The organism is Micromonospora psammae, assembly GCF_036902725.1.
Lineage (GTDB): Bacteria > Actinomycetota > Actinomycetes > Mycobacteriales > Micromonosporaceae > Micromonospora.
The window spans coordinates 282,753-493,728 of sequence record NZ_JBAKHM010000003.1 but is presented as its reverse complement, the minus strand read 5'-3'; the positions used below and the strand labels follow the sequence as shown (position 1 = coordinate 493,728).

The 210,976-nt window shown below is 73.3% G+C and carries 215 protein-coding genes, 4 tRNA genes, 1 pseudogene and 1 riboswitch (1 of these 221 running past the window's edge); of the genes and pseudogenes, 110 read left to right on the top strand and 110 right to left on the bottom strand.

The annotated features are described in order from the left end of the window. The first annotated feature begins 574 nt into the window (after positions 1–574). Both V6U79_RS08560 and V6U79_RS08555 read left to right on the top strand, forming a co-directional pair. A complete protein-coding gene (locus tag V6U79_RS08560; protein ID WP_334614148.1) occupies positions 575–1,249 on the top strand; it encodes a GNAT family N-acetyltransferase in 675 nt (224 codons plus the stop codon). 343 nt (positions 1,250–1,592) lie between these two features. Further along, positions 1,593–1,841, top strand: coding sequence for a hypothetical protein (locus V6U79_RS08555; protein WP_334614147.1), 249 nt, complete (start codon positions 1,593–1,595; stop codon positions 1,839–1,841). Positions 1,842–1,878: 37 nt separating this feature from the next. Here the strand turns inward: V6U79_RS08555 and V6U79_RS08550 are convergent, their stop codons facing one another. Both V6U79_RS08550 and V6U79_RS08545 read right to left on the bottom strand, forming a co-directional pair. Further along, positions 1,879–2,385: a DUF4259 domain-containing protein gene (locus V6U79_RS08550; RefSeq protein WP_334614146.1), complete on the bottom strand. Its 507-nt coding sequence runs from the start codon at positions 2,383–2,385 to the stop codon at positions 1,879–1,881. Positions 2,386–2,475: 90 nt separating this feature from the next. After that, complete coding sequence (locus V6U79_RS08545; RefSeq protein WP_334614144.1) at positions 2,476–2,712, bottom strand: hypothetical protein; 237 nt, start codon at positions 2,710–2,712, stop codon at positions 2,476–2,478. Positions 2,713–2,731: 19 nt separating this feature from the next. On the opposite strand from V6U79_RS08545, the gene V6U79_RS08540 reads away from it, so the two are divergent. Further along, complete coding sequence (locus V6U79_RS08540) at positions 2,732–2,887, top strand: hypothetical protein (RefSeq protein WP_334532277.1); 156 nt, start codon at positions 2,732–2,734, stop codon at positions 2,885–2,887. A 203-nt stretch (positions 2,888–3,090) separates the two neighbouring features. Here the strand turns inward: V6U79_RS08540 and V6U79_RS08535 are convergent, their stop codons facing one another. After that, positions 3,091–3,441 (bottom strand): winged helix-turn-helix transcriptional regulator, encoded by a 351-nt coding sequence (locus V6U79_RS08535; protein ID WP_334614142.1) that lies wholly within the window; start codon positions 3,439–3,441, stop codon positions 3,091–3,093. A 46-nt stretch (positions 3,442–3,487) separates the two neighbouring features. On the opposite strand from V6U79_RS08535, the gene V6U79_RS08530 reads away from it, so the two are divergent. Then, positions 3,488–4,384: an NAD(P)-dependent oxidoreductase gene (locus V6U79_RS08530; RefSeq protein ID WP_334614140.1), complete on the top strand. Its 897-nt coding sequence runs from the start codon at positions 3,488–3,490 to the stop codon at positions 4,382–4,384. Between the two features lie 163 nt (positions 4,385–4,547). Here V6U79_RS08530 and V6U79_RS08525 read toward each other — a convergent pair whose 3' ends face one another. Further along, positions 4,548–4,928 (bottom strand): VOC family protein, encoded by a 381-nt coding sequence (locus tag V6U79_RS08525; protein ID WP_334532358.1) that lies wholly within the window; start codon positions 4,926–4,928, stop codon positions 4,548–4,550. 5 nt (positions 4,929–4,933) lie between these two features. Beyond that, complete coding sequence (locus V6U79_RS08520; protein ID WP_334614138.1) at positions 4,934–5,293, bottom strand: DUF1801 domain-containing protein; 360 nt, start codon at positions 5,291–5,293, stop codon at positions 4,934–4,936. A 128-nt stretch (positions 5,294–5,421) separates the two neighbouring features. On the opposite strand from V6U79_RS08520, the gene V6U79_RS08515 reads away from it, so the two are divergent. Further along, complete coding sequence (locus V6U79_RS08515; protein WP_334614137.1) at positions 5,422–6,333, top strand: LysR family transcriptional regulator; 912 nt, start codon at positions 5,422–5,424, stop codon at positions 6,331–6,333. Further along, entirely contained in the window at positions 6,330–6,893 is a 564-nt protein-coding gene (locus V6U79_RS08510; RefSeq protein WP_334614136.1) for an NUDIX hydrolase, read from the top strand. The genes V6U79_RS08515 and V6U79_RS08510 overlap by 4 nt, the downstream gene beginning before the upstream one ends. Before the next feature lie 17 nt (positions 6,894–6,910). Here the strand turns inward: V6U79_RS08510 and V6U79_RS08505 are convergent, their stop codons facing one another. Beyond that, positions 6,911–7,870, bottom strand: a complete 960-nt coding sequence (locus V6U79_RS08505; RefSeq protein WP_334614135.1) for a hypothetical protein — start codon at positions 7,868–7,870, stop codon at positions 6,911–6,913. Between the two features lie 314 nt (positions 7,871–8,184). Between V6U79_RS08505 and V6U79_RS08500 the strand changes: the two genes are divergently transcribed. Continuing rightward, a complete protein-coding gene (locus V6U79_RS08500) occupies positions 8,185–9,639 on the top strand; it encodes an MFS transporter (protein WP_334532297.1) in 1,455 nt (484 codons plus the stop codon). 77 nt (positions 9,640–9,716) lie between these two features. Further along, positions 9,717–10,610, top strand: a complete 894-nt coding sequence (locus V6U79_RS08495) for an LLM class flavin-dependent oxidoreductase (RefSeq protein WP_334614133.1) — start codon at positions 9,717–9,719, stop codon at positions 10,608–10,610. A 13-nt stretch (positions 10,611–10,623) separates the two neighbouring features. Here V6U79_RS08495 and V6U79_RS08490 read toward each other — a convergent pair whose 3' ends face one another. Genes V6U79_RS08490 through V6U79_RS08480 form a run of 3 tightly spaced genes read right to left on the bottom strand, consistent with a single transcriptional unit; the run spans position 10,624 to position 12,725 of the window. Beyond that, positions 10,624–11,055 carry an ASCH domain-containing protein gene (locus V6U79_RS08490; protein WP_334532301.1) on the bottom strand — a complete coding sequence of 144 codons (432 nt, stop codon included), beginning with the start codon at positions 11,053–11,055 and terminating at the stop codon, positions 10,624–10,626. 40 nt (positions 11,056–11,095) lie between these two features. Next, complete coding sequence (locus V6U79_RS08485) at positions 11,096–12,127, bottom strand: hypothetical protein (protein ID WP_334532304.1); 1,032 nt, start codon at positions 12,125–12,127, stop codon at positions 11,096–11,098. 34 nt (positions 12,128–12,161) lie between these two features. Continuing rightward, positions 12,162–12,725: a phosphoribosyltransferase gene (locus V6U79_RS08480; protein ID WP_334532306.1), complete on the bottom strand. Its 564-nt coding sequence runs from the start codon at positions 12,723–12,725 to the stop codon at positions 12,162–12,164. 184 nt (positions 12,726–12,909) lie between these two features. Here V6U79_RS08480 and V6U79_RS08475 point away from each other — a divergent pair, with 184 nt between their 5' ends. The 4 genes from V6U79_RS08475 (at position 12,910) to V6U79_RS08460 (ending at position 17,602) form a co-directional block, all read left to right on the top strand. Next, complete coding sequence (locus tag V6U79_RS08475) at positions 12,910–13,548, top strand: septal ring lytic transglycosylase RlpA family protein (protein WP_334532309.1); 639 nt, start codon at positions 12,910–12,912, stop codon at positions 13,546–13,548. 88 nt (positions 13,549–13,636) lie between these two features. Continuing rightward, positions 13,637–14,764 (top strand): PP2C family protein-serine/threonine phosphatase, encoded by a 1,128-nt coding sequence (locus tag V6U79_RS08470; RefSeq protein WP_334532312.1) that lies wholly within the window; start codon positions 13,637–13,639, stop codon positions 14,762–14,764. A gap of 143 nt (positions 14,765–14,907) precedes the next feature. After that, a complete protein-coding gene (locus tag V6U79_RS08465) occupies positions 14,908–16,764 on the top strand; it encodes an acyl-CoA dehydrogenase (protein WP_334532315.1) in 1,857 nt (618 codons plus the stop codon). 568 nt (positions 16,765–17,332) lie between these two features. Next, positions 17,333–17,602: a DUF6458 family protein gene (locus V6U79_RS08460; protein WP_067300694.1), complete on the top strand. Its 270-nt coding sequence runs from the start codon at positions 17,333–17,335 to the stop codon at positions 17,600–17,602. Between the two features lie 129 nt (positions 17,603–17,731). On the opposite strand, the gene V6U79_RS08455 is transcribed toward V6U79_RS08460, so the two are convergent. Beyond that, positions 17,732–18,268: a SixA phosphatase family protein gene (locus V6U79_RS08455; protein ID WP_334532318.1), complete on the bottom strand. Its 537-nt coding sequence runs from the start codon at positions 18,266–18,268 to the stop codon at positions 17,732–17,734. Positions 18,269–18,385: 117 nt separating this feature from the next. Between V6U79_RS08455 and V6U79_RS08450 the strand changes: the two genes are divergently transcribed. Continuing rightward, positions 18,386–18,676: a DUF6458 family protein gene (locus V6U79_RS08450; RefSeq protein ID WP_334532321.1), complete on the top strand. Its 291-nt coding sequence runs from the start codon at positions 18,386–18,388 to the stop codon at positions 18,674–18,676. Positions 18,677–18,741: 65 nt separating this feature from the next. On the opposite strand, the gene trhA is transcribed toward V6U79_RS08450, so the two are convergent. Beyond that, positions 18,742–19,419: a PAQR family membrane homeostasis protein TrhA gene (gene trhA / locus V6U79_RS08445; protein WP_334532324.1), complete on the bottom strand. Its 678-nt coding sequence runs from the start codon at positions 19,417–19,419 to the stop codon at positions 18,742–18,744. Between the two features lie 98 nt (positions 19,420–19,517). Between trhA and V6U79_RS08440 the strand changes: the two genes are divergently transcribed. The 3 genes from V6U79_RS08440 to V6U79_RS08430 are packed head-to-tail and all read left to right on the top strand — an operon-like array spanning position 19,518 to position 21,707. Next, the gene (locus V6U79_RS08440) at positions 19,518–20,129 is read left to right on the top strand and encodes a 5-oxoprolinase subunit B family protein (protein ID WP_334532327.1); all 612 of its coding nucleotides are present in this window, start codon (positions 19,518–19,520) and stop codon (positions 20,127–20,129) included. Then, positions 20,027–20,974, top strand: a complete 948-nt coding sequence (locus tag V6U79_RS08435) for a 5-oxoprolinase subunit C family protein (protein WP_442933378.1) — start codon at positions 20,027–20,029, stop codon at positions 20,972–20,974. The genes V6U79_RS08440 and V6U79_RS08435 overlap by 103 nt, the downstream gene beginning before the upstream one ends. After that, positions 20,958–21,707, top strand: a complete 750-nt coding sequence (locus tag V6U79_RS08430; RefSeq protein ID WP_334532333.1) for a LamB/YcsF family protein — start codon at positions 20,958–20,960, stop codon at positions 21,705–21,707. Before V6U79_RS08435 ends, V6U79_RS08430 begins: the two co-directional genes overlap by 17 nt. A 464-nt stretch (positions 21,708–22,171) precedes the next feature. On the opposite strand, the gene V6U79_RS08425 is transcribed toward V6U79_RS08430, so the two are convergent. The 6 genes from V6U79_RS08425 to pdhA all read right to left on the bottom strand — a co-directional run bounded on the left by V6U79_RS08425 (position 22,172) and on the right by pdhA (position 31,496). Further along, positions 22,172–24,004: an NHL domain-containing thioredoxin family protein gene (locus V6U79_RS08425; RefSeq protein WP_334532336.1), complete on the bottom strand. Its 1,833-nt coding sequence runs from the start codon at positions 24,002–24,004 to the stop codon at positions 22,172–22,174. A gap of 118 nt (positions 24,005–24,122) precedes the next feature. Continuing rightward, a complete protein-coding gene (locus V6U79_RS08420; protein ID WP_334614131.1) occupies positions 24,123–27,140 on the bottom strand; it encodes a hypothetical protein in 3,018 nt (1,005 codons plus the stop codon). A gap of 349 nt (positions 27,141–27,489) precedes the next feature. Next, positions 27,490–27,627: a hypothetical protein gene (locus V6U79_RS08415; protein ID WP_168222356.1), complete on the bottom strand. Its 138-nt coding sequence runs from the start codon at positions 27,625–27,627 to the stop codon at positions 27,490–27,492. A 220-nt stretch (positions 27,628–27,847) separates the two neighbouring features. Continuing rightward, positions 27,848–29,323 (bottom strand): dihydrolipoamide acetyltransferase family protein, encoded by a 1,476-nt coding sequence (locus tag V6U79_RS08410; RefSeq protein ID WP_334532361.1) that lies wholly within the window; start codon positions 29,321–29,323, stop codon positions 27,848–27,850. Positions 29,324–29,328: 5 nt separating this feature from the next. Further along, on the bottom strand, positions 29,329–30,318 hold the full coding sequence (locus tag V6U79_RS08405) for an alpha-ketoacid dehydrogenase subunit beta (RefSeq protein WP_334532349.1): 990 nt from the start codon (positions 30,316–30,318) through the stop codon (positions 29,329–29,331). Next, a complete protein-coding gene (gene pdhA, locus V6U79_RS08400) occupies positions 30,318–31,496 on the bottom strand; it encodes a pyruvate dehydrogenase (acetyl-transferring) E1 component subunit alpha (RefSeq protein WP_334614129.1) in 1,179 nt (392 codons plus the stop codon). The genes V6U79_RS08405 and pdhA overlap by 1 nt, the downstream gene beginning before the upstream one ends. Positions 31,497–31,997: 501 nt before the next feature. Between pdhA and V6U79_RS08395 the strand changes: the two genes are divergently transcribed. After that, entirely contained in the window at positions 31,998–33,026 is a 1,029-nt protein-coding gene (locus V6U79_RS08395; RefSeq protein WP_334614128.1) for a hypothetical protein, read from the top strand. A 74-nt stretch (positions 33,027–33,100) separates the two neighbouring features. Beyond that, entirely contained in the window at positions 33,101–33,730 is a 630-nt protein-coding gene (locus V6U79_RS08390; protein WP_334614127.1) for a phosphatase PAP2 family protein, read from the top strand. Here the strand turns inward: V6U79_RS08390 and V6U79_RS08385 are convergent. From V6U79_RS08385 to V6U79_RS08375, 3 genes are all read right to left on the bottom strand, one after another. Continuing rightward, positions 33,727–34,947: a hypothetical protein gene (locus V6U79_RS08385; RefSeq protein ID WP_334614126.1), complete on the bottom strand. Its 1,221-nt coding sequence runs from the start codon at positions 34,945–34,947 to the stop codon at positions 33,727–33,729. The two genes, V6U79_RS08390 and V6U79_RS08385, sit on opposite strands and share 4 nt — an antisense overlap. Before the next feature lie 68 nt (positions 34,948–35,015). Continuing rightward, positions 35,016–36,677 carry a GTPase gene (locus V6U79_RS08380; RefSeq protein WP_334614173.1) on the bottom strand — a complete coding sequence of 554 codons (1,662 nt, stop codon included), beginning with the start codon at positions 36,675–36,677 and terminating at the stop codon, positions 35,016–35,018. 17 nt (positions 36,678–36,694) lie between these two features. Beyond that, positions 36,695–38,536 (bottom strand): ABC transporter, encoded by a 1,842-nt coding sequence (locus tag V6U79_RS08375; protein WP_334614125.1) that lies wholly within the window; start codon positions 38,534–38,536, stop codon positions 36,695–36,697. A 208-nt stretch (positions 38,537–38,744) separates the two neighbouring features. Between V6U79_RS08375 and dnaK the strand changes: the two genes are divergently transcribed. The 5 genes from dnaK to V6U79_RS08350 all read left to right on the top strand — a co-directional run bounded on the left by dnaK (position 38,745) and on the right by V6U79_RS08350 (position 43,491). Next, positions 38,745–40,598, top strand: coding sequence for a molecular chaperone DnaK (gene dnaK / locus V6U79_RS08370; RefSeq protein WP_334524583.1), 1,854 nt, complete (start codon positions 38,745–38,747; stop codon positions 40,596–40,598). Between the two features lie 45 nt (positions 40,599–40,643). Next, complete coding sequence (gene grpE, locus V6U79_RS08365; protein ID WP_334524586.1) at positions 40,644–41,396, top strand: nucleotide exchange factor GrpE; 753 nt, start codon at positions 40,644–40,646, stop codon at positions 41,394–41,396. Between the two features lie 82 nt (positions 41,397–41,478). Continuing rightward, positions 41,479–42,660, top strand: a complete 1,182-nt coding sequence (gene dnaJ, locus V6U79_RS08360) for a molecular chaperone DnaJ (protein ID WP_334614124.1) — start codon at positions 41,479–41,481, stop codon at positions 42,658–42,660. Between the two features lie 29 nt (positions 42,661–42,689). Then, positions 42,690–43,127: a heat shock protein transcriptional repressor HspR gene (locus V6U79_RS08355; RefSeq protein ID WP_334524593.1), complete on the top strand. Its 438-nt coding sequence runs from the start codon at positions 42,690–42,692 to the stop codon at positions 43,125–43,127. A 154-nt stretch (positions 43,128–43,281) separates the two neighbouring features. Continuing rightward, positions 43,282–43,491 (top strand): hypothetical protein, encoded by a 210-nt coding sequence (locus V6U79_RS08350; protein ID WP_334524596.1) that lies wholly within the window; start codon positions 43,282–43,284, stop codon positions 43,489–43,491. 124 nt (positions 43,492–43,615) lie between these two features. On the opposite strand, the gene V6U79_RS08345 is transcribed toward V6U79_RS08350, so the two are convergent. After that, positions 43,616–45,799, bottom strand: coding sequence for an MMPL family transporter (locus tag V6U79_RS08345; RefSeq protein WP_334614123.1), 2,184 nt, complete (start codon positions 45,797–45,799; stop codon positions 43,616–43,618). A gap of 73 nt (positions 45,800–45,872) precedes the next feature. Here V6U79_RS08345 and V6U79_RS08340 point away from each other — a divergent pair, with 73 nt between their 5' ends. Beyond that, the gene (locus V6U79_RS08340; RefSeq protein WP_334524602.1) at positions 45,873–46,508 is read left to right on the top strand and encodes a TetR/AcrR family transcriptional regulator; all 636 of its coding nucleotides are present in this window, start codon (positions 45,873–45,875) and stop codon (positions 46,506–46,508) included. Positions 46,509–46,535: 27 nt separating this feature from the next. Here the strand turns inward: V6U79_RS08340 and V6U79_RS08335 are convergent, their stop codons facing one another. The 3 genes from V6U79_RS08335 to V6U79_RS08325 all read right to left on the bottom strand — a co-directional run bounded on the left by V6U79_RS08335 (position 46,536) and on the right by V6U79_RS08325 (position 48,853). Continuing rightward, entirely contained in the window at positions 46,536–46,967 is a 432-nt protein-coding gene (locus tag V6U79_RS08335; RefSeq protein ID WP_334524605.1) for a hypothetical protein, read from the bottom strand. 174 nt (positions 46,968–47,141) lie between these two features. Further along, positions 47,142–48,347, bottom strand: a complete 1,206-nt coding sequence (locus tag V6U79_RS08330; RefSeq protein ID WP_334524607.1) for a cation:proton antiporter — start codon at positions 48,345–48,347, stop codon at positions 47,142–47,144. 5 nt (positions 48,348–48,352) lie between these two features. Beyond that, positions 48,353–48,853: a cation:proton antiporter regulatory subunit gene (locus V6U79_RS08325; RefSeq protein WP_334524609.1), complete on the bottom strand. Its 501-nt coding sequence runs from the start codon at positions 48,851–48,853 to the stop codon at positions 48,353–48,355. Positions 48,854–48,885: 32 nt separating this feature from the next. Here V6U79_RS08325 and V6U79_RS08320 point away from each other — a divergent pair, with 32 nt between their 5' ends. The 11 genes from V6U79_RS08320 to V6U79_RS08270 all read left to right on the top strand — a co-directional run bounded on the left by V6U79_RS08320 (position 48,886) and on the right by V6U79_RS08270 (position 59,600). Beyond that, positions 48,886–49,986 carry a beta propeller repeat protein gene (locus tag V6U79_RS08320; RefSeq protein ID WP_334614122.1) on the top strand — a complete coding sequence of 367 codons (1,101 nt, stop codon included), beginning with the start codon at positions 48,886–48,888 and terminating at the stop codon, positions 49,984–49,986. Positions 49,987–50,086: 100 nt separating this feature from the next. Then, complete coding sequence (gene clpB, locus V6U79_RS08315) at positions 50,087–52,678, top strand: ATP-dependent chaperone ClpB (protein ID WP_334614121.1); 2,592 nt, start codon at positions 50,087–50,089, stop codon at positions 52,676–52,678. 183 nt (positions 52,679–52,861) lie between these two features. Beyond that, on the top strand, positions 52,862–53,242 hold the full coding sequence (locus tag V6U79_RS08310; protein ID WP_334524618.1) for a hypothetical protein: 381 nt from the start codon (positions 52,862–52,864) through the stop codon (positions 53,240–53,242). 57 nt (positions 53,243–53,299) lie between these two features. Beyond that, positions 53,300–54,094 carry a hypothetical protein gene (locus tag V6U79_RS08305; protein ID WP_334614120.1) on the top strand — a complete coding sequence of 265 codons (795 nt, stop codon included), beginning with the start codon at positions 53,300–53,302 and terminating at the stop codon, positions 54,092–54,094. Positions 54,095–54,177: 83 nt separating this feature from the next. Continuing rightward, positions 54,178–54,786, top strand: coding sequence for a DUF4178 domain-containing protein (locus V6U79_RS08300; protein ID WP_334614119.1), 609 nt, complete (start codon positions 54,178–54,180; stop codon positions 54,784–54,786). 172 nt (positions 54,787–54,958) lie between these two features. Continuing rightward, on the top strand, positions 54,959–55,945 hold the full coding sequence (locus V6U79_RS08295) for a hypothetical protein (RefSeq protein ID WP_334524898.1): 987 nt from the start codon (positions 54,959–54,961) through the stop codon (positions 55,943–55,945). A 70-nt stretch (positions 55,946–56,015) separates the two neighbouring features. Then, positions 56,016–56,870, top strand: a complete 855-nt coding sequence (locus V6U79_RS08290) for a hypothetical protein (protein WP_334524626.1) — start codon at positions 56,016–56,018, stop codon at positions 56,868–56,870. Between the two features lie 88 nt (positions 56,871–56,958). Next, positions 56,959–57,636, top strand: a complete 678-nt coding sequence (locus V6U79_RS08285) for a hypothetical protein (RefSeq protein ID WP_334524629.1) — start codon at positions 56,959–56,961, stop codon at positions 57,634–57,636. Positions 57,637–57,647: 11 nt separating this feature from the next. Next, a complete protein-coding gene (locus tag V6U79_RS08280; RefSeq protein ID WP_334614118.1) occupies positions 57,648–58,457 on the top strand; it encodes an SDR family NAD(P)-dependent oxidoreductase in 810 nt (269 codons plus the stop codon). Between the two features lie 168 nt (positions 58,458–58,625). Further along, positions 58,626–59,165, top strand: coding sequence for an orotate phosphoribosyltransferase (pyrE, locus tag V6U79_RS08275; RefSeq protein ID WP_334614117.1), 540 nt, complete (start codon positions 58,626–58,628; stop codon positions 59,163–59,165). A gap of 57 nt (positions 59,166–59,222) precedes the next feature. After that, complete coding sequence (locus V6U79_RS08270; protein ID WP_007454255.1) at positions 59,223–59,600, top strand: ArsR/SmtB family transcription factor; 378 nt, start codon at positions 59,223–59,225, stop codon at positions 59,598–59,600. Positions 59,601–59,781: 181 nt separating this feature from the next. Here the strand turns inward: V6U79_RS08270 and V6U79_RS08265 are convergent, their stop codons facing one another. From V6U79_RS08265 to V6U79_RS08250, 4 genes are all read right to left on the bottom strand, one after another. After that, complete coding sequence (locus tag V6U79_RS08265) at positions 59,782–60,657, bottom strand: DedA family protein (protein ID WP_334614116.1); 876 nt, start codon at positions 60,655–60,657, stop codon at positions 59,782–59,784. Between the two features lie 5 nt (positions 60,658–60,662). After that, positions 60,663–63,311 (bottom strand): polynucleotide kinase-phosphatase, encoded by a 2,649-nt coding sequence (locus tag V6U79_RS08260; protein ID WP_334614115.1) that lies wholly within the window; start codon positions 63,309–63,311, stop codon positions 60,663–60,665. Beyond that, positions 63,308–64,792: a 3' terminal RNA ribose 2'-O-methyltransferase Hen1 gene (locus V6U79_RS08255; protein WP_334614114.1), complete on the bottom strand. Its 1,485-nt coding sequence runs from the start codon at positions 64,790–64,792 to the stop codon at positions 63,308–63,310. Before V6U79_RS08255 ends, V6U79_RS08260 begins: the two co-directional genes overlap by 4 nt. Before the next feature lie 136 nt (positions 64,793–64,928). Further along, positions 64,929–66,476: an LPXTG cell wall anchor domain-containing protein gene (locus V6U79_RS08250; RefSeq protein WP_334614113.1), complete on the bottom strand. Its 1,548-nt coding sequence runs from the start codon at positions 66,474–66,476 to the stop codon at positions 64,929–64,931. A 181-nt stretch (positions 66,477–66,657) separates the two neighbouring features. On the opposite strand from V6U79_RS08250, the gene V6U79_RS08245 reads away from it, so the two are divergent. Beyond that, the gene (locus tag V6U79_RS08245; RefSeq protein WP_334614112.1) at positions 66,658–67,143 is read left to right on the top strand and encodes a SigE family RNA polymerase sigma factor; all 486 of its coding nucleotides are present in this window, start codon (positions 66,658–66,660) and stop codon (positions 67,141–67,143) included. Then, positions 67,140–68,222, top strand: coding sequence for an LCP family protein (locus V6U79_RS08240; protein WP_334614110.1), 1,083 nt, complete (start codon positions 67,140–67,142; stop codon positions 68,220–68,222). The genes V6U79_RS08245 and V6U79_RS08240 overlap by 4 nt, the downstream gene beginning before the upstream one ends. Here the strand turns inward: V6U79_RS08240 and V6U79_RS08235 are convergent. Then, positions 68,213–68,425 (bottom strand): hypothetical protein, encoded by a 213-nt coding sequence (locus tag V6U79_RS08235; RefSeq protein ID WP_334524654.1) that lies wholly within the window; start codon positions 68,423–68,425, stop codon positions 68,213–68,215. The two genes, V6U79_RS08240 and V6U79_RS08235, sit on opposite strands and share 10 nt — an antisense overlap. Positions 68,426–68,556: 131 nt before the next feature. Between V6U79_RS08235 and V6U79_RS08230 the strand changes: the two genes are divergently transcribed. Further along, a complete protein-coding gene (locus V6U79_RS08230; protein WP_334614108.1) occupies positions 68,557–68,940 on the top strand; it encodes a phage holin family protein in 384 nt (127 codons plus the stop codon). Positions 68,941–69,066: 126 nt separating this feature from the next. Beyond that, the gene (fbaA, locus tag V6U79_RS08225) at positions 69,067–70,089 is read left to right on the top strand and encodes a class II fructose-bisphosphate aldolase (RefSeq protein ID WP_334614106.1); all 1,023 of its coding nucleotides are present in this window, start codon (positions 69,067–69,069) and stop codon (positions 70,087–70,089) included. A 55-nt stretch (positions 70,090–70,144) separates the two neighbouring features. On the opposite strand, the gene V6U79_RS08220 is transcribed toward fbaA, so the two are convergent. After that, complete coding sequence (locus tag V6U79_RS08220; RefSeq protein ID WP_334524663.1) at positions 70,145–71,353, bottom strand: LOG family protein; 1,209 nt, start codon at positions 71,351–71,353, stop codon at positions 70,145–70,147. Positions 71,354–71,635: 282 nt separating this feature from the next. On the opposite strand from V6U79_RS08220, the gene V6U79_RS08215 reads away from it, so the two are divergent. After that, positions 71,636–72,064 (top strand): DUF3151 domain-containing protein, encoded by a 429-nt coding sequence (locus V6U79_RS08215; RefSeq protein ID WP_334614105.1) that lies wholly within the window; start codon positions 71,636–71,638, stop codon positions 72,062–72,064. A 51-nt stretch (positions 72,065–72,115) separates the two neighbouring features. On the opposite strand, the gene V6U79_RS08210 is transcribed toward V6U79_RS08215, so the two are convergent. After that, a complete protein-coding gene (locus V6U79_RS08210) occupies positions 72,116–74,305 on the bottom strand; it encodes a MinD/ParA family ATP-binding protein (protein WP_334614171.1) in 2,190 nt (729 codons plus the stop codon). A gap of 71 nt (positions 74,306–74,376) precedes the next feature. Beyond that, on the bottom strand, positions 74,377–75,375 hold the full coding sequence (locus tag V6U79_RS08205; RefSeq protein ID WP_334614104.1) for a diacylglycerol kinase family protein: 999 nt from the start codon (positions 75,373–75,375) through the stop codon (positions 74,377–74,379). Positions 75,376–75,500: 125 nt separating this feature from the next. Between V6U79_RS08205 and V6U79_RS08200 the strand changes: the two genes are divergently transcribed. The 6 genes from V6U79_RS08200 to V6U79_RS08175 all read left to right on the top strand — a co-directional run bounded on the left by V6U79_RS08200 (position 75,501) and on the right by V6U79_RS08175 (position 80,653). Continuing rightward, positions 75,501–76,790: an adenylosuccinate synthase gene (locus V6U79_RS08200; RefSeq protein WP_334614103.1), complete on the top strand. Its 1,290-nt coding sequence runs from the start codon at positions 75,501–75,503 to the stop codon at positions 76,788–76,790. Between the two features lie 187 nt (positions 76,791–76,977). Beyond that, positions 76,978–77,907: a type IV toxin-antitoxin system AbiEi family antitoxin gene (locus tag V6U79_RS08195; RefSeq protein ID WP_334614101.1), complete on the top strand. Its 930-nt coding sequence runs from the start codon at positions 76,978–76,980 to the stop codon at positions 77,905–77,907. An 83-nt stretch (positions 77,908–77,990) separates the two neighbouring features. Continuing rightward, on the top strand, positions 77,991–79,241 hold the full coding sequence (purD, locus tag V6U79_RS08190) for a phosphoribosylamine--glycine ligase (protein WP_334524675.1): 1,251 nt from the start codon (positions 77,991–77,993) through the stop codon (positions 79,239–79,241). Between the two features lie 59 nt (positions 79,242–79,300). Next, on the top strand, positions 79,301–79,756 hold the full coding sequence (locus V6U79_RS08185; protein ID WP_334614169.1) for a SigE family RNA polymerase sigma factor: 456 nt from the start codon (positions 79,301–79,303) through the stop codon (positions 79,754–79,756). 52 nt (positions 79,757–79,808) lie between these two features. Continuing rightward, on the top strand, positions 79,809–80,072 hold the full coding sequence (locus V6U79_RS08180) for a hypothetical protein (RefSeq protein WP_334614098.1): 264 nt from the start codon (positions 79,809–79,811) through the stop codon (positions 80,070–80,072). Further along, positions 80,069–80,653, top strand: a complete 585-nt coding sequence (locus tag V6U79_RS08175; RefSeq protein WP_334614097.1) for a hypothetical protein — start codon at positions 80,069–80,071, stop codon at positions 80,651–80,653. Before V6U79_RS08180 ends, V6U79_RS08175 begins: the two co-directional genes overlap by 4 nt. A gap of 49 nt (positions 80,654–80,702) precedes the next feature. Here V6U79_RS08175 and V6U79_RS08170 read toward each other — a convergent pair whose 3' ends face one another. From V6U79_RS08170 to V6U79_RS08155, 4 genes are all read right to left on the bottom strand, one after another. Then, positions 80,703–81,881: a serine hydrolase domain-containing protein gene (locus V6U79_RS08170; protein ID WP_334614096.1), complete on the bottom strand. Its 1,179-nt coding sequence runs from the start codon at positions 81,879–81,881 to the stop codon at positions 80,703–80,705. A gap of 87 nt (positions 81,882–81,968) precedes the next feature. Beyond that, positions 81,969–83,534: an AMP-binding protein gene (locus V6U79_RS08165; protein WP_334524683.1), complete on the bottom strand. Its 1,566-nt coding sequence runs from the start codon at positions 83,532–83,534 to the stop codon at positions 81,969–81,971. Between the two features lie 165 nt (positions 83,535–83,699). Then, a complete protein-coding gene (locus tag V6U79_RS08160) occupies positions 83,700–84,914 on the bottom strand; it encodes an acyl-CoA dehydrogenase family protein (protein WP_334524686.1) in 1,215 nt (404 codons plus the stop codon). A 1-nt stretch (position 84,915) separates the two neighbouring features. After that, positions 84,916–85,368, bottom strand: a complete 453-nt coding sequence (locus V6U79_RS08155; protein WP_334614095.1) for an SCP2 sterol-binding domain-containing protein — start codon at positions 85,366–85,368, stop codon at positions 84,916–84,918. 71 nt (positions 85,369–85,439) lie between these two features. Here V6U79_RS08155 and V6U79_RS08150 point away from each other — a divergent pair, with 71 nt between their 5' ends. Then, the gene (locus V6U79_RS08150; RefSeq protein WP_334524692.1) at positions 85,440–86,078 is read left to right on the top strand and encodes a TetR/AcrR family transcriptional regulator; all 639 of its coding nucleotides are present in this window, start codon (positions 85,440–85,442) and stop codon (positions 86,076–86,078) included. Between the two features lie 187 nt (positions 86,079–86,265). On the opposite strand, the gene V6U79_RS08145 is transcribed toward V6U79_RS08150, so the two are convergent. The 3 genes from V6U79_RS08145 to V6U79_RS08135 all read right to left on the bottom strand — a co-directional run bounded on the left by V6U79_RS08145 (position 86,266) and on the right by V6U79_RS08135 (position 89,398). Further along, positions 86,266–86,883 (bottom strand): DedA family protein, encoded by a 618-nt coding sequence (locus tag V6U79_RS08145; RefSeq protein WP_334614094.1) that lies wholly within the window; start codon positions 86,881–86,883, stop codon positions 86,266–86,268. Between the two features lie 83 nt (positions 86,884–86,966). Further along, positions 86,967–88,028 carry a MaoC/PaaZ C-terminal domain-containing protein gene (locus V6U79_RS08140; RefSeq protein WP_334614168.1) on the bottom strand — a complete coding sequence of 354 codons (1,062 nt, stop codon included), beginning with the start codon at positions 88,026–88,028 and terminating at the stop codon, positions 86,967–86,969. Then, positions 88,028–89,398 (bottom strand): 3-oxoacyl-ACP reductase, encoded by a 1,371-nt coding sequence (locus tag V6U79_RS08135; protein ID WP_334524698.1) that lies wholly within the window; start codon positions 89,396–89,398, stop codon positions 88,028–88,030. The genes V6U79_RS08140 and V6U79_RS08135 overlap by 1 nt, the downstream gene beginning before the upstream one ends. 56 nt (positions 89,399–89,454) lie before the next feature. Here V6U79_RS08135 and V6U79_RS08130 point away from each other — a divergent pair, with 56 nt between their 5' ends. Next, the gene (locus V6U79_RS08130) at positions 89,455–90,747 is read left to right on the top strand and encodes an acetyl-CoA C-acetyltransferase (protein WP_334614093.1); all 1,293 of its coding nucleotides are present in this window, start codon (positions 89,455–89,457) and stop codon (positions 90,745–90,747) included. A 43-nt stretch (positions 90,748–90,790) separates the two neighbouring features. Here the strand turns inward: V6U79_RS08130 and V6U79_RS08125 are convergent, their stop codons facing one another. The 4 genes from V6U79_RS08125 to V6U79_RS08110 form a co-directional block, all read right to left on the bottom strand. After that, complete coding sequence (locus tag V6U79_RS08125) at positions 90,791–91,216, bottom strand: PIN domain nuclease (protein ID WP_334614092.1); 426 nt, start codon at positions 91,214–91,216, stop codon at positions 90,791–90,793. Continuing rightward, entirely contained in the window at positions 91,213–91,422 is a 210-nt protein-coding gene (locus V6U79_RS08120) for a type II toxin-antitoxin system VapB family antitoxin (RefSeq protein ID WP_334524704.1), read from the bottom strand. Before V6U79_RS08120 ends, V6U79_RS08125 begins: the two co-directional genes overlap by 4 nt. 125 nt (positions 91,423–91,547) lie before the next feature. Beyond that, positions 91,548–93,854, bottom strand: a complete 2,307-nt coding sequence (locus V6U79_RS08115; protein WP_334614091.1) for a PKD domain-containing protein — start codon at positions 93,852–93,854, stop codon at positions 91,548–91,550. Between the two features lie 144 nt (positions 93,855–93,998). Continuing rightward, positions 93,999–94,793 carry a DUF3152 domain-containing protein gene (locus V6U79_RS08110; protein WP_334614090.1) on the bottom strand — a complete coding sequence of 265 codons (795 nt, stop codon included), beginning with the start codon at positions 94,791–94,793 and terminating at the stop codon, positions 93,999–94,001. A 143-nt stretch (positions 94,794–94,936) separates the two neighbouring features. Here V6U79_RS08110 and V6U79_RS08105 point away from each other — a divergent pair, with 143 nt between their 5' ends. The 3 genes from V6U79_RS08105 to purB all read left to right on the top strand — a co-directional run bounded on the left by V6U79_RS08105 (position 94,937) and on the right by purB (position 97,651). Next, positions 94,937–95,440: a SigE family RNA polymerase sigma factor gene (locus V6U79_RS08105; RefSeq protein WP_334614089.1), complete on the top strand. Its 504-nt coding sequence runs from the start codon at positions 94,937–94,939 to the stop codon at positions 95,438–95,440. Next, positions 95,437–96,159: a hypothetical protein gene (locus V6U79_RS08100; RefSeq protein ID WP_334614088.1), complete on the top strand. Its 723-nt coding sequence runs from the start codon at positions 95,437–95,439 to the stop codon at positions 96,157–96,159. The genes V6U79_RS08105 and V6U79_RS08100 overlap by 4 nt, the downstream gene beginning before the upstream one ends. A gap of 67 nt (positions 96,160–96,226) precedes the next feature. Then, positions 96,227–97,651, top strand: a complete 1,425-nt coding sequence (gene purB, locus V6U79_RS08095) for an adenylosuccinate lyase (protein ID WP_334614087.1) — start codon at positions 96,227–96,229, stop codon at positions 97,649–97,651. 182 nt (positions 97,652–97,833) lie between these two features. Here purB and V6U79_RS08090 read toward each other — a convergent pair whose 3' ends face one another. Continuing rightward, positions 97,834–98,400 carry a YbjQ family protein gene (locus V6U79_RS08090; RefSeq protein WP_334524721.1) on the bottom strand — a complete coding sequence of 189 codons (567 nt, stop codon included), beginning with the start codon at positions 98,398–98,400 and terminating at the stop codon, positions 97,834–97,836. A gap of 24 nt (positions 98,401–98,424) precedes the next feature. Beyond that, positions 98,425–99,108 (bottom strand): S1 family peptidase, encoded by a 684-nt coding sequence (locus tag V6U79_RS08085; protein WP_334524724.1) that lies wholly within the window; start codon positions 99,106–99,108, stop codon positions 98,425–98,427. 467 nt (positions 99,109–99,575) lie between these two features. Between V6U79_RS08085 and purS the strand changes: the two genes are divergently transcribed. The 4 genes from purS to V6U79_RS08065 are packed head-to-tail and all read left to right on the top strand — an operon-like array spanning position 99,576 to position 104,094. Beyond that, positions 99,576–99,839: a phosphoribosylformylglycinamidine synthase subunit PurS gene (gene purS / locus V6U79_RS08080; RefSeq protein WP_088959474.1), complete on the top strand. Its 264-nt coding sequence runs from the start codon at positions 99,576–99,578 to the stop codon at positions 99,837–99,839. After that, a complete protein-coding gene (gene purQ, locus V6U79_RS08075) occupies positions 99,836–100,519 on the top strand; it encodes a phosphoribosylformylglycinamidine synthase subunit PurQ (RefSeq protein WP_334524732.1) in 684 nt (227 codons plus the stop codon). The genes purS and purQ overlap by 4 nt, the downstream gene beginning before the upstream one ends. 55 nt (positions 100,520–100,574) lie before the next feature. Further along, the gene (gene purL, locus V6U79_RS08070; RefSeq protein WP_334524733.1) at positions 100,575–103,334 is read left to right on the top strand and encodes a phosphoribosylformylglycinamidine synthase subunit PurL; all 2,760 of its coding nucleotides are present in this window, start codon (positions 100,575–100,577) and stop codon (positions 103,332–103,334) included. Positions 103,335–103,338: 4 nt separating this feature from the next. Then, the gene (locus V6U79_RS08065; protein ID WP_334524735.1) at positions 103,339–104,094 is read left to right on the top strand and encodes a 2-phosphosulfolactate phosphatase; all 756 of its coding nucleotides are present in this window, start codon (positions 103,339–103,341) and stop codon (positions 104,092–104,094) included. A gap of 161 nt (positions 104,095–104,255) precedes the next feature. On the opposite strand, the gene V6U79_RS08060 is transcribed toward V6U79_RS08065, so the two are convergent. Continuing rightward, positions 104,256–106,298 carry a carboxypeptidase-like regulatory domain-containing protein gene (locus tag V6U79_RS08060; RefSeq protein WP_334524738.1) on the bottom strand — a complete coding sequence of 681 codons (2,043 nt, stop codon included), beginning with the start codon at positions 106,296–106,298 and terminating at the stop codon, positions 104,256–104,258. 152 nt (positions 106,299–106,450) lie between these two features. On the opposite strand from V6U79_RS08060, the gene V6U79_RS08055 reads away from it, so the two are divergent. The 5 genes from V6U79_RS08055 to amcA all read left to right on the top strand — a co-directional run bounded on the left by V6U79_RS08055 (position 106,451) and on the right by amcA (position 111,161). Further along, positions 106,451–106,813, top strand: coding sequence for a sterol carrier family protein (locus V6U79_RS08055; protein ID WP_334614085.1), 363 nt, complete (start codon positions 106,451–106,453; stop codon positions 106,811–106,813). Between the two features lie 153 nt (positions 106,814–106,966). Beyond that, positions 106,967–108,505: an amidophosphoribosyltransferase gene (purF, locus tag V6U79_RS08050; protein WP_334524744.1), complete on the top strand. Its 1,539-nt coding sequence runs from the start codon at positions 106,967–106,969 to the stop codon at positions 108,503–108,505. A gap of 61 nt (positions 108,506–108,566) precedes the next feature. Next, positions 108,567–109,721, top strand: coding sequence for a phosphoribosylformylglycinamidine cyclo-ligase (purM, locus tag V6U79_RS08045; RefSeq protein ID WP_334524747.1), 1,155 nt, complete (start codon positions 108,567–108,569; stop codon positions 109,719–109,721). 131 nt (positions 109,722–109,852) lie between these two features. Beyond that, a complete protein-coding gene (gene amcB / locus V6U79_RS08040) occupies positions 109,853–110,956 on the top strand; it encodes a cyclophane-forming radical SAM peptide maturase AmcB (RefSeq protein ID WP_334524907.1) in 1,104 nt (367 codons plus the stop codon). Then, positions 110,925–111,161, top strand: a complete 237-nt coding sequence (gene amcA / locus V6U79_RS08035; RefSeq protein WP_334524750.1) for a multiple cyclophane-containing RiPP AmcA — start codon at positions 110,925–110,927, stop codon at positions 111,159–111,161. Before amcB ends, amcA begins: the two co-directional genes overlap by 32 nt. A gap of 130 nt (positions 111,162–111,291) precedes the next feature. On the opposite strand, the gene V6U79_RS08030 is transcribed toward amcA, so the two are convergent. Both V6U79_RS08030 and V6U79_RS08025 read right to left on the bottom strand, forming a co-directional pair. Then, positions 111,292–111,507, bottom strand: coding sequence for a DUF3073 domain-containing protein (locus V6U79_RS08030; protein ID WP_088976875.1), 216 nt, complete (start codon positions 111,505–111,507; stop codon positions 111,292–111,294). 341 nt (positions 111,508–111,848) lie between these two features. Then, on the bottom strand, positions 111,849–112,931 hold the full coding sequence (locus V6U79_RS08025) for a Glu/Leu/Phe/Val family dehydrogenase (protein ID WP_334524754.1): 1,083 nt from the start codon (positions 112,929–112,931) through the stop codon (positions 111,849–111,851). A 172-nt stretch (positions 112,932–113,103) separates the two neighbouring features. Between V6U79_RS08025 and V6U79_RS08020 the strand changes: the two genes are divergently transcribed. Next, positions 113,104–113,943, top strand: a complete 840-nt coding sequence (locus V6U79_RS08020) for a DUF8083 family protein (RefSeq protein ID WP_334614084.1) — start codon at positions 113,104–113,106, stop codon at positions 113,941–113,943. A gap of 250 nt (positions 113,944–114,193) precedes the next feature. Then, entirely contained in the window at positions 114,194–114,403 is a 210-nt protein-coding gene (locus tag V6U79_RS08015; protein WP_007073996.1) for a BldC family transcriptional regulator, read from the top strand. Positions 114,404–114,493: 90 nt separating this feature from the next. On the opposite strand, the gene V6U79_RS08010 is transcribed toward V6U79_RS08015, so the two are convergent. Next, positions 114,494–114,874 carry a PPOX class F420-dependent oxidoreductase gene (locus V6U79_RS08010; protein ID WP_334524760.1) on the bottom strand — a complete coding sequence of 127 codons (381 nt, stop codon included), beginning with the start codon at positions 114,872–114,874 and terminating at the stop codon, positions 114,494–114,496. A 42-nt stretch (positions 114,875–114,916) separates the two neighbouring features. On the opposite strand from V6U79_RS08010, the gene V6U79_RS08005 reads away from it, so the two are divergent. Then, complete coding sequence (locus tag V6U79_RS08005; RefSeq protein WP_334614083.1) at positions 114,917–115,696, top strand: class I SAM-dependent methyltransferase; 780 nt, start codon at positions 114,917–114,919, stop codon at positions 115,694–115,696. 96 nt (positions 115,697–115,792) lie between these two features. On the opposite strand, the gene V6U79_RS08000 is transcribed toward V6U79_RS08005, so the two are convergent. Continuing rightward, on the bottom strand, positions 115,793–116,089 hold the full coding sequence (locus V6U79_RS08000) for a hypothetical protein (RefSeq protein WP_334524766.1): 297 nt from the start codon (positions 116,087–116,089) through the stop codon (positions 115,793–115,795). 158 nt (positions 116,090–116,247) lie between these two features. Between V6U79_RS08000 and V6U79_RS07995 the strand changes: the two genes are divergently transcribed. Both V6U79_RS07995 and V6U79_RS07990 read left to right on the top strand, forming a co-directional pair. After that, complete coding sequence (locus V6U79_RS07995; RefSeq protein ID WP_334614081.1) at positions 116,248–117,117, top strand: 3-hydroxyacyl-CoA dehydrogenase family protein; 870 nt, start codon at positions 116,248–116,250, stop codon at positions 117,115–117,117. 232 nt (positions 117,118–117,349) lie between these two features. Next, positions 117,350–118,093: an enoyl-CoA hydratase/isomerase family protein gene (locus V6U79_RS07990; RefSeq protein WP_334614079.1), complete on the top strand. Its 744-nt coding sequence runs from the start codon at positions 117,350–117,352 to the stop codon at positions 118,091–118,093. A 58-nt stretch (positions 118,094–118,151) separates the two neighbouring features. Here V6U79_RS07990 and V6U79_RS07985 read toward each other — a convergent pair whose 3' ends face one another. Further along, positions 118,152–119,504 carry an ABC transporter substrate-binding protein gene (locus tag V6U79_RS07985; RefSeq protein ID WP_334614077.1) on the bottom strand — a complete coding sequence of 451 codons (1,353 nt, stop codon included), beginning with the start codon at positions 119,502–119,504 and terminating at the stop codon, positions 118,152–118,154. Between the two features lie 166 nt (positions 119,505–119,670). Here V6U79_RS07985 and V6U79_RS07980 point away from each other — a divergent pair, with 166 nt between their 5' ends. Further along, positions 119,671–120,060, top strand: coding sequence for a hypothetical protein (locus tag V6U79_RS07980; RefSeq protein ID WP_334524778.1), 390 nt, complete (start codon positions 119,671–119,673; stop codon positions 120,058–120,060). Positions 120,061–120,105: 45 nt separating this feature from the next. On the opposite strand, the gene V6U79_RS07975 is transcribed toward V6U79_RS07980, so the two are convergent. Continuing rightward, positions 120,106–120,519, bottom strand: a complete 414-nt coding sequence (locus V6U79_RS07975) for a hypothetical protein (protein ID WP_334524781.1) — start codon at positions 120,517–120,519, stop codon at positions 120,106–120,108. Between the two features lie 123 nt (positions 120,520–120,642). Between V6U79_RS07975 and V6U79_RS07970 the strand changes: the two genes are divergently transcribed. Continuing rightward, positions 120,643–121,353 carry a DUF2786 domain-containing protein gene (locus V6U79_RS07970; RefSeq protein ID WP_334614076.1) on the top strand — a complete coding sequence of 237 codons (711 nt, stop codon included), beginning with the start codon at positions 120,643–120,645 and terminating at the stop codon, positions 121,351–121,353. A 3-nt stretch (positions 121,354–121,356) separates the two neighbouring features. On the opposite strand, the gene V6U79_RS07965 is transcribed toward V6U79_RS07970, so the two are convergent. Further along, complete coding sequence (locus V6U79_RS07965; protein WP_334524787.1) at positions 121,357–121,875, bottom strand: SRPBCC family protein; 519 nt, start codon at positions 121,873–121,875, stop codon at positions 121,357–121,359. Between the two features lie 163 nt (positions 121,876–122,038). Here V6U79_RS07965 and V6U79_RS07960 point away from each other — a divergent pair, with 163 nt between their 5' ends. Further along, positions 122,039–122,998, top strand: a complete 960-nt coding sequence (locus V6U79_RS07960; RefSeq protein ID WP_334614075.1) for a chromosomal replication initiator protein DnaA — start codon at positions 122,039–122,041, stop codon at positions 122,996–122,998. A gap of 7 nt (positions 122,999–123,005) precedes the next feature. Here the strand turns inward: V6U79_RS07960 and V6U79_RS07955 are convergent, their stop codons facing one another. The 14 genes from V6U79_RS07955 to V6U79_RS07890 all read right to left on the bottom strand — a co-directional run bounded on the left by V6U79_RS07955 (position 123,006) and on the right by V6U79_RS07890 (position 133,784). Next, entirely contained in the window at positions 123,006–123,701 is a 696-nt protein-coding gene (locus V6U79_RS07955; protein WP_334614074.1) for a cation diffusion facilitator family transporter, read from the bottom strand. Beyond that, on the bottom strand, positions 123,698–124,057 hold the full coding sequence (locus V6U79_RS07950; protein ID WP_334614073.1) for an ArsR/SmtB family transcription factor: 360 nt from the start codon (positions 124,055–124,057) through the stop codon (positions 123,698–123,700). The genes V6U79_RS07955 and V6U79_RS07950 overlap by 4 nt, the downstream gene beginning before the upstream one ends. 101 nt (positions 124,058–124,158) lie before the next feature. Next, positions 124,159–124,620, bottom strand: coding sequence for a hypothetical protein (locus V6U79_RS07945; protein ID WP_334614071.1), 462 nt, complete (start codon positions 124,618–124,620; stop codon positions 124,159–124,161). A gap of 97 nt (positions 124,621–124,717) precedes the next feature. Further along, entirely contained in the window at positions 124,718–125,485 is a 768-nt protein-coding gene (locus V6U79_RS07940; RefSeq protein ID WP_334524802.1) for a hypothetical protein, read from the bottom strand. A 101-nt stretch (positions 125,486–125,586) separates the two neighbouring features. Further along, positions 125,587–127,059, bottom strand: coding sequence for an MFS transporter (locus V6U79_RS07935; protein ID WP_334614167.1), 1,473 nt, complete (start codon positions 127,057–127,059; stop codon positions 125,587–125,589). A 476-nt stretch (positions 127,060–127,535) separates the two neighbouring features. Then, the gene (locus tag V6U79_RS07930; RefSeq protein ID WP_334524808.1) at positions 127,536–127,931 is read right to left on the bottom strand and encodes a hypothetical protein; all 396 of its coding nucleotides are present in this window, start codon (positions 127,929–127,931) and stop codon (positions 127,536–127,538) included. A 240-nt stretch (positions 127,932–128,171) separates the two neighbouring features. Beyond that, positions 128,172–128,245: transfer RNA gene (locus V6U79_RS07925), tRNA-Phe, on the bottom strand. Between the two features lie 102 nt (positions 128,246–128,347). Continuing rightward, positions 128,348–128,424 (bottom strand) — tRNA-Asp (locus V6U79_RS07920). Positions 128,425–128,466: 42 nt separating this feature from the next. Beyond that, positions 128,467–128,539: transfer RNA gene (locus V6U79_RS07915), tRNA-Glu, on the bottom strand. 155 nt (positions 128,540–128,694) lie between these two features. Further along, positions 128,695–129,483, bottom strand: a complete 789-nt coding sequence (locus tag V6U79_RS07910) for a polysaccharide deacetylase family protein (RefSeq protein ID WP_334524811.1) — start codon at positions 129,481–129,483, stop codon at positions 128,695–128,697. A gap of 74 nt (positions 129,484–129,557) precedes the next feature. Continuing rightward, complete coding sequence (locus V6U79_RS07905) at positions 129,558–130,493, bottom strand: MerR family transcriptional regulator (RefSeq protein ID WP_334614069.1); 936 nt, start codon at positions 130,491–130,493, stop codon at positions 129,558–129,560. Continuing rightward, positions 130,483–131,103, bottom strand: a complete 621-nt coding sequence (idi, locus tag V6U79_RS07900) for an isopentenyl-diphosphate Delta-isomerase (RefSeq protein ID WP_334614067.1) — start codon at positions 131,101–131,103, stop codon at positions 130,483–130,485. Before idi ends, V6U79_RS07905 begins: the two co-directional genes overlap by 11 nt. Before the next feature lie 16 nt (positions 131,104–131,119). Next, positions 131,120–132,601, bottom strand: a complete 1,482-nt coding sequence (gene crtI / locus V6U79_RS07895) for a phytoene desaturase family protein (RefSeq protein WP_334614066.1) — start codon at positions 132,599–132,601, stop codon at positions 131,120–131,122. Positions 132,602–132,629: 28 nt separating this feature from the next. Continuing rightward, on the bottom strand, positions 132,630–133,784 hold the full coding sequence (locus V6U79_RS07890) for a polyprenyl synthetase family protein (protein WP_334524822.1): 1,155 nt from the start codon (positions 133,782–133,784) through the stop codon (positions 132,630–132,632). A 65-nt stretch (positions 133,785–133,849) separates the two neighbouring features. Between V6U79_RS07890 and V6U79_RS07885 the strand changes: the two genes are divergently transcribed. Both V6U79_RS07885 and V6U79_RS07880 read left to right on the top strand, forming a co-directional pair. Beyond that, positions 133,850–134,761, top strand: a complete 912-nt coding sequence (locus tag V6U79_RS07885) for a phytoene/squalene synthase family protein (RefSeq protein WP_334524825.1) — start codon at positions 133,850–133,852, stop codon at positions 134,759–134,761. Then, complete coding sequence (locus tag V6U79_RS07880) at positions 134,758–136,080, top strand: cryptochrome/photolyase family protein (protein WP_334614065.1); 1,323 nt, start codon at positions 134,758–134,760, stop codon at positions 136,078–136,080. Before V6U79_RS07885 ends, V6U79_RS07880 begins: the two co-directional genes overlap by 4 nt. Positions 136,081–136,090: 10 nt before the next feature. On the opposite strand, the gene V6U79_RS07875 is transcribed toward V6U79_RS07880, so the two are convergent. After that, positions 136,091–137,140 carry a serine hydrolase domain-containing protein gene (locus V6U79_RS07875; protein ID WP_334614064.1) on the bottom strand — a complete coding sequence of 350 codons (1,050 nt, stop codon included), beginning with the start codon at positions 137,138–137,140 and terminating at the stop codon, positions 136,091–136,093. 92 nt (positions 137,141–137,232) lie between these two features. On the opposite strand from V6U79_RS07875, the gene V6U79_RS07870 reads away from it, so the two are divergent. After that, positions 137,233–138,717, top strand: a complete 1,485-nt coding sequence (locus V6U79_RS07870) for a dihydrolipoyl dehydrogenase family protein (protein ID WP_334614063.1) — start codon at positions 137,233–137,235, stop codon at positions 138,715–138,717. A gap of 9 nt (positions 138,718–138,726) precedes the next feature. On the opposite strand, the gene V6U79_RS07865 is transcribed toward V6U79_RS07870, so the two are convergent. After that, on the bottom strand, positions 138,727–139,482 hold the full coding sequence (locus V6U79_RS07865; RefSeq protein WP_334614062.1) for a crotonase/enoyl-CoA hydratase family protein: 756 nt from the start codon (positions 139,480–139,482) through the stop codon (positions 138,727–138,729). Positions 139,483–139,540: 58 nt separating this feature from the next. Continuing rightward, positions 139,541–140,011, bottom strand: coding sequence for a hypothetical protein (locus V6U79_RS07860; RefSeq protein ID WP_334614061.1), 471 nt, complete (start codon positions 140,009–140,011; stop codon positions 139,541–139,543). Between the two features lie 123 nt (positions 140,012–140,134). Then, positions 140,135–140,334: riboswitch (cobalamin riboswitch) on the top strand. A 35-nt stretch (positions 140,335–140,369) separates the two neighbouring features. Here V6U79_RS07860 and bluB point away from each other — a divergent pair. Both bluB and V6U79_RS07850 read left to right on the top strand, forming a co-directional pair. Then, on the top strand, positions 140,370–140,996 hold the full coding sequence (bluB, locus tag V6U79_RS07855) for a 5,6-dimethylbenzimidazole synthase (protein WP_334614060.1): 627 nt from the start codon (positions 140,370–140,372) through the stop codon (positions 140,994–140,996). Between the two features lie 222 nt (positions 140,997–141,218). Continuing rightward, on the top strand, positions 141,219–142,058 hold the full coding sequence (locus tag V6U79_RS07850) for a Rieske (2Fe-2S) protein (protein ID WP_334524844.1): 840 nt from the start codon (positions 141,219–141,221) through the stop codon (positions 142,056–142,058). A gap of 159 nt (positions 142,059–142,217) precedes the next feature. On the opposite strand, the gene V6U79_RS07845 is transcribed toward V6U79_RS07850, so the two are convergent. The 12 genes from V6U79_RS07845 to V6U79_RS07790 form a co-directional block, all read right to left on the bottom strand. After that, the gene (locus V6U79_RS07845) at positions 142,218–143,423 is read right to left on the bottom strand and encodes a LysM peptidoglycan-binding domain-containing protein (protein WP_334524847.1); all 1,206 of its coding nucleotides are present in this window, start codon (positions 143,421–143,423) and stop codon (positions 142,218–142,220) included. Positions 143,424–143,438: 15 nt separating this feature from the next. Beyond that, positions 143,439–143,870 (bottom strand): hypothetical protein, encoded by a 432-nt coding sequence (locus V6U79_RS07840; protein ID WP_334524850.1) that lies wholly within the window; start codon positions 143,868–143,870, stop codon positions 143,439–143,441. Next, on the bottom strand, positions 143,867–144,343 hold the full coding sequence (locus V6U79_RS07835; RefSeq protein WP_334614059.1) for a TadE/TadG family type IV pilus assembly protein: 477 nt from the start codon (positions 144,341–144,343) through the stop codon (positions 143,867–143,869). Before V6U79_RS07835 ends, V6U79_RS07840 begins: the two co-directional genes overlap by 4 nt. Next, positions 144,340–144,783 carry a TadE family protein gene (locus V6U79_RS07830; RefSeq protein ID WP_442933310.1) on the bottom strand — a complete coding sequence of 148 codons (444 nt, stop codon included), beginning with the start codon at positions 144,781–144,783 and terminating at the stop codon, positions 144,340–144,342. Before V6U79_RS07830 ends, V6U79_RS07835 begins: the two co-directional genes overlap by 4 nt. 167 nt (positions 144,784–144,950) lie before the next feature. Beyond that, the gene (locus tag V6U79_RS07825) at positions 144,951–145,142 is read right to left on the bottom strand and encodes a hypothetical protein (RefSeq protein ID WP_334524856.1); all 192 of its coding nucleotides are present in this window, start codon (positions 145,140–145,142) and stop codon (positions 144,951–144,953) included. A 28-nt stretch (positions 145,143–145,170) separates the two neighbouring features. Next, a complete protein-coding gene (locus V6U79_RS07820; RefSeq protein WP_334524913.1) occupies positions 145,171–146,031 on the bottom strand; it encodes a type II secretion system F family protein in 861 nt (286 codons plus the stop codon). Beyond that, positions 146,031–146,930 (bottom strand): type II secretion system F family protein, encoded by a 900-nt coding sequence (locus tag V6U79_RS07815; protein ID WP_334524859.1) that lies wholly within the window; start codon positions 146,928–146,930, stop codon positions 146,031–146,033. Before V6U79_RS07815 ends, V6U79_RS07820 begins: the two co-directional genes overlap by 1 nt. A 114-nt stretch (positions 146,931–147,044) precedes the next feature. Then, positions 147,045–148,583: a TadA family conjugal transfer-associated ATPase gene (locus tag V6U79_RS07810; RefSeq protein WP_334524862.1), complete on the bottom strand. Its 1,539-nt coding sequence runs from the start codon at positions 148,581–148,583 to the stop codon at positions 147,045–147,047. A gap of 20 nt (positions 148,584–148,603) precedes the next feature. Beyond that, positions 148,604–149,404: a CpaE/TadZ family protein gene (locus V6U79_RS07805; protein WP_334524865.1), complete on the bottom strand. Its 801-nt coding sequence runs from the start codon at positions 149,402–149,404 to the stop codon at positions 148,604–148,606. 2 nt (positions 149,405–149,406) lie between these two features. Beyond that, a complete protein-coding gene (locus V6U79_RS07800) occupies positions 149,407–150,057 on the bottom strand; it encodes an SAF domain-containing protein (RefSeq protein ID WP_334524868.1) in 651 nt (216 codons plus the stop codon). Continuing rightward, on the bottom strand, positions 150,054–150,989 hold the full coding sequence (locus tag V6U79_RS07795) for a hypothetical protein (protein ID WP_442933311.1): 936 nt from the start codon (positions 150,987–150,989) through the stop codon (positions 150,054–150,056). The genes V6U79_RS07800 and V6U79_RS07795 overlap by 4 nt, the downstream gene beginning before the upstream one ends. Beyond that, a complete protein-coding gene (locus tag V6U79_RS07790) occupies positions 150,983–151,549 on the bottom strand; it encodes a hypothetical protein (protein WP_334614058.1) in 567 nt (188 codons plus the stop codon). Before V6U79_RS07790 ends, V6U79_RS07795 begins: the two co-directional genes overlap by 7 nt. Positions 151,550–152,095: 546 nt before the next feature. Between V6U79_RS07790 and V6U79_RS07785 the strand changes: the two genes are divergently transcribed. Further along, a complete protein-coding gene (locus V6U79_RS07785; RefSeq protein WP_334524875.1) occupies positions 152,096–152,818 on the top strand; it encodes a prepilin peptidase in 723 nt (240 codons plus the stop codon). A 146-nt stretch (positions 152,819–152,964) separates the two neighbouring features. Here V6U79_RS07785 and V6U79_RS07780 read toward each other — a convergent pair whose 3' ends face one another. Further along, positions 152,965–153,648, bottom strand: a complete 684-nt coding sequence (locus V6U79_RS07780) for a phosphatase PAP2 family protein (RefSeq protein ID WP_334524877.1) — start codon at positions 153,646–153,648, stop codon at positions 152,965–152,967. A gap of 138 nt (positions 153,649–153,786) precedes the next feature. Between V6U79_RS07780 and V6U79_RS07775 the strand changes: the two genes are divergently transcribed. Beyond that, positions 153,787–154,275: a GNAT family N-acetyltransferase gene (locus V6U79_RS07775; protein ID WP_334524880.1), complete on the top strand. Its 489-nt coding sequence runs from the start codon at positions 153,787–153,789 to the stop codon at positions 154,273–154,275. Here V6U79_RS07775 and V6U79_RS07770 read toward each other — a convergent pair. Continuing rightward, positions 154,253–154,726: a DUF8243 domain-containing protein gene (locus V6U79_RS07770; RefSeq protein WP_334524883.1), complete on the bottom strand. Its 474-nt coding sequence runs from the start codon at positions 154,724–154,726 to the stop codon at positions 154,253–154,255. The genes V6U79_RS07775 and V6U79_RS07770 overlap by 23 nt on opposite strands. A 228-nt stretch (positions 154,727–154,954) precedes the next feature. Here V6U79_RS07770 and V6U79_RS29775 point away from each other — a divergent pair. Further along, a pseudogene (locus V6U79_RS29775) lies at positions 154,955–155,023 on the top strand (hypothetical protein); the annotation flags it as partial. A 132-nt stretch (positions 155,024–155,155) separates the two neighbouring features. On the opposite strand, the gene V6U79_RS07760 reads toward V6U79_RS29775, so the two are convergent. The 4 genes from V6U79_RS07760 to V6U79_RS07745 form a co-directional block, all read right to left on the bottom strand. Then, on the bottom strand, positions 155,156–155,743 hold the full coding sequence (locus V6U79_RS07760; protein ID WP_334524886.1) for an FHA domain-containing protein: 588 nt from the start codon (positions 155,741–155,743) through the stop codon (positions 155,156–155,158). A gap of 5 nt (positions 155,744–155,748) precedes the next feature. Continuing rightward, a complete protein-coding gene (locus V6U79_RS07755; RefSeq protein WP_334614057.1) occupies positions 155,749–157,536 on the bottom strand; it encodes a serine/threonine-protein kinase in 1,788 nt (595 codons plus the stop codon). A 127-nt stretch (positions 157,537–157,663) separates the two neighbouring features. Next, positions 157,664–158,089 carry a hypothetical protein gene (locus V6U79_RS07750; RefSeq protein WP_334529048.1) on the bottom strand — a complete coding sequence of 142 codons (426 nt, stop codon included), beginning with the start codon at positions 158,087–158,089 and terminating at the stop codon, positions 157,664–157,666. A 28-nt stretch (positions 158,090–158,117) separates the two neighbouring features. Then, positions 158,118–158,546 (bottom strand): hypothetical protein, encoded by a 429-nt coding sequence (locus tag V6U79_RS07745; protein ID WP_334529045.1) that lies wholly within the window; start codon positions 158,544–158,546, stop codon positions 158,118–158,120. A gap of 258 nt (positions 158,547–158,804) precedes the next feature. Here V6U79_RS07745 and V6U79_RS07740 point away from each other — a divergent pair, with 258 nt between their 5' ends. Further along, the gene (locus V6U79_RS07740; protein WP_334614056.1) at positions 158,805–159,206 is read left to right on the top strand and encodes a DUF6896 domain-containing protein; all 402 of its coding nucleotides are present in this window, start codon (positions 158,805–158,807) and stop codon (positions 159,204–159,206) included. Here V6U79_RS07740 and V6U79_RS07735 read toward each other — a convergent pair. Beyond that, positions 159,159–159,473, bottom strand: coding sequence for a hypothetical protein (locus V6U79_RS07735; protein ID WP_334614055.1), 315 nt, complete (start codon positions 159,471–159,473; stop codon positions 159,159–159,161). The two genes, V6U79_RS07740 and V6U79_RS07735, sit on opposite strands and share 48 nt — an antisense overlap. A gap of 6 nt (positions 159,474–159,479) precedes the next feature. Then, on the bottom strand, positions 159,480–159,926 hold the full coding sequence (locus tag V6U79_RS07730) for a hypothetical protein (RefSeq protein ID WP_334614054.1): 447 nt from the start codon (positions 159,924–159,926) through the stop codon (positions 159,480–159,482). A 90-nt stretch (positions 159,927–160,016) separates the two neighbouring features. On the opposite strand from V6U79_RS07730, the gene V6U79_RS07725 reads away from it, so the two are divergent. The 3 genes from V6U79_RS07725 to V6U79_RS07715 all read left to right on the top strand — a co-directional run bounded on the left by V6U79_RS07725 (position 160,017) and on the right by V6U79_RS07715 (position 161,972). Next, complete coding sequence (locus V6U79_RS07725; protein ID WP_334614053.1) at positions 160,017–160,385, top strand: hypothetical protein; 369 nt, start codon at positions 160,017–160,019, stop codon at positions 160,383–160,385. A 262-nt stretch (positions 160,386–160,647) separates the two neighbouring features. Then, positions 160,648–161,214: an RNA polymerase sigma factor gene (locus V6U79_RS07720; protein WP_334529033.1), complete on the top strand. Its 567-nt coding sequence runs from the start codon at positions 160,648–160,650 to the stop codon at positions 161,212–161,214. Next, the gene (locus tag V6U79_RS07715; RefSeq protein WP_334614052.1) at positions 161,199–161,972 is read left to right on the top strand and encodes a hypothetical protein; all 774 of its coding nucleotides are present in this window, start codon (positions 161,199–161,201) and stop codon (positions 161,970–161,972) included. The genes V6U79_RS07720 and V6U79_RS07715 overlap by 16 nt, the downstream gene beginning before the upstream one ends. Positions 161,973–162,209: 237 nt before the next feature. Here the strand turns inward: V6U79_RS07715 and V6U79_RS07710 are convergent, their stop codons facing one another. Together V6U79_RS07710 and V6U79_RS07705 are read right to left on the bottom strand one after the other, a co-directional pair. Beyond that, a complete protein-coding gene (locus tag V6U79_RS07710; RefSeq protein ID WP_334614051.1) occupies positions 162,210–163,301 on the bottom strand; it encodes an IS630 family transposase in 1,092 nt (363 codons plus the stop codon). A 52-nt stretch (positions 163,302–163,353) separates the two neighbouring features. Then, complete coding sequence (locus V6U79_RS07705; RefSeq protein WP_334614049.1) at positions 163,354–163,521, bottom strand: hypothetical protein; 168 nt, start codon at positions 163,519–163,521, stop codon at positions 163,354–163,356. Between the two features lie 63 nt (positions 163,522–163,584). On the opposite strand from V6U79_RS07705, the gene V6U79_RS07700 reads away from it, so the two are divergent. Together V6U79_RS07700 and V6U79_RS07695 are read left to right on the top strand one after the other, a co-directional pair. Then, complete coding sequence (locus V6U79_RS07700) at positions 163,585–163,950, top strand: PadR family transcriptional regulator (protein ID WP_334614048.1); 366 nt, start codon at positions 163,585–163,587, stop codon at positions 163,948–163,950. A 1-nt stretch (position 163,951) separates the two neighbouring features. Beyond that, positions 163,952–164,539 carry a hypothetical protein gene (locus tag V6U79_RS07695; RefSeq protein ID WP_334529021.1) on the top strand — a complete coding sequence of 196 codons (588 nt, stop codon included), beginning with the start codon at positions 163,952–163,954 and terminating at the stop codon, positions 164,537–164,539. Positions 164,540–164,705: 166 nt separating this feature from the next. Here the strand turns inward: V6U79_RS07695 and V6U79_RS29770 are convergent, their stop codons facing one another. Then, positions 164,706–164,879 carry a hypothetical protein gene (locus V6U79_RS29770; protein WP_442933754.1) on the bottom strand — a complete coding sequence of 58 codons (174 nt, stop codon included), beginning with the start codon at positions 164,877–164,879 and terminating at the stop codon, positions 164,706–164,708. Here V6U79_RS29770 and V6U79_RS07690 point away from each other — a divergent pair. Further along, positions 164,842–165,009, top strand: a complete 168-nt coding sequence (locus tag V6U79_RS07690; RefSeq protein ID WP_442933753.1) for a hypothetical protein — start codon at positions 164,842–164,844, stop codon at positions 165,007–165,009. The two genes, V6U79_RS29770 and V6U79_RS07690, sit on opposite strands and share 38 nt — an antisense overlap. 802 nt (positions 165,010–165,811) lie before the next feature. Here the strand turns inward: V6U79_RS07690 and V6U79_RS07685 are convergent. Both V6U79_RS07685 and V6U79_RS07680 read right to left on the bottom strand, forming a co-directional pair. Then, the gene (locus V6U79_RS07685; protein WP_334614046.1) at positions 165,812–166,960 is read right to left on the bottom strand and encodes a hypothetical protein; all 1,149 of its coding nucleotides are present in this window, start codon (positions 166,958–166,960) and stop codon (positions 165,812–165,814) included. Positions 166,961–167,408: 448 nt separating this feature from the next. Continuing rightward, positions 167,409–167,480: transfer RNA gene (locus V6U79_RS07680), tRNA-Lys, on the bottom strand. Positions 167,481–167,623: 143 nt separating this feature from the next. On the opposite strand from V6U79_RS07680, the gene V6U79_RS07675 reads away from it, so the two are divergent. From V6U79_RS07675 to V6U79_RS07665, 3 genes are read left to right on the top strand one after another with little or no spacing between them, the layout of a single operon-like run. Then, a complete protein-coding gene (locus V6U79_RS07675) occupies positions 167,624–168,103 on the top strand; it encodes an anthrone oxygenase family protein (RefSeq protein ID WP_334614045.1) in 480 nt (159 codons plus the stop codon). Between the two features lie 47 nt (positions 168,104–168,150). Next, on the top strand, positions 168,151–168,444 hold the full coding sequence (locus V6U79_RS07670) for a hypothetical protein (protein WP_334528983.1): 294 nt from the start codon (positions 168,151–168,153) through the stop codon (positions 168,442–168,444). Between the two features lie 43 nt (positions 168,445–168,487). Then, positions 168,488–169,570 (top strand): NAD-dependent epimerase/dehydratase family protein, encoded by a 1,083-nt coding sequence (locus V6U79_RS07665; RefSeq protein WP_334528981.1) that lies wholly within the window; start codon positions 168,488–168,490, stop codon positions 169,568–169,570. Positions 169,571–169,689: 119 nt separating this feature from the next. Here the strand turns inward: V6U79_RS07665 and V6U79_RS07660 are convergent, their stop codons facing one another. The 3 genes from V6U79_RS07660 to V6U79_RS07650 all read right to left on the bottom strand — a co-directional run bounded on the left by V6U79_RS07660 (position 169,690) and on the right by V6U79_RS07650 (position 173,082). Then, positions 169,690–170,916, bottom strand: coding sequence for a hypothetical protein (locus V6U79_RS07660; RefSeq protein ID WP_334614166.1), 1,227 nt, complete (start codon positions 170,914–170,916; stop codon positions 169,690–169,692). Between the two features lie 211 nt (positions 170,917–171,127). Next, on the bottom strand, positions 171,128–172,312 hold the full coding sequence (locus tag V6U79_RS07655) for a GNAT family N-acetyltransferase (protein ID WP_334614043.1): 1,185 nt from the start codon (positions 172,310–172,312) through the stop codon (positions 171,128–171,130). A gap of 50 nt (positions 172,313–172,362) precedes the next feature. Continuing rightward, entirely contained in the window at positions 172,363–173,082 is a 720-nt protein-coding gene (locus V6U79_RS07650) for a PP2C family protein-serine/threonine phosphatase (RefSeq protein ID WP_334528977.1), read from the bottom strand. 62 nt (positions 173,083–173,144) lie between these two features. On the opposite strand from V6U79_RS07650, the gene V6U79_RS07645 reads away from it, so the two are divergent. Together V6U79_RS07645 and V6U79_RS07640 are read left to right on the top strand one after the other, a co-directional pair. Beyond that, positions 173,145–174,170, top strand: coding sequence for a helix-turn-helix transcriptional regulator (locus tag V6U79_RS07645; protein WP_334614042.1), 1,026 nt, complete (start codon positions 173,145–173,147; stop codon positions 174,168–174,170). 38 nt (positions 174,171–174,208) lie between these two features. Continuing rightward, on the top strand, positions 174,209–175,438 hold the full coding sequence (locus V6U79_RS07640) for a benzoate/H(+) symporter BenE family transporter (protein ID WP_334528972.1): 1,230 nt from the start codon (positions 174,209–174,211) through the stop codon (positions 175,436–175,438). A gap of 311 nt (positions 175,439–175,749) precedes the next feature. Here V6U79_RS07640 and V6U79_RS07635 read toward each other — a convergent pair whose 3' ends face one another. The 4 genes from V6U79_RS07635 to V6U79_RS07620 form a co-directional block, all read right to left on the bottom strand. Next, a complete protein-coding gene (locus V6U79_RS07635; protein ID WP_334614165.1) occupies positions 175,750–176,124 on the bottom strand; it encodes a hypothetical protein in 375 nt (124 codons plus the stop codon). A gap of 64 nt (positions 176,125–176,188) precedes the next feature. Next, positions 176,189–176,443, bottom strand: a complete 255-nt coding sequence (locus V6U79_RS07630; protein WP_334528967.1) for a hypothetical protein — start codon at positions 176,441–176,443, stop codon at positions 176,189–176,191. Positions 176,444–176,524: 81 nt separating this feature from the next. Then, positions 176,525–176,983 carry a large conductance mechanosensitive channel protein MscL gene (mscL, locus tag V6U79_RS07625; RefSeq protein WP_334528964.1) on the bottom strand — a complete coding sequence of 153 codons (459 nt, stop codon included), beginning with the start codon at positions 176,981–176,983 and terminating at the stop codon, positions 176,525–176,527. A 41-nt stretch (positions 176,984–177,024) separates the two neighbouring features. Then, a complete protein-coding gene (locus tag V6U79_RS07620; protein ID WP_334614041.1) occupies positions 177,025–177,708 on the bottom strand; it encodes a FadR/GntR family transcriptional regulator in 684 nt (227 codons plus the stop codon). Positions 177,709–177,757: 49 nt separating this feature from the next. Between V6U79_RS07620 and V6U79_RS07615 the strand changes: the two genes are divergently transcribed. Then, positions 177,758–179,020: an MFS transporter gene (locus tag V6U79_RS07615; RefSeq protein ID WP_334614040.1), complete on the top strand. Its 1,263-nt coding sequence runs from the start codon at positions 177,758–177,760 to the stop codon at positions 179,018–179,020. Between the two features lie 9 nt (positions 179,021–179,029). Here V6U79_RS07615 and V6U79_RS07610 read toward each other — a convergent pair whose 3' ends face one another. Then, complete coding sequence (locus V6U79_RS07610; RefSeq protein WP_334528955.1) at positions 179,030–179,386, bottom strand: STAS domain-containing protein; 357 nt, start codon at positions 179,384–179,386, stop codon at positions 179,030–179,032. Between the two features lie 159 nt (positions 179,387–179,545). Here V6U79_RS07610 and V6U79_RS07605 point away from each other — a divergent pair, with 159 nt between their 5' ends. The 10 genes from V6U79_RS07605 (at position 179,546) to V6U79_RS07560 (ending at position 188,604) form a co-directional block, all read left to right on the top strand. Continuing rightward, positions 179,546–180,406 carry an STAS domain-containing protein gene (locus V6U79_RS07605; protein ID WP_334614039.1) on the top strand — a complete coding sequence of 287 codons (861 nt, stop codon included), beginning with the start codon at positions 179,546–179,548 and terminating at the stop codon, positions 180,404–180,406. After that, positions 180,406–180,828, top strand: coding sequence for an STAS domain-containing protein (locus tag V6U79_RS07600; RefSeq protein WP_334528948.1), 423 nt, complete (start codon positions 180,406–180,408; stop codon positions 180,826–180,828). The genes V6U79_RS07605 and V6U79_RS07600 overlap by 1 nt, the downstream gene beginning before the upstream one ends. Continuing rightward, the gene (locus tag V6U79_RS07595; protein ID WP_334614037.1) at positions 180,825–181,244 is read left to right on the top strand and encodes an ATP-binding protein; all 420 of its coding nucleotides are present in this window, start codon (positions 180,825–180,827) and stop codon (positions 181,242–181,244) included. The genes V6U79_RS07600 and V6U79_RS07595 overlap by 4 nt, the downstream gene beginning before the upstream one ends. Further along, on the top strand, positions 181,241–182,257 hold the full coding sequence (locus V6U79_RS07590; protein WP_334614036.1) for a SpoIIE family protein phosphatase: 1,017 nt from the start codon (positions 181,241–181,243) through the stop codon (positions 182,255–182,257). Before V6U79_RS07595 ends, V6U79_RS07590 begins: the two co-directional genes overlap by 4 nt. Continuing rightward, positions 182,254–183,606 (top strand): ATP-binding protein, encoded by a 1,353-nt coding sequence (locus V6U79_RS07585; protein ID WP_334528940.1) that lies wholly within the window; start codon positions 182,254–182,256, stop codon positions 183,604–183,606. The genes V6U79_RS07590 and V6U79_RS07585 overlap by 4 nt, the downstream gene beginning before the upstream one ends. 2 nt (positions 183,607–183,608) lie before the next feature. Then, entirely contained in the window at positions 183,609–185,147 is a 1,539-nt protein-coding gene (locus V6U79_RS07580; protein ID WP_334614035.1) for a SpoIIE family protein phosphatase, read from the top strand. A gap of 84 nt (positions 185,148–185,231) precedes the next feature. After that, positions 185,232–185,798: a TIGR03086 family metal-binding protein gene (locus tag V6U79_RS07575; protein ID WP_334614034.1), complete on the top strand. Its 567-nt coding sequence runs from the start codon at positions 185,232–185,234 to the stop codon at positions 185,796–185,798. A 51-nt stretch (positions 185,799–185,849) separates the two neighbouring features. Beyond that, entirely contained in the window at positions 185,850–186,386 is a 537-nt protein-coding gene (locus V6U79_RS07570; RefSeq protein ID WP_334614033.1) for a PadR family transcriptional regulator, read from the top strand. Further along, positions 186,383–187,084, top strand: a complete 702-nt coding sequence (locus V6U79_RS07565) for an ABC transporter ATP-binding protein (protein ID WP_334528932.1) — start codon at positions 186,383–186,385, stop codon at positions 187,082–187,084. Before V6U79_RS07570 ends, V6U79_RS07565 begins: the two co-directional genes overlap by 4 nt. Before the next feature lie 26 nt (positions 187,085–187,110). Further along, positions 187,111–188,604, top strand: coding sequence for an FtsX-like permease family protein (locus tag V6U79_RS07560; RefSeq protein ID WP_334528929.1), 1,494 nt, complete (start codon positions 187,111–187,113; stop codon positions 188,602–188,604). Positions 188,605–188,673: 69 nt separating this feature from the next. Here the strand turns inward: V6U79_RS07560 and V6U79_RS07555 are convergent, their stop codons facing one another. After that, a complete protein-coding gene (locus V6U79_RS07555) occupies positions 188,674–188,877 on the bottom strand; it encodes a hypothetical protein (RefSeq protein WP_334528926.1) in 204 nt (67 codons plus the stop codon). A 10-nt stretch (positions 188,878–188,887) separates the two neighbouring features. Further along, positions 188,888–190,984: a S9 family peptidase gene (locus tag V6U79_RS07550; RefSeq protein ID WP_334528923.1), complete on the bottom strand. Its 2,097-nt coding sequence runs from the start codon at positions 190,982–190,984 to the stop codon at positions 188,888–188,890. A 90-nt stretch (positions 190,985–191,074) separates the two neighbouring features. Here V6U79_RS07550 and V6U79_RS07545 point away from each other — a divergent pair, with 90 nt between their 5' ends. Next, complete coding sequence (locus V6U79_RS07545) at positions 191,075–192,457, top strand: FAD-binding oxidoreductase (RefSeq protein ID WP_334614032.1); 1,383 nt, start codon at positions 191,075–191,077, stop codon at positions 192,455–192,457. 167 nt (positions 192,458–192,624) lie between these two features. Here the strand turns inward: V6U79_RS07545 and V6U79_RS07540 are convergent, their stop codons facing one another. Continuing rightward, positions 192,625–194,682, bottom strand: a complete 2,058-nt coding sequence (locus tag V6U79_RS07540; protein WP_334614031.1) for a SpoIIE family protein phosphatase — start codon at positions 194,680–194,682, stop codon at positions 192,625–192,627. Positions 194,683–194,855: 173 nt separating this feature from the next. On the opposite strand from V6U79_RS07540, the gene V6U79_RS07535 reads away from it, so the two are divergent. Then, positions 194,856–199,223 carry a HAMP domain-containing protein gene (locus V6U79_RS07535; RefSeq protein WP_334528917.1) on the top strand — a complete coding sequence of 1,456 codons (4,368 nt, stop codon included), beginning with the start codon at positions 194,856–194,858 and terminating at the stop codon, positions 199,221–199,223. Continuing rightward, complete coding sequence (locus V6U79_RS07530; RefSeq protein WP_334528914.1) at positions 199,220–199,777, top strand: response regulator; 558 nt, start codon at positions 199,220–199,222, stop codon at positions 199,775–199,777. The genes V6U79_RS07535 and V6U79_RS07530 overlap by 4 nt, the downstream gene beginning before the upstream one ends. 33 nt (positions 199,778–199,810) lie before the next feature. Here the strand turns inward: V6U79_RS07530 and V6U79_RS07525 are convergent, their stop codons facing one another. The 3 genes from V6U79_RS07525 to V6U79_RS07515 form a co-directional block, all read right to left on the bottom strand. Continuing rightward, a complete protein-coding gene (locus tag V6U79_RS07525; protein ID WP_334614030.1) occupies positions 199,811–201,007 on the bottom strand; it encodes an NAD(P)/FAD-dependent oxidoreductase in 1,197 nt (398 codons plus the stop codon). A 93-nt stretch (positions 201,008–201,100) separates the two neighbouring features. Then, on the bottom strand, positions 201,101–202,045 hold the full coding sequence (gene sigJ, locus V6U79_RS07520; RefSeq protein ID WP_334614029.1) for an RNA polymerase sigma factor SigJ: 945 nt from the start codon (positions 202,043–202,045) through the stop codon (positions 201,101–201,103). Between the two features lie 10 nt (positions 202,046–202,055). Beyond that, a complete protein-coding gene (locus tag V6U79_RS07515; RefSeq protein ID WP_334528905.1) occupies positions 202,056–202,574 on the bottom strand; it encodes a GbsR/MarR family transcriptional regulator in 519 nt (172 codons plus the stop codon). A gap of 91 nt (positions 202,575–202,665) precedes the next feature. Here V6U79_RS07515 and V6U79_RS07510 point away from each other — a divergent pair, with 91 nt between their 5' ends. Beyond that, complete coding sequence (locus tag V6U79_RS07510; RefSeq protein ID WP_334528903.1) at positions 202,666–203,577, top strand: ABC transporter ATP-binding protein; 912 nt, start codon at positions 202,666–202,668, stop codon at positions 203,575–203,577. Next, on the top strand, positions 203,574–205,166 hold the full coding sequence (locus tag V6U79_RS07505; protein WP_334614028.1) for an ABC transporter permease: 1,593 nt from the start codon (positions 203,574–203,576) through the stop codon (positions 205,164–205,166). Before V6U79_RS07510 ends, V6U79_RS07505 begins: the two co-directional genes overlap by 4 nt. Positions 205,167–205,235: 69 nt before the next feature. On the opposite strand, the gene V6U79_RS07500 is transcribed toward V6U79_RS07505, so the two are convergent. Beyond that, complete coding sequence (locus tag V6U79_RS07500; RefSeq protein ID WP_334528897.1) at positions 205,236–205,568, bottom strand: STAS domain-containing protein; 333 nt, start codon at positions 205,566–205,568, stop codon at positions 205,236–205,238. A 138-nt stretch (positions 205,569–205,706) separates the two neighbouring features. Here V6U79_RS07500 and hemL point away from each other — a divergent pair, with 138 nt between their 5' ends. The 6 genes in view from hemL to ccsB are tightly spaced (at most 6 nt apart) and all read left to right on the top strand, a layout consistent with a single transcriptional unit that may run on beyond the window. Further along, positions 205,707–207,044 carry a glutamate-1-semialdehyde 2,1-aminomutase gene (gene hemL / locus V6U79_RS07495; protein WP_334528894.1) on the top strand — a complete coding sequence of 446 codons (1,338 nt, stop codon included), beginning with the start codon at positions 205,707–205,709 and terminating at the stop codon, positions 207,042–207,044. A 6-nt stretch (positions 207,045–207,050) separates the two neighbouring features. Continuing rightward, on the top strand, positions 207,051–207,698 hold the full coding sequence (locus V6U79_RS07490; protein ID WP_334528891.1) for a histidine phosphatase family protein: 648 nt from the start codon (positions 207,051–207,053) through the stop codon (positions 207,696–207,698). Then, complete coding sequence (locus tag V6U79_RS07485) at positions 207,698–208,273, top strand: TlpA family protein disulfide reductase (protein WP_334528888.1); 576 nt, start codon at positions 207,698–207,700, stop codon at positions 208,271–208,273. The genes V6U79_RS07490 and V6U79_RS07485 overlap by 1 nt, the downstream gene beginning before the upstream one ends. Further along, entirely contained in the window at positions 208,273–209,094 is an 822-nt protein-coding gene (locus V6U79_RS07480; RefSeq protein ID WP_334614026.1) for a cytochrome c biogenesis CcdA family protein, read from the top strand. Before V6U79_RS07485 ends, V6U79_RS07480 begins: the two co-directional genes overlap by 1 nt. Then, entirely contained in the window at positions 209,094–210,761 is a 1,668-nt protein-coding gene (gene resB, locus V6U79_RS07475; RefSeq protein ID WP_334614025.1) for a cytochrome c biogenesis protein ResB, read from the top strand. Before V6U79_RS07480 ends, resB begins: the two co-directional genes overlap by 1 nt. Next, positions 210,761–210,976 carry the beginning of a c-type cytochrome biogenesis protein CcsB gene (ccsB, locus tag V6U79_RS07470; RefSeq protein WP_334528879.1) on the top strand. 759 nt of this gene lie beyond the right edge of the window, so 216 of the gene's 975 nt are visible here — the first part of the coding sequence; the start codon lies at positions 210,761–210,763; its stop codon lies beyond the right edge, outside the window. Before resB ends, ccsB begins: the two co-directional genes overlap by 1 nt.

The following is a 210,976-nucleotide window of genomic DNA, read 5'->3' as shown; positions in this document are numbered from 1 at the left end:
ATCACCGCGTTGATCCCCTTCTACTGGCTCCCGATCCGGGGCGAGATCGCCAGGGCGAAGCGTCCGCGCGGCGGCGGTCGGGAGTGACCCCCGAGGAAGCGTGCCGGCGGGGCCCTGATCAGTGTTGCCGCCAGCGGAAGCCGGGAAGACCCCACCCGACTCGGCCGGAGCAGTTGGTGGGACGCCGACCGCCAGGTCACAGACTGCCGAATTGCGCTCTATCAGATCAAGGCGGCCCGCAAAGCGGGCCGCGCCGGCCCGGCCCCGGCCTGCTGGCGACCTCCGGCCGGCATCGGCCGGGCCGGCCGGCAACGCTGATGGACGACGAGAACCATGAAGACCTCGGGGCTCCGCCCCGAACCAGGGCCCTCCTCAGAGATCAGCCGGAGCGAATCACCTCGCCGGGCACCACAAGGGCTACCAGCCTTCCCGGACGGGGCCAAGGTCGTTCGTCCGGTAGGGCGCTCCACCTTGTCCCCGTCCGGGAAGGCTGGACGGTCTACGACTGCCCGACGAGGAGATCCGCCAACACCTTCGGGCGACGGCAGACGGCAGGACAGGGCATGATGCTCGGATGACATTGGCCGAGATCTGGCCCGCGCGCCGTCTGCGGGTGACGACGTCCGTGCTTGATCTGGCTGTACCGGGTGAGGACGAGCTTGCCGAACTGGCGATCCATGCGGCAGACGGCATCTACGATCCGCAGAACCGCTTTCTGGCGCGTTCGCCCGTAGCGGGATGGGAGTCGGGACCGTCGCCGCAGGCCGAGTGGTCGTTCCTGCGGTACTACTGGGCGTCCCTAGCGGACTGGCGGCCGAACAGATGGAACCTGGTAATGGCTGTGAAGGTCGATGGCGCGTGCGTCGGGGTGCAGGAGATCGGCGCGCAGGACTTTGGGATCACTAAGACCGTCTCGACGGGGTCATGGATCGCGCGGCGGTTCCAGCGGCGTGGTTACGGCAAGGAGATGCGGGGCGCCATCCTGCACCTCGCGTTCGCCGGGCTGGGAGCGGATCGCGCCGAGTCCGCCGCCTGGTCCACCAACGCGCCGTCGCTGGGAGTCTCGTGGTCGCTTGGCTATCAGTCGAACGGCACCACAATCCGGGCTTTCGACGGTGCCCGCCAAGAGCAGATCAACCTGGTGCTCGACCGCGAACGGTGGGAGAGCCACCGTGACGACATCGCGATCCACGGACTCAGCGACGAGGTGCTTGAGCTGATGGACGTTAAGCGGGCCGCATCCCGGTGATGGCCGCTGCCCGCGTGGCCGCACGTCCGTTGGGCTGTACAGCCATTGGTACAGCCAAGCCGGCCGACAGGCGTGGGTGACGAGCGACGGCAACCGACGAGTTGAGCAGGTCAGCCACACCAGCCGACGCCGGCCGACAACAGGCTTGATCTTTGCAAGGCAGGGGCGGGGCCGGGCCACCCCCGGGCCATAAGGGGGTGTCACCCGAGGGCAAACCAGGCCGCTGACCTGCTTTCGGAGGTGAACGCCCTGGCAGGCCTTGCCACGTTTCGGGCATCACGGCCGGTGGAGCACGCTCTTCCACACTGGTGCGCGGGGACTCGCTGGCGGAGAGCATCGTCTGATGCCGACTTGCATGGCGAATGGATGTCCCCGTCCGGCGACCCGGGGAGAGGCGTGGACCGACGACCCGCTGGAGGCGATCGCGCAGTACCGGAAGGGAATCAGACTCGAACTCGCCGTCAAGGACCTCGCGGTCCGGTTGGCGCTGTGCGATGAACACGCCCGGGAATTGATCGCGGCGGCGTGGGAGGCGGTGCTGTCCAAGCTCAGCGGGTGGGACTGGCAGCCGCTTCGCGGAGTGAACGGCTGACCTCGCTGGAGGTCGACCTCCGGCTAGATTGCCGCCCTCAGGATGGTGATGAGGTCATCGGTGGTCCGTCGCGCGTCGGCTCTGCTCGCCTCGGTCGTCCACCCCTGGTGCCAGGGCCGGGACCGGCGACAAAGAGCAACGCTTCCAGTGCGGGCGCCGCGAGGTCCGGAGCTGGCGCGGGAAGCGTCGCCAGGTCTGTCTCGTCGGACAGTTCCGCCAGGCGGTGCTGCAGGTGCTCACCACCGGGAAGAGCGGCGGCTACGAGAGCTACCGCCGCGACGATCTGGTCGGGGAAGAACTCCTGCCAGAGGAGGCTGCGATTGGTCAGGACGAAGGTGAGCATGTGCCGAAGGGCGTCGAGGTGCTGCTCCGGTGGCCGCTCGGCGAGTTCTTCGAGGAAGTCCAGAGCGCCGTCGCTGCTGAACGGTCCGGTTCCGAAGGTGCCCACGCCAACCCCTTCAGCGACAGCCAGCCAGCGCTGGAGCAGGATCGTGCGCGCAGAGTAGCGCCTCGGCACGCACGTCTCGGTGCCGATCTGCGGCATGGTGGGTGTCGTGGACCAGCAGCAGGTCAATGAGCAGGACCGGTTCCGGGATCCGTCGATCAGGTTGTACGAGCTGGCGGCGGAGGACATCTACGCGGTGTGTCCCCGCTGCGGGCATCGAGCGGTGAACTCTGCCCGCTCGACCAGCGACAGGTGGGTGCCGTCGTCGCCCCGCCAGCTCGCCTGCACGCGCTGTGCGTACTCGGCGTCCTGGTCTCCCGGGGGGTCCTCGGGCTCCTGTTGGGGCGGGCCGCTGGATCCGTTCTTCCGTCTGCCGTTGTGGTTGAGGGCGAGGTGCTGCGGTGGGCGGACGCTCTGGGCGTTCAATCGCCGGCACCTTGATCTGTTGCAGGGCTACGTCGGCGCTCGATTGCGCGAGCGGGGTCCGGCGCCGGACGGCTTGACCCTGGTGGCCAGGCTGCCGAGCTGGCTCAAGTCCGCCGGCAACCGCGACGAGGTGCTCCGCGCCATCGCTCGGCTGCGGTCCTCGCTCGACACTTGAGCGGTGGTCCGCACGGCCGCCAGAGCTCGGGGTGGTCACGGACCAGCCGAGCCGGAGTGTGCGCGCCGCGTTCCCAACACCCCTCACCGCCTGCCGTAGCCACCTTTTTGTGGGTACTTGTCGCCAGGTACGCCTGCGGCGAATCTGGCTGTGGGCGGTCGGGAGGCTGCCAGATCTGGGTGGAGGGGAATTTGGTCGATTCGTCAGGAGGCCCGATGGGCTTCGGCAAGTTTGTCTAGGCGGCGGTGGCCCCAGTCGGAGAGAGGGGCCAGTGCCTCGGCGAGTTCGCGGCCGAACGTGGTCAGGGAGTACTCGGTCTTCAGCGGCAGCACCTCGTACGCCTCCCGGTGTACCAGTCCGTCGGCCTCCATCTCTCGGAGCGCCTGAGTCAGCACCTTCTCCGTGAGGCCCGGCAGTTGCCGGCGCAGTTCCCCGGGACGGCGCGGACCGGATTCCAGCAACCAGAGCAGAGCCGTCTTCCATTTGCCGTCGATCACGGCGATTGCGGCCGTCACTCCGCAGACGTTCAGGTCCTGGGCACGACTGCGCGTCATGGTCGTCCTATTCGTTCAATCTTCACTCGTTCATCGGAGTTGAGTCATGACCTCGTACGCCGAAAATTCTGTCACAGTGCTCGGTCTGGGACCGATGGGTCGGACGCTGGCCGGCGCGTTCCTGAACGCCGGCCTGCGGACGATCGTATGGAACCGGACGCCGGGCAGGGATCGGGAGCTGGTCGAGCGCGGCGCGGTCAGCGCCCGGTCGGCCGAGGAGGCGGCCGCCGCGAGCAGACTGATCGTGGTCTGCGTGGTGAACTACGACGCGTCGGACGCCATCCTGCGACGCGACGCGGTCACTGATGCCCTCGAGGGGCGCACAGTCGTCCAACTGACCGCCGACACTCCGAACCGGGCCCGGGACACCGAACAGTGGGCGGCCGGACACGGCATCCGGTACCTGGACGGTGCGATCATGACGCCGACCAGCACCATCGGAACCGCGGACGCGGCGATCATCTACAGCGGTCCCGAGGACCTCTACCGGGAGCACCAGCCGGTGCTGAACGCGCTGGGCGGCACCCACACCCATCTCGGCGAGGAGATCGGCCGGGCAGCGGCGTACGACATCGCACTGCTCGACATCTTCTGGACCGCGATGGCGGGCTACGCGCACGCGTTGGCGGTGGCGACGGCGGAGGGGATCACCGCCCGGGAGCTGGCACCCTTCGCCAAGGGCATCGGCGCGATCCTCCCACCCATCTTCGAGGAGGCCGCGGAGGAAGTGGACACGGGCAGCTTTTCCGGCGAGGACAACCCGATCACCTCTGCGGTGTCGTCCATGGCCCACATCGTCCAGGCGTCCGAGGCTAACGGCATCGACGCCGGCGTGATGCGTGCGGCCGAGAGCGTGGCCCGCCGGGTCGTCGGACTGGGCCACGGCACAGACGGGTTCATGCGGGTTGCAGAAGTCCTGGGGCGGCGTGAAGCCCGACAGTGAGGGGCCATGCCCCCCAGGGCCTCCGCGTTGCAGCTCCAACCGGCTGATCAGGCCCTCGACGAAGACGAACCAGCTCCCGTACCCGAGGAACAACCAGGTGGGGCGGCGGACGATCAGGTCCGCCCGGGAGCGGCTCGCGAGGGGCCGCGGCCACGTCGGGCCGTCACGCGTCCTGCGGGTACCAGCGCAGCTCGACCACGTTGCCGTCCGGATCGCGTACGTAGATCGAGGTGGCGGACCCCCGGGCGCCGAACCGGCCCACCGGGCCCTCGACGACGTCGAAGGCACCGGACGCGACCACCTCCGCCCAGTCCAGCGGGGCGACCACCAGGCAGAAGTGGTCGACGTTCGACTCGCCCCGCCGGCCGTGGACCAGGTCGACGATGGTGCCCGCGTCGATCCGCACCGAGGGGAAGGGCACCCGCCCGGCCCGCCAGTCGTCGAGACGGACCGGTGCCAGGCCGAGCGATCCGCAGTAGAACCGCAGGGACCGTTCGACGTCGGCGACGGTGAGGACCAGGTGGTCGAATCCGGTGACCCGCATGGTGGTCACGCCGTCGCCGCCCGGGGGCGGGCCCGGCGCAGCCAGTCGGTGAACAGGGCCGGGTCGACCTCGTCGAGGGTACGCAGCTTCACGGAAGCCATCGAGCGCGCGCCCGGCACGAGCCGACCCGACGGGTCGTCCACCTCCTGCCCGTGCCACAGCCCGAAGGTCAGGTACGACGGGTACGCCTTGACCAGACAGACCGGCTGCTGTCCCGGTCGGTCACCGAGCCCCCAGACCGGGTGGCCGTGCCACATCGCGGCGGTGGCGGCGGGCAGCGCCGCCTCGATGACGGGGCGCAGCTTGGCGCCGATCTCGCGCAACGGCTCGTCCAGCCCGGCCAGGTATCCGTCGATGGTGGTCATGTCGCCTCCCGACGAGGTGCCCGGGAACGGCTCCCGGTGCGCCTTCCACCCTGGTCGGTGCCGAGCGGGCGACCAAGCCGCGATCGGACTACATTCGTTGAGCCGGACTAAACGACGGGAGTCGGGGGTTGCTGGAGCGGCACGAGGTGGAGACCTTCCTGACCCTGGCCGAGGAGCTGCACTTCGGGCGGACGGCGGACCGGCTGCGGGTCACCACCGGACGGGTCAGCCAGGTCGTCAGGAAGCTGGAACGGCGCATTGGCGCCCCGCTGTTCGCCCGGACCAGCCGGGTCGTGCAGCTCACCCCGATCGGTCGCCGGCTCGCCGACGACCTGCGTCCCCTGGTCGCCGGCATGGATCAGGCCGTACGCCGGGCCGTCGAGGCCGGCCGGGGCGTCAGCGGAGAGCTGCGGGTGGCCTTCCTGGGCGAGTGGACCGCCCCGGTGCTGCTCCGTGCCGTCGCCCTGTTCCGGGAACGGCGTCCCGACTGCGAGGTGCACGTCCACGAGGCGCAGCTCGCCAACTCCCGGGCCAGTCTGCTCGACGGCTCGATCGACGTGCTCATCGCCTCGTACCCCTTCGACGGCATGGCGAACGGCCCGGCGCTGCTGTCGGAGGCCCGGCTGCTGGCGGTGCCGGCGGGGCATCCGCTGGCCGGCGCGGAGTCGGTCTCCCTGGAGGTCCTCGCCGCCCACCCGGTGGTGCAGTACCCGGAGGTGACCTCCGCCGCGTTCAAGCGGGACCGCACCCCCGACCGGACACCGTCCGGCCGGCCGGTGCCGAAGGGGCCCTCCGGCAACACCTTCTCCGAGATGCTCTCGCTGGTCGCGATGGGCCGGGGCGTCCTGCCGGTCGGCGAGCACACCCGCCGGTACTACCCCCGTCCCGACGTCGCCTACGTGCCGATCCACGACGCGCCACCGATCCTGCGCGGGCCGGTCTGGCTGGAGACCAACACCACCGAGCGGGTACGCGAGTTCGTCCGCGCCGCCGCGGACGCCGCACGGTCCGGAACGGACGGTGGCAGGATGTCGGGATGACGGTGCTGCACGAGATCCGGGCACTGGTCGGGGCGATCTCGCCGCTCGACGAGCTGGAGGCGGCACACCGGGCCGAGTGCCTCGACTGGTTGGGACGCACCGAAGACGTCTTCCGGCGGGCCAAGCCGCGCACCCCGTCGCCGCACCTGGTCGCGTACTTCCTGCTCCGTGACCCCGCGGACGGGTCCGTGCTCCTCGTCGACCACCGCGCGGCCAACCGGTGGCTGCCGACCGGTGGCCACGTCGAGCCGGACGAACACCCGCTGGAGACCGTACGCCGGGAGGTCGTGGAGGAGCTCGGCGTGCCGGCGGTCTTCCCGCCGACTCCCGGCGAACGTCCGCTCTTCCTGACGGTCACCCCGACGGTCGGCCCGCCCGAGGACCGGCACGTCGACGTGAGCCTCTGGTACGTGCTGGCGGGCCGCCGCGACCAGGCGCTGACGCCCGACCCGGGGGAGTTCCGGGGCGTCCGGTGGTGGACGCCGGCCGAGGTGGCGGCGGCGGACCCGCGGGCCCTCGACCCGCACCTGCCCCGGATGATGGCCAAGCTCGCGGGCTGACTCCGGTCGCACCCCGGTCAGTCGGCCGGGTGTGCGGCCGCCCGCCGGGGTGTCGCGGCCAGGCCGCACGCCGCCAGCGCGCTCACCGTGCCGAGCAGGAAGGGCAGCGATAGCGCGGGCTGGCCCAGCCACTCCCACAGCGGATGCCACTGGGTGTGCGGCTCGTCGCTGTGGTGGGTCGCCATCGACGGGGCGCCGAGCAGGACCGGCGCCCACCAGAGGACCATCGTCACGCCGAAGAGGCCCTTGACCACGGACCCGGCCGGGTGGGTGCCCTCGGTGCGGCGGCTCGCCCAGCCGAACACCAGCCAGCCGGCCAGGGCGCCGGCCAGCCCGCCGGCCACCGCGGCGTAGGGGACCAGGGGCGGCGTGGCCCGCCGCAGCCCGATCGAGGCGTACGGGACGTCGGCTTCGAGGGTGGGGTCGGTCGTGGTCAGGGTGAGCAGGGTGTCGCGGCGGTGCGCCTCGACGGTGGTACGGGTGATGCTCGCCGAGGCGGCGCAGAACTTGTCGGCGCAGCTGTTGTCGGTCGTCACGCTGATCCCGTCGAGGTGCCAGCCGTCCTCCCGGAGCCGTCGCTGGGCCTCCGTGACGGCCTGCGCGACGGGGACGGGTGGGCTGCCCGCCGTCCACGCCTGCGTCGTGGCCTGCTCGTACTCGCCGCCGTCACCGAGGAGCAGTTGATCCAGGTGGTGCAGGCGCACCGGGTGCGTGTAGAAGACGAAGAACGCCGACGAGGCGGACACGTCGTCGAGCCGGTGGCCGGGCAGCACCGACCGGAACACCTCGCCCGCCTCGGCGCGACCGGGCATCGGTCGCGCGGTCTCCCAGGCCAGCCGGGTGGCGAGCGCCGCGCCGAACAGCCCGCACACCAGCGCGGCGAGCCCGGCCCAGGCGACGACGCTGCTGCTGTCGAGGCGGCCCAGCCACCGCCGCGGCGCACGGCGGCGGGCGGACGGGTCGGTGGTCGGGGCCATGGCCTACCTCCGGTCACGGGTGGGGCGGCGGGGCCACCGGAGTCGCGCCGGCGGTAGCGGCGGATCCTATCCCGGCGTCGGCGCGGTGTCCGGCCCGTTCGCGGCCCGTTTCGGCGATCCGTACCGCAGCCGACCCGAGGGCGGAGTTCGAGGTCGACCGGGGCGGCCGGGGGTCCGTGGATCTGTGACGGCAGCCATGCGGCTTATGCTTGCTTGAGCAAGCAAGTTCTGGCAGGCTTCATCAGGTCGAAGGGCGGACGCGTCCCTCCGCAAGCCGTTGACAAGATCCCTAATCGCCCCGCGCGGAGACACGCATGAAGCGTTCCGGTTCCCTTTCGGTGATCGTTGCCGTACTTTCCGTCGCCAGTCTGCTGTCGGCGCTGGTGCAGACGCTGGTCATCCCGCTCATCCCGAGCTTTCCCGCACTTCTGAACGCCTCGCCCACCGACGCGTCGTGGGTCGTCGCCATCACGCTCCTGACCGGTGCGATCATCACCCCGGTCAGCGGGCGCCTCGGTGACCTCTTCGGCAAACGGCGGGCCCTGCTGCTGACGCTCGCCGTGATGACCGTCGGCTCGGTCATCTCCGCCGTGACGAGTTCGCTGTGGCTCATGGTTGTCGGCCGTGGGCTGCAGGGCTGTGCGATCGGGGTGGTCCCGCTCGCACTGGGCCTCTTCCGGGACCAACTGCCACCGCAGCGGATGGGCGGGGCGATCGCGGTCCTGACCGCGACGCTCGGCCTCGGCGGCGCGGCGGGGATCCCCCTGGCCGGCCTGGTCGCCCAGCACTTCGACTGGCACGTGCTGTTCTGGGGAGCGGCTGGGCTGGGCCTGCTCTGTGCCCTCCTGACCGCGCTGCTCGTGCCGGAGTCGCCGCAGCGCACCGAGGGACGCTTCGACGTCGTCGGCGCCATCGGGCTGACCGTGGGGCTCATCGGCCTGCTGCTGCCGATCGTCAACGGCGGGCAGTGGGGATGGGGTGACATCCGCACGCTCGGCCTTGGCGCGGCGGCCGTCGCCATCCTGCTCGCCTGGGGCTGGCACCAGTTGCACAGCCGCTCCCCCCTTGTCGACCTGCGGCTTGCCGCGCGGCGACCGGTGCTGATGACCAACCTGGCCACCGTCGCGGTCGGCTTCGCGGTCTACACCATGCTCGTCGTGTTTCCGCAGATCCTGCAGGCACCCTCCGCCACGGGCCATGGCTTCGGTCAGAGCCTGGTGCGAGCGGGGCTCGTCATCCTGCCGAACGGGTTGGTGGCGCTGCTGCTGACTCCGCTCTCGGCCCGCCTGGTCGCCCGCTACGGGGCCCGGCTGACCATGATGCTGGGAGCGGTCGTCATCGCCGCCGGCTACCTGCTCGTCACGCTGAGGATGGACAGCGTCATCGACTTCGTCGTCGCCTCGGCCGTCATCGGAGCCGGTGTCGGCATCTCGGTCACCGCCACGTCGAAGCTGATCACCGACGCGGTCCCGGTGACCGAGACGTCCTCGGCCAACGGACTGAACCTCCTGATGCGCTCGCTCGGAGGTAGCGCCACCAGCGCGGTCACGAGCGTGATCCTGGCACAGAGCACGGTCATGGTCGGCGCGGCGGCGCTGCCCTCGGCAGCGGCGTTCCGGACCACGTTCGTCGCCGCGGCTGCGGCGGCGGTCCTCGGCCTGCTTCTCGCGGCGCTGGTTCCGACCCGTGCCCGCGGACGCAGTGGGTCGGCGGAGCGGTACCCGAGGCCCATGGCCGGCCCTGACCGGGGCGTGCTCGCACAGCGGTAGCTGACGACGGATCAGGAGGGCCCTCGCCCTTTCGAGCGTGTCCGCGCCGTCCGCGGCCGCCCGGGAACCGTACGCTGATGATCATGCGGATTGGCATCGTGATCCTTCCCGACCAGCGCTGGGCCGAGTCGCAGCGCCGGTGGCGGCAGGCGGACGAGTGGGGCTTCGACCACGCCTGGACCTACGACCACCTCGGCTGGCGGGACCTGGTCGACGGCCCCTGGTTCGACTCGATGTCGACCCTGACCGCGGCCGCCACGGTGACCTCGCGGATCCGGCTCGGCACGCTGGTCGCCTCGCCGAACTTCCGGCACCCGGCGGCGTTCGCCCGGCAGGTCACCGCCCTCGACGACGTCTCCGACGGCCGGGTGCTGCTCGGCCTCGGGGCGGGCGGCATCGGCTTCGACTCCGCGGTGCTGGGCGGCGAGACGTTGCCGCCGCGCCAGCGGGTCGACCGGTTCGGCGAGTTCACCGAGCTGCTCGACCTGGTCCTGCGGGAGGACGGCACCACCTGGCAGGGCGAGTGGTTCGCCGCTGTGGACGCGCGCAACAACCCGGGCTGCGTGCAGAAGCCCCGGGTGCCGTTCGTGGTGGCCGCCAACGGCCCCCGCTCGATGCGGCTGGTCGCCCGGTTCGGGCAGGGCTGGGTGACCACCGGCACCGGCGAGGAGGACCTGGAGGGCTGGTGGGACGGGGTCGGCGCGCTCTGCGCCCGGCTCGACACGGCACTCGCGGCGGCCGGACGGGAACCGGCCACCCTGGACCGGTACCTGTCGCTGGACTCGGCGCCGGTCTTCTCGCTGCGCAGCGCGGACTTCTTTGCCAACCAGGTCGCCCGCGCGGCGGCCCTGGGCTTCACCGACGTGATCACCCACTGGCCCCGGGCCAGCAGTTGGTACGCCGGAGACGAGGGGGTACTGGTGGACGTCGCCACCCGGCTCCTGCCCGAGCTGCGCGGCGCCGGGTCGTAAGGGAGGGCCGGCCTCAGGTGCTGAGGTCGCCGCCGGCGACGCCACCGTCACCGGCGGAGACCAGCCGGAAGCGCAGGCAGACGATCTGGGTGTCGTCGGTGACCGGGGTGCCGAGGCGCGCCCAGTAGGCGGCGTGCCCGGCCCGCCACTCCTCGACGGAACGGTCACCCTCCCCTTCGGAGCGGGCGAATTCCCAGGGCACGTCGGCGAAGCGGGCGATCTCCACCCCGGTCACCTCGACGACGCCGACGAGCGTGTCCCGGTCGTCCACCAGGGCCAGCCGTTCGCCGACGTGTTCCAGCTCCTCACCCTCCTCGGCGTACTCGGTGAGCAGCCCGGCGGTCGCCGTCTTGACGCCCGCCAGCACCAGGGTGTTCAGGTTGGTCCGGACATCGCCGGGGGTGCCGAGGGCGAGCGCGCGAAGTCCACCGATCCGAGGCCACATCCTGCCGAGGTTACCCAGCGGGAACTCAGAGGGAGTCCGTTCAGATCAGCTGACCGGCGTAGCCGGGGGCGGCGAGCACCCGTTCGTCGCCGGTCGCGGCGTGCGCGTCGAGGACCGCGTCGGCCAGCTTGACCACGTGCGCGTCGCCGTGCCGGGCGGCCCGGGCGAAGACCTCCTCCGGGGTGCCGGGCGCGACCGCCGGCGGCGGCGTGCCGGTCGGTGGGGCGTACACCGCGGTCACCGCCGCCGTGGCCGACCAGGCCGCGGTCAGGCTCGGCGCCCACAGCGCCGGGTCGATCGACGGCAGGGTCCGCAGCACGGCGGTCGGCGCGGTCACCGCGTGCACCAGCATGACCGCCTGCCCGTGCCCGAACCGCAGGTAGTCCAGCGCGGCCCGGTGGACCAGGGTGACCAGGCCCCGCTCCGCGTCGGCCGGCGTCCGCGCCGGGCGCGGCGCCGCCACCGCGCCCTCCCACCCGGGTACGTCCCGGAGGCGCTCCAGCCGTTCCCGGATCCCGCCGCTGCGGTCGGCGATCCGGGGCAGCCCGGCCAGCGCGGTGACGATGTCCGGGCCGTCCGGGCGGGGCGGCGGGTCGAGGCGGAGACCCGGCACCGGCTGCCAGCGGGCGGCCCAGTAACCGAGCGCCTGCCCGAGTTCGGTCAGCCGGTCCGGGGTCGGCCCGTCCTCGCGGAGCACCCGGACGGCGTGGCCGACCCGGATGACGCCGTGCGTGGCGCCGGCCGCGATGCCCGGCAGCAGCCGCGGCCACCAGGTGCCGAGCACCTCCTGCCAGGGGCTGTCCCGTAGCTCCCGGTCGAAGTGGGCGAGCCAGTCCCCGGCTCGCTTCGGGTCGCCGAGCGCCTCCCGCCAGTCCTCGATCGGCCGCAGGCCGCGCGGCAGTTCGTCGAGCCGGCGCAGGTAGTCGTCCAGCCAGCGGTGCACGCTCCGGTGGTGCCCGTGCCGGAGCAGTGCCTCGACGGTCATCGGCCCGTGGTTGGAGAGCCAACCCTCGAACTCCGGGCCGGTGCGGTGCAACCGGCGGTACGCCTCGTCCAGGATGTCGTGGTCCATGCCTCCGATCGTCGGAGCTGAACCGGGCTTCAGGTCAAGACGCGATCCCGGCGGTGAGTCTGTCCGCGTCGAGCAGGCCGTGGACGCCCAGGTCCCGCGCCACGTCGGGCGGGCAGTCGACCACGATCGCGGCGACGCCGAGGAAGCTGGCACCCCGGGCCGCGCAGATCTCCCGGATCGCTCCGAGCTGCGCGCCGGTGGCCACCCAGTCGTCCACCACCAGCACCCGGTCGCCCGGCTCCAGCCGGCGGTCCACCACGGCCAGGTCGACCTGGCGACCGCGGAAGTCCGGTGCGCTCCGCGCCCAGGTCAGCGGCCCGACCGGCAGCCGTCCGTCGCTGGGCTTGTGCGCCGGCACGAAACCCACCCCGAGAGTGGTCGCGGCGAGCGGGCCGAGGATCAGCCCGGTCACGGCCGGGGAGACCACCACGGTCGGTCGGGCGTCCCGGAAGGGTGCGACGAGGGCCGGGCCGAGCGCGGCCAGCGTCTCGGGGTCGCGCCACCAGCCGGAGACGTCGCTGACCAGGTGGCTGCTGCCCGGTCCGGGATCGACCCAGCGGAACAGCTCGACGAGACGTTCGCACAGCTCACCGGGCATCCGGCCATCCTGCCCGAGGGAAGCGCCGGTGTCATGCTCCCCCGATCGGCCCTCCCCCCCTCGGCTGATCGGCTACACGTACCACTGCAATTCCGGGCATACCATCATCATCACGTTGACTTCGGAAGTGCTTCTCTCGTTACGGTCCGACCCGGTTTGTTCAGGTGACGAAAGGACCAGGCCGGTGGCTGGCAGGCACTCCCGTACCCGCATGTTCTCCTCGCCGGCCGGCATCGCGGCCACCGCCGCGGTCGGCGTGGCGCTCGCCGTCGGCGGCACGGTGGGGGCGGTCCAGCTGACCTCCGGCGAGGCGCAGGTCCCGGCCGTCGCCGAACCGGTACCGAGCGCCGTTACGCCCGACGCGCCCACCACCTCCCCGAGCCCGAGCGTCAGCGCCCCGCCGAGCGCCAGCCCGTCGCCGACCGTCACCGCCGGCCCGCGGACCGGCCGGTCCCAGGCCGCCTCCCGGAGCAGGGCCCGCACCGCGGCGCCGAAGCCGTCCGCGACGACGAAGAAGGCCGCCCCGAAGAGCACCGTGGTCGACAGCGGGTCCTGCGGCGCGTCCTTCTACTCGGAGGGCCAGCTCACCGCCAACGGTGAGACCTTCGACCCGGACGAGCTGACCGCCGCGCACAAGACGCTGCCGTTCGACACCCGGGTCCGGGTCACCAACCCGGCCAACGGCAGGGCGGTGACGGTGCGGATCAACGACCGCGGCCCGTTCATCGACGGACGCTGCCTCGACCTCTCCCGGGCCGCGTTCCAGAAGATCGCCTCGGTCGACCTGGGCGCGCTGACCGTCAGGTACGAGGTGCTCGGCTGACGGCGATCGGTCCGTCGATGCGATCCGGCCGGGTAGAACGCCCTCGGACGAGGGGTCAGGTTCATTCACCGCTCCCCCTTCATCAGGCATGCTGTCCCACGTACGTACGCATGCCTTCCAGACGGGCCGCGGCCCGCTGAGCCCTGGATCCCGCGCCGGCGTCGGCGCGGCCCTCGGCCTGCTCGTGATCATCGCGCTGTTCGAGCTGGTCAACGGCCGGGAATCCCAGCACCTCGCGCTGATGACCATTGCGCCGATCCTCGCCGCGGCGTTCGCCGCCTGGCGGGCGGTGCTCGGGGTGGGCCTGGTCGCGATGGTGGTGGCGGCCGGCCTGGCGCTGGTCGAGCCGGCCACCTCGCTGACCACCGCCGCCGACCTGCTCGGGCTCGCCCTGGCCACCGCCGTCGCGGCGGGGGTGGCGGCGGTACGGCAGCGCCAGACCAGGGAGATCGGCGAGCTGTCCCGGCTGGCGTCGGTCGCCCAGCAGGCGGTGCTGCGGCCGCTCGGTCCACAGGTGGGCACCCTGGCCGTCGCCGGCCGCTACATCTCCTCGACGGCCACCGCGGAGATCGGCGGCGACCTGTACGAGGCGATGGACACCCCGTACGGCGTCCGCATGATCATCGGTGACGTACGCGGCAAGGGGCTGGACGCGGTGCGCCTGGCGAGCATCGTGCTCGGGTCGTACCGGCACGTCGCGTACGAGCGGACCGATCTGCGCGCGGTGGTGGCCGACCTGGACCGGGCCGTGGCCCGCAGCGTCGGCGACGAGGACTTCGTCACCGCCGCGCTGGTGGAGGAGCGGGGCGGCACGCTGACCATCGTGAACTGCGGCCACCCCGCCCCGCTGCTGCTGCGCCGGGGCGCGGTGATCCCGCTGGAGCCGCCCGCGCCCGCGCCGCCGCTCGGGTTCATGCCGGTGGTCCGACCCCGGGTGGAGCGGTTGGAGCCCGGCGACCGGCTGCTGCTCTTCACCGACGGGCTCGGTGAGGCGCGGCGGGACGGGGAGTTCTTCCCGACCGCCGACCGGGCCTGGCGGCTGCTCGGGCACGGCACGGTCGGCGACGGTCTGGCCTCGTTGGAGACCGCGCTGGTCGAGTGGGTGCACGGCCGGCTCGACGACGACATCGCGCTGGTGCTGATGGAGTACACCGGTCCGCGCAGCGGCGCGACGGTGCCGGTGCCCAGCTGGGAGGTCGGCGCGGCGGAGGGCTGACGCCGTCGTGGGGCCGATCGGCACCTGAACCGCAGGTGTGTAATCGCCGTCACTTCCGGGATCGGCTTGTCGTTGGCTACCGGCGAGTAATACAGTCTGGGTTACTGATCGGTAACACCTGTCCGGAAGCGGGGCCAGCGAGCATGACCCACTACAAGAGCAATCTTCGGGACCTCGAGTTCAACCTGTTCGAGGTCTTCGGGGCGGACCGGACGTTCGGCCAGGAGCCGTACTCGGACCTGGACGTCGACACCGCCCGCAGCTTCCTCTCCGAGGTCGACCGCCTGGCCCGCGAGGACCTCGCGGCCAGCTACACGGACAGCGACCGCAACCCGCCGGTCTTCGACCCGGCGACGCACACCGCGCCGCTGCCGGAGTCCTTCAAGAAGTCGTACCAGGCGTTCATGGACTCCGAGTTCTGGCGGCTGGACCTCCCCGAGGCCCTCGGCGGCACCAACGCCCCCCGCGCGCTCTGGTGGTCGCTGGCCGAGCTGGTGCTGGGTGCCAACGCCCCCATCTGGATGTACGCCTCCGGTCCGTCCTTCGCGCACGTGCTGCACGTCGAGGGCACCGAGCAGCAGAAGAAGTGGGCGCGGCTCTTCATCGACAAGCAGTGGGGCTCCACCATGGTGCTCACCGAGCCGGACGCCGGCTCGGACGTGGGCGCCGGTCGGACCCGGGCGATCCAGCAGCCCGACGGCTCCTGGCACATCGAGGGCGTGAAGCGCTTCATCACCTCCGGTGAGCACGACCTGACCGACAACATCGTCCACTACGTGCTGGCCCGCCCGGTCGGCGTCGAGGGCGTCGGCGGCCCGGGCACCAAGGGTCTGTCGCTCTTCGTGGTGCCGAAGTACCACTTCGACGAGAACACCGGCGAGCTGGGCGAGCGCAACGGCGTCTACGCCACCAACGTCGAGCACAAGATGGGCCTGAAGGTCTCCAACACCTGCGAGGTGACCTTCGGCGAGCACGGCGTGCCGGCCAAGGGTTGGCTGCTGGGCGAGAAGCACGACGGCATCCGGCAGATGTTCATGATCATCGAGTACGCCCGGATGATGGTCGGCACCAAGGCCATCGCCACCCTCTCCACCGGCTACCTCAACGCCCTGGAGTACGCCAAGAACCGGGTGCAGGGCGCCGACCTGCTCCAGATGAGCGACAAGACCGCGCCCCGGGTGACCATCACCAACCACCCGGACGTGCGTCGCTCGCTGATGCTGCAGAAGTCGTACGCCGAGGGCCTGCGGGCGCTGGTCTGCTACACCGCCTCCTGGCAGGACAAGGTCGCCCTCGCCGAGGCGGCCGGCGACGAGAAGGCCACCAAGCTGGCCAAGCGCGTCAACGACCTGCTCCTCCCGCTGGTCAAGGGCGTCGGCTCGGAGCGGGCGTACGAACTGCTCGGTCACGAGTCGCTGCAGACCTTCGGCGGCTCGGGCTTCCTCCAGGACTACCCGCTGGAGCAGTACGTCCGCGACGCCAAGATCGACACTCTGTACGAGGGCACCACCGCGATCCAGAGCCTGGACCTGATCTTCCGCAAGATCGTCCGGGACAACGGCAAGGCCCTGATGGCGGTCGCCGCCGAGATCCAGGAGTTCATCACCTCCGAGGCCGGCAACGGCCAGCTCAAGGAGGAGCGGCAGGCGCTCGGCAAGGCGCTCACCGAGATCCAGACCATGCTCGGGGTGATGACCGGCTGGCTCGGTGAGGCGCAGGGCGGCGACACCCGCTCCCTCTACAAGGTCGGCCTGGCCAGCCGCCGGTTCCTGCTGGCCGTCGGCGACCTGGTCGTCGGCTGGCTGCTCCAGCGGCAGGCCGACGTGGCGCTGCGCGCCCTGGCCGGCGAGGTCTCCACCGCCGACAAGGCGTTCTACACCGGCAAGGTTGCCGCTGCCCGGTTCTTCGCCCGCGAGGTCCTGCCCCGCCTCGGCGCCGACCGGCGGATCATCGAGGGCACCGACCTCGACCTGATGGACCTCCCGGAGGAGGCCTTCTGAGCCCTACCGGGTGAACGGACCGGTACGGCATCGACCCCGACGGCCGGCGAGCGCGAAGCTCGCCGGCCGTCGCCGTCATGGCACCCACCCGCTCTTGCCGACCTGCCGGGCGTGCCCACTGTTTGCGGCGTGTCGCGGTGTCCGACCGGCCGGATGCCCCGACACGCCGCAAAGCGCGGCGCGAGGCGAGCACCCCGGGCGGTGGCCGGTGGTGCCCTGGTCGGCGGTACCTCGTCGGGGACCGCCCGGCCGACGACCGGCAGGCAGGTCCGGACATGAGCGGTGTCGCGGGTGGCGGTGCCCGAGCTGTCGTCTGGAGCCGCTTCCCGATGAGCGCGATACCTCGCAAGTATCAAGATGCCTCTGAGGTATCACGCTCACATGCATCACCCGCCCGAGCAGCCCGAGCGATCAGACCCACCAAGAGCCACCCGTACGCCGCCGGGAGCCCCGGAGTCGTGCCGGGGATTCGAGGGGTGGGGGCTGGTAGGTGGGCCGGTTGGCGGGTAACCGTCGGGACCACGTCAGAGCACGCCCAAGGGCCACCGCACAGGGGAGTGCAGCGCACATGGGCATTGGTAGCGGCATCTTTCTCATCGCGCTGGGCGCGATCATGACCTTCGCCATCCGAGCCAACGTCTGGTGGATCGACCTGCGGGCGGTCGGTTGGGTCTTCATCCTGGCCGGGCTGGCCGTACTGCTGACCACGCTCTGGTTCTGGCAGGACCGGCGCAAGCGGGCGCGCACGCTGATCGTGGAGGAGAACCGACTCTCCCACCCGACCGCGATGATGCCCCCGCCGCCCGACCCGCCCCCGCCGACCGCCCCGCCCTCCTGACCCGGGCCGGGGTCGCCGACACCCGGCCCCGGGACCGCCGCCGCCCCAGACCCGTGGTCACCCGGCCGGGTTCACGAAGGCCTCCTGCGCAACGCGCCGACGTTGCGCAGGAGGCCTTTTCAGCGTGGGTCAGCCGCGAGCGGTGTGGCGGGTGGTGAGGCGCGCGGCCCCCGGGGTCAGCTCCGGCCAGGGGGCCCGGAAGCGGTGTACGGCCAGCTCGGTGGTGCGCAGGCCGTCCGGATCCGCCCGCTCCGGGTCGAGCAGCGCCGAGAGCAGCGAGATGCCCGGGTTGTGGGCGACGAGCAGTACGGTGCCGACCGCCGGGTCGACCGCCCGCAGCAGGCCCAGCAGCTCCTCCGGCTGGGCCTCGTACGCGGTGGCCTCGAAGCGCACCACCGGCACCGGTCCCGCCGGACCTCCTTCCGGTGGGGATCCGGTCATGCCCAGCGCCACCCCGTGCCAGGTCTGTCGGGTCCGGCGGGCCGCGGAGCAGATCACCACGTCCGGGAGCAGGACGTGCCGGGCCAGCCAGGCCCCGGCCGCGGCCGCGTCGGCGTGCCCGCGCGCGGTCAACCGACGATCCGTGTCCGGGGCGCTGCCCCCCGGTTCGGCCTTGGCGTGCCGGAGCAGCACCAGTGTCCGTTCCTCGGCTCTGCCGTCCGTCATCAGGACAGCTTGCCTGATTGGCGGTCGAAGCGCCTGGGTATGTCGATGTGTGCCGCTCGCTCATCGACCGGCCGCGGCGGGTAGCAGACGCCAGCTGACAGCCAAGGAGGCGACATCATGGGCATCGGTGCCAGCATCTTCCTCATCGCGCTGGGTGCGATCTTCGCGTTCGCCATCGACGCGAACCTGGGATGGCTCAACCTCAACGTCGTCGGCTGGGTGTTGATGCTCGCCGGCCTCGCCGGGCTGCTGACCACCCTCTACTTCTGGAACAGCCGGCGTCGTACCGTCGTCGCCGCCCCGGCCCAGCAGGACCGCGTGGTGACCGACCGGGTCGTGCCGGTGCAGGACGACCGGGTGGTGCGGGAGGAGTACCGCGAGGTGCGCCGCCCGGGCTACCCCGCCTGATCCACCGACTCCGGACTCGGCGCAGGGCCTCGCAACGGCGCGGGGCCCTGCGTCGTTCCCGGGGGTCAGGCGAAGAGCGCGAAGTAGATCGCGATGTGGTGGCAGAGCGCGGCGACCAGGGTGCAGGCGTGGAAGAACTCGTGGTGGCCGAAGACGGTGGGCCAGGGGTTCGGCCTGCGCAGCGCGTAGAAGACCGCGCCGGCGCTGTAGATCGCACCGCCGGCCGCCAGCAGCGCGAGCGCGGTCACCCCGCCCCGGTGCAGGATCTGCGGCAGCATCACCACCGAGACCCAGCCGAGCGCCAGGTAGAGCGGCGCGGAGACCCAGCGGGGAGCGTGCGGCCAGATCAGCTTCAGCGCCACGCCGGCCAGCGCTCCGCCCCAGACCAGGCTGAGCATGATGGTGGCCATCCGGCGGTCGAGCAGCAGGAGGCAGAAGGGCGTGTACGTGCCGGCGATGAACACGAAGATCATCGAGTGGTCCATCCGGCGCATGATCTGGTAGCCGCGCTCGGACCAGACGCGCCGGTGGTAGAGCGCGCTGGTGCCGAAGAGCCCGCAGACGGTCACGCTGTAGATCAGGCAGCTCACCAGGGGCGCCCAACCGGGTCGGGTGGCCGCGATCGCGCAGAGCACGATGCCGCAGACGAGCGCGACGAAGAACGCGTAGGTGTGCAGCCAGCCGCGCATCCGGGGTTTACCGATGTCGACCGGCTTGAGCCGAAGCGGTGCGGAGGTGGTCACCCGTCCAGGTTACGGCACCGTAGGTTACTTGCAAGTAGTGCCACCCGTCGCGGCCTCCGGCACCCCCGGACGACGGATCGGTCCGGAAGGATGGCGGCATGCGAATCCGACCCGTCGGGCGGCACGCCCTGCTGCTCGACTGCGACGACCCCGGCCAGGTCGAGGCGTGGCGGGCCGAGCTGTGGCACCGCCGCGCCATCGGTGAGCTGACCGCCACCGAGATCGTGCCGGCCGCCGCGACCGTCCTGCTCGACGGGGTGCCGGACCCGGCGGTCGCCGCCGCGCGGATCGCCGGCTGGCGACCCCGACCGGCCCCCACCACGGCCGCCGCCGACGAGGTCCACGTCCCCACCGTGTACGACGGGGAGGACCTGCCCGTCGTCGCCGCCCACTGGGGCGTCCCCGTCGGCGGGGTGGTCGAGCGGCTGCGGCGCACCGAGTTCCGGGTGGCGTTCTGCGGCTTCGCGCCCGGGTTCGCGTACCTGACCGGGCTGCCGCCGGAGTGCTCGGTGCCCCGGCTGCGCAGCCCGCGTCCCCGGGTGCCGGCCGGGTCGGTCGCCCTGGCCGGGCAGTACGCCGGGATCTATCCCACCGCCTCGCCCGGCGGCTGGCTGCTGGTCGGGCGGACCGGACTGACCCTGTTCGACGTGCAGGCCGACCCGCCGGCCCGACTCACCCCGGGCACCCGGGTCCGGCTGGTGCCGACGTGATCGAGGTGCTCCGGGCCGGGCCGCTCACCACCGTGCAGGACCTGGGCCGCCCCGGATACGCGCATCTCGGCGTACCCCGGTCGGGGGCGCTGGACCCGGCGGCGCTGGCGCTGGCCAACCGACTCGTCGGCAACCCGGAGCCGGCGGCCGGCCTGGAGATCACCCTGACCGGCTGCCGGCTGCGGCTGACCCGGGCGGCCACGGTCGCGGTCACCGGCGCCGACGCGGAGGTACGCGTCGACCGGCGCCCCGGGGACGTGGGCCGCCCGCTCTCCGTGCCGGCCGGGGCCGTGCTGCGGATCGGCCCGCCCCGCGCCGGGCTGCGCAACTGGCTCGCCGTCGACGGCGGGATCGCCGTCGCGCCGGTGCTCGGCAGCCGCGCCACCGACACCCTCTCCGGTCTCGGTCCACCCCCGGTACGCGACGGCGACCGGCTACCGCTCGGCCCGCCCACCGGCCCGCCCGCCCCGGTCGACGTCACCCCGGGCCCGCCGCTCCCCGGCGAGCTGCGGCTCACCCTCCGGCCCGGCCCCCGGCACGACTGGTTCACCGCCGACGCGCTGGACCGGCTCCTTCGCACGGCGTACACGGTGAGCCCGTTGAGTGACCGGGTGGGCGCGCGACTGGTCGGCGCGCCGCTGCCCCGCGCGGTGGCCGGGGAGCTGCCCAGCGAGGGCGTCGTGCTCGGCGCGGTGCAGGTGCCGGCGGACGGCCAGCCCTTGATCTTCCTGGCCGACCACCCCACCACCGGCGGGTACCCGGTCATCGGGGTGGTGGACGACGTGAGCGGACTCGGTCAGGCCCGCCCAGGTACTACCGTCAGGTTCCATGGACCTCAACGCTGACCTCGGTGAGGGATTCGGGATCTGGCGGCTCGGCGACGACGACGCGCTGCTGGACCTGGTCACCTCGGCCAACGTCGCCTGCGGCTTCCACGGCGGGGACCCGTCCACCATGCGCCGGGTCTGCGCCGCCGCCGCCGAACGCCAGGTCGCGATCGGCGCCCAGGTCGGCTACCGGGACCTCGCCGGCTTCGGCCGCCGCCACATCGCGTACGCCTTCACCGAACTGCGCGACGAGGTCACCTACCAGCTCGGCGCCCTGGACGCGTTCTGCCGGCTGTTCCACACCCGGGTCCGCTACCTCAAGCCGCACGGCGCGCTCTACCACGCGGCGGCCGTCGACGAGGCCCAGGCCGCCGCCCTGGTCGCCGCGGTCAGCGGATACGACGACCAGTTGCCGATCCTCTGCGCGCCCGCCTCCAAGCTGGCCCAGCTCGCCGTCGGGGCCGGGCTGCGGGTGGTCGCCGAGGGCTTCGCCGACCGGGGCTACCTGCCCAACGGTTCGCTGGTGCCCCGGACCGCGCTCGGCGCGCTCGTCACCGACCCGGAGGAGGTGGCCGCCCGGGCCGTCCGGATGGCCACCGAGCGAACCGTCGTCGCGACCGACGGCACCGTCATCCCCCTGCCGGTCGAATCGATCTGCCTGCACGGGGACACCCCGGGCGCGGTCGCCTCGGCGGCGCTGGTCCGGGCCGCGCTCCGCGACGCCGGGGTGACGCCCACGCCGTTCGCCTGAGCGTCATCGTGCTGCCGCCTCCGCTGCACCGGTCCGGGCCGTTCCGGTTTCCGCGGTCGCCGGCCGGGGCGCGCCGACGCCGACCGGGGCCGGGTGCGCCGAGGCCCGGCCGCGGTGCGGGCAGCATGTCGTTCGCGGTGCCTTTGGAGCTGATGTCGCGAACGACTCACGACGCTGCCGCACGCGGTGGCCCGTCGCCCGGCACCACGGCCCACTGGCGACGCGCCGCGCCCACGCCTGTGCGCTTCGCTGGTGGCGCCCGCACCCACGCCTGCTGCTCAAGCTGGCGGCGTCGCACCCACGCCTGCCGCAGAGTTCCATCGGCGCTCCCTTCGGCGCGGCCCGGGCACCGAGCTGAGTCGTTCGCGTCATCAGCTCCAAAGGACGGCAGAGGTAACACCGCCACGAGGGCCGACGTCACGCACCGCGGCCGGCCCCGCCCGACCGGCCCGCCGGCGGAGACCTCAGGCGTCCAGGCCGCGCAGCACCAGCGGCACCCGCGTCGCGCCGCCGCCGGTCACCCGCACCGGGACGCCCCAGTCCTGCCGGGTCAGGTGGCAGGCGGCGTGCTCGACGTCCGCGTCGCAGGTGGCCGCCTGGGCGGTCACCTGGAGCACGCCCTCGGCCACCGTGCCGTCGATCACCAGCCGCCGGGAGAGGTCGGTGGTGGTGCCGGCCCCCTCCAGCAGCAGCTCCGGCGGCGAGGCGGAGACCACCAGCCGGGTGGACGGGCCGTACGTGTCGTCGAGCTTCTGCCCCGGTGCCGGCGTGAAGATCACGTCGAGGGTCAGCTCACCGGCCGCGACGTCGGTCGGCTTGCGCTCCAACCGGTGCCGGGGGCCGTCCACGGTGTTCGCGCCGGCCGCGGAGAGCGCGCCGGGAGCCAGCCGGGTCAGCCGGTGCGCGGCCGACTCGACCACCAGCACCTCGCCGTCGGCGGTGAGCACCAGGTCGCTCGGCTCGGCCAGGCCGTCGGCGACCGTGGCGACCTGGCCGGTCTCCGGGTCGAAGCGGCGTACCGCGCCGTTGTAGGTGTCGGCGATCAGCACCGAGCCGTCGGGCAGCGCGCACACCCCGAGCGGGTGCTGGAGCAACGCCCGGTCGGCTGGACCGTCCACGTGCCCGAAGTCGAAGAGCCCCTGCCCGACCGCGGTGCCCATGACCCCGTCCTCCACGAACCGGACGGCACTGGTCTCGCTGTCGGCGACCCAGAGCCGGGTGCCGTCGGCCGAGACGGAGAGCCCGGAGGGCTGCGCCATCCACACGTCGGGCAGCGGGCCGTCGCGCAGCGCCTCCACGGTGGTGCCGGCGTACATGCCGGCGGTCCGCTTGATCGGGTCGAACCACCAGAGCTGGTGGATGCCCGCCATGGCGACGACCACCCGGCCGTCGTACCAGGCCAGGTCCCAGGGGGAGGAGAGGTCCACCGAGCGGGCGTCGTGCGCGTGGTCGTCGACGCTGGAGCGCCACTGCCGGCCGGTGCCGGCCACGGTGACCACCTCGCCGGTCGCCAACCGCACGCCGCGCAGCAGATGGTTGACGGTGTCGGCGACGACCAGGTCGTATCCGGCGACCTCGGCGGCGTGCGGGGGGAGCAGGCAGAGCCCCTGCGGCTCGGAGAAGGTGGCCGTCTCCGCCGGGCCGTCGGCGTGGCCCCGCTCGCCCGAGCCGATCCGGCGGACCACCTTCTCGCCGTCCGGGGCCAGCTCCACCAGCGAGTGCCGGGCCGAGTCCGAGACCAGCAGGTTGCCGCCGTCGAGCAGCACGGCCTTGCCGGGGAAGCGCAGCGCCGTCTCCGGCTGCGTGGGCGGCACGTACGGGCCGTCGCCCCGGTGCAGGGTGCCCTTCGCCTCATGGGTGGCGATCAGGTCGTCGATGAGGCGGGCCAGCCCCTCGGCGTGCCCCTCCCCGGCCATCGTGGCCACCACGTAGCCTTCCGGGTCGACCACCGACAGGGTGGGCCAGGCCTTGGCCGCGTACTGCTGCCACATGTCCAGCTCGGGGTCGTCGAGCACCGGGTGGTGCACGCCGTACCGCTCGACGGCGGCGGCCAGCGCGTCCGGGTCCTTCTCGTGCTCGAACTTCGGCGAGTGCACGCCCACCACGACGAGCACGTCGCCGTACTTCTCCTCCAACGGGCGGAGCTCGTCGAGCACGTGCAGGCAGTTGATGCAGCAGAAGGTCCAGAAGTCCAACAGGACGATCTTGCCGCGGAGGTCGGCGAGCTTCAGTTCCCGCTCACCGGTGTTCAGCCAGCCCCGACCGCGCAGCTCGGGGGCCCGTACTCGTGCGCTCATGACCCCAGTCTGCCGGACGAGGTGCCGCCGCCCGGTCAGGACCCGACGCGGGGCCGATCACACCCGGACGGACGACGGCGGGGCCACGGATCACCGTGGCCCCGCCGTCGTCGGATCGTTACTTGGTGGCCGGCTTGAGGCAGAGCACCCGGTCGGCCCCGCTGCCCGGCAGCACGACGTGCGGCTGGGCCGGGTCGGCGCACTTGTCCTTGGCCGCGACCCGCGAGACCACGGTGAACGCGCCCTGCTCGCCGCAGTTCGCGGCGGACGCCGAGCCGCCGGACTGCTTGACGCAGGACCCGACGGCCGGGTTGAACGGCGCCGGCTCGTCGTTCCCACCGATCTTGCCGAGCAGGCTGAGCAGGCCGAGCGGCACGGCCAGGATCAGCACCGCCGCGATCAGCACCAGCGCCAGCACCCGACCGTTGCGCACCTTCGGCGCCGGCTGCTCGGTCTTCGGCTCCGCCTCCGGCTTGAACGCCTCGAAGCGCCCCTGGTCCGGATCCGGGTCGTGCGGCCAGCTTGCCGGGCCGGACTGCGCCCCGCCGGGCTCCGGGAACTGCTGCCCCGCAGGCGGGAAGGGTGGCCCGGCGGGCGGGAACGGCTGGCCGGCCGACGGGAACGCCGAAGTGCCGCCACCGTGCGCCGGGTCGTGCGCCGGGTGGCCGTACCCGGGGACCGGGTCGCCGGCGGCCGGGCTGCCGGGCGCCCCGAAGGGCTCGGCGGGCCGGTCGGCCGGGCCGTGCGGCCGGGTCCCGTTCATCGGTCGGGTGTTGTTGGTCGGGTCGGAGAAGGCCGGGATGGCGCCCGGGAAGGGCGGCGGTGCGGCCGGCGACATGGGCGGCGCCGACGAGGGCGCCTCACCGCCGTAGCCGCGCGGGCCGTCGGGCCGCTCGTCGAACGGGTACCGGTCCTGGCCGTCGAAGCCGTTCCGGTCCTGGCCGTCGAAGCGCTGGTCGTGCTCCGGCCGGCGGTCGGCCGGCTCCTCCACCGGCTCGTCCGCCGGCTGCGCCGGGCGGCCGTACACCCGGGGTTGCGGGGCGGGCGCGCCACCCGGCCGCAGCGCCTGGTCGGTCGGGGGCATCACCCGGCTGGCCAGCGGCACCGAGGCGCTCGCCGAGGCCCGACCGGCCTCCGCACCGTCGGCCGCCGGTACGGCAGCGCGGCCGGCGCCCTCGGACTCCGGCGAGGTACGCGGCGCGGGCACCACCGGCCCCGCCGGGGACTGCGGCTGCTCCGGCGGGTTCCAACCCGACGGGGCGCCCGGGCGCTCCGACTCGTACGCAGACGGTGATCCGCCACCGTCACGGCCGTTCGCCGGATGCTCCGCGGCGCCGCCGAACTGGGCCGGCGGGACGTAGTCGGCCGGCGGGGCGGCGGCCAGGCTGGCACCCGGGACGCGCTGCTCCTGCGGCGGCAGCGGCACGGCGTTGGCCGGTGAGATGCCGGGGGCCGGGCCGGGCTGGTAGGCGGGCGGCTCCTCGGCGCGCTGCGGCTCCCAGGCATCACCGGCGGACCGCTGCGCGGAGTCCGTCCCGGCGCGGCCCCAGACCTCCTCGGCGGCCCACGGCTCGGCGTCCGGCACCACCGGACGGTCGGCGCCGGCCCACTGCGGAGCGTTGTCCGCGGCGGCCGTGGCCCAGGCGGGCGAGCCGCCGTCGGGCACCGAGACCGAGGCGCTCGCCCGGGCGGGCTGCTCCGGCGGCGTCCACCCACCGGCGTCGGGCCGGTCGTCCTGCTGCGGCGCGGAGGCCGGATGCCACGACCCGGCCCCGGCCGGCTCCTGCGCGGCCGGCCACTCCTGGCCCTGCGGCTGGTCGTCCCGGCTGGACTGGTTGCCCCACCGGTCGGCGGGCTGCTGCTCCTCGCGCGCCTCCCAGCGGGCGGTCCCCGGCTCCTCCGGGGCGCCCCAGCGCTGCTGCTGCCGCTCGTCCGGCTGGCCGGCCGGGGGCCAGCCACCCTGGTGGGCGGCGTCGTCCTGGGTCGGCCGCTCGGCGGGCCAGCCACCGGAACGGGCGGCGTCGTCCGTCCCGGACCAGCCGTTCGGCGTGCCCGCGTCGGGCTGCGGCACCTGGGCCGCGCCGCGAGCGCCGGCCTCGGGCTGCGCCCAGGCAGCGGGGGCCGGCTCGTGCTGCGGTACGGGCACCGAGGCCCGGCCGGCGGAGCGCGGTGCGTCGTCCGACGGGGACGCCGCAGGGGTGGGCCAGCCGCCGGAGCGGGCCGGGTCGTCCTGCTGCCCGGTGTCGGCGGACTGCTGCTCCTGCTGGTGGACCGGCGCGGCACCCCAGCCACCGGGGGCCTGCTGCTCCTGCTGCGTGGCGGCGGTGTTCCAGCCACCCGAGCTGGGCTCCTGCTGCGCGGCGGCGGTGTTCCAGCCACCCGAGCTGGGCTCCTGCTGCGCGGCGGCGGTGTTCCAGCCGCCCGAGGTGGCCGGCTGGTTCTGGCCGGCGTTGTTCCAGCCTCCGTCCGACTGCTCCTGGCCGGCGCCGCCGGCCTGCCAGCCACCGCTGCGGGCCGGGTCGTCCTGGGGCGGGGCGGGCCAGCCGCCGGAGCGGGCCGGGTCGTCCTGCGCGGAGCCCCAGCCGTTGGTGGCGGCCGGCTGTTCCTGCTGCGCGGCGGGGTTCCAGCCGCCCGGGGCGGGCGAATCGTCCTGAGTGGACCAGCCGTTGGTCGCGGGGGCGTCGGCCTGCGGCACGCGGGCGGCGCCCCGGGCCCCGGCGTCGGGCTGCGCCCACGCCGGGGTGGCCTGGCCGGTCTGCGTCCAGGTGGGCTGTGCGGGCTCGCCGTGACCGGCGGGCTGCCCGGCACCGGCCCAGCCGGCGGCCGGCTGGTCGGACTGCGCGGCCCAGGCGGGCTGGGCGGGCGCGGCCTGCGGGTTCCACGGGCCCGGCTGCGCGGGCTCACCCTGTTGCGGCACCTGCGCGGCTCCCCAGGTGGGGGGCTGGTCCTGCGCCGTGGCCCAGGCCGGGTTCGGTCGGTTGGCGGGGGGTGGTGGCGCCCATCCCAGGTCCGGGTTGGCGGGGGTGCCGTACCCGTTGTCCTGCGTCTGTCGGTCGCCGTACGGCGTCGGTCCACCGGCGCCCGGCGGCACCTGGTCCGGCTCCTGGCCGGGGCGGTGCGGGCCCTCGGACGTCATGGCTGCGCCTCCTCCATCACATGTCGGCCGCCGATGCCGTCCGGTTCCGGTCGGCTGGGTCGCCGGCTGTCGCCGGCGGATCGGCCGTGCGGGCTCCCCGCACCGTATCCGGTGGCCGCGCGGGGCGTCCGGGGAGCACCGGCCGTCACTCCGCGTCGCCGGACGGTGTCGATCGGCTTTCATCCGGCTCGATCTCGTCACGGGTCGACGGGTGGCGACCGTGCCCCACCGTACCGGGCGTCGGGTCGAGGTGGAATCCCGGTCTCAGCCCGCCCGGAACGCCGACGACCCGCCCGGGAGGCCCGGGCGGGTCGTCGATCTGGAGGAGGTGAGGAAAGTCGGGGTGGCGTCAGCTCATGTGACGCTGGGCGATCGCGAGGATCTCCTCGCGCACGGCCGGCGAGTTGGCGGAACGCAGCGCGTGCTCGATGGCGCGGGCACGGCGGTTGGCGTCGCGGCGGGTGCGGATTCGCTCGATCATGCTCATGGTGGTCTCTCCTCCGGCTATTCGGTTGTCAGCCCCTGATGTGTCCATTGAAGCGCACCGGGCTGCCAAATTCCATCGATTATTAGGTGAGCTGAGACACCCGCCTAAGGATCGTAGGTCAACGAGGGCAATAGCCGAAGTTTTCTTCGCCCAACGGCCACGGCCGGTGTGCCGGGCGTTCACCCGTGGCACACCGGCCGTGGCCTGGTGTCGTGGACCGTCAGGTCCAGGCGAGCAGCGCCGCCTCCGGGTCGGCCAGGAAGTCCCCGATGTCGCGGAGGAACTTCGAGCCGAGCTCACCGTCGATGATCCGGTGGTCGAAGGAGAGACCCAGGGTGGTGACCTGGCGCGGCTTGACCTTGCCCTTGTGCACCCACGGCATCTCGCGGACCGCGCCGAAGGCCAGGATCGCCGACTCGCCCGGGGGCAGGATCGGCGTACCGGTGTCGACGCCGAAGACCCCGACGTTGGTGATCGTCAGCGTGCCGCCGGACATGTCCGCCGGGGAGGTCTTCCCGGCCTTGGCCGTCTGCACCAGGTCGGTCATCGCGTCCGCCAGCTCGCGCAGCGAGAGCCGGCCGGCGTCCTTGATGTTCGGCACGATCAGGCCCCGCTCGGTGGCCGCCGCGATGCCCAGGTTGACGTAGTCCTTGACCACGATCTCGTCGCCGGCCCAGGTCGAGTTGACCATCGGGTACCGCTTGGCGGCCAGCAGCACCGCCTTGGCCACCAGCAGCAGCGGCGAGACCCGGACGTCGCGCCACTCCCGCCGGGTGCGGAGCCGGTCCAGGGCCTTCATCGCCCGGGTCACGTCGACGGTGAGGAACTCCGTGACGTGCGGGGCGGTGAACGCCGAGCGGGACATGTTCTCGGCGGTGAGCTTGCGTACCCCCTTGACCGGGATGCGCTGCTCGCGGTCCGCGCCGAAGCTCGCGGCGGCCCTGGCCGGCGTCGTCACCGTCAGCGGCTCGGCCGCCGCCGGGGCCGCGCTCGCCGCCCGCTGTACGTCCTCCCGGGTGATCGAGCCCAGCGGGCCCGAGCCGGTCAGCGTGGCGAGGTCGACGCCGAGGTCCTTGGCGAGCTTGCGCACCGGCGGCTTGGCCAGCACCAGCCCGCCGACCCGCCCGTTGCCGTTGGCGGCCGGAGCCGGCGACACGGGGGCCACCGGAGCGGGCGCCACCGGAGCCGGTGCGGCCTGGACCGGCTCGGCCGGCGCGGACGCCTGGGCCGGGACGGCGCCCTTGCGCGGGCGGCGCTTGGCCGCCGTGGTGCGGGGGCCGTAGCCGACCAGCACGGCGGTACGGCCGCCCGGGGCGGGACCGCCGATCAGGCCCGGCTCGATCGCGCCCTCCGCCGGGGCCACCTCGACCGCGGCCAGCGAGGCCGCCGACGGGGTGGGCAGCGCGGAGGCGGGGGCGCCGGTCGTCGACTCCTCGACCGGGCCGGCGCCCGGGTCGGTGTCGATCGAGATGATCGGCGTGCCGACCTCGACCGTGGTGCCCTCCGGGTGGAAGATCGCCCGGACCTGGCCGGCCCACTTCGCCGGGATCTCGACGGCCGCCTTCGCCGTCTCCACCTCGACGATCGGCTGGTTCAGCTCGATGACGTCGCCCACCTTGACCAGCCAGGCGAGGATCTCGCCCTCGGTCAGGCCCTCGCCCAGGTCGGGCAGGTTGAACTCCTTGATCCGCGACATGCCGCTCACCAGCCGAAGGTGCGGTCGACGGCGTCGAGCACCCGGTCGAGGTCGGGCAGGTACTCCTCCTCCACCCGGCTGGCCGGGTAGGGGGTGTCGAAGCCGGTGACCCGCAGCACCGGGGACTCCAGGGAGTAGAAGCACTCCTCGGTGATCCGGGCCGCGATCTCCGAGCCCAGGCCCAGGTTGCCCGGGGCCTCGTGCACGACCACGCACCGGCCGGTGCGCTTCACCGACTCGTACGCGGCGGTCAGGTCCAGCGGGGAGAGCGTGCGCAGGTCGATGACCTCCAGCTCCCGGCCGTCCTCGGCGGCGGCGGTCGCCGCGTCCAGGCAGGTCCGCACCATCGGCCCGTACGCCAGCACGGTGGCGTCGGCGCCGGGCCGGACGACCCGGGCGGAGTGCAGCGGGTACGCCGCGTCCAGCGGGGCGTCCAGCTCGACCGGGCCCTTCTCCCAGTAGCGGCGCTTCGGCTCCAGGAAGACGATCGGGTCGTCCGAGGCGATCGCCTGCTGGATCATCGAGTACGCGTCCTGCGGGGTGGCGCAGGAGACGACCTTCAGGCCGGCGGTGTGGGCGAAGTACGCCTCGGGCGACTCCGAGTGGTGCTCGACCGCGCCGATGCCGCCGCCGTAGGGGATCCGGATCACCATCGGGATCCTGACCTTGCCCTGCGAGCGGTAGTGCATCTTCGCCACCTGCGACACGATCTGGTCGTACGCGGGGTAGACGAAGCCGTCGAACTGGATCTCGCAGACCGGGCGGTAGCCGCGGATGGCCAGGCCGACCGCGGTGCCGATGATGCCGGACTCGGCCAGCGGGGTGTCGATGACCCGCTGGTCGCCGAAGTCCTTCTGGAGGCCGTCGGTGATCCGGAAGACGCCGCCGAGCTTGCCGACGTCCTCGCCCATGATGACGACCTTCGGGTCGTTCTCCAGGGCCTTGCGCAGGCCGGTGTTGAGGGCCTTGCCGAGGGTGAGCGTCTCCGTGGCCATCAGTGGGCGCTCCCCTCGAACGACTCCATGTACTTCGTGAACTGCGCCCGCTGCTCGTCGAGCTCGGGGGACCCGTTGGGGTAGACGTGGTCGAACATCGTCACCGGCTCGGGGTTGGGCATCTCCAGCACCCGCTCGCGCAGATGCACCGACTCGGCGCGGGCCTGCTCGTCGACGGAGGCGAAGAAGTCGGCGTCGGCGATCTGCTGCTTCTCCAGGAACGCCTTCATCCGGGCGATCGGGTCCTTGGCCTGCCAGGCCTCGACCTCGCTGGCGATCCGGTAGCGGGTCGGGTCGTCGGAGGTGGTGTGCGCCCCCATCCGGTAGGTGTACGCCTCGATCAGGCTGGGGCCCTGGCCGAGCCGGGCGTTGTCCAGCGCGTGCCGGGTCACCGCGTACGAGGCGAGCACGTCGTTGCCGTCCACCCGGACGCCGGGGAAGCCGAAGCCGCCGGCACGCTGGTACAGCGGGACGCGGGTCTGCCGCTCCAGCGGCTCCGAGATGGCGTACTGGTTGTTCTGGCAGAAGAAGACCAGCGGGGCGTTGAAGACGCTGGCCCAGACGAACGCCTCGTTGACGTCGCCCTGGCTGGTGGCGCCGTCGCCGAAGTAGGCGATCACCGCCTCGCCGTCCTCGGTGCCGGTCCGGCCGTCCATGTGGACACCCATGGCGTAGCCGGTCGCGTGCAGGGTCTGCGCCCCGATCACGATCGTGTACATGTTGAACTTGAACTCGTTCGGGTCCCAGCCGCCCTGGTCGACGCCGCGGAACAGGCCGAGCGGCATGATCGGGTCGATGCCCCGGCAGTAGAGGACGCCGTGTTCCCGGTAGGTCGGGAAGGCCATGTCCTGGCTGCGCAGCGCGCGGCCGGAGCCGACCTGCGCCGCCTCCTGGCCGAGCAGGCTGGCCCAGAGGCCCAGCTCACCCTGCCGCTGCAACGCGGTGGCCTCGGCGTCGAGCTTGCGGACCAGCACGAGGTCGCGGTAGAGCCCGCGGTACTCGTCGTCGGTGAAGTCGACGCGGTACTCGGTCCCGTCCGGGCCGGTCGCGCTCTCGATCCGCTCACCGGTGGGGGTGAGCAGCTGTACCAGTTCCGGCTCGCCCGCCGCGGCGGTGCGCTTGGACCGGGGTGCGGCCCGCCGGCCGCGGCTGGTGACCCCGGGGTCGCCCTTTGCCATCCGTCTCTCCCTGTCGTGTCTGCGCCGGAGCCGGGCGGTGGCCCGTCCGCGCAAATCGTGCGCCGGCCCGGCCGGTGCCGGACTGGTTCCTGGTGACCGCGCCTAGCCCCGGTGAGGGTTGCCGCGCGGCCTGAGCCGGATCCATGGGTCGAACCCGGTTCGGGAGCGCCGGCGCCCAACCGCGCCTGCCGCGGGGTGCGCGGAGGTCGCGGCTGCGTTGCCGTCGTGCCTGAATGATTGCAGAGGAGGTGAGCGGGCCCACAGTATGGCCCTACCCGCCGGCCGGCTTCCGTCTGCTTCGCGACGCATCAACGCATTTGTCGCTTGGAAGATCCGCGCCGTCGGACAATTTGTGTGTCGACACGCTGTGGTGGCTGGTGAACTGAGCGTCACCGGGGCAAGCTGACCGGTAGCCGATGGGCGGTTCGCGACCTTTGTCCGTTTGGGAGGGTCGGCCCGCTCCGGCCTTTCCCCACCCGTGGTCGACGACAGGGAGTGCGCGTGTCCGAGTCCGGTGAAGGTCCCGCTGCTCCGCTGCTCGGCCGGCACCGGGCCGGCGGTTACCGGAGGATCGTCGGCGTCCACCGCGCCCCGGGCTCCGGGCGTCCCGGCCGGGGCTACCTGTTCACCGTGGCGCTCCTCGCCGGCACGGCGTCGATGCCGATCCTCGCGGCGATCAGCACCGGCTCGGCGACCGTCGGCAGCAGCGCCCTGCCGGACGGCCGCACCCCGTTCCTGCCCACCCCCTCCGTCGGCCCGGTGGTGATCCCCGTGCCGGCCACCGGCCAGCCCGCGCTGCCCCGGCCCGCCCCGACCGCCCCCGCCCCGGCCACCCCGGACCTGCTCGGGCCCGCCGCCGCGCCGGCGCCACCCGCCGCCCCCGACAGCGGCTCGGCCCGACGGCCGCCAACCCCGCTGCTGCCCTGGGTCCCCGCGCCGCGCCGTCCGCCGTCCCCGCCCGGGGCTTCCCCGACGCCGACCCCGACCCCCGGGCCGACCCCGGCCCCCACGCCGACGCCGGATTCCACCGGGAGTCCCACCGTGGAGCCGTCCGAGACCCTTTCCGCACCGCCCCCGGACGCCACGCCCAGCGCCACCGCCGCACCGAGCGCCACCGGTGAGCCGACCCCGACGGTCGGGCCGAGTGCCACCGCCACGGCCCCGCCCGGTGAGCCGACCGACGGACCCACCGCCGCGCCGACGCCCACCGTGACCGTCACCGCGAGCCCCGTCGTTGGGCCGAGCGCCACCGCGATCCCGGCACCGGCGACCACCCGGGCGCGGTCCGGCCGGCCGGGCGCCGGGGCTGCGCCCAGGACCGCTCCCGGCCACCGCGCCGACACACCGCATCGGCCGGTCCGCCCGCCGGCCGCCGGCGTCGACCCGCCCGCCGCGACCGTCCGCCCGCCGTCCGCCGCGGTCCGCCCGGCGACCACCCCACGCCCGGCGCCGCAGCCCCCGGCCGGGCCGGCGCGGACCGGCCCCCACACCACCGGCCCGGACGGTACGGTGACGAACGACGCCAGCTGACCCGGTGCCACGCCGGAGCGCAGCCGGCACCAGCCCGGGCAGGGCGGGACGGGATCGGGGACGGGGCGCTGGACGTGAGCGACGGGGTCGGCGACGGGCACCCTCCACCCACCCAGGCGCCCGGAGGCCCGGCGACCCGGCTGGCCCGGCTGGTCACCGAGCTGACCGCCCCCGCCATCCTGGTCAGCGTGCTGACCGTGCTGGTCGGCTGGCACGCCGCGGGCGGCGGCCACGGGCTGGCCTGGGGGCTGCTCGCCACCCTCTTCGCCACCGGCATCCCGTTCGCGTACATCGTCGGCGGGGTGCGACGTGGCCGGCTCACCGACCACCACGTCGGGGTACGCGAGCAGCGGCGCGTACCCCTGCTCTTCGGGCTGACCTCCGCCGCCGCCGGCCTGGCGCTGCTCGCGGCGCTCGGCGCGCCGCGACCGGTGCTGGCCCTGGTCGCGGCCGGCGTGGTCGGCCTGGTCGTGGCGGTGAGCGTCAGCCACTGGTGGAAGATGTCGATCCACTCCGCGGTGGCCGCCGGCACGGTGGTCGTGCTGGTGCTCACCTTCGGCTCCCGGCTGCTCGCCACCGCGCCGCTGCTGGCCCTGGTCGGCTGGTCCCGGGTCCGGCTGCGCGACCACACCGTCGCCCAGGTGGTCGTGGGGGGTGTGGTCGGTGGCCTGATCACCGGGGTGGTCTACCGCGCCCTGGCCTAGCCGTCGTCGCCGAGGCGCTGGCGGTTGGCCTCGATCCAGGCGTCCAGCGCGGCCGGGTCGTCCGGGTCGACGCCGTCGGCCATCAGCTGCGCCACCGCGGCCGTGGCCGGACTGCGCCGCTCCCCGGTGCTGTAGAGCCGGGCGAACTCGGGCACCAGCTCCTCGATCGCCTCGTCGGTCTGCGTCACCGCCCGCTCCGGCAACCCGCGCCGGTGACCGGCGTACGCCGCCCAGGCGCGCAGCACCCGGGGCAGCATCGCCGCGTCGTCCATGTCCAGCACCGCGCGCCGGTGCACCCAGTCGAGCAGGAACAGCCCGGCGACCGCCGGGGACCAGCGCAGCGGGTCCGCGTCCGGGAAGGTCGCCGCGTGGTCGAGGAGCAGGCCCAGGCAGAAGTGCAGCGAGGCCAGCTCGGCGTCGCCGGCCAGGCCGTCCAGCCCGGCCCGCGCGGCCTCCGGCGAGGCCAGGAAGGCCCGGACCAGCGCGGTGCGCTCGTCGACGCCGAGCGGCTCGGCTTCCCGGAGGTCGACCGGCGCCCCCGGCAGCACCGCCAGCCGGGCGCCGACCAGGGCCCGGTCCGTGGCGAGTGAACCCTCGGCGGGCAGGTCGCCCAGGTCGTCGGTGATGGCCAGGTGCCGGCGCACCTCGCCGCGCATCCGGGCCGGATCCTCCTCCCGGAACCAGGTCAGGTCGTCGGCGCCGCACATCTGCCGGACCTGCTCCAGGATCCGCTCGGCCGGGCCGCCGACGAAGACGTCCTTGGTGATGCCGATGTTGTGGTCGACCAGCGCGACCAGGGCGTGTTCGGGGCCGCCGACCGTTTCGTCCTCGTAGGCGAAGGTGGCCAGGTAGGAGGTCTGGTCGCCGTACACGTCGCCGTACGACCAGGTGCCGGTGAGGTGGACCCGGCCGAGCTGGCCCGACCAGGCCGGCGCCTGGGTGCCCGGGCGGACCTTCGCCGCGCCCTCGGCGTCCGGCACCAGCGCGGCGAAGACCGACCGGATGGTGGTCGCGGCGGCGGTACGGCGACGCGCGGTGGCGGTCAGGAAGCCGGCGACGAACTCCCGTACCGCCGTCTCACGGTCGGTGTCGGCGATCGCGTAGACGCTGCCCAGCAACGCCGCGCCGAGCATCTCGGCGTCGAGCGCGGTGTCCAGCCTGGTCACGTCGCGGGCGGCCTGGAGCACCGCGTCGTAGGGGGTCTGTGGCGTGGCCATGGACCGACCCTACGCCGCCCGGGGCGGGCCCGGACACCGTGCCGACGCGCGGCGTCACCGGGCGGTGGTCACCGGGCGGCGTCGCGCAACGCCTCCCGGGCCCGCCCGTAGCGGCCCACCACGACCCGGACCGGCTCGAGGACGTACGCGTCGCCCACCTCGGCCACCGCCGTGGTGAGCCGCTGCTCCGCCCGCTGTCGGGCGCGGCGGGCCGCCCAGCGGACCACCGGCCGGGTCACCGCGGCCACCAGCAGCCCGGCGAGCAGGCCGCCCAGGAGCAGCAGGGTGGGCAGCGGCACCTCGCCGACGCGCGGGTTGTCCAGCGCGGGCAGGCCGAGCGCCCGCAGCGCGTAACCGAGCAGCAGCCAGCCCAGGCCCGCCAGCGCGGCGAGGGTGAGCAGCCGTTGCAGGCCGCCGACGAGACGCCACCAGAGCGGCCGGCGGTCCATGCCCAGGTCGGTGCCGGCGACCGCGCGGTCCAGCGCGTCCGGCAGGTCGTTGAGGCGGGACCGGGCGGCCGTGGTCACCGCGCTCTGCCAGGGCGCCGGCAGCGCCGCGCCGGAGCGGTCGGCGACCGCGCGGATCGCCAGCCCCACCGCGGACCGCTGGGCGACCGTCGGGTCGGGCACCGAGGTCGCGGCGACCAGGCTCTCCTCGGGCCGGTCGACGTCGCCGGACGGCCCGGGCAGGTGCAGCCGGCGCAGCGGGTCCGGCCGGAGCTTGCGCCAGCCGCGCACCAGCGGCCAGCCGGTGGACGCGCCGGCCCGGTGCCGGTACGCCCCCTGCACCGCCGCCGCCACCGCCGGCACCCCGGCCGCGCCGGCCAGGGCCCGGTCCAGCGACCGGACCGTGGTCTCGTCGGGCAGGTCGCGGGGCACCTCGGCGGTGACCAGTTCGGCCAGGTCGTCCACGACCGTGTCCACGTCGCCGGCGAGCCGGCGCAGCGCCGCCTGACGCTCGGCGACCGTACGCTCCAGCGCCTCCCGGAGGCCGTCCATGCCGGTCGGCTGCACCGCCGTGGTGGCCAGCAGCGGCACCCCGTCCAGCCCGTCGGCGTCGAGGAGCCGGCGCAGGTCGGCCAGGACCCGGGGCACCTCCGCCGGGGGGAGCCGGTCGGCCTGGTTGAGCACGACCAGGGTGACGTCCCGGTGGCGGTGGAACTCCCGCAGGTAGCTGGTGTGGATCAGCCGGTCGGCGTACTTCTGTGGGTCGACCACCCAGACCACGAGGTCGACCAGGCCGAGCAGGCGGTCCACCTCCAGCCGGTGGGACCGCTGCACCGAGTCGAAGTCGGGCAGGTCGAGCAGGATCAGCCCGTGCAGGGCCGTCTCGTCGTCGCCGTCGAGCGCGCTCTCCCGCACGAACCGGTGCCGGGGCAGCACGCCGACCCAGTCGAGCAGCCGGTTGCCGCCGTCCAGCGGCCCCCAGACGCAGGCGTGCGCGACGCCGGTGGTGGGGCGGCGCACCCCGACCGGGGAGAGCTCCAGCCGGGCCAGGGCGTTGAACAGGCTGGACTTGCCGCTGCCGGTGGCCCCGGCGAGCGCCACCACGGTGTGGTCGCGGGAGAGCGCCAGCCGGGTGCCGGCCCGCTCGACCAGGGTGTGCGCGCCGACGAGCTGGGAGTCCGGCACCTCGCCGTCCACCGCGTCCAGGAAGCGGCGTACCGCGTCGAGGCGGGCCACCAGGGCGTCGGCGTCGACCCGCTGGTCGCCCCGGAACGCCTCGCGCATCCGACCGACGATGCCCGTCACCGGCGCTCACCGCCCGGGCCGGCCAGCGCCGGGCCGTCGCCGTCGGCGAGCCCGCTGCGGTGCCGGGCCACCTCGACCCGGCCGGCGGATCGGCGTAGCTCGGCACCGGCGTCCGCGCCGGGCCGGGCCTCGTCGGTGCGGCTCAGGTAGCGCGCCGCCTCCTCGTCCAGCAGCGCCCGGATCCGGTCCAGCAGGTCGGCCCGGGCCTTGGCGGCGAGGGTACGCACGGCCTGGTCGCCGAAGATCGCCTGGAGCACGGCCTGCGCGGCGACGGTGGTGCCGGCCCCGGTGGCCACCTCCAGGCCGGTGGGGATGAACGCGGTCGAGGCGAAGACCGCGATCATGACGGCGAGGCCGGTGGCGTTGACCGCGTACGCGGCGGTGCGGGCCACGAAGCGCCGGTCGCCGCCCTCCTCCTTGACCAGCTCCAGCACCCCGCGCTGCCAGTCCCGGACCAGCCGTTCGGCCCGCTCGGAGAGGTCGTCGGAGGGGTGGGCGAGGGTCGGATCGACCAGCGCCGCCCCGGCCGGGTGCGCCTTCCACCCGGCGTACGCGTTCTCGGCGGCCTCGGAGGCGACGCCGCGCAGCAGGGTGACCAGCTGGGACTCGATGGCGTTGCGCAGCTCCACGGCGGGCGCGGCGGGCCGCCCGGTGACCGCGGCGACGACCCGGTCGCGAAGCCGGCCGATCCGGGCCTCCAGGGTGCGGAAGAACTCGCCCGTGCCGACGTACTCCTGCCAGCGGGCGAGCACCTCGCCGCGGAGCAGCCGGCCGTCCTTCAACCCCTCCTCGACGGTGCGCTGCGCGCCGCGGTACGCGGCCCGGACCCGCTCGTCGAGCGCCTCGGCGGCGGTGACCTGCTCGTCGGCGGCCTCGGCCAGCGCCTCCACCGTGGGGTGCAGCGAGGCGAGCGCGCCGTCGAGGGTCTGCCGCACCACGGCGGCCCGGGCCTCGGCGTCCGCGGCGAGCCGGGCGAACCAGGCGCTCAGTGGCGCGGTGACCTTGTCGGGCAGCAGACCCTGCCCGTCGACCCAGGTCTCGGGGAGGACGAAGAGCGGAGCGGCGCCGAGGTCCTGCGCGGCGAGCATCTCCGAGAGGTGGGCGGCGATCTCGTCGGCGGCCTCCGGCGGCACCCGGTCGAGCACCATGGCGATGGCGGCGCCCCGCGACCGGGCGCTGCGGAGCAGCTCCCACGGGACGGCGTCGGCGTACCGGGCGGCGGTGGTGACGAAGAGCCAGAGGTCGGCGGCGGCGAGCAGCTGGCCGGCCAGGGCCCGGTTGGCGTCGACCACCGAGTCGATGTCGGGCGCGTCCAGGAAGGCCAGCCCGGGCGGGAGCGCGGGCGCGGTGACCAGTTGGAGGGCGCGCGGGTCCTCGCTCGGCTCGCTGGTGCGGGTGAGCCCGGGCAGCAGGTCGCCCTGGCGGAACCAGGCGGCGTCGGCGGGGTTGCAGACCAGCACCGGTGAGCGGGTGGTCGGGCGGAGCACCCCGGCGGCGCTGACCCGGGCCTGGACCAGGCTGTTGACCAGGGTCGACTTGCCGGCGCCGGTGGAGCCGCCGACCACCACCAGCAGAGGCGCGTCGAGCCGGGCGAGCCGGGGCAGCAGGTAGTCGTCGAGCTGGTCGGTGAGCGCGGCGGCGGTGCGTCGGGCCGGCTCGGCCGAGGGTAGGGCGAGCGGGAACCGGGCCGCGCCGATCGCGGCCCGCAGGCCGGTCAGCGCGGCGGGGAGGCCGTCCGCGGCGGTGCCGGCGGGCTCTTCGCCGGCGTCGGACGACCCGGTGCGGGCGGCGACGGGGGGCGCGCCGGACCGGGTGGCGGGATCGCCTTTCGTCGTCACCGCTAAAGCGTGCCCGACCGATGCAAGGGAAGACAACCGGACGGTAATAACGGTCGGGTTGCGTCGGGTCGGCTCAACCCGAATTTGCGGTTTGCCGGGGGCGTGGCACTATTGAGTCACGTTCACTCAACTTATGGTGCGGTCGCTGCGGGCGGCCCGCCGGGCAGGCCCTGTGACCTGCTCAATGTAACGAAGCGAGGAAGCGAAGATGGCACGTGCGGTCGGTATCGACCTCGGCACGACGAACTCCTGCGTCAGCGTTCTCGAGGGCGGTGAGCCCACCGTCATCGCCAACGCTGAGGGCTCGCGGACGACCCCGTCGATCGTCGCGTTCGCCCGCAACGGCGAGGTGCTCGTCGGTGAGGTCGCCAAGCGCCAGGCGGTGACCAACCCGGACCGGACGATCCGCTCGGTCAAGCGGGAGATCGGCACCAACTGGTCCGTCGACATCGACGGCAAGAAGTACACCCCGCAGGAGATCTCGGCGCGGACGCTGATGAAGCTCAAGCGGGACGCCGAGGCGTACCTGGGCGAGCAGATCACCGACGCGGTGATCACCGTTCCGGCCTACTTCAACGACGGTCAGCGCCAGGCCACCAAGGAGGCCGGCGAGATCGCAGGCTTCAACGTGCTGCGGATCGTCAACGAGCCGACCGCGGCCGCCCTGGCGTACGGGCTGGACAAGGGCTCCAAGGAGCAGACCGTCCTCGTCTTCGACCTCGGTGGCGGCACCTTCGACGTGTCGCTGCTGGAGCTGGCCGAGGGCGTCATCGAGGTCAAGTCCACCAGCGGTGACAACCACCTCGGTGGTGACGACTGGGACCAGCGCATCATCGACCACCTGGTGAAGACCTTCCGGGGCGAGCACGGCATCGACCTCGGCCAGGACAAGATGGCCCTCCAGCGGCTCCGTGAGGCCGCCGAGAAGGCCAAGATCGAGCTCTCCGCCGCGACCACCACCAACATCAACCTGCCGTACATCACCGCCGGCGCGGCGGGCCCGCTGCACCTGGACGTGACGCTCAGCCGGGCCGAGTTCCAGCGGATGACGCAGGACCTGCTGGACCGCTGCAAGGGCCCGTTCGAGCAGGCCGTCAAGGACGCCGGGATCAAGATCTCCGACGTCGAGCACGTGATCCTGGTCGGCGGTTCGACCCGGATGCCGGCCGTGACCGACCTGGTCAAGCAGCTCACCGGCCGCGACCCGAACAAGGGCGTCAACCCGGACGAGGTCGTCGCCGTCGGCGCCGCCCTGCAGGCCGGTGTGCTCAAGGGTGAGGTCAAGGACGTCCTGCTGCTCGACGTGACCCCGCTGAGCCTGGGCATCGAGACCAAGGGCGGCATCTTCACCAAGCTGATCGAGCGCAACACCACCATCCCGACCAAGCGCTCCGAGGTCTTCACCACGGCGGACGACAACCAGCCGTCGGTGCTGATCCAGGTCTTCCAGGGCGAGCGGGAGATCGCCGCCTACAACAAGAAGCTCGGCACCTTCGAGCTGACCGGCCTCCCGCCGGCGCCGCGCGGCGTCCCGCAGATCGAGGTCGCCTTCGACATCGACGCCAACGGCATCGTCAACGTCCACGCCAAGGACCTCGGCACCGGCAAGGAACAGAAGATGACGATCACCGGCGGCTCCTCGCTGCCGAAGGACGACATCGAGCGGATGCGCCGGGACGCCGAGGAGCACGCGGAGGACGACAAGCGTCGCCGCGAGGAGGCCGAGACCCGCAACGTCGCCGAGGCGCTCCAGTGGCAGACCGAGAAGTTCCTCGCCGAGAGCGGTGACAAGCTGCCCGCCGAGAACCGCGAGCAGCTCAACGAGGCCCTCGGTGAGCTGCGTGGCGCGCTCGGCGGCCAGGACATCGAGAAGATCAAGGCGGCCCACGAGCGGCTTGCCCAGGTCTCCCAGCAGGCCGGTTCGCTGCTCTACTCGGCTCAGGGCGAGCAGGGTGAGCAGCCGGGCGCGGCCGGCCCGGGCGCCGGTGCCACCGGCGGTCAGCAGGCCGGCGGCGCCGACGACGTGGTCGACGCGGAGATCGTGGACGAGGACAAGAAGTGACCTGTCCCGGCCACGGAACCACGGCAGAGAAATCGAGGTAGTCGCATGACGCAGAAGCCACGAGCCGCCGACCCGGCCGCCACCGGGTCTGCGCCGGGTGGCTCCGCGCCCGAGGAGCCGGCCGCCGGCGACGGGCCGCGGGTCGTCATCCGCAACAACCGCAAGATCGGAAAGAGCGAGGAAGCGGCGGCCGCCGCCGACGCCGGGGCGGACGTCCCGGCCGAGGGCCTGGTCGAGGAGGCCGAGGTCGTGGTCGACGAGATCGAGATCGAGGCCACCTCGGTCGGCGGTCCGGTCCCGGCCGGCCCGCCGGTGGTGGACGCTCCCGCGCCGGTCGACGGCGGCGCGACCGGCTCGCCCCTCGGGGCCGAGCTGGAGGCGCTCCGGGCCGAGCTCGACGAGCGGACCCGGGACCTGCAACGGGTGTCGGCGGAGTACGCCAACTACCGCAAGCGGGTGGACCGGGACCGGGGCGTGGTCCAGGAGCAGGCGACCGGCTCGGTGCTCGCCGCGCTGCTGCCGATCCTGGACGACCTGGACCGGGCCCGCGAGCACGGTGACCTGGTGGGGCCGTTCGGCACCGTCGCCGATCAGCTCACCACGGCGCTGGGCAAGTTCGGGCTCACCCCCTTCGGCGAGCAGGGCGACCCGTTCGACCCGACCCGGCACGAGGCGGTCGCGCACCAGACCTCGCCGGACGTGACCGAGCCGACCTGCGTGCAGGTGATGCGCCGGGGCTACCTGCTCGGTGAGCGGCTGCTGCGGCCCGCGCTGGTCGCGGTCGCCGACCCGGAATAGTGCTCGACCATCCGGTCGCCCCGCCCGCCGTCACCCGGCGGGCGGGGCGACCGGGCCACATCACTCGGAAGGGGGTGGACCGGTGAGTTCCAAGGACTGGCTCGAGAAGGACTACTACGCCGCGCTCGGCGTGCAGAAGTCCGCCTCCTCGGACGAGATCAAGAAGGCGTACCGGAAGTTGGCCCGGGAGTCGCACCCGGACCACAATCCGGGTGACCCGAAGGCCGAGGAGCGGTTCAAGATCGTCTCCGAGGCGTACGCGGTGCTCGGTGACGAGGCCAAGCGCCGCGAGTACGACGAGATGCGCTCGCTGTTCGGCTCGGGTGCGTTCCGGCGCAACGCCCGGGGCGCCGGGCAGCCCGGCGGGGTGCCCTTCGACGTGTCCGACCTGTTCGGTGGCGCCGGTGGGGGTGACGCCCGGTTCGGCGGAGGCGGCTTCACCGACCTGTTCAGCTCGATCTTCTCCGGCGGCGGAGCCGGTGGCCCGGCGCGTCCGCGTGGACCAGCCCGGGGCCGGGACGTGGAGACGGAGGTCGCGCTCGACTTCCAGGATGCGGTGCGCGGCGTGACCCTCCCGCTGTCGCTGCGCGCGCCCGGGGTCTGCGACACCTGCCACGGCAACGGCGCGAAGCCCGGCACCCAGCCGAAGACCTGCCCGGTCTGCCAGGGCGCCGGGGTGACCACCCGCAACCAGGGGTCGTTCAGCTTCTCCGAGCCGTGCCGCAACTGTCAGGGCGTGGGCACGGTCGTCGAGGAGAAGTGCCCGGAGTGCCAGGGCACCGGCGGGGTGACCAAGACCCGCACGCTGAACGTCCGCTTCCCCGCCGGGGTGGCCGACGGCCAGCGCATCCGGCTGGCCGGGCGCGGTGAGGTGGGCGAGCGCGGCGGGCCGCCCGGCGACCTGTTCGTGCAGGTGAAGGTCCGTCCGGACGACCTGTTCGGGCGTACCGGGGACGACCTCACCCTGACCGTGCCGATCACCTTCTCCGAGGCGGTGCTCGGCACCGATCTGCGGGTGCCGACGCTCGACGGCGCGGTGACCCTGCGGGTGCCGCCGGGCACGCCGTCCGGGCGGGTGCTGCGGGCGCGGGGCAAGGGCGTGGTCCGGCGCGACGGTCAGGCCGGTGACCTGCTGGTGACGCTGGACGTGGTGGTGCCGGCGACGGTGTCGGACGAGGCCCGGGCGGCGCTGGAGTCGTTCGCCCGGTCGACCCCGCCGGCCGGACGGGAGCATCTCGACGCGCGGGTGCGTCGGGTCGGTTGACCGGTTGATCGGGTGCGGAGGTGAGTGGGGTGTCGGACGGGTTCGTCGGTTCGGGTGATCCTGCCTACGAGGCCAAGGTGCTGATGATCTCGGTCGCGGCGCGGATGGCGGGGATGCACCCGCAGACCCTGCGGCAGTACGACCGGCTCGGCCTGGTGCAGGCCGGCCGGGCGGCCGGTGGCGGGCGTCGCTACAGCGTGCGCGACGTGGTGCTGCTGCGCGAGGTGCAGCGGCTCAGCCAGGACGACGGCATCAACCTGGCCGGGGTCAAGCGGATCATCGGCCTGGAACGGCTGCTGGAGCAGGCGCAGCAGCGGGTCGCCCGGCTGGAGGCCGAGTTGGACGCCGCGTACCGGCGGATCGCCGAGCTGGAGTCGCTCGGCGGCTTCCCCCGTGGTGATCTCGTGCCGACCAACCGCACCTCGACCGCGCTGGTCGTCTGGCGTCCGCGTCGGACCGACCGCTGACCGTGCGGGTCGCCTCCGACCCGTGCGCTGTGGTGCCAATCGACCGGCCCGGTCCGCGGTTCGCGGAATCCCGGCGTGGCCGGGCCGGATCCGATAGCCTGTGAATCAGGTCCAACCAGCTTAATTCGGACTCCGGACCGGCGGGGGGTACCACATGGCGGATTCGGCGAAGAACGTGTCCCAGCAGACGGAGGACCGACTCAGCCGGGTGGCGGAGAGCGTCCGGAAGAAGTTCGACCGGATCACCGCGGGCGGGTTCACCGACAAGATCAAGAATGGCCGGTTCGCCGACCAGGTCGACCACGGCGTCGACCAGGGGCGGAGAGAAGCCAGGCAGCGGAAGCAGGACGGGCCGGAACGCTGACGATCCCGTCCACGTGCGGGCCGGGACCCACGGGGGGTCCCGGCCCGTTCGTCGCGTCCGGGCCGCACCGGTCGGCGGGCGGGTTCGGTCGTCCCGGGCGCGGGCGGTGCCGTGGCCGGCCGGGTCAGCGGGCGGGTCCGGCCGGTGCGGTGGACGGCCGCCGCAGCGGCCACCAGGCGCGGTGGCCGAGCAGGCCGAGCAGCGCCGGCGCCAGCACCACCCGGATCACCGTGGCGTCGACCAGCACCGCCGTGGCCAGCCCGATCCCGATCATCTTGACCAGGGTGTCGTCGATGGCGGCGAAGCTGACGAAGACCACCGCCATGATCGTGGCCGCGGCGGTGATCACGCGGCCGGTGCCGGCCAGGCCCGCCACCACCGCCCGGCGCGGGTCGCCACTGCGCCGGTACTCCTCCCGTACGGCGGAGAGCAGGAACACCTCGTAGTCCATGGAGAGTCCGAAGAGGATCGCGAAGAGCAGCATCGGCACCACGGACATGATCGGCACCGGCTGGTCGACGCCGAGCAGCGAGAGGCCCCAGCCCCACTGGAAGACGGCCACCAGCACGCCGTACGCGGCACCGATGGAGAGCAGCGCCATCAGGGCGGCCTTCAGCGCGATCAGCGGTGCCCGGAACATCGCCACCAGCAGCAGCCCGGCCGCCAGCACCACGCCGAGGACCACCCAGGGCAGCCGGCGGGCGACCGCGTCGGCCATGTCGATCATGTACGCGGTCTGTCCGCCGACCGCCACCCGTGCCCCGTCCGGAGCGAGCGCCGCCGGCCCGACGGTACGCCGGATCCGGTGCACCAGGTCGCTCACCTGCTGGTCCTGTGGCGCGTGCCGGGGCACCACGGTGAGCAGCGCGAGCCTGCCGTCCGGGCTGCGGGTCGGTGGGGTGGCCAGGGCCACCTCGGGGTCGGCGGCGAGCGCCCCGGCCAGCCGGGTGAGGGCGGCGTCGGCCGGCGCGCCGCCGGGGTGGTGCACGGCCAGCACCAGCGGGGCGTTCCAGCCCGGCCCGAGCTCCCTCCCGACGGTGTCGTACGCCTGCCGCTGCGGCCAGTGCCGGGGCTGGTTGCCGTCGTCCGGCGTGCCGAGCCGGAGGCCGAGCAACGGCGCCGACAGTCCCAGCAGCACCACCGTGGCCGCCAGCGCGTACGCCGCCCGCCGCCGGTCCAGCCGCCACCCCCAGCGCACCCACCATCCGCCGGTGGTGACCGGGGAGTTCCCGTCGGCAGGCCGGCCGGGTCCCGGCGCGAACCTGCGGAGCACCGGGACCGAGGCGCGGTCGGGGAGACGCCAGCGGTTGACGCCGCCGCCCAGCAGGCCGAGGAGGGCGGGGAGGAGGGTGAGGGCGGCGAGCATCGTCGCGGTGACGGTGAGCGCGGCGGCGACGCCCATCGCGCCGACGAACGGGATGCCGGTGAAGAGCAACCCGAGGATGGCGACGACGACGGTCGCCCCGGCGAAGAGGACGGCGTGCCCGGCCGTGGCCACCGCCCGTCCGGCGGCGGCGACGGGCGAGTGCCCCTCGGTGAGTTCGGCGCGGAACCGGGTGACCACGAAGAGCGCGTAGTCGATGCCCGCGCCGAGGCCGAGCATCACCGCGACGATCGGCGCGGCACCGGGGATCTCCACCAGGGTGCCGGTGATCAGGACCAGCGCGGTGCCGACGACCAGCCCGGCGAGCGCCACCAGCACCGGCAGCCCGGCGGCCACCACCGAACCGAACGCGATCAGCAGCACCAGCAGCGCGACGCCCAGACCGACCGCCTCGGCGGGTCCGGTCTCCGGCTCGAACGCCACGTCGACCACGAGCCCCCGGAAGCTGACCTGCACACCCTGGGCGCGGGCCGGGGCGGCGGCCGCCTCCAGCCGCCGGTACGCCTCGGGCCCGAGGTCGCCGGCCTCGCGGCCGTACCGGACGGTGCCGACGGCGGTGCGTCCGTCGGGGCTGACCACCCCGGCGCCGGCGAGCGGGTCCTCCACCGAGGTGACGTGGGGCTGGTGGCGGACCGCCTCGATCATCGCCGTGACGGCGGCCCGCCGGTCCGGCGTGCGCAGGTCACCCCCGGGGCTGTGCCAGACCACCTCGGCGCTGGCCGAGCCGTACACGGGGAACGCCGCGCGGGCCAGGTCGGCGGCCTGCTGCGACTCGGCGCCGGGGATCCGGAAGTTGTCGACGAAGGTGCCGCCGGTCGCCTGGCCCACGGCGAGCAGGGCGACCGCGGCGAGCAGCCAGGTGGTGAGGGTCCGCCACGGGTGGGCGGCGGTCATCCGCCCCAGGCGTTCCAGGATGCGTTCCATGGAGGCAGAAAACCACAGTGATTGCAAAATTGCAACGAATGAAGGTAAGCGTCCGGTGCAGTAATCTGGCGGCATGACGACCGGCCCCGGGCTGCGTGAGCGCAAGAAGGAACGCACCCGGCAGGCGCTGATAACCGCCGCCCTCGCGCTGTTCGAGGAGCGCGGGTACGACGAGACGACGATCGCCGACATCGCGGCCGGCGCGGACGTCTCCGCCCGCACCTTCTTCAGCTACTTCCCGAGCAAGGAGGAGCTCCTCTTCGCCGACACCGAGGAGCGGCTGGCGCTGGCCTTCGCCGTCATCGACCAGCGGGGCCCCGACGACTCGCCCGCCGACGTCCTGGTCCGGGCGATGGGCGCGGTCTTCGATCGTGCCGAGCAGTTCGGGCAGGTCTTCGACCGCGCGGTTCCGCTCCGGCTGCGCATGGTCTTCTCGGTGCCGGCCGTGCAGGGGATGGCGCTGCGCCGGCTGCTCTCCGCTCAGCAGCGGCTGGCCGACCGGCTGCACGCGGCGTTCCCCGACCGGCTGGACCGGGTCGAGGCCGCCGCCGTGGTGGGCGCGCTGGTCGGCGCGGTGGTGAGCGCGATGGTCTCGCTGATGGAGGCGCCGGAGCAGGTCGACGAACTGCTCGCCGGCGATCCCCACCGCATCCTCACGCAGCTGCGCCGCGCCGTCGACGTCGCCGTGGGTGGCATCGGGGCGGGCTGACCGGACGCCGACCCCGACCGGCGGCGCTCAGCCGATCCGGCGGTTCTCCCGCACCAGACCGCCCTCGCACCAGTCCCGGTAGACGAAGAGGTCCGGCCGGGCCAGCAGCACCCGGCTGTTGTGCGCCCAGGTGCGCATCGGCTCGTCGCCGTCCCGCTCGGCCTGCTCGACCAGCTTGCGGAAGCGGCGCTTCGGGTGGGCCCGGAAGTTCGTCCGGATGCCGTCGGCCGCGTAGATGTAGAGGCAGTGCTGGGCGAACCGGCGGGCCGGGCAGGCCGGGTCCATGGCCAGGTCGAACAGGGTCAGCACCAGATGGTCGCCGGCGACCAGCAGGTCCCAGTCCGGCGGCATCGAGGACAGTGGCACCGAATCGGGCTGATATGCCCAGGCCCGCAACTCCGTCGGCGACGGATCGACGGGGTTGGCGAAGCCGTGGAACGTCGACTCCTGCACGCTCACCGGCAACCTTCCGCTCGCGCCCGCGGGGCGGACACCGACCACCCGCGGAGCCCTGGCCTGTCGGGGCGCCACGGTAGCGCGTGCCGGCGGGCCGGCGGAAGGGCCTGTCGGGAGCAATTCGGTGACGGCCGGGTCCGGCCGGATCGGCCGTACGGTCGATCCGGCCGGGCGGGGTCAGTCCGTCGCGGGCAGCGGCTGGGGTCGGCGGACCGCGGCCCGCCGACGGAGCCAGGCCTTGAACCAGGGCATGTCGGGCAGCCGGGCCAGCATCGGCCCGGTCACCACGGTGATCAGCACGTACGCCGTGGCGAGCGCCGCCAGCCGGGGCTCCACCGTGCCGGCGGCGACCGCCAGGCCGGCGATGACGATGGAGAACTCACCGCGTGGCGTCAGCGCGAAGCCGGCCCGCCAGCGACCGGGCTCGGCGATGCCCGCCCGGCGGGCCGCCAGGTAGCCGGTGAGCAGCTTCGTCCCCATGGTGACCACGGCCAGCGCCAGCGCCGGCAGCAGCACCGGGGGCATGTCCCGAGGGTCGGTGACCAGGCCGAAGAAGACGAAGAACACCGCCGCGAAGAGGTCCCGCAACGGGGAGAGCAGTTCGGTCGCGTGGTGCGCCACCGGCCCGGAGAGCGCGATGCCGACCAGGAACGCGCCGACCGCGGCGGAGACCTGGAGCTTCGCCGCCACGCCGGCGACCAGCAGGGTCAGGCCGAGCACCCCGAGCAGCAGCGCCTCCGGGTCCTTGGCCGAGAGCGCCGAGGAGATCAGGTGGCCGTACCGGATGGCGACCACCAGCACGACGACCACGGTGAGCACCGCGATGCCGAGGGCGATGCCGCCCTTGGCCAAGCCGACGCCGGCCAGCAGCGCGGTGACCAGCGGCAGGTAGAGCGCCATGGCCAGGTCCTCGATGACCAGCACGGAGAGGACCACCGGGGTCTCCCGGTTACCGACCCGGCCCAGGTCGTTGAGCACCTTGGCGATCACGCCGGAGGAGGAGATCCAGGTGATGCCGCCGAGCACCACGGCGGCGATCCAGCCCCAGCCGAGCAGTAGCGCGAACGCGAAGCCCGGCAGCGCGTTGAGCAGCGCGTCGATCAGGCCGGCGGGGGCCGCCGCGCGGAGGTTGCCGACCAGTTCGTTGGCGCTGTACTCCAAGCCGAGCATGACCAGCAGCAGGATGACGCCGATCTCGGCGCCCACGGCGAAGAAGTCCTCGCTGGCGTTGAGCGGCAGCAGGCCGCCGTGGCCGAAGCCGAGCCCGGCGAGCAGGTAGAGGGGGATCGGGGAGACCCCGAACCGCCGGCTGAGCCGGCCGAGCAGACCGAGGAGCAGCAGCAGCGCGCCGACCTCGACGAGCAGGGTGGTGGTTTCGTGCATCCGCCTCAGCCGTCCGGGTCACTGTCGGCGAGGATGGCGGTAACGCCGTCGAGCCCCTTGCGGGTACCGACCACGACCACCACGTCACCGGCCGCGAAGCGGAAGGTGGGATCGGGCGAGACGTTGACCTCGCCGTCGCGCAGCACCGCCACGATGGAGGCGCCGGTGCGGGTACGTGCCTTGGTGTCGCCCAGCCGCTTGTTGACGTACTTCGACCCCGCCGGGATGGCGATCTGCTCGGTGAGCAGCCCGGCCGCCTGCTCGCGCAGGCCGGAGAGCTGGCCGAGCATCAGCGACGCGCCGAGGATGTCGGCGAGCGCCTCCGCCTCGTCGTCGGTCAGCGGGATGTCCGCCTGGCAGGAGTCGGGATCGTCCGGGTCGAACAGGACGAGGTCACGGCGGCCGTTGCGGTGGGATACCACGCCTAGCCGGCGGCCGGATTCCGTCACCAGATCGTGACGCATGCCGATTCCCGGTAGGGCAGTCTGTTCGACACGTACTCGCACCCGGGCAAGGCTACCCCGTCGAGGAGGCCGGCATGATCGGTCGAGCCCCGCGGTCGCTGACCGCCCTGTCGCTCGTGCCGGTGCTCGCCGCCTGTTCGGCGATCGGCGACGTCCGCCGGGAACCGCCGGCCCGGACGTCCGCGCCGCCCCGGCCGGTCGGCACCGCGCCCGCGCCGTCGCCGGAAGCCGACGGCGTCGAGGTACGCCGGGCCGCGCTCGCCATCGCCGGCCGGTACGACCGCCCGTACGTCGAGTTCACCGACCCGGACCACGGCTGGGCGCTCTTCGGCAGCTGCGGCAGCCGCCCGCCGGCCCGGAACTGCCCGGCGGTGCTCTACACCACCCTGGACGGGGGACGCTCCTGGTCGCGGGTGCGCCACCCCCGACCCCTGGCCTGGGACCAGCAGCTCCACACCGCGCCGGGGATGGCGGCGATCCGGGTGGACCGGGAGGGCTGGTACACCTCCACCGACGGCGGGGCCAGCTTCCCGCGTACCGCTGGGGAGCCGGCGGTGTGGCGGGTCGCGCAGGGCCGGTTCCAGGTCGACGAGGCCACCGGCCGGGTGGCCCGGTGGGACGGTCGGCGGTTGGTCGCCCTCGCCGCGCAGCCCTCGGTCCCGAGGGTGGACACGGTCGGCGAGGGGGGCGGCCTGCTGGCGGCGGCGGGCGTGGACGACGACGGGTGGCCGTACGCGGCGGTCTCGTCGGATGGGGGTCGGAGCTGGCGGGCCGGGCCGCTGCCCTCGCCCGGCGGCGAGGTGATCGTGGTCCGGGTGCGGACGGCCCCGGACGGCGAGCTGTGGCTGGTCGGCGAGCGCCCCGACCGGACGGGCCTCCCGGCGCTCTGGCGGCACCGGGACGGCTGGGTGCCGGTGACCGCGCCGCAGCGTCCGGACCGGGTGGGTTCGGTGGCCCCGCTCGGTGCGGGGCGGGTGGCGGTGAACGGGCCGGAAGGCCCCGGCCTGCTGGTCGACGGCCGGTACGAGCGGCTCGGCTGGCCGGTCGGACCGGAGCACCACCTGAGCGTGCTGCCCGACGGGACGGTCGTCGCCCGAGGGCCACAGGACGTCCTGCTGGGCGCGGGCGGCGGGACCGACCGACGCTGGGTGCGGGTGGTGGTGCAGGACGGCTGAGCGACCTGCGAGTGACCCGTGCCACAGCGCTAGAGTTGAGCGGAATACGCTCAACTCTGGTTGTGTCCCTACTGATGGACACGCCGATCCGGGGGAGCCCATGAACACGGAACGCCTCACCACCAAAAGCCGCGAGACCATCACCGGTGCCGTCGCGCTGGCGAACCAGCGCGGCCACGCCACCGTGGAGCCCTGGCACCTGCTGCTGGCACTGCTGGACACCGACGGCTCGACCGCCGCCGGCCTGCTCCGCGCCGCCGGGGCCGACCCGGCGGAGCTGCGTCGGACCGCCCAGCGCTCGATCGACGCGCTGCCCGCGGCGCGCGGCTCCAGCATCGCCGAGCCCACCCTGGCCCGGGAGTTCGTCAACGCCATCGGCGCCGCCGAGCAGATCGCCCGGCCGTTGGGCGACGAGTACACCTCCACCGAGCACCTGCTCGCCGGTCTGGCCCGGGTCGGCGGCGCCGTCTCCGGCGCGCTCCGGTCGGCCGGCGCCACCGAGGAGAACCTGGTCGCGGCCTTCCCGACCGTCCGGGGCGGGGACCGCCGGGTCACCACCGCAGACCCGGAGCAGACCTACCAGGCGCTGGCGAAGTACGGCGTCGACCTGACCGCCAGCGCCCGGGACGGCAAGATCGACCCGGTCATCGGCCGGGACTCGGAGATCCGCCGGGTGATCCAGGTGCTCTCCCGGCGTACCAAGAACAACCCGGTGCTGATCGGCGAGCCGGGCGTCGGCAAGACCGCGATCGTCGAGGGCCTGGCCCAGCGGATCGTCGCCGGGGACGTGCCGGAGTCGCTGCGGGACAAGAAGCTGGTCTCGCTCGACCTCGGCGCGATGGTCGCCGGCGCGCAGTACCGCGGCCAGTTCGAGGAGCGGCTGAAGTCCGTCCTGGAGGAGATCAAGAACTCCAACGGGCAGGTCATCACCTTCCTCGACGAGCTGCACACCGTGGTCGGCGCCGGCAAGGGCGAGGGCTCGATGGACGCCGGCAACATGCTCAAGCCGATGCTGGCCCGCGGCGAGCTGCGGATGGTCGGCGCGACCACCCTCGACGAGTACCGCGAGCACATCGAGAAGGACCCGGCGCTGGAGCGGCGCTTCCAGCCGGTGCTGGTCGGCGAGCCGACCATCGAGGACACCATCGGCATCCTGCGCGGCCTCAAGGAGCGCTACGAGGTGCACCACGGCGTACGGATCACCGACGCCGCGCTGGTCGCCGCCGCCACCCTCTCCGACCGCTACATCACCGACCGGTTCCTCCCCGACAAGGCGATCGACCTGGTCGACGAGTCGGCCTCCCGGCTGCGGATGGAGATCGACTCCCGGCCGGTCGAGGTGGACGAGATCGAGCGGGCCGTGCGCCGGCTGGAGATCGAGGAGATGGCGCTGGCCAAGGAGCCGGACGCCGCCTCCGCCGAGCGGCTGGAACGGCTGCGCAAGGAGCTGGCCGACAAGCGTGAGCAGCTCACCGCGCTGTCGGAGCGCTGGCACACGGAGAAGAGCCACATCACCAAGCTCTCCACCGCCAAGGAGGAGCTGGAGCGCCTCGGCGGCGAGGCCGAGCGGGCCGAGCGCGACGGCGAGCTGGAACGCGCCGCCGAGCTGCGCTACGGCCGCATCCCCGCGCTCAAGGTCGAGCTGAGGCAGGCCGAGGAGGAGCTGGCCCGGCTCCAGGCCGACGGCGCGATGCTCAAGGAGGAGGTCGGCGCGGACGACATCGCCGCCGTGGTCGCCTCCTGGACCGGCATCCCCGCCGGCCGGCTGCTCGAGGGCGAGACGACGAAGCTGCTCCGGATGGAGGAGTCGCTTGGCTCCCGGGTGGTCGGCCAGACCGAGGCGGTCGGCGCGGTCTCGGACGCGGTCCGCCGCGCCCGGGCCGGGGTCGCCGACCCGGACCGGCCGACCGGCAGCTTCCTCTTCCTCGGGCCGACCGGCGTCGGCAAGACCGAGCTGGCCAAGGCGCTCGCCGAGTTCCTCTTCGACGACGAGCGGGCCATGGTCCGCATCGACATGAGCGAGTACGGCGAGAAGCACTCCGTGGCCCGACTGGTCGGCGCCCCACCCGGGTACGTCGGCTACGAGGAGGGCGGCCAGCTGACCGAGGCGGTGCGCCGCCGGCCGTACTCGGTGATCCTGCTGGACGAGGTGGAGAAGGCCCACCCGGACGTCTTCGACGTGCTGCTCCAGGTGCTCGACGACGGCCGGCTCACCGACGGCCAGGGCCGTACCGTGGACTTCCGCAACGCGATCCTGATCCTCACCTCGAACCTCGGGTCGTCGGTGATCGGCGACCTGACGCTCGGCGAGGAGCAGCGCCGGGAGGGCGTCCTCGCGGTGGTCCGGTCGCACTTCAAGCCGGAGTTCCTCAACCGCCTGGACGACATCGTGGTCTTCGCCGCGCTGCGCGGCGAGGACCTGCGCTCCATCGTCGACATCCAGTTGACGCGGATGCGAAACCGTCTCGCCGACCGCCGGTTGGCGCTGGACATCACCGAGCCCGCCCGAGGCTGGCTCGCCGAGCACGGCTACGACCCGATCTACGGCGCCCGCCCGCTGCGCCGGCTGGTCCAGACCGCGATCGGCGACCAGCTGGCCCGCGCCCTGCTCGGCGGCGCGATCCGCGACGGCGACACGGTGAAGGTCGACCTCTCCGACAGCAAGGACGCCCTCTCCGTCACCGCCGCCTGACCGACCCGGGGTGGGGCCCGCCCCCAGCGGACCCCACCCCACCCCACCCCACCCCACCCCACCCCTCTGGCCGCCTCACCCCGCGCGGTGATCAAGAAGTTTTCGTCCTCCGCTCCCGTCCTCGGCGACGCAAACCTCTTGATCGACAGGGTGGCGGCCGGCGGCGGGGGAAAGGATGAGGACATGTTCGGGATGGGGAAGCGGGACCGGGAGTTGGACGCGGCGGTCAGGGAGCTCGCGAGGGCGGACACCCTGGCGTTCGGCGGAGTGGGAATCGCGTCTCAGGTGCTGCCGGTGACGGAGGCGTACCGGCAGGTCGAGCGGGCGCTCGACGAACACCCGGACGAGGCCCGGAAGAAGGTCGACTGGCTGCTGGAGCACGCCTCCCCGGCCGGTCGCGCGTACGCGGCCACCCTGCTGGAACGGATCGACCCGGAGGCCGCCCGGGGCGCCTGGACGGCGCTGCGCGACGACCGGGGCGAGTTCACCACCTTCACCGGCTGCGTGATGGGCACCGCCACGCTGGGCGAGTACGCCGGCGACCGGCTCTCCGGTCGATCGTGATCCGGCGACCCGCGACGGGACAACGGGACGGGGCACCCATCGCGTAGGTTCCCCGCCATGACGCAGGACGCCGTCGCGCCGACGCCCCGCCCACCCCGCCCCACCCTGGTCACCGTGGCCTTCTGGCTCCAGCTCGCCACCACCGTGCTCCTGCTGGTGCTGATCGGCGTGGTGGTGTGGCAGGCGGTCGACTGGAACGGTGCGATCGACCGCGCGGCGCGGCTGGTGCCGGAGGCCGATCCGGCCGAGGTCGACAGCGAGCGGCTCGGCAACATCGTGATGTCCTGCGTGATCGGGGTGCCCCTGCTGCTCCTCGCGGCCCTGCTCGGGTCCACCGCCCGGGGCGTACGCCGGGGCAGCAACACCGCCCGGATCGTGGTCTTCGTGGCCGGCGGCTGCCAACTGCTGCTGGTGCTCGGCCAGTGCTGCTTCGCCGGGCTGATGCTCCCGTTCCTCTTCGCCCTGGGCGGGCCGGCGGAGGACTGGGAGGAGGAGGGCGTCCCCGCCGAGTTCACCGCGGAGGAGTCGAAGTTCCTCCAGACCCTCTACGGCAGCGGCCCCGACCCGGCGGAGGACGTCTTCTTCGCCGTCGGCGGGCTGGGCGCGATGCTGGTCTTCACCCTCACCCTCGCCGCGGTGGTGCTGCTGGCGCTGCCGGCGGTCCACCGCTGGTTCGTGCCGGCGTCCGCCGCCGCGCCGCGCCCGCCGGTGGCACCACCCGCCCCCGCCCCCTACCTGTTGCCGCCCGGTTACATGATCTGCCCCGACCCGGCCGCGCACGCCGTCCCGCCGCCGGCCGGGCAGGACGGGCCGCCTCCGCCGCCGCCCGGTGCGCCCACGGCAGGTAGCTGATCCCTCACTCGACACCGCGTCGCTGTCGGCGGGTGCGCGGGCGGTTGTTACCGTCTCCGCCGACGCATGTGGGAGGCGGTCGGGTGGACGGGTCGGTGGCGTTGCTGGTGACGGCGGTGGGATGCCTGATCGGGGTTGCCGGGTTGGCGATCGCGGTGTTCGTCCTTCGGCGCGGAAGGAAGCAGGCCCGGCTGGCGCCTCCCGACCTGTTCCGGGACGCCGACGCCGACGCGCCGTGGGGCGATCCGCGCACCCTGAAGCCCGGCGACGTCGTGGAGATCCGCCAGGTTCCGTACGCGATCCGTGGCTCGATGCACCTGGTCGAAGGGGCGTGGAGCTGGGTCGAGCACCTGCTCGACGACCCGGATGGAGCCCGGCGCAGGCTCTCCGTCGAGCAGGACCCCGACCTGGAACTGGTCCTCTGGGACGCGGAACCGGGCGCGACCGTCACCCCGGGCGCCCCCACCATCGACTTCGCCGGCCGCCGCTACTCCTGGGAGGAGTCCGGCCAGGCCCGCTACTCGGCCACCGGCACCACCGGTCTCGACCCCACCGGCACCGTCCGCTACCACGACTACCGGGCGCAGGACGGGGCCCGGCTCGCCTTCGAGGCGTACGGGGAGTCCGGTTGGGAGGTGGCCCGGGGTGAGCGGCTGCACCGCTCCGAGGTGACGGTCCGCCCGCAGGGCTGAACGCGCCGGGTCCGCGTCGCCGCCCCGGACCTGCCCGCCGCCACGTCGTCGCAGCCCAGGGTGCCCGAGTACGCCCGGACGGAGTGGCGTGGCCACTAGCGTCGGTGGCATGCCGTCCCGGTCGTCGCGCCTCCGCCGCCTCCGGCCGGGCCTCGGCTGGCTGCGCCGCCGGGTGCCGACCCGGGCGGTGGATGCCGCGGCGTACCTCCAGGCCTTCGTGCTCTCCGGGGTGGTCACCGTGCTGGCCGTCCGGGCGTACCTGCAGGCAACCGGCTATCCGCAGCTGGGCGGGGGCGGCCTGCACATCGCGCACGTGCTCTGGGGCGGGCTGCTGATGACCGTCGGTCTCGGCATCGCGCTGGTCTTCCTCGGCGGCGGCCCCCGGATGGCCGGCGCGATCGTGGGCGGCGTCGGGTTCGGGCTCTTCATCGACGAGGTGGGCAAGTTCGTCAGCACCCGGACCGACTACTTCTACGCGCCGGCCGCCGGGATCATCTACGGTGCGTTCGCGATGCTGGTGGTGCTCACCCAGGCGGTCCGTGGCCGGACCAGACTGAACCCGGACGAGCGGACCGCGAACGCGCTGGACCTGATCCTCGCCGGGGTGCCCGGCGGGCTCACCGACCGGCGGCGGGCGACGGTGCTGCGGCTGGTCCGGGGTTCGGGGCCGGTCACCGAGGCGGCGGTGGTCCGGCTGCTCGACGCGGTGCCTCGGCGCGAGCCGCCGCCGGTGCGCTTCTGGAAGCGGTGGGCGGCCGCGTCCCGGCGGCTGGTCGCCTGGCTGACCGGGCATCCCTGGCTGGTCTGGCCGGTGGTGGTGTACCTGGTGGTGGAGCCGGTGTTCACCGTGGCCGCCGTGCTGCTCGACACCGTGACCGGCGAGCTGGACCAGCAGCGGGAGTGGGGGGCCGTGCTCGGCACCTCGGTCGCCGCCCTGATCACGGCCGTGCTGAGCATCCGGGGGGCGCTGCGACTGCGCCGGGACCGGCTCGGCGCGTTCCGGCTGTTCAAACTGGCCCTCCTGGTCGACCTGCTGTTCGGGCAGATCTTCAACTTCACGGTCAACCAGTTCGGCGCGGTGGCCGTGCTCGGGGTGGACCTGTTCCTGCTCGCGGTGGTCACCGCCGAACACCGGCGGCTGGTCCGGCCGATGGACTGAGGGCCGGCGCGTGCCGAGCCGATGTGGGCGGGAATCGATACGGTGGAGCTCGATCAAGGGAGGGAGAATCATGGTCGATCCCCAGAGCACCCCGGCCCGGGCCAGGCCGTCCACCGTCACCACGTCCAGCTACCTGCTGCTTCTCTTCGCCATCACCCAGCTGATCGCCCTGATCATGGCGATCGCCGTCAGTGGCAAGATCCGTCAGGCGTTCGACGACGCCTTCGCGGGGACCGCGGCGAACACCGAGGACGTCGGCACCTTCGCCGCCGCCTTCGTCATCCTGGCCGCCGCGGTCGTGTTCGTCCTCGCGCTGGCGCTGGTCGTTTTGTCGATCTTCAACAACCGGGGCCGCAACGGCACCCGGATCACCACCTGGGTGCTCGGCGGCATCCTCGTCTGCTGCGTCGGCGGCAACCTGATCAGTGGAGCCACGGGTGCCGCCGGTGGTTCCACCGGTGGAGGCGGCGGGGACGCCCCGACGGGTGAGGAGATCGAGCGCAGCCTGAACGCCGCGCTGCCGTCCTGGTTCGGACCGGTCACCACGCTGCTCGGGGTGCTCGGGCTGCTCGCCCTGATCGCCGCGCTGATCCTCTTGGCGCTGCCGAAGTCGAACGAGTTCTTCCGCAAGCCGCAGCAGGCCTGGGAGCCGCCGCCCCCGGGTGCCGGCTACCCGGCCACCCCCGGCTATCCGCAGAGCGGCTACCCGCCCGCGCCCGGCTACCCGCAGGCCGGCTACCCGCAGCCGGGCCAGCCCGGCCACCCGGCCGCTCCCGGCCCGCAGTCGCAGTGGCAGAGTCCGTCCGCTCCGGACGCGTCGCCCTCGGCCGGCGCACCGGAGAACCCGCCGGCCTCCGGGGGTTCGGACGGCCCGTCGTCCTCCGGGGGCTCGGACCCGTCGCCCTCCGGCGGCAGGTCGGACTGATCTCCGCAACGTCCACGGGCGCGTAGCGACGACGCCGACGATTCCCTCCGAGTAGGTTGCAAGCCGACGCCTACCGGAGGGAATCGTCGTGTCGTACCCGGAACAGGCGCCGCCACCCCGCCCCGTCGCGGTCACCCTGGCGGCGGCGGTGCTGGTGCTGATGGCACTCGCCGCCGGGGCGTACGCCGTCGCGGCGCTGCTGGGCCTCGGCGGGACGGTGGACCGCCTCCGGTCGGCGGCGGCCGGCACCGGCGCGACCCCGGACCAGGTCGACGGGGTGGTCACCCTGCTGAAGGCCACCACGATCGGCTCGGCGGTGGTGACCGTCCTGGTCGGGCTGCTGCTGGTCGGTCTGGCCGCCGGGGTGGCGGCCGGGAGTCGGGGCGCCCGGGTGGGCGCCTGGGTGGTCTGCGGGCTGGGCCTGCTCTGCGGCTGTTCCGCGTTGGCCGTGCTGGCCGGCCAGCGGACCACGCCGCTGCGGCTGGGCGGCGACGAGCCGGCCACCGCCGAACTGCTCGGCCTGCTCGACGAGGCGTACCCGGGGTGGTGGATCCCGGTGAACGCGGGACTGTCGGTGGGCCAGGCCCTCGGTTACCTTGTGGTGGCCGTGCTGCTGGCCCTGCCCGCGGCGAGCGCCTGGTTCGGTCGACGTCAGCCGATCCCGTCCGGTCCGCCCCCGCAGGTCCCGCCGCGCGGCCCGGTTCCGCCCAGCGCCCTCCCGTACGGTCCCTCCCCGTCGCCGCAGAACCCGCCGCCGCCCCACTGAGGAGGGCCCCCGTGACCGTCGAACCCCCGGCCACCGAGCGGTGGGCGTTGATCACGGGTGCCACCGCCGGCATCGGGGAGGCGTTCGCCCGACGGCTCGCCGCCGAGGGCTGGGACCTGGTGCTGGTGGCCCGCGACGCCGCCCGGCTCGCCGAGGTCGCCACCGAGCTGACCGGACGGCACGGCCGGCAGGTGGAGACCATCTCGGCGGACCTGTCCACCGACGACGGATGCGCGGCCGTGGAGCGGCGGCTCACCGCGGGTGCCCCGGTGCGGCTCCTGGTCAACAATGCCGGCGTCAGCCTCAACCAGCCGTTCCTGCGGTCGACGGCCGAGGACGAGGCGCGGCTGCTCCGGCTCAACGTGCACGCGGTGCTGCGGCTGACCCAGGCCGCGCTCGGCCCGATGACGGCGCGGCGCGACGGGGCAGTGATAAATGTCTCTTCGGTTGCGGGTTTCGCGCCGGTCATGCCCGGTTCGACGTACCCGGCCAGCAAGGCGTGGGTCACCAGCTTCAGCGAATCGGTGGACCAGTCGGTGCGCCCGTTCGGGGTGCGGGTGATGGCGCTCTGCCCCGGCTACACCCGCACCGGCTACCACGAGCGCAACGGCATCGACATGTCCGGCACCCCGCGCTGGATGTGGCTGCGGGCCGACGATGTGGTCGCCGAGGCCCTGCGTGACCTGCGGAAAGGCCGCTCGGTCAGCGTCCCGGACTGGAAGTACAAACTGGCCGCCGCCGGCCTGCGGTACGCGCCACGGCGGCTGCTGCGGGCGGCGTACCGGGACCGGCGCGGGCGGATCGACCCGGCCGACGGCTGACCCCGGCGGCATCGACGGAGCTGGGGCTCCGGAGGGGACGGCGCGGACCGCGGACCGGCGGCTGATCGCGCAGCGTAGCCGTCCATCGCCAGCCATCGGTCGCCCGCGAGGCTGACCCGGGTGGGCCCCGCAGACGGCGCACAGACTCGCGCAGTAACCTCTACCGTCATGGGGGACCACGACGACCTGCGTAAATTCATCACTGACCTGGCTGTGGTCCATGGACGGGTGGTGCTCTCCTCAGGGCGCGAAGCGGACTGGTACGTCGATCTGCGCCGCGTCACGCTCCATCACCGGGCCGCGCCGCTGATCGGCCGGGTGATGCGGGAGTTGACCGCTGACTGGGATTACGACGCCGTGGGCGGGCTGACCCTCGGCGCCGACCCGATCGCGGTGTCGATGCTGCACGCCGCGGCGGAGACGGAACGACCGTTGGACGCTTTCGTGGTTCGTAAGGCCGGCAAGGCGCACGGTCTGCAGCGGCGGATCGAGGGGCCTGAGGTGGCCGGGCGGCGGGTACTCGCGGTGGAGGACACCTCGACGACGGGCGGCAGTGTGCTGACCGCGGTCGAGGCGCTTCGTGAGGCCGGGGCGGAGATCGCGGGTGTGGCGGTTATTGTTGATCGAGGAGCCGGGGACGCCGTACGAGCCGCCGGACTCCCGTATCGGGCGGCCTACACGTTGGCTGACCTCGGCCTCGTGGCGTAAAAATTTGCCGATTCGGATCTGCTGATATGCAGGCGGATCGATGCTGCTGGTGGAAGGATGGAATACGTGGGAACTGCGTTGGCTGAAATGACCATGCCTCAGATCTCGCCGCTTGCCGGCGAGCCGATCGAACGTGCCGACGCCGAGCGGCTGGCGGGGGTCCTCAAGGCCCTCGCCGACCCCGCCCGGCTGCGGCTGCTCAGCCTGATCCAGTCGGCCCCCGAGGGCGAGGCGTGCGTCTGTGACCTGACCGCACCCCTCGGCCTCTCGCAGCCGACGGTCAGCCACCACCTGCGTATCCTCACCGAGGCCGGCTTGCTGGAGCGGGAGAAGCGCGGTGTCTGGGCCTACTACCGGCTGGTGCCGTCCGCGATCGCCACGATCGCGGACCTGCTCACCCCGCCGCGCAAGCGGGCCACCAAGAAGGCTCGCTGACCCGGTGTCCGTGCGTCGTCCCGGATCGGGGCGACGTCCGGTGGCGTACCAGGGGTGGCGTCATCGGGCGGTGACGGCTGTCCGTCACCACTCAGCTCGCTGATCCACCACCGGGTTCCCGGTGGAGTACACGAAGAACGGCCGGTCCCTTCCGGGGCCGGCCGTTCGTCGTACGAGGTGGTCAGCGGCCGTGGCCCTGGTCCGGGTACCGCCCACGGTCCTGCGGCGACTGCTGCTGGTACGACTGCTGCTGGTAGGGCTGCCGCGGCTGGTCGTGGTGGTGATGGTGCTCGATGGCCTCCCGGACCGCCTCCACGGCGCCGGCCGCGCTCGCGGCGGCGACCACCGCGACGGCCTCGCCCCGCTTGCGGGCCTTCCGGTCGCGCAGGAACTCGAAGAAGATCGGCAGCACCGAGAGCAGGATGATCAGGGCGACCACCGGCAGGATGTACCGGTCGATCTTCTCGCCGATCGCGCTGTAGATCTGCTCGGCGAGCAGGTAGCCGATCAGCAGGATGCCGTCGACCCAGAGGAGCGCGCCGATCACGTTCCACAGGAAGAACTGCTTGGCCGGCATGCCGAGCGCGCCCGCCACCGGGTTCAGGAAGGTCCGCACGATCGGGATGAACCGGGCCAGCACCACGGCCTTCGCCGGGCCGAACTTCTGGAAGTAGAACTCCGCCTTCTCCACGTACTCCTTTTTGAAGAGGCGGGAGTTGGGGCGGTCGAACATCCGCCGGCCGTACTTGGAACCGAGCCAGTGCCCGAGCTGGGCGCCGACGATCGCGCAGATCGGCCCACCGACCAGCAGCCCGATCAGCGAGAGCCGGGTGCCGTCGCCGAAGATCGCGTCCGCCACCGGCGAGGCGGCGACCCCGGCCAGGAACAGCAGCGAGTCGCCCGGGAAGAAGAAACCGACCAGCAGACCGGTCTCGGCGAAGAGGATCACCCAGACGCCGATCAGCCCGAAGGTCTGCAGCAGTTCCTTGGGGTCGAGCGGATTCAGCGCGACCGTCTCGACGACGACCCGACTCTTCTCACCTGTGTCCACGGCCACACAGATTACCCACCCACCCCATTCCGCCCCGCCCCGCCCGCCCTCCCCCCGCCGATCTCGCGTTCTCGCGCCCCGGACGACGGCTTCTGCGGTGATTTGTCGGGGCGCACCGGCGAGATCGGCGGGAGGGATGGGTCAGAGGCGGGGTCGGTGGGTTCGGATTCGCAGGCGAGGATGGCGAAGACCAGTTCGTGACGGCGCCAGAGGGGGGCGTGCTCCGCGAAGGCGTCCAGGGCCGCCAGGCCGAGGGCGTGTTCGCGCAGCGCCAGGCCGCGCTTGCGGCCCAGCGAGCGGCGACGCAGGGCCGCCAGCTGACCGGGGTCGGTGTAGCCGGGGCCGTAGATGATCCGCAGGTACTCCCGGCCCCGGCACTTGATGCCCGGCTGGAGCAGCGAGCCCCGGGTCGAGCGGGCCGCCGGCCCGGCGTACGGCTTGACCACCATGCCCTCGCCGCCGGCACCGGTGAGCGCCAGCCACCAGTCGGTGGCCGCCGCCACCGCCCGCTCGTCGGCCAGGTCGACGACCTGCCGCCGGGTCGGGGTGAAGAACTCCGGGTCGGCCGCGCAGAGCCGGTCGGCCAGGTCCAGGTGCCAGCCGTGGTCCCGCTCGACGAAGCTCACCCCGGCGCCGGCCAGCACCGCGAACGGCGCCAGGGTCACCCCGCGCAGCCCGTCGGTCGGCGCGACGTACGCCCGGTAGGCCGCCGAGTAGCCGGCCACCTCGGACTGCCGGTCGGCCATCCGGGCCCGCAGGTCACCGACCGGCAGCCCGCGCGCCACGGCGGCGTCCAGGGTGTCCAGCACCGCCGGCAGTGCCGCCCGCCCGGCCGCGCCGACGCTGGCGTACTGCTCGCGGATCAACCCGCCCGCCTTCGCCGACCAGGGCAGCAGCTCACAGTCGAGCAGCAGCGTGTCGGTGCCGAGCTCCGCCCAGAGCCCCGCGGCGGTGACCGCCGCCCGGACCCGGGACAGCAGCTCCCCGTCGAGCGGCGCGCCGAAGAACGGCCGCCCCGTCCGGGTGTGCACCACCCCGCCGCCGTACGGCCCGCCGGTCTCCTCCCGCTCCACCAGCACCACCGCCCGCGAGCCCATGTGCTTCTCCTCGCACACCACCCGCTCGACGCCGGCGGACCGGTAGTCCTCGAACGCCTGCGCCGGGTGTTCCAGGAAGCCCTCGACGGTCGAGGTGGAACAGGGCGCCATGGTGGGCGGCAACCACACCAGCCGGCCCGGGTCGACCGCGAACCGGCTCATCACCTCCAGCGCGGCGGCGGCGTTCTCCGCCGGCACGGTCAGCGTCCCGTACGCGTGCTGGATGTGCCGGCGGCCGGTCACGTCGGCCAGGTCCAGCACCGTGTCCGGCCGGACCGGGGCGTCGACCAGCGGACGCGCCGGGGCGTACCACTCCTTGACCGCCGGGACGCTGACCAGCTCCTTCTCCGGGTAGCGCAGCGCGGTGAGCCGCCCGCCGAAGACGCAGCCGGTGTCGATGCAGATGGTGTTGTTCACCCACTCCGGCACCGGGGTGGGGGTGTGGCCGTACACGACCATGGCCGAGCCCCGGTAGTCGCGCGCCCACGGGTAGCGGACCGGCAGGCCGTACTCGTCGGTCTCGCCGGTGGTCTCCCCGAAGAGCGCGAACGCGCGGACCCGGCCGGACGCGCGGCCCTGGTAGGCCTCCTTGAGCCCGGCGTGCGCGACCACCAGCCGGCCGCCGTCCAACACGAAGTGGCTGACCAGGCCGTCGACGAAGCCCGCCACCTCCGCGACGAAGTCCGGGGACTCCGACTCCAGCTGCGCCATCGTCTCGGCCAGGCCGTGGGTGAGCCGCACGTCCCGGCCGCGCAGCTTGCGCAGCAGCTTCTGCTCGTGGTTGCCCGGCACGCAGATCGCGTGCCCGGCCGCCACCATGCCCATCACCAGGCGGAGCACGCCGGGGGAGTCCGGGCCGCGGTCCACCAGGTCACCCACGAAGACCGCGGTACGACCAGCCGGGTGCACCGCGTCCACCGGGCGACCCGCGTCGTCGCGGCGCAGTGCCCAGCCCAGTTGGAGCAGCAGCGCCTCCAGCTCCTCCCGACAGCCGTGCACGTCCCCGACGATGTCGAAGGGCCCGGTCAGCTCCCGCCGGTCGTTGTAGAGCCGCTCGTAGCGGATCTCGGCGGCGTCGATCTCCTCCGCGCCGCGCAGCACGTGCACCTTCCGGAAGCCCTCGCGGGCCAGCTGCCCGTAGGTCCGGCGCAGGTCGCGCTGCATCCGGGCCAGCACCTGCCGGCCGAAGGTCCGGTCGGCCCGCGCCTCGGTACGCTCCCAGGCCAGCGCCTCCGGCACGTCCAGCACGATCGCCACCGGCAGCACGTCGTGCTCCCGGGCCACCCGCACCAGCCCGGCCCGGGCGTGCGGCTGGAGGTTCGTCGCGTCCACCACGGTCAGCCGGCCGCGCCGCAGCCGGGTGGCGGCGACGTGGTGCAGCGCCTCGAAGGCGTCCGCGGAGGCCGACTGGTCGTTCTCGTCGTCGGCCACCATCGCCCGGAACATGTCCGAGGAGAGCACCTGGCTGGGCGCGAAGTGCCGGCGGGCGAAGGTGGACTTGCCGGAGCCGGAGACCCCGACCAGGGCCACCAGGGCCAGCTCGGGAAGTTCGAGGGTGGTCATCGCTGCTCCTCCTTCCGGGTGTCGCGCCCGGTGCTGGTCTGCCCGCCGGCTGCCTGCCCGGCGGCGGTGAACACGGCGAGCTGGGTGGGGGCCCCGACCTCCGGGTCGTCGTCGCCGATCCCGCCGACGGTGGCGGTGTAGCCGTAGGTGGCCGCCACCTCGCCGACCCAGTCGGCGAACTCGGCGCGGGTCCACTCGAACCGGTGGTCGGCGTGCCGGAACCGTCCGGCCGGCAGCCCCTCGTAGCGGACGTTGTACTCCACATTCGGGGTGGTCACGATGACCGTGCCCGGCCAGGCGTGACCGAAGACCGCGTCCGCCAGCGCCGGCAGCCGGGGCGGGTCGAGGTGCTCGACCACCTCCATCAGCACCGCCGCGTCGTAACCGCGCAGCCGGTCGTCCCGGTAGGTCAGCGCGGACTGCCAGAGCCGGACCCGGTCGCGCTGCCGCTGCGGCAACCGGTCCAGCCGCAGCCGGCGGGCGGCCAGGGTCAGCGCGTGGTCGGCGACGTCGGTGCCGACCACCTCGGTGTAGCGCCGGTCGGCGACCAGCGCGGTGAGCAGCGCGCCCCCGCCACAGCCCAGGTCCAGCACCCGGGTCGCGCCGCTGGCCGCCAGGGCGGCGAGCACCGCCTCCCGACGTCGTGCCGCCAGGGACGCCCGGCGGGGTTCGACGGCCTCGACGCCCTCCGCCACGACGCTGTCGTCGGCCGGCGTTTCGTCCGCCAGGCGCAGCTCGGCCAGGCGGGCCAGGGCCTGACCGGCCAGGGCGCGCCGGTGCGCCAGGTAACGCCGGGTGATCAAAGCCTTGTCCGGGTGGTCCGCGAGCCAGCCCGCGCCGGCCCGGAGCAGCTTGTCGATCTCGTCCGGGGCCACCCAGTAGTGCTTGGCGTCGTCGAGGACCGGCAGCAGGACGTACAGGTGGTTGAGCGCGTCGGCGACCCGGACGGTGCCGGTCAGCAGCAGCTCCACGTAGCGGCTGTCGCCCCAGTCGGGGTGCCGTTCGTCGAGGGGGACCGGGGTGGCGGTGACCGTCCAGCCGAGCGGGGCGAACAGCCGGGTGGCCAGGTCGGCGCCGCCCCGGCAGCGCAGCACCGGCACCCGCACCTCCAGCGGGATCGCGGTCGCGGCCAGCTCCGGCCGGTCCCGGGACACTCCGCGCAGGGCCGAGCGGAACACCGTGGACAGCGCCGAGGAGAGCAGGCTCGACGCGGCGTACGCCCGGTCGTTGACGTACCGCCCGAGGGTGAAGCTCTCCGGGGTGGCCGTCTGCTGCCGCCCGCGCCCCCGGCCCGCGCCGAGTCGCTGCGGGTCGACCTCGACCAGCAGGGCGGCGGTGCAGCGATCCTCGGCCGCCTCCGGGTAGAACACGTGCGCAGTGCCTGCGGGCAGGTCGAAGGCGTGCACCCGGTCGGGGTGCTTGACCAGCAGGTACCCGAGGTCGGTCGCCGGGCGGTGGGTGGTGGTCAGGGTGAGCAGCACCCGCCCATGGTGTCAGGGACTTCGATCTTGCGTCGTCCCGTTTTCGGGCGAACGGTCCGGCTGCTCCCCGGGGTGGACAGGACGGTGCCCCGCCGACCGAATGGTCGACGGGGCACCGGGTGGTGTGGTCGGGAGATCAGGCCACGAAGCGGGTCCGGCGGCGGCGGGCCACCAGGTAGCCGGCCCCGCCGGCCGCGAGCAGCACGACGCCGATGCCGGCGACCAGCGCGGTGGAGTCACCGGTGATCGGCAGGGAGCCGCCGTCACCGCCACCCTCGCCGCCGTCATCGGGAGCGCCCGGGTTGCCGGCGCCGCGCTTGATGACGATCGCGGCCACGTTGTTCTCCGCCTTCGGGTCGGCGTCCAGGTGGGTGACCACCTTGCCGGAGGTCTCGCCGGTCAGCTCGTCGATCCGCAGGACGAACGGGTACGAGCCGCTGACGCCCGCCTCCGGGTCCCCGGCGGCGAGGCAGCCGTACAGGTCGGCGCCCGGCTCACCCCCGTGCTCCCACGGGTCCCACGGGTCCTTGCCGTCCTTGTCGTACGGGGCGCACTCCTCGGAGACCTCGATCGCCTCGGTGCCCTTGGGGATCGCCACGGTCACGATCGGCCCGTCCAGCCGCCAGGCGTCCACGGTGGCCGGACCCAGGTTGGTCCAGCCGGCCTTCACCTTGACCTTGTCGCCCACCTTGCCACTGTTGGTGCTGCCGACGGCTGCCAGGTCGGCCGGGTTGTCACCGCCGACCTTGACGTTGACCACGGTGAAGTTGTTCCACCGGTCCACGTCGGTCTGCGGGACGGACGCCTGCCGGGCCGGGGGCTCCTCGACCAGGGTCAGCTTCTCGCCGGTGCCCGGCTTGCCCGGCGGGACCGGGAAGTCCGGGTCGTTGGCGACGAGCGCCCAGTCGTCCTTGGTCCACCAGTCGACGTAGTTCTCCAGCTCGATGCCGGTGCGAGCGCTCTTGTCGAGCTTCACCGGGAGCTTGTCGGAGAGCCGGTAGCTCCTGTTCGGCTTCAGCTCGGTGTCGAAGGTGCAGATGGTGGCGAGGTACTCGACGTACTCGCAGTTGCTGAAGTTGCCGGCGTACGGGCTGAGGTGGTCGTTCTGCATGCGCAGCACCACGCCGCGCGCGGGGTTGTCGCCGGAGTTGCGGACCACGTCGCCGGTCAGGCCGGCGGTCTCGCCCGGCGCGGCGTCGAGGCTGACCTCCGGGTCGGACTGGAGGTCGACGCCCTCGGCGATGGTGACCGTGACGCTGCGGGTGGCGGTCTGGCCGCCCCCGGTCGCCTTGATCCCCAGCTCGGCCTTCCGGCCGGGCTTCGCGTCCGGCTTCGCGGTCAGGTGGTAGTCGAGGCTGGTGACGCCCCACTCGTTCGGCAGCGACTCGCAGTGCAGGGTCTTCTGCTGCGCGGGGGCGCACTCCCAGAGCGTGGTGGCCAGCTCGAAGGTGGCGATGTCGTCGACCTCGGACAGGTCGAGGTCCAGCGTCGCCTTCTCCAGCTTCCCCTCGCCCTCGATGTACGGGGCGATGAAGTTGTACGTGCTGTGGTTCGGCGCGATCAGGGTGTCCCAGGCGACGATCACCAGGGGATCGGCCGCGTACGCGGGGGTGGCGGAGGCGGCGACGAACGCGCCTGCGACGCCCAGCCCGGCGAGCCAGCGCCGGGTGGAGTGCTTGAGCATTACCGGGTTCCTCCCGTGGGGAATGTCCAGGTGGAGCCTGCGGAGCTTAAGGAAGCCTTAAGGCCCGGCGCTGCCCCGACCGGCCGGCGGCGGGGGAAACGAGCCGAACGGCTGACCGGTACCAGCGCAACGTTCCGGCTGTCCGCCTCCGTCGTCAGGGGCAGGGAAACCGGGAGGTGCAGTGACGTACGAGGAGTTCGCCGACCTACGGCTGGCCGCGCTGCTGCGGTACGCGGTCATGCTGACCGGCGATCCGCACCAGGCACAGGATCTGGTGCAGGACACCATGGTGCGGGTCCAGCTGAACTGGCGGCGGGTGGCCCGCGCGGACTCCCCGGAGCGGTACGTCCGCCGGATGCTCACCAACCAGTACGTCGACTGGCGGCGCGGCTCGTGGATGCGCCGGGTGCTGCTGCGTGGCGACCCGGAGGAGTCCGTACCCCTCGCCACCGACCACGCCCAGGACGCGGTGGAGCGGGACCAGGTCCGGTCCTTGCTGGCCCGGCTGCCCCGCCGGCAGCGGGCCACCCTGGTGCTGCGCTACTACGAGGACCTCCCGGACGCCGAGATCGCCGAGATCCTCGGCTGCGCCGTCGGCACCGTCCGCTCCTCCATCTCCCGAGCCCTCGCCACGCTGCGCGCCGAACATGTGGAGGTCTGCCGATGACCGAGGAAGAACTGCGGGCCGCCTTCGCCCGGCAGGAGCCGTCGATCCCGCCGGTCGGGCCGCTGCGGGCGGCCATCGACCGGATCGCCGCCCGGCGTCGTCGACGCCGTAACCGGCTCCGGGCGGGCGGCGCGGCGTTGGCCGTGCTCGGCCTGCTGGGTGTCGCGGTGCCCCAGGTCGTACCGCCGGTGGGCGAGCGCGCCGCCACGGGGAACCTGACGGGTGACCCCGGTGGCCGGTCCGACGCGCTGAACGTGCTGCTGCTCGGCCTGGACGGCACGCCGCGGGCGCATGCCGCAGGCTCGACTCCCCGGGCGGACGCGGTGCTGCTGGTGCACGTCCCGGCGGACCGGAGCCGAATCTGGCTGGTCTCGATGCCGCGCGACCTGCTGGTGAAGATCCCCGGCCACGGCACGGCGAAGCTGAACACGGCGTTCGCGCAGGGCGCCGGGCAGCCCCGGCCCGACCTGCGGCGCGGCTACGAGCTGACCGAGCGGACCGTCACCGGGGTGACCGGCTTGCCGATCGACGCCGGCTCCGCACTCACCTACCCGGCGCTGGGCAAGCTCACCGACGGCGTCGGCGGGGTGGAGGTCTGCCTGCCCGGGCAGGTCCGCTCGACGCACACCCGGCGCACGTTCCCCGCCGGATGTCAGCGGCTCGACGGCGCGGGCGCGGTCGACCTGCTCCGGCAGCGCCGCGACCTGCCGAACGGCGCACGGGACCGGGATCGCAACGTGCAGCGCTACCTCGCCGGGCTGCTGCGGCAACTGGACGAGCGGGAACTCCGCACCAACCCGGCGGCGCTCGGCCGACTGCTCGCCGGCATCGGTGCGGACCTGACCGTCGACACCGGTGGGCGCTCGCTGCCCGACCTGCTCGCACTGGCCGGCACGGCGACGTCGGCCGCCCCGGTCGGCGTCGCCCTGCCGACCGTCGAGGACCGCGAGCGCCTGGGCACGTCGCTGCTCGACCGGGGGGCCGCGCCGGCCTTCCTGGCCGCGCTACGGGAGGACCGGCTGGACGAGTGGGCGGCGGCGAACCCGGAGCGGGTGACGCCGCTGGCACCTCAGCGGTAGTCGTCCTCGTCCGCGGTGACCACCCGGGCCTGCTCCATGGCGTCCCAGTCGTCGACCTCCAGGCCACGGCGCGGCTCGGTGTCGCCGTCGGTGGGGCCGGCGACCATGGACTGCTCGAACGCGTCGGCCGGCTCGGCCTCCGGATCGCGCTCCTCCGGGCCGAGGTGGTCGCTCGGGGTGAAGTCCTCGTGGGGCTGACCCATCGTCCCTCCCTGTTCCGGCGGATTACCACCCACACCGTACGGGCTGGGCGGGGCCGTCGCCCGGTGGGCGCGGGAAGCGGAGTCGGTGGATCGTCCCACCGGGGGAGCCCGCCGGTGCCAGGATGAGGGGCGTGGGCTTCCTGATCCGCTTGGCGATCACCGCGGTCGCGCTGTGGGTCACCACGCTGATCGTGCCCGGGGTCGACGTCACCGGTCGCGGCGGCGCCGACACCGCACTCACCCTGCTCGTGGTGGCGCTGATCTTCGGCGTGGTGAACGCGGTGCTCAAGCCGGTCATCAAGGTGGTCGGCTGCGTGTTCTACCTGCTCACGCTGGGCCTCTTCGCGCTGCTGGTGAACGCCCTGCTGTTCCTGCTGACCGACTGGATCGCCCGCGGGCTGGACCTGCCGTTCCGGGTGGACGGTTTCGGCGCCGCCTTCTGGGGAGCCATCGTGATGGCGGTGGTGAGCTGGCTGATCAGTGTGGTCGTACCGGACCACCTGGCGGACCGGTGAGGGGAGGCGGTTGTGCCCGGGGCCACTCCCTACGGGATACTGCCGGCGGTGGACAGCGCGGTCCGGCGCACCCGATGGAAGACAACGGCCGGCTCGGCCGAGAGCGGTAAGTAAGGAGCGTTCGACATGCCCATCGCTTCCCCCGAGGCTTACGCGGAGATGCTGGACCGTGCCAAGGCCGGCCGGTACGCGTACCCCGCGATCAACGTGACCTCCTCGCAGACCCTGAACGCGGCGCTGAAGGGCTTCGCCGACGCGGAGAGCGACGGCATCATCCAGGTGTCCACCGGCGGCGCCGAGTACCTCTCCGGACCGTCGGTCAAGGACATGGTCACCGGCGCGGTCGCGTTCGCCGCGTACGCGCACGAGGTCGCCAAGCAGTACCCGGTCAACATCGCCCTGCACACCGACCACTGCCCGCAGGAGAAGCTGGACAAGTTCGTCCGGCCCCTGATGGCGATCTCGCAGGAGCGGGTGAAGCGCGGCGAGGAGCCGCTGTTCCAGTCGCACATGTGGGACGGTTCGGCCGTGCCGGTGGCGGAGAACCTGCAGATCGCCGCGCAGCTCCTCGACGAGGCGGCCAAGGGCAAGATCGTCCTCGAGATCGAGGTCGGCGTGGTCGGTGGCGAGGAGGACGGCGTCGAGAACGCCATCAACGACAAGCTCTACACCACCGTCGAGGACGGCCTGGCCATGGTCGAGGCGCTGGGCCTGGGCGAGAAGGGCCGCTACATGGCGGCGCTGACCTTCGGCAACGTGCACGGCGTCTACAAGCCGGGCAACGTCAAGCTCCGCCCGGAGATCCTCAACCAGATCCAGGAGGCGGTCGGCGCCAAGTACGGCAAGGACAAGCCGCTCAGCCTGGTCTTCCACGGCGGCTCCGGCTCGCTGCTGTCGGAGATCCGCGAGGCGCTGGACTACGGCGTGGTGAAGATGAACATCGACACCGACACCCAGTACGCCTTCACCCGGCCGGTGGCGGAGCACATGTTCCGCAACTTCGACGGCGTGCTGAAGGTCGACGGCGAGGTCGGCAACAAGAAGCAGTACGACCCGCGGACCTGGGGCAAGCTGGCCGAGGCCGGTCTCGCCGCCCGCGTCGTGGAGGCCTGCGAGCACCTCCGCTCGACCGGCACCCGGATGAAGTAGTCACCCGTGCGGCCCGACGGCCGGCTCCCCGACCGGGGAGCCGGCCGTCGGCGTCTCAGGCGCTGGCGGTGAGCACCTGGACGGCCTCGCGCACGTCGTCGGTCAGATGCACGGTGGCCGAGAGGTCCCCGAACGGGGACGCGGCGAAGAGCGGCCGCAGCAGCGACTCGATCGGCAGCTCGGTGGTCCAGTACGTCCGGTCCAGGAAGACGTACGCCCCGCTCGCTCCGTCGGTGCCGTAGTAGGTCTTCGTCGCCGCCTGGAACACCTCCTGAACGGTGCCGGCCCGGCCGGGGGCGAAGACGATCCCGCCCCGGGACAGCCGCAGGATGGTGTCCTCGCGGATGGCGTTGGAGAAGTACTTCGCGATCTTCCCGGCGAAGAGGTTCGCCGGTTCGTGCCCGTACAGCCAGGTGGGAATGGCCAGCCCGCCCGAGCGGGCCCAGTCCAGACCCGGCGTGCGCCGCGGCGCGGCCGGTCCGGCCGCGTACCGCTCGCGGACCGTCAGCGCCGCCGCCGTGTACCGGTCGTGGTCGGTGAAGTCGGGCGCCGTGGCGAGCAGGTCGATCGCCGCGGTCAGCTCCTCGGCCGGCCAGGTCGCCAGGAAGGCGCCCAGGTTGGCCGCCTCCATCACCCCGGGGCCGCCACCGGTCACCACCAGCCGGTCGGCCCGGGCCAGCTCCCAGCCGAGCACCGCCGCCATCCGGTACGGCACGCTGCCACGCGGCACCGCGTGCCCGCCCATCACCCCCACCACCGACTGCGGGCCGTGCGTCGCCAGCCAGGTACGGGTGGCGTCGACCAGCGCGTTGTCCACACCGTGGTCGTGCAGGCGCTGGCCGAGCGCCTCCCGGACGTCCGGCAGCGCGCCGCCGTGCGCCCGGAAGTGCTCGTACACCCGGGTGTCGTACATCCCGGCGAACCCGCCCTCGGCGAAGCCGGCGGCGAGCTCCTCCGGCGTGTAGAGGTGCGACGGCTGCGTGGGGTACGGCAGCCCGGAGAAGGGCGGCACCACGTTCGCCCCGCGCCGCACCAGGTCGGCGCCGACCTCCCGGGAGGCGAACCGGCAGCCCACGAAGAGGGTGCCGGTGACCACCGTGCCGGTCAGGTCGGGAACGGGTTCGAGGTCGAGGCGCAGCCCCTGCACGGTCAGCCCGGCGAGGCTGCCGGTGGCCAGCCGCCGGTCGAAGTCCGCGCGGGTCTCGATCTCGTCGGGGTGGGTGTCGTGCGGCGCGATGACGTCCGCGGGAGGTGGGGTCGGCACCAGGCCATCCTGCCCGCACCGGGCAACCGCCCAAACCCTCCCGGCCCCGGTCGCGCCGGCCCGGCACGGACAGGAGCCCGGCGGTCGAAACCGCCGGGCTCCTGCCTGATCCGGTCCTGGGGAGGCTCCGGACCAACAGTTGTAACGGAAGTCACCTCGCGGCGGCATGGGCCGCGGGGCCCGGGACCTGAGCCGCAGGCGTGACGAATGCCTCCACCGTTCAGCCAGCGTGCCGGCCGGACCCCCTCGCGTGTCGCGGGGCGAAGCGGGTTGAATGGGGCGATGCAGAACCTGTTGCCTGAGCCACCGGCTACCTTCCTGCCCGCCCACGAGGAGGCCGACGCCGCCCTGGCCGACGCCACGCGGGCGGGCACCGACGAGGCGTACGCCGAGGTCGCGGCCCGTTTCCCGACCCACAGCGCGGCCTGGGCGGCGCTGGCGACCCGGTCCTTCGACGCCGGTCAGATCATCACGGCGTACGCGTACGCCCGCACCGGATACCACCGGGGTCTGGACCAGCTGCGCCGCAGCGGCTGGAAGGGACACGGCCCGGTGCCCTGGTCGCACACCCCCAACCGGGGCTTCCTGCGCTGCCTGTACGTGCTGTCCCGGGCCGCCGGGGAGATCGGCGAGGCCGACGAGGCGGCCCGCTGCGCCCAGTTCCTGCGCGACTGCGACCCGGCCGCCGGGGACGCCCTCGCCGGCAGCTGACCCGCGCGACGGCCGGCCCGGGCGGTTGTCCGGGCCGGCCGTCGTACCGGCTCAGAGCCCCTCGGCGACCGCTGCGGCGATCTTCAGCCAGGCGTCCCGGGTGGCCGAGGAGAGCCCGCCGTACCGGATCGGCTCCCCGGTGTCGATCAGACGCTCGTACGGGGCGAGCAGCACCGCCCGGGTGCGGGCGGCGAAGTGCTCCTGGATCGCCGGCAGGTCGATCTCCTTGCGGGAGGGCGGCATCGACACCACGGTCACCGCCTGCCGGACCAGCCGGTGCCGGCCGCTCTGCTCCAGATGGTCCAGCATCCGCGCGGCGGTCTCCGCCGAGTCGTTCCGGGCCGACATGGTGACCACCAGTTGGTCGGTGGCGTCCATCGCGGCCTGCCAGTTCTGGGCCCGGACGTTGTTCCCGGTGTCCACGAAGATCAGCTTGTAGAACCGGCTCACCACCTCGCGGATCTCGGCGAACGCGGCCGCCGTCAGCATCTCGCCGCCGGTGGCCGACTCGTCCGAGGCGAGCACGTCGAACATCCCCTCGCCCTGCGAGCGGACGTACTGCGACAGGTCACCGACCCGGCCGTGCGCGCCCTGGAACTGCCCCAGGTCCCGCAGCATGTCCCGGACCGTCCGCGAGTGGAAGTCCTGCTGCGCCCGCATGCCGAGGGTGCCCTGGGTCTCGTTGTTGTCCCAGGCCAGCACGTACCCGCCGCGCTTCTGGCCGAAGGTCATCGCCAGCAGCAGGATGGCCACCGTCTTGCCGGCGCCGCCCTTCGGGTTGACCACGGTCACCTGGCGCAGCCCGCCGAAGTTGCGGCGCACCATCTCGATGTCCCGGCGCAGCTCCTGCTCGTGCCGCCCCGGCGGAAGCTTCACCAGACCCATCCGGTTGACCACCGCGCGCAACCCGGTGGTGGCGACCGGGTCGGCCGGGCGCACCTGGCGGCGGCGGGCGAAGTCCTCCGCCGTCGGCGGGACCCCAACCTCCGGCGTCCACGCCGGCTCCGGGTAGCCGCCCGGCGTCGGGGCGGGCTGCTCCGGCTGGGGCTGCCGCGGCACCCCGGCGGGCGGGGTGCCGTGCTGCCAGGACGGCCCGTACCAACCGGCGACCGGCTGCGCCGGGCCCGGCCCGGGGGCGGGCGCGCCCGGCGTCGGGCCGGCGTGGGCCGGCGGGCCGGCGTGCGAGTGGTTCGGCGGGCCGGCGTGCGGGTGGTTCGGCGGGCCGGCGTGCGGGGGCGGCACGGTCAGCGTCGGGCCCGGTGGATAGCCGGTCGTCGGGTCGGGCGCGGGCGGGGCCAGCGGCGTGCCCGGCGAGGGCGGGAACGGTCCCAGCTTCGGGGGCGTGGGCGCCGGAGCGTCCGGCTCACCGGGGACCGCCGCGGTGCCGACCGCCTCCGCCGCGCCGGCCGAGGTGCGCTGCGGCGGCTGCGCCCACGGGGACTCCCCCGATCCCGGTCCGCCGGCCGCCGCCAGCGTCTCCACGGGTACGACCGGAGTCCCGTACGCGGCGCCCGACCCGACCGGCTCGGCGGACGGCCCGCCCCACGCCGGTCCGGCGGCCGTCCCGGCCGGGCGTTGATGGTCGGCCGGGCGTTCATGGTCGGCCGGGCCGGCCGGCTGTCGGGGAGCCGGCGGGAAGGCCGGCGGCTGCCCCTGCACCGGGCCGTGCGGCGCGGCGCCGGCCGTCCCGCCCGTCTCCGGGGTGCCCGGAGCGGGCTGCGGGATCGCCGGGTCCAGGGTGAACGGCAGGTCGAGGTCGACCGGGGCGGCCTGCCCCGGCCGGGGCGCCGGCACGGCGTGCTCCACCGCCCCGTGCCGGGCGGTCGCGTCCGGCGCCGGGATGGTGCCGCCCGGTACGCCGGGCCGTCCGCCGTCAGCCCCGCTCCCGCCGCCGCTCGGCGTGCCGGTGGCGGGACCGCTGCCGTCGTAGTAGCCGGGGTGGCCCGGCGTGGCGGCGAGGTCGTGTGCCGGGAGGCCGCCGTTCGGGTCGCCCGAGCGGCCGTTGCCGTCCGGGAGCCCGTGGTCGCCCGGGTGGGCGGCGTCCCAGCCGGGGGCGGCCGAGGGGAGGCGGTCGCCGACCTCCGCGCTCAGGGACGGGTAGGCCGCGGACGGGTGGGCGACCCAGGCCGGCCCCGGCGTGCCCGCAGGCGCGGCGTCGGGCGGCCAGAGCGGCTCGATGTCCCGCTCCGGCACCGGCTGCTGGCCGGGCGGCTGGCCCCGGTCGGCGTTCTCGTCCACCACGGTTCCCCCCATTCCTCCCGTTGAGGATAGGCCGTCCCGATCCGGTCACGGACGGTAGCGGAGCCGGTGAGTCAGCTCGTCCAGACCGCCCAGGCGCCCGGCTCGGTCCACCAGGACCGCTTGCGGCTCAGCTCGCCCTCGGCGCCGTCGTCGAGGAAAGGCACCTTCTCGTCGCGGGGGATGACGGCCACGGCCCGCCCCCGAGCCCGGCGGACCTCGAAGCGGATCTTCTTCCGGCCCAACGCGGACCGGGTGACCACGGGGACGGCCACCGCCACCTCGACCACCCCGTCGGTCGGGTCCGGGCCGGTCAGCAGCGGCAGCCCGTCCAGCTGGGCGTACCCGCCGGCGTTGCCGATCGCGCAGGCCAGGATCGGGTCCTCGCCGTCGCTGAGCACCGCGTCGTCCACCTCGACCCGGCCGCGCCAGTGCAGCGGGCGGCCCTGGTCGTCGGCGGCGCCGAGCAATGCGCCGTCCAGGGTCACCGAGCCGCCGTCGTTGCGCAGCAGGTCGAGCCGGCGGGCGGTGCCGTCCAGCACCGCGGCGGCCACCGCCGCCGGATCCCGGGGCAGCCCGAGCTGCGCGGCCAGGTCACGCTGCCCGCCACTGCGGGCCGGGTCGAGCGGGAGCACGCCGATCGTGGGCAGGTCCGGCACCGTACGGTTGCCGGCCAGGTCGGCGGGGCGGCGGCTGGGCGGTGGGGCGTACCGCCGGACCAGCCGGCGCACGACGGCGCGCAACTGCGCGTCGCTGGCGGTGGCGACGATCAGGCGGGTCTTGCCGTCCGGGTCCGGCCAGGTCAGGCCGTCGGGGCGGGGCGGGGCGTCGAGCCGGGCCAGCACCTCGTCGATCTCGGCGTCCGAGCGGGCGGTGACCGTCTCCACCCGCGCGCCCCGGGCGGTGAGCGCCTCCGCGCAGGCCAGCACCGGCACGCGCGGCGTCTCGCAGCGCTCCCCGGTCTTCTCCGGGGCGGCCTCGGCGGCGCCGGAGCAGCAGGCACCGCCATCGCCGCAGCCCCCGCCGGGAGCGTCCCGCTCCGAGCCCAGGGTGAGCAGCACCACGTCGTACACGGGAAGGAGCCTCCTGCCTCTCGACGCGACCCCTGCCGGCCGCGCCGTCACTACTTGTTAGCCTGACACCCCGGGCTCGCCAACCGGTCGCCACCTGGCACCCGAGCCTTCTGGAGGCGGAGAAGATGCCAGCGATCGTGCTCCTTGGCGCTCAGTGGGGCGACGAGGGCAAGGGCAAGGTTACCGACCTGCTGGGTGAGCGGGTCGACTACGTCGTGCGCTACTCCGGCGGCAACAACGCCGGTCACACGGTGATCACTCCTGACGGGCAGAAGTACGCGCTGCACCTGATGCCGTCCGGGGCGCTCTCGCCGAGCGCGATGATCGTCATCGGCAACGGGGTGGTCGTCGACCCGAAGGTGCTGCTGGCCGAGATCGACGGGCTCGCCGAGCGTGGCGTGGACGTCTCCCGGCTGCGCATCTCCGGCGACGCGCACCTGATCATGCCGCACCACCGGGCGCTGGACCGGGTGGTCGAGCGCTACCTCGGCACCCGCCGGATCGGCACCACCGGCCGGGGCATCGGCCCGGCGTACGGCGACAAGGTCGCCCGGATGGGCATCCGGCTCCAGGACCTGCTCGACCCGGGCATCCTGCGCAAGAAGCTGGAGCTGGCGCTCCGCGAGAAGAACCAGCTGCTCTTCAAGATCTACAACCGCAAGGCGATCGACGTCGACGCGACGATCGAGGAGTACCTGGGGTACGCGGAGCGGCTCAAGCCGTACATCGCGGAGACCCGGGTGATGCTCTGGGACGCGCTGGACCGCGGCGAGACGGTGCTGCTGGAGGGCGCCCAGGCGACCATGCTCGACATGGACCACGGCACGTACCCCTTCGTGACCTCGTCGAATCCGACCGCCGGTGGGGCGTGCGTGGGCGCCGGCATCCCGCCGACCGCGATCACCAAGGTCATCGCGGTCAGCAAGGCGTACACCACCCGGGTCGGTGCCGGTCCGTTCCCGACCGAGCTCTTCGACGACAACGGCCAGCACCTGCGCAAGGTTGGCCACGAGTACGGCACCACGACCGGCCGGGAGCGCCGCTGCGGCTGGTTCGACGCGGTCGTCGCCCGGTACGCCTGCCGCCTCAACGGCGTCACCGACCTGGTCATCACGAAGCTGGACGTGCTCACCGGCATGGCCAAGGTGCCGATCTGCGTCGGGTACGAGATCAACGGCGAGCGGTTCGACGACATGCCGATGAGCCAGACCGACTTCCACCACGCCAAGCCGATCTACGAAGAGCTCGACGGCTGGTGGGAGGACATCACCAAGGCCCGGACCGAGGACGAGCTCCCCGAGAACGCCCGCCGCTACATCGCCCGCATCGAGGAACTCTGCAACACCCGCGTCAGCGTCGTAGGCGTAGGCCCCGGCCGCGAAGAAAACGTCCTCCGCCACCCCCTCCTCCCCTAACCCCCCCCGGCTCCCTCCGGGCCCCCGGTTCCCCTCGGTGATCATGAAGTTGGCGGCACTCACCGCGATCAACTTCGCCGCTAACTTCATGATCAACCAGGGTGGAGTGGGTCGGGGGATGGTGGTTGTCCACAGGGTTGTCCACAGGGGGTGAGGAAGGGGTCAGTTTCCGCCAGGGTGGGGTGCCATGGGGCGGGACGAGGTGCTGGGCGGAATTTCCGCCGTGCAGGACGGGGTGGTCACACGGGCGCAGGCGCTTCGGGCGGGGTTCAGTCGGCATGAGATCGACAACCTGGTCACCTTCAAGCGTTGGCTTCCGCTCGCTCGCGCCGTCTATCAGGTGGACCCCCGGGTAGAGCCTTCGCGGCGTGCGCGCATCCGGGCCGCAGTGCTTTCGTTCGGTTCCGCGGCGCACGCGGTGCTGGGGACGGCGGCCGAGCTGCACGGAATCGCCGGGCTGCCAGTGACCGAGCGGATTCACCTGGCGCTGCCCGCCAGGGCGGCGCGGCCGGTCCGCTTCGCGGAACCTCACATCGTCGTGCACCAACTGCGTCGGTCCGCCGTGTCATTGCTCTCGGTCGACGGCATACCGGTGACCTCGCCCCTGGACACCGTCACCGATGTCATCCTCAGGGAGCGGCGTTACCCCGCGGTCTGCCTGCTCGACTCGGCGTTGAACCGCGGCCTCGTCACGGACGACGACCTCCTGGCGATCCCGCGTCTCATCCGTGGCCGGCGGGGAGCCGTGGCGGCCAGGGGGTATCTGTCCGAAGTCGATGCCCGGGCCCAGTCGCCGCTGGAGACTCGCGCCCGGTTGCGGTGCGTCGACGGCCGGGTCCCTCCCGACGTCCTTCAGTGGGCGGTCAGGGACCGCGACGGCTACCTGCTTGGCGTCGGCGATCTCGGCTGGCGCGCCTCGAGGGTCATCGCGGAGGCGGACGGCCGAGCGCCGCACAGCACCCCCGACGCGATCTTCGCCGACCGCCGCCGCCAGAACCGCCTGGCCAATGCCGGCTACACCGTGCTCCGCTTCACCTGGCACGACACCCTGGACCCCAACTACATCCCCTGGACCGTCCGCCAGGCCATCTCCGCCGCCTCGATGCGTCGATCATGAAGTTGGCGGCGATGTCGATCTCAGATACTGCCGCCAACTTCATGATCAACCGGGCGTCGGGTGGGGTCGGTAGGATCCCGGGGGTGCGCGTTCTTCTTGTGGGGGGTGGCGGGCGGGAGCATGCGCTCGCGCTCGGGCTGGCCGGTGACCCTTCCGTCGAGGCGGTGATCGCGGCGCCGGGGAATCCGGGCATCGCCGCGCTCGCCGAGGTGCGGGCGGTGAATCCGACCGATCCGTCGGCCGTCGCCGGGCTCGCCGTGGAGGTCGGGGCCGATCTGGTGGTGATCGGGCCGGAGGCGCCGCTCGTCGCCGGGGTGGCCGACGCGGTACGCGCCAAGGGGATCCCGGTCTTCGGGCCGTCCGCGGAGGCGGCCCGGCTGGAGGGGTCGAAGACCTTCGCCAAGGAGATCATGACGGCGGCGGGGGTGCCGACCGCCCGCGCCCACACCTGCACCGACGCGGCGAGCACCGCCGAGGCGCTCGACGACTTCGGGCCGCCGTACGTGGTGAAGGACGACGGGCTGGCTGCCGGCAAGGGCGTGGTCGTCACCGAGGACCGCGCCGCCGCGCTGCGCCACGCGCAGGACTGTGGCCGGGTCGTCATCGAGGAGTACCTCGCCGGCCCGGAGGTCTCGCTCTTCGTGGTCACCGACGGCGAGGCGGCGCTGCCGCTGCTGCCCGCCCAGGACTTCAAGCGCGTGGGTGACGGCGACACCGGCCCGAACACCGGCGGCATGGGGGCGTACGCGCCGCTGCCCTGGGCGCCGGCCGGCCTGGTCGACGAGGTGATGGCCGACGTGGTGCACCCGACGCTGGCGGAGATGCGGCGCCGGGGCACCCCGTTCGCCGGGCTGCTCTACGTCGGTCTGGCGCTGACCGCCGCCGGTCCCCGGGTGATCGAGTTCAACGCCCGCTTCGGTGACCCGGAGACGCAGGTGGTCCTGGCGATGCTGGAGACGCCGCTCGCCGGGCTGCTGCACGCCGCCGCGACCGGCACGCTCGCCGCGCACCCACCGCTGCGCTGGCGGGACGGCGCCGCCGTCACCGTCGTGGTCGCCGCCGACGGCTACCCGGCCGCACCCCGCACCGGTGACGTGATCACCGGCGCCGACCGGCCGGGCGTGATCCACGCCGGCACCGCCCGCCGGGCCGCCGACGGCGCGTTGCTCTCCGCCGGGGGCCGGGTCCTCTGCGGTACGGCCACCGGCCCGGACCTCGCCGCCGCGCGGGACGCCGCGTACGCCCTGGTGCGCGGGGTCGAACTGGCGGGCTCGCACCATCGCACCGACATCGCCGCCGCGGCGGTCGAGGGTCGGATCACCATTCCGAACTGACGGGCAACCTCCCACCCCGCCGCCTCCGTTTCAGCGGTGAGGGTGAGGAGGTGGCGGGATTGCCTGCCGACATCGAGGGCTACCGCGAGTACGTCACGGCGCGGCTGGATCCGCTGCGCCGCACGGCGTACCTGCTCTGCGGCGACTGGCACACGGCCGACGACCTGACGTCGACGGCCCTGGTCAAGCTGCTGCGGCACTGGCGGCGGGTCTCCGCCATGGAGAGCCCGGACGCGTACGTCCGGCGTACCCTGCTCCGGGTCTGGCTGGACGAGCGACGCCGTCCGTGGCGGCGGGAGGCCGCCTGGGCGGAGGTGCCCGACCACGCGGTCCGCGCCGGCACCGACGGTACGGCGGACCGGGTCACCCTCCTCGCCCTCCTCGCCGAGCTGCCGCCGCGCCGGCGGGCCGTCCTGGTGCTGCGTTACTTCTGCGACCTGTCGGTCGAGGAGACGGCCCGCGAGCTGGGCTGCACCACGGGGACCGTGAAGAGCCAGTCCGCGCGGGCGATCTAGGCGTTGCGGGGCCGCCTCGTCGCCGCGTCCGCCACCCGGGAGGGACGTACCGATGGATGAGATCTCGACCCAGTTGCGCGCCGTCGTCGCGGACGCGCCCCCCACCCGGATCGACGTCGACGGGTTGATCCGGTCGGAACGGCGGCGACGTCGCCACCGGACCTGGCTGCTCACCGGTACGACGGCGGCCGCCGCCGTGGCGGCGCTCCTGGTGGTGCCGTCGCTGGCCGCCGCACCGGGCCCCGCGCCGACCGTCGCCGCCCGTCGCCGGCCGGCCCGTCGAAGGCCGTCGCGTCGCCGCTCTGTGCCGAGGTGACCCCGAGGCCGACCGGGCCGCAGCCGCCGCTGCAGACCCACGGGACGGTCCGGGCCCGTCCCAACGAGGCGCCTGCCGCCGCCGTGGCCCGCCTGACCGGGGCGCTCCGGGACGCGCTGCGCACCCGGATGCCGGCCGGGATGCGGATCGAACCGGCGCAGCCGGGCTGCACCGAGCCGCAGTTCCAGTACCACCCGAGCTACCGCGAGTACACGGTGGACGGCACGGTCCGGCGGGGGGAAGACTCCGGCTTCTTTCTGCTCCGGGTGAGCCCGACCGGCACCGACCTGGCCAAGCCGGACTGCCAGCAGGCGTACAACACGTTGGACTGCAAGATCACCAGGTTTCCCGACGGCTCGGCGGCCGTGCTCAGCAAGTCGGAGGAGGCGCCCGGCGCACGGCAGCTGTGGGTGCATCTGCTCCGGCCGGACGGTACGTCGGTCGCAGTGGTCACCAACAACTACCGGACCGAGGTGGTCTCGAACCGGGCGAAGATCACGCCGACCGCGGACCAGCCGCTGCTGACCATGGACCAGCTGGTCACGCTGGCCCGATCGCCCGGCCTGACCCTCTACCCGTGACCGGCGGGCGGGGCGCGCCGACCACGCGCCCCGCCCGCCGGGTGCCTCGTCAGAGCATCCCGAGCGCGGCCCCGATCACGGCCTGGGCGGTACGGCTGAGCTCCTCGCCCTTGGCGTCGGTGGCGGTGATCGAGTACTCCACCCGGAACCGGCCGTCCCGGGTGGACGCCACGCCGGCCAGGTAGCCGAACCGGGACCCCGTTTTGATCCACAGGATCTCGCCTCCGGGCAGCGGGAACGCGGTCAGCCCGGCGCTGTACCGGGCCGGACCGCCGGCGACGTCAGGGACCGCGGGCAGGGTGAACATCTCGGCCAGTTGGGCCGGCGGTACGACCCGGCCGGCGAAGAGTGCGGTCATGAACGTGTCCAGGTCGACCAGGCTGGAGATGACGTTGCCGGAGGCCGGGGTGAAGGTCTGGCTCCACGTCGTCGCGTCCACCAGTTCGGTGGCTCCGTCGCGCACGACGGCCTGGTATCCGCGTGCGTGCGGACCGCGGATGCGCGGATCGTCGCCGGGGGCGTACGTGTCCCGCAGGCGGAGCGGACGGGCGATCCGCCGGTCCAGCTCGTGCGCGTACGAGTTGCCGGTGATCTTCTCCACCAGCAGGCCCGCGACGATGTAGCCCATGTTCGTGTAGTGCTGCTTTGTCCCGGGCTCGAACTCGCGGGGGTTGTGCAGGCCGAGCCGCACGATCTGCTCTGGCGTCCACCGGTCGTACCGGTGGGCGAGCTGCCACTCGATCCCCTCCGGCATGGTCGGGCTGGGGATGCCGCTGGTGTGGTCGAGCAGCTGGCGGATCGTGACGGTCGGGTAGTCGGCGGGCAGCAGGCCGGGCAGGTGACGCTGTACCGGGTCGGCCAGGTCGATGCGGCCCTCGGCAGCCAGCTGCAGCACCAGCGCGGCGGTGAAGACCTTGGTGACGCTGCCGATCCGGAACCGGGCGTGCGGCGGAACGGGGGCCTGGCTGCGCAGGTCCCGCACGCCGCTGACGCCGGTCCAGCAGCCCTCCGGGGTGGAGATGCGCACCTGCGCGCTGGTCGCGTCGGCGTTCGGTAACCCGCTGATCGACGCGCGCAGCGGGGCGGGGTCGAGGGTGCCGGGACGGCAGGTGGCGCCCGCCCGGCCGGTGGCGGCGCTGCCCGGAGCGGCCGCGGCGGCGGTGGCGACGGTCAGCGCCAGGCCGAGCGCCGCGACGACGAGTGCGGTACGGCTGTTCGTGATCTTCATGCTCCCGAGCCTGCCGTGCGGGCGGGCTCGGGAGCATCGGGGAGAATCCCCCGGGACACCCGGGACGGTGGCTCCGGGGATACCCGGTCAGCTGTAGTAGCGGCGCAGCTCGCGGGTGAGCACCTTGCCGGTGGCGTTGCGGGGCAGGTACTTCACGAAGACCACGTCCCGGGGGACGGAGAAGCGGGCCAGGTAGTGCCGGACGTACTCGCGGACCGCCTCGGGGTCGAGGGTCTCGCCGGGGTGCAGGCCGAGGAAGGCGGCGAGGCGCTGGCCGTACTCCGGGTCGGGTACGCCGATGACGGCGGCCTCACGGACCTGGGGCAGGCGGGCGAGGAGGTCCTCCACCTCGGACGGGAAGACGTTCTCCCCACCCGAGACGATCATGTCGTCGGCGCGGCCGTCGACGAAGAGCAGCCCCTCGGCGTTGATCCGGCCCAGGTCGCCGGTGTCGAGCAGCCCGTCGCGGGTCTCCCGCCGCGCGCCGGAGGTGTAGCCCTCGAAGAGCATCTCGTTGCCCACGAAGATCCGCCCGACCCGCCCGGCGGGCACCGGCTGCCCGTCGTCGTCGAGGATCTCCAGCCGGGTGCCGTGCGGGGGCCGGCCGGCGGTGGTGGGGGCCTCGCGCAGGTCGGCCGGGGTGGCGATGGACGCCCAGGAGACCTCCGTCGAGCCGTACAGGTTGTAGATCACGTCTCCGTAGACGTCCATGAACCGGGGGGCCAGCCCGCCGGGCAGCGCCGACCCGCTCACCGCCACCACCTTCAGGGGCGGCCGCGGGTCCGGCGGCGGCGCGTCGAGCAGGCGCTGCAGCATCACCGGTACGGCGAAGAGCGCCTCGCACCGGTGCTCCGCGAGCGCGGCCAGCGTGGCGGCCGGCTCGAAGCGGCGGTGCAGCACGATCGTGGCGCGCAGCGCGAACGCCACCTGGAGGGCGGCGTACCCCCAGGTGTGGAAGAGCGGCGCGGCGATCATCACGGTGTCGCGGGCGTGCAGCGGGATGCGGTCGATGATGGACACCAGCGGGCCGAAGCCGTTCGGCGTGGGGCGACGCGCGCCCTTCGGCGTGCCGGTGGTGCCGGAGGTGAGCACGATGGTCCGGCCGTCCCGTTCCGGCGGGCGCAACTGGTCGCCCGGGAGGGCGCCGGCGATCAGCTCCTCCAGGCCGCGTTCGTCCACCCGGTGCACCTCGGCGGGGAGCCCGAGGACCCGCTCGGCGAACTCGTCGTCGTGCACCAGCACCCGGAGCTGCTGCTCCTCGGCGACGGTGGCGAGTTGCGCGGCGGAGAGGCCGCTGTTGACCAGCACCGCGTCGGCGCCGAGCACGGTGGCGGCGACCACCGCCTCGATCAGGCCGTGGTGGTTGCGGCAGAGCACGCCCACCCGGTCGCCGGCCTGCACACCGAGCGCGGCGCGCAGCGCCCGGGCCAGCCGCTCGGCCCGGTCCAGCAACTCCTGGTAGGTCAGTTCGGTGCCCTGGTCGTCGACGACGGCGACCCGGCCGGGGTCGCGGGCGGCGGCCTGCCGCAGCTCGCCGGCGAGGCTCCAGCCCCACTTGCGCAGCGCGCCGAGCTGGGAGGCGACCCGGACCGGCCGGCCCGGGGTGAGCAGCCCGCGCCGGGTCAGCGTGGCCACGACGAACGGCAGGTCCATGTCGTGGGCCTCCTTCGGGTGCACGGAAGCGCCCTCGCAGGGGCCCTTCACCGGAGCGTCGTTTTCCGATCATGCACCGGATGCCGCCACCGGCCCAACCGGCGTCGATCGGGTGCCACCTGACGGGCACCCGCCGTCGCGGAAGCCGCCACCGACGGTGACGGGTCAGCGGATCTGCATGCCGGAGATGGCGCGGGAGATGACCAGCCGTTGGATCTCCGAGGTGCCCTCGAAGATGGTGTAGATCTTCGCGTCGCGGTACCAGCGCTCGACCGGGTGGTCCCGGAGGAAGCCGGCGCCGCCGAGCAGCTGCACCGCCTTCTCGGTCACCGCGACAGCCACCTCGCCGGCCTTCAGCTTGGACATCGAGCCCTCACCGGCGGTGAACGGCCGGTTGTTGCGCCCCATCCAGGAGGCCCGCCAGACCAGGAGCCGGGCGGCGTCGATCTCCATCTTCATGTCGGCCAGCGCGAAGGCGACCGCCTGGTTGGCGATGATGGGCCGGCCGAACTGGACCCGGTCCTTCGCGTAGTCCAGGGCGTACTCGTAGGCGGCCCGGGCCACCCCGAGCGCCTGCGCGCCGACGGTGGGGCGGGACAGCTCGAAGGTGCGCATGGCGGCCTGCCCGGAGGCGCGTTGCCCGGAGCGCGCCCGGTCGAGCCGCTCCAGCAGGGCGTCCCGGCCGCCGAGCAGGCAACTCCCGGGGACGCGTACGTCGTCGAGGAAGACGTCGGCGGTGTGCGACGCGCGCAGGCCCAGCTTGCGCAGCTTGCGGGTGGCGTGCAGCCCCGCGGTGCCCGGCGGTACGACGAACGCGGCCTGCCCGCGCGAGCCCAGCTCGGGTTCGACCGAGGCGGTGACCACGTGCACCCCGGCGATCCCGCCGTTGGTGGCGTACGCCTTCTGCCCGCGCAGCACCCACTCGTCGGTGGCCTCGTCGTAGACGGCGCGGGTGCGCATGGCGCCGACGTCGGAGCCGGCCTCCGGCTCGCTGGTGCAGAACGCGGCCACGGCGGGCCGGTCGACGTCGCCGAAGCACTGCGGCACCCATTCGACGAGCTGATCCGGGGTGCCGGCGCCGTAGATGGCGGCGACCGCGAGGGAGGTGCCGAAGATGCTCAGGCCGATGCCGGCGTCGCCCCAGAAGAGTTCCTCGCTGGCGATCGGCAGTGACAGGCCGGTGGGGTCGGCCCAGCAGGTGGCGATGAACTCGAACCCGTACAGGCCGACCTTCGCCGCTTCCTGGATGACCGGCCAGGGAGTCTCCTCCCGGGCGTCCCACTCGGCCGCGGCCGGGCGCACGACCTCTGCGGCGAAGCCGTGCACCCAGTCGCGTAGATCCCGCTGTTCCTCGTTCAGGTCGAGCGAGAACTCGGCCATGTCAGGCCTTGGGGATGTCGAACAGGTTGGCGATGTTGGCGGCCAGGCCCAGGTCGCCCTTGGCCTTCAGCTTGCCGGTCATGAACATCATCACCGGGTTGGCGCCGCCGGAGACGATCTTCAGGAACTCGACCGGGCCCATGGTGAGGCTGAGCTTCGGGTCGCGGGTCGCGGACTCGTTGACCGTGCAGGTGCCGTTCTCGACGATGACCTCGTAGGTGTCGGTGCCACCGTCGGGGCGACCGGTGATGTTCCAGTGGATCACCGCGTTGGTGGAGCCGGCCCGGTCGGCGCGGAACAGCTGCGGCATCCGGCCGAAGACCTCGCTGAGGATCTTGCCGCGCAGGTCGCCGGACATCACCTCGGCGATCTTGTCATCGGGGGTGGACTTGACGAGCTGGGCGAACTCCTTCGGGCCGACGTTCGCAAAGTTGGCCGGGTCGAAGTCAGTCATGAGGGCTGCACCTTCCGGGGGATTTGGCTACTCGCGCGTAACCTTACGCACGAGTAGGTATGCTCGCAAGGGTGTCCAGCGCCCCCACGTTCAAGCGCCTGCCCCGGGCCGTACGCGAGCAGCAGATGCTCGACGCGGCGGTCAAGGTCTTCTCCCGACGCGGCTTCCACGCCGCCAGCATGGACGAGATCGCCGAGGACGCCGGCATCTCCAAGCCGATGGTCTACGCCTACCTCGGCACCAAGGAGGAGCTCTTCATCGCCTGCCTGCACCGCGAGGGCACCCGGATGACGCAGGCCATCGCCGGGGCGGCCGCGCCGGACCTGCCCGCCGACGAGCGGCTCTGGCGCGGGCTGCGCGCCTTCTTCGGCTTCGTCGGCGCGCACCGGGACGGCTGGGCGATGCTCTACCGGCAGGCCCGGGGCACCCAGCCCTTCGCCGGTGAGCTGGCCGCCATGCGCGCCCGGCTGGTCGAGGTGGTCGCCGGCATGCTCGACCACGCGCTGCGCGCCGAGGGGCGCGAGGTCGGCGAGACCGAGCTGGAAGTGGTCGCGTACGCCCTGGTCGGGGCGACCGAGTCGCTCGCGGACTGGCTCGCCGACCACCCGGAGGCCGACCCGGAGAAGACCGCCACCCGGATGATGAACGCGGCCTGGCTCGGCGCCGGCCAGCTGCTTGGCGGCGCCACCTGGCGACCGCCGGCGAACTGACGGCCGCGCCCCCGACCGCGCCCCGCGCCCCGCGCCCCCGCGGGCCGGGCGGCGTCCCAACCGCGGTAGCCCGGGGCGGCTCATGATCGGGTGCCGATTTCCGACAGCTTCGGCGGCGCGTCGTCGCGGATATTGCGACCCGATCATGAGCGGTGCCGGGGGAGCGGTGCCGGGGGAGCGGCGCCGGTCAGCGGTGGACGGCGGGACGGCGGTGGGCGCGGCGGCGCAGCCAGCGGACCACCTCCACCAGGCCGGTGACCGCCAGCGAGAGCCCGACGCCGGCCAGCAGGGCCCGCACCGGGTCCTGCTCGAAGGCGAGTCCGCCGAAGTAGCCGAGCAGCGCGCAGTAGAGCGCCCAGCTGCCGGTGGCGACCGCGTCGAAGAAGAGGAAGCGCAGCGGCGGGTAGCCGACCGCCCCCATGGTCAGGGTGACGGCGGTACGGCCGCCGGGGATGTACCGCGAGGTGGTGAGGATCGACCCGCCGCGCCGGTCGACGGCCCGCCGGGCCCACTCCGAGCTGGCCCGGCGCCGGCTGTGCGCGGGCAGCCGGGCCAGCCGGTCGGCGCCGCCGCCCCGACCGATGGCGTACGAGACGTGGTCGCCGGCCAGGGCGCCGAGCCCGGCCGCCACGATCACCGCGACCAGGTTGGGCTCGCCACCCGCCGCGAAGACCCCGGCGGTGATCACCACCGTCTCGCCCGGCACGGCCGGGAAGAACGCGTCGACCGCGGTGACCGTGAAGATCACCAGGAACACCCACGGCGAGGTGACCGTGTGGTGGAACAGGTCGAGCACGGACTGCATGACCTCATGCTGGGCGCTGGACCACCGGCCGCGGGCCGAGTCGCCGGATCAGCCCCGGAACCGACGGCCAACCCCTGCGTCGTTCAGCGGACGGTGCCGACCAGGTGCGGACGGCCGCTCCGCGCGTCGTGCAGGGCGAAGTCCCAGGCCGGGGTCGCGCTGAAGGCCACCGTCGTCGGCAGCGGCACCGGCAGCTTGAACGACACGTCCACCGTGTACGCCTCCGGCAGCCGGCTCTCCAGCGCCGCCAGGCAGCGCGCCTTGCTCCACATGCCGTGCGCGATCGGCCGGGGGAAGCCCAGCAGCCGCGCCCCCAGTCGGGAGGTGTGGATCGGGTTGTGGTCGCCGGAGACCCGGGCGTAGTCCGTACCCACCCGGGGGGAGACCCGCCAGTGCGCCGTGGCGGCCGGCGGCGCGGGGCGCTCACCCCGGTCGCGCCGGTCGCCACCGCCGGGCGTGCGCTCCTTGCCGAGGTACGTCGAGACGCCGCGCCAGACCTCCTCGCCCCCGACCGACCCGACCAGCACCACGTCGATCTGCCGCCCCCGCTCGTGCGGGCGCAGGTTCTCCGCGTGGGTGGTGAAGTCGAGCGCCTCACCGGCGTCGAGCGGCCGGTGCACGGTGATCCGGTTGCCGACGTGCACCACCCCGGTCAGTGCGATCGGGAACTCCGGCGTGGTCATCAGCCGCAGCGAGAGCGGGAAACCCATGATGTGCGGGTACGTGGCCGGCAGCCGGTCGGCCAGCCGGAACCCGCAGACCCGGTCGTAGTCGGCCAGGTGCGCCCGGTCGACGGTGATCCCGGCGACGGCCAGCTCCACCTGCGGCGGCGCGTCCGGCCGGGCGGACCGGCCGATGACGGGCAGCGCGTCCCGCAGCGCCCGCCGGTAGAGCGCCCCCTGTGCCGGCATCCGGTCCAGCTCGACCCGGGCCCGGCCGGCCGGGGCGGCGTGCGCCGACAGGTCCTCCGTGGCGTACGCCGACAGGTCGTGGGTGGCTTCCAGGCTCACGTCGTGCTCCGACGCGGCGGCCCGGACGGCGGCCAGGTCCGCCGCCGAGATCACCTCGGTCGGCCCGTCGATGAGGTCTCCGACGGAGAGGTTCTCCGTCGGGCCGTCCTCCGGTCGTTGCCCTCGCTTCGCCATCACGCCCCCAGCAGGCTCTGGCCGCAGACCCGGACCACGTTGCCGCTGACCGCGCCGGAGGCCGGCCAGGCCAGCCAGCCGATGGTCTCCGCGACGTCCACCGGCAGGCCACCCTGCGCCATGCTGTTCATCCGGCGACCCGCCTCGCGCAGCGCCAGTGGGACGCGGGCGGTCAACCGGGTCTCGATGAACCCGGGCGCGACGGCGTTGACGCTGATCCCGCGCCCGCGCAGCACCGGGGCGAGGGAGTCGACCAGGCCGATCACCCCGGCCTTGCTGGTGGCGTAGTTGGTCTGCCCCCGGTTGCCGGCGATGCCGGCGATCGAGGAGACCGTGACGATCCGCCCGCCGGACGGGATCAGCTCCCGCTCCAGCAGCACGTCGTTGATCCGCTCCTGGCTGGAGAGGTTCACGTCGATCACCGAGTCCCACCGGCCGGCGTCCATCCGGCCGAGGGTCTTGTCCCGGGTGATCCCGGCGTTGTGCACCACCACGTCCACCCGGCCGTGCCGGGTGGCCAGGTGCTCGGCGAGCCGGGCCGGCGCGTCCGGGGTGGTCAGGTCGAGCTGCACGGCGGTGCCGCCGATCTCGTTGGCCACCGCGGCCAGCTCGTCGCCGGCCGCTGGGATGTCCAGGGCGACGACCTGCGCGCCGTCGCGGGCCAGCACCTTCGCCAGCGCCGCGCCGATGCCCCGGGCCGCCCCGGTGACCAGGACGACCTGACCGTCCAGCGGGCGGTCCCAGTCCGCCGGCGGCTCCGCGTGCCCGGCGCCCACCCGGACCACCTGCCCCGAGACGTACGCGGACCGACCGGACAGGAGGAATCGGAGGGTCGACTCCAGGCCGGTCAGGGTGCCCGCGTCGCCCTCCTTCGTGACGTACACGAGCTGGGCGGTGACGCCCCGGCCGAACTCCTTGCCGATGCTGCGGGTCAGGCCCTCCAGGGCGCGCTGGGCGGTGGCCCCGCGCGGCGAGTCGCACTCGGCCGGCGGGGTGCCCAGCACGATCACCCGGCCGCTGGGCAGCACCGAGCGGGCCTGCGGGTGGAAGAAGTCGTACAGCTGGCGAAGCTGGGTGGAGTCGGTGATGCCGGTGGCGTCGTAGACCAGGGCGCCGTACCGCTGGGGGGTGCCGTCGGCGGCGGTGGTGCCGGCCACGGGATCGCGCACCTCGACCCCGGCGAAGGTCAGGATCTTGCCGACCGGCTCGCCGAGCCGGCCGCCGGTGGCCGCGCCGAGCAGCGCCGGCCCGGGCAGGAGCGGGTCGCCGGGCGTGTGCCGGCGCAGTCGCGGCGGGTCGGGCAGCCCGAGGCGCTTGACCAGCGCGCGGCCGGCCCCCGATTGGACGAAGCTCGCGTACCTGTCGGTCATAGGCGTAGCCTACTGGCCAGTAGGTTGTGGGCAAGTCCTGAAACGGAGGCGGGATCGTGCAGAGCATCCGGCGGGTCGCGGTCATCGGCGGCAACCGCATCCCCTTCGCCCGGTCCAACTCGCGGTACGCGAGCGCGTCCAACGCCGACATGCTCGGCGCCGCGCTGGACGGACTCGTCGCCCGCTTCGGCCTGGCCGGCCAGCGGGTCGGTGAGGTGGTCGCCGGCGCGGTGCTCAAGCACGCGAAGGACTTCAACCTCACCCGCGAGGTGGTGCTCGGCTCGAAACTCGACCCGCACACCCCCGCGTACGACATCCAGCAGGCCTGCGGCACCGGCCTGGAGGCGGCCATCCTGGTCGCCAACAAGATCGCCCTCGGGCAGATCGACGTCGGCATCGCCGGTGGCGTCGACACCACCTCCGACGCGCCCCTGGCGGTCAACGAGGACATGCGCCGCACCCTGCTCAAGCTCAACTCGGCCCGCACCCTCGGCGAGCGGCTCAGGATCGCCGCCAAGCTGCGCCCGCACCAGCCGTTCAAGCCGGAGATCCCGCGCAACGCCGAACCCCGCACCGGGCTCTCCATGGGCGAGCACGCCGCCCGCACGGCGGTGCGCTGGCAGATCGACCGGCAGGCCCAGGACGAACTGGCCCTCCGGTCGCACCAGCGGCTCGCCGCCGCGTACGACCAGGGCTTCTTCGACGACCTGATGACGCCCTACCTCGGACTGACCCGGGACCAGAACCTCCGCCCGGACACCACCCTGGAGAAGCTCGGCTCACTCCGGCCGGTCTTCGGCGCGAAGGGCCCCGACGCCGACCAGGCGACCATGACCGCCGGCAACTCCTCCCCGCTCACCGACGGCGCGTCGACCGTGCTGCTCGCCTCCGAGGAGTGGGCGCGCGAGCACCACCTGCCGGTGCTGGCCTGGTTCAGCTTCAACGAGGTGGCCGCCGTCGACTTCGTCCACGGCGACGAGGGACTGCTGATGGCTCCCGCGTACGCGGTGCCCCGGATGCTGGCCCGGGCCGGGCTGACGCTCCAGGACTTCGACTACTACGAGATCCACGAGGCGTTCGCCTCGCAGGTGCTGGCCACCCTGGCCGCCTGGGAGTCGCCGGAGTTCTGCAAGGACCGGCTGGGGCTGGACGCCCCGCTCGGCTCGATCGACCGGGACCGGCTCAACGTCAACGGCTCCTCGCTCGCCGCCGGGCACCCGTTCGCCGCCACCGGCGGCCGGATCGTCGCCACCCTGGCCAAGCTGCTCGCCACGAAGGGCAGCGGCCGGGGACTGATCTCCATCTGCGCGGCCGGCGGGCAGGGCGTCACGGCGATCCTGGAGCGCTGAGGGTTGCCTCGTCCGGTGCGGTGCCGACCGGCCCGGGGGACAGCTATTTGATCGTGCCCGCCGGGGCGACCCAGCGCATGGGTTGCCCCGTCACGGCCGCCACCTGGTCGAAGTCGTGGTCGTAGTGCAGGACGGACAGCCCCTGGTACTCGGCGGTCGCGGCGATCAGCAGATCCACCGCGCCGGCTGATCTATGGGTGCCCCGCGCCGTCAACTCCTCCTGGATTTCGGCCGCCCGCTCGTAGCTCCGGTCCGGCATGGTCACCCAGCCGAACGTGGTCCGCAGCAGGTCCGCCAGGCGGGACCGGTCGGCCGCGGACCTCGCGGTGTGCAGGAACTCCAGCTCGATCAGCGGACAGATCGCGAGCAGACCGGCGGTGATGGCGGGCTCCCAGCGAACCCGCAGCGCCGGATCCCGGAGCAGTCGCACCAGCGCGCTGGTGTCGACCAGGTAGTCGGCGAGCTTCACGACCGGTAGTTGCCCTTGTCGAGCAACTCGTCGAAGTCTCCCGCTTCCCCGCGCATGCCCAGTTCGGCCAGAGCTCGCGCGCGACGGAGCCGGGCCGCGCCTTCGCGCAGTGCCACGTTCACGGTGTCCTTCTTGGTCTTCGTGCCGAACGCTTCGGCGGCGTCGGCCAGGGCGGCGTCGTCCACGTCCACGAGAATCTTCGTCATGCGCGCTCCTATATACCGAAGGCTCCAGGAGTATATCCTTTTCGGCGGTCGGAGGAGCTGCTGCGGCCGGAAGCGCGACGCCCGCCAGGGTTGACCTGGCGGGCGTCGGACCGGATGCGACGGGCTCAGCCCAGGGTGAACTTCTCCCACGAGCCGATCGAGGTGCGGTTGGCGATCAAGGGCTTCGTCCCGGCGCTGTCGGCGGTGACGTAGCGGCCGTTGGCGGCGGCCTTGAAGCTCACCGTGCCGTCGGCGTTGCGGACCAGGGTGAAGCGTTCCCAGGTGCTGACGGCCGCGCGGTTGGCGATCAGCGGCTGGGCCCCGCCGCTGGCGGCGGTGACGAAGCGGTTGTTGGCCCGGGCGAAGAGGGCTGCCTGCCCGTTGCCGAGGTCGACCACGTCGTACCGCTCCCAGAGGCCGATGGCGGTGCCCCGCGCGATGAGCGGCTTGGTGCCGGCGCTCTCGGCCGTGACGTACCGGGCGTTCGCGCGGGCCTTCAGCGACCGGAACGCGTCGGTCACGGTGACCCGGTGGAACTTCTCGGCAGTGCCGATGGTGGTCCGGTTGGCGGTCAGCGCGGAGCTGGTCCCGGCCGCGGCCGTGACGTACCGGCCGCTGCCCGCCCTGAGGCTGCTGGTCCCGTCACCGTTGCGGATCAGGGTGAACTTCTCCCGGGTGTCCACGACCTGACTCGTCGCGGTCAGGCTGGTGTCGTGGACCTCGGTGACGTACCGCCCGCTGGCCCGCGAGAAGAGGGCCACCTGGCCGCCCCCGGCGTCCGCGAGATCGAACTGCGCGGACGTGCTCAACCCGGCCTGGTTGGGCTGGAGAGCGGTGAGGTTGGTGCTCGACCCGACGTAGCGGAGATTGGCGAGGGCGAGCAGACCCACCGTGGCGGTCCGCCGCAGCACGCTCACCTGCTCGGTGCTGGTGCCCGACTGACCGTCGGTCCCGGTGGCCTTGACCGTGACGCGGTAGCTGCCCGGGGTGGCGTACTTGTGCGAGGCGACCGGCGTCGTCTGGGTGACCACGGTGCCGTCGCCGAACTCGAACCGGTAGGACTCGATCGGTACGAAGCCCGGCGTGGAGGCGGAGGCGTCCACGGTGACCTTGCTCGCGCCCAGGTCCAGGGCGACGTCGAAGGACGCGACCGGAGGCGCGACGGTCTCGATCGCGCCCCGGTCGGCGTAGGTGACCGGACCGGCGCCGGTGTTCGGCACGGCGGGATTGTCGGCGCGCGACGTGACCTCGGCGTCGTACTCCTGGTAGCCGGGGGCCGCCGAGTTCGCCGAGTCCTGGTTGTCCCTGGTGTTCGGCGTGTCCCGGTCGTGCGCGGCCTGGCCTGAGACGGTGCGGAACTGGGTCAGCCCCATCCGGGCCCCGTTCCACGAGTAGCTCGTCGAGGACGGGGACGAGTGGTGGTGGGCGTTGTTGTAGTCGACCACCGTGCCGGCCATGGCCGGGCCGTGGACACCGATCTCGACCCCGTCGGTGACCGTGGGGTCGCAGTAGCTCTGGCTGAACGAACCGTTGTTGGTGAGCACGTTGTTCTGCACCGAGACCCCGGCGGAGGCGCCGTCGACCCGGATGCCGTCGAGGCAGCGGTCCCGGACGGTGTTGTTGGTGATGGCCGTGCCAGTGGCCCCGCCGTTGTGGATGCCGTGGCCGCCCCCGCCGTTGATCCGGTTGTTGGCCACCACCGTGTCGGTCGCACCCGGACCCAGTGCGACCCCTCCGCCGGTGAAGCCGCTGACGATGTTGTCGAGGATGGTGTTACGTGGACCGTCGACCCGGATCCCCACGCTGTGGTCGTCGTACTTCGGTCCGGTCATGATGGACCAGTTGGTGACCTGCACGTCGCTGGTGGCGGCGTCCATCGTCAGTCCGTCGGTGAGCGCCGTTCCGCTGACGACGAGGTCCCTCAGGATCGCTCCGGCCAGCCCGGCGAGCCGGACGGCGGGTGCCGTCGAGGAGCTGGCCATCGTGAAGTTGCCGCCCACGACCTCGATGTATGAGGAGTTGCGGATGTCGAGGGCGGGCACGGCGGCCGCCCCGTTGATCCGGAAATCCTGGATTCCGATGTTGTGCTGGCCGTCGACGACGAACCCCGCGGTCGGTCCGGTGAGGGTGACCGGACCGTTCGCGATGAAGCCGATCGGCAATTCGTAGGTGCCGGAGGCCGGGATGGTGACCCGCTCGGGGTAGCTGCCGCCGGCGACCCAGACCGTCTGTCCGGCGGTGACCACCGCGGCGGCCGCTCCGATCGTGCAGAACGGCTCCGTCTTGGCGCCCGGGCCCTGGTCGGAGCAGTTGGCGGCGGCCTGGTTGACGTACAGGTTCTCCACGGTGGCCTGGGCGGGTGCCTCGGTGGCCAGCAGGGTGCCGCCGGTCAGCGCGATGGTGGCCAGACCGGCGAGGGTTGTTTTTTGCATGCGTGCCCTCGGGTGAGGAGGAAGGATCCGGCGTGGCCGGAAGTCAGATGGAGATGATGGTCCGTCACCTGCGGGTGGTGCGCTGTCCGCTACGACAAAACGGTCAGTCGGACCCGGCGGCGCAGCGTCGTCGCGCTCGCCGGCTCATGACGGCCGGCCCCGCTCGCGGGGCGGGACGGGGTCGTCGTACGCGCCCGAGCGCCCCGCGTACCGCTCACCGTCGAGGTACGGCATGGCGTTCGCGGTGCAGCCGTGCAGGCCCAGCGACTGCTGCTGCATCACCGGCGCCGGTCGGCCCCGTCCCGGGCACCGCTCGTGGCCGTGGCCGAGACGGTGCCCGACCTCATGGTTGACCATGTACCGGCGGTAGGTCGCGAGGCTCGCGCCGTAGCCCGGCACACCCTTGACCCAGCGGGCGACGTTGAGCACCACCCGGTCGCCGTTGCGGCAGGAGGTGTAGCCGTCCGGCCCGTGTTGGCAGAGTTCGTCGCGGGTGCCGGGCGTGGCGAGGTAGATGGTGAAGTCGGCGGGCTGGCCCGGTCCGACCCGGCGCAGGCGCAGCCTCCCGTCCGCCGTCCAGCCCTGCGGGTCGTTCAACGTCCCGGTGACCTCGGCCGCGAAGGCCGGGACCGACACGCCTCGGATGTCGCGCTCCACGGCGACGCGGTAGCGCAGCAACCGACCCCTGCCACGCGGGGCCGCCGCTTCGCCGGCGGCGACCTCCCACCGGCTGCCGCCGTCGGCGGGGTAGGTGATCGGGACGGGTTGCGGCCGGGCGGTCGCGGACGGCGACGTCGCGGGCGTGGCCGTCGTGGCGGCCGGTCCGGCGGTCCGGGCCGCCGGTTGCCCCGCCGCCGGCTGCGCACAGCCGCTGAGCAGCGCAGCCAGCAGCACCGGGACGGCGCCGGCGCCCGCGCGGCCCGGAGTCTTCGGTGTCATGTGTCTCCCCTCGCTGCGCACCGCCGCCCGGTGGTGCGTAGCGAGGAGGACGAGCGAATTGGCCGAAAAGTTGATCTCGCGAGGACTCAACCTTCCGCGCGCCCCACTCGTCCTGTCCGGCGTGGGGTGCGGAAAGAGCGGCAATGGCTCGGGGTGACGCCGAGTTCGTCGAGTTCGCCCGGGCCGCGTCCGGGCGGCTGCTGCACGCCGCCTACCTGATGACCGGCGACCACCACCAGGCCGAGGACGCGGCGCAGACCGCCCTGGTCCGCACGTACGCCTCGTGGTCCCGGGTCCGCGACAGCGACGCCTACGGCTACGCCCGGACCGTGCTGGTCAACCACCTCGTGGACAGCTGGCGGCGGCCGTTGCGCGAGTACGCCACCGACGACCTCCCGGAGCAGCGTCGTGGCGACGTGGCCGACGAGGTCGCCACCCGACGGTGGCTGATCGCCGTCCTCGGCACGCTCAGCCCTCGCGAGCGCGCCATCGTCGTGCTGCGCTACTACTTCGACCTTCCGGAGGCGCAGGTGGCCCGCGAACTCGACGTGTCGGTCGGCACGGTCAAGAGCACCAGTTCCCGTGCCCTGGAGAAGCTGCGCACCACCGGCGTCGGCACGCCGGAGATCCACGGGACGCGCCGATGAACGAGGTGGAGCGGCTCCGCGAGGCCATGCGGGCGACCGAACGGACCGACCGGACCGCCCTCGACCTGACCACGATCATGCGCGAGGGGCGGCGGCTGCGCCGCCGCCGGCGGTTCGCCGGCGCGGGCGCGGTGGGGCTGTCGGTGGCGGTGCTCGTCGTCGGCGTCGCGGTCGGCGTGGAACGGACCCGCGCACCCGAGCCGGACCGCGCGGGTCCGGCCGTCACCGCACCCGCCACCCGCCCCACGGTGACCACCCCGAGCCCTGCTCAGCCGCAGCCGCGGCCGGTCGGCGACGTGGTGGACAGCGGAATCCGGTACGGCGACGACCAGCGGGTCTTCTACCTGGTCCCCGTCGACGTGCCCCGAGCGCCCCGGGTGAAGATCGGGTTGGTCGCCGGCCGCCGCGCCGCCGGCGGGGAGCTGACCTCGGACTTCCTCGTCAACGACCTCGAGGGCAGCGACCGGCGGCCCGGGTTCCACGAGATCGGCTACGACCAGTCGGGACCGGCCCGCCCTCCCGTGCCCACCTTCGGGTACTTCGTCGGGCCGGCCGAGCGGATCGTCGGCACGGTCGACGGCCGTCGGATCACCGCCCGACTGGCGAGGTGGAGCGAGGACCGGCAGGTGGTGATCTTCTGGTTCGACCCGGCGGTGCTCGCCCCCGGCGTACGCCTGGACGGCATCGTCGCCCGCGACGCGCAGGGCCGGGAGTTGTGACACCGCCGGTTCGGTCAGGCTCCAGGCCGGGAACGGCAGGCTCCTGGCGTACGAGAGAATGAGGTACGTGACGACGATCCCGAACGTGCTCGCCAACCGGTACGCCTCGCCCGAACTGGTCGCCCTCTGGTCCCCGGAGGAGAAGGTACGGATGGAACGGCGGCTCTGGCTCGCCGTGCTGAAGGCCCAGCGGGACCTCGGCGTGGCCCTGCCGGACGGGGTGGTCGAGGCGTACGAGCGGGTGGTCGACGACGTCGACCTGGCCTCGATCGCCGAGCGGGAGCGGGTCACCCGGCATGACGTGAAGGCCCGGATCGAGGAGTTCAGCGCGCTCGCCGGGCACGAGCACGTGCACAAGGGGATGACCTCCCGGGACCTGACCGAGAACGTCGAGCAGCTCCAGGTCCGCGCCTCGTTGGAGCTGATCCGGGACCGGGTGGTCGCCACGCTGGCCCGGCTGGCCTGGCTCGCCCACGAGCACTCCGGCCTGGTGATGACCGGCCGGTCGCACAACGTCGCCGCGCAGGCCACCACGCTGGGCAAGCGGTTCGCCTCGGCCGCCGAGGAGCTGCTGATCGCGTACGAGCGGCTGGAGGACCTGATCGGCCGCTACCCGCTGCGCGGCATCAAGGGCCCGGTCGGCACCGCCGCCGACCAGCTCGACCTCTTCGACGGCGACGCCGGCAAGGTGGCCGAGCTCGAGCGTCGGGTGGCCGGGCACCTCGGCTTCGCCCGGGTGCTGGACAGCGTGGGTCAGGTGTACCCGCGTTCGCTCGACTTCGACGTGCTCTCCGCGCTGGCCCAGGTGGCCGCCGCCCCGTCGTCGCTGGCCACGACGATCCGGCTGATGGTCGGCCAGGAACTGGTGACCGAGGGCTTCAAGCCCGGCCAGGTCGGCTCCAGCGCGATGCCGCACAAGATGAACACCCGCTCGTCGGAGCGGGTGAACGGCTTCGCGGTGATCATCCGGGGTTACCTGTCGATGGTGGGCGAGCTGGCCGGCGACCAGTGGAACGAGGGGGACGTCTCCTGCTCGGTGGTGCGGCGGGTGGCCCTGCCGGACGCCTTCTTCGCCGCCGACGGGCTCTTCCAGACCTTCCTCACGGTGCTGGACGAGTTCGGTGCCTACCCGGCGGTGATCAACCGGGAGCTGGAGCGGTTCCTGCCGTTCCTGGCCACCACGAAGATCCTGGTGGCCGCGGTGCGCCGGGGCGTCGGTCGGGAGGTGGCCCACGAGGTGATCAAGGAGCACGCGGTCGGGGTGGCGCTCGCCATGCGCGAGAAGGGCGCCGCCGAGAACGACCTCTTCGACCGCCTGGCCGCCGACGGTCGCCTGCGCCTCACCCGCGCCGAGATCGACGACCTGGTCGCCGACCCCACCACCTTCACCGGCGCCGCCCAGGCCCAGGTCGATGCGATCACCAAGCGCATCACCGCGGTCGTGACGGCCCACCCCGAGGCCGCCGCGTACTCCCCGCCGCCCATCCTCTGATCGACCCTGGGCCGACCGTGCGGTCGGCCCAGGGGTGCTTGATCCACACGCTTTGCGGCGTGTCGGCGTGTCGGCGCACTCGGACAGCCCGACACGCCGCAAACGGAGTGGATCACGATGTGCCGGCACGAGCCGACACCGCGACACGCCGCAGACGGGGTGGACCAGGATCGGCCCCCGGGTCAGGAGTCGCGGGTCGGGGTCTCGGCGGCGGAGGAGAGGTTGGGGGCGCTCGCCGGCTCGGCGATGCCGCCGGGGGAGGACGCGAACCCCGGGTCCTGGGCGGTCGCCGCGGCGACCTCCGGCTGGTCGCTCGGCATGACGTCGGGAACCTTGGGTACGACGATCACCGCCGTGCCGTAGGCGCAGATCTCCATCCACATCTCGCCGCAGTCCCGGCTGTCGAAGCGCATGCCGATCACGGCGTTCGCGCCGAGCCGGAGCGCCTCCTCGCCGAGGCGGGCCACCGAGTCGGTGCGCCACCGGGTGAGGTTGTCCGGTGCCATCGGGTCGTACGCACCGCCCCGCAGGTTCTTGACCCCCTCGCGGTAGGGGTTGCGTGTCCGCGCCATCGACGACACCACTTCGCCGAGGATCTGGCGGATCTCGTAGCCGGGCAGTTGATCTGTCGTCACTACCAGCACGATTCCGATGCTGTCAGCCGCCGGCCGGTGCGTATGCGAGCCGTGTTCACCTGATCGGATGCTGCAAAACGGCGCGGCGCGGACGGTCGGCGCTGCGCCGACCATCCGCGCCGCCGTAGGCGCTAACCGTCAGACACCGGCCACCGAGGTGATCCAGGCCCGGTTGTACGCGACGCTGCCGTAGTTCTGGATGCTGTATCCGTCGGCGGTCGAGGCGACGCCGACCTGCCGGCCGTTGTAGAACTGCGGTCCGCCGGAGTCGCCGCGCCAGGCGTTGCCGCTGATCTCGGTGCTCCGGATCGCCTGCCCGTTGTACGCGTCGACGGCGCTGTTGCTGGTCACCTGCACGGTGGCGGTCTTGAGCTGGCTGGACGCGGAGCAGCCGCTGTAGCAGGTCTGGCCCCAGCCGTAGATGCTGTTGGTCGAGCCGATCGGCGGGTTGCTGTCGGCCAGGGTCACCGCGCCGGTGGTGACCGGGCTGGACAGGCGCATCAGGGCCAGGTCGTAGCGGCTGTAGGTGGCGCTGACGGTGCGGGTGACTCCACCGGAGGAGCGGTAGACGCTGCCCACCCGGACCGACATCGTGCCGCCGAGGCAGTGCCGGGCGGTGAGCACCCACTGCGCCGAGATGACGCTGCCGGAGCAGGTGAACGAGCCGTTGCTGAAGACGGCGGCGGCCCACGGCGCGGAGCTGACGGTGGAGCCGCCGATGATCGGCTGCGGGCCGGCGGGGGCGGCGGTGGCGGCGGTGGCGGTGGCGAGGACGCCGGCGAGGGCGGTGCTGAGCACCGCGAGCAGGGGGCGGAGGCGCATGTCCGGGGACTCCTTCGGGGGGCGACCGGGGTGACCGGGCGGGGATCGACCCGTGGCGGGCGGGGGTGGCCCGTCGGGGAACACCGACAAGCATCGGCATCCGTCGATTTACGCTAGGGCCCGTGGCTCCCGTTCACAAGAGTGTCATCGAGATTCACGAATGTGACACGACTTCCGCGCGGGGCGTACATCACTGTTTGTCGGAAACTGGTCTCCGCTGCGCGGACCTGGTCGGGTTTCCGCAGGTGGGAGAGGTGTCGCACCGGTTGCCACGCGATTACAGGCAACAAAACCGCATCGGAGTCGCAACGAACGCATATCGCCCACCGATCCGTGGGGCCGGTTATGTCGATCACTGCCTGAACTGCCCCCGGCCGGTGCGTCCGCGACGAAATCTGCCAGGTACGCTGGCTGCGCTCGCCCGTAGTGGGCCGGCACCCAACTGCGTACACAGTCAGGAGTGCCCAGTGCCTCGCGTCGTCGTCGACGTCATGCTCAAGCCCGAGATCCTCGATCCTCAGGGCCAGGCCGTCGCAAACGCGCTGCCGCGGCTCGGCGTCAGTGACGTCGCCTCCGTCCGGATCGGCAGGCGGATCGAGATCGAGTTCACCGGTGAACCGGACCTGGACCGGGCCCGGGAGATCGCCGACAAGCTGCTCGCCAACCCCGTCATCGAGGACTTCACCGTCCGCGTGGTCGAGGCCGACGAGACCGTGGACGCGCACCCGTGACCGCGCGCGTCGGTGTGGTGACCTTCCCCGGCTCGCTCGACGACGGGGACGCGGCCCGGGCCGTCCGGATCGCCGGTGGCGAGCCGGTCCGGCTCTGGCACGGTGACGCGGAGCTGCACGGGGTGGACGCCGTCGTCCTGCCCGGTGGCTTCTCCTACGGCGACTACCTGCGCTGCGGCGCCATCGCCCGGTTCGCGCCGGTGATGGAGACGATCGTGGACGCGGCCCGCGGCGGCCTGCCGGTGCTCGGCATCTGCAACGGCTTCCAGATCCTCTGCGAGGCGCACCTGCTCCCCGGCGCGCTCACCCGCAACCAGCACCTGCACTTCCGCAACCGGGACCAGGTCCTGCGGGTCGAGTCCGCGGGCACCGCCTGGACGAACACCTTCCAGCCGGGTCAGGAGATCCTCATCCCGGTCAAGAACGGTGAGGGTTGCTACGTCGCGGACACCGCGACCCTGGACGAGCTGGAGGCCGAGGGTCGGGTCGTCGCCCGCTACGTCGGCGGCAACCCCAACGGGTCGCAGCGCGACATCGCCGCGATCACCAACCCCGCCGGCAACGTGGTCGGCATCATGCCCCACCCGGAGCACGCGGTCGAGGCGCTCACCGGCCCCTCCCTGGACGGCCTCGGCTTCTTCACCTCGGTGCTCAAGCACCTGGTGGGGACCCCGGCGTGACGGTGCGCGGCAGGATCATCGGTCGGCTCGGTGACGAGCGCAGCGAGGAGAGGTCATGACCACCCATCAGGACCCGGCCGTACGGGAGACACCGGGCGCCTTCCCGGCCGCCCCGACCGAGGCGCCGACGGCCGGCGTGGTGTCGCAGGGCGGCCCGGTCGACGCGGGCCGGCACGCCGACCCGGCGCCGACCGCCGACTGGACCGGCACCGTGGACACCGTGCAGCAGGCCACCGGTACGCCGGAGGAGCTCCAGCCGTACGCCGAGCTCGGCCTCCGCGACGACGAGTACGACCGGATCCGGGACATCCTCGGCCGGCGCCCCACCCAGGCCGAGCTGGCCATGTACTCGATCATGTGGAGCGAGCACTGCTCCTACAAGTCCAGCAAGGTGCACCTGCGCCAGTTCGGCGAGAAGGCCCCGCCCAGCGACCGGCTGCTCGCCGGCATCGGTGAGAACGCCGGCGTTGTCCAGGTCTCCGACGAGCTGGCCGTCACCTTCAAGGTCGAGTCGCACAACCACCCGAGCTTCGTCGAGCCGTACCAGGGTGCGGCGACCGGCGTCGGCGGCATCGTCCGCGACATCCTCGCGATGGGCGCCCGGCCGATCGCGGTGATGGACCCGCTGCGCTTCGGCGCCGCGGACCACCCGGACACCGCGCGGGTGCTGCCCGGCGTGGTCGCCGGCGTCGGCGGCTACGGCAACTGCCTGGGCCTGCCCAACATCGGCGGCGAGGTCGTCTTCGACCCCTGCTACCAGGGCAACCCGCTGGTCAACGCGCTCTGCCTCGGCGTGCTGCCGGTCGACCGACTGCAGAAGAAGGACGCCACCGGTCCGGGCAACATCGTGGTGCTGATGGGCGCCAAGACCGGCCGGGACGGCATCGGCGGCGTGTCGGTGCTGGCCAGCGCCACCTTCGACGAGGGCAGCGAGCAGCGCCGCCCCTCCGTGCAGGTCGGCGACCCGTTCACCGAGAAGCTGCTGATCGAGGCCTGCCTGGAGCTGTACGACGCCGAACTGGTCGTCGGCATCCAGGACCTCGGCGGCGCCGGCCTGACCTGCGCGCTGACCGAGACCGCCGCCTCGGCCGGCACCGGCATGCGGGTCTGGCTGGAGCGGGTGCCGCTGCGCGAGCCCTCGATGGAGCCGCACGAGATCCTGGCCAGCGAGTCCCAGGAGCGGATGCTGCTGGTCGTCACCCCGGACAAGCTGGAGGCGGTGCTCAAGACCGCCGACAAGTGGGGCGTGCTCGCCACCGCGATCGGCGAGGTCACCGCGCCGTCGGCCGATGGTCAGCCGGGCCGGCTGCTGGTCACCTGGAACGACCACGTCGTGGTGGACGTGCCGCCGGGTTCGCTGGTCGACGACGGTCCGGTCTACGCCCGTCCGATGCGCGAGCCGGCCGACCTGATCCTGCTCCAGGCCGACCGGGCCGAGACGCTGCCGCGGCCGAGCACGCCGGAGGCGCTGCGGGAGACCCTGCTGCGCATGATCGCGTCGCCGAACCTGGCCGACAAGACCTGGATCACCGAGCAGTACGACCGGTACGTGCTGGGCAACACGGTGCTCGCCCAGCCGGAGGACTCCGGCGTGATCCGGATCGACGAGAAGAGCGGCCTCGGCGTCGCCCTCTCCGTCGACGGCAACGGCCGGTACGCCCGGCTCGACCCGTACCACGGCACCAAGCTGGCGCTCGCCGAGGCGTACCGGAACGTGGCGGTGACCGGCGCGAAGCCGATCGCGGTGACCAACTGCCTCAACTTCGGCTCGCCGGAGGACCCGGGCGTGATGTGGCAGTTCGCCGAGGCCGTGCGCGGCCTCGCGGACGGCTGCCTGGAGCTGGGCATCCCGGTGACCGGCGGCAACGTCAGCTTCTACAACCAGACCGGCGCCGCGGCGATCCACCCCACCCCGGTGGTCGGGGTGCTGGGCACGCTGGACGACGTCGCCAACCGGGTGCCGATGGGCTTCGTCCCGCGGGGCGGTGGCGACCACGACCAGCTCTTCCTGCTCGGTGACACGCACGTGGAGCTCTCCGGCTCCGAGTGGGCGTGGGTGACCCACGAGCACCTCGGTGGCATGCCGCCGCAGGTCGACCTGGCCCGCGAGCGGGTGCTGGCCGAGCTGATGGCGGAGGCGGCCCGGGTGGGTCACCTCAGCTCCGCGCACGACCTCTCCGACGGCGGCCTCGCCCAGAGCCTGGTCGAGTCCTGCCTGCGGCGCGGGGTCGGTGCCCGGATCGGCGTGCCGGACCGGTTCGCCGACGGTTCGCTGCCGTTCGTCTTCCTGTTCAGCGAGTCGGCCGGCCGGGTGCTGGTGTCGGTGCCGCGCGGGCACGAGAAGGCGTTCACCGCCCTCTGCACCGAGCGCGGCGTGCCGTGGGACCGGATCGGCGTGACCGACCCGGCGGGCGGCGCCCTGGAGGTGCACGGCCAGTTCCGGATCGGGCTGGACGAGCTGCGGGCCGCGCACACCGCGACCCTGCCCCGGCTCTTCGGCGGGCCGGAGGCGGCCCAGGTCCAGGTCGAGTCGACCCGGACCGGCACCACCACCGTCGCGCCGGCCACCGCCGCGCAGCCGGCGGGCGTGCCGGTGGTCGAGCCGGCTGCCGCGGACGGTTCGGGGGAGGCCGCTCCGGTCGCCGCCCAGCCGGCCGACGGGGCCGCGCCGGTGCCGGTCGTGACCGCCGAGGACGCCCCGGTGGGGGAGCACGAGCGGCCGACCACGGAGGTCACCGGAGATGTGGCTCCCGACGCGCCGTCGGCCCCGACCGTCACCGGTGACGACGAGCCCTCGACGCCCGATAAGCGCTGAGGCGTTGGCCGCGGCCGTACACGTCCAACCCGGGTCGGGTGCCCGCTTCGACTGGGGGTTGACCGGGGCGGCGGAGCTGGGCCGCGTCTGCGCCGTGCTGGTGGTGGTGGACGTGCTCTCGTTCACCACCACCGTCGAGGTCGCGGTGGGCCGCGGCATGCGGGTCCACCCGTTCCCCTGGGGGGAGCAGGCGGCCGACTACGCGCTACGGGTCGGCGCGGTCGCCGCGGTGGGCCGCCGGCAGATGACCCCGGAGCACCCGTGGTCGCTCTCGCCGGCGGCGCTGGCCACCGCACCGGCCGTCGCCGACCTGGTGCTGCCGTCGCCGAACGGTTCCGCGATCAGCGCCGCCGCCAGCGCCACCGGCCTGCCGGTGGTCGCGGCCTGCCTGCGCAACGCCCGCGCCGTCGGGCGCTGGCTGCGCCGCCAGGGGTACGGCTCGAAGGACGCCCCGGTGGGCGTCGTCGCCGCCGGGGAACGCTGGCCGGACGGCTCACTGCGCCCCTCCGTGGAGGACCAGCTCGGGGCGGCCAGCGTGCTGGACGCCCTCTCCGGCGTGCCGGGCGGTCTCTCCGTCGAGGCGGCGATGGCGCTCGCCGCGCTGGCCAGTACCCCGGACGTGCCGGCGGCGGTCCGCGGCTGCGTCTCCGGCCGCGAGCTGATCGAGGGTGGCTTCGCCGCTGACGTCGACGTCGCCGTGCAGGTCGGCGCCTCCAACGTGGTGCCGGTGCTGCGCCAGGGCGTCTTCTCCGCAGCCTGACCCCGCGCTGCGCCCGGCCCTGCCCGGTCCCGTCCGGGCCACGGCGGGTAGCGGTCGTCCGGCGCGGGTCTGCTGGCATTGGCGCGCAGGCGAAGGGCCGCCCGGATCTCCGGGCGGCCCTTCGTCGTTGCCTGCTGGCCGGGGCGCTTCGGCCCCGGTGGTCAGTCGTCCAGCCAGTCCAGCCGGCGACCGCCGCGCTCCGCGCCCGGCGCCTCCGGCCGCGCCCGACCCGGCTGGGCCTGGTCGCCGTAGTAGCCGCCGCCCTGCTGCTGGTCGTAGCCGTGGGCGTCGTAGCCACCGTCGCGCTGCTGCGGCGGCTCCTGGCCGTAGCCGCCCTGCTGGCCGTACCCGCCGGCCTGCTGCTGGCCGCCGTAGCCGCCACCGGCCTGCTGGTCGTACCCGCCGCGCTGGTCGTAGCCGTTGGGCTGGTCGTAGCCGTTGGGCTGGTCGTAGCCGCCGCCCTCGTAGCCCTGCGGCGCGCCGGCGTTGTAGCCGCCCTCCGGCTGGCCGTAGCCGTTGCCGGCGCCGTAGCCGCCGGTCGGCTCGGGAGCCCGGCCGTAGGAGCCCGGCTCGGGCTGCCCGTAGCCGTGCCCCTGCTCGGGCTGGTAGGTGCTGGTCGGGTACGGGTCGGCTGCCGGGGCGTAGGTGCCGGTCGCCTCGCCGGTGTAGCGGCCGGTCGGCTCGTCGAACCGCTCGCCGTAGCCGCCACCCTGGTCCTGCGGGGCGTAGCCGGCGGCGCCCGCCGGGGCGCCGTACTCGCGGTTGCCGTAGCCGCCACCGGAAGCCGGCGCGTCACCGTAACCGCCCGCGGGTGCGCCGGCGGCGCCGTAACCGCCACCGGAAGCCGGGGCGTTGCCGTAGCCGCCACCCGACGCGGGGGCGTTGCCGTAGGCACCCGCCGCGGCGCCGGCGGCACCGGCGGCGCCGTAGCCGCCACCGGAGGCCGGGGCGTTGCCGTAGCCGCCCGGCTGGCCGTAGCCGCCCGGTGCCGGCTCGTCGCCGTAGCCGCCGCCGGCCCAGTTGCCCTGCCCACCCGCGCCGTACGGCTCCGGCGGAGCCCCGTACGGGTCCGGCGGGACGTCGTCGACGATCGGGCGGTGCATCATCGTCGGCGCGTCGCTCAGCGCCGAGCTGCCGGCCATGTTCGGGTCGGCGCCGACCCGGTTGACCACCCGGGTCTGGTCGTCGGTGCCGCGGTAGCCGCCCCGCGCCCCGGCCGCCGCACCCGCCGCGGCGGCACCGGCCGGAGCATCGTCCTCCTCGGCGTTCTTGCGGCGCATCCAGAGCAGCACGATCGTGCCCACGCCGGCCGCCACCAGCAGGCCGCCGAGCAGGATGATCAGGAAGGAGCCGAAACCGCCGGAGTCCTCGTCGCTCGTCGGGACCTGCGCCGCCTGGGTGGCCTCGGCGGTCTCCTCGGTGACCTCCTCGGTGGCCTCCTCGGTCGGCACGGCCTCCGCCGAGGACGGCGTCGCGGACGGGGTGACCTCGGTCTTGATCGCCAGGCTGATCCCCTGGCCGGTCAGGCTCTGACCGGCGCTCGCGTTGATCGTCTTGGAGTTGACGATGTTTTCCTTGCTGGCGCCGAGGACGATCCGACCCGGCGCGATCGGCTCCGAGCTGGAGCCGGTGAAGCGGAAGTTGCCGCTGTCGTTGCTCGTGGTGCTCCGCTTGCGCCCGGTCGAGTCCTCCAGCATCACGGTGGCGTTCGGCACCGGTTCGCCGTTGGCGGCCACCGTCACCTTGCCGGAGATCGACTTGACCGTCTGGGCTTCCGGCGGGGCGGTGGTGGGCGCAGGCGCCTTGGGCTTCACGGTCACGCTGAGCCGCTTGGAGTCACCCTCGACCCGCACGCTCGCCGGAGTCCCGTTGGCCCCCGGCGCGTCGGCGGACGCTGCGAGCGTCACGGTCACCGACTTCGGCCCGGGGATCAGGCCGTCGAAGTTCACCTCACCGCAGCCACGGGTGCAGCTGACGCCGTCGGGAAGGCCGGTGACGCTGAGGTTCGCCTTCTTCTCGTCGCCGTCGGGAGCGACCACGACATTGATGTTGCTGCTGCGGCCGGCGTCGATGGTGACCGAGCCGTCGGAGGAGGTGATCTTGGCCGCGTGGGCGGGTGTGGCGGGGACGGTGAGCAGGGCGCCGACAACCAGCGCTACGACCACACCGGCCCGCTGCTTCCAGGCACGTCGGTGTGTTGACACGTCCACCGCCTTCCGGGCTGACTTCCCCGGTCCAGCGGGCCAGGGCTCATCACGGTACGAATACGCCGTCGGCAACTATGCCTTGTCTGACCGGATCGGCGCGACCCAGGGCCAGCGTCGGAGCCGCCGTCATCGAGTCGTATCGTCCCGTCGTGTCCTCTCCGCACATTAAGTCCGCCGCGGTCGCGGCGGCGTTGGCAGCGCTCGACGAGGGGCGTACGCCCGAACGGCCGGTGTACCGGGAGGCGGTCCGTACCCTTCTGACCGCCCTCGCGGAGCGCGCCCCCGGCCGATCGGTGGAGGTGCGTGTCCCACCTTACGGTGCAGTTCAGTGCGTTCCGGGTCCGCGACACACCCGCGGCACCCCGCCGAACGTGGTGGAGACCGACCCGGCGACCTGGCTGGAGTTGGCGACCGGGCGGCTCCGGTGGGCGGACGCGGTCACCGAGGGTCGCGTACGGGTGAGCGGGAACCGGGCGGATCTCTCCGCGCATCTGCCGCTCGAGCTGGGCTGACCCGGCCGCTCCGGTGACACGGCGGAGCCAAATCGTGACTATCTGTATCGACGGCGATTCGCGTACACTGTCAGGCGACGACAGTGGTCCCGGCCGGTGGCGCGTGGTCAACCGCCCGCCCGGCCAGTCCAGACCAGCATGAGGGAGCAGCAGGTGCCCCGAGGCGACGGCCGGCTGAGCCACGACCTTGATCCCCAACGACCCGGCCCGCAGGACGCGTGTGGCGTCTTCGGCGTGTGGGCGCCCGGGGAGGAGGTCGCCAATCTGACCTACTTCGGGCTCTACGCGCTTCAGCACCGCGGCCAGGAGGCCGCCGGCATCGCGGTCAGCGACGGCTCCGGCGTGGTGGTCTACAAGGATCTCGGCCTGGTCGCCCAGGTCTTCGACGAGCCGACCCTGGCCAGCCTGCGCGGGCACGTCGCGATCGGGCACGCGCGCTACTCCACCACCGGTGGCTCGACCTGGGAGAACGCCCAGCCGACCATCCGCTCCACCAGTTCGGGCATCACCATCGCCCTGGCGCACAACGGCAACCTGGTCAACACCGCCGACCTCCAGAAGGAGGTCGCCGAGCGGGGTCTCCTCGCCGATGGCGCCACCAACGACACCTCGCTGGTGACGATGCTGCTGGCCAGCCGCCCCGACCTGTCGGTCGAGGCGGCCGCGCTGGAGGTGCTGCCGCAGCTGAAGGGCGCCTTCAGCTTCGTCTTCATGGACGAGTCGACGCTCTACGCCGCCCGCGACCCGCACGGCGTGCGCCCGCTGGTGCTCGGCCGGCTGGAGCGCGGCTGGGTGGTCGCCAGTGAGACCGCCGCGCTGGACATCGTCGGCGCCAGCGTGGTCCGCGAGGTCGAGCCGGGCGAGCTGATCGCGATCGACGAGGACGGCCTGCGCTCCGCCCGGTTCGCCGCGCCGGAGCCGAAGGGCTGCCTCTTCGAGTACGTCTACATCGCGCGCCCGGACGCCACCATCGCCGGGCGCAACGTGCACTCCGCCCGGGTGCAGATCGGCCGGCAACTGGCCAAGGAGCACCCGGTCGAGGCCGACCTGGTGATCCCGGTGCCGGAGTCGGGCACCCCGGCCGCGATCGGCTACGCCGAGGCGTCCGGCATCACCTACGGCGCGGGGCTGATGAAGAACCCGTACGTCGGGCGTACCTTCATCCAGCCCTCGCAGACGCTGCGCCAGCTCGGCATCCGGCTCAAGCTCAACCCGCTGCGGGAGAACGTCCGGGGCAAGCGGCTGGTCGTGGTCGACGACTCGATCGTGCGCGGCAACACCCAGCGGGCGATCGTGCGGATGCTGCGCGAGGCCGGCGCGCTGGAGGTCCACGTACGGATCTCCTCGCCGCCGGTCAACTGGCCCTGCTTCTACGGCATCGATTTCGCCACCCGCGCCGAACTGCTGGCCAACGGGCTGGACAACGAGGGCATCCGGCGCTCGATCGGCGCCGACACGCTCGGCTACGTCTCGCTGTCGGGTCTCATCGCCGCCACCGAGCAGCCCAAGACGCGGCTCTGCCGGGCCTGCTTTGACGGGGAGTACCCGATCGACCTGCCGGCCGGGAACCTGATCGGCAAGCACGTGCTCGAAGGAGTGGGACGTCGGGTCGCCCACGCGACGGCCGACATCCCGGAGCACACCGCCCCACCGCTCGTCGCCACTCCGGGCGGCGCGACCGTCCACCCGTAGCACCACCCGGTGTCGCCCGGACTCCGCCGGCACGGCACCGAGAACCACAAAGGGGAGAACCGTGACGCACGTGTCCGAGCGCAGCGGCGCAGGAAGCAGCCCGACGGGCGCCGGCGGCGACCGCCAGCCCTGGACGGCCGGCACCGGCCGCGCGCCGCGCAAACGCTCGGTCTCGTACGCGGACGCCGGGGTGTCGATCGAGGCGGGCGACCGCGCGGTCGAGCTGCTGAAGTCGAAGGTCAAGCAGACCCGCCGGCCGGAGGTCATGGGCGACCTCGGCGGCTTCGCCGGCCTGTTCCGGCTGGACACCAAGAAGTACAAGAACCCGATCCTGGCCTCCTCCACCGACGGTGTCGGCACCAAGCTGGTGATCGCGCAGCAGATGGACATCCACGACACGGTCGGCATCGACCTGGTCGCGATGGTCGTCGACGACCTGGTGGCCTGCGGCGCGGAGCCGCTGTTCCTGCTGGACTACATCGCCACCGGTGAGGTCGTGCCGGACAAGGTCGCCGAGATCGGCGCCGGCATCGCCGACGGCTGCCGGTACGCCGGCTGCGCCCTGCTCGGCGGGGAGACCGCCGAGCACCCGGGTGTGCTGCGCCCCGACGAGTACGACATCTCCGCCACCGGTGTCGGCGTGGTGGAGGAGAGCGAGATCCTCAGCCCGGAGCGGGTCGAGGTGGGTGACGTCGTGATCGCGATGCGCTCCTCGGGTCTGCACTCCAACGGCTACTCCCTGGTGCGGCACGTGCTGCTGGGCGCCGGCCGGATGCGGCTGGACGTGGTGATCGACGACTTCGGCCGGCAGCGCACCCTCGGCGAGGAGCTGCTCACCCCGACCAAGATCTACGCGCAGGACTGCCTCAAGCTGATCGCCGAGACCGAGGTGCGGGCGTTCGCCCACGTCACCGGCGGCGGCATCCCCGGCAACCTGGTCCGGGTCCTGCCCGAGCACGTCGACGCGGTGGTCAACCGCTCCACCTGGAAGCCGCAGCCGGTCTTCGACCTGATCCAGTCCAAGGGGCGGATCGACGACCCGGAGATGGAGGCGACCTTCAACATGGGCGTCGGCATGTTCGCGATCGTCTCGGCCGAGGACGCCGACCGCGCGCTGGCCACCCTGACCGGGCGTGGCGTGGACGCCTGGCAGGCCGGCGAGATCATCGAGGGCTCCGGCAACGTCCAGATGATCGGTCAGCACACCCGGGGCTGATCACGCTCTGTTGATCATCCGCGCACCTGATCAGGGCTTCACCCGAGTGGCCACCGCCGCCTAGCCTGAAGGCCACCTCAGGCTTGACGGGAGGAGGGCCGATGGCTGCTCGGGCACAGCGGGTGACGGGGATGAGCGGCATCGCCTCCGTCCCGTCGTACGTGGTGATGCAGCCGACCACCCTGTGCAACCTGGACTGCGTCTACTGCTACCTGCCGCACCGCTCCGCCGACCGGCGGATGCCGGTGGCGGTCGCCGAGGCGGTCGCCGCCGCGGTGGCTCCGTGGGCGACGGCGGGCCGGTTCTCCGTGGTGTGGCACGGCGGGGAGCCGCTCGCCGCCGGCCGGGAGCACCTGGCCGCGCTGATCGCGCCCTTCGGGCCGGACGTGGAGCACCACGTCCAGACCAACGCCACCTTGATCGACGACGCCTGGTGCGCGTTCTTCGCCGAGCACCGGGTGCGGGTCAGCGTGAGCGTCGACGGCCCCCGGGAGCGCAACGACGAGCGGGTGACCCGGGCCGGCCGGCCGGCGTACGACCGGATCCGGCGCGGGATCGGGGCGCTGCGCCGGCACGGGCTGCCCTTCTCGGCGCTGGCGGTGGTGAGTCGTCCCGCCCCGGGGCTCGCCACCGAGCTGTACGACTACTTCCTCGAACTCGGCGCTGAGGTGCTCGGCGTCAACATCGAGGAGACCGAGGGGGTGAACACCCGGACCAACGCCCGGGACGCGGCTGCCGTGACCGCCTTCTGGGCCGAGTTGGTCGCGGCCTGGCGCCGGGCGCCGCGGATCCACCTGCGGGAGGTGGAGTGGTCACTGCGGTACGCCGCCGCGGTACTGGACGGCACCGCCGACGGGCTGCTGCCCCGGCGGCTCGATCCGATCCCCACCGTCGGTCACGACGGGTCGGTGGTCGTGCTCTCGCCGGAGCTGGCCGGCTTCACCGACGCCCGCTACGGCGACTTCAGCAGCGGCAACGTGCTGACCACCCCGCTGGGCGAGATCCTCGCCGGGGCAGCGCGCACGCCGTGGGTGGGCGAGTTCCTCGCCGGCGTCGAGGCCTGCCGCTCCACCTGCCCCTACTTCGGCTTCTGCGGCGGCGGCCACGCCGCGAACCGCTACTTCGAGCAGGGGCGGTTCGACGGCACGGAGACCGAGCACTGCCGCAACAGCAAGATCCGCCTATTGGAGGGAGTGTTGGAGCATGCCCGAGACCACCAGTCACCGGCAGCCTGAGCGCGTCGGGGGAGGTGCCACCGAACCGGTCGTGGACCGGGTCCGGGCGGCCGCCACGGGTCTGACCGCCCTGCTCCACGAGGCCGAGGCAGCGCGTCACGCACGGGCGGAGGTGTCGGGTGGCGACGGCGCCGGCGCGGTCTGCGCCTGGAACCACTTCGAGAACATCCCGACGTTCTACAACTGGAACAACCGCCCGCGGTGAGCACGGGGGCCGCGGTCAGGGACCTGCCGAGAGGCGCGGCGAGTCCCTGACCGTCGGTCGTTGGCGCTGCTTTGATGGCCACATGCGTGAGCACGCGGGGAGTTACCGCGTGCTCAGATGCGACCGGAGGTCAGCGGGTCGGAGGAACCCAGGTGTCCGGGTCGTCGTCCGCGTGATCCTCATCATCGTCGTCGACATACTCTTTGTAGTCGTCGTCGAAGTTGTGCTCAGACTTACCAGCACCCGCCAGTTCGCGCTGCAAGGCGGTGAGGTCGGTGTTCGGGGAGTGGTACTTCAACTCCCGGGCCACCTTCGTCTGCTTGGCCTTAGCACGGCCGCGCCCCATGGCTCGACCCCCTCGCACAGAATGCGGGGCAGCCCGAAGGCGGGCCCCGATGACGTCAGGCATCTCTCGTGGCTCTTACGGTACATGGGGATGCCGTCGTTCGGCACCTCGGGTTACCGTCGGCCGGTCCTGCGCGTCGCAGTCATCCGGCCGTCACCGAGTGTACCCGGTAAGGGGCGGTCGCCGGGACCGGCCGTGACACCGGACATTCCTCCCCGAAGCATCCCGAACAAAGCCTACTTCGCCGACCGCCGTAAACCCTGCCAGAGTCCCGCGAGCCGTCCGGAGATGTGGGCGGGCGCCCCGGGGCGCGGGCGGGCGCCCGCACCCCGGGGTCGGGTTCAGCGCAGGTGGATCGAGCGCAGCCGGCCCACGTCGGCCATCCGCCGCTCGGCCAGCCGGTCGGCCGCCACCGCCGGCGGTACGCCCTCGTCGTCGGCGAGCCGGAGGATCTCCCGGGTGGTGTCGTAGATCTTCGTGGCGCGCAGCTTGGCCCGCTCGAAGTTGAAGCCGTTGATCTCGTCCGCCACCTGGATCACGCCGCCGGCGTTCACCACGTAGTCGGGGGCGTAGAGGACGCCCCGGTCGGCGAGGAGCTTCTCGATGCCCGGGTGGGCGAGCTGGTTGTTCGCCGCGCCGGCGACCACCTTGGCCCGCAGCGCCGGCACGGTGTCGTCGTTGAGCGCGCCGCCCAGCGCGCACGGGGCGTACACGTCGATGTCGGCGGCGACCAGCGCGGCGGCGTCGTCGACCAGCTCGACCTGCGGGTGGTTGGCGACCACCCACTCGACGGCCTTGGCGTTGACGTCGGTGGCCACCACCTCGGCCCCGTCGGACAGCAGGTGCCCGGTGAGGTACTTGCCGACCTTGCCCAGGCCGGCCACGCCGACCCGGCGGCCGGCGAGGGTCGGGCTGCCCCAGACGTGCTCGGCGGCGGCCCGCATGCCCTGGTAGACGCCCCAGGCGGTGAGGACGGAGGAGTCGCCGGCGCCGCCGTGCTCCACGCTGCGGCCGGTGACGTAGCTGGTCTCCCGGGCGATCACGTCCATGTCGGCGACGTAGGTGCCGACGTCGCAGGCGGTGTAGTAGCGGCCGGCCAGCGACTCCACGAAGCGGCCGTACGCGCGCAGCAGCGCCTCGCTCTTGATCTGCTCCGGGTCACCCCAGATGACCGCCTTGCCGCCGCCCAGGTCCAGCCCGGCCAGGGCGTTCTTGTACGCCATGCCGCGGGACAGGTCGAGCACGTCCGCCAGCGCCGCCTCCTCGCTGGCGTACGGGTAGAACCGGGTGCCGCCGAGCGCGGGGCCCAGCGCGGTCGAGTAGATGCCGATGATCGCCTTCAGGCCGCTCTGCTTGTCCTGGCAGAACACGACCTGTTCGTGGCCGGTCGATCCCGGGTCGTCGGTGCTCGCGAATACGCCCATGGCTTGCTCCTGTGTCGGTGGCCGTCCTTGTGGGACGCGGACCTGGTGGTGCGCCGGCGGGATGGTGCCGGTGCCGCTGAGCCTAATATCGGTCGAGGCCGCACTGCCGTCCACGGCAGGACCCACGGGACGCCGACGGCGGTGGACCCCCGATTCGTGGGAGGATCGCGCCGTGCCGTCGCTCTTCGCTTCTTACCTGCGCGTGTACGAGCCGCTGACCGCCTTCGACCGGGACCGCCAGTCGTACTGGCGGCGTTACGTGCGCGAGGGGCGGGCGGTGGCGCCGCTGGAGGGGCCCGGGCGGCAACGCGCCTCGGTGATCGAGGCGCTCGGGGCCGGCTGGACCCGACTGCCCGACCTGCCGGACGAGGCGTACGTCCTGGAGGCCGACGACACCCTGCTGGTCTGCCCGTGGAACCTGCGGATCCGGGTGGCCGAGGCGGCGCTGAGCGCCCGCGACGGCGTTCCCTCGGTGATCGCCGACGCGTTCGTCCCGCCGATCCTCGCCGGCCAGGCCAAGGCCGTGGTGGAGGACTGGCGCAGCGGCGCGCGGGTGCTGGAGCACGGCGTCCCCCGGCTGCACGAGCAAATCGCCACCTGGGGTGTGCCGCTGCGCTGGTTCGTGCTCTTCGAGCCGGCGGAGCGGGACCTGGTCACCGCGCCGGGGCGGCGGGCGCTGCGCTACCGCACCGAGATCTCCAAGGCCCGGCGGCGGGCCTCCCGGGCGCTGTCGGTGCTGCGCAAGTCGGTCGGTGAGGTACCGATCACCGAGGCGGTCGAGGAGGCCGCCCGCTGGCTGGAGGAGTTCCACCCGCGCTCGGTGGTGGAGCTGGACTACGGCGGTCTGGTGCAGCTGCTCTCCGACGAGACGCTGGCCGCGGACGACTCGACCGAGCTGGTCGCGGCGGGGCTGGCCGGCCTCTCCCGGGGCGAGGCCGAGGAGGCGTCGAGCGCGTACGACCGGCTGGTGGCCCGGTGGCGGGCGGTCCAACTGCTCGAGCGGTGCAATTGACACAAAACGCCCGTGAAGGGTGTCGGAGATGAGCCGGCCTCGTAGTTGACGCATCACGAACCGTGATCATCAGTCCGAATAAGGTAGTTTCTGCCGTGTAAAAGTCAGATAAATCGGGCATGGTTCATCCGTCCGTCTAGGGACGTTCGGCCGTTCGGCCCATGTCGGACATCGGGGACTAGCCGGACCATGGGAGACGCGTCGACCGGCGGGACCCCGGCCGATGTCTATACATGTGGAGGAGTGACCGATGGCATCGCGAACGCACGAACCAGAGCCGCTACTCACGCCGGCCGAGGTGGCGTCGATGTTCCGTGTCGACCCGAAGACGGTGACCCGGTGGGCCAAGGCGGGCAAGCTCAGCGCGATCCGGACTCTGGGTGGCCACCGTCGGTACCGCGAGTCGGAGGTGCGGGCCCTGCTGCAGGGGCAGATTCCCCAGCAGCGTCAGGGGGACTGACCACCGGCAGCGCCGAGAAACGTTCCGGTCTCAGGGGCGGGCGGACGTCGTGACAGCGACGATCCACCGCCCCTGAACCATGTCCGGGCCCTACTCCCGCACCGTGACCCGGATGCCCACGGTGCCGCCCCGGCCCCGGCGCAGCCGGCTGCCGAGCAGGCTCAACCGGCCGACCAGACGGTACTTCTGTTTGATCAGGTCGCGTACCCGGTCGCTGTCCTGCGGGCCGCTGAGCACGGCGTGGCCGGGCACCGCCTCGCCGTGCGGCCGGCCCCGCACGTCGCAGGGGGCCACGGTCACCGTGCCGTCCCGGCGGATCCGCTTGACCTTCCCGGAGTCGGCCGCGGTCCAGACCGCCAGCGTGTCACCGTCGCGGACCGCCCAGACCGGGGTCGGCACCGCCCGACCGTCCTTGCGGAACGTCGTCAGCAGGACGTACTTCTCCGCCGCCAGGCGGTCCAGCTCCGTCACGCGCCCAGGATACGGCCGCGACGGCCGGTTAGCGTGTACCTCGTGACCGGGGAACCCAGGATCGGCGACGTGTTCGGCGAGATGCTGCGCGACGCGTACGCGGTGAAGACCGGCATCGGCCCCCGTCCGCTCGCCGGCGGGCGGCTGCCCCGACCGGTCATCGAGATCATCGAGCGGGACGACGGGCTGATCAACGGCGCGCCCGCCGCGCACTACCTGGACGAACCCGAACACTGGCAGCCGTACGACCACCGCGCCGTGGACCGGGTCCGCGGCGCGACGCTGGACATCGGCACCGGTGGCGGCCGGATCGCGCTGGCGCTCCAGGAGCGGGGCGTACCCGTGACCGGGCTGGACATCTCCCCCGGCGCGCTGCGGGTGAGCCGGCACCGGGGCGTACGGAACCTCGTGCTCGGCACGGTCGACGAGCACGCCGCGGACGACCGGCGCTACGACACGTTCCTGCTGCTCGGCAACAACCTCGGGCTGATCGAGGGGCGGCAGCGGGCACCCGCGTTCCTCGCCGCGCTCGCCGCGCTGGCCCGGCCGGGCGCCCAGGTCATCGCCCACGGCACCGACCCGTACGGCACGAGGGACCCGGTGCACACCGCCTACCACGAGCTGAACCGTCGCCGGGGCCGGCTCGGCGGCCAGCTCCGGCTGCGGCTGCGCTACCGGGAACTGGGCACCCACTGGTTCGACTACCTGGTCTGCTCCGCCGCGGAGCTGGCCGAGCTGGTCCGGGGCACCGGCTGGACACTGGCCGACGTGGACGACCGGGACGCCCCGTACTACCTGGCGACGCTGCGCCGGGCGCCCTGATCGCGTCCTGGGCGGGCCGGGGCGGCGTCCGGCGGGGGCGGTCAGGGGAGGGGCCCCTGCCACGCCGAGGCGAGGACAGGGGCCACCCCGATCGGCTCAGAGCTGGACGGTCGGGGGGAGCTGCTCGGGCGGGAGGCCGCCGTCGCCGTCCACCACCTCGTCCGGGGTGCCGTCCTCGTCGATGTCGACCATCGTGATGTCCACCTTGCCGTCACCGTCGGTGTCGAACTGGAACAGGTCGGCCTTGCCGTCGCCGTCGGTGTCCACCACCCACACGTCGGTCCTGCCGTCGTTGTTGGTGTCGGCGCGGAGCAGGTCGACGCGCTCGTCGCCGCGCGTCTCCACGATCTCCCCGCCCTCGGTGCCGTCCACGGTCTCCGGTGCCTGGCTCATGTGCCACGTCCTTCCCTTGACGTCGAGGGCCGTCTGTACCCGTTCCGGTGATCCCCCACGCATGCCGCCCGGAACGGTGCTGCATAGGGTCGCACCCAGGAGCGGCGGCACGGCGCGACGGAGACCCCGCGCGTCGCCGCGCGCAGCGAGGGAGCGTCATGAGTGATCGTTTAGTCGTCGTCGGTGCCGGCACGATGGGGCTCGGGATCGCCTACGTCGCCGCCGGGGCGGGCTACGCCGTCGAACTCGTGGAGGTCGACCGGGACCGGTCAGAAGCCGCCGCCGCCCGCCTGGGCGAGCTGTGGGACCGGGCGGTCCAGCGCGGGAAGCTCCGCGCCGAGGAGGCCGCCGACAACCGGGCGCGGCTGACCCTGCGCGCGGCGTTGGGCGAGGTCGCACCGGAGCCGGACGTGATCGTGGAGGCCGTCCCCGAACGGCTCGACCTCAAGCGGACGGTGCTGCGCGAGGCCGAGGGGCTGCGGCCCGCGCTGCTCGGCAGCAACACCTCCAGCATCCCCATCGCCGAGCTGGCCGAACCGCTGGCCCGGCCGGGAAGCTTCCTCGGGCTGCACTTCTTCAACCCGGTCTGGGCGATGGCCCTGCTGGAGGTCGTGGTCGGCCCGGCCACCGACGCGGAGACCACCGACGCGGCCGTCGCGCTCGCCGGCCGGTTGGGCAAGGACCCCGTCGTCGTACGGGACATGCCCGGCTTCGCCACCTCCCGGCTCGGGGTCACCCTCGGCCTGGAGGCGATCCGGATGGTCGCCGACGGGGTGGCCTCCCCGGCCGACATCGACAAGGCGATGGTGCTCGGCTACCGGCACCCGGTCGGCCCGCTGGAGCTCACCGACCTGGTCGGGCTGGACGTCCGGCTGGACATCGCGCGCACCCTCCAGGCCGCGTACGGGGACCGCTTCGCGCCGCCGCCGCTGCTGCTGGAGCTGGTGGCCGCCGGAAAGCTGGGCAAGAAGTCCGGCCAGGGCTTCTACCGCTGGGTGGACGGCCGCAAGGCTGAGGTGACGCCGTGAGCGTGAGGAGTGAGCCGGTCTTGCGAGCCCCGCAGTCGCGAACTGAGGTGACGCCGTGAGCGTGAGGAGTGAGCCGGTCTTGCGAGCCCCGCAGTCGCGAACTGAGGTGACGCCGTGAGCGTGAGGAGTGAGCCGGTCTTGCGAGCCCCGCAGTCGCGAACTGAGGTGACGCCGTGAGCGTGAGGAGTGAGCCGATCTTGCGAGCCCCGCAGTCGCGAACTGAGGTGACGCCGTGAGCGGACTGCGGATCGAGGAGCTGCCCGACCGGCTGGTGGTGACGCTGGACCGGCCGGAGAAGCGCAACGCCATCGACGCCGACCTGATCGACGAGCTGCACCAGGTCTGCGCCGAGCTGGAGGCCCGGCCCCGGCTGCTGCTGCTCACCGGTGGCGCGGCCGGCATCTTCGCCGCCGGGGCGGACATCGGCCAGCTGCGCGAGCGGGGGCGCTCCGACGCCCTCGCCGCGATCAACCAGGGGGCCTTCGCCCGGATCCGGGCGTTGCCGATGCCGACCGTGGCCGCCGTGGACGGTCCGGCGCTGGGTGGCGGCGCCGAGCTGGCGTACGCCTGCGACCTGCGGGTCTGCACGGCCCGCGCGTTCTTCGGCCAGCCGGAGGTGCGGTTGGGCATCCTGGCCGGCGCGGGCGCGACCTACCGGCTGCCGGCGCTGATCGGCGAGGCCCGGGCCAAGGAGCTGCTCTTCACCGGCCGGCGGGTCGACGCCGCGGAGGCGCTGCGGATCGGCCTGGTCAACCGGGTCGTCGACGAGCCGGAGCAGTTGCTGCCGACCGCGCACGAGCTGCTGGACTCGATCGCCAAGGGCTCCGCGCTGGCGCTGCGGCTGACCAAGTTGGCGATCGACGCGCCGCCGGCCGCCCACCCCCACCTCGACCTGGTCAGCCAGGCGGTGCTCTTCGAGGACGAGGAGAAGCGGCGGCGGATGACCGAGTTCCTGGAGCGGCGCGGCTCTCGCTGACCTGCCGTACGCGACGACGGCCGCACCGGGGAACCGGTGCGGCCGTCGACGTCTGCGCTCAGTGCCGGATCGACACCTTCGCGTCGTCCAGCGCCCGGATCAGCCCGGCGGACTCGGCGAAGCCGATGATCAGGACGGCCTCGGGGCGGTAGTCCTTGATCTCCCGGGCCAGGCCGCTGAAGTCCACCGGGGCCGCCTTCGCGTCCGCCGGGGGCTCGTAGGTCAGCAGCTTCACCCGGTCGCTGCCGAGACCGGCCCGCTCCAGCTCGGCCCGGACCGTCTCCTGGAGACCCTCGCCGTAGGAGTCCTTGCGGGCCACCACCACGACCTTGCCCGGTCCGTCGCGCAGGACCACGTCGGCCAGGGCCCGCCCCTGGAGGCTGTCCGGCGGCGCGGTGCGGAAGTAGAGACCCTTGTCGTCCACGGTGGTCAGGCCCGCGTCGGTGTTGGACGGGGAGAACAGGATCCGTCCCGCGGCCACCACGTCGGGCAGCACCGAGCTGGAGATGCCCGAGCCGCCGGCGCCGATGATCACCTGGACGTCCTTGCTGATGTGCGACGCCACGGTGGCCTTGGCCACCTGCTCGCTGGTGCCGTCGTCGCCGTCGATCCATTTCACCGGCTCGCCGAGCACGCCGCCCGCCGCGTTGATTTCCTTGACCGCCAGCGCCGAGCCGGCAGCCAGCGGCGGGTTGGCCAGGGCCAGGTCACCGGTCTTCGGCAGCAGGCCGCCGAGGATCAGCGGAGAGCCGTCGCTGCGGTCGCTCCCGCTGCCCTTCTGCTTCTTCGGCTTCGGCGGGTTCTTCGTGCTCACTCCGGTCTCGTCCCCGGCGCCGACGAACTCCGTCTTGACGTCGTTGATCTTCTGATCGTCGAAGTGCAGCGTGGCGTAGCTGGCCGTGGCGGGCTCGCCGGCGTCGGTGAACCCGGCCCGGCTCAGCGACGGCCCCCGGTACTCGATGTCCTGCCCGTCACGCGCCAACGCCAGGCAGGACGCCGCGTCCCCGCAGCGCTGCCCGTTGGTGGTCACCCCGACTATCTGCCGGGCGATGGCCGCCGGGTCGGTGCTGCCGGCCAGCTGCGCGGCCAGCGCGCTGATCATCACGGCGTCGTACGCCTCGGCCGCGTAGAGGAAGTCGGCGAGCTTCGGGTCGATGGCGAGCAGCCGCTCCTTGAAGTCGTCCGTCAACGGCGTCAGGGGTGTGGTCCCCTTCATGCCGTCGACCAGGTTCGCCCGGTCCTTCAGGTCGGTGGCGAAGGAGTTGAGCATGTTGCCGTCGGTGCCGTACAGGCGCACCTGTGGGGCGCTCGACTCCTCGGGCTTGTCGGTCGTCCCGCAGGCGCTTGTGACGAGCAGGAACGCCGCACCGGCGGCCAGGATGGCAGCGCGCGGGCCGCGTGTTACGTACATGGTCGTCCTTCCAACGGGGAGGTCCGCTGGGGCACCATAGCGTGCCCGTGTGGTCCATAACAGCGTGGTGCCGGCCGTCGTCGGCGGCCCGACATCTCCGCGTACGCTCAGTCACCGGGACACTGTCGCGGGTCACCGCTTGACCTGCCGTCCTACCGTGCCGCAGGTGACCGACGAACCGGACCAGACGATCGCCGACGCGACCGCCGTGCTCCGCTCGGCGCTGGCCGGGGACGGTGACGCGGTGGTGGGCACCTTCGACGCCGTGGTCGACCGGTCCGGCCTGGCCGGGGCGTACGGGGTCGCCTGGTGCCTCGCCGCCACCATGGTCGGCGACGCTCCGCCGCCGGGAGCCTGCGCGCTCGACTTCCCCGGTATCGACGAGGCCGGGTACGACGCCCGCTGGGTGGCCCGTTTCGTCAGCGCGTACGCCAACCACGACGCGGACACCGGCGAGGCGCTCTTCGGGGCGGCGGCCGCCGACGGGCTGCTGCCCGACTGCCTGCTCACCCTCGCCGGCTCGACCGTGGCCACCCTGCGCAGTCGGGCCGGCTGACGGCGCGACGCCCGACCCCGGGGCCGGGCGCCGCGCCGTCGCCGCTCAGAACGCGTGGTACGCGATCAGCGGCTCGTACTCGTAGCGCAGCGTCTCGAAGCGGACCTGGAACCGGACGCCGTCGCGCACGTTGGTCGCGACCGTGGTGAAGTCGGACTTCGACGGCAGGTAGGTCCGGTAGTTGCAGCTGTCCGTCCGGTCGATGAAGATCACGCACGCCTCGACGCCGAACTGGCTGGCGTTGCGGACGTTGATGTCGCGGCACCGCGTGCTGGTGCGGTAGGGCCCGGCGTCGCCGCCGGAGCGGGCCACCTCGAAGTACGAGCGGACCGCGCCGCCGTAGCAGCTGGCGGTGGACCCGGCGAGATTGGTGCCGGGGGCGGCCTGGGCGGGGGAACCGAGGGCGAGCAGGGAGAGCGCCGCCGTGGTGGCCGTCAGGCCGGCGACCGGGGATGCCATGGGTGCTGCCTCCAGGGGGTAGGGGGGTGGACCCTGCGTTGCGGTCAGGGTGCTGAGCGTGGTCATGGTATCGGCCGCTCCGTCCGACGTGGACCATTCCGCCGATGTGATAGCTCTGGTGACATGTCCGAGGCGATGCTCAGCAAGGTGCGCAAGCTGTTGGCGAAGGCGGAGGACCCGGCCTGCACGCCCGCCGAGTCCGCGGCCTTCACCACCAAGGCCACCGAGCTGATCGCCCGCTACGGCGTCGACCGGGCGCTGCTGGCCGCCCGGGACCCGGCCACCGACCCGGTCGGCGACCGGGTGGTCGAGGTGCTCGCCCCGTACGCCCGGGACAAGGCGGGGCTGCTCGTGGCCGTCGCCGACCCGCTGCGCTGCCGCTGCGTACGCCGCCGCGAGGGCAGCGGCTTCGCGATGCACCTGTTCGGCTTCGCCAGCGACCTGGAACGAGTGGACCTACTCTTCACCTCGCTGCTGGTGCAGGCCGCGCACGGGCTGGCCGGCACGGCGGTGCCCGCCGGTGAGCACCCGGCCGCCTTCCGCCGCTCCTGGCTGGCCGGGTTCGCCCGGGTGGTCGGGGAGCGGCTGCGGGCGGCGGAGGCGGGCGCGGTGGCGCGCACCGGAGCGGCGACGGGGGTGGCGCTGGTCCTCGCCGACCGCTCCCACCGGGTGGCCAGCCGGCTGTCGGAGGTCTACCCGCGGCTGCGTACCGCCGCGCCCCGCCGGTTGGCCGGCTCCGGCTTCACCGCCGGGGCGGTGGCGGGCCGCCGGGCGGACCTGGGCGGTCGTGGGGTGGCCGACGGTGTCGGCCCGGAGCGGGGCATCGCCGGGTAGCGCTCAGCCCGACGTCGTGCCCCGGGTGACCGTGGTCAGGTAGCGGCTGAGCAGCTCGTGCCAGCCGGCGGTGAGCGCCTTGCGGTAGCCCTCGGCGGCCTCACCGTGCCGGTCGAAGTACCGGTGCTCCACCTCGACCCGGGTCTGCGAACCGTCGGGCAGGAAGAGCACCTCCACCTCGCTGGCCCGGGCGGGGTCCGGCACCGGCACCCGGTCCGGGCCGATCTGCCAGGTGAAGACGAGCCGCCGGGGCGGATCCCAGGTGAGCACCCGGCCCCAGTCGCTGCGAAAGCCGTACGGGCCGATCTCGTACAGCATGCCGCCGGGCCTCGGCTCGATGCCCAGCTCGGCCAGCGCCGCCGGACCGGACCAGGTGTATTCCCGCACCCACCACTCGGCCAGCGCCCCGGTGAACACGGCGTACGCCTGCTCGGCGGTGGCCGGGACGAGGAGCGAGTTGCGGAGCGCATACCGCTCGACGTCCTGCCGGATGTTCTCCGGATCCGCCATCCCCTGTCCCATAGGCCCGGACCATACCGGCTGATGCCCCGCTGTGCAGCTTCGCGCCCTGCCCCCTATCGGACAGTGGAACCGGCCCGACGGGACCGTGCGGAGCGCTCGCGGATGGCCGCCGGCAAAGCGGGTAACCGCGGCTCGACGGCGGGCCAGGGGTGGGAGCGGGAGCATGAGTCAGAGTGGGGCGGAACGACGGGAACCGGACCGGGCCGGTGCGGGCCGTGAGGCCGAGCCGGACGTCCTGCTCGACGTCCCGCGGTTGTCGGTCGACTCGATCCGGCTCGCGGTGGACGGGCTCGACGCGGACCTGTCACTGCGCGCCCGGCTGGCGAACCTGCTCCAGCTGGACGCCGGCGTCCGGGTCCACCTCGAGGGCGTCGAGCTGGACATCGAGGGCGTACGCGCCGAGGCGTTGCTGAAGGTCCGGCTGGAGAAGCTGATCCAGATCCTGGACCGCGCGTTGACCACGATCGACCGCAACCCGGAGATCATCCAGGCCCTGGCCAGCTCCGCGAACAGCTCGCTGAACGACGTGAACCGGGCGGCCGACCGGCCCTCCGACGTGGCCGCCGCACCGGTCGCCGACCAGGCGGGCGCACCGGGCGGCCAGGCGGCGGGCCAGCAGGTCGGGTCGGTCGGCGCGGTGGCCGACCGGCTGCCGCGCGGGGGCGGCGCCTCGTCGCCGGGCACCGGCGGAGCTGAACGGCCTACCCGCCCCGGCCAGGAGCCCTCGGTCCGGACCGGACGGCCCGTCGGCCCGCGCCCGGAGTCCCCGGCCGGCTCGCCGGTGGGATCGCCGCCGGAACCGCCGCTCGGCACCCCGCACGCCGGCCCGGCGGCGGAGGAGCCCGAGACCGAGGGGGACCGCCCGGCCGACCGGGGCGCGACCGCCGGCGACCGCGAGTCGCGCGCCGCGACCGGGGGCGGCCCCGGGCAGCCACCGGGCGACCGGACCGGGCAGGGACACCCCGGCGCGGGCGACCAGCCGGGCGAGAGCGGTGCGGCTCAGGCGTCCCAGTTCGCCGAGCAGGCGGGCGAGACGCTCCGGCAGGCCGGACGCAGCGTCTGGGAGGCGATCCAGGGCGGGATGGCCCAGCGACGCCAGGGCCAGCCGCGCCGCGACGGTTGAGGGCGGGTCAGGTCTTCCGGTCGGCGCAGCAGCCGTCGGCGCAGTCCGAGCCCGGATCAGCGGTCGCGACGGCCGGCAGGGGCCCGCAGTCGTCGCAGTGTTCACCGCGCCAGGCCTCGACGCCTTCCTTGACCGCCACCCCGGCGATGACCAACGCGGCGATCGGGTCGGCCCACGACCAGCCCCAGGCGGCGTTGAGGACCAGGCCGACGAGCAGCACCGCGGACAGCCAGGTGCAGAGCATGGTCTGGGTCGAGTCGGCCATGACGGTGGCCGAGCCGAGTTCCCGGCCGGTGCGCCGCTTGGCCCGCACGAGCAGCGGCATCACGAGCAGCGACGCGACCGCCAGACCGATCCCCACCGGGCTGGCGTCGGCGTCGCCGCTAGCCAGCAGCGACCGCGCGGCGTCGAAGGTCACCCAGGCGGCCAGGGCGAAGAACGACGCGCCGATGAGTCGCAGCGCCAGCCGTTCCCGGTCCTCCGGCACCCGGGAGCGGAACTGCCAGATCAGCACCGCCGCGCTGGACACCTCGACGAACGAGTCCAGGCCGAAGCCGATCAGCGCCGTCGAGGAGGCCGCCGCGCCCGCGGCGATCGCGACCAGGCCCTCCAGCAGGTTGTAGCCGGCGGTCGCGTAGGCCAGCCACAGGCTGCGCCGGGACAGCACCGCCCGACGCTCGGGGGTCAGCAGTGACGTGTTCATCCGACCACCTCCGCCGGGGAGTCAGACGGCGTCCCGTAGACCGGGCAGAGCGCGACCGCCTCGCCCGTGGCGGCGAGGACCTGTTCCGCCGAGCGCAGCAGGTCCAGCAGCTCCGGCCGGGTCAGGGCGTAGAACGACTGGCGACCCTGCACCCGGTAGTCGACCAGGCCGCAGTCACGCAGGCACGCCAGGTGCTTCGACACCGTCGACTGCGCCAACCCCAACTCGCCGGTCAGGTCCACCACCCGCGCCTCGCCGGTCGCGAGCCGGCGCAGGACGGCCAGCCGGGTCGGGTCGCCGAGAGACCGGAACAACGCCACCGCGGGGGCGAGCCCGGGCGCGCAATCAATCGCCACAACGTGATGATAGCCCGATTCGACGATCTCTGCTCCGGCAGCCCGGGCCGGGCCCGTCGGCGGCAGACGCCCAGAAAGGTCTGGCCCGTGGGATCAGGGGCTCAGGTGTCGTAGCAGCCGTCCCAGGGCGGGTCGAAACCGAGATCGTCGGGCAGGAACTCCGCGTGGTCCTCGCCGCCGTAAAGCTCTGATCCGTCGACGAGTCCGAAGATGTGCCCGTCGGTCTCGACCTGGAAGAGCCGGATGGCGATGTCATCGAAGACCCGGCCGGGCAACGCCTCGAGCCACTCGGCGAGGCGAGCTTCGGCCCGGCCGATGGAGGCGTCCTCATCTTCACTGGTGCCGGCGAACCAGATGTCCGAACGGCTGTGGGTGCCCGCGAAGTCGAAACGGTGCAGCACGGCGTACCACCGCTTGCCCCGGTGCCAGTCGGGCCTGCTGCCGCTGCCCTCCTCCAGGGTGGCGGTGACGGAGGCGAAGAACTGCCCCTCGTCGTACCGGCCGATGGTGTCGGTGCGGTAGTCAGGCTCGTACGCGATGGGCACGAGGTCGGGAATCGCCACGGCCCGGGACCCTAGAGCGTTGGTACGACAGCGAATGCGGTGTCACCCGCCGACCGGATCCGTCAGGCTTCGACCGGCGCGCGGACGCCAACGGCAGTCAGACGGTGGGACCGCCGCGCCGGCGCCTCCGCTCGATGTCCTCCTGGACCTCGGGATCCCAGAGGGATGCGTTCCAGTCCTCAGGCTGCGGCTCCGCAGACAGCGGCATCCCGACGGCCTGTGCCCCGCTCCGCGGCTGCTGCGGCTGCCTCGACCGAGGATCATCGTTCCCCAACGGCAGGTCGACCCGGCCGTACGCATCGTCGGCCGAGGCGGACTGCGCACCAGCCGAGCCGGAGACGATCCCGGCCGGAGCAGCGAGCCAGCGCCTGAGCCTGCTGCGGATGATCAGCGCACCGATGGCGAGCAGGATCGCGCCGGCTGCCCGGGCGACATGAAATGCGGCCGGGGTCTTCATCGGCAGGAGGTACGACAGGAAGAGGATGAGAACTCCGCAGGAGCCTACCCAGTTCCGGACGATCGCAACCGGACAGCCGTGGGCGTCGATGACGCGCTTCGTGAGGTTCGACCAGGTCAGGAAGGCGAGGAGAAGAGCCGAGGGCAGTGCGATCGAAAGCACCCTGACGGCTTGGCCGCTCGGCGAGATCATCAGATCGGCGTTGATCGCCGCCCGGACCAGCGAGAGCCCCGCGAACAGCACGGCGAGCGTCAGCAGCGTCCAGAGGGCTGCTGCTTGCCAGCGCGGCGACGGCCCGGCCACCGGAGCCGAAGCGCTTGCGCAGGTGTGCCCCTGCCCCAGATGATCAAGGTGAGTCCCGAACTTCTGGCAATCCATGATCGGCCGTTCCCCCGTGTCGACTGGCACCGCCCGAGCAGGTTAGAGGGCCGGACCGGGACAGGTGAGATTTCGGGCGCGAAAAGCAACGCGCCGACGGGCGTTTCCGCTAGTCGGCGTTCACCTCGAAGCTAGGACGTCCGTCCGTTCGCGCCCGCCATCCCGTCGACGTCGGCCGGGTTGGAGTTTTCGTGGTCGGGTGATCGGGGATGGTTGCGCATCTGGCGGTAGGCGATGCCGCCCATGAAGGCGGCCAGTAGGCCGCCGCCGAGGATCACCGGACGGGTGCCGTCGATGAGGAAGTTGTTGCCCCCCAATTGCACGGGGTGCTGGCCGATCAGTGTCACCAGTAATGGTGACAGGGCCACGGAGCAGCCCAGGACGACCTTCAGCATCGACTGGTAAACGGCATTGATGCGGCCACGCATCGAGTCTTCGACCCGGGAACCGATGATCGTCGTACCGGTGAGGAATGCGGTGCCGGCGCAGGCTCCGACCATCAACACCGCCACCAACGAGACGACCAGGTGCGGGGAGAGCGCCACCAGGATCAGTACGCCTCCAGCGACAACGACGGCGACGCCGAACAACCGCTCATGCGTCACCCGGTGCGCCACCTTCGGCGCGCCGACGATGCCGACAACCAGACCCAGGAACGCGGCCAGGAGAAGCAGCCCGAAAGCGGCCTGGCCGCCGAGCAGGCTCAGCGCGTACGGCTGGGCTGAGCCCACGACCGCGCCCCCGGCGGCGAAAGCACCCGTCATGCCGATCAGCAGACCACGGATGAGTGGTACGTCCCGTATGTAGCTGACACTGTCGTGCAGCATCCCACCCATGACAGGACCGCGATCCAATGCGGGTGAGGGTGTCGGCCCGGCCCGGCCCCCAGGCCCACTCCCAGCGGGACGCCTGGAAAGCTCGGGCAGGAGGGCGGCGATCGAGATCGCGCTGGCCAGATAGAGCAGCGCAGCAACGATGACCGCGATCCGGGTCAGCCCATTCATGCCGACCACCTCGTCGGACACGCCGAAGGCGGTCCCAGCTCCCGTGAGCAGAGTGAACAGGCACCCGGCAGTCACAACGGTGATGCCGTACGTCATGACCAGACCCAGCTGGACCGCTGAGGCGACCTGCTCCGACCGACGGAGCAGACGGGGCAGCGCGGCATCTTTCGCCGGAATCCACATGGTCGCGGCCATTTGCACGAAGAAGCTGCCAGCGAGGATCCACCAGTAGCTGTTGGCAACCGCGATCGACAGCAGCAGCGCACAGCGAGCCAGGTCGGCGACGACCATCACGGCACGCCGATCGAATCGGTCCGCGATCAGGCCGGCTATCGGCGCGAACAGCAGGCCCGGCAGCAGGTTGGCGAACAGTACCCCGCTGAATGTGAAGTTGACCCCTGCTGCGCTGGAGGCAAGGGTGCTACCGAGCGCGGCGAGCCCGAACAGAGCCAGCCAATCTGCGGTACTGCACAACCCGGTGACGATCCACAACCTGCGAAACGCCCGTACAGCCAGCAATTCTCGGGCGCGCGTCAAGGAGGAGGCCGGAGCCCTGCGTGAGCCGCACCCCTTGGCTCGTGGCCCCCCGTCCACCCTCATCCGCACCCAGCGAACGCTAGACGTACTCAGAGCAGAGGTGAAGGACCCTGCTCCCCCCGCCGATGGCCTGCGCGGAGCATCCGACCGTGTGACTGCTTGGGATGAGCGTCGGCCGTAGCGGGACCCCGGGGTTGATCAAGCTCAGACCGGCAGGAGCGTCCTGAGCGGAGTGCGGCAGCGTGAGGATCTTGGCAGCCGGGAACTGAGGCCGCATGAGCCTGAGTGACGAGGAGTTGGCGCTAGCCGCCGTTCGCCGGGTGGTGGGAGTCATCAGCCTGGCGCTACTCATCTTCGGTGCCCGCGTCGCCGTGACGCGTCAGTTGCCCCGAGGACGGCTCGGCATTGGACGTTCGACCCGGAGTCGCGTCCCCAGCCGGTCCGCATCGGGGGTGGTGTTGCGTTTCTAGGCGCAGGCCTCTTCATCCAGCAAGTTGCCCGACGAGGAGATCCGCCTTCAACCAGCGGGCCGACTCCACCTACTTCGCTTCCCGGGGCAGGTACCACAACCCGGCGTGCTGCGGGTCACGAAGCCACCGAACCCGAGATGCCTCATCGGGTCGAGGCTTCCAGTCGCGGTAGGGCAGGAAGGCCACACGCCAGGCGATGATCGCGAAGATGTAGAGGCCCGGGCCGACCAACCACAGAAGTGCATCTCGCCGGCGGTAGGAAGCACGCGGCGCAAGCCAAGCCGTAGCCGCAACCGGAACTGCTATGAAGCTGAGATCGGCCAGCGGACCGTCTCCCAGCCTGGCCTCGATCAGCTCGCGGATCATGAGAGCCGGCACCGCCACCCCGAGGACAAGCAGCGCCGCGATCAACATGCGCGGCATGCGGTCCAGTGGTGAGCGGGAGCTGGGTCGGTCAACGGCCATGACCCCGGAGGGTACGAGCCAGTGGCAATCACGATGCTGCGGGATGCCAGTCGTCTCTGCCGCCTGAACGTCTGCCAGGACGTGTCGGCGGTCCGCGCGAGTCGCGTCCGACAGGGGCCATCAGCGGGATTTCGGGGTCAACGAGGGCCAGACCGGGCAGACGGGGCTCCAGGGCCAAAAGCAGAACGCCGACCGGCGTTTCCGCTGATCGGCGCTCCTGTAGCCCGGCGAAAGGCTATGTGGCCAGGGGCGGGGTCGAACCGCCGACCTTCCGATTTTCAGTCGGACGCTCGTACCAACTGAGCTACCTGGCCGTGATGCTTCGAACCATGCTACCCGAAGGCGGGGCAACCGCCGAAAGGGTCACATGCTCCGATACGCAGAACGCCGCGCAATGGTTCACGCGGCGTCAGCGCTGGCGGTCCTGACGGGACTTGAACCCGCGACCTCCGCCTTGACAGGGCGGCGAGCACTCCAACTGCTCCACAGGACCTGGCTGGTGTTGCTGGTGTTGCATCCGGCCGAAGCCGGACCGTGCCCCCAACGGGATTCGAACCCGTGCTACCGCCTTGAAAGGGCGGCGTCCTGGGCCGCTAGACGATGAGGGCGGCCCCGCCATCATTGCACACTCGCAACTTCAAGCGGACTTGCTCCCATCCGGCCCCGCCGGAGGCATGAGAAGCATATGCCATGCCGTCCCGGTCGGCCAAACCGGTATGGGAAACGGCGCGTCGAACCACGAAAGAGGAGGTCAGGCGGGTTGTCACCGGAGGCGGACGATGCCGAACCGGCGGTCGATGTGGCGGATCAGGTGCGGGCTGGCGGCCAGGGTGGGGCCCCGGTCGCCCCCGGCGTCGTGCAGCAGCACGATCGCGCCGGGGCGTACCGCGCCCTCGACCCGCTTGATGATGGTCGGCGCGGTCGGCTTCGACCAGTCCTGCGGGTCGACGCTCCAGTGCAGCGACCGCATGCCGAGCTGTCGCGCCACCGCCACCACCTCCGGCGTCCACCGCCCGCCCGGTTGCCGGTAGAACGGCACCTTGGCCCCCGGCACGGCGGCTCGGATCTCCCTGGTGGTCCGGACCAGGTCGGCCCGGATCTCGGCCACCGGGCGGCGGCCCAGGTCCAGGTCGTGCCCCCAGGTGTGGTTGCAGAGCTGGTGGCCCTCGCGGACGATCCGGGCCAGCAACTGGGGGTGCCGGCGGACCTGGCTGCCGACCACGCAGAACGTCGCGGTCACCCGGGCCGCCCGGAGCTGGTCGAGGACCTTCGGCGTCCAGACCGGGTCCGGGCCGTCGTCGAAGGTCAACGCCACCCCGCGTACGCCGGTCGCCCGGTGCAGCCCGGCGGGCAGCGCGGTGGGCTTCGGCCGTAGCCGGGGGCGGGGCTTCCGGGTCTGCGGCGGCGATGCCGTCGGTGGCGCGGACAGCTTCGGTGCCGCCGACGGTCCGGGCGCGTCCGCCCGGTCCCTCGTCGGCTGCGGATCGCCGCAGCCGACGGGTAGCAGCAGGACCAGGCCGAGGACGACGGCCATGACAGAGCGTGCACGCATCGCCACTCCGAGGGGGGATTCGGGTACGCGGACGCCCCGACGGTAGTGGACGGCGCTCCGATCCGGCAGTGCCGTCAACTCCCGGGCGACTGGTCCAACGAGTCCCGTACGGCCAGCGCGAGCGAGACCGCCTCGGCCAGGTCCACCGGCCGGACGACCCCGGCGGGCAGGGTGTCGGCCCGCCAGCCCGGCCCGGCGGCCAGCACCAGCAGCGGCCGGCGAGGCACGCCGAGCAGGGCGGAGAGCTGCCCGGGATCGGCGGTGGCGCGGGTGTGCGACCAGATCGCCACCGCCGCCGGCCCGGTCCGGTTGACCGCCTCGATCAGCGCCGCCACCGGCACCCGGGCGCCGAGCATCCGGTACGCGACCCCGGCCTCGGTGAGCGCGGCGGCCAACGCCTCCAGCGGAAGGGTGTGCTGCTCCTCGTCGGCGCAGGAGAGCAGGATCCGGGCGGGGCCGATGGGCGTACCGGCCCGGCCGACGGTGGCGAACGCCTCGGAGACGCACCGGGACATCAGGTGCTCGACCTCGATCAGGCCGGCGGTGGCGGCGTGCCGCTCGCCGATGCCGGCCAGCACCGGGCGCAGCAGGCCATCCCAGGTGGCGATCACCCCGTTGGCGGCCAGGGCGCGCCCGATCGTGTCGCTGATCGCCGCGGAATCCAGCCGCATGGCGGCCCGGGCCAGGCCCCGGGCCGCCGGGCCGGCCCGGCCCACCGGGATGGTCTGCCCGCCGCCGTCGCGCCCGGCGCGCAGCCGCGCCTCCGCGCCGGGGCTGGCCGTCGGACTCTGCTTCGCCCAGCGCGCCGCCTCCGCCGGGGCGACCCCCTCGGCGGTGAGCTTGCGCATGATCTCCAGGCGCGCGAGATCCGCCGGCGTGTACCGCCGGTGGTGGCCGGGGACGTGCTGGCTCGGACCGAGGCCGTAGCGCTGGTGCCAGGTGCGGAGCGTGGTGACCGCCACACCCAGTCGGCGTGCGACGGCCCCCGCGCTCAGCGGCTCATCGGCCACCCGACCGCTCCGACGCGTCATCCGCCGGAACGCCGGGCGGGACCACCGGGCCGGCGGGGTCACCCGTGGCCGGCCGCGCCGGCCGCAGCAACCGCCTCACCACCCCACCCAGCCAGGGGGCGTACGACCGGGGGTCGGCGTCGATCTCGGCCAGCAGTCCGGCCGGGTCGGTCCAGCGCAGCTCGGACACCTCGTCGGGGTCCGGCCGGACGGTGACGTCGGCCGGTACGTCGGCCCGCAGCACGTGGTCGTACTCGAACTCGACCCGGCCGGTGGCCGGGTCCTCGGCGTAGTAGAGGTAGACCCCCACCTCGGTCAGCGCGACCGGCTCGGCGCCGAGCTCCTCGGCGAGCCGCCGGTTGGCGGCCTCGACCAGTGCCTCGCCGGGCTGCGGGTGACCACAGCAGGAGTTGGCCCACCGCTCGGGGAACCGGGTCTTCACCGCGGCCCGGCGCTGGAGCAGCACCCGTCCCGCCGGGTCGACCAGCAGGACGGAGAAGGCGCGGTGCAGCTGCCCCGGCGCCTGGTGGGCCGCGGCCACGGTGGCCGCGCCGAGCGGCCGCCCGTTGTCGTCGACCAGCTCGACCTGGTGTGCTTCCCGTGCGCTCATCGCAGTTTCTCCCCATTCATCGGACGGCACCGGTGATCCGGTTGGCGGCGAGCTTGCCGGAGATCAGCACCATCGGCACGCCCACCCCCGGCTGTGTGCCGGAGCCGGTGAAGACCACGTTGGCCAACGTCCGGTGCAGGTTCGACGGGCGGAACGGGCCGGTCTGGAAGAGGCTGTGCGCGGCGGCGAACGGCGTACCGGCGGCCATGCCCTGCTCCTCCCACTCGGCGGGGGTGATCGTACGTAGCACCTCGATGCCGTCGCCGAAGCCGACGTACCCGCGCTGCTCCAGCGTCTGGACGAGCTGGTTCGTGTAGCGCTGGCCGAGGCCGCCGCGCCAGTCGAACGGGGCCCGGTCGAGGTTCGGCACCGGGGCGAGCACGTAGTAGGTGTGCCGCCCGGTCGGCGCGACCGACGGGTCGGTCCGGCTCGGGTTGGTCACCAGCAGCGACGGGTCGGTCATCAGCTCGCCGCGCCGGATGACCTCGTCGAAGGTGCCCTTCCACTTCCGTCCGAAGTGGATGTTGTGGTGGGCGATCTTCTCATATCCCTGCCTGGAGCCGATGTGCAGGACCACGCAGGAGGGGGAGTAGGTCAGCTTCCGCTGGCGGCCCTCGGGCAGCAGGTCACGGTAGGCGACGGGCAGGTCGGGGTTGAGCACCACCACGTCGGCCGGGATCAGCTCGCCGTCGGCGGTGACCACGCCGGTGGCCCGACCGTTGGCGGTCTCCACCCGGCTCACCGTGGTGCCGTACCGGATCTGCACGCCGTGCTTCTCGGCGGCGCCGGCCATGCCCCGGGAGACCGCGTGGATGCCGCCGCGCGGGAAGTAGACCCCGGCCACCGAGTCGAGGTACGCGATGACGCTGTAGATCGCGAGCGCGTCGTGCGGGGCGAGCCCGGCGTACATCGCCTGGAAGGAGAAGATGCGCTGGGTGCGGGGGTCGGAGAAGAACTGACCGATCTTGGTCTGGAGTCGCCGGAACGCGCCGTTGGCCAGCAGCTTCACCAGGTTGGCGGTGAGCAGGTCGGTCGGGGCGTCCAGGTTGCGGTCGATGAAGTCGGCCCGCTCCCAGTTCCACAGGTTGCGCGCGTAGTCCACGAAACGCAGGTAGCCGTCGGCCTCGCGGGGCCCGCAGACCCGGGAGATCTCGGCCGCCATCCGGGTGGTGTCGGTGATGACGTCCAGCGTCGAACCGTCCGGGTAGTAGGCCCGGTAGGCGGGGTCGAGCGGGGTCAGGTCGAGCCAGTCGTCCAGCTCCTCGCCGACCGCGCCGAGCGCCTCGGCGATCAGGTCGGGCATGGTGAGCACGGTGGGGCCGGTGTCGAACTCGTACCCGTCCACGCTGAGCCGGCCGGCCCGGCCGCCGGGCACCGGCTCGCGTTCCAGCACGGTCACCTGCCGGCCGCTGCCGGCCAGGTGCAGCGCGCAGGCCAGCCCGCCCAGGCCCGCGCCCACGATCACCACCCGGTCCGTACGCCCCTTCACGGTCCGCATGTGACCCCCTCCTCCGCAAATTCGCTCATCATGCCCGCCGCGTCGTGGCGGCGGTGGCGAGACCGGTCAGCGCGGTGCGCGCCGTCTCGTCGATCGACGCGGTGGCCAGCGCGGTCAGCGCCTCGGACACCCGGTCGGAGATCATGCGCTCGACCCGGGCCACCGCCCCGGTGTCGGCGACCAGCTCGGCCAGCCGAGCCACCTCGCGGGCGCCGGTGACCTTGCCCGCCCGCTCCAGCGTCCGCCGTTGGCCGGGGGTGGCCAGCTGCCGGGCCAGCATCAGCAGGGCGGTCGGCTTGCCGGTACGCAGGTCGTCGCCGGCCGGTTTGCCGGTGGTCGCCGGGTCGCCGTAGACGCCGAGCAGGTCGTCGCGGAGCTGGAACGCCTCGCCGACGGCCAGGCCGTAGCGGGTGTACGCGGCGATCAGCGGCGCCTCGGCGGCGACGCCCGCCAGGCAGGCGCCGAAGAGCAGCGGACGCTGGACGGTGTAGCTGGCGGTCTTGTAGCGGGCCACCCGCAGCGCCCGGTCGACCGACCAGTTCGCCGCGTCGTTCTCGCCGAGCACGTCGAGGTACTGCCCGGCGACCGTCTCGACCCGCATCTGGTCGTAGCAGCGTCGCACCTCGAAGAGGTGGGCGGGCGGGAGCGTGGCGTGGCTGAGCAGCCGGTCGGCCCAGACCATGCAGAGGTCGCCGATGAGCACGGCCACCGCCTCGCCGAAGCGGTCCGGGTCGCCGTCGTGGCCGGCGGCCCGGTGCCGGGCGGCGGCGGCGCGGTGCGCGGTGGGCAGGCCACGCCGGGTGTCCGAGCCGTCCATCACGTCGTCGTGCACCAGGGCGAAGGTGTGCAGCAGCTCCAGGGCGGCGAGCGCCGGCAGCACCGACGGCAGCGGTCCGTCGCCGCCGACCACGCCCCGCCACCCCCAGTACGCGAAGATCGGCCGGACCCGCTTGCCGCCGGCCAGCACGTTGTCGCGCGCCGTCGCGGCGAAGCCACCCATGGCTGCGTCGATCTCGGTGAGCGAGTCGACCTCGGCGGCCAGGAAGGCCGCGAGGGTCTCCTCCACCCCCTTGACCAGGTCCGTGGTGAACGCGGCCAGTACGCCGCGGACCGGATCGTCCGTCGCTCCCGGCTGTGCCGGCGCGACGCGGAGCGCGTTACCCGCAACTGCGTCGTTGGCCATGCGGGCGAGCGTACCCTAGGGTTACGAGTTGCGTCGATTGCTGCGTCGAAATTTGAGGAGGGCCGGTGGACACCGATCTCACCGCTGCCTATGCCCGCTGCCGTGAGCTGCACAGACACCACGGGCGTACCTACTATCTCGCCACTCGGCTGCTGCCCGCCTGGAAACGGCGACACGTGCACGCCCTGTACGGATTCACGCGCTACGCCGACGAGATCGTGGACCGGACCGAGGACCTGCCGCCGGCCGAGCGCGCCGCCCGGCTCGACGAGTGGTCGGCCCGTTTCGTCGCCGGGCTGCACGGCGAACCGGTCGACGACCCGCTGCTCCCGGCCGTGCTGCACACAATCGCCGTCTTCGACCTCGACCGCGGCGACTTTGCGTCGTTTCTGCGCAGCATGGCGATGGACCTGACGGTCATGTCGTACCCGACCTACGACGACCTGCTCGACTACATGGAGGGTTCGGCGGCGGTCATCGGCACCATGATGCTGCCGATCCTCGGCAGCTCCGACCCCGCGGCGGCCCGCGAACCGGCCCGGCAGCTCGGGTTCGCCTTCCAGCTCACCAACTTCATCCGGGACGTCGCCGAGGACCTCGACCGGGGCCGCACCTACCTGCCCGACGAGGACCTGGCGAAGTTCGGCGTCACCCGGGACGACCTGCTGGCGGCCAAGGAACAAGCCCGCACCACCGGGCGGATCCGCGAGCTGATCGAGTACGAGGTGAGCCGCGCCCAGGCCCACTACGAGGCCGCCGCGCCGGGCATCACCCTGCTCGCCCCCGCCTCACAGGCCTGCATGCGCACCGCGTACGCGCTCTACGGCGGCATCCTCGACGAGGTCGCCGCCCAGGACTACGACGTCTTCGTGCGGCGTGCCCTCGTACCCCGGCGACGCCGGATGGCGGTGGCCGCGCGGTCGCTGCTCACCCCGGCCGGCACACCGGTCGTGGTGCCCGGGCCCGTCCTGCCGTGAGCACCCGTACGGCGATCGTGCTCTTCACCCGCGACCTGCGGGTGCACGACCACCCGGCGCTCGCCACCGCCTGCGCCGCGTTCGACCGGGTGGTTCCGCTGTACGTCCTCGACCCGACGCTGGCCGGGCACTCACCCAATCGCACCCGGTTCCTGCACCAGAGCCTCGCCGAGCTGCGCGAGACGCTGCGCGGGCTCGGCGGCGACCTGGTGGTGCGCCGCGGCGACCCGGTGGCCGAGACGGTCCGGCTGGCACGGGAGGTCGGCGCCGAAGGGATCGGCCTCTCCACCGACGTCAGTCGCTACGCGCACCGCCGGGAACGCCGGCTTCGCGAGGAGTGCGAGCGGCACCGGCTCTTCCTGCGGCTCTTTCCCGGCCTCACCGTCGTCGAGCCCGGGGCGCTGCGCCCCACCGGCGGCGACCACTACCGGGTCTTCAGCCCGTACTTCCGCGGCTGGACGCGGGCCGAGCGGCGGTCCGAACTCGCCGCGCCCCGACGCGTCACGCTGCCCGACGGCCTCCAGGCCGGCCGGCTGCCGGCCCTGCCGAAGGGCGAGTCCCCGGACGCGGCGGTGGGCGGTGAACGCGTCGCCCAGCGACGGCTGAGGGAGTGGCTGCCGACGCTGGACCGGTACGACGACATCCACGACGACCTGGCCGGCGACGAGACCTCCCGGCTCAGCCCGTACCTGCGGTGGGGTTGCCTCTCCCCGCTGGCCGTCGCCGAGCGGGCCGGCGACCGGGAGGGGCCGTTCGTCCGGCAGCTCTGCTGGCGGGACTTCTACTACCAGGTCACCGCCGCCTTCCCGGAGATCTCCACCGTCGCCTACCGTCGCGGCGCGAAGGAGGAGTGGCGGTACGACGCCGAGGCGATGGCCGCGTGGACCGAGGGACGCACCGGCATGCCGATCGTGGACGCCGGCATGCGGCAGCTGCGCGCCGAGGGGTGGATGCACAACCGGGCCCGACTGATCACCGCCGGCTACCTGACCAAGGTGCTGGGGCTGGACTGGCGGCCCGGCGTCGAGGTCTTCTCCCACTGGCTGCTCGACGGGGACGTGGCCAACAACTCCGGCAACTGGCAGTGGGTGGCCGGCACCGGCAACGACAGCCGGCCGTACCGGAGCCTCAACCCGGTCCGGCAGGCCGAGCGGTACGACCCCGACGGCGGGTACGTCCGCCGGTGGGTCCCGGAGCTGGCCTCCGTCCAGGGCAGGGCCGTGCACCAGCCCTGGCGGCTGCCGGACGAGGTACGCCGGAGGCTCGACTACCCGCCGCCGCTGGAGGTGCCCGGCGCCGACCCGGTCTGGCTGCGCTGACCGCTGCCCGTCACAGGCAGGAGTGCAGGACCTCGACCAGCTCGTCCACCCGGTCGTGCCCGGCCAGCCGGGAGGTCGCGTACGCGAAGGTGTAGCCGCGCTCCGGGTCGGCCCAGGCGCTGCTGCCGCCGATCCCGCCCATGCCCCAGCTGCCGTCCGGCTCCCGCTGCATGCCCAACGTCCAGCACGCCCGCCGGTCCAGGACCAGGTCCGGCCCGTCGTACTGCACCAGGGTGGCCTCGGCGACCAGCTCGGGGCTGAACAGGCGCACCCCGTCGAGGGTGCCACCGGCGAGCAGGCCGGCGTAGAGCCGGGCCAGGCCCGACGCGGTGGCGTGCAGGTTGACCGCCGGGACCTCCGCGCCCCGCCACAGCGGGCTGTTCAACACCGCCAGGTCCAGTCCGCCGGCCGGATTGCCGATCGCCCGGGCACGCAGCGACCCCGGCTCGCCGAGCATCCGCTGCGGCCAGTCCGGCTCGCCGTACGACAGGTCGGCGCAGCGCCGCTGGTCGGCCGCGCCCAGCCCGTAGCCCAGGTCGAGGCGCCACGGTCCGGCGATCTCCTCGGCCAGGAACCGCCCCACCGGCCGCCCGTCCACCCGCCGGACCAGCTCGCCCACCAGGTGCCCGTACGTCCAGGCGTGCTCGCCGGCGACGCTCCCCGGCTCCCACTCGGGCTCGGCGGCGGCCAGGTCGGCGCAGAGCAGCGGCCAGTCGGCGACCGCCTCGGCGGGCCGGGGCACCGGGAAGGCCGGCAGCCCGGCGGTGTGGCTGAGCACCTGCCGCACCGTCACCGGCGCCCGGAACCCCGGCCAGTACGTCGCCACCGGCGCGTCCAGGTCGACCCGTCCCCGGTCGACCAGCATCAGCAGGCAGAGCGCGACCACCGGCTTGCCGACGGAGTAGACGCCGACCAGGGTGTCCGGCCGCCACCCCGGCCCGGCGACGAGGTCGACCACCGGCACGCCGTCGTACCGGACGGTCAGGCCGGCGCCGGTCTCCCGACCGGTGGCGAGCAGGTCGTGGAAGCAGTCCCGGACCGGAGCGAAGCGTGCGTGCATCCGGCCACCGTAGGCGGTGGCGATGATTACGGGCGCGGGAATTCGGGTGTCTTTCCGTGGTCCGGCCCCCGCCGTTGGGGGATGCTGGCGGCATGGCGGAGCCGGAACTGGTGGACGTGGTCGTGGTCGGGCTGGGCGTCGGCGGCGAGGAGGTGGCCGGGCGACTCGCCGAGGCTGGCCTCAGCGTGGTCGGTGTGGAGCGGGACCTGGTCGGCGGGGAGTGCCCCTACTGGGGGTGCATCCCCAGCAAGATGATGATCAGGGCGGGGAACGCGCTGGCCGAGGCGCGCCGGGTCAACGAGCTGGCCGGGTCAGCGCAGGTGCAGCCCGACTTCGCCCCGGTGGCGAAGCGGATCCGGGAGGAGGCCACCGACAACTGGAACGACCAGGTCGCGGTGGACCGGCTCATCGAACGGGGTGGCCGCTTCGTACGCGGCAGCGGCCGGCTCGACGGCCCCGGCCGGGTGCGCGTCGGTGAGCAGGTCTTCCAGGCGCGGCACGCCATCGTCTTCGGCACCGGCACCCGGCCCTCGATCCCGCCGATCGACGGGCTGGCCGACACGCCGTACTGGACCAACCACCAGGCGACCGAGGTCGACGAGCTGCCGGAGTCGCTGCTGGTCCTGGGTGGCGGGGCGATCGGGCTGGAGCTGGCGCAGGTCTTCGCCCGGTTCGGCGTCCGGGTGACCATGCTGGAGGCGCTGGACCGGGTGCTCGCCATCGAGGAGCCGGAGGCGTCCGAGGTGACCGCCGCCGCGCTGCGCGCCGACGGGGTGGAGATCCACACCGGCGTCAAGGCCGAGCGGGTCAGCCACGACGGGTCGACGTTCACCGTGCACTCCGGGGACGACACGTTCACCGCCGCACGGCTGCTCGTGGTGACCGGTCGCAAGGCGCAGCTCGACGAGTTGGGCCTGGAGACGGTCGGCCTGGACGCCTCCCACCGCTACCTGCCGGTCGACAACCGGATGGTGGTGACGGACGGAATCTGGGCGGTCGGCGACGTGACCGGCGAAGGCGCCTTCACCCACATCGCCATGTACCAGGCGGCCATCGTGATCGCCGACGTGCTCGACCACGTCCGGCACGCCAAGGGCGCCGTGGACCCCAGCGGCACCGCCAACATGGTGGGCGGCGCGATGGGCGCGGCCAGCGCGGTCGGCGGTACGACGGCCGCGGCCGGGGCGGGCGGCGCGGCCGGCACCGTCCCGCGCGCCGACTACCGGGCGCTGCCCCGGGTCACCTTCACCGACCCGGAGGTGGGCGCGGTCGGCCTCACCGAGTTCCAGGCCCGGCAGCGCGGCATCCACGTGCAGGTCGGGTTCGCGCCGCTGACGACGTCGGCCCGGGGCTGGATCCACAAGACGGGCAACGAGGGCTTCATCAAGCTGATCGCCGACGCCGACCAGGGCGTACTGGTCGGCGCCACGTCGGTCGGCCCGGCCGGCGGTGAGGTGCTGTCCGGGCTGGTGGTGGCGGTGCACGCGGCCGTCCCGCTCAGCCAGCTCCGGCACATGATCTACGCGTACCCGACCTTCCACCGGGCCATCGAGGACGCCCTGCGCAACCTGCGCTGACGCCCCCGCTCAGCTGCCGTGGCGGCCGGCGCCGGCCGCGAACCGGGCCGCGCCGGCCGCCGCGTCCGCCGCCAGGGAGTCCATCCCGTACGCCAGCTCGGTCGCGAGCGCCTCCGGCTCGGTGCGGCCGGCGGCCGCCAGGACCGAGGCGCGGTCGTTGCGCAGGCAGGTCTGCGGGTGCCCGGCGATCTCGGCGGCCAGCCGCTCGGCCGCCGTCCGGGCCTCACCCGGCGGGACCAGCCGGTTGACCAGACCCATCGCGTACGCCTCCTCGGCGGGCACCGGACGGCCGGTGAGGATCAGGTCCATCGCCCGGCTCTGCCCGATCAGCCGGGGCAGGCGCACCGTCCCGCCGTCGATCAGCGGTACGCCCCAGCGCCGGCAGAACACCCCGAACGTCGCGTCGGTCTCGGCGACCCGCAGGTCGCACCAGAGCGCCAACTCCAGGCCGCCGGCCACGGCGTACCCGGAGATCGCGGCGATGACCGGCTTGGAGAGCGTCATCCGGGTGGGGCCCATCGGGCCGTCGCCGTCCGGTTCGACGCGGTTGCCGCTGGCGGTGCCGATCGCCTTGAGGTCGGCGCCGGAGCAGAACGTCCCGCCGGCGCCCCAGAGCACGGCGACCGCGGCGTCCGGGTCCGCGTCGAAGGCGCGGAACGCGTCGGCGAGGGCCCGCGCGGTCGGTCCGTCGACGGCGTTGCGCGACGCCGCCCGGTCGAGGATGACCGTGGTCACCGGTCCGTCGTGCGCGACGTGTACGGCCATCGGGACAGCATGCCCTCCGGCGGCGCCGGCACGCCAGGGGCGGCCGGCGCCGTCCGGGTCACCGGCCGCAGGCGGTGTCCAGTGCCTTCAGGGTCGGGTCCAGGTCCGGGGCCTCCACCTTGGTGGCGTCCGGGCCGGTCAGTCGCTTCTCGATCGCGCCGGCCAGGTTCTCCACCGCCGCGCGCAGCTGCGGGTCGGCGGCCCGGGCGGCCTCCTTGCGCAGCCCTTCCGCCATCTCGGTGTAGTGGGCGCGGACCTTGGCGCCGGCCTCCTTGGCGCTGACCGGCTTGTCGATGGCCGCGATGGCGTCGTCCGCCATCCCGACGAAGTGCTCCTTGGACACCGCGAGCGCGGCGTCGCAGACCTGCTTGCTGTTCGCGGCGACGTCGACCGTGGGGCTGGGCGCGGTGCTCGCCGACGACGCGGCGGCAGCGGGCTTCTTCTCCTCCGTCTGCTGGCAGCCGGCCACGACGCCGGCGGCGACGACCAGCGTCAGGACGGTACGGACGACGCGGGCATGGTTGTTCATGGTGGTTCCCCCGTTTGGTGTGCGACCCCGGCGGTCGGATCGGCCTCGGGGTCTCGCCACTGTAGGGGGTGGTGGCCCCGGTGCGCATGCCCGTTCCGCCGTGCCGGGCCGCTAGCATCGCCGATGGCAATGATCATGCGAGGTGCCCCGCGTGCGCGGGGAGAATCGGGAAGCCGGTGCGAATCCGGCACGGGCCCGCCGCGGTGACCGGGGAGCCACCGTCCACGCGCGAGAAGGCGCAGCCACTGGCCGTACGGCTGGGAAGGCGGACGGCCAGGCGTCGATCCGGGAGTCCGAAGACCGGCCTCGCGTCGACCGCCCACCCCGCCGGGAGTGGGCCGAGCAGCGGGAGCCTGCCATGGACCTGTACACCGCCATCCACCGTCGCCGGGACGTCCGGGCGCAGTTCACCGGGGAACCGGTGCCGGACGAGACCCTGCACCGCGTCCTCGACGCCGCGCACGCCGCGCCCAGCGTCGGCTACTCCCAGCCGTGGGACTTCATCCTGGTCCGGAACGCGGAGCTCCGCCGCCGCTTCCACGCGCACGTGCGGGACGAGCGGGACGTCTTCGCCGCCACCCTCTCCGGTGAGGCCGCCGACCGCTTCGCCCGCATCAAGATCGACGGGGTGCTGGAGTCGACCCTGTCGATCGTGGTGACCTACGACCCGACCCGGGGCGGCCCGGCCGTGCTCGGTCGGCACGCCATCGCCGACGCCGGCCTCTACTCGGTCTGCCTGGCCATCCAGAACCTCTGGCTCGCCGCCACCGCCGAGGGGCTCGGCGTCGGCTGGGTCTCCTTCTACCGGGAGCCGTTCCTGGCCGGGCTGCTCGGCATTCCTCCGGGCATCCGGCCGGTGGCCTGGCTCTGCGTCGGCCCGGTGACGCACCTGGAGGAGGTGCCGGACCTGGCCCGGCACGGCTGGCGGCAGAAGCGCCCGCTCGCCGAGGCCCTGCACACGGACCGGTGGACCGCCGACCGCTGAACCAAGCCCCACCCGCCCGCATCGGTCACCCGGTCGTCAGGCCGGGGAGTGCGCTCGCGTCCGCGGAGTGCTCGCCGCGTACCCAGGAGCGGACCGGTCACCGTCCACACCCGCCAGCCGGAGGTCCCGGGTGGGGCTGATGTCCACCGGGCGGCGGAATTCGTCCCCGCCGCCCGGTTTGCGACCGCGCCTGCCGGGAAGTCGGGGAACGTGCGAGCGCTGATGAACAGGATCGAGCAGAACGCGGCGTTGGACCCGGCCGGATACCGGCTCCAACGCGTCGTCCAGTCGACGCTGCGCGGGCAGCGGGTCCGCGACCTGCTGCACGGGGTCTGGCTGGGCCATCCGCTGCACCCGGCGATGGTGCAGGTGCCGGTGGGCGCGTGGATCAGCGCCGCCGTGCTCGATCTGCTTCCCGGCCAGCGGCGGGCGGCGACCACCCTGGTCGGCCTCGGGACGGTGAGCGCCCTCCCGGCCGCCGTCGCCGGGCTGAACGACTGGGCCGCCCTGGCCCGGGACCAGCGCCGGGTGGGGCTGGTGCACGCCGCCTCCAACTCGGTTGCGCTGGTGTTCTACGCCGGCTCGCTCGCCGCCCGGCTGCGCGGCCGGCACGGCATGGGGCGGGCGCTGGCGTACCTGGGGTTGAGCGCCGCCAGCGCCGGGGCGTACATCGGCGGGCACCTGGCGTACAAGCAGGGTGCGCAGGTCAGCCAGAGCATCTCCGAGCTGCACCGGATGCCCGACGAGTGGAAGGCGATCGCCGACCTGGCGACGCTGCCGCAGCGCGAGCTGGTCACCCGCGAGGTCGACGACGTCTCGGTGATCCTCTACCGGCACGGCGACGAGGTCACCGTGATGCTGGAGCGCTGCCCGCACCAGAGCGGCCCGCTCGGTGAGGGCGAGGTCCAGGAGATCGACGGGCACGCGTGCGTGGTCTGCCCGTGGCACGGCTCCGCGTTCCGCCTCAACGGCGGCGAGGTCGTGCACGGTCCGTCCGCCAACGACCAGCAGATCCTGCCCACCCGCGTGGTCGACGGGGTGCTCCAGACCAAGCTGCCCTGACCGCCCACCCCTCGCCGCCGGGCCGCCTGGCCGCGGCCGGGCGGGGCCGGGTTCGCGCTCGCACGCGCACCAAGATCACGCTCGAACCGGGAAAGAGTGGCCTCCCACCACGGTGGAGGCCACTCTTTCCTGGAAACAGCGGGACCGGGGGTGCCCCGGTCAGTCGCGGCGGTGGCGGCCCGTGACCAGTGCGCGGGCGGCGGTGACCCGGGCCGGGCGGCGCCGCAGCCCGAGCACCGCGCCGATCTGCGCCCCGACGATGCTGGCGACGGCGAGCACGGCCGAGACGGCCAGCGGCCGGTTCATCCCGTCCTCGCCGCCGGCCCGGGCGGCCCCGGCGCTCATCGCCGGGGACTGACCCGCCGGTCGTTCCACCTGCGGCTTCACCGTCTGCGGCGCGGGCTGCTGCCCGACGTCAGCCGGCCCGGCCTTTCCGGGGGTGGACGGACCCGCCTTCCCGGGCGTCGCCGGGCCGGCCGGCGCCTTGCCCGGCGTGGTCGGGGTGACCGTCCGGGGGTGCGGGGACGGCTTGCGAGGCGTCTCGGGCCGGATCACCAGCCGGCCGGCGGCGTGCTCCCGGGCGCCACCGTCCCGCGCCTGCGGGGGCAGCTTCAGCAGCTGACCGGGACGGATCTCGTCGGCGTCACGCAGCCGGTTCAGCTTCGCCACGTCCCGGTAGCGGTCGAAGTCGTCGAGGTACCGCTCCGCCACCTCGCCCAGGTGGTCGCCCTTGGCGACCCGGTAGACCGGGGGCGCGGCCGTCGGCTGCGGCCGGCCCGTCCCGGCGGTGGTGGCGGCCCCCGGCAGAGCCGGCGCCGGCTGAGCGGTCTGCGCCGCCGCGCCGGCCGGGGCGGCCTGGGTCGTCACGGCCGCGCTGGCCGCTGCGGGCTGGGTCATCGCCGCCGCGCTGGCCGGGGCGGGCTGGGTCACCGCCACCGCGCTGGCCGGGGCGGGCTGGGTCACCGCCGCCGCGGCGCTCGCCGCCGGGCTCACGGCGAGGATCAGCGCGACCGAACCGACCAGCGCCGCCGCCGCCCGCTGCTGCCGGCGCATCCCGGGCAGTCGCGGCGCGGGCCGCCGCGCCGCCTGCGCCCCCAACTCCACGAGCACGGAGAAGGTGAACGTCGCCCAGCCGACCCAGCCGACCACCGCCAGCGCCCGCAGGAAGAGCTGGCCGTCGTCCCGGCTGGTCAGCGCGGTGCCGACCTCGGCCAGCGTGGGTAGCTGGTCCGGCAGTGGATTGCCGGCGAAGGCGAGCAGCGCCACCGGCGCCCCGGCCAGCAGCGCGACCAGGACGACCAGCGAGCCGAAGCCGGTGAGCAGCTGCCCGGCGCGCCGGGCGGCGGAACCCCGCGGTGTGGTCATGGCGGCCTTCCCTTCCTATGGTCTGTCGGTCAGTGCGCGTGCGGTGGCCGTACCGGAGACGGTGACGGTGCGGTCCATGCCGAAGAGGCCGAGCATGTGCCGGCGGTAGACGACGGTCACGCGGACGGTGATCTGTTTCTCGTCGGCCACCACGGGGAAGGTCACCCGGTAGCCGGTGACGTCGGCGTTGTCGCCGAGGTACTGGGCGACGGCGGCGCGGGCGCCCGACTCGTCGATCACCTTGGGACGGCCCTCGATCGCCGCGGCCCGGTCGATCACCTGGCCGCCGCTGCGGGCCGCCTCGGCGGCGAGGTCGTCGGCCCGTTGCAGGGTGCGCAGCTGACCCGCCCCGTCGTACGCCACGCCGATGATCATCAGCACGCCGAGCATGGTGACGGCCAGGAAGAGACTGACCCGGCCCTCGTCACGGGTGCGGCGGGCGGTCATCGACGGCTCCGGTAGCGGTCCAGCGGGGAGGCGAAGGTCGCCTCGACGCGCTTCGTCCCCGACCAGCCCGACAGCCCCGGGAAGCGGATGTCGTTCAGGGAGACCGCACAGCTCACCCTGACCCAGACGCTGACCGGCTCACCCAGCGGCCGCCGGAACGCGGCGGCCACCGACACCCGGTCGTCGGTGGCGGTCGAACCCCAGACGGAGACCTGCGGGGCACCCGCGCAGTTCAGGCCCCGCCAGTCGAGCTGCCGGCGGGCGGCGTCCCGGGCGGCCCGCTCCGCGGCGCCGGCGCTGCGGGAGATCGACGCGGCCCGGGCGGCGTCGTGGGCCGCGGCCTCGACCGCCTCGTCGGCCACCGCTACCCGGCCGGTCACCCCGGCCAGCACCATCAGGGCGATGAACGCCGGGGCCAGCACGGCCACCTCCACCGAGACCGAACCCCGGGTACGACCCGTCGCGGCGCTCATGGGTTGGTCCACCGTTCGGCGGTACCGTGCGCGGTCTGCCGTACCCGGAAACTGACGCCCGGGACGACGGACAGGGACCGGCCGGTGACCGTGCAGGTCACCTCGGTGTCGCCGGCGACGCACCGGGACCTCCCGTCGACCAGCCAGTCCCCGGCGGTCCGCAGGAACCGGTCGGCGCGGTCCTCGCCGGCGCCCGGAGGCGCCTGGAGCACCCGCTGCGCGTTCACCCCGCTCTGCGCCGCGTTAAGGGCGGTGGACCGGGCCACGAACCAGACCGCGACCTGGACGGAGGCGAAGAGCAGCACCAGCACCGCCGGCATGACGACGGCCAGCTCGACGGGGTTCGCGCCCCGGTCCGTACCCGCGTCGGTGAGCCGGCGGCGGACGGCCCGGACGGCGGCGCGCAGGCCACGCCCGACGCGCCCGGCGCGGGCCGCCACCCGACGCGGCGTGGCCGGGCCCGGGGTCGACGGGAGCGTGGCCGGGCCCGCAGCCGACGGTGGAGCGGCCGGGGCCGGGCCCGGCGGCGGTGCGTCCCCGCGCGCACGCCGGGGCCGGGCGATGGGGGTCGCCCGGTCCCGGCGCGCAGCCTGCGGGTGGGTGCGGATCACTGGTTCGGGATGCCGTTCATCCAGGTCGTGGCCTTCGTCATGACCAGCGCGGTGACGGCGATCCCCGCCGCCACCAGGCCAGCGATGATCACTGCGGTCGGTACCGGGCTGTCCCCCCGATCCGCCTCGCGGCGCAGCTCGGAGAGACGGGCCACCGTGGCGGCGTAGAGGAACGTGACGAGGTGCATGGTGGGGCTCCTTCTCGGGGTTGGTGGATCAGAGACGGGCGACGAACGGATAGAGGACGAAGCCGAGCAGGACGAAGACCAGCAGCGAGCCGGGAATGTCGAGCCGGCTGGTGATCCCCTCGGCGCGGCTCAGGTTGTCGGTGCGGATCTGGTCGCGCAGCGAGTCGGCGCGGCTGCGCAGGGTCTCGTGCACCTGCGCGCCCTCGCTGCCGGAGGAGCGCATGATCGCGCCCACGTCGCCCAGTTCGTGGATGCCGATCCGCTCGGCCAGCTCCTGGAGCTCGTCCCACGGCGAGTGCATCTGCATCTGGGCGATCCGCAGCGACTCGCGGATCCGGTCGAAGACCCAGCCGTCGCAGACCGCCGCGGCCCGCTCCAGCGACTGCACCGGGCCGTGCGCGGCCGACAACTGCAACGCCACCAGGTCCAGGTAGGTGCAGATCGCCTGGCGGAACTCCTCCCGGGCGGCGTCCGCCTTGGCCAGCACCGCGCGGTGGGCCAGCAGCGCGCAGACCAACGCCATCCCGACGCTGCCCAGCACGGGTACGGCCAGCGGCAGCGGCACCCCGGCCAGGAAGAGCACCGCCGAGAGCACGGTCGGGACGGCCAGCCCCAGCAGTGCGGAGAGCAGCACCGACAGGGCGTACTGCTCGGGGGTCCGGTCGATCAGGGCGAGCTGCCGGTGCGGCGGGCGCAGCCAGCGGGAGAACCCGCCCAGCCAGTCGGCGCCCCGGCCGCCCGCCACGGCGGTGCCGGGCGGCTGGTGCAGCCGGCGAAGCGCGGGGGCGAGCGCCGGCGCGGCCGGCAGCGCCTCCCGGACCGCCAGGAAGAGGCCGAGGCCCACCGCCGCCCCGCCGAGCACGGCCATCGCGAGCTGCCAGTTGATGATCACGCGACCGCCTCCTCGGGGTCGGGGGCGGGCAGGAAACGGGCCGGCGGCGGGGGCTGGCTCATCGACCGCACCCAGACCAGCAGCCCCACGAAGGCCACGCCGAGCACCGCCATCACCAGCTGCCCGAAGGCGGTCCCGTACGGCCGGATGTACTCGGTGTTGACCAGCCCGTACGCCAGCACGGCCAGGGTCATCCCGGTGAGGAAGCGGACCGCGAACCGGGGCTGGGTGCGCTTCGCCTCCACCTCGCGCCGGGTGGCCACCTCGGCGGCGGCGGCCGAGGCGATCGAGCCGAGCACGTCGCCGAGCCGTTCACCCCGGTCGGTCAGGTGCAGGATCAGCGCGGCCACCACCTGGTCGCAGACCGGGTCACCGATCTCGTCGGCGAAGGCGAGCAGCGCGGTACGGGCCGTCCAGCCGGCCTGGAGGCGGGCGGCCAGCAGCCGCACCTCCTCCTCGATCTCCTCCGGGACGCTGGTGATGGTGCCGACGATCGCCTGCTGGAGGCCCTGGCCGGTGGCCGAGACGTCCTTCAACCGGCGGGTCCACTCGCCGACCGCCTCGATCCGGGCGATCGCCCGCTCCTCGGCCCGGCCCACCGAGAAGAGCCACGGGGTGCCCGGCACCGCGACCGCCACGATCAACCCCACCACCGGCAGCCCGGTGAGCAGGAACGCCAGTGCGCCCGCGACCACCGCCGCGCCGAGCAGCAGTTGATGGCTGCGCTGCTCACGGCGGCTGGTCCCGGCGCCGAGCCAGAGCCGGCGCAGCCCGTTCCCGCTGGACGCGGCCGGCCGGGCGGGGGTGCCGCTGCCGGCCAGCGCGGCCACCGCCAGCACCAACCCGGCGACGCAGGCCGCCCCGGAGACGAGGGCGATCAGTTCGAGATCGGTCACGGGACCACCTCTGTTCGCGGCTGCGGGGCTCGCAGGACCGGCTCACTCCTCGCGCTCACCGGGCCATCTCCGTTCGCGGCTGCGGGGCTCGCAGGATCGGCTCACTCCTCGCGCTCACCGGCGCACCGCCGGGGTGAGGCGGGTGTGCCGGGGGCGGCGCCAGGCGCCGGCGCCGGCCTCGATGAACCGGGTGAGCAGCCGGGCGTCGTAGCCGACCCGCAGCAGCTGGGCGCGGATGCGCTCCGGCAGGTGGCGAGGGACCGCCCGGCCGTCCGGGCCGGGGCCGAAGACGCTGGTGGTGACGATCCGGTTGCCCTCGCCCACCCCGATCACCTCCTCCACGTGGGAGACGAACCGGTGCTTGCGGCCGCCGATCGCGGTCTCGTCCTCGACGGTGACGTAGACGATCAGGTCGAGCGCGTTGCCGGCCATCCGGCGGGCCTGGTCGACCGTCATCTCCCGGCCGTGGGCCAGGGCCAGCTCGATGATGCGTTCGCTCACCCCGGCCGGGGTGCGGGCGTGGATGGTGCACATCGACCCGCGGCTGGTGGTCATCGCCTGGAGCATCGGCACGATCTCCCGGGACCGCACCTCGCCGACGATGATCCGCAGCACGCCCATCCGCAGCGACACCGGGATCAGGTCGGCGATGCTCACCTCGCCGGCCGGTCGCCCGTCCAGGCCACGTTCGCCGTGCCCCTCCCGGGACTCGAAGCTCATCACCGCCCGGTGCTTGCGTCCGCGCCGGGCCGGCAGCAGCTCCCGGCTCTCCTCCAGCAGCACGTACGGCTCGTCGGCGGGGATCTCGTCCATCAACGCCCGGATGACCGTGGTCTTCCCGGCCCCGGCCAGCCCGGCGACCATGATGTTCAGCCCCGCCCGCATGGAGGCGCGGAGGAAGTCCCGCAGCAGCGGGTCGATCATCTCGTCCAGGTCCGGCCGGGAACCGGTGATGTCCTCGAGGCTCACGTCCAACGTGTTGTGCTTGCGGATCACCGCGTACGGGCGGTGGCTGACCAGGAAGACCGCGGCGAGGCGACTCCCGTCCGGCAGTTGCAGGTCGAGCGTCGGCTTCGAGGTGGAGAGCGAGCGTTCGGTGGCGCCGGCCCGGCGGGCGGCGGCCTGGAGGATGTCCACCAGCTCGTCGTCGCTGTCGGCGATGGGTTCGATCCAGTCGACGCCCCCGCCGTGCCGGGTGACGCGCACCTGGTCGCAGCCGAGGATGTGCACCTCCTCGATGGTGTCGTCGACCAGCAGCGTCTGGAGCCGTCCCAGGCCGACCAGCTCGGCGGTCACCTGGTCCAGCAGGAGGCGTTCCTCCTCGGCGGTGAGCGGCGTGCCGGCGCGGCGCACCGAGTCGGCGTACCCGGAGACGACGGCGACGGCGAGCCGGGCCCGCTCGACCTCCTCGGCGTTCGCGTCGAACTCCCGGCCGCGCTGCCAGTGGGTGAGCCGTTCGCTCAGCTCCCGACGCAGCTCGCGGACCACCGCGAAGTCCACCCGGGGTCGGGGCGGCGGGGCGGGCGCCGGTGGCGCGGCCGGCGGCGGCGCCGGCACGTGGTGCCGCCCGTTCGGCGGGGCCAGCGGTGGCATCGTCGAGGTCGCGCCCGGGTGCTGGCCGCGCGGATCGTGGTGGACCGGCTCAAACCGCATGCTGGGCCTCCGTGGGCTGTTCAGACCGCATCCGGCACCTCCTGCGCCGCCGGCCAGGCCAACCTGGCCCGACGGCGGTCCAGCAGCGCCCGGACCGGCACCTCCAGCGCGCCGGCCGCGCGCATCAGCGGCCGTCCGGCGCGCACCGTGCCGCCCAGGCTGAGCACCTCAGCGGTACGCCGGTCCTCCGGCAGCTTGGCGATCACCGGCACCCGCAGCGCCTTGCTGATCTCGCCCTTGCCGTGGCCGTCCCCGGCCACCAGCAACCGCAGCGTGCCGGGCGGCACCCGGTGCTCCACGAAGTCCCGCTCGATGGCCCGGATCATCGACCGGGTCGCGGAGAGGTCGGGCAGTTGCGCCCGGGTGACCAGCAGCACCACCGCGGCGGCCCGCAGCACCGGCCACGGTGGACCGGCCACCTGGAGCCGTCCGCAGTCGACGATCACGTCGTACGGTGGTTGGCCCTTCTCCAGGTCGCCGAAGAAGTCGGCGAACCGCTGCCACAGCGGGGTGACGCTGCCCGCCTGGGCCGGGTCGACCACGCCGGGCAGCAGCAGCCGCTCCCGCCTCGGCGCGTCCAGATCGACCAGTTGGGACCAGAACGTCGACTCCAGGCTGCCGTCGCGCAGCTCGCCGACGGCCAGCTCGCCGAGTCCGCGGGGCCCGTCGAGCGCACCGCCCAGGTAGCCGGCGAGGATCGTGCCGCCGGACGGGTCGCACTCGGCGAGCACCAGCCGCCGGTGCCAGGTCAGCGCGCAGGCCAGCGCGGTCGTGGTGACGCCGGGGGAGCCCTTGGCCGAGACCAGCGCGATGATCGCCATGCTCAGGCCGCCTCGGTGAGGACCAGGGCGATCCGCTCCTGCGCGGCCAGCACCACCACGGCCGGCACGTCCCGTACGGGCAGCGCCAGGTAGACCACCACGTCGTCGTTCTCCGGGGTGGCCGTGTCGATCACCGTGCCGGTGAACCGGGTGCTCGGCGCCGGGTCGTCGGAGTCGTCGCCGGGGGTGCTCACCAGCAGCACCTTGTCGCCGGGGTGCAGTTTGCGGGCGGGCACCTGGGCCGGCGTGAGGCCCAGCGCGATCTGCTGCTGCCCCTGCCCGAGCAGCGGCGCGTCGGTGAGCTGCGCCATGGTCAGCAGGGTGCCCGGGGTGAGCGAGACGGCGGCCCGCTTGCCGACCACCTCGTCGAGCCGCTTCGCCGGCACCGGGGCCAACCCCCGACCGCCGGAGACCTGCACGGTGACCAGGTCGTCGGCGCTGAGCTGGCGGCCCACCTCGACCGGGCGGGCGACCGCCAGGTAGCTGCCGGTGGCCTTGACGGAGGTGACCGCGAAGGCCGCGCCGAGCCCGCCCAGCGCGATCAGCAGCACGGCCAGGCCGAGCAGGCCGGGCCGGGTCCGGCGCTGCCGGACCACCCGGGGCGGGGCGACGGGCGCGTCGATCGGGGTTCCGTTTCGTGTGGCCAGGCTCATCGGGCAACCACCTGTAGCTCGTCGATGTCGATCGGGACCGTTCCGCTGGTCCGGGTCTGCGGGATGACGCCGCTCTCACCGCCACCGGACCAGGTCACCGACCAGTACGTGGTGGCGCTGACCCGATAGGTGTCGGCCCGGTCGTAGCCCCGGTCGTAGCCGCAGTCCGGCGAGGTCTTCCCGGCGCGGGGCCCCTTCGGGTCGTACGGGGTGCCCTCGTCGGCGCAGGTGACCGTGACGCCGTTGCCCATGGTCCAGACGATCCGGTCGACCTTGGCGGTGATGTCCACCCGCAGGCCGCGGTCGGAGTCCCCGGCGTGGATCGGGCCGAAGTAGTTCCGGCCCGGGCTGGCCCACATCCAGACCGGCAGGCCGACCAGGCCGGGGCCCTTGCTGCGCCGGGGCGCCACCGCGACCCGGGGCGGGAGCAGCTTGATCGAGGCGAGCACGCGCCGGGCCAGCTCCTCCGGGTCGGGCGGGGTGCCGAACCCGGCGGGCGGGCCGTCGAGCGGCACGAGTACCTGGCTGCCCAGGTCGCCGCCGTTGCAGGTCTGGACGTACCACTGCTTGCCCTCGGGGGCGTCGGGCTGCGGTTCGGCGAGCTTGTAGTAGCAGCCGTCGCCGTTGTTGAACCACCCGAGGAACTCGTTGTAGCAGGGCAGCGGCTTGCCGTTCCACTGGCACTTGGGGGCCGCGCCCGGGCCGCTCGGCCCGCCGGGGCCGTCGTCACCGCCCGGGTCGCCGGGGATGCCCGGGTCCTCGTCCCAGACGTTGCAGTCCTCCTGCCCGATCGGGCATTTGCCGCCCGGGTCGGCGGCCGAGGCGGGCAGCGGGGCGACGACCGCGACCAGCAGGGCCAGCAGCGTTCCGGCGAGCAGCCGGCGGGGCGTCCCGGCCCGGGCCGGGACGCGCCCACCTCCCCAGGTCAGCACGGCTGGTCCTCGTGCCCGGCGCCGGTGCTGATCAGCCAGCGGCCGTCCGGATACCGGGTTGCGGTGGCGGTGGCCAGGTGGCGGCTGCCGCCGGAACCGGGCACCACCCGCTGGTCCTTGGCGTAGACCAGCCGGTAGGCCGTGGCGTCCAGGCAGTCCTGGATCTGCACGGTCGGCGGGACGGAGTCCAGACTGACCGAGGTCACCGCCGGGTCCGAGCGCAGCGTCCCGGTCCGCAGCGCACCGTGCCGCCGGGTCTCGTTGATCGCCATCCGTACCCGGGTGAGCAACGGATCGGCCAGGAAACGGGTCAGCGCGGGATGCCGGGGATCGCTTTTCCGGCTCGCCTCGCGGGATGCCTCCAGGTAGCCGGAGTACGCGGCGAGTGCCGCTTTCTCCGCGTTCCGCTCGGCCTCGCTCGGCCGCTGCCCGGCGGCGTCCGCGCGGGGCGCCATGGCCGGGGCGGACGTCTCCGCGGCGCTGCCACAGCCGGCGGCGGAGCCGACTGTCACAGCGATGACCAGGCAGGTTGTCCATCGGCGGGATTGCCGTGTACGCACGCCGTGCCCTCCTCGGTGTTACCCGGTGGTCACCGGCGCGGCGACCTCCGGGCATGCGACAGCGCGCCCGGATGACGGTGTCCGGGCCTGAATGTGGTGCTGGCGCATTTACCTGTGCGGATCTTTTGACGAAATGTGGAACCCGATGTCTGTGTTGGCCTCCGACGCGTCATGGCGGGGGTTGCGTCGTACCCAAGGGGCGAGCATAGGCTGACGTCCGCCGATGCAACAGAGGCAATTCAATCGAACACTCTCAGTGATGAGTGGAGGTGGCCGGGGGTGGTTGACGTCCCGAGCGGCGGGCCGGTGCCCCTGGCGGCGCCCGCGCCGCCGGCCGGTACCGCCGATCGGCCGGACCCGGGTGCCGGTCCGGCCGCCTCAGGAGGGGAAATGGGGTCCGTCGATGCGGCTCGCCCGATCCGTCCCCCTGGGCCGACGGCCCGGACGGAACGCGGTTCGGCCACCGCGGGGTCGGTCGAAGTGCACCCGACCGACGTCGGCGCGACGCGGGAAGATCACGCCACGATGATCGGAAAATCACCCTCCGTGTTCCCGCTGACCCGCCTCCTGGCCGTGGTGAGCGTCGCCCCGCTGCTCCGGCTCGCCGTCGCCCGGTACGCCGTACCCCCGGGCGCGGCGGCCCGGACCGCCTGCGGCGGCTGCGGCGCGCCGATCGGCCTCGGCCACCCGGGGCTCGGCCCGGCTGCCCGCTGCCCGGCCTGCGCGACGCGGATCGGGGCTCCGCCCGCCGCCGTCGAGTTGGCCCTGCTCGCGGCGCTGGTGATGCTGCTGTTCGCCGGCGGCGGTCTCGCGGAACGGGCCGCGCTGGCCTGGTGGCTCGGCTGGGCGGTCCCGCTCGGGTTGGTGGACCTGGCCGTGCACCGGCTGCCCGACCGGCTCACCTGGCCGGCCGCGCTCGGCACCTGGGCGCTGCTCGGGATCGCCGCGCTGACCGGGGCGGGCAGCGGCCCCTGGCTGCGCGCGCTGGTGGCCGGGGTGGCGCTCGGCGCGGCGTTCGCGGCCACCACCCTGTTGCTGGGGCGGCGCGGCTTCGGGCTGGGCGACGCGAAGCTGGCGCTGGGCGTCGGCGCGCTGCTCGGCTGGTACGGCTGGCCGGTGCTGCTGGCCGGGCTGGTGCTCACCTTCGCGCTGTCGGCGGTGGTGAGCCTGGGACTGCTGCTGGCCCGCCGGGTCAGCTGGACCAGTCACCTCCCCTTCGGCCCCTTCCTGATCGTCGGCACCGCCGCCACCCTTGTCCTCGCCACCTGAGCCTCGCCCGCCCTGACCCCGGCCGCCTGCCCCGCCGGGCGCCTGCCCCGCCGGGCGCCTGCCCCGCCGGGCGCCTGCCCGGGATGCGGCGTGTCGGGGTGTCCCCAGGACGGGATACCCCGACACACCGCAAACGGGGTCGATCTTCAGCGCTGGGCGGCGTTGGACGGCGGCGGGCGGCGTCGGGTCGACGACCAGGGGGACGGGTCAGTGGCGGTCGGCGCCGAGGGGGACGGGGTGGAGTGGGCTGCTCCCCAGCGGCGCAGCGGCTTGGCGAGCGGCCCGGCGGCCAGCGGGGTGGCGACCGCCGCGAGCAGGGCGCCGAGGAGCAGGCCGGCGCCGACGTCGTGCGGGTAGTGCACCCCGACGAAGACCCGGGAGAGCGCGGCGACCAGCGCCAGGACCGCCGCGACCAGCCCGAGCCGGCGGGAGAGGAGCAGGGTGGCGGCGGCGAGCGCCCCGGCGATGGTGGCGTGGTTGCTGGGGAAGGACCAGTCGCCCGGGGGTGGGCACCGGGCGGCGACGATGTCGATCGCGCCCCGGCACGGCCGGTCCTGGTCGAAGACCAGTTTCAGCCCCTCGCTGGACGCGTACGCCAGGACGACGGTGACGGGCGCGACCAGCGCGACCGCCCGTTGCCGCGCGCCGCCGTGGCGCAGCCGGGGCACGGCGGCGAGCAGGAACAGCGCACCGAGCAGCAGGATCGCCCCCTCGGTGAAATGCCCCGCGAACCACTGCACCGGGCCGGGTGCGGAGTCGGCCACCTCGACGAAGTCGCGGTACCACTCCTCGCTGATGTCGGGAACGTCCGTCGTGCCGGTATGCACCATCACTCACCTCACCAAATGTTCATACCCCGTTCACCTGCGACGGACGGTACGAATCACCGAGATGGACGGCATCGTGCGATGGTGAGGGTTTGCCTGCGACCTTCGTCGGGCGCGGACGGAAGCCGCTAGGGTGGCGCGATGCCCGACCTGCAACGGCTGGCGCCCCACCACGCCGCCGCGCTGCTGAGCTTCGAGCAGGAGAACCGCGCCTACTTCGCGCGGAGCGTGCCGGATCGGGGCGACGACTACTTCGCCGCGTTCGACGCCCGGCACGCGGCGCTCCTCGCCGAGCAGGACACCGGCCGGTGCCGGTTCCACGTCCTGGTCGACGACGACGGGGCGGTGCTCGGTCGGTTCAACCTGGTCGACGTCGCGGACGGCCGCGCCGAGCTGGGCTACCGGGTCGCCGAGCGGGCCGCCGGACGCGGCCTCGCCACCGCCGGCGTACGGCAGGTCTGCGCGCTCGCCCGGGACGAGTACGGCCTGACCGGGCTGACCGCCGCCACCACCCGGGACAACCCGGGCTCACTGGCCGTGCTGCGGCGCACCGGGTTCACGCCCGTCGGCGAGGTGCTGCTCGACGGCCGTCCCGGGCTGCGCCACGTCAGGGAGTTGACCCCCGGCTGACCCCGCCGTCCATCTGTTCCAGCACCGCCTCCAGCGCCTCGAAGGCGTACGCCCAGTTGTGGCACTTGAAGCTGCGCAACCCCTCGATCGGGGTGTGGCAGTCCACGCAGTGCACCCCGGCGATGGCGTCCGGGACCTCGGTGTTGACGTACTTGCGGTCGCCGAGGATCACTGTGGCGATCATCGCCGGGTCGTGCACGCCCTTCAGCGCCGACGAGACGATGTCCAGCCAGCTCTGCCGGCGGCCGCACGTCGGGCAGTCCGGCTCGTCGCCGCTGACCCACAGCGGCGCGCCGATGCTGCGCGCCGGCATCCCGAGCAGCTTCTCGATCCGGCGTACGTCGTGCTCCGAGGTGGTCCAGCGGTGCCGCCCGGGCAGCGACGCGGGCGAGTCGTAGACCGCTCGGAACACGACCGGATCGACCTCCACGGTCTCCCGCTGACTGGTCATGGCGTACCTCCTCGGCGACGCGGCCGCCGTCCGGGCACGGCTGCCCGCGACGGTCGCTGCTCCCGTCCTACCCGGGTGGGCGGCCGGCCGCAGCCGGATCGCCGACACCGCGGGTCAGCGTGGCGTCGCCGTGAGTGCTGGACATCGAGGTGCGACGACGTCCCGCCGACGGAGGGAGGGCCGGTGACCGTGCCGACCGACGCCGAGCAGAGGCCGAACGTGGCCCGGATGTACGACTACTTCCTCGGCGGCTGCCACAACTTCGCCGCCGACCGGGCCGCCGCCGAGAAGGTCCTGTGGTCGACCCGGGGCTGGTGCCGGTGGCCGAGTGGCGGCCGGACGGCGAGCCGCAGGAGCGGGTCTCGCACGGGTACGCCGGAGTCGGCGTCCGCCGCTGACCGTTCCCGGTCGACCGGAAAGGCGCGCAGGTCAGCCGGCCGGCGACACCGCGCCGCGGCGGACCGCCTCGCCGGCCAGCCGGGACCGGCGCCGGTCGTCGTTGGTCACCAGGCCGAACTTGTCGTACAGGTGGGCCAGGTGTTTCTTCACCGCGCTCTCGCTGACCCCCAGCGCGGTGGCGAGCGCCCGCGTCGCCGGCGGCTCCGGGAACGGCGTGCCGCCCACGAGATACGGGCCGCAGAGCACCTCGAGCAGTTCCCGTTCCCGCCGGGTGAGCGCCGGTGGCGCCGGTGGTGGCTCCACCCCCACCGTCCGGGTCCCCGCCAGCGACGGCGCGTGGAACACCAGCCGGGCCGGGCCGATCTCCACCCGGTCGCCGTCGCGCAGCAGCCGCGCCTGCCGCACCGGACCGCCGTTGACCGTGGTGCCGTTGGTGCTGCCCAGGTCGCGGATCGTCCAGCCGGACGGGAAGCGCTCGACCAGGGCGTGCAGGCGGGAGACCAGCTTGCTGTCGACGGTCAGCTCGTTGCCGGGGGCCCGGCCGATGGTCAGCGCCGCGGCGGTCAACGGCACCAGCCGGACGCTGCCCACCCCGTGCACCTCGAAGTAGCCCTCCACCCCGGTCAGCGCCCGCAGTACGGCTCGGTGGTCGCCACGCTGACCTCCTCGGACCGGGCGCTGGTCACGGTCGCCGTCGCGGTGGTGCACCGGCCCGCCGGCCGGTACGGCTCGGTCCACAGCTCGTACGGCTGCCCGCCGGCCCGCTGCCGGGACGTCGGCCGGTCGGTCCGCACCGCCAGCTCGACGCTCCAGGTGCCGCCGCCGACCGAGGCGTTGTCCCGGTACTGCTTCCACACCCACACGTACGCCATGGACGCCTGGCAGCTCGGGGACCAGTACTGCTTGACGGAGATCGCCTTCAGGCCGCCCGCGTACCCGTAGGCGGAGGTCCCGACCTGGTAGGCGTCGGCGTAGCAGGGGCCGGGCGGGGCGTCGTCCCGGCTGGCGCGGCGGGGCGCCGCCGTGCCGACCAGGGCGGTGGAGAGCCGCCGGCCGTCGGCGGTCAGCTCCACCGACGCCCGCAGCGGCCCGACCGTGCGCGGCACCACCACGAGCCGGATCTCGCAGCGCGCTCCCGGGTCCAGCGGCCGGGTGGTGCAGCCGTCCGCGCTGACCTGCACGTCCCCGCCGGACGGCCCGGTCACCGTCAACCCGGTCAGCCGGAACGGACGGCCGTCGCGGTTCCCGACGGTGAGCACCTGTTCGGGGGACTGCGCGTGGAGTTCCAGCTCGCCCACGCCCAGTTCGGCCGGCACGGCCGGCGGGACGGGGGGTGGCGGGCCGTCGGGCCGGCCGATGGCGAGCACCGCGGCCAGCGCGGCGAGCAGGCCGACCGACCGGACCAGCGCGGTCCGGCGTACCCGGGACGGCTGGCGCCCGACGGTGGCCGACAGCGCCAGGGCGGCCCGGCGGCGGTCGGTCAGGGACAGCGGCGGCGTCGGCTCGACCGGCCGGGCCGGCCAGGGCCCGGCGGCGGCGTCGCCGCCGCCGAGGACGAACGGGGTCGCCGGCTGCCCGGCCGCCGCCTGCGCGGCGCACAGCTCGTCGGCGAACGCGGCGGCCGTCGCCGGTCGCCGCGCGGGGTCCTTCGCCATCGCCCGTTCCAGGGCCGCGCAGACCTCCTCGGGTACGCCGAGCGGGCGCAGGTCGGGCGGCGGGTCGGCGGTGATCCGGCGGAGCAGGGAGTCCAGCGGCTCCCCGGGGGTCGGGGCGAAGGCCGGGGTGCCCCGGATCCAGTGCAGCACCGTCGAGGCGAGCGCGTAGACGTCGGCGGTCACCGTGGCGGGCGCCCCGCGCAGCACCTCGGGCGCGGCGTGCAGCACGCTCGCGGTGACCTTCCCGCCCGGGCCGCCCGGCTGCGGCGAGCGGGGTCGGGCCTGCCCGAAGTCGGCCAGCTTCAGCTCGCCGTACCCGGAGATGAGGATGTTCTCGGGCTTCACGTCGCGGTGCAGCACGCCCGCGCGGTGCGCGGTCTCCAGCGCCCCCGCCACCGTGATCCCACCCGCGACGGCTTCCCGCCAGTCGCCCGCCGCGCCGCCGGCCAGCCGGTCGCCGAGCGAGCCGCCCTCCTCGTACGCCATCAGCAGGTACGGGTTGCCGGCGGCGGTCCGGCCGGCCTGGTGCAGGGTGACGATGTGCGGGTGGTCGGAGAGTCGGCCCAGCACCCGCAGCTCCCGCTCGAAGCGGGCCCGGGACGGGCCGTGCCAGTCGGCGGTGAGCACCTTGACGGCGACCCACCGGGAGAAGTCGGGCTGCCAGGCCCGGTAGACCACCCCGAAGCCGCCCCGCCCCACCTCGACGGCCTCGGTGCAGCCGTCCACCCCGAGGGCGACGCCGGATGCGTGTGTCACCGACTGTTCTCTGTGGATCATCGCCGGTGAATGCTACCGATGGGTCTTGCGAGTGGTGTCAGCCGTTCGGACCCCGGACAGATCAACGCGGTGGGGCGCCCCGGCGAGGCGGGACGCCCCGGCCCGATCAGTGGTCGTTGTAGAACCTGTAGTTCTCGCACTCGCCCGCGTGGCCGTCCTTGTACCGACAGAACTGGAAGCCGATGTAGCGGTTCTCCGGCAGGTTGTAGACGCCACCCTCGCTGGCCTGGTGGGTCGCGCAGTTGCCCTCTCCGCCTCGGGTGAACGAGTACAGCGGCGCCCCGTCCGCGTTGTCGAGCGCGACGTACATCTTCACCGCGTACCCGTCGGCGTCGGTGTCGCAGATCTTGACGATGTCGCCGTGCTCGGTGAAGTACGCCTCACCGCTGTAGTCGAAGACGGGGCCGCCGAACGCGTCTCCGGTGTTCATGACGTGGTATGAGTCCGACGCCATGGCCGGGCTGGGCAGGGCGACGGTGAGCGCGGTGACCGCTCCGGCCACGCCGAGCGCCTTCCGCACGGTGAACTTCATGCCGATCCTTTGGGGGTGCCGTTCCCGGTCAGCAGACCTTGCTGGTCGAACCGCCCGTGCCGTTGAGGTAGCCGGTGACGTGGGTGCACTCCGACGCCGTGTCCGCCGGAGCGCCCCACAACTCGGCGCGGGTGGTGTTGTCCAGCCGGCCCACGCCGTAGTCGTTGCCGCTGTCCGAGTGGTTGATCACGTGGACGTAGAGGTCCCAGTTGGAGTGGGTGTTGCGGTACTGCTCCCAGACGTAGATGTAGGCGTAGTTGTAGCCACAGCCGTAGTACTGCTTGACCGAGGCGGCCTGCATGCCGTCGACCGTCAGCACCCGGGTGGTGCCGATCTGGCGGACGCTGGAACAGCTCGACGGCGTGCTGGCCAACGCCGGCGACGCGTCGACCAGCGCGACGGCGGCAGCGGCGAGGGCCACGGCCGAGGTGGCGACGGCACGGCGGGGAAGTGACATGTCAGCCCTGCTTTCTCTCGATGTGCGGATGAGGAAACCAGGGCTCAAACCCCGCCGACAGGTGACGAAGAGGGGAACGTTTCCTCCCCCTGGCCCGGATCTCGCGGCGGACGGCGCTCGCCATCAGGCGCTCCAGCCGCGCCACGTTCCTGATCGGTCCCCCCGCCTGTGCCTCTGCCCATCGCTGCCCGTCCACGCCACGCTCACCCGGCATCGCCGGGGTTGGCACATAATGATCATGTGAGCAAGGAATCGGAGATGGCGATCGACGCGGTGCGGCGCTACGCCGCCGCCCTGCGGCACATCCGGTCCCGACTGTTCGACGCCTACCCGGAATTTCGAGACATCCGTGACCTGATGACGGCGGTGCGGCACACACGAACCCTCCCCCGGGAGGGCACGTCGAGCACCGGCGTCGAATACTCGATCCACGGCGCGGGCTGCCGGATGACGGATGAACAGGGCCGGGAGGTCGACGTCGACCTGGTGGACGGTGTGGAGGCATTCGACGCCTGGCGAATCGGGTTTTTCCTCGACGACGAAGGTTCCGACGCCCGGCTCTCGGACGAGGAGCTGTTCGCGGCGTGCGCTCACCTCGCCGGCACCGGCGAACTAGCGGAGGTGCGGCCGGGCCGCTGGTACGCCCTGCCCGAGGCGTGAGGCGGGGCGCCTGACACGGTTCTCATCCCAGCGCCCGTCCGCGACATCGACACAGCGAGGGTGCTGCACCAGGGTCGCGGCGACGACCTCACCGGAGTCGAAGTCCGGCCACCGCTCGCCCCGGCCGGTGTCCGGGGCCGTGCTGACGGCGACCAGGCTCATCGCGGCGTCGTCGTCGAGTTGCCTGACGAACCACGGGCCCGGTGTGGCGGCCCGGTGCAGCTCGTCGAGTTCGTGCAGTTCCTCGTCCCGCATGCTGACGCTCACCCGCTCTCAGAGGTTGGGTCGCCGAAGGGCTGGTGCAGCTCTTGGCGCCGCCGTCGGCTGTCCGATCGAGAAGAGGATCGCGTGGCTGCGCGGGCACTGCCAGCAGGCGACCCCGTCGACGAGCGCCGCGGTAGGAGGATGGGTGTGGCCGGACAGACACCCGGGCCAGGTGGTGTCGCCCTGGTCGAACTCCTTCTCCTGCAGCAGGTCGGCCAGCTCGACGACGGCCCGCTCCAGGTCGCCGGTCACAGGCAGGCTGCCCAGGATGTCCTCACCCGTCTGCCCCCGCCTGCCGACGCGCACGTGTAGGGCGTCGAGGGCGTCCAGGTCCACACCCAGCGGGTGAACGACGGCACCTCGCCGGGCGAAGTCCTCCGCCACCCGGCGCGCCGCTCGCTCGTAACACTCCAGCGAGCCGAGCACCAACTCGTCGTACTCGTCGCCATCCGACACCGGGCCAGGCTAATGCTGAGAGCGATAGCGCATGACCTGGTGGTGAGGGCGGGGCCGCGGTCGGTGGTGGCGCTGTGCCAGGGTGCGGGCGTGAGTGACGCGGGACAGACGGATCGGGCGACGGCGGCGCCGGAGAAGCTGGATCAGTGGCGCGACTTCCGCAAGAGCGTCGCGCTGGTGTCGATGGTGCTGTTCTTCTTCTGTGTCGTCGCCCTCGGCCATGTGGTCTACCAGCTGGTCATCGTCGGTGACGAGCGCGGGATCTTCGACCCGTGGTCGTTTCTCGCGGTCATGTCGGTAGCCGTACCCCTTGGTGTGGCGGCGGTCACGGGCCTGGGTGTCCATCGGGCGGCCAGCAATGCCGAGTCGAAGCGACGCGGCCGGATCATGGCTCTTGCTCTGCTGGTCGCCGCGGTCCTGCTCGTCGTGACGGGCGTCGTCGGGGACCGTCTGTCGTGAGCTTCTCCGGTCGTTGCCGGTGCCCGTCGACGAGGACGGCGTCCCGCTCAACGTGACGGACCAGAACTGGCCGCGGGTGGAGCTTGATCTCGTACGGCGTCCTGGGCCTCGCCGTCCTGCGCCAGCGTCCGCCGGTGGTTTCGTACGTCCCGTCGCTTTGTCCCTGAGCTTTTGTCCCGATTTTGGCAGCCGCTGAATTGGCGTGTGACAGTTGCCGACGAGCCGGACAGGTAAGGGGCATGGACAATCAAGAAGAGCCGAGATGAGCCGCGCTGACGCGAGCGCCCGGGAGGAGCGCTTCCGTTCTCTGCACGTCGAGACATATGCCGACCTGCTGCGCTTCGTCGAGCGGAGGGTCCCGGTCACCGAGGCTGAGGACATCGTCTCGACGGTCTTCCTGACGGCCTGGCGGCGCTTCGACGAGTTGCCGGACGATGCTCGACCGTGGCTGTTCGCGGTGGCCCGCAAGACCATGGCCAACCAGACGCGGGGATGGCTGAGGCGCCAGGCCCTGGACGTCCGGCTGGTGTCGCTGGAGGCGGGCGAGGTGTCCGACGACACCGCGGGTGCCGCGGCGCGAATCGACCTGGAACGCGCCTGGCGGTCTCTACGCCCCGCGGACCGCGAGGTTCTCGCCCTGGTCGCGTTCGACGGATTGACCGCCGAGCAGGCGGCCACCGTGCTCGGCTGTCGCCGGTCGACCTTCGCCATGCGGCTCGGCAGGGCCCGGCAGCGGCTGCGGGCCGTTCTGGAACCGGCCGCAACTGTCCCCTCTTCGTCCTTCCGCCCTCACGAGTTCAAGGAGCAGCAGTCATGGAGCCGAGCATGAACGACGACCTCCAGCAGCTGGCCGTGCTCGACCCGGCGCGCGGCCGCACACCAACCCAGATGGAATGGACCCGTTCGAAGGCGTCCATCGAGCGGTTGATGGCCGGTCAGGCTGCGGCGACGTCGGCTCGTCGGCCGGTGAAGCGTCGGTTGGTGATGGGTCTGGCCGCGGTGGCGGCGGGGGCGGCTGCGGTGGTGGCTGTGCCGGCGTTGCTGCCGGGGGCGGCGGAGAAGGCGATGGCGGCGTGGACGCCGACGCCTGGTTCGTTGACCGGTGCTCAGGTGCTGCCGCAGGCTCGGGAGTGCGCGGGCAGCGACGTGGGGGGCAGTTCGTCGGCGGTCAAGGCGGAGGATGTGCTCCTGGCCGAGCAGCGGGGGCTGGCGACGCTGCTGATCATGAAGAAGAGCAGCGGCGTGATCGTGGAGTGCCTGAGCGCGGGCGACGGCGACCAGTTGGCCTCGATGGGGCTGGCCGACGGTCCGCTGCCGGTGGTGCCGGCGGGCAAGGTGGACCTGCAGACGATGAGTTCCATGGGTGACGGCGACGAGCAGTTGTCGAACATCGTGGGTCTGGTGGGCCCGGAGGTCACCCGGGTGGACGTGGCCCTGGACAACGGCAAGGTCTTCCAGGCCAGTGTGAAGTCCGGTTGGTGGGCGGCCTGGTGGCCGGGTTCTGAGGGTGGCGAGGTCGACCGCCTGACGGTGACCGTGCACACCGCCAAGGGAACGACCAGCTACCGTCCTTCCGAGCTGGCCTGACCTGACCCGGCTGCGGCGGCCCTCCCCGGCCGCCGCAGCCGGACCTTCACCACTGCCTGTCTTCGACCCGCCCTCCTGGGGCGCGGGCGCCGCAGCCCGGTGTGCCACGTCGAACGGACCTTGAAGCAGGTTCGGGCGCTGGCGACCTACGTCCGTTGGCTGCCGAAGACCGCCCGCGCGGCGTCGTCGGCCAGCTTCTACGGCAGGCCGCCGACAAGCACCCCGGCTAGTGCCCCGTCATGCAGCCTTGAACGGGTAATCGGGGTGGCGGATCTTGGAGCCTGCGGCGAATCCGGATTTCGGTCTGGCGCGTTGGTTGAGCCAGCGGATGTAGTCGCCGATGGCGGCGTCCTGCTCGGGGTGGCTGCGGTGGTCGGTGCCGTTGAGGGCGAAGTAGCGCACGGCAGCGAACTCGGCCTCGATCCAGTTCAGCCACGACGCGTAGGTCGGTAGGAACACCAGCTCGACGCGGTTGGTCGCGCACCAGGCGCGGACCTCGGGGTGCTTGTGCGGGGAGAAGTTGTCCAGGATCAGGTAGAGGCGCTGGTCGGGCCAGCGGTGGCGCAGGGTCTTGAGGAAGGCCAGGAACTCGCGCCAGCGTTTGCGGTCGCGGATGCGGTAGTGCAGCTTCCCGGTGGCCAGGTCGAGGCCGGCGATCATGTGCCGAACGCCCTGGTCGCGGGTGTAGGTGGCCCGCAGCCGTACCGGTTGGCCGTGGGGTCGCCAGGAGCGGCCGGGGCGGGGTTGCAGGTTCAGCGGCCCGAACTCGTCGACGCAGAGCACCCGGCCGTCCGCGGGTGGCTGGTCGTAGAGGTCCAAGATCCGGCGCATCTTTGGCGTGAAGTCGGGGTCGATGCTGGCCTTCCACGTCTTGGTGGCCTGCCACGACACACCCCGCTCGTGCAGGATCCGCCGGGCGGTCTCGACGCTGACCGTGGTGACGTAGCCCGCCTCGATCAGGTAGTCACGCAGCTTCGACAGGGACCAGCAGGAGAAGGGTTTGCCGAGGAAGCGGGGGTCGCACCGGGCGATGACGCAGATCCAGGCGCGGGTCTGCTCATCGATCCGTCTCGGTGCGCCCCCGCTCCGTTTTGGGTCCAAGGCGTCGAACCCCCGCTCGTTGAACGCGTGGATCACGTCACGGACGTAGTCCTCGCTGGTCTTGAGCGAATGAGCGATGTCCGGGGCCGGCTGCCCCTGGGCGGATATCAGCACCACGATCGCCCGCCGCAGCTTCACCGGATCCTTCGCGGTCCGACCGATGCGCTGCAACCGCTGACCCTCGGCCATCGACACCTGCCGGACGAACACCTCCGGGCGTCTGCCCACCGGGCACCACCTCCCACCGTGAACGATGAGAGGCAGCTTGCCCGACACGTCCTCAGAACCGACGGATTACAGGATCAACTTCGTCGTCCTGGGCGTCGCTGATGGGGTCGTAGAGGTCGGGGTAGCGCAGGACGTCGGGGCCTTCGTCCCAGTCGAGGCGGTCGGGCCATTCGCGGTACTCGGCGATGGGTGATGGCGCGGGTGGCACGGCGGCGTGCACTCCACCAGAACATGGCTTACACAGGTACTAGACTAAACAAGGTACCTGTCGTAATCTCCATGCGTGAATCAGATCCACGACCCGCAACTGCTCAAGGGCGTGCTGTCACCGCTGCTGCTGTGGCTGCTCGCCGAGCGGGAGTCCTACGGCTACGAGTTGGTGCAACGCCTGCGCCAGATCGGGCTTACCGGGATCGCCGACGGCACTGTCTATCCGGCACTCGCCCGACTGGAACGCGAAGGCCGGGTCAGCACCCGCCTCGTCGCCTCCCGCTCCGGCCCCGCCCGCAAGTACTACCGGCCCACAGACGACGGCTACGCCGCCCTCACCGAGAGCACGGGGAACTGGCTGTCGCTGACCGAGATCGTAAGCCCGGTGCTCGCCCGCCCGGTTCCACCCCAACCCGCGCCACCCGCAGAGGAGAACTGACATGGACCGGCCCACCCACACCGAACTGCGCCTGGCCGACCGGCTGCGGATCGAACGCGCGGTCTGGACCCTCAACGCCCACCTCGACAACCTGCCCAACCGTGCCAAGCGGGCCAGGCGGCGCGAGACCCGGGCCAACCTCTACGCCGCCGCGGCCGAGGTGGGCGCGGCCGAGGCGATCCGAGGCCTCGGCGACCTGCGCCGGCTGGCGGCCGAGTACCGCACCGCCGAGTACGGCGAAACCGGCCCCCAGCCCTCATACTCGGGCGCAGTGGTCGGCCTGCTGCTGGTCCAAGTAGCCGCCAGCGCCTTCATGCAAGGCGGCACGCACGCCTTCGTCGCTGGCCTGCTCGCCGCCGCCCCGGACGCCACCGGCACCTTCCAGTGGTCGGGCATCCCCTACCTGACCGCCCCCGTCACCGTCACCGCCGTCGACGGCACGCAACGCACCGCTGGAGGCGCATTCACCTCGCTGTTCTACCTGCTCTGGCTGGCCGCGTTCGTCCTCGGCGGACGGCTGTGGCGACTCCTGCCGACCTGGCGCCGCTGGCGGGCAGGAGACGCCGCCGCACCGGCACCCGGTGTGTAGTGCCCAGTCGCGTTGTTGACGCGGCGGGACTGTCAAGTTATCGGCTCTGTCTCACTTCGGTGTTGGCGGCCCGCCCACTGGCCGCGCGCCCGACCCTGGCTCGCCCACTGGCCTCCCGGTAGTAAGCGGCCCAAAACCAACGACAACGCTGGTCAGAGCCGATGCATCACACGGTGATGGCCACTCGTGGTGGCAGCCGGTTGACCAGCGTTGCTGTTGCTTTGGGGCTGAAGCTACTTCTGACGCTACTCATCGGAAGCGGCCTGTCCAACACCGAGATCGCGGCACAGCTGTCGATCAGCGTGGCCACGGCCAGGTCATACGTCACCCGGCTGCTCACCAAGCTCACCGCCCGCGACCGCGTCCATCTAGTGCCTCGTCTTTGGCGCCAGACCGAAATCCGGATTCGCCGCAGGCTCCAAGATCCGCCACCCCGATTACCCGTTCAAGGCTCCATGACGGGGCACTAGCCAAGGTCCCAGCTAGTTTGTCCCTGGTTACGCCCGATGATCTCTTTCCGGCGTCTCGCAGTTCGGAGGCGGTGCGTCAGCTGGTTGGCCGCCAGGGACTCGAACCCTGGACCTATGGATTGCCGGCGAGCCGGCCGGATCGGGTGGGATGCGAGGTCATCCGGTCTGTTGTCGCGCGTCTCGGTCCGGTTCGGCTGGCACGGTTGCTGTACTTCGCTGTGAGGTCGCAGGGTTTGCTGTACTTCCCCGTCGTACGGCACTGGGGTCATGGCATCTACTCGTGCCACCACACCTCAAGAAGATGAGCCGCGCCTGCTCGACGGGCTCGCCAAGCCAAGCGCTGATCGAGCTTGCTCACCTGCGCTCGAAGGTCGCGGGCGGCGGGAGCCGACAGCATCAGCATGACGTTCTCCAGACTCCTGCGTCCGAAGTCGGTCGGGCCGCAGCAGTCGCATCCGTCGTAGAACTCTCCCGCATCTCCAACAAGTGCGACACGATCCAATGTTCTTGTGGGCCCTCGAACGAAGCGTCCCCATCGCTCCCAGGCAGCTTGCACGTCTCCTGGGCAGAGCCGGCTTCGCTCCAAGCGCGAGATCTCTGTGACGGTGCCGCTGGAGAGTCCAGGAATCCTGGAAGTCATCTTCGACGCCCGTGCTCCGACATGCTCGCGACGAAGGCTGTTGGGCCGCCTACGCGGCATGGCTCCTTAGATCGGTCATCCCGCCATGATGATCGATCGCGAGCGCCGCTGCAACGGTCAGGAGCTGACCATGATCGTCGTGCCGGTGGCCGCGTGATGCGGCTACTCGATGGTGTGGAGCGCGCCTTCGGCGAGCACGTGCGCCGCCTTGATCCCGTCGGGCACACCGGGAGCCTTCAGCCACTCCGGCTCCAGATGGTCGGCCCAGCCGACGATCTCCGTCGCGAGTGCAAGCGCCTGCTCGTTGCGGCCGTGCACGAGTTCCAGGGCGAGCCGCACGTACGCGCCCTGCTGCGTCCCGTCGAGTTCGGCGGCCAGGGCGGCGATCCGGTCGGCGGCCCGCACCCCGTGATCAGGATGTTGCGCGGCGAGGACGGCGAGCACGAACCGAATCCCCTGCGGCTCGGCGTCCCACCGGTCCAGCAGCACTGGAATCTGGTCGCCGACGGTCCGGAAGACCTCCTCCGTCCAGGCGCCCGGCTGGAGCGGCTCCCCCTCGTCCCGGGCGAGCTCGGCGAACCCGATCAGGTTGTCGTTGCGGCGGCCACCGGCGACCATCAGCCACAGGTAGAGATCGCGGCGCTGCGGCGCCGGCACCACGTCCGCGACGATCAGCTCAGTCAGGAACGGCAGCATCGGGGCCGTGGCCTCGTAGCAGTCGCCCTGGTGCAGCAGGTTGTCGCCGAACAGCTCGTCGAGGACCTCGTCCCATTCCTGCGTCCCGCCCGCCAGCTCGCGTAGGAGGTCGGGCACGTCGTCGGCGGAGCCGTGCGCGTGCTCCAGATCGGCCCACGGCACGTCGTCGAGCCCCGTCAGCTTCACCGTCCCAGGCGCGGAGGAGTCCGGCGTGAGCGCCAAGGGCTCCAGGGGCGGCGCCGGGACGATGGTGACCTCCGGGACCGGTGGACGCGCCTTGGTGCCGATCACCTCGATCGGGGCGGTCCAGGTGCGATGCTCGGCGATCCGGCTGACGTCGAACCGGCTGCCACCACGGGGCCGTCCGCGGTGCGCTCGCGCGATCGCCGCCGCTTCGCCGCTCACCGCCTCGATTTGCCGGTGGCCCACGGTGTCGACCGGATAGGGGCCCTCGTCGAGCGCCATCACCAGCCAGCCGCCGTCCCGATGCGGGCGGGCGAGGACGCGCGGGAATCCGTATGCCGCGAGCTCCTCAGCGGACGCCTGTGCGGCTGCCTCGTCCGGCACGACGAAGTCGTGCATACCTGCCATCGCGCTCCAGCCCGCCACGCGCACGTCTCCATCCTGCCGCCGATGCTTCTGCCGCCTGCCAGCCTGCCAGTTCGGCCGTCCCGGTACGCCCGGCGGCCCCCGATCACAAGCCTCGGCGGTCGCGTCCAGAGCCATAGATCGGCTCCTGAGCTATCCGCCGAAGTTGGGTGACCCCTGCCCTGCAGAGGCGGCTCAGAGACACTGGAAGTTGCCGACGAGCGGTAGCGGCACCCGCTGGGTCACGATCGCACCGGCGGCTGTGCCGGTTCCGAATCCGCTGGGCGGCGATGCAGATCTCCCGGCACGCTCAGTTCGCCATCACCATGGAGATCTACACGGTGGTGTCGTCGGTGGCCACCCGCGACGCGCTCAAGCGGCTCGGCAGCGCGCTTGACCGGTGAACGGCCTACTGCTGTACGAGCCAAGATCACGGCCCAAGAGATCCACGAGGGGCCCTTGGCCTGCGGAAGAGTGGGCCGCCAGGGACTCGAACCCTGAACCTATGGATTAAAAGTCCACAGCTCTGCCATTGAGCTAGCGGCCCGCGCCCTCAGGCTACCGGACCTCGCCAGGCGATTCCTTCCGGCTTCCGGCCGCCCGTCGATGCCCGCGCGACCAGGACGTCCACGCATGCGCCCGAGCCTCTCGGCCATGGTCAACGAAGGCACGTCACGCCACGCTGGGGGTATGAGGACCTTCTTGCTGGCCGCCGCCACCGGACTCACCGGGCTGATGGCGGGGCTTTTCTTCGCGTACGCCTGCTCGGTCATGCCGGGCCTGGCCGCGGTCGACGACCGGACGTTCGTGGGGACCATGCAGTCGATCAACCGGCGGATCCTCAACGGCTGGTTCCTCGTGGCGTTCCTCGGCGCGGCGTTGCTGATCGGGGTGGCGGCCGCGCTGCACCTGACCGTGGGCGGTCCGGTGCTCGCCTGGACGGTCGCGGCGCTGGGCTGCTACGGGGCCACGCTGGTGATCACCATGCGTTTCAGTGTGCCGCTGAACGAGCGGCTGGACGCGGCCGGGCCGGTGGATCGGATCGCCGACCTGCGGGCGGTGCGGGAGAGCTTCGAGTCGACGTGGGTGCGGTGGAACCTGCTCCGCACGGTCACGAACGTCGCCGCCTTCGCCTGCCTGGTCGCCGCGCTGCTGTCCCGGCGAACCTGATTCCGGGCATGGGAGGTCGTTCGGGGGGAACCAGGGACGGCATGAGGATGAGCGGTACCCCGGCCGTCGCGGCGTCCGGCGAGGAGATCGGGTCGGACGGCGTACGGCAGCCCGGCGGCGAGGTGCACGCCTGGCGGCCCGGCCAGAACTCCACGGTGTGCGGGCTCCAGCTGAGCCGCACCCGGCTGCGACGCTTCCCGCACGTGCCGTTCGACTACACCTCGACGGACGTGCTCACCGAGGCCGACCCGGTCGGCTCCATCTGTCCGCGCTGCCTGGCCGCCACGCAGGGCCGCCGCGGGCGGGAGAGGAGCTGGGTGCGCCAGTCACCCCGCCCCTGACCGTCGGGGGTTGGAGTGCGGTCCAGCGGGTACCGCAGCCCGCATGCGGATCGTCATCGTGGGGGCCAGCGGCAACGTGGGGACGGCGCTGCTGCGCCGGCTGCGCCCGGAGTCGGGGCTGGAGCTGGCCGGCGTGGCGCGGCGACTGCCCGGCCCGGACGCCGGTGAGCCGTACGACCAGGTGGAGTGGCACTCCTGCGACATCGGGGCGCCGGCCGCGGTGGGCAAGCTCGCCGAGGTCTTCGCGGGCGCGGCGGCCGTCGTGCACCTGGCCTGGCAGATCCAGCCCAGCCACGACCAGCGCACCCTGTACCGGACCAACGTCGGCGGCAGCCGCGCGGTGATCGACGCCGTCGTCCGGGCCGGCGTTCCGGCCCTGGTGTACGCCTCGTCGGTCGGCACCTACGCGCCCGGCCCGAAGGACCACCCGATCAGCGAGCGCTGGCCGGCGACGGGGGTGCCCGGGTCGTCGTACAGCCGGGACAAGGCCGAGGTCGAGGCGATGCTCGACGAGGTCGAGTCCGAGCATCCCGCGCTGCGCGTGGTGCGGCTGCGGCCGGGGCTCACCTTCCAGCGGGACGCCGGCACCGAGATCACCCGGTACTTCCTGGGGCCGTTCGCCCCCGTCCGGCTGCTGCGCTACGGGCGCATCCCGCTCGTACCCGCCAACCGCCGGCTGCGGATGCAGGCGGTGCACGCCGACGACATCGCCGACGCGTACGCGAGGTCGGTCCTGGGTGACGCGCGCGGCGCCTTCAACATCGCCGCGGACCCGGTGCTCACCCCGGAGCTGGTGGCCCGCGAGTTCAAGGGCTGGACGGTGCCGGTGGCCGCCCCGGTGCTGCGCGCCGCCGCGCTGCTGACCTGGCGGTTCCGCCTCCAGCCGGTCGACGTCGGCTGGGTGGAGCTGGCCCTGAACGCGCCGCTGATGTCCAGCGAACGCGCCGAGACCGAACTGGGCTGGCACCCGAAGGTCGACGCCGTCACCGCCCTGCGGGACCTCTTCGCCGGCATGGCCCACGGCGCCGGCACCACCGGCCCGCCCATGTCGGACGCCAACGACCTCCCCGGCCGCCCCGGCGGCCTGCTGAAGGCCCGCACCCCCGGCCACGGCAACCCCTACTGAGGTACGCCCTTCCGCCCGCGACCCTCCGCTGATCATGAAGTTGTTGGCAGGACACGTCGGGGCGGCTGGCAACAACTTCATGATCGACGCGGTGGTCGGGGTCGGGCGCGGTGGGCGGGTCAGCGGAGGGTGGAGCCGGTGACTGTCGGGGGGCGGGCGCCGAGGAAGAAGATGCCGGGGAAGCCCTGCGTCTCGAAGCCGTCGCTCGGGTTGCGGCGCAGCGTCGAGGACTCGATCCGCATCGTGCCGGTGCGGTTGTTGCTGACGAAGAAGATCGCGCCGCCGCCCTCGTTGGCGTGGTTGTTCTCGATGATCGTGCCGGCGATCCGCACGGTGAACTCGTTGCCGTCGCAGTAGATCGCGCCGCCGCTGCCGCCGCCCGGGGTGCCGGCCTTCGCCGGGTTCGCGCCGTTGCCGACCGCCTTGTTGCCGCTGAGCACGCTGTTCAGCACCACCCAGGAGACGCCGATGCTGCTCAGCGCGGAACCGTTGGAGCAGACCCCGCCGGTGAAGGTGCTGTTGACCACGTACACCGGCTTGTTGTCGTACTGGCTGAGCACCCGCAGCGCCGCGCCACCCAGGTCCGGGCCCGTCCGGTCGCAGCGGTTGTCGACGAAGCGCGAGTTGACCACCTTGAACCGGCCGCCGCGTACGAAGATCGCCCCACCGCCGCCGCCCTCGGTCCCCTCGCCCGTGGAGTTGCCCCGGGTGAAGGTCAGGTTCTGCACGGTGAGCTGCGGGTGGTCCTGGTTCTGGCAGTGCGGGGTGGTGAAGCCCTGCGCGCTGTCACACGTGTTCATGTAGAGGATCCGTCGGGCCCCGCCGCCGGAGAGGGTGACCTTGCCGCCGCCGTCCAGGACGATCCTCGGCCCGTTGGCGTTGCGGACCTTCGCGGTGGCCTTCATCGTGATGGTCACCGGGTCGGGACCGCAGTCGAAGGTGATGATCCCGCCGGCCGCCACCGCCTTCACCACCGCCTCGGAGGTGCAGCTCGCCGGGGTGCCGCTGCCGATCGTCCTGGTCGGACGGGAGGTGTCCACCGCCCGCGCCTCGGCCGGCACGGACGCGCCGCCCCCCGGGTTGCCGGCCTTGAGCGTCGTGCCAGTGGGTCGGGACGGCTTCGGCTTGCCCGGCCCGCCCAGGCCGCTGCGGGACGACGGGCTGGCCGACGGGCTGGCTGAGCGGGCGGGGACCGGGGTGGCGCCCGTCGCGGCGGCGTCGGCGCCCGTCGCGGAGACGCTCACCGGCTGGCGGTCGTCAAGGGCATCGGAGGCACCTGAGTCGCCGCAGGCCGGGAGGGTCGCTGCGGTGACACCGAGGACGAGCAGGGCGAGAACGGACTTCATACGCACCCGCCGATGCTATGGGGCGGGTGCCCGGAAGCGTGCACCGACTGCCGACTCTTAACCCGCACCTAAGTTGTCCGTTGATCGACTCGGTTTGCGGCGGGTCGGGGTGTCCCGCTCGGCTGATACCGCGACACGCCGCAGAACGGCGGGCAGCGGCCGGTGGGCCGGGGGCGGCCGGGGAGGGTCACCCGTCCGGGCAGGGGTGGGGTCAGAAGTCGGCGAAGAGGTACGGCAGCTCCCGCGGGAAGAGACGGCGCAGCTCGGCACCCGCCGCCGGGCCCACCTCGCCCAGCCCGCGTACGTCCACCTCGGCCGGGTCGAGCACCCCGTAAGCCAGCGCGGAGAGCCCGGCGGCGGTGAGCGTCGCCGTCGGGGCCGGCCCGCCGGAGGTCAGCTCCAACTGGCCGGTGGTGCCGTCCATCAGGTGGGTGCCGGCGAGCCAGCGGTCGCCCACCAGCTCCACCCGGACCCGCCCCGGGCCGCAGGGCAGCCCGGCCAGGGCGTCCAACGACAGCAGCCGGGCCATCGGTGCGGCCGAACCGGGCCGCGCCACCCGCGCCTGGACGTGCACCGCCAGGTCGGTCAGCCACAGCTCGGGCAGCTCGTCTGCGGGCACCAGGAGGCTGACCCGCTCGACCTGGTCGACGTGCCGGGCGAGGAACTGCAACAGCAGCGCCCGGGCGTACGGGTCGGTGGCGAGCAGGTCGTCGCCGACCAGCTCGCCGCCGTGGTCGTCGATCCGGTAGGTGAGCGCGCCGACGGTCGTACCGTCGATCTTCGCGCTGATCAGCCAGCGGTCGTCGCGGTCCCGCAGCCCCACCGCGCGGAACTCGGGGAAGACCGCGAAGCCGTGCCGCTCCCGCAGGCAGCGCTCGGTGAACGCCCGGTATCCGGCGTAGCCGGCGCCGATCCGCTCCCAGGTCACCTCGCCGGGCAGCTCCGCCCGCAGCAGCGGCGCCAGGTCGGCCGGGGAGAACCGGACCGTACGCGCCTTGGGCAGCCCGACGTAGCCGAACCGCTCGTAGAAGCCGGCCCGGAACGGGTAGAGCGCGGTCAGCGGGTGCCCCTCGTCGCGCATCTCGTCGAGGAGCCGGTGCAGCAGCTCCCGGACGTGGCCCCGCCGACGGGCCAGCGGGTGGGTGGCGACCCCGGCGACCCCGGCCATCGGCAGCACCTCCCCGCGCAGGTTCTGCCGCATCGGGATGGCGCTGGCCGCCGCCCGGGTCTCCCCGCACTCCTCGACGACGAGGGTCCGGTTGCCCTTGTTGTACGGCAGGTACTCCCGGAACGCCTCGACCCGCGCGTTGCTCAGCGGGGACGCCTCGAAGGCGTACGCCTGGAGCGGGAAGCTCGTCGTCAGGCGTTCGTCGGGGGCCAACCGGCGGAGGATCATCCGTCCATCCCAACCCGGGGGGCCACCACCCGCAACCCGATCGGTCCGACTCAGGCCGCGGCCACGTCGGAGACCACCACGGTGACGTTGTCCGGTGCGCCGGCCTGGTGGGCCAGCTTGACCAGCTGCTCACCGCACTGCTGCCGGTCGCCGTACATGGTCAGGGCGGCGTGGATCGCCTCGTCGGAGACGTAGTCGGAGAGCCCGTCGCTGCACAGCAGCAGCCGGTCACCGGCGAAGACGGTCAGCACCCCGATCGCCGGCGGTGTGTCGGAGCCCTGCACGGCGCGCGTCACCAGCGACCGCTGCGGGTGGTGGCGGGCCTGGTCGGGGGAGAGCGCACCCTGGTCGACGAGCGTCTGTACGAAGGTGTCGTCCCGGGTGAGCTGGGTCAGCTCACCGTCGCGCAGCAGGTAGCAGCGGGAGTCGCCGACCTGGGCGAGGACCAGGGCGTCCCCGGCGAGTAGGCCGGCGGTCAGGGTCGTACCCATGCCGTCGCGCGCGGGATCGGCGGAGATGGCGGCGCGGATGCGTTGGTTGGCCGTGGCGACGACGGCGCGCAGCGCGTCGCCGGCCTCGGCCGGAACGGTCGGCGGCACCAGCTCGTCCAGGATCCGGATGACGATCTCGCTCGCCACCTCGCCCGCGGGCAGTCCCCCCATGCCGTCCGCCACCGCCAGCAGGCGGTCACCGGCGAGGGCGGAGTCCTCGTTGTTGGTGCGGACCAGGCCGACGTCGTTGAGGATGGCCGAGCGGAGGATCAGCGTCATGGGTCAAGCTTGCCAAGAACACCCTGCCTTCGTCTCTACGCACTAGTGCGTAGGGTGGAGAAATGATGCCGGTGTCCATGGTGGGGCGCGCCGGCGAGCTTGCCGAGCTCGACCGTGCCTGGGCTGCCGTGGCCGACACCGGTCGCCAGTCGCCCGCCGTGACGGTCATCACAGGGGCCGCCGGAGTGGGCAAGAGTCTACTGGTGGCGGCCGCCGTGGAAGGCCTCTCGCCCCGTCCGGCCGTGGTCCTCTGCGGCGCCGCGCGGGTGCACGACCCGGCCCCGTACGACTGGTTGGCGGCCGTGCTCAGCGGGCGGGACACCGGCGGGCTCGACCTGCCGGCCGACGCGTTGGCCTGGCTCGCCCAGCAACCCACCGCGCCGCGCGAGCGCTACGCCCCGGGCACCCTGCTCCGCCTCGCCGTGCGGACCGTGCGGCTGCTGGTCGGCGCCGGGCCGGCCGTGCTGGTGGTGGAGGACCTGCACGCCCTCGACCCGGCCAGCCTCAACCTGGTCGCCGAGCTGGCCACCGCCCCGGAGCTGCCGGCCCTGCTGGTGGTGGCGAGCCGGCCGCCGTCCGACGCGGTCGCGCCGGAGCTCACCGTCCGCGCGCTGGCCCGGCTCTGCGGGGTACGCGGCGCGGTGCGCCAGCACCTCAACCCGCTCGGCGTCGCCGAGGTCGCCGAGGTGCTGACCCAGGTGTACGACGGCTCCCGGCCCGCGGAGCGGGTCAGCCTCGCGGTCTGGCAGCGCACCGGCGGCAACCCGTACGCCCTCACCGAGCTGCTCGCCGCGCACGCCGGTCAGGGCCCCGACGCGCTGGTACGCCGCCCCATGCCGGAGCACCTGCGGCTGCCGGCCGCCCGGGTCGCCGCCCCGCCCGACGCCGAGCTGACCGGCCGGGAGGAGGAGGTGCTCGGCTGCCTGGTCGCCGGGATGTCCAACAAGCAGGCCGCCCGGGCGCTCGGCATCTCGGTGCGGACGGTCACCGTGCACGTGTCGAACCTGCTCCGCAAGACGGGGGCGGCGTCGCGGACCGAGGTGGCGCTCTGGGCGGTCCAGCACCGGGTCCCGACCAGCTCTCGCTAGGGTGGCCGCTGACCGGCCGCTGAGACGGGGGTGTGGCGATGGGGGAACGGCTGCAACCGGTGCTGGCCGGCGTGGTGACCGCCCTGGTCGGCTTCGCCAGCTCGTTCACGGTGGTGTTGGCGGGGCTGCGGGCGGTCGGCGCCGACGAGACCCAGGCGGCCTCGGGCCTGCTCGCGGTGAGCGTCGCGTCCGGTCTCTGCGCGCTCTGGCTGGGGCTGCGGCACCGGATGCCGATCGCCGTCGCCTGGTCCACCCCCGGGGCGGCGCTGCTGGTGGCGACCGGGCCGGTGCCCGGCGGCTGGCCCGCCGCGGTCGGCGCATTCATCCTCTGTGGACTGTTGATCGTCGCCGCGGGGCTCTTCCCGGCGCTCGGCCGGGCGGTGGCCGCGATCCCCGGCCCGGTGGCGGCGGCGATGCTCGCCGGGGTGCTGCTGCCGCTCTGCACCGCACCGGTCCGCGCCCTGGTCGAGGTGCCGCGGCTGGCCGCCCCGGTGATCGTCACGTGGCTGGTTCTGCACCGGTTCGCCCGCCGCTGGGCCGTACCGGCCGCGCTGGTCGCGGCGGCGGTGGCGATCGGTTTGACCACGTCGGGCGGGGGCGTGGGCGACCTCCGGCCGGTGGTGGCGTTGACCGCGCCGGCGATCAGCGTGCCGGCGGTGGTCGGACTGGCGCTGCCGCTCTTCCTGGTCACCATGGCCGCGCAGAACGTGCCGGGCGCGGCGGTGCTGCGCGGCTACGGCTACCGGCCCCCGCTCGGCTCGGCGCTGCGGGTCACCGGGCTGGGCACGGTGCTGGGCGCGGCGGCCGGCGGGCACGCGGTCAACCTGGCGGCGATCACCGCGGCCCTGGCCGCCGGCCCGGACGCCCACCCGGACCCGGACCGCCGCTGGATCGCCTCGGTCACCGCCGGGATCGGGATGGCGCTGCTCGGCCTCGGCGCGGGTGCGGCGACCGCACTGGTGCTGCTCTCCCCGCCGGTACTGATCGAGGCGGTGGCCGGGCTGGCGCTGCTGGGCGCGCTGGCCACCGCGGTCTCGGCGGCGGTCGCCGAGCCGGAGAGCCGGGAGGCCGCCGTGGTGACCTTCGTGGTGACCGCCTCCGGGGTCAGCCTGCTCGGCGTGGGCGGGGCGTTCTGGGGCCTGCTGGCCGGCTGGCTGATGCTGCTGCTCTTCCGCCGCCGCCGCGCCACTCCACCGCCGCCCGCGCCGGTCCGCCCCGAGGCCGCCGAGACCGGCGTCGTCGAGCCGTCCACCCCAGTGCGTCGCTGATCGCCTGCCGGCCGGGTCGGCGCGGATGCGCGAGGGTGTGGGCGACTGGCTGCGCGGTCCTTGCGCACCGAGGGCGTGGGGCGATTCATGCACGCGGTCCTTTAGAGCTGATGACGTAAGCGAATCGGGGGGACCAACTCGGAGCTTGACGGATCGTCGGGTGGCTGCTCCGCGTTGTGATTCGTCTACGTCATCAGCTCTAAAGGACGTCGAGGAGGTGAGTGGGGCCCGGGGCGGATGCTGCTGGGGCGTCGAGCTTGTGGGGCCGGAGGCGGCTGGAGTTGGCCGGCCGGAGCGGAGAACGCCGGGGGCTACTCCTCAGGGGGGAGGTCGCCGGCGGGTACGTCCAGGCGTACCTGGTCGTCGGTGACGGTGGCGATCTGGTCGGCCAGCACGTAGACGGCGCCGGTGCGGGTCAGTTCGGTGGAGACCTTCAGGTAGCCGCGGCGCAGCAACCGGGCCGCCAGGTCGGCCGGGACGTCCGGCTCCTCGACGGCCGCCGTCTCGATCAGCTCGTGCAGGCTGCCGCCCGGGTCGGCGGTCGACGCCTGCACGGTCACCGCGTTGGGGTCGCCCCGCTGCACGAGGTCGACGGTGCCGACCTCCACGCCGACGGTGTCCACCACCCGCATGCCGGTGGTGACCCGGGAGATGACCGCGTGTCGCTCGGTGCCCTGCTGCTTCATCACCGGGCGGTTCCCGGGCCCGCCGGACCGTAAACGCCGGACGTGGCTCCGGGCCGCCGGGTGGTCAGTCGCCCGTGGGCGGCGCCCAGGCACTGGGCGGGCGCGGGGAGAGCTCGCGCCAGGTGTCCGGCCCCTCCAGCAGTGCCCGCACGGTCTCCTCGGCCTCCTCGACGCTGGGGTACTCGTAGAACTGGGAGACGCCCTCCGCGCCGCCGGCCCGCTGCTCGACGTGCCAGCGGTCGGCGTCCACCCGGAGGAACACGTCCCGCCGGGCCAGTCGTCCCCATTTGCCGTTCCACCAGTGTCTGCGTTGCTCCATGGCCGGACTCTATCGAACACCTGTTCGAGACAGGGCGGCCCCTGTGGGATTCCCACAGGGGCCGATGTGCGTGGCGGTGCGTCAGCGCGGGGCGGGCGGCTCCGCATGCCGGCCCAGCACGTCGTCCAGCGCGCCGCGCTGCTGTCCCGGAGTGGTGTGCCCGGCGGCGACCAGCGTGTCCCGGATCTCGGTGAGCAGCTTGACCTCCTCGCTCGGCGCCTTCGGCGGCGGCTCCTCGCCCCGGTGCCGCCGCTCGGCCAGCTTGTTCATCGGGAACACCACGAGGAAGTAGAGCACCGCCGCGGTCAGCAGGAAGGTGATCAGGGCGTTGACGAACGCGGCCCATTCGAACACCTGCCCACCGATGGTCCACTGCCCGGCCTTCAGCGAGTTGCCGCCAGCAACCACCCTGATCAGCGGTTCGAGGAACGACTTGGTCAGTTGCGTGACCACGCCCGTGAACGCGGCGCCGATGACGACGCCGACCGCCAGGTCGACGACGTTTCCGCGCATGATGAAGTCTTTGAAGCCCTTGAGCATCCGTACTCCCGTGCTGTCCGGTTTTCGAGGTCCGGCACAACCTATGCCCCGGGAGGCGGCTCCAGAAAAGCGCCGGCCTCGATCGCCGCGCGTGCCGGATCGCCGTCCCGGATCGCCTCGACGAGTCGACCGTGGTCGACGTACCGCTCGGGCTCCAGCGCGTCCCCCATGGCCTGCGCCACGGTGCTGCGCATGGCCGCGCCGACCGAGGCGTAGAGCTCGGCGAGCATGCCGTTGTGCGCGGCGGCCACCACGGCGGTGTGCAGCGCGGCGTCGGCCTCCACGAACTGCGCCACCCGGCCCGAGCGCCAGGCCGCCTCCCGGGCGGCCAGCGCCCCGTCGAGCGCCGCCAGGTCCTCCGGGGTACGCCGCACCGCGGCGAGCCGGGCCGCCTCCACCTCGAAGGCGCGCCGGACCTCGACCACCTCGGCCATCCGGTCGTCGGTCAGCCGGCGGGCCACCACCGGGGCCAGCTCGTCGGTCGACACCACGTACGTGCCCGAGCCCTGCCGGCACTCCAGCACCCCGGCGTGCACCAGCGCGCGGACCGCCTCGCGGACCGTGTTCCGCCCCACCCCGAGCGCGGCGACCAGTTGCGGCTCGGTGGGGATGCGCCCACCGACCGGCCACTCGCCGCCGAGGATCCGGCCCCGTAGCTGCTCGATCGTCTGGCGGACCCGGTGACCGCGCGGCGGCACGGCGACAGCACCGACGGCGGGTGTCACCGGTTACAACTCCTGCCGAAATTCATCCCATGATTGTAGGTTCGAGGTCATGACCCCGCCACCCACCACCGTCACGCCCGGGCCGGCGCCGGCCGCCGTGGCGCCCCCGACCCGGGCGTCGTCCCCGGCCACCGGCGGCGCGCTGGTGCTGGTCGGGATGCTGCTGGTCGCGCTCAACCTGCGGGCCGCGGTGACCAGCCTCGGCGCGCTGCTCGACGAGGTCCGCGCCGGCCTGGCCCTCTCCGGGGCGATGGCCGGCTTCGTCACCACGCTGCCGACGATCGCCTTCGCCGGCCTCGGCGCGCTCACCCCGTGGCTGGTCCGCCGGTACCCGCCCGCCCGGGTGCTGATCGTGGCGATGCTCGCCCTCACCGCCGGCCAGCTGCTGCGGGTGGTCACCGACTCCGCGCTGGTCTTCGTGCTCACCAGCGCGCTCGCCCTGGCCGGTATCGCGGTGGCGAACATCCTCCTGCCGATGCTGGTCAAGCAGCACTTCCCGCACCGCACCGGGCTGGTCACCGGCGCGTACACGATGGCCCTGACGGTGGGCACCACGGCGGCCGCCGCCGCCGCGGTGCCGGTCGCGCACGCCTTCGGCTCCTGGCGGGCCGGGCTCGGCGTCTGGGCCGGGCTGGCCGCGCTGGCCGTACTCCCGTGGGTGCCGTTGGCGTTGCGAGCCCGCGCCGCCCGGCGGGCCGCGACCGCGACGGCGGCCCCGGCCGCCCGGGTGCGGATCCGGCCGGAACGCACCCGGCTCGGCTGGGCGATGGCGGTCTACTTCGGCGCGCAGTCGCTCAGCGGATACGCGATCATGGGCTGGCTGGCGCAGCTCTTCCGGGACGCCGGCTACCGGGCGGAGACCGCCGGACTGCTGCTCGCCGGGGTGACCGCGCTCGGCGTGCCGGTCGCGCTGCTGATGCCCACCCTCGCCGGCCGCCTGCGCACCCTGCGGCCGCTGGTGCTCTCCCTGACCGCGGCGTCCGCCGCGTCGTACGTCGGGCTCGCCCTCGCCCCGGACGGCCTCGCACCGCTCTGGGTGCTGCTGCTCGCCCTCGGCCAGGGCGCGTTCCCGATGATCCTGACCACCATCGGCCTGCGCGCCCGCACCGCCGAGGGGACCGTCGCGCTCTCCGCCTTCGCGCAGAGCACCGGGTACGTCATCGCGGCGCTCGGCCCGCTGCTGGTCGGGATCCTCTACGAGGCGACCGGCGGCTGGACCGCGCCGCTGGGCTTCCTGCTCGGCGCGCTCGCCGTGCAGACCACCGCGGGCATGGTGATCGCTCGTCCCCGGTTCATCGAGGACGAGCGCTGAGTCAACCGGTCAGGAGGACGCCGGGGTGGGGTCGCCCGCCACGGCCTGCTCGACCGTCGGGTAGGTGTGCAGCACCTCGACCAGGCCACTGACCTCGAGGATGCGCAGCACGCCGCGCTGCGGGGCGGCCAGCCGGACGACACCGCCGGCCTCGTCGGAGCTGTTCTTCGCGCGCACGAAGACCGACAACCCGGTCGAGTCGCAGAACGACACGTTCGCCAGGTCGAACACCAGCCGGCTGCGACCCTTGTCGAGCAGATCGGTGATCTGGTCCTGCAGCTGCGGTGCGGTCGCCATGTCGAGCTCGCCCGCGACCGACACGACGACGACATCGCCGCGCTGTTCCGTGTGCACCGTCAAGGACATTCGGACCTCCTGTTATCGGGGGAACGGTATCCCACGAACGGGGTGACACGCAGAACGGGAGCGCGTTCCGGTGGGCCTGATCATTCCTTTGCCTTGTGGCAAGTACCCGGAGCAGCGCCGGTGATAGAGTCCGGCCCGTCCAGCTCACAGGAGGTGACCATGGCGTTGACCACGGAAGAGAGCGGCCGGCTCGCCGATCTGCTCGGTGAGCACGACGAGCGGATCGCGCAGCGCTGGACCGACATCGTCGCGGCGTCGCTGCGCGGCCGGCTGAGCCACGCCGAGCTGCGGCTCCAGGTGCAGGAGCTGCACCGTAGCATGATCGCCGCCGGCCGAGCGGGGCTCACCGACATCCAGACCGAGTCGGCCGGTGAGCTGCGGGCCGTGCTCGCCGAGCTGTCCCGCGGCCGGGTCCGGCAGGGCTTCTCGGCCACCGAGACCGCGGTCAGCATCTACGCCCTCAAGGACGTGCTGGTCGAACTGGCCGAGTCCGGCGAGGTCGAACTGTCCCTGCGGGACGTCATCGCCTTCAACAGCCTGGTCGACCAGATGGGGCTGTACACCTTCGAGACCTACGTGCAGGCACGCGAGAGTCTCATCGCCGACCAGGCCGAGCAGCTCCTCGAACTCTCCACCCCGGTGGTGAAGATCTGGGACGGCGTGGTCGCGGTGCCGCTGGTCGGCACCCTCGACTCGGCCCGTGCCCAGGTGGTGATGGAGCGGCTGCTCCAGACGCTGGTCGACACCGGCTCGCCGTACGCCATCATCGACATCACCGGCGTGCCGGCGGTGGACACCCAGGTCGCCCAGCACATCCTCAAGACCGTGGTCGCGGCCCGGCTGATGGGCGCCGACTGCATCATCTCCGGCATCCGGCCACAGATCGCGCAGACCATCGTCGCGCTCGGCATCGAGTTCGGGGACATCGCCACCAAGGCCAGCCTCGCCGACGCGCTGCGGCACGTCCTGCGGCTCACCGGGGTCGAGACGGCCCGCCGCCACCCGCGCCGGGAGGCGTGATGGAGCGGGTGCCGATCCTCAAGATCGGCGACATCCTGCTGGTCTCCATCCAGATCGACATGTCCGACCAGACGGCCCTCGCCCTCCAGGACGACCTGGCCGAGCGGATCGTGGCCACCGGCTGCCACGGCGTCATCATCGACATCACCGCGCTGGACATCGTCGACTCCTTCGTCGGCCGGATGCTCTCCACCATCGCCGCGATCTCCAAGGTGCTCGACGCGGAGACGGTCGTCGTCGGGATGCGTCCCGCCGTCGCCATCACCCTGGTCGAGCTGGGGTTGTCGCTCAACGGCATCCGTACCGCGCTGAACGTCGAGCGCGGCATGGAGCTGATCGCGGCGACCCGTGAGGACGACCTTGGGTTCGGCGACGACGACCCCGAGGACGTGGAGTCCGGATCGGCGGCGACATCAGCATGACGGCGGGCATCGACCTGGGCCGCCCGCAGGCGCAGGCGATCGGCAGTGACGAGGACGTCGTCCGGGTCCGCCAGCTGGTGCGCACCGTCGCCGTGGCCGTCAAGCTCTCCCTCGTCGACCAGACCAAACTGGTCACCGCGGCCAGCGAGCTGGCCCGGAACACCCTCATCTACGGTGGCGGCGGCAGCGCCGAGGTGACGGTCGTCGAGGACGGCCGGCGGCGCGGCGTACGGATCCTCTTCGCCGACTCCGGCCCGGGCATCCCCGACCTCGCCCTCGCCCTCACCGACGGCTACACCACCGGAGGTGGCCTCGGCCTGGGCCTCAGCGGCGCCCGGCGACTCGTCGACGAGTTCGACGTCCAGACCACCGTGGGCGAGGGCACCCGCATCACGGTGACCAAGTGGTCCCGGTGAACTTCGATCCCGTCGCCGACCCCGGCATCTGGTTCCGTGTCGAGAACAGCAGCGCGGCCAGCTCCGTCCGCCGGGCCGCCGAACGCCTCGGCGGCCAGGTCGGCCTCGACGAGACGCGGACCGCTGAACTCGCCATCCTCGCCGCCGAGCTGACCAGCAACCTGGTCAAGCACGCCCAGGAAGGCGTGCTGCTGCTGCGGCCCACCCGCGCCGGCGACCACGCCGGCGTGGAACTGGTCGCCATCGACTCCGGCCCCGGCATGGCCGACCTGACCGTCTCCTCCCGCGACGGCCACTCCACCAGCGGCACCCTCGGCATCGGGCTGGGCGCGATCGCCCGGCAGGCGAGCTGGTTCGACGCCTGGTCACGGCCCGGCAAGGGCACCGTCTTCGCCGTGCAGGTGTGGCCGAAGGGCATGCCGGTCACCCCGCTCTGGGCGGCCGGGATCACCCGGCCCATCACCGGCGAGCAGGTGAGCGGCGACGGCCACGGCGTACGGGTCGTCGAGGGGCGGCACCAGGTGCTGGTCTGCGACGGTCTCGGGCACGGACCGCTGGCGGCCGGGGCAACCGAGGCCGCGCTCGCCGCCTTCCGGGCCGCGCCCGCCGCGCCCCCCGCCGTGGTGGTGCAGCACCTGCACGCCGCCATGTCGCACACCCGCGGCGCCGCCCTGGCCGTCGCCGAGCTGGACCCGTCCGCCGGGCTGCTCCACTACGCCGGGCTGGGCAACATCACCGGGGTCGTCCTCGGACCGGCCGACGAGCGGCGGGGCATGGTGTCGCTGCCGGGCATCGCCGGCCACCAGCGGCCCACCGTACGCGGCTACGACTACCCGTTCCCGGCGGGCGCGACGCTGGTCATGCACAGCGACGGCCTGGTCGACCGGTGGCGGATCGAGGACTATCCCGGGCTGACCACCCGGTCCCCGCTGGTGATGGCCGCCGTCCTGCTGCGCGACGCCGGCATCCGACGGGACGACGCCGGTGTCCTGGTCGCGAGGGCACCGGCATGACCGGCGAGGCGCCGCTGCTGCAGATGGCGCTCCGGGTCGAGCAGGACATCTTCCTCATCCGGCAGCGCGGCCGGGAGGTCGCCGCCGCCGTCGGGCTGGAGCACCAGGACCAGATCCGGTTCGCCACCGCGCTCAGCGAGGTGGCGCGTGACCTGCTCCGTACGGCCGACGGCGCGGACGTCACCTTCGTCGTCGTGGCCGGGGCGGACGGCCGTAGCGTCCTGCGGGTCGACCTGACGCCGCTGGCCCCGCTGCCCGGCGACCGGTACGAGCCGCAGTCCGGTGCGGTGGCGCGCCTGGTGGACACCCTGAGCGTGGTGGGCATGGAGGGGGATACGGTCGTGAGGATGTCCCGACGTGTCCCGGCCACCGCTGCGGCGCTGACGGCGGCGCGACTGGCCGAGCTGCGGGAAAAGCTCGGCCACAGCGCCCCGGCCAGTGCCCTGGACGAACTGGCCACGCAGAACGAACAGTTGATCGCCGCGCTGGACGAGGTGCGCCGGCAGCGCGACGAACTCACCGTGCTCAACTCCGAGCTGGAGGAGACCAACCGCGGCGTGATGGCGCTCTACACCCAGCTCTCGGAGGAGCTGGAGGAGACCAACCGTGGCGTGGTCGCCCTCTACGCCGAGTTGGACGAGAAGTCGGCCCAGCTGCGCGCGGCCAGCGAGTCGAAGAGCCGCTTCCTGGCCAACGTCAGCCACGAGCTGCGCGCCCCGGTGACCGCGATCATCGGGCTGGGGCGGCTGCTCACCGACCCGGCCTCCGACCCGCTCACCGCCGAGCAGGCCGAGCAGATCGGGCTGATCCGCTCCTCCGCGGCGGACCTGCTCTCCCTGGTCAACGACCTGCTGGACCTGGCCAAGGCGGAGTCCGGCCGGATCGAGCCGCAGTGGGCGGACGTCGACCTGAAGGCGCTCTTCGGCCAGCTGCGCGGCACGCTGCGGGCGTTGGCCACCGCGTCGGCGGTGGAGCTGGTGGTGGAGGATCCGCCCGCGCCGGCCGTGCTCCGTGCGGACGAGGTGCTGCTCGCCCAGGTGCTGCGCAACCTGCTGCACAACGCGCTCAAGTTCACTCAGCAGGGTGAGGTGCGGTTGCGGGCGGAGCGCGACGCCGACCGGTGGCGGTTCTCCGTCTCCGACACCGGCGCCGGCATCGCCCCGGAGCTGCACGAGCGCATCTTCGAGGAGTTCTACCAGGTGCCGGGCACCGACCGGCGCAGCGGCACCGGCCTCGGCCTGCCGTACGCGCGGCGGGTGGTGAACCTGCTCGGCGGCAGCATGACGTTGACCAGTGAGCCGGGCCGGGGCAGCACCTTCACCGTCGACCTGCCCGCGGACGGGGTGTGAGGGTGGCCGGCGCACCGGCGACCGTCCTGGTCGTCGACGACAGCCGCACCAAGCGGTACCTGCTGGTCAACTGGCTGACCCGGGCCGGCTTCCAGGTCCGCGAGGCGGAGACCGGCACCGAGGCGCTGGAACGGGTCGGGGTGGACCCGATCGACCTGGTGGTGCTCGACGTACGGCTGCCGGACCTGAGCGGCTTCGAGGTGTGCGAGCGGATCAAGGCGGTCCACCCGGCGCTACCGGTGATCCACGTGTCGGCGCACGCCGTGGACGTGGAGGACCGCACCCAGGGGCTGACCCGGGGCGCGGACGCGTACCTGGCCGAGCCGATCGAGCCGGACGAGTTGGTCGCCACCGCGCACGCCGTGCTCCGCTACTACCAGGCGCGGCAGCGGGCCGAGCTGCTCGCCGAGCGGCTCACCGGGCTGGCCGACACGACCGTGGCGGTGCACGCCGCCCCGACCTTCGTCCGCCTGCTCCAGGAGGCGGCGGCGGGCGCCGCACGGATCTTCCGGAGCCCGGCGGCCGTGATCGCGGAGACCTTCGACGGGGACTGCCTGGCCGGTATCTCCACCGGGATGGACGCCACGCCGAAGGTCGTACCGTGGGTGGTGGACGACACCGGCGTGCCGACCGGGGCCACCGTCCGGGTGGAGGACCCGGCCAGCTGGTCCCTGGTGCCGTGGCCGGCGGAGGACACGGTCACCGTGGCCGCCGCCCGGCTGCGGGAGGATCGCGCCCCGCTGTACGTGGTGGTGCCGACGGCCACCCAGACCGCGCGGACGCCGGTGCTGGTGCAGCTCGCCCAGGCGGTCGCGTCGGCCGTGGAGGCGCAGCGCTCCTTCGACGAGGAGCACCGGATCGCGGTCACCCTCCAGCGCAGCCTGCTGCCCCGGCGGCTGCCGGAGGTCGCCGGCCTCGACCTGGCCGTGCGGTACGAGCCGGCCAGCGCGCAGACCGAGGTGGGCGGCGACTTCTACGAGCTGGTGATGCTCGACGGGCACCTGCTGATGGCGATCGGCGACGTCGCCGGCCACTCGCTGCACGCGGCGACGGTGATGGCGGAGCTGCGGCACGCGGTCCGGGCGTACGCGGTGGAGGGGCACCAGCCGGGGGTGATCCTGGACCGGCTCAACGAGCTGATGCGGACGCTGCTCCCCAACGAGCTGGCCACTCTCTGCCTGCTGCTGCTGCATCCGCCGACCGGCCGGGTCCGGCTGGCCAGCGCGGGTCACCTGCCGGCGCTGATCAGCGCGGAAGGTCGGGTGGAGTACGTGCAGCAGACGGCGCCGCTGCTCGGGGTCCGCGCCGAGCGCCCCGCCGACCTGGAGTTCACCCTGCCGGCCGGCGCCACGCTGGTGCTCTACACCGACGGGTTGATCGAGCGGCGGGACACCACCATCGACGACGGCCTGGCGGCGCTGGCGGCGTCCGCGACCCGGGTGGACGACGACCTGGACCAGTTCTGCCAGCGGCTCCTGGTCGAGCTGGCCCCGCCGGAGATCCACGACGACGTCGCGGTGGTGGCGGTCCGCCGCCGCTGAGCCGGCCGCGCGTGGGTGGGATCGGAGCGGCCGTCGCCGCGTGGCTGTCGCGTTCGGTCGGACCACCTTCATAGGCTGGCCCCTATGGCTACGAATACCAGTGAACTGCTGGGCGCCGCCGCACCTCCCACCGTGGCGGTGGTCCGGGCGATCTCCGACGACCAGCTGGACCTGCCCACGCCATGCCCCGACTACACCGTCCGGGACCTGGCCAACCACCTGTTCGACGTGGTGGTCAACTTCCAGGTCCTGGCCCGGCACCGGGAGGTGGACTGGTCGACCAAGGCCGACCAGCTGACCGAGGGGTGGCGGGAGCGGTTCGCGGACGAGGCGGCGCGCCTGGTCGAGGCGTGGGCCGACCCGGCGGCGGAGGAGGGCGCCTCCCCCGGGATGGGGCTGCCACAGCGGACGGTCGGCCTGATGGGGTTGGTCGATCTCGCTGTGCACGGCTGGGACCTGGCCCGGGCCACCGGGCAGTCGTACCGGCCGGCGCCCGAGGTCACCGAGGCGGGGCACCGGTTCATGGACGAGATGGGACCGATGGGTCGCCAGATGGGTGCCTTCGGCGCGGAGGTGGAGACCGGCCCGGGCCACACCGAGCTGGACCGGCTGCTCGGCCGCTGCGGGCGCGACCCGGCCTGGGTCCGCTGACCGCATCGAAGGGGATTGACACCCACTATTCACCCGGTGAATAGTGGGCCGGTGTCCACGTCCCACGTCCTGCTGGGTCTGCTCGCTGCCGGCAACCGGCACGGGTACGAACTCAAGCGGGCCCACGACGCCCGGCTCCCGCGCGCCCGGCCGCTGGCCTTCGGGCAGGTCTACGCGACGTTGACCCGGCTCCAGCGGGACGGCCTGGTGGTCGCCGCCGGGCAGGAGCGCGACGGCGGCCCCGACCGGACGGCGTACGCGCTGACCGGCGCGGGGCGGGCCGCGCTCGACGGGTGGCTCACCACCGTCGAGCCACCCGTGCCCTACGTCTCCAGCGCGCTCTTCGCCAAGGTGGTGGTGGCGCTGCTGGTCGCCGACGTGGACACCGCCCGGTCCTACCTGGTCGCGCAGGCGCGCGCCCACACCGACCGGCTGCGCGAGCTGACCGGCGTCAAGACGGCGCCCGCGGCCACCCTCGACGACGTCGTCGCCGCCGACTACGCCATCGCCCACCTCGACGCCGACCTGAGGTGGCTGCGGACCACCATGGACCGGGTCGCCGACTGGCACCGGGAGGTGCACTCGTGACACAACTCCAGGCTCGCGGCGTGGTCAAGGCGTACGGGCCGACACCCGCGCTGCGCGGCGTCACCCTCGACGTGGCCGAGGGGGAGATCGTCGCCGTCACCGGCCCCAGCGGCTGCGGCAAGTCCACCCTGCTGCACTGCCTCGCCGGCATCCTCCGCCCCGACGCGGGCGAGGTGCTCTGGTGCGGCCACCGGCTCGACACCTGGTCGGAGGCGGCCCGGTCCCGGCTGCGCCGCACCGAGTTCGGGGTGCTCTTCCAGTTCGGCCAGCTCGTCACCGAGCTGACCGCGGCGGAGAACGTCGCCCTGCCACTGCTCCTCGCCGGCACGGGGCGGCGAGAGGCACGCACGGCGGCGCTCGGCTGGCTGGAGCGGCTGGGCGTGGCCGACGTGGCCGACGTCCGGCCCGGTGAGATGTCCGGCGGCCAGCAGCAGCGCTGCGCCATCGCCCGGGCGCTGGTCACCGAGCCCCGGGTGCTCTTCGCGGACGAGCCGACCGGCGCGCTGGACACCCTCAGCGGCGAGCAGGTGCTCACCCAGCTGGTCCGGCTCGCCCGCGAGCAGCGCACCAGCGTCGTGCTGGTCACCCACGAGCCGCGGATCGCCGCGTACGCCGACCGGGAGGTCGTGCTGCGTGACGGCACGGTCGACCACACCGGCCTGGGGCTCGACGCGCCGCTCACCGGCGGACACCGGTGAGGCCGGCCACCCTCGCCCGCCTCGCGATGGCGGGCACCCGCACCGACACCGCCCGGGTGGTGCTGACGGCGCTCAGCGCCGCTCTGGCCGCCCTCGCCGGCCTGGCGGCGCTCACCGTGCTGGCCATTCCCGAGGTGCCCGGCGACCCGCGGGCCGAGGCCGAGCAGTACGGCAACAGCCTGCTCCGCGAGCCGGGGCTGCGCGGCGGCACCGCGTTCGCGCTGCTGCTGCTCACCGTCCCGGTGCTGGCGCTGGCCGGCCAGTGCGCCCGGCTCGGCGCACCGGCCCGGGACCGCCGGCTGGCGGCGCTGCGGCTGGCCGGGGCCACCCCGGGCCAGGTGACCCGGGTCGCCGTCCTGGAGACCGGGGTGGCCGCCCTGCTCGGCACGCTCGCCGGGCTGGCGGCGTACCTCGCCGGCCGGGCGCTGCTCGACCGGCCCGACGCCAACGGCCGGCTCGCCCTGCCCACCGACGTGCTGCCGCCGGCCGGCGCGCTGGCGGCGGTGGTGCTCGGGCTGCCGGTGGTCGCGGCGGCGGCCACCGCGCTGCTGCTGCGCCAGGTCACCACCACGCCGTTCGGCGTGGTGCGCCGGGTGGGCCGGGAACGGGCCCCCCTGCCCTGGCCCGGGCTGCTGATCGGGGCGGGCCTGACGGCCGGCCTGCTCGTCACGCCGCTGCTGCGCACCGGCGACGGGCCGGAACCCTCCTCGCTCTGGTTGCTCGTCCTGGTCGTGGTCGGTGGCCTGGTCGCGGCGGTGGTCGGGGTGGTGCTCGGCACCGGCTGGATCTCCTACACCGGCGGGCGGCTGCTGCACCGCCTCGCCCGGGGCCCGGCCGCGCTGCTCGCCGCCCGGCGGCTGATGGCCGACCCCTGGGCCGGCAGTCGTACCTTCGCCGCCCTGCTGGCGGCGGTCCTCTTCGGTGCGGGCGCGGCGGGCCAGCGGGCCTACTTCGCCCTCAGCGACCAGGTGCAGCGGGAGGAGAGCCGCCTGTTCGGCCACGACGACGGCGCCAACCCGTTCTATCTGCGCACCATGGACCTGGTCGACCTGGCCGTGGCGGTGGCCGTGGCGATCGCCGCCGGGGGCCTGCTGGTCGCGCTGGTCGAGGGCATCGTCGCCCGCCGCCGGGCGTACGCGGCCCTGCTGGCGACCGGGGTGCCCCGGGGGACGCTCAACGCCTCCATCGCCTGGCAGGCGCTGGTCCCCGCCGTCCCGGCGATCCTGGTGGCGCTGACCGTCGGGTTCCTCATCGGCCGGGCCCTCGCCGGCCCGGTGCAGACCGGGACCATCAGCGGCACGGTCTGCGACGCCCCAGCCGAACTCTGCGCCGATCCGGCCACCGAGGCGCGCTACACCCGTCTGATCCAGCCCGTCCAGCGCCAGCTCACGCCGGACGTACCGGTGGAGCACCTGGCGTTGATCGGGGCCGGCGCCCTGGCCGCGGTGCTGGTCACCGTCGGGGTCGGCCTGCTCTTCCTGCGCACCAGCACCGCCGTCGAGGAGCTGCGCACGGCCTGACGCTCGCCACAGCGACCGGGGCCACGGCGCTTGTGCCGTCGACGCCGAGCGGGTACGCGCCGCGCTGGGTCAGCGGGGGTCGAAGAGGCCGGCGGACCAGGAGAGGGCCAGACCGAGCACCGCCGAGCAGCAGCAGACCAGCAGGGCGCCGGCGACCACGCCGACGATCAGCCCGGCCGACCCGCGCCGGGCCGCACCCGGTTCCGGCTCCGGCGACGGCATGTCGGGGCCGGGCGGCTCCTCGTCCGCCCGGCCCTCGTCGTGGCTGGTCAACCCGGCGGCTTCAGGCGCGGCCGAGCCGGTCGAGGGTCCAGGCGTTGATGAACGCCTCCTCGCGCCAGGCGTCGTACCGGCCGCTGGGGCCGCCGTGGCCGGCGCCCATCTCGGTCTTGAGCAGGTAGTCGCCCTGCGGGGCGACCGCGCGCAACCGGGCGATCCACTTCGCCGGCTCGTGGTAGAGCACCCGGGTGTCGTTGAGGCTGGTCACCGCGAGGATCGCCGGGTAGTCCACGGCGGTCACGTTCTCGTACGGGGTGTACGACTTCATGTACGCGTAGACCTCGGGGTCGTCCAGCGGGTTGCCCCACTCCTCCCACTCGGTGACGGTCAGCGGCAGCGACGGGTCGAGGATCGAGGTGAGCGCGTCCACGAAGGGGACCTGGGCGACGATGCCGGCGAAGGCGTCCGGGGCGAGGTTGGCCACCGCGCCCATCAGCAGGCCACCGGCCGAGGCGCCCCGGGCGACCAGCCGGTCGCTGGCCGTCCAGCCGGCCTTCACCAGGTGCCGCGCACAGGCCACGAAGTCGGTGAAGGTGTTCTTCTTGGCCAGCAGCTTGCCCTCGTCGTACCAGCGGCGGCCCAGTTCACCGCCGCCACGGATGTGCGCCACGGCGAAGATCACGCCCCGGTCGAGCAGGCTGAGCCGGGCGATGGAGAACCACGGGTCCATGCTCGCCTCGTACGAGCCGTAGCCGTAGATCACGGCGGGGGCGGAGCCGTCGCGCGGGGTGTCCCTGCGGCAGACCAGCGAGATCGGCACCCGGGTGCCGTCGTCGGCCAGCGCCCAGTCGCGGTGCTGCTCGTAGTCGGCCGGGTCGTACTCCCGTCCGTCCGGGCCGGGCCGGACCGGCTTGCGCCGGCGCAGCACCAGCTGCCGGGTGACCAGGTCGTAGTCGTACACCGAGTCCGGGGTGACCAGCGAGGTGTAGCGCAGCCGGATCTCCCGGGTGCGGTACTCCGGGTTGGCGTCCAGGCCGACGCTGTAGATCGGCTCCGGGAAGTCGATGTCGTGGTCGTCGCCGCCGCCGACCGGGATGACCCGCAGCCCGGTGAGGCCGTTGGTGCGCAGCGAGACCACCAGGTGGTCGGTGAAGGCGTCGACCGCCTCCAGCCGGGTGCCGGGGGAGTGGTCGATCAGCGGCACCCAGTCGCCCGGCGCGTCCGCGGAGGTCCACGCCAGCGCGAAGTCCTCCGCGCCGTCGTTGTGCAGGATCAGGAAGCGGTGGCCGTGGTGCTCCACTGTGTACTCGACGCCCTGCCGGCGCGGGGCGATCACGGCCGGCTCGCCGGTGGGGTTGCCGGCGGGGATGACCCGGACCTCGCTGGTGATCTTGCTGTGGATGTCGATGAGCACGAACCGCTCGGAGCGGGTCAGCTCGACGCCCACCCAGAACCGCTCGTCGTCCTCCTGGTGCGCCACCACGTCCTCGCCCGACGGGGTGCCGACGACGTGCCGCCAGACCCGGTTGGGCCGCCACGCCTCGTCCACCGTGACGTAGAACAGCACGGAGGCGTCGGCCGACCAGGCGGTGCCGTAGAAGGTGCCGGGCACCTCGTCGGGGAGCAGCTCGCCGGTGCTCAGGTCCTTGATCCGCAGGGTGAAGCGCTCGTCGCCGGAGAAGTCCGTCGAGTACGCCAGCCACCGCCCGTCCGGGCTGACGTCGAAGGCGCCGAGGGCGAAGAAGTCGTGCCCCTCGGCGAGCAGGTTGCCGTCGAGCAGCACCTCCTCGCCGTCCAGCGGGGCGCCGTCGGTGCTGACCGGGGGCGTGGTCTCGCCGTCGCGGACGGCCCGGCGGCAGTGCACGCCGTACTGCTGGCCCTCGACGGTGCGGGTGTAGTACCAGTGCCCGCCCTTGCGGGTGGGCACCGTCAGGTCGGTCTCCTGGGTGCGCCGGCGGGTCTCCTCGAACAGGGTCGCCCGCAGCCCCGCCAGGTGGGCGGTGCGCACCTCGGTGTACGCGTTCTCGGCGTTGAGGTGGGCGATCGTCACCGGGTCGTCCTTGGCGGCCAGCCAGGCGTACTCGTCGACGACGGTGTCGCCGTGGTGGGTGCGCTCGCTGGGCACTCGCTTGGCGACGGGCGGGGCGGTGTCGGTGGTCACGACGTCACGTTACCGGCCGGCCCGCGCCCGCCGCGCGCGTCGTCCGGCGACCCGCCGCCAGCCCTTTCGAACATGTGTACGATGACCGCCATGGCGGCAGCAGCGAGTTCGACCAGCGCGGCGGAGATCACCAGGCGGCTGACCGGGATCTGCGGTCCCACCTTCGCCCGGTTCGCCGGCGCCGCCGACGAGGTCGCCGGGCGGGCCGCCCGGTGGGTGGCCGTCCCCGGCGGGCCGGCCGCCGCGGCGCAGGTGCTGCGGCTGGCCGCCCGGCACGACCTGACCGTGGTGCCCCGGGGCGCCGGCACGAAGATCGACTGGGGGGCGGCGCCGGCGCGGGTCGACATCATGCTGGACACCGGCCGGCTCGCCGGCATCGGTCACCAGCCCGCCGGCTCGCCGGTGGTCGAGATCGGCGCCGGCACGCCGCTGCGGGCGGTGCAGGCGACGCTGGAGCGCACCGGCCGGCGACTGCCGCTGGATCCGCCCTCGCCCGGGGCCACCCTCGGCGGGGTGCTCGCCGCCGACGAGGCCGGCCCGCTGCGGCACCGGCACGGCACCGCCTGTGAGCAGCTGGTCGGCCTGCGCTGGCTGGACGCCGACGGTGAGCTGGTCGGCGCCGGGGTCGGCGCGGCGGAGGTGCCGGCCGGCCCGGCGCCGGTCGGGCTGGACGTGGGCCGGCTGCTCTGCGGCTCCCAGGGTGGGCTGGGGGTGCTGGTCTCGGCCACCCTGCGGGTGCAACCCGTGCCGGCCGGCCGGGTCTGGGTCGTCCGGCCGGTGTGGACGCCGCTGGAGGTGCACGACCTGGTCCGCACGGTGCTGGCCGACCGCCTCGACCCGGCCGCGATCGAGCTGGACCTCCCGGCCACCGGTCCGCTGCCGCGCCGGCCGATGCCGCCCGCCGAGGCGGCGGCCCGGGCCGCCCACCCGTCCATGGCGGGACGCCTCCGGCCGTTCCCGCCGGCCCGCGGCGGCGCCGGCGCGCTGGCCGTCCTGCTGGAGGGGGGCCCCGCCGACGTCGCCGAGCGGGCCGACCGCCTGGTGACGCTCCTCGGCGGCGAGACGAACGCCGGCCACACCGCCCCGCACTGGTGGCGGCGCTACCCGTTCGCACCCGGTGACACCGCGCTGCGGATCGAGGTGCCGATCCACGACCTGCACGCCGCCGTCTACGCGCTGCGCGACGCCGCCGGCACCCCCGTCCCGGTACGCGGCTCCGCAGGCCTGGGCGTGGTGCACGCCGCCCTGCCCGGGTCGCTGCCCGCCGACCGGGTCGCCTCGATCCTCGCCGCCGTCCGGGGCGTACTGCTCGCCCGGCGGGGCCGGTGCGTGGTGGTGGCCGCGCCGCCGGCCGTCCGGCAGGCCGTCGAGCTGTGGGGCGAGCCGGCGGTGATCCCCCGGCTCCGGGCGGCCAAGGAGCACCTCGACCCGCACCGCCGCCACGCCCCGGGCCGGCTCCCCGGCGGCCTCTGACCCCCGGCCCGTCCGCGACGACTCGTCCCTCGCGTGCCGGCGTCGCAACTTCAAGATCGTGCCGGATCCTGGAAGTAGTGGCGTTGCTGCGGCAGGGAGGCCACTACATCCAGGATCCGGCACGATCTTGCAGCGCCGAGCGCGGCGCGGAGCGCGGGCGGGGGTGGTCAGATGGCGTCGTTGCGGAGGACGAGGATGGCGATGTCGTCCCGGGGTGCCTCCACCGAGAAGTTGATCGCGGTGGCGCGCAGCCGGGCGGCGACCACGTCGGCCGAGTATCCGGCCAGCGGGGCGGCGGCGTCGCGCAGCCGCTCGGTGCCGAAGAGCTCCCGGCCGCGCCGCCGCTCGGTCACCCCGTCGGTGTAGAAGACCAGCGAGTCGCCGGGGTGCAGCGGGATCTCCGCGGTCGGCGAGGTGATCGAGTCGAGCAGGCCCAGCGCGGTGCCCCCGGCGCCGACGAAGGAGGCGCCACCCCCGCCGCGCAGCAGCACCGGGCGGTCGTGCCCGGCCAGGTGCAGGGAGACGTCGAGGTGCCGCCCGTCGCCCGGCCCGACCGCGGCGAGGGCGAGGGTGCAGTACCGCCCGCCGCCCCGCTCGCAGAGCGTCTCGTTGAGCCGGGCCAGCGCCTCGGGCAGCGGCTTGCCGTCCCCGACCAGCACCCGGATGACGTCCCGCACCAGCCCGGTGACCGCCGCCGCCTGCACTCCCTTGCCGGAGACGTCGCCGACCACCACCAGCCAGCGCCCGTCCGGCAGCGGCACCACGTCGTAGAAGTCGCCGCCCACGTCGGCGTCGTCCCCGGTCGGGACGTACTCGGCGGCGAAGCCGATGCCGTCGACCACGGGGAGCACCGGCGGCAGCAGCGACTGCTGGAGGGTCTGGGCGACCCGGCGGCGCTCGGCGTGGATCCGGGCGTTCTCGATGGCGAGCGCGGCCCGACGGGCCACGTCCTCCAGGACGGCGACCTCGTCGGGGTCGTGCCGGTGCCGCTGGTGCCGGCCCACGGCCAGGGTGCCGAGCCGCTGGCCCCGGGCGATCAGCGGGACGGCGAAGCCTTCCATGGGCGTACCCAGCGGGATCTGCGCCGCGCTGCGCGACGCCTCCCGCAGCCGGGCCTGGACGGAGTCCGGGCCGGTCTCCTCGAGCAACTTGTGCAGTTGCGGCAGCACCGACTCGTCGGCGTGGCTGGCGGCGGCCAGCCGCAGCCGCCCCCACTCGTCGGTGGTGTGCACCGCGCACCACTGACCGAGCCGGGGCACCACCAGCTGCGGGATGAGCGCCATGGTCAGCTCGACGTCGAGGGACTGGGCGAGCAGCTCGCTCGCCTCGGCCAGGAAGGTCAGCCAGGCCTGCCGGCGGACGTCGGCCCGGCGTAGCCGGTCGTTCTCCAGGTGCAGCGAGAGCCGCTCGGCGGCGAGCACGGCGAGCGGGCGGGCGTACGCCGACGGCGCCGCGTCCAGCTCCAGCTCACCGGCGTACGGCCGGTGCACGGCCAGCGGCACCCGGAGCAGCTCGTTGCCGGGGCGCGGCTGGCGGCCGTACCGGGCCAGCGGCTGCGGGCCCTGCCCGTCGCCGCGGTCCAGCCGGATCACACCGCCGGCGGCGCCGACCATCTCGGCGACCCGGGTGAGCAGGTCGGTGGCGAAGTCGGGCAGCGGGTCCTCGGCGTTGGGATCGGGGCTGGTCTGGGTGAGCTCGCTCATCGCCGCGGCGCTCGGCGCGGGGCTCCCCGGCGTGCTGTCGCCGGGCACGTGCGCCGGGTCGGGTGACGCCTGCGACGCCGCGCCGGGCCGGTCCAGCCGGAACCAGACCCCCTTGCCGCTGGGCAGGTAGGTGGTGCCCCACCGGCTGGCGAAGTGGTCCACCAGCAGCAGCCCCCGGCCCCGCTCGGAGACCTCGCCGATCTCGGCGCTCTCGTTGCGGACGCCCACCACCAGTTCGTCGACCGGGCCGGCGGCGAAGTCGGAGACGGTGACGGTGAGGCCGACCCGGTCGGCGACGACCTCGATGTCCAGTTCGGTGCGGGCGTGTTCCACCGCGTTGGTGGAGAGCTCGGTGGTCAGCAGCAGCGCCTCGTTGAGCAGGTCGTCGAGGTCGGCCTCGGCCAGCACGGCGCGGACCACCGCCCGGGCGGCGGCGGGCGTACGCCGGTCGGCGGGCAGGCGGACGCGCCGCACGTGCTCGTCCCGGCCCTCGTCCGGCACGGGCCCCGTCTGCGCTGACACCCTCGTATCCTCCATCGCCGTCGCGCCAGTGCCAAGCCGGACGAGCCGTACCGGTCCGGCTGATCGGGACGTAACCGGGCGGACGTGGCGTCCGTGGCATCGACACCGGCGCGGGCACAATGGTGGGATGGCGGCGTGTCGGCACGCGCCGGAGGCCCCGAGTCGAGCGAGGAATGATGACCGCGAAACAGTCGGTGACCGCGGACCCGTCCGCCGCCGAGCACGAGGCGCTCCTCGGTGAGTTGGCGGAGGCGCTGCGCCGGGTGCGCGGCGGCGACCTCAAGGTGCGGCTGCCCCGCCGGGCGGGCGCGGCGGGTGAGGTCGCGGACGCCTTCAACGACGTGGTGTCGCTCCAGGAGCGGCAGCACCTCGACCTGCGCCGGATCAGCCGGATCGTCGGTCGGGACGGGCGGCTCACCGAGCGCCTGGACGAGGAGGGCCTGGACGGCGCCTGGGCGGAGGGCCAGCGGGCAATCAACTCGCTGATCGACGACCTGGGCCGGCCGACCACGGAGATCGCCCGGGTGATCGTGGCGGTCGCCGACGGCGATCTCTCCCAGCACATGGCGCTGGAGATCGACGGGCGGCCGCTGCGCGGCGAGTACCTGCGCATCGGGCGCACGGTGAACACGATGGTCGACCAGCTCTCCTCGTTTTCCAACGAGGTGACCCGGGTGGCCCGTGAGGTGGGCACCGAGGGCAAGCTCGGTGGTCAGGCCGACGTCCGGGGCGTGGCCGGCACCTGGAAGGACCTCACCGACTCGGTGAACACCATGGCGTCGAACCTGACGTACCAGGTGCGGTCGATCTCACAGGTCGCCACGGCGGTGGCGAGGGGTGACCTCTCCCAGAAGATCACCGTGTCGGCCAAGGGTGAGGTGGCCGAGCTGGCGCACACCTTCAACTCGCTCACCGACACCCTGCGGCTCTTCGCCGAGCAGGTGACCCGGGTGGCCCGCGAGGTGGGCACCGAGGGCAAGCTCGGCGGTCAGGCGGAGGTGCCGAACGTCGCCGGCACCTGGAAGGACCTGACCGACAGCGTCAACTCGATGGCGTCGAACCTGACCAGCCAGGTGCGCAACATCGCCCAGGTCTCCACGGCGGTGGCCCGGGGTGACCTGAGCCAGAAGATCACGGTGGCCGCGCAGGGCGAGATCCTGGAGCTGAAGGACACCGTCAACACGATGGTGGACCAGCTCTCGTCGTTCGCCGACGAGGTGACCCGGGTGGCCCGTGAGGTGGGCATCGAGGGCAAGTTGGGTGGTCAGGCCCAGGTGCGGGGGGTCTCCGGCACCTGGCGGGACCTGACGGAGAACGTCAACCAGCTCGCCGGCAACCTGACCAGCCAGGTGCGGAACATCTCCCAGGTCTCCACGGCGGTGGCGAAGGGCGACCTGTCGCAGAAGATCACCGTCGACGCGCAGGGTGAGATCCTCGAGCTGAAGAACACCGTCAACACGATGGTGGACCAGCTCTCCTCGTTCGCCGACGAGGTGACCCGGGTCGCGCGCGAGGTGGGCACCGAGGGCAAGCTGGGCGGTCAGGCCCAGGTCAAGGGCGTCCTGGGTACGTGGCGGGACCTGACCGACAACGTGAACTCGATGGCGTCGAACCTGACCAGCCAGGTGCGCAACATCGCCTCGGTCACCACCGCGGTCGCCAAGGGCGACCTGTCGCAGAAGATCACCGTCGACGCCCGGGGCGAGATCCTGGAGTTGAAGTCCACGGTCAACACGATGGTGGACCAGCTGTCGTCGTTCGCCGACGAGGTGACCCGGGTGGCCCGTGAGGTGGGCACCGAGGGCAAGCTGGGCGGTCAGGCCCAGGTGCGCGGGGTGGCCGGCACCTGGCGGGACCTGACCGACAACGTGAACTCGATGGCGTCGAACCTGACCGCGCAGGTCCGCAACATCGCCCAGGTCTCCACGGCGGTGGCGAAGGGTGACCTGTCGCAGAAGATCACGGTGGACGCCCGGGGCGAGATCCTGGAGTTGAAGTCCACGGTCAACACGATGGTGGATCAGCTGTCGTCGTTCGCCGATGAGGTGACCCGGGTGGCCCGTGAGGTGGGCACCGAGGGCAAGCTGGGCGGTCAGGCCCAGGTCAAGGGCGTCTCGGGTACGTGGCGCGACCTGACCGACAACGTGAACTCGATGGCGTCGAACCTGACCAGCCAGGTGCGCAACATCGCCTCGGTCACCACCGCCGTCGCGAAGGGTGACCTGTCGCAGAAGATCACGGTGGACGCGCAGGGCGAGATCCTGGAGTTGAAGTCCACGGTCAACACGATGGTGGACCAGCTCTCGTCGTTCGCCGACGAGGTGACCCGGGTGGCCCGCGAGGTCGGCATCGAGGGCAAGCTCGGCGGCCAGGCCCAGGTGAAGGGGGTCTCCGGCACCTGGCGGGACCTGACGGAGAACGTCAACCAGCTCGCCTCGACGCTGACCACGCAGCTGCGGGCGATCGCCCAGGTGTCCACCTCGGTGACCCGCGGCGACCTGACCCAGCGGATCGCGGTCAAGGCGCAGGGCGAGGTCGCCGAGCTCAAGGACAACATCAACCAGATGATCGTCACCCTCCGGGAGACGACCAAGAAGAACGCCGAGCAGGGCTGGCTCGATTCCAACCTGGCCCGGATCGGCGGCCTGCTCCAGGGGCAGCGCGACCTGGGCGAGGTCTGCCGCATGATCATGCAGGAGGTGACCCCGCTGGTGGACGCGCAGCTCGGCGCGTTCTTCCTGGCGGACACCGCCGACGGCGTGACGCGGCTGCGGCTCACCGCCTCGTACGGCTACGTGGCGCGGGGCCATGACGTCACCTTCGGGCCGGGGGAGGGGCTGGTCGGGCAGGCCGCGCTCTCCCGCCGGACGATCCGGGTCAACGCGCTGCCCGACGGGCGGCTCACGCTGCGCTCGGGGCTGGCCGAGACGCCCCCGGCGGACCTGGTGGTCCTCCCCGTCCTCTTCGAGGGTGAGCTGCTCGGCGTGATCGAGTTCGCCAGCGTGGCCCGCTTCTCCGAGCTGCACCTGCAGTTCCTGGAGCGGCTGGTGCTCACCACCGGCATCGCGGTCAACACCATCCAGGCCAACCGGCGTACGGAGGAGTTGCTGGCCCAGTCGCAGCGGCTGGCCCTGGAGCTCCAGGACCAGTCGGCCGAGCTCCAGCGCACCAACGCCGAGCTGGAGGACAAGGCCAAGCTCCTCTCCGAGCAGAAGGGCAACATCGAGACCAAGAACCGGGAGATCGAGCTGGCCCGGCTCGGCCTGGAGGAGAAGGCGCAGCAGCTCACCCGGGCGTCGGCGTACAAGTCGGAGTTCCTGGCGAACATGAGCCACGAGCTGCGTACGCCGTTGAACTCGCTGCTCCTGCTGGCCCGGCTGCTGGCGGAGAACTCGGAGCAGAACCTGAGCCGCAAGCAGATCGAGTTCGCCCGCACCATCCACAGCGCCGGCTCGGACCTGCTCTCGCTGATCGACGACATCCTGGACCTGTCGAAGATCGAGGCCGGCCGGATGGACGTCGAGCCGACCGAGATCCGGTTCGAGGAGATCCGCGGCTACGTGCAGCAGGCGTTCGCCCCGCAGGCCGAGGAGAAGGGCCTGGACTTCCAGGTCCGGGTGGCCAAGGAGCTGCCGCCCGCGCTGGTCACCGACGCCCAGCGGTTGCAGCAGATCCTGCGCAACCTTCTCTCCAACGCGGTGAAGTTCACCGACAACGGCGCGGTGACGCTGCGGATCGCGCCGGCGCCGGAGAACGCGGTCTTCGACGTGCCGGCGCTGACCAACGCCCGGCAGGTGATCGCGTTCACCGTGATCGACACCGGCATCGGCATCTCGGACGACAAGCTCTCGATCATTTTCGAGGCGTTCCAGCAGGCCGACGGCACCACCAGCCGCCGCTACGGCGGCACCGGGCTGGGGTTGTCGATCAGCCGGGACCTGGCCCGCCTGATCGGCGGCACGATCAGCGTCTCGTCGGCGCCGGGGCAGGGTTCGACCTTCACCCTCTTCGTACCCGACGTGCTGGCGCCGGACGCGGTGGTGGCACCGCAGGCGCCCTCGCCGCAGCGCGCGGGCCTGCCGTCGTCGCTGCTGATGCCGCCGATGGAGCTGCTGCCCCAGCCGCAGGCGCCGGCGACCCGGCAGCTGGAGGGGGCCACCGTGCTGATCGTCGACGACGACGTGCGTAACGTCTTCGCCCTGACCTCCGCGTTGGAACTGCACGGCATGACCGTGCTCTACTCGGACAACGGGGCGGACGGTGTCCGCCTGCTGGCCGAGCATCCGGAGGTGGACATCGTGCTGATGGATGCGATGATGCCGGACCAGGACGGGTACGAGACCACCCGTCAGATCCGTCGCAACCACCGCTTCGCCGACCTGCCGATCGTCTTCCTGACCGCGAAGGCGATGCCGGGGGACCGCGAGTCGGCGTTGGCGGCGGGCGGCAGCGACTACATCACCAAGCCGGTGGACCTGGACGAGCTGATCGAGCGGATGGCGTCCTGGATCAGTGGCAGCCGAGGCGAGGAGACTTCGTGACGCAGATGGCCAAGGCGCTGCTGGTGGACGACCGCCGGGAGAACCTGATGGCCCTGGAGGCGATCCTCCAGGGGCTCCCGGTGCAGTCGGTGGCCGTGGAGAGCGGCGAGGCGGCGTTGAAGCAGCTGCTGGTGGACGACTTCGCGGTGATCCTGCTCGACGCCCAGATGCCGGACATGGACGGGTTCGAGACGGCCAGCCACATCAAGCGCCGCGAGCGGACCCGGCACGTGCCGATCATCTTCCTCACCGCCGCCGACAAGGACGCCCAGTTGGCGCTGCGCGGCTACGCGGTCGGCGCGGTGGACTACCTCACCAAGCCCTTCGACCCGTGGGTGCTGCGGGCCAAGGTGTCGGTCTTCGTGGAGCTGTGGGTGAAGACCCGGCAGTTGGCCGCGCAGTCCGACGTGGTGCGGGAGCGCGACGCCCAGTGGCGGGCGCTCACCGACGCGGTCGACGAGGCCACCATGATGCTGCGGGCCGACGATGACCTGGAGACCCGGGAGCGGGCGGTGGAGATCCTGGAGCAGGCCCGCTGGGGCAACACCCCCTGATCGGGTACGCCGCCCACCCGCCCCCAGGATCCGCTAGGCCACCGTCTCGACGGCCGCGCCCGCCGTGGCCCGCTCCCGCGCGACGCGGCGGCGCCGGGTCGGCATCCTGAGCGTCGGGTTCGCGACGCCCCAGGCGGCGCCCTTGCAGATCAGTTCCTTGTAGACGGCGGCGAGCCGTCCGGTCAGGGCCGCCCGGACGGCGCGGTCGTCGGCGGTGACGTACTGGATCAGGCCTTCCCTGCGGCCCAGCGAGATGCACTGGTTGAAGTAGCGGACCGGCATGTTCGGGAGCTTCCCGCCGGTCAGGCGCGCGGCAATCGCGTCGGCGGCCTGCCACGCGGCCGGGGTGCCCGAGGCGCACGACATCCGCAGCGGCTTGTTCCCCGGTCCCATCGCGTAGGCCGCGTCGCCGACGGCGTACACGTCGGGGTGCGAGACCGAGCGCATGGTCGCGTCGACCACGATCTGGCCGGCGCCGGTGACCTCCAGGGCGGTGGCCTTCGCGATCGGGTGGACCGCGAAGCCGGTGGTCCACACGGTGACCGCGGCCGGGATGGCCCTGCCGTCGGCGGTGGTGACGCGGTCGGCTTCGACGCCGGTGACGGCGGCGTGCTCGTGCACGGTGATGCCGAGCCTGTCGAAGACCTTCCGCAGGTGCCCGCGGCCCTTGGGCGAGAGCCAGTCGCCGAGGCCGCTGCGGGCGGCGAGGGCGACGTCGAGGTCCGGGCGGGCTTCGGCGATCTCGGTCGCGGCCTCCAGGCCGGTGAGGCCGCCGCCGACGACGGTCACGGTCTGCCCGGCCTCCAGGCGGGCCAGGCGCTCGCGCAGCCGGAGTGCTCCGGGGCGGCTGGCGACCTCATGGGCGTGCTCGGCGGCGCCGGGGACGCCTTGGGCCTCCCAGCCGCTGCCGAGGGCGTACACGAGGCTGTCGTACTCCAGTTCCTCGGCGCCGTTCGCGTCGATGACGGCGACGGTCCTACGGTCGACGTCGACGCCGGTGACCTTCGCGCACTTCAGCTCGACGCCGGTGCCAGCGAACATCTCGCTGAGGGGCCGGGGCTTGAGGTCCTGGCCGACCGCCAGTTGGTGCAGCCGGACCCGCTCCACGAAGTCGGGTTCGGCGTTGACGAGGGTGATGGCGACGTCCTCGCGGTGCAGCCGCCTGGCGAGGCGGCCGGCGGCGATGGCTCCGGTGTAGCCGGCTCCGATGACGACGATGCGGTGCTGCATCTCGTGCTCCTGTCTGACGCGGGTTCGCCACTTGAACCGGGCGACCCGCCGGTTCCTGACAGGAACGCGATGTGAAGCACCTCACACGAGGGGTCAGAAGGCCTTGAACAGCGGTTCCCCGTGGTCGGAGGCCGCGAACCGCTCGCTCGCGCGCTCCAGCTTGTCGGGGTTGACCTGGCTGCGGAACGCGGCGATGCCCTCGGTGGTGACCTCCAGGCACATGACGCCGACGACCCGGCCGTCGAGGACCGCCACGACGGCGGGGTCGCCGTTGGCGGTCCAGGCGTAGACCTCCGGCGCGCCGCCGATGATGGCGCGCTTGGCCTCGCCGGGTGTGAACAGGCCCCGCAGGAACTTCGCGACCGCGAGGGCGCCCTCGAACGCCTTGGCGCGGGCCGGGACCTTTCCGCCCCCGTCGCCGGTCGAGATCGCGTCCTCGGTGAGCAGCCGCACGAGCGGCTCGGTCTGGCCGCTGGTGGCGGCCGCCAGGAACTCCTCGACTATCCGCCGGGCGGCGGCCTGATCTACCTCGGTGCGGGCCTTGCCGTCCGCGACGTGCCTCTTGGCGCGATGGAAGATCTGCTGGCTGGCGGCCTCGGTGATGTCGAGGACCTCGGCGATCTCCCGGTGCGGGTAGTCGAAGGCCTCCCGCAGCACGTACACCGCCCGCTCCCTGGGAGAGAGGCGCTCCATGAGGGTGAGGACCGCGTACGAGACCGATTCACGCTGCTCGGCGGTGTCGGCCGGGCCCAGCATCGGGTCCCCGGCGAGCAGCGGCTCGGGAAGCCATTGGCCCACATAGGTCTCGCGCCGTGCCCGCGCCGAGGTGAGCTGGCTGAGGCACAGGTTGGTGAGCACCTTCGTGAGCCAGGCCTCGGGTACCTCGATGCGGTCGACGTCGGCGGCCTGCCAGCGCAGGAACGTCTCCTGCACGGCGTCCTCGGCCTCCCCGGCGGAGCCGAGGAGGCGGTAGGCGATGGTCTCCAGGCGGTGCCGGGCGGCCTCGAACCGGTCGACGTCCTTCGCGGTCAGGGCCATGGCCCCGATCCTAGGTGGGGTGGGGGCCGGGGTGGCCCGGGTAGCCGGTGGCCGCCCGCCGGGCCCGCCAGCGCTCGCCGAGCGCGTCGATTTCCTCCTGGACGAAGACGAAGAAGTCGCGCATCTCGGCGACCCGCTCGCCCGCGGGGGTCTCCCGGCCGTGCAGCGCGTCGACGCCGCCACTGGCGATGTCGATGAAGGTCTTGTAGAGGCCGGTCTTGGTGACCGTCGCCTCGTACCAGGGATTGTCGGGCATCCGGTAGCGGTCCCGTCGCGAGCCCTTCACCGGCTCGCGGATCAGCGTGCCGAACTGGGTCAGGTAGCGGACCGCCCCGGAGACGGCCGCGGCGCTGACCCCCAGCCGCTCGCCGATCTCGGCGGCGGTCAGCGGCTCGTCGGCGCTCATCACGGCGAAGAGCACCCGGGCGGCCATCCGGGGGAACCCGGCCTCCGCGAAGGCCATCGCCATCCGTTCGACGAAGAGGTGGATCTCCTCCTCGTTGCGGCTGGGGCGGCGATCGTCGGTCATCTGCGGGCGCTCCTCACTGCGGTCGGAATCTGATCGTGCCCCGGATCTCACAGTCTTCACAACTTTGTGAAACGAGTGTAGCTTCCGATGCATGGAAACTCCCATTGTGGTGACCGGCCTGGTCAAGACCTTCGGCCGGACCCGGGCGCTGGACGGTCTCGACCTCACCGTCCGTGCCGGTGAGGTGCACGGCTTCCTCGGCCCCAACGGCGCCGGCAAGTCGACCACCATCCGGGTGCTGCTCGGACTGCTGCGGGCGGACGCGGGGGCCGTCCGACTCCTCGACGGCGACCCGTGGCGCGACGCGGTCGCGCTGCACCGCCGGCTGGCGTACGTCCCCGGGGACGTCACCCTCTGGCCCAACCTCTCCGGCGGGGAGGTCATCGACCTGCTCGGCCGGATGCGCGGCGGGCTCGACCCGAAGCGCCGCGCCGAGCTGCTCGACTCCTTCGAGCTGGACCCGCGCAAGAAGGGCCGGGCCTACTCCAAGGGCAACCGGCAGAAGGTCGGCCTGGTCGCCGCCCTCGCCTCCGACGTCGAACTGCTCATCCTCGACGAACCCACCTCGGGCCTGGACCCGCTGATGGAGGAGGTCTTCCAGCACTGGGTGGGACGGGCCCGGCGGGACGGCCGGACGATCCTGCTCTCCAGCCACATCCTCGCCGAGGTGGAGGCGCTCTGCGACCGGGTGACGATCATCCGCAACGGCCGGACCGTGGAGACCGGCACCCTGGGCGAGCTGCGCCACCTGCACCGCACCTCCATCGACGCCGAGCTCAGCGGCCCGGTGGACGGCCTGGGCGACCTCGCCGGGGTGCACGACCTGCGGCTGGACGGCAACCGGGTGCGCTTCGACGTGGACACCGCCGCGCTGGACGCCGCGCTGCGCCGCCTCACCGAACTGGGCGTACGCAGCCTGGTCAGCCAGCCGCCCACGCTGGAGGAGCTGTTCCTGCGGCACTACGAGACGGCCGTGCTGCCGGCGGAAGAGGCGACCCGATGAGCGCCCTCGCCGGCACCCGCCACCTGGTCCGGCTGATCCTGCGCCGGGACCGCGTCCTGCTGCCGCTCTGGGTGCTGCTGCTGGGCGTGCTGCCGATGAGCTACGCCACCAGCTTCGCCGAGTTCTACCCGACCGCCGCCGAGCGGGCCGCGTACGTGGCCGGCACCGGCAGCAACCCGTCGATCGTGGCGCTGCTCGGCCCCGTCCACGGCGACAGCATCGGTGCGCTCACCGCCCAACGCGGCGGCTTCCTGTCGCTGGTCATCGGTTTGGCCAGCCTGCTGACCGTGATCCGGCACACCCGCACCGAGGAGGAGGCCGGCCGGCGGGAGCTGCTCGGCGCCACCGTGCTGGGCCGGCACGCCGGGTTGACCGCCGCGCTGGCCGTGACGTACGCGGCGAACCTGCTGCTCGGCCTGCTCACCGCGGCCGGCCTGTCCGCCACCGGGCTGCCGGCGGCCGGGTCGCTGGCGTACGGGCTCTCGGCCGCGCTGGTGGGTGTGGTCTTCGCCACCGTCGGCGGGCTGACCGCCCAGCTCACCGAGGCCGCGGGCGGTGCCCGGGGGATCGGGGTGACGGTGCTCGGCGTGGCCTTCGTGCTCCGGCTCGCCGGCGACACCGCGGAGCGGGACTGGCTGAGCTGGCTCTCCCCGCTCGGCTGGGCGCCGCGCGTGCGCGCCTTCGCCGGGGAGCAGTGGTGGGTGCTGGCGCTGCCGGTCGCGCTGAGCGTGCTGCTCGCCGTGGTGGCGTACCCGGTGTCGGCGCGGCGGGACCTCGGCGCCGGGCTGCTGCCACCCCGCCTCGGCCCGGCCGCCGCGGGTCCGGCCCTCGCCGGACCGCTCGGCCTCGCCTGGCGCCTGCACCGCGGGCAGCTGCTCGGCTGGTCGGTCGGCTTCGGCCTGCTCGGGCTGATCCTCGGCGGGGCGGCGGAGGCCGCCGGCAAGGCCGTCGAGGGCAACGCCCAGCTGGCGGAGATCATGGCCCGGTTGGGTGGCGCCGACGCGCTCGCCGAGGCGTACCTCGGTGCCACCCTCGGCTTCGTCGGGCTGGCCGCCGCCGGCTACGGCATCCAGGCCGCGCTGCGGATGCGCTCGGAGGAGACCGCCGGCCGGGCCGAGCCGCTGCTGGCCACCGGGGTGAGCCGGTCCCGCTGGGTCGCCTCGCACCTGGTCTTCGCGCTGGTCGGGCCGGTGGTGGTGCTCGCCGTCGCCGGGCTCTGCACCGGGGCGGCCTACGGGGCGAGCGTCGGGGACGTGCCGGGTCAGCTGCCTCGGATGCTCGGCGTGGCCCTGGCCCAGGTGCCGGCCGCCTGGGTGCTGGCGGGCCTGGCGGTGCTGCTGTACGGGCTGCTGCCCCGGTTCGCCGGGGCGGCCTGGGCGGCGCTCGCGCTCTGCGTGCTGCTCGGCCAGGTCGGCGCGGTGCTGGAGCTCAGCCAGTGGCTGATGGACCTCTCCCCGTTCACCCACACCCCGCAGGTGCTCCACGACGACTGGGTCGCCACGCCCCTGCTCGCCCTGACCGCCCTGGCCCTCCTGCTGACCACCACCGGCCTGACCGCCCTCCGCCGCCGCGACCTCCCCACCCCCTGAACCCAGCGTCGACCATGAGGTTGGCGGCACCGGAGGGGATCCTCCGCCGCCAACCTCATGATCGGCGGATCAGGGGGCGGTCTCGTTGCGGATCATCAGGGCGGAGCGCAGGCCGGTGATGTCGAGGACGCGGAGCAGGAAGTCGCCGACGTTGCTCAGCATCAGCAGGCTCCGCAGGTGACTGGCCTTGCGGCTGAGCACCACCAGGGTGCCCAGGCCCTGAGAGTCGCAGAAGGTGACCCCGCCCATGTCGAGCACGATGCGCGGCGGGGAATCGGCGAGCACCTCGTTCACGACGGTCGACAGTTGGGCGGCGGTGAGCATGTCGATCTCACCGGCGAGCTGAAGCACCGCTTCATCGCCCGTCCGATGTACCGTGATGGACAGTTCGGCACGATCCACCGCGTCAGCCTATCGCGATCTCCGTGACCCGGCCCGGTGAGGCGATCAACGACGGTCGTACGTGCCGGGGTGAGCCTGGTAACCCCAGCCCGGGGTGGCTGCCGATTCCCGGTCCGGCGCTGACACAATGGCGGCATCGTGACCGATATCTTTTCCGCCGGATCCGGCCGCTACCCGGCCGACGCGCCGGCCTCCGAGGCCCTGTTCGACCGCGCCAAGGCCATCGTGCCGGGCGGGGTGAACTCCCCCGTGCGCGCCTTCCGCGCCGTGGGTGGCACCCCGCGCTTCATGGTCCGGGGTGAGGGCCCCTGGCTGTACGACGCCGACGACCGGCGCTACGTCGACCTGGTCTCCTCGTGGGGGCCGCTGATCCTCGGCCACGCCCACCCGGAGGTCGTGGCGGCGATCCGCGACGCGGCTGGCCGGGGCACCAGCTTCGGCACCCCGACGCCGGGCGAGGTGGAGCTGGCCGACGAGATCGTCGCGCGTACCCCGGTCGAGCAGGTCCGCCTGGTCAACTCCGGCACCGAGGCGACCATGTCGGCGATCCGGCTGGCCCGCGGCTTCACCGGTCGCTCCAAGATCGTCAAGTTCGCCGGCTGCTACCACGGGCACTCGGACGCGCTGCTCGTCGCCGCCGGCTCCGGCGTGGCCACCCTCGGCCTGCCCGACTCGCCCGGCGTGACCGGCGCGGCGGCCGGCGACACCATCGTGCTGCCGTACAACGACATCACGGCGGTCGAGCAGGTCTTCGCCGCCGAGGGGCCGCACATCGCGGCGATCATCACCGAGGCCGCCGCCGGCAACATGGGCGTGGTGGCTCCCCGCGACGGCTTCAACTCCCGGCTCGCCGCGATCGCCCACGCGCACGGCGCGCTGCTCATCATCGACGAGGTGATGACCGGGTTCCGGGTCTCGCGGTCCGGCTGGCACGGCCTCGACGCCGCCGACGCCGACCTGTGGACGTACGGAAAGGTCATGGGGGGTGGGCTGCCGGCCGCGGCGTTCGGCGGGCGCGCGGAGATCATGTCGCGACTGGCTCCGGCCGGCCCGGTCTACCAGGCCGGCACCCTCTCCGGTAACCCCCTCGCCTGCGCCGCCGGCCTGGCCACGCTCCGCCTCGCCGACGACGCGCTCTACCACCGGCTGGACTCCACCGCCGCCGTCGTGGGCAAGCTCGCCGCCGACGCGCTGGCCGCCGCCGGGGTCCCGCACCGGCTCTCGTACGCCGGCAACATGTTCTCGATCTTCTTCACCGACGCCGACGTGGTCGACTACGACAGCGCCCGCACCCAGCAGGTGCCCGCGTTCAAGGCGTTCTTCCACGCGATGCTCGCCGCCGGCGTCTACCTGCCGCCGAGCGCGTTCGAGTCGTGGTTCGTCTCGGCGGCGATCGACGACGCCGCTCTGGAGCAGATCTCCGCCGCGCTTCCGGCGGCGGCGAACGCGGCGGCAGCGGCCGGTCACGGGGGGTAGGTAGCGGTGAGCAGCACGATTGTCCACGTGCTCCGGCACGGCGAGGTGTACAACCCGGACCAGATCCTCTACGGGCGGCTGCCCGGTTTCCGCCTCTCCGAGCTGGGCGTGCAGATGGCCAAGGCGGCCGCCCAGGGCCTCGCCGAGCGGGAGATCGTGCACGTGGTGGCGAGCCCGTTGGAGCGCGCCCAGCAGACCGCCGAGCCGATCGCCGCCCAGTTCGGCCTGCCCGTCGGGGTGGACGAGCGGCTGATCGAGAGCGCCAACTGGTTCGAGGGCAAGAAGGTCTCGCCGGGCGACGGCTCGTTCCGCGACCCGCGCAACTGGTGGGTGCTGCGCGACCCGGTCACCCCCTCCTGGGGGGAGGCGTACCAGGCGATCGCGGAGCGGATGTTCGCCGCCCTGCAGGCCGCCCGGGTCGCCGCCGAGGGGCGCGAGGCGGTGCTCGTCTCGCACCAGCTCCCCATCTGGACGCTGCGCCGCTACGTCGAGCGCAAGCGGCTCTGGCACGACCCGCGCCGCCGGCAGTGCGGCCTGGCCAGCCTCACCTCCTTCCACTTCGACGGCGCGAAGGTGAGCGGGATCGCCTACACCGAGCCCGCCGCGCACCTCATCGCTATGTCGGCGACCGCCCGGACAGCCAAGGGGGCCTGATGAACGCCCGCAGGTGGACCGCTGGTCTGCTCGCCGCCGTCACCACGGTGACGGTGGTTGCCTGCTCCTCGGCGAGCGGGGAGGAGGCCTGCGGCACCAACTCCGACGGTGTCATCGAGTGCGCCCCCGACCAGCGCTCGGCGGCCCCGAAGATCAGCGGTGAGCTGGTCACCGGCGGCAGCTACGACGTGGCGACGGACCGCGGCCGGGTCGTAGTGCTCAACTTCTGGGGCTCCTGGTGCAATCCGTGCCGGGCCGAGGCGGACGACCTGGAGAACACCTACCAGGCCACCAAGGACTCCGGGGTGACCTTCATGGGCATCAACATCCAGGACCAGCGGGACAAGGCGAAGGCGTTCGAGGAGGGCCGGGTCACCTACCCGAGCCTCTTCGACCCGCCGAGCCGGCTGGCACTGGCCATGGACATCCCGCCGAACACCATCCCGGCCACCGTCGTGCTGGACCGGGAGGGCCGGATCGCCGCGGTCATCCGGGCCGCGGTCAAGCAGGACGGCCTCCAGCCCATCGTCGAGCGGATCGCCGCGGAGTCGCCCGCGCCGACCGGCCAGCGCTGATGGGCGAGACGTTCCGCGAACTCGCCCAGTCCGGCCCGCTGCTGCTCGCCATCGGCGCGGCGGCGCTGGCCGGGCTGGTCAGCTTCCTCTCGCCGTGCGTGCTCCCGCTGGTGCCGGGCTACCTGTCGTACGTCACCGGGCTGGCCGGCGCCGACCTGGAGGGCCGCCGCCCGGCGCCCCCGGCCGACGACGCCGCCGCCGGTGGCGGGGTGGCGGTGCTCGAACGGACCGAGCGGGCCGCCGTCAAGGGCCGGGTGCTCGCCGGGACGATGCTCTTCATCGGCGGCTTCACCGTCGTCTTCACCGCCACCGCGATCCTCTTCGCCAGCGTCGGCAAGGTCTTCTTCGAGTACGAGCGCACGCTGGAGATCGTCATCGGCGCGCTGATCGTCGTGCTGGGGCTGGGCTACGTGGGGCTGGTGCCGGGCATGGAACGGGAGTTCCGGATCTCCCGGCTGCCCTCCGCCGGGCTGCTCGGCGCGCCGGTCTTCGGCGCGGTCTTCGCGCTCAGCTGGGTGCCCTGCGTCGGCCCGACGCTCGGCGCGGTGATCGGGATGGCCGCCGTCGGCGGGCAGACCGACCGCGCGGTGGTGCTCGCCGTGGCGTACTGCCTGGGGCTGGGGATACCGTTCGTCGTCTTCGGGCTGGGCTTCCAACGCCTGCTCGGGGTCTTCCGCGCCGTCCGGCGCAACAGCCGCTGGGTCACCCGGGTCGGTGGCGCCCTGCTGATCCTGATCGGCCTCGCGCTGGTCACCGGCGGGTGGACCAACGTCGTGATCTGGTTGCAGACCACCGTCGGGGTGGGTGAGGTGAGCATCTGATGACCGTCGTGGACGAGCGGCCGGCCCCGCTGGCCGGGGCGCCCCGGCGCCGGCCCAACCCGGTGCTGGCGCTGCTGCGCAACTCGTGGCGGCAGCTCACCAGCATGCGTACCGCGCTGGTGCTGCTCTTCCTGCTCGCGGTCGCCGCCATCCCCGGCTCGGTGCTGCCCCAGCGCGGCGTCAACCCCGAGGACGTCCGGGACTTCTTCACCGCGCACCCCGACCTGGCCCCGGTGCTGGACCGGATCGGCGCGTTCGAGGCGTTCGGCTCGATCTGGTTCTCCGCGATCTACGTGCTGCTGTTCACCTCGTTGATCGGATGCATCACCCCCCGGCTGCGCGAGCACGTCCGGGCGCTGCGGGCGAAGCCGCCGGTCGTGCCGAAGCGGCTGAACCGGCTGCCGCAGCACACGGTGCTGACCGCGCCGGAAGGTGGAACGGCGGCGATCGCCGAGGCGCTGCGCCGCCGGCGCTGGCGGGTGGTGGTCCGGGGTGACGAGGTCTCCGCCGAGAAGGGCTACCTCAAGGAGACCGGCAACCTGCTCTTCCACACCTCGATGGTGGTGGTGCTGGTGGGCGTCGCGCTCGGCTCGTGGTACGGCTGGAACGGCAACAAGCTGCTGGTGGCGGGGGCGGACAACGCTTTCTGCAACACCCAGCAGCAGTACGCCGAGTCGAAGTTCGGCCCGCGCGTGGGCAGCGGGGACCTGCCCGACTTCTGCCTGCGGCTGGACGAGTTCCAGGCCCGGTTCCTCGAGACCGGTCAGCCGGAGTTCTTCAACGCCACGGTGACCGAGTTCGACAAGACCGGCCGCGAGCGGCAGCAGGCCGACTTCTCGGTCAACTCGCCGCTGCGGCTCGACGGCGCCAACGTCTACCTGCTCGGTCACGGCTACGCCCCGGTGATCCGCTACATCGACCGGTTCGGCCGCAGCCAGACCAGCACGGTGCCGTTCCTGACCACCGGCGACATCGGGCTGACCAGCGAGGGCCTGGCCGCCTTCCCCGACGCCAACGTCGACCCGGCGACCGGCGGGCGGGACCCGAACCTCCAGGTGGCCTTCTCCGGCCTCTACCTGCCGACCGCACCCGAGTCGCCGCCGTACGCCCGCTCCGAGTACCCCACCGAGCGCAACCCCGCGCTGAACCTGGTGGCGTACCGGGGCAACCTGGGGCTGGACGCGGGCATCCCCGGCTCGATCTACGAGCTGGACCAGCGGCAGGTGCGGGCCGGCAAGCTCACCGAGGTCGGCACGAAGCTGCTGAAGAAGGGAGAGACCTGGACGCTGGACGACGGCAGCCGGGTCGAGTTCCTGGGCAGCGAGCAGTACATCACCATCTCCGTCCGGTACGACCCCGGCTCGACGCTGCTGCTGGCCAGCTCCGTGGTGCTGCTGGTCGGCCTGATGGGCTCGCTCTTCGGCCGGCGCCGCCGGGTCTTCTTCCGGCTCCTGCCGGCCGGCGCCGTCGACCCCACAGGTGGATCTCCGACGGCCGGTAGTAGTTTGGTCGAGGCCGGTGGCCTGCCGCGCACCGACCACCCCGGGTTCGCCGACGAGTTCGCGCAGCTCGTCGCCGCGGTCAGCGGTGACGGTCGGCCGGACGAGCGGGCCGGTGCGGGTCGCGACGGAAGCGACCCGGCCGGAGCGCGAGAAGGAGCCGAGTGATGTCCGCACTCTCCGACCAGCTGGTGACGTTCGCGATCCTGGCGTACCTGATCGCGATGATCAGCCACGCCGTCGAGTACGCGCTCGGCAACTCCCGCGGCCTGGCCTCCGCGGCGCCCGCCCGCGAGCTGGTCGGCGCCGGCGTCGGGGCGAGCGGCGGCGGAACGCCGGTCGCGCCGGCCGGGCCCGGGACGAGCCGAGCCGAGCGCACCGCG

What these genes read in the sequence shown, in the direction of transcription:
- V6U79_RS08560 (WP_334614148.1), top strand. Translation starts at nt 575, where the DNA reads ATGACATTGGCCGAGATCTGGCCCGCGCGCCGTCTGCGGGTGACGACG.
- V6U79_RS08555 (WP_334614147.1), top strand. Translation starts at nt 1,593, where the DNA reads ATGCCGACTTGCATGGCGAATGGATGTCCCCGTCCGGCGACCCGGGGA.
- V6U79_RS08550 (WP_334614146.1), bottom strand. Translation starts at nt 2,385, where the DNA reads ATGCCGCAGATCGGCACCGAGACGTGCGTGCCGAGGCGCTACTCTGCG.
- V6U79_RS08535 (WP_334614142.1), bottom strand. Translation starts at nt 3,441, where the DNA reads ATGACGCGCAGTCGTGCCCAGGACCTGAACGTCTGCGGAGTGACGGCC.
- V6U79_RS08530 (WP_334614140.1), top strand. Translation starts at nt 3,488, where the DNA reads ATGACCTCGTACGCCGAAAATTCTGTCACAGTGCTCGGTCTGGGACCG.
- V6U79_RS08525 (WP_334532358.1), bottom strand. Translation starts at nt 4,928, where the DNA reads ATGCGGGTCACCGGATTCGACCACCTGGTCCTCACCGTCGCCGACGTC.
- V6U79_RS08520 (WP_334614138.1), bottom strand. Translation starts at nt 5,293, where the DNA reads ATGACCACCATCGACGGATACCTGGCCGGGCTGGACGAGCCGTTGCGC.
- V6U79_RS08510 (WP_334614136.1), top strand. Translation starts at nt 6,330, where the DNA reads ATGACGGTGCTGCACGAGATCCGGGCACTGGTCGGGGCGATCTCGCCG.
- V6U79_RS08505 (WP_334614135.1), bottom strand. Translation starts at nt 7,870, where the DNA reads ATGGCCCCGACCACCGACCCGTCCGCCCGCCGCCGTGCGCCGCGGCGG.
- V6U79_RS08500 (WP_334532297.1), top strand. Translation starts at nt 8,185, where the DNA reads ATGAAGCGTTCCGGTTCCCTTTCGGTGATCGTTGCCGTACTTTCCGTC.
- V6U79_RS08495 (WP_334614133.1), top strand. Translation starts at nt 9,717, where the DNA reads ATGATCATGCGGATTGGCATCGTGATCCTTCCCGACCAGCGCTGGGCC.
- V6U79_RS08490 (WP_334532301.1), bottom strand. Translation starts at nt 11,055, where the DNA reads ATGTGGCCTCGGATCGGTGGACTTCGCGCGCTCGCCCTCGGCACCCCC.
- V6U79_RS08485 (WP_334532304.1), bottom strand. Translation starts at nt 12,127, where the DNA reads ATGGACCACGACATCCTGGACGAGGCGTACCGCCGGTTGCACCGCACC.
- V6U79_RS08480 (WP_334532306.1), bottom strand. Translation starts at nt 12,725, where the DNA reads ATGCCCGGTGAGCTGTGCGAACGTCTCGTCGAGCTGTTCCGCTGGGTC.
- V6U79_RS08470 (WP_334532312.1), top strand. Translation starts at nt 13,637, where the DNA reads ATGCTGTCCCACGTACGTACGCATGCCTTCCAGACGGGCCGCGGCCCG.
- V6U79_RS08465 (WP_334532315.1), top strand. Translation starts at nt 14,908, where the DNA reads ATGACCCACTACAAGAGCAATCTTCGGGACCTCGAGTTCAACCTGTTC.
- V6U79_RS08460 (WP_067300694.1), top strand. Translation starts at nt 17,333, where the DNA reads ATGGGCATTGGTAGCGGCATCTTTCTCATCGCGCTGGGCGCGATCATG.
- V6U79_RS08455 (WP_334532318.1), bottom strand. Translation starts at nt 18,268, where the DNA reads ATGACGGACGGCAGAGCCGAGGAACGGACACTGGTGCTGCTCCGGCAC.
- V6U79_RS08450 (WP_334532321.1), top strand. Translation starts at nt 18,386, where the DNA reads ATGGGCATCGGTGCCAGCATCTTCCTCATCGCGCTGGGTGCGATCTTC.
- V6U79_RS08440 (WP_334532327.1), top strand. Translation starts at nt 19,518, where the DNA reads ATGCGAATCCGACCCGTCGGGCGGCACGCCCTGCTGCTCGACTGCGAC.
- V6U79_RS08430 (WP_334532333.1), top strand. Translation starts at nt 20,958, where the DNA reads ATGGACCTCAACGCTGACCTCGGTGAGGGATTCGGGATCTGGCGGCTC.
- V6U79_RS08425 (WP_334532336.1), bottom strand. Translation starts at nt 24,004, where the DNA reads ATGAGCGCACGAGTACGGGCCCCCGAGCTGCGCGGTCGGGGCTGGCTG.
- V6U79_RS08420 (WP_334614131.1), bottom strand. Translation starts at nt 27,140, where the DNA reads ATGACGTCCGAGGGCCCGCACCGCCCCGGCCAGGAGCCGGACCAGGTG.
- V6U79_RS08415 (WP_168222356.1), bottom strand. Translation starts at nt 27,627, where the DNA reads ATGAGCATGATCGAGCGAATCCGCACCCGCCGCGACGCCAACCGCCGT.
- V6U79_RS08410 (WP_334532361.1), bottom strand. Translation starts at nt 29,323, where the DNA reads ATGTCGCGGATCAAGGAGTTCAACCTGCCCGACCTGGGCGAGGGCCTG.
- V6U79_RS08405 (WP_334532349.1), bottom strand. Translation starts at nt 30,318, where the DNA reads ATGGCCACGGAGACGCTCACCCTCGGCAAGGCCCTCAACACCGGCCTG.
- pdhA (WP_334614129.1), bottom strand. Translation starts at nt 31,496, where the DNA reads ATGGCAAAGGGCGACCCCGGGGTCACCAGCCGCGGCCGGCGGGCCGCA.
- V6U79_RS08385 (WP_334614126.1), bottom strand. Translation starts at nt 34,947, where the DNA reads ATGGCCACGCCACAGACCCCCTACGACGCGGTGCTCCAGGCCGCCCGC.
- V6U79_RS08380 (WP_334614173.1), bottom strand. Translation starts at nt 36,677, where the DNA reads ATGCGCGAGGCGTTCCGGGGCGACCAGCGGGTCGACGCCGACGCCCTG.
- dnaK (WP_334524583.1), top strand. Translation starts at nt 38,745, where the DNA reads ATGGCACGTGCGGTCGGTATCGACCTCGGCACGACGAACTCCTGCGTC.
- grpE (WP_334524586.1), top strand. Translation starts at nt 40,644, where the DNA reads ATGACGCAGAAGCCACGAGCCGCCGACCCGGCCGCCACCGGGTCTGCG.
- V6U79_RS08350 (WP_334524596.1), top strand. Translation starts at nt 43,282, where the DNA reads ATGGCGGATTCGGCGAAGAACGTGTCCCAGCAGACGGAGGACCGACTC.
- V6U79_RS08345 (WP_334614123.1), bottom strand. Translation starts at nt 45,799, where the DNA reads ATGGAACGCATCCTGGAACGCCTGGGGCGGATGACCGCCGCCCACCCG.
- V6U79_RS08340 (WP_334524602.1), top strand. Translation starts at nt 45,873, where the DNA reads ATGACGACCGGCCCCGGGCTGCGTGAGCGCAAGAAGGAACGCACCCGG.
- V6U79_RS08330 (WP_334524607.1), bottom strand. Translation starts at nt 48,347, where the DNA reads ATGCACGAAACCACCACCCTGCTCGTCGAGGTCGGCGCGCTGCTGCTG.
- V6U79_RS08320 (WP_334614122.1), top strand. Translation starts at nt 48,886, where the DNA reads ATGATCGGTCGAGCCCCGCGGTCGCTGACCGCCCTGTCGCTCGTGCCG.
- clpB (WP_334614121.1), top strand. Translation starts at nt 50,087, where the DNA reads ATGAACACGGAACGCCTCACCACCAAAAGCCGCGAGACCATCACCGGT.
- V6U79_RS08310 (WP_334524618.1), top strand. Translation starts at nt 52,862, where the DNA reads ATGTTCGGGATGGGGAAGCGGGACCGGGAGTTGGACGCGGCGGTCAGG.
- V6U79_RS08305 (WP_334614120.1), top strand. Translation starts at nt 53,300, where the DNA reads ATGACGCAGGACGCCGTCGCGCCGACGCCCCGCCCACCCCGCCCCACC.
- V6U79_RS08290 (WP_334524626.1), top strand. Translation starts at nt 56,016, where the DNA reads ATGGTCGATCCCCAGAGCACCCCGGCCCGGGCCAGGCCGTCCACCGTC.
- pyrE (WP_334614117.1), top strand. Translation starts at nt 58,626, where the DNA reads ATGGGGGACCACGACGACCTGCGTAAATTCATCACTGACCTGGCTGTG.
- V6U79_RS08270 (WP_007454255.1), top strand. Translation starts at nt 59,223, where the DNA reads ATGGAATACGTGGGAACTGCGTTGGCTGAAATGACCATGCCTCAGATC.
- V6U79_RS08260 (WP_334614115.1), bottom strand. Translation starts at nt 63,311, where the DNA reads ATGACCACCCTCGAACTTCCCGAGCTGGCCCTGGTGGCCCTGGTCGGG.
- V6U79_RS08250 (WP_334614113.1), bottom strand. Translation starts at nt 66,476, where the DNA reads ATGCTCAAGCACTCCACCCGGCGCTGGCTCGCCGGGCTGGGCGTCGCA.
- V6U79_RS08240 (WP_334614110.1), top strand. Translation starts at nt 67,140, where the DNA reads ATGACCGAGGAAGAACTGCGGGCCGCCTTCGCCCGGCAGGAGCCGTCG.
- V6U79_RS08235 (WP_334524654.1), bottom strand. Translation starts at nt 68,425, where the DNA reads ATGGGTCAGCCCCACGAGGACTTCACCCCGAGCGACCACCTCGGCCCG.
- fbaA (WP_334614106.1), top strand. Translation starts at nt 69,067, where the DNA reads ATGCCCATCGCTTCCCCCGAGGCTTACGCGGAGATGCTGGACCGTGCC.
- V6U79_RS08215 (WP_334614105.1), top strand. Translation starts at nt 71,636, where the DNA reads ATGCAGAACCTGTTGCCTGAGCCACCGGCTACCTTCCTGCCCGCCCAC.
- V6U79_RS08200 (WP_334614103.1), top strand. Translation starts at nt 75,501, where the DNA reads ATGCCAGCGATCGTGCTCCTTGGCGCTCAGTGGGGCGACGAGGGCAAG.
- V6U79_RS08195 (WP_334614101.1), top strand. Translation starts at nt 76,978, where the DNA reads ATGGGGCGGGACGAGGTGCTGGGCGGAATTTCCGCCGTGCAGGACGGG.
- V6U79_RS08180 (WP_334614098.1), top strand. Translation starts at nt 79,809, where the DNA reads ATGGATGAGATCTCGACCCAGTTGCGCGCCGTCGTCGCGGACGCGCCC.
- V6U79_RS08170 (WP_334614096.1), bottom strand. Translation starts at nt 81,881, where the DNA reads ATGAAGATCACGAACAGCCGTACCGCACTCGTCGTCGCGGCGCTCGGC.
- V6U79_RS08165 (WP_334524683.1), bottom strand. Translation starts at nt 83,534, where the DNA reads ATGGACCTGCCGTTCGTCGTGGCCACGCTGACCCGGCGCGGGCTGCTC.
- V6U79_RS08160 (WP_334524686.1), bottom strand. Translation starts at nt 84,914, where the DNA reads ATGGCCGAGTTCTCGCTCGACCTGAACGAGGAACAGCGGGATCTACGC.
- V6U79_RS08155 (WP_334614095.1), bottom strand. Translation starts at nt 85,368, where the DNA reads ATGACTGACTTCGACCCGGCCAACTTTGCGAACGTCGGCCCGAAGGAG.
- V6U79_RS08145 (WP_334614094.1), bottom strand. Translation starts at nt 86,883, where the DNA reads ATGCAGTCCGTGCTCGACCTGTTCCACCACACGGTCACCTCGCCGTGG.
- V6U79_RS08140 (WP_334614168.1), bottom strand. Translation starts at nt 88,028, where the DNA reads ATGGCGAAGCGAGGGCAACGACCGGAGGACGGCCCGACGGAGAACCTC.
- V6U79_RS08135 (WP_334524698.1), bottom strand. Translation starts at nt 89,398, where the DNA reads ATGACCGACAGGTACGCGAGCTTCGTCCAATCGGGGGCCGGCCGCGCG.
- V6U79_RS08120 (WP_334524704.1), bottom strand. Translation starts at nt 91,422, where the DNA reads ATGACGAAGATTCTCGTGGACGTGGACGACGCCGCCCTGGCCGACGCC.
- V6U79_RS08115 (WP_334614091.1), bottom strand. Translation starts at nt 93,854, where the DNA reads ATGCAAAAAACAACCCTCGCCGGTCTGGCCACCATCGCGCTGACCGGC.
- V6U79_RS08110 (WP_334614090.1), bottom strand. Translation starts at nt 94,793, where the DNA reads ATGACACCGAAGACTCCGGGCCGCGCGGGCGCCGGCGCCGTCCCGGTG.
- V6U79_RS08105 (WP_334614089.1), top strand. Translation starts at nt 94,937, where the DNA reads ATGGCTCGGGGTGACGCCGAGTTCGTCGAGTTCGCCCGGGCCGCGTCC.
- V6U79_RS08100 (WP_334614088.1), top strand. Translation starts at nt 95,437, where the DNA reads ATGAACGAGGTGGAGCGGCTCCGCGAGGCCATGCGGGCGACCGAACGG.
- V6U79_RS08090 (WP_334524721.1), bottom strand. Translation starts at nt 98,400, where the DNA reads ATGGTCGGCGCAGCGCCGACCGTCCGCGCCGCGCCGTTTTGCAGCATC.
- V6U79_RS08085 (WP_334524724.1), bottom strand. Translation starts at nt 99,108, where the DNA reads ATGCGCCTCCGCCCCCTGCTCGCGGTGCTCAGCACCGCCCTCGCCGGC.
- purL (WP_334524733.1), top strand. Translation starts at nt 100,575, where the DNA reads ATGACCACCCATCAGGACCCGGCCGTACGGGAGACACCGGGCGCCTTC.
- amcB (WP_334524907.1), top strand. Translation starts at nt 109,853, where the DNA reads ATGAGCGGCATCGCCTCCGTCCCGTCGTACGTGGTGATGCAGCCGACC.
- amcA (WP_334524750.1), top strand. Translation starts at nt 110,925, where the DNA reads ATGCCCGAGACCACCAGTCACCGGCAGCCTGAGCGCGTCGGGGGAGGT.
- V6U79_RS08030 (WP_088976875.1), bottom strand. Translation starts at nt 111,507, where the DNA reads ATGGGGCGCGGCCGTGCTAAGGCCAAGCAGACGAAGGTGGCCCGGGAG.
- V6U79_RS08025 (WP_334524754.1), bottom strand. Translation starts at nt 112,931, where the DNA reads ATGGGCGTATTCGCGAGCACCGACGACCCGGGATCGACCGGCCACGAA.
- V6U79_RS08015 (WP_007073996.1), top strand. Translation starts at nt 114,194, where the DNA reads ATGGCATCGCGAACGCACGAACCAGAGCCGCTACTCACGCCGGCCGAG.
- V6U79_RS08000 (WP_334524766.1), bottom strand. Translation starts at nt 116,089, where the DNA reads ATGAGCCAGGCACCGGAGACCGTGGACGGCACCGAGGGCGGGGAGATC.
- V6U79_RS07995 (WP_334614081.1), top strand. Translation starts at nt 116,248, where the DNA reads ATGAGTGATCGTTTAGTCGTCGTCGGTGCCGGCACGATGGGGCTCGGG.
- V6U79_RS07985 (WP_334614077.1), bottom strand. Translation starts at nt 119,504, where the DNA reads ATGTACGTAACACGCGGCCCGCGCGCTGCCATCCTGGCCGCCGGTGCG.
- V6U79_RS07975 (WP_334524781.1), bottom strand. Translation starts at nt 120,519, where the DNA reads ATGGCATCCCCGGTCGCCGGCCTGACGGCCACCACGGCGGCGCTCTCC.
- V6U79_RS07970 (WP_334614076.1), top strand. Translation starts at nt 120,643, where the DNA reads ATGTCCGAGGCGATGCTCAGCAAGGTGCGCAAGCTGTTGGCGAAGGCG.
- V6U79_RS07965 (WP_334524787.1), bottom strand. Translation starts at nt 121,875, where the DNA reads ATGGGACAGGGGATGGCGGATCCGGAGAACATCCGGCAGGACGTCGAG.
- V6U79_RS07960 (WP_334614075.1), top strand. Translation starts at nt 122,039, where the DNA reads ATGAGTCAGAGTGGGGCGGAACGACGGGAACCGGACCGGGCCGGTGCG.
- V6U79_RS07955 (WP_334614074.1), bottom strand. Translation starts at nt 123,701, where the DNA reads ATGAACACGTCACTGCTGACCCCCGAGCGTCGGGCGGTGCTGTCCCGG.
- V6U79_RS07935 (WP_334614167.1), bottom strand. Translation starts at nt 127,059, where the DNA reads ATGAGGGTGGACGGGGGGCCACGAGCCAAGGGGTGCGGCTCACGCAGG.
- V6U79_RS07930 (WP_334524808.1), bottom strand. Translation starts at nt 127,931, where the DNA reads ATGGCCGTTGACCGACCCAGCTCCCGCTCACCACTGGACCGCATGCCG.
- V6U79_RS07910 (WP_334524811.1), bottom strand. Translation starts at nt 129,483, where the DNA reads ATGCGTGCACGCTCTGTCATGGCCGTCGTCCTCGGCCTGGTCCTGCTG.
- idi (WP_334614067.1), bottom strand. Translation starts at nt 131,103, where the DNA reads ATGAGCGCACGGGAAGCACACCAGGTCGAGCTGGTCGACGACAACGGG.
- crtI (WP_334614066.1), bottom strand. Translation starts at nt 132,601, where the DNA reads ATGCGGACCGTGAAGGGGCGTACGGACCGGGTGGTGATCGTGGGCGCG.
- V6U79_RS07890 (WP_334524822.1), bottom strand. Translation starts at nt 133,784, where the DNA reads ATGGCCAACGACGCAGTTGCGGGTAACGCGCTCCGCGTCGCGCCGGCA.
- V6U79_RS07875 (WP_334614064.1), bottom strand. Translation starts at nt 137,140, where the DNA reads ATGCACGCACGCTTCGCTCCGGTCCGGGACTGCTTCCACGACCTGCTC.
- V6U79_RS07870 (WP_334614063.1), top strand. Translation starts at nt 137,233, where the DNA reads ATGGCGGAGCCGGAACTGGTGGACGTGGTCGTGGTCGGGCTGGGCGTC.
- V6U79_RS07865 (WP_334614062.1), bottom strand. Translation starts at nt 139,482, where the DNA reads ATGGCCGTACACGTCGCGCACGACGGACCGGTGACCACGGTCATCCTC.
- V6U79_RS07860 (WP_334614061.1), bottom strand. Translation starts at nt 140,011, where the DNA reads ATGAACAACCATGCCCGCGTCGTCCGTACCGTCCTGACGCTGGTCGTC.
- bluB (WP_334614060.1), top strand. Translation starts at nt 140,370, where the DNA reads ATGGACCTGTACACCGCCATCCACCGTCGCCGGGACGTCCGGGCGCAG.
- V6U79_RS07850 (WP_334524844.1), top strand. Translation starts at nt 141,219, where the DNA reads ATGAACAGGATCGAGCAGAACGCGGCGTTGGACCCGGCCGGATACCGG.
- V6U79_RS07845 (WP_334524847.1), bottom strand. Translation starts at nt 143,423, where the DNA reads ATGACCACACCGCGGGGTTCCGCCGCCCGGCGCGCCGGGCAGCTGCTC.
- V6U79_RS07840 (WP_334524850.1), bottom strand. Translation starts at nt 143,870, where the DNA reads ATGACCGCCCGCCGCACCCGTGACGAGGGCCGGGTCAGTCTCTTCCTG.
- V6U79_RS07835 (WP_334614059.1), bottom strand. Translation starts at nt 144,343, where the DNA reads ATGAGCGCCGCGACGGGTCGTACCCGGGGTTCGGTCTCGGTGGAGGTG.
- V6U79_RS07825 (WP_334524856.1), bottom strand. Translation starts at nt 145,142, where the DNA reads ATGCACCTCGTCACGTTCCTCTACGCCGCCACGGTGGCCCGTCTCTCC.
- V6U79_RS07810 (WP_334524862.1), bottom strand. Translation starts at nt 148,583, where the DNA reads ATGCGGTTTGAGCCGGTCCACCACGATCCGCGCGGCCAGCACCCGGGC.
- V6U79_RS07805 (WP_334524865.1), bottom strand. Translation starts at nt 149,404, where the DNA reads ATGGCGATCATCGCGCTGGTCTCGGCCAAGGGCTCCCCCGGCGTCACC.
- V6U79_RS07800 (WP_334524868.1), bottom strand. Translation starts at nt 150,057, where the DNA reads ATGAGCCTGGCCACACGAAACGGAACCCCGATCGACGCGCCCGTCGCC.
- V6U79_RS07780 (WP_334524877.1), bottom strand. Translation starts at nt 153,648, where the DNA reads ATGGTGCATACCGGCACGACGGACGTTCCCGACATCAGCGAGGAGTGG.
- V6U79_RS07775 (WP_334524880.1), top strand. Translation starts at nt 153,787, where the DNA reads ATGCCCGACCTGCAACGGCTGGCGCCCCACCACGCCGCCGCGCTGCTG.
- V6U79_RS07770 (WP_334524883.1), bottom strand. Translation starts at nt 154,726, where the DNA reads ATGACCAGTCAGCGGGAGACCGTGGAGGTCGATCCGGTCGTGTTCCGA.
- V6U79_RS07750 (WP_334529048.1), bottom strand. Translation starts at nt 158,089, where the DNA reads ATGAAGTTCACCGTGCGGAAGGCGCTCGGCGTGGCCGGAGCGGTCACC.
- V6U79_RS07745 (WP_334529045.1), bottom strand. Translation starts at nt 158,546, where the DNA reads ATGTCACTTCCCCGCCGTGCCGTCGCCACCTCGGCCGTGGCCCTCGCC.
- V6U79_RS07740 (WP_334614056.1), top strand. Translation starts at nt 158,805, where the DNA reads ATGGCGATCGACGCGGTGCGGCGCTACGCCGCCGCCCTGCGGCACATC.
- V6U79_RS07720 (WP_334529033.1), top strand. Translation starts at nt 160,648, where the DNA reads ATGAGCCGCGCTGACGCGAGCGCCCGGGAGGAGCGCTTCCGTTCTCTG.
- V6U79_RS07715 (WP_334614052.1), top strand. Translation starts at nt 161,199, where the DNA reads ATGGAGCCGAGCATGAACGACGACCTCCAGCAGCTGGCCGTGCTCGAC.
- V6U79_RS07695 (WP_334529021.1), top strand. Translation starts at nt 163,952, where the DNA reads ATGGACCGGCCCACCCACACCGAACTGCGCCTGGCCGACCGGCTGCGG.
- V6U79_RS07675 (WP_334614045.1), top strand. Translation starts at nt 167,624, where the DNA reads ATGAGGACCTTCTTGCTGGCCGCCGCCACCGGACTCACCGGGCTGATG.
- V6U79_RS07670 (WP_334528983.1), top strand. Translation starts at nt 168,151, where the DNA reads ATGAGCGGTACCCCGGCCGTCGCGGCGTCCGGCGAGGAGATCGGGTCG.
- V6U79_RS07665 (WP_334528981.1), top strand. Translation starts at nt 168,488, where the DNA reads ATGCGGATCGTCATCGTGGGGGCCAGCGGCAACGTGGGGACGGCGCTG.
- V6U79_RS07660 (WP_334614166.1), bottom strand. Translation starts at nt 170,916, where the DNA reads ATGAAGTCCGTTCTCGCCCTGCTCGTCCTCGGTGTCACCGCAGCGACC.
- V6U79_RS07655 (WP_334614043.1), bottom strand. Translation starts at nt 172,312, where the DNA reads ATGATCCTCCGCCGGTTGGCCCCCGACGAACGCCTGACGACGAGCTTC.
- V6U79_RS07650 (WP_334528977.1), bottom strand. Translation starts at nt 173,082, where the DNA reads ATGACGCTGATCCTCCGCTCGGCCATCCTCAACGACGTCGGCCTGGTC.
- V6U79_RS07645 (WP_334614042.1), top strand. Translation starts at nt 173,145, where the DNA reads ATGATGCCGGTGTCCATGGTGGGGCGCGCCGGCGAGCTTGCCGAGCTC.
- V6U79_RS07640 (WP_334528972.1), top strand. Translation starts at nt 174,209, where the DNA reads ATGGGGGAACGGCTGCAACCGGTGCTGGCCGGCGTGGTGACCGCCCTG.
- V6U79_RS07635 (WP_334614165.1), bottom strand. Translation starts at nt 176,124, where the DNA reads ATGAAGCAGCAGGGCACCGAGCGACACGCGGTCATCTCCCGGGTCACC.
- V6U79_RS07630 (WP_334528967.1), bottom strand. Translation starts at nt 176,443, where the DNA reads ATGGAGCAACGCAGACACTGGTGGAACGGCAAATGGGGACGACTGGCC.
- mscL (WP_334528964.1), bottom strand. Translation starts at nt 176,983, where the DNA reads ATGCTCAAGGGCTTCAAAGACTTCATCATGCGCGGAAACGTCGTCGAC.
- V6U79_RS07615 (WP_334614040.1), top strand. Translation starts at nt 177,758, where the DNA reads ATGACCCCGCCACCCACCACCGTCACGCCCGGGCCGGCGCCGGCCGCC.
- V6U79_RS07610 (WP_334528955.1), bottom strand. Translation starts at nt 179,386, where the DNA reads ATGTCCTTGACGGTGCACACGGAACAGCGCGGCGATGTCGTCGTCGTG.
- V6U79_RS07605 (WP_334614039.1), top strand. Translation starts at nt 179,546, where the DNA reads ATGGCGTTGACCACGGAAGAGAGCGGCCGGCTCGCCGATCTGCTCGGT.
- V6U79_RS07600 (WP_334528948.1), top strand. Translation starts at nt 180,406, where the DNA reads ATGGAGCGGGTGCCGATCCTCAAGATCGGCGACATCCTGCTGGTCTCC.
- V6U79_RS07595 (WP_334614037.1), top strand. Translation starts at nt 180,825, where the DNA reads ATGACGGCGGGCATCGACCTGGGCCGCCCGCAGGCGCAGGCGATCGGC.
- V6U79_RS07585 (WP_334528940.1), top strand. Translation starts at nt 182,254, where the DNA reads ATGACCGGCGAGGCGCCGCTGCTGCAGATGGCGCTCCGGGTCGAGCAG.
- V6U79_RS07575 (WP_334614034.1), top strand. Translation starts at nt 185,232, where the DNA reads ATGGCTACGAATACCAGTGAACTGCTGGGCGCCGCCGCACCTCCCACC.
- V6U79_RS07560 (WP_334528929.1), top strand. Translation starts at nt 187,111, where the DNA reads ATGGCGGGCACCCGCACCGACACCGCCCGGGTGGTGCTGACGGCGCTC.
- V6U79_RS07545 (WP_334614032.1), top strand. Translation starts at nt 191,075, where the DNA reads ATGGCGGCAGCAGCGAGTTCGACCAGCGCGGCGGAGATCACCAGGCGG.
- V6U79_RS07535 (WP_334528917.1), top strand. Translation starts at nt 194,856, where the DNA reads ATGATGACCGCGAAACAGTCGGTGACCGCGGACCCGTCCGCCGCCGAG.
- V6U79_RS07525 (WP_334614030.1), bottom strand. Translation starts at nt 201,007, where the DNA reads ATGCAGCACCGCATCGTCGTCATCGGAGCCGGCTACACCGGAGCCATC.
- sigJ (WP_334614029.1), bottom strand. Translation starts at nt 202,045, where the DNA reads ATGGCCCTGACCGCGAAGGACGTCGACCGGTTCGAGGCCGCCCGGCAC.
- V6U79_RS07515 (WP_334528905.1), bottom strand. Translation starts at nt 202,574, where the DNA reads ATGACCGACGATCGCCGCCCCAGCCGCAACGAGGAGGAGATCCACCTC.
- V6U79_RS07510 (WP_334528903.1), top strand. Translation starts at nt 202,666, where the DNA reads ATGGAAACTCCCATTGTGGTGACCGGCCTGGTCAAGACCTTCGGCCGG.
- V6U79_RS07505 (WP_334614028.1), top strand. Translation starts at nt 203,574, where the DNA reads ATGAGCGCCCTCGCCGGCACCCGCCACCTGGTCCGGCTGATCCTGCGC.
- V6U79_RS07485 (WP_334528888.1), top strand. Translation starts at nt 207,698, where the DNA reads ATGAACGCCCGCAGGTGGACCGCTGGTCTGCTCGCCGCCGTCACCACG.
- V6U79_RS07480 (WP_334614026.1), top strand. Translation starts at nt 208,273, where the DNA reads ATGGGCGAGACGTTCCGCGAACTCGCCCAGTCCGGCCCGCTGCTGCTC.
- resB (WP_334614025.1), top strand. Translation starts at nt 209,094, where the DNA reads ATGACCGTCGTGGACGAGCGGCCGGCCCCGCTGGCCGGGGCGCCCCGG.